Genomic DNA, 229,322 nt, shown 5'->3' on the forward strand with positions numbered 1-229,322 from the left:
GCAGCTGCACTTCCGGGCGCGGGCCACCCGGGTCGCGCAGGACGCGCAGGGAGGTCTCGTGCTCGGCCATGGCCGAATGCTCGCCCAGCGCTTCGACCTCATGCGGATGGAATACGCCGATGCGCGGGATGCGTTCCTGCAGCAGCAGCAAGGTGGCCTGGAACTCGGTATCGGCAACAAAACGGCGCTGCATCGGCTGGTCGCGCAACAGGTAATCCAGCGACAGCAGGCCCATGCCCTGGTGGTGGGCCATGAACGAACGCAACAGAACGTGATCCTGTCCCGGCGGTACCCGGGCGGGGGTGTAGTCGATCGCTTCGTACATGCCAAAGCGCCCGGAGAACCCCAACCCTTCGAGGGCCTGGAGGTTCTGGCACGCCGCTTCCGGCGCAACCATCAGCGCCATCATGCTGGCATAGGGGGCAATGACCCGATCCTGGCCGAGGCCGCGCTTGAGACCCAACCCAGGTACACCGAACGCGCGGTACTGGTAGTTCAGGCGGGCATCGACGGCGTTATAGCCGGACTCGGACACGCCCCACGGCAGGTTCAAGGTGCGGCCGTAGACGATCTGCGCCTCGACCGCATGTCGCGCGGTCTGGTCGAGCAGCGTATCGGGATAGCTGGGCATCACCAGCTGCGGCATGAGGTACTCGAACATCGAGCCACTCCATGACAACAACGTCGGCGTGCCGTTGACCTCGGTGAGCATCCGGCCAAGCGCGAACCAGCTCTCCTGTGACAACTGGCCCTGGGCGATGGCGACGAAGGCGCACAGCCGCGCTTCGGACGCCAGCAGATCGTAGAAGCTGTTGTCCAGGCGATGGTCGTCGACGTTGTAGCCGATCGAGAGCAGGTTGCGGGTACGGTAGAACAGGAACCCGTACTCCATCAGCGAGAACTGCCCGGCGCGGTGCGCCAGCGCCTGCAGCTGCTCGATGCGCGCGCGCGCGTCCGCACCGGCGGAACCGGGCAGGGCGGCCAGCTGGCGCAGGCTGGTTACCGGCGCCTCGTCGTCCGCGCCGGCATCGGCAGGGAGGTCGGCAAGTGTCGCGTGGGCGGCATGGCATTCGGCAGCGAACAGGGCAGGCCAGTGCAGCGCACCTTCCTCGGGCGACGCCGGTGCCGGCCAGTGCGCCAGCATGGCGTCGGCCAGACCGGCCAGCTCCTGCAACCGGGCGAGCAGCTGCGTCGTCCCACGCGGGTGGTCGGTACGCGTTGCCGCCAGGCGCTGGCGAAGGTGGTTGAGCGCCTCGCTCAGTAGTGCGTCAGCGGGGCGATGGCGCTGCCGTTCCTCTTCCAGTACGCCGAGCGTATCGGCCAGGCCATCGAAGGTGTGTGGCGCCAGCACCGGCGCGTCCACCAGCGCGAGCAGGCCTTGGCGCAGCGTCAGCAGGTGGCCTGCCAGGTTGCCGCTGTCCACGGTGGAGACGTAGCGCGGCTGCAGCGGCGCCAGGGTTTCGGTGTCGTACCAGTTCAGGAAGTGGCCGCGATGGCGCGGCAGCTGGTCCAGCGTATCGAAGGTGAGGGCGGTACGTTCCGCGACCGCGCCCAGCTGGAGCCAGCCGAAATCCCACGCGGACAGATTGGCCAGCAGTGACAGGCCGATGTTGGTCGGCGAGGTGCGCCGCGCCACCACCAGCGTCGGGTGTTCCTGGATGTTGTCCGGCGGCAGCCAATGATCCTGCTCGCGCACCCACGCCTGGAAGAACGACCAGGTGCGCCGCGCCAGCCGGCCCAGGAACGCCCGCTGGGTCACCGACAGCTCGGCCACGCTTGCGGCCGGCGGCCGGCCCAGCCACGCCATCAACGCGGGCGCGAAGGTCCACGCCAACAGCAGGGGCAGGGCGACAGGCAGTGCCTGCGGCGCCACGCTGGTCACGACCGCTGCCAGCGCAACCGCCAGCACCGACGCGGGCGCCATCACCCGCCATTCCGCGCCGCGGTCGCTGCCGAGGCGGCGCTCGACTTCGCTGGAGGGGTTCCATTGCAGCAGATGGCGGCGGGTGATGGTCATGCGCCAGAGCGTGCGCAGCACCGCGCCACCGGCCAGCAACGCTTCGTAGGGCAGACACGCGACCTGAGTGGCCGCGCGCAGCAACGACTGCAGCGTGCCGCGCCCGACCATGATGTAGTGCGCTTCCAGCGGGGTGTCGTCCGGAACACTCAGCGCATCGCGCAGCATGCCGATCAGCGGCGGCGCGAACCACAGGGCCAGCACCCATGCCGTCCACGCAGCCGGGCTTTCGGCATACAGCCAACCCGCCACCAGCAAGGCCAAGGCAGCGATCGGCACCAGGCTCCGGCGCAGGTTGTCCAGCAACTTGCCGCGCGACAGCAGGCTGAGGGGGTTGCGTTCCCACCCCGATCCCGGGCGCGGTGTCCACGGCATCAACCAGGGCAACAGCTGCCAGTCGCCGCGGATCCAGCGCGCACGGCGCTTGGCATCGGCGGCGTAGCGTTCGGGATAGTCCTCGTACAGGCGCACGTCGCTGACCAGGCCGGCGCGTGCATAGCAGCCTTCCAGCAGGTCGTGGCTGAGGATGCGGTTCTCGGGCAGGCGGCCCTCGAGCGCATGCTCGAACGCTTCGACGTCATAGATCCCCTTGCCCACGAACGAGCCTTCGTCGAACAGGTCCTGGTAGACATCCGAGACCATGCGCGAGTACGGATCGATGCCGGGCTCGCTGCCGAACATCCGGGCAAACCGCGAGGTGCGGCGCGTGCCCAGACTGGTGCCGACGCTGGGCTGCAGGATGCCGTAGCCCTCCACCACGCGTTGCAGCGCCGGATCGAAGCGCGGGCGGTTGAGCGGGTGCGCCAACGTGGCGACGAAGGCGCGTGCGGCATCCCGCGGAAGCTGCGTGTCCGAATCCAGGGTGATGACGTAGCGGACGCCGACCAAGGCAGCCGTGTCACCGACGGTGCGCATGAACGCGGCAGCATCGCCCTGGCGGAGCAGGGCGTTGAGCGCTGCCAGCTTGCCGCGCTTGCGCTCGTGTCCCATCCACACCGCTTCGCCCGGGTTCCATTGCCTGGCACGGTGCAGCAGGTAGAAGCGATCGCCGCGCTCGGCCGCATAGCGACTGTTCAATTCCTCGATCCGCTCCACGGCATGCGCGAGCAGGCTGTCGTCCGTCGGCGTCTCGGCGGCCGCGGCGTCGAGGAAGTCCGTCAGCAGCACAAAGCGCAGCTGGGGGTCGCGGTTGGCCAGGAAGCGGACCTCCAGCGCCTCGGTCAGGACATCGATGCCCTCGATACTGGACAGCATCGAGGGGACCGCGACCACGGTGGAGCAGGCGGCCGGGATCCCTTCGCTGAAATCGAGCTTGGGCAGGGGCCGGGGCGTGACCAGTACCGTCGCCGTCCAGTTCACCAGGACGATGCCCAGCTCGCTGAACACCAGCAGCCCGAACAGCGCGGCCAGCCAGACGGGTACCGCGCCATTGCCCGATGCCAGCAGGCCAGCGGTGGCCACCATCGCCAGCAGGGCAATCGGCAGCAGGTATTGGGCAAGTGGCACGCGGTGCGCCAGCCGCCGTGCCTTGCGGTTGCGCGGTGCAGCCTCGGCCACCGTGTCTACGGTGGTTTTCACGCCTTCGCCGACGAGCCAATAGCCTACGTGCGAACGTGGCCCATCGAGCGGCTCAGCTGCTCGTGCCAGGTCCAGCGCGATGGTCGCAACGCGCTCTTCGGCGACGCGGCTACCGCGCGCAATCTTCTCTACGACATGGCGATAGGCGTCACGGGTGCCGAAATCCATCTGCGGATAGACGGCCATCGGGTCTTCCCGCAGCCGCTGCTCGACCACACTCATGTCTTCGACAAAGGTGCGCCAATCCATGGTGGAGAGGAAGCGCAGGCTGCCGATGCTGTTGCCGATGGAGACCTGATCGGCCGCCTGCTGCTGGCCCTCGGCGGCGACCAGTTCGTCGATGCGCTGCCCAGCCGCGGCGGCCCACTGTTCCAGCCAGGCGATCGGCATGGCCCACGCGCCGCCGCGCCCCTGCAGCGACCGGGTCAGCTCAGCGATGAACGCGCCGGTCAAGGGCGGCTCGGAGCGTGCCATGTCGGCCACCACGAGGACGACATCGGTCGGGGTATCGGACGCCGCGCGATTGAGGCTGTCCGCCCATTGGGCAGCCAGGCCACGGTCCGTCCCGTCGCGCATCACCCGCGCCGCCATGCGCCGCAGATTCTCCAGCAGGGCCAGGCGCAGCATGATCGGAACGGCCCACAGTTCGCCCAGGCTCAGTGGCGCGAGCGACTGGTACGAGGCGATGAAGCGGCCCAGCGTATCGCCGTCAATGCGGCCATCGCCATGCGCGATGGCCTGCATCGACAGCTCATACACCCGCGGCAACCCGGCCGAGGGGCCGGCGACAAGGGAAGGCAACTGCCGGCTGTAGCCGCGCGGCAGGTGACGTCGCGCGGTCTGGATCTGTTCTTCGATCAGGTAGTAGTTGTCGAGCAGCCATTCCCCGGCCGGGGTCACCGGCCGCTGTTCGCGTACTACGTTGCTGAGCAGCGTGTTGGCGTCTTCCAGGACACGCTCGTTGGCTTGCAGGCGATCGAGCAGGCGCTCTGCGCCAGGTCGCATCCGCACCCGATGCTGGCGCGCAAGGGCGCGGCCGTACACCTCCATCTGTTCAACGCTGTACAGCGCGGCGCGCAGGGGGCCCTCGGCGGCCTCGATGGCCGGTGCCGAGGCCTGGCGCTCACGCCAGCGCCAACGGACAAGACGACGCAGGCGGAGCCAACGACCAAAAAGACGGCGAAAATGGGGCATGGTTTACCGAGGGGGGCAGGTCGTGGCCTTCATAGTTGCATTCGGGGCGGCGTGGTAACTGTGAAGGCCGCGAGAGCGAGCGGCCCGGATGGTCACAACGCAACCTCAGGCGGTCGGGACAGTGCCGCCGTCGATCGTGTACTCCGACCCGGAGATGAACGCCGCACGCGGCAAGACTAGGAATGCAATCAGACAGGACATCATCGTGCCCGCAGCGTCGCAGGGGCTGGTAATCCTGTATGCCTATAACGACGATGACATCGCCGAGGCACTGCGCGATGGCCGGCTGCGGCGCGTACTGGCGGACTGGTCGCCTACGGCCCCTGGCCTTTGTTTGTACTACTCCAGCCGACGGCACATGCTGCCGTCGTTACGTGCCTTCATCGACTGCATGCTGGATCGCGACCTGGGCGGTGAAGCGGGTTGATCGGGGCGAAGTGGTCGATCAGCGGCAGGTTGGGAGGCTGCCCTCCCCAAATGACCCGCTTTTCGTCCGAGTGCGGGCACGGGATAGGGCGGGCGATTAGGGATGTTTATCGGGGGTGGGTGGATTTTCGACCCACAGCGGACATCGCTGCGGGCGCGCCGAGTCCGCATACCTCGCCCGTCGGTGTACTGACGTAGTAGTGTTGCCTAACTGACAAATGGCGATCGACGATATGCTGCCTTCATCACTCGTGCACGACCTCTCGCTTGCGGCGGGTCCCATCGTAGACCACGTCCTGTTGAACGGCGGCCCGCGCACCGGAAAGCCTCATGGCGAAGTCAGTGCGGTGCGGACCATGACGCTAGACGGGTTCGACGGTGTTGCCGACAAGTGGGCGCCGATTCTCAAAGCCGCTGGTTTTCGTATTGAGCTGGTAAGTGTCTTTTGCCACTCCAGCCCGCAGGTCAAATTTAAATCGAGCGCGCACCCCAGATACGCTAGGGCCACCAGTCCAACCCGGTGCGAACTGGCGGACCTTCTGATCGTAATTGACTACCTCGATCTCAAAGGAGCGGTCGATCGCCGCGCAGTTCTAGTCCAGGCGAAGATGCTAAAAGGCGGTGGATTTAAGCCATCTGGGAAAGAGTGGAATCAGCATAAGCTCCTCGCTTGGCTGCCGGACTTTACTTTCGAGAGCCCCTTGTATGACCCAGCCAAGCGGAACCTCCGCAAAGCACCGAGGCCGAAAGCGCAAACAGCGGAGTACGCGGGCATAGATCTCAATAGCGCATCACCCGAATGGCGACATGAGCTGACGCGCCCTTCTACACCATGGTTTCACTCTCCGATTTGTCTGGCCGACTATCTTGCGAGCATGGCAGTAGGCAACCCCTCCTGCGGTCGCCCTGCCATCCCGGGTGGCTCGGATGATTGGTCTTTCACTGTTGACGAGCTGCTTAGGGTGACGGCAGCGCAAGGGCTGACGAAGGGGGCTGCCGTCGTTCGCGGTAATCCCCATACTCTGGGGTCTATGGCCGCCACGCCTCTCCTGAGCTTGAGCTCCGCGAGCGCCGTGCCGGTGCACCTTCAACTACAGCAGTTCTTCGGAGTTGCGGCGTCAGGGATGGGGGGCAGCGGGGTAGGCGACGGCGATGAGGAGGATGCCTCCTGGCCTGACGGTCCCATTAGTACGGTCCACATGCTCTTGGGTCCTTGGGACGAGCCACCTGATCGCTGATCATTGAGCACGACGCTTCGGTCTCCGCTTTGGGCCGAGAGCGGACATCGGCGCGGTAGGGGATTAGGGAGATTTATCGAGGGTAGAGTAGGACTGTTCCCGGCCCGGTGCGTAGGCTGTAAAGTGCTAATGAGACACATCAAAGCGATTGCTTCTACCTCCGCACGACCTAGGCCGCCGTCAAGGAAGAATGGAGAAAGAGCCAAACATGGGCAGAACTAAGCCAAGCAGGAACGAACTCTGCCCGTGCGGAAGCGGCAAGAAGTTCAAGCGCTGCCAAGGCGGCCCCAATGTCAATTATGAAGAGATGATCTCGCGGGGCGCCGCGGAAGCTCAGCGCATGAAAAGAATCGGAAGGAATCCGAGAAGTACGCGGCGATGATCAGGGCGTTGAGGAATCGGATCAGCCGCCGCGAAGCAGTGGCCGACAACGCGCCGGAACCTGCGTAGGGCCGAGCACTCCGGATTCGCTGCTGCATTGCCGGCGCTGGTGCGTGCGCCGATCCCGATGCATTAATGCTCTAGGCTTGGTGGACCCAGGTGCCGGCTACGGAGGCCACCCACATAGTCGTTCAAGTGATTTCCAGCCAGCATGATCTGGATTTCTTGGCGCTGGTATTCGGCAACCAGTAGCGGCCTGACCCATCGCTGCGGGTAATTGGTGCCTTCATAGGAGAAGGCGTTTATCCGCATGCCATGGGTGGCCTCAACTTCACTGACGGAAAAGCCCACATCCACGATGCTGCGATGCTTGCAGAGGTTGTCCAGAGCTACCAGATACCTGAAATCGTCATGGGAATGCAGGATCTTCAGGTCCTCAACGAGCTCGGGTGCAAGAAGCTTGTCCTTGACCTGGTGCAAGCTGATCGACCTTTCCTCGATACGGGTTGCGTTGTCCAGGTTCATGCCGGTGGCGAAGTAGGCTAGGTGCACCAGATTGTCGGCGACTGCCCGCATGTTGTGGACGCAGGCCACGATGTTGAGATAGGCAGCAAACCTGGCATCTTCGAATGAACCAGTTTCCTTATCGTAGGCACCCAGCATGGCCGCCATTACCTCGTAATTAGGCCTACCCTCGATCTTAGCTGCGATGGCGCGCATGGCTTCGTTGTAGTGGTGTCGGGTGAATTCGCGACGGTCCACGACGGATCGGATGCAGCTTGACACGATCCGTCTCTGGTCAGAGCCAAACAGCCGTTGCACATGGCCGCGAAGGGCGCCCAAATCCCAGCGCATCATTGAGATCGAAACGTCGGGAATCATCACATTGTTCCTTCATCAATGGATCACATCAGCATGAAAACGGTGTGTTCGTGCGTCGCTTCGATGGACCGACCGATCACAAGCATATAGTAGGCAAGAGTTTCCCAGGGCCCACCATCGAGCGCCCGAGGCCTGGAGGACGAAGAAAGCCAAGGAATTGCGGATAGAGCCTCTAGGTTCGGCTCCTCGCCTTGCAAGTCTTCCGCGGCGCGTGGCATGCCGCAGATGAAGCGATGGTGGAGCACGCAGGTACCAAGCTCTTGCACTCAGCGATGATCAGTCCTCCAGTAGGCGAGCGGCGGGGTTCGTCGTAGCGCCACGTGTCTGGAAGTAGCCAATCACGCTCGACACCGACCGGTGCTCGGTCAGCTGCATGATCGCCGGCAGCGAAACACCCTGGCGACTCGCTTCGGTCACGAAGCCGGACCGCAGGCTGTGTCCACCAAAATCCCCCTCTAGCCTGGCCAATCGCGCCCGCCGCTGCACGATCTCCCCGACGGCGGCCGGGGACAGGGCAGGGCCGACCCGCCGCTTCCAGAGCCGGCGAAAAATTGCCCCCTCGGTGATGTCAGCCGCCTCCAGCCAATCCTGCAGGGCGAGGGCGGCCCGATCCAGCACCGGCTTGTCCGGCGTCGACGTGGCCGTGACGCCGGCTTGCTGGGTCTTGCTGTGCTCGAGCCGGTAGATGTAGCCCTGGTCGCCGATCCGCCGCAGGTCACGCAGGTCGGCGGCGGCGATCTCGCTACGCCGGCGCCCGCCACTGGCAAACCCGAAGCAGAGCAGGGCACGGTCCCGGATCCCCTCTAGGTCGTCGTCACACGTGCCCAGCATGGCTTCCAGCTCGGGCAGGGTGATGGCGGTTTTCTTGCGCGGGCGTTGGCCGCGCTTGACCGCGGCCCGCGCCGCGCGACTGAGCACGGTGCGGATCGCCGGCTGTTCACAGGGGTTAGCCAACTGCTTGAGTCGGTGCGCAGTGGACAGGCCTGCGACCCGATGCCGGACCGTGGTCAGTGTCCACGGTCCAGGTTTGGCCTTGAGGCCGGAGGCAACGAGCATCTGATCGATGGCCGGCGGTAACTCCCAAGCCAGTTCGCCATCTGCATTCTGGTCGCCAGCGGCGAGCGACCAACGGTAGAGCGCATCCGTTTGCAGCCGGAGCGACCAGATCTGAAGGACGCTCCTGCCGTTCTTGCGGAGCTCGCCGGGCAGTGGTGGGCGCTGGCCCTACAGCATGCTCGAGACGCGGTCCTAGAAGACCTGGCCGAGGCCAGGCGGGAGCTCACAGCTGAGCGCGAAGAGCACCATCGTCAGCAGGAGGCGTTAGCAAAACAGGCGAGCGAGATGCGCTCTCTTTCAGAGGCAGCCGATCTTTCGGAGAAGCTTGCCACTGCACGTGCGACAGAACTTCCTTGTCCATTGTCAGAGCGTACCCCAATTTCTTCGGGGTGCCTTATAGGCACTCGGAACTATGGAGAAGGCGCCCTGGGCGAACGCTCTTGTCAGGCCTAGGTAGTACCGGCCAAGAGTTAACATAATATACATTATGCGAAATGGTAGATCTGTCCCAGACACCCTATTTCAGGTGGCTGGGTCCCGCTTCAACGGTCGACCGGATCAGAATGTGCTGGCCTGATCCAGATCCGCCAGGCGCGCGTCCACCAATCCTGCGCCCCCCTGGCCGATCTGATCAGGGCGACTGTGATAGGGATGGAGATTCGTGAACACAGCAACCGAGACGCCCGTTCCCAGGTATCCGGCGAAGTGCGACGTAAACCCTCGACATGCGCCGTCATGCTCCACGATGGGACCCGATGGGTGGATGCGGACAAACCAGCCGAGACCGTAGCGTTCCTCGGGAACCACGCCGTCGACCGGATATGGTGTCCACATCTGCGCCAACGTAGCGGGAGCCAGGACGGAGACGCTGCACAAGGCGCGACCCCAGTGCTTCAGATCCCGACCGGCCAGGTCGGCCGTGGAATTGAAGGTGGGCAATACCCAGGCCTGGTTGTACAGGGTCCCTCCCCTGCGTTCGTAGCCTGCGGCCCGATGGGGGACGATCTCCTGGTCGGATATCACCCGGGATGCGGTCATGCCGAGACGCCCGAAAATCTCCTCCGCCAGGATGTCGCCGTGGAATTTCCCGGTGATGCTGCGGATGACGGCGCCAAGCGGAAGGTAATTTGCGTTGCGGCAGCTCCATGTTTCTCCTGGAGACGCCTCAACGGGCAGCTGGGAAACCTTCTGCACCAGTTCCGCTTCCGTAAAGTCCCGGCGCACGTCGAACGGCCCGTCGCGGCCGGTCAACTCGTCGCCGTCATAATCGGCAATGCCCGACGTGTGCGAGAGCAGCTGGCCGATGGTGATCGCCTGCCACGTCTCAGGCAGTCCGGCCACATGTGAGCGGATGCTGTCATCCAGGCGAAGACGATATCCGGCGTGCCCATGACGATAGACGCCGAGCGTCAAGCCAGGGATCTGCTGCCGAGTCATTTCAGACGCGACATAGCGGTCAATCGCCTGAAGCTGGGTTACAGGAAGTTCGGCCGGATAGAGTCTTCGCAGAAGTACATGGCGTGCAGAGCGTTACACTGCAATCCTGGAAGGCTAAGCTATGGCCCGTAGCCGCTTGGATAGGGCCAGGACAGGAATTGCACGAAACCGTACGTCAAGGTCCCACGAATGAAGAGCGATTTTAGATGAAGAATTGGCTGATCGGCGTAGTAGTCACCATGGCATGGACCAGCCCCTGCGCTGCTCAAATCGCCCCTGAGTTGCTCGGCGGCGCGGATCCTGGCAAGCCGATGTTCAGCGAATCCTTCTACAAGGGGGTTGAAGGCAATTGGGTGCTGGCACGCGAACCCGTCAACACCGGTTACCACTGCTCGGTTAATTTCATCACGCCAGATTCCACCTTTTCGCTTCGTGGCCCCGCCGACGCTGGAATGGCGCGAAAGGGTCATGGCGGCGTTTGGTTCATCAGCGAGGCGATCCCTCCGGTGACAAAGACCGAGATCGTTCCCATCACGTTGTCATCTACCAACCACCCCGAGCAGAACGTCCGGGCCGCCCATGTGAGCATGCCGGGCCAGAGCAGTGGGGCGTTGTTGCTCACCATCGACGTGCGGAAATCGGTGAAGGAAAAGCCGGACAGTAATGAGCTCGCTATCCAGTTTCAGGGGAAAGAGGTGTTCCGCTCAAAGGTTGTCCAGCTGCAGCTGGCGTATCGCCAGCTTTCGGCTTGCATGAGCGCGGCTCAAAAATAGGCCATGATTTCAGCCGTTTGGCACGTTCAAGATGTCGGCGCAGGCGTCACGTATCTTTCTTGTGTCGCCACTTGCTTCACCGAAGACATTCACATCGGCAACCCTCAGCATCCCGGCGCCGTCCGGGATCAGCACATAGCGGACGTTGCAGCTTTTATAACCGCCGCCGCCATACGTCGCGCCGGTCGCGAGGTTCTGCCACATGACGCGATTGTCAAAGGACTGCCCATAAGACAGCGTCCGCGCAATCCCGGCCTGACGGACAGCTGGGTTGCCGTTCGCGGCCACGACCTCTTGCTCGGTCTTGCCCGTCCACACTTGGATCAGGATCGATTCACTGCGCGATAAACGCCTTGTTCCCCGGTATTCAGCGGCGGCCTGAGTAAAATCCAGATCGACCTTCATCGTCGCCAGACTGCCCTGCACCCTCCCCTGCGCTTCGGTTACTTGTTGCTGCATTTGCGCCAATTTTGCCTTGTGTGCTGCCGATTCTGCCGGCGTCAGCGTGCGGCCGTTGTTGATCGCAGGCTTCGGTACATCGGACCACAGCGTTTCCCAGGTAAAGTCGGCAAGCGAACTCATCGACAGTCCGTCCGGGACCAGTTCCAGTCCATTCAAACCAAGGGCTGCCAGTTTCGGTCGCAATGCTTCGGCCTTAACCACACGATTGACCGAGGCAGTTTCTTTGGCGCCGATAATGCTGTCACTGTTGCAGGCTACATTCCATGCCTGTCGCATCGTATGGCTGCTCGTACTTTGCCAATCGGTGGGCTGGAGATCAATGATCGCCGGATCCTGTTTCATGGACTTTGTGCCGCTGGCCACCCGGAATTCCACCGAGTCCGGCGTGTCCAACATGCCGGTTGAATCAGCCTTGTGCTTGGGCGCGCCACGGCCGCGTTTGCTCGGCTTGGGGCATTTGAACTGGAGTTGATATTCCAACCATAGGGGTTGGTCGATCGCTTCATAGACCATTGTCAGATCAATCTGACGGATCCGGTTTGGGCCAGGATTCGTGACATCATCGACCGGCGTGTGGTCGGTCGCCGCATCATTGGCGTACACATTGATACGTTTTCCGGCTGCACCCTGCATATCGATCAGAAACTCGCTGGCCCCGACTTGCGCCGCGATAGCCATGATGCCCGCGCCGATTACGAGTTTTGTGATTTGCCGTGTCATGAGCGCTTCCTTGTCCGTTTTACCAACTCGCGCTCTACCGCGCACGTACGCTACGCAAGCTTTGGAGCTTCTGCCGGAACCAGGCGCTTCCTGGTCGATCGTGCTGCAGCGATGCTAAGCATCGGCAATGGCTCTGGCAACCCCCGCCCCCCTCCAGCGCCTGCGCCGCGACCAGGGTTTCGCCGATGGATTCTGTTGCCTTGGCTGCCATGCCGGCAGGAAGGCCGCCGGGTAGTTCGATGGCGTTGCTGTAGCTGGATGCCAGCACCAGCCCAAATCCGGTGATGCCCAGGCCCGTACCCAAGTCGTAGCGGGTGGCTTCCATTGCCTTGGCCGCCCCGGCTTTCTCTTCAGGTGCACTGCCCACGATCGCAATGGACGACGCAGTCAGGCCGATGCTCAATGAGATGCCCAGCGCAGCCAGCAGAACAATCACCCACTGGCCTCCCTGGACAAGCAGTCGGCCAAGTTCCGCAATTCATGGCGCCAAATTGCGCGGTCCACGGTCAGCTAGGGCGCAACGGTTGCGATAGGGCCAAAGGGAGAGGCAGCGCCGGGTGTTGCGTTTAGGCATAGGTGCGCACGCAACACTTGGGTGCATGCGTAGCACGCAACGGACTTCACGCTTTTCCAGGAGGAAATTCCTGCGATTTCAGGCGTTCTGCGTGCGCAACGCGATGGATTTGTACCAAAAATGCGAAATGGTGGATCGCCCGTCTGGCACGGTTCGTTGGCTCCGGCTGGCGCTCGGTCAAGCTCTGGATCGGCTCTTGCTTCCCTACTCGTTCCCCCAGTAAACACGAGATCGCAGTATGAACCGGATGGTCCCGCACGCTCGCATCAAGCTAATCGGCACTTGGCAGCTTAGAGCTTTCAGGCAAGCCCGGCTGCGCCCCTGCAGACGCCCCAAGCGCGGATGAGGTATTGACCGTGGCGGCGAATCCTCCACACCCGTTCGCCGCTACTGCATGGTCGAGGTCTTTTTCAGGACCCCAAGTCACGTGCACCGAGGCCGGGCAGTCCCTGGGCAAAACGGCAGGTGCGACACGCGACTTCAGTTGTTATGACGTCTGGAAATCTCTCCCAGCCTTTCCCGCTCCGCCACCCGCTGCAACTCCTCCGCCGCGTCCTTGCCCGTATGCCGGTTAGCATCGTACAGAATGTAGATCGCACCGACTGCGCTGAAGAATTTGCCGCTCACAACCAGCTCGCCCCCTTCATATCCGCACTCTTGGATCAACTGCGTGCACCTGCGAGACCAGTACTCAATGAGCGCAGACCCCAGGCAGAGCCCATCCTCGTCCGTAACGAATCCTGTTCTATTGAGCTGATCAACTACACGGGTCAGTTCTGCGGGGACAATCCCGGACAACGTCTCGTACGAATTAAAGGGTTTCATGCGCCTTGTTTCTCCAGACTCAATCGCTTCGCCCATTTCTAAGGCGAGACCAAAGTCCATCGCGAGGAGCGTCGTTGATGATGACCAGCGAGGAGCGTGCCTCGACAAGTGATATGAAGTGCATGAAGGAGGCGCAGCCCGCGCTGGCGATGACCCCGCCGAAAGCAAAAGCTGTGAAGCCCTCACCAAGGCCCTGCCTGGCTCCGGCTATGAGCAGCGCAGTACCCAGTGCGGCAAACGCTACATAACCTGCAACGCTCATCAACATCTCAAGCTCCAGCCAGAAGGCTTTCCCGCGGCGTTTGTTCGACCACGTCACGGTCTGCCCCGCTGCATCCAGTTGTAGGAAGTCTGCACTCAATGCAAGCCGACGAAGCTTCTTCGAGGGCCAGCCCAACCGGGCGACATGGCGGATCAGTTCCGCAGGAATGGACGCGCCATATCGGTGCTGCATTACCTCCTCCAGCCACAGGCTGGAATTCCCCAAGCTGTCAGCTTTCCAGAATTCCAAAAATTCCTTCCGGCGTTGACGGCGCGTTGCCAGCAACGCAAATATTCCCTTGGCTAAAGGCACTGCCGCAAGCCCGGCAAGCACGGCCAGCGTAATCAGATCCCCATCCTTCATTACGCTCGAAATTTCAGTGGCGTCCAACTTCATCCCCTTTTTTGTCGACAGGCATCCGGCAGAAGAAGCTATCTTCGCCTAAAGGAATCGCAAAGCCTGAGACAGGGTGCGGCTCGCCACGTTTAGGCGGTAGTCGACACGTACTTCACTGAATCAGTGTTCAAGCCGTCGCCCACCGGGTCGTTGATCTGCGGGGACTGGCGAAGTCAAAGCCCCATAGCACCGCGCCCTTCGAGGCCTTGCCCGCTTGCTTCCCCGCAAAGCAGGCGCAATAGTCGCACGCATGAGTGATAACAAAGGACGCGCCTTCCTGGAAATCACCATGCACAGGATTGACCACGCAGAGTTCGCTCACCCCGTCCCTGTCCCGAGGCGGCCCAGGTAGGTTTCCGCCGGGTCCCATTGCTGCCGGATCTGAAAGTACGCGTGCGCCCGATAGCGGTACCCACCCTGCCCCCATTTCGTGTATTTCAGATGGCCAGCAGCATGGCCAGGCTCCGATTCGACCAGCCATCCCTGCGTTGGTATGCCTGGGGAACAAGAGACAACCTGGGCTTTGAAGCGACCCGGTGTGTGTCCGCGCCATGTAACTGCGTCTTGCGGCAGCGAGTGCGGCATCGGCGTGGTCGGAGCCGGATTGTCGCTGTGATAGCAAACCGCGAGCCGGGGCGCGTCGGAATCGCTCAGTCGGATTCTGACGCCCGTCATCGCTGCAGATTCGCTGAAGAATTCGCGTAGCAGCGACGCGTAGTCGCGCTTATAAGCCACTTCCAGAATATGCGCGGCCAGTTCCGTGCCGGTACTGGAGCAGGCATAGTTTGGGCGACCAGGCGGATGAATCGCCTGCAGTTCTACGCGCGGGCGAGCGTCATCCAGCGATAGCCGACGTAGACGACGCCTGCCGCAGCGGGGGCCAGGCTGATCCAGAGCGGCAGCTTCAACCCAAAAAACATGATGGCAGCCGCCGTCAGTGTAAGGACCGACAGTCCAATCACCCAGGCGTCGAACACTGCGACATCCGCAGCAACCCTGCCCCAGCCATTCTCTTCGCGGTTCCTTGCAGCACGCTGCCGGCGCAGCACCCATACATCGGTAACGAATGTGGCAATGCCTTCCAGCAGATCACCGATGAGGCCAGACATGGTCGATCCTTGAACAACGGGCTGAATGCGCCGATCTTCGGGCCAAGGTCGTGGCGCGTCAAGGACCGCCCCTGCCGGGCCTGCGCCGTGCCCTCATCTCCTACGCATCAGGATCATCTTCTCCTGCGACATGTCCCGCATGGTGTACGGAATGCCGCCGGCGCCGTAGCCCGACTCCCTGCGTCCTGCAAACGGCATCCAATCGGTGCGGAACGCAGTCGGGTCGTTGATCATCACGGCCGAGGCATCCAGCCAGTTGGCGGCGCGCATGGCGATGTCGATGTCCTGCGCGAAGACGCTGGCCTGGAACGCGGTCGGCAGGGAGTTGGCGCGCGAGATCGCCTCGTCCAACTCGGCATAGCGATACACCGCCACCACCGGCCCGAAGACTTCCTGCGTGGTCACCCGTGCGTCGCTGGCCGGGTCGAGCAGCACGGTGGGCTGCAGCGTGGTTTCGGAGAGGCGCTTCCCGCCGGTGGCAAGCTTCGCGCCGCCGCGCACCGCTTCGTCAATCCATTCGGCGACGCGGTCAGCCTCGCGTGGCAGGATCAGCGGGCCCACGTCGGTGTCCTGCAGGGTCGGGTCGCCGGTACGCAGCCGTTCCACCCGGGCGATGAGGGCCTGGGTGAAATCGTCGGCAATGGCGTTGTGGACGAAGATGCGCTGGGTGGACACGCACACCTGGCCGGCGTGGTAATAGCCGCCCTTGACGATCGGTTCAATGATCTTGGCCAGGTCAGCGCTGCGGTCGACAATGGCGGGCGCAACGCCGCCGTGCTCCAGCGCCGAACGTGCGCCGTGTGCGAGCTTGGCATGCAACGACCACCCTACCCTCGCCGAGCCGATGAAGCTCAGGAAGCCAATGCGTTTGTCGGTGGCAAGCGTCTCGGCCAGGTCGTTGCCTTCCGGGATGAAGCTCTGGCACCACGGTTCGGGCAGCCCTGCCTCGTGCGCCATCGCCACGAACTCCAGGCAGGACAGTGGCGTTGCCGAAGCGGGCTTGATGATGACCGGGCAACCGACTGCGATGGCCGGGGCAACCTGGTGGACGATCAGGTTCAGCGGGTGATTGAACGCGGAGATCGCCGCGACGATGCCGATCGGCTCCCGGGTGGTGAATGCCCAGCGTCCCTCCGATGCGGCCGACAGCCCCATCGGGATCTCGCGACCGGCGAAGTTGCGTAGTTCGTCCGCGGCGTTGTGGACACCATCGATGGCGCGCGTGGTCTCGACGATGGCATCCGGCAACGGCTTGCCGCCCTCGCGTGCAATCTGCAGGGCGAGATGGTCGCGCCTGGCCTCCATCAAGGCGGCAAGCCTGCGCAGGACCGCGATGCGCTCGTGCGGTTTGAGCCAGCCGTCGCGGTCCTTGAACACCCGCTCGGCGGCGCTGAGCTTGTGCTCCAGGGCTGCGGCAGTGTCGAAGCCGATTTCGGCGATCGGTGTGCGGTCAAACGCCTGTACGACGGTCAACATCCTGGACTCCTTTTTCCAACGGTATGCGGTGGCGACTATTCGCAGCTCACGTCCGGCGTGCGGTTGCGCAGTTCATCCACCAGCACGCGGGTGTTTTCGGAATAGTCGATCGGTACATCCAGCAGGTGCACGCCACCGCCCGCGAAGGCGGCCTCGATCATGGGCGCCAGTTCGTCGACGGCCGTCACCCGGCTCCCCTTCGCGCCGTAGGCCTCGGCATATTTCACGAAATCGGGATTGCCAAAGCGCATGCCGAAATCCTCGAAGCCATCCACTGCCTGCTTCCAGCGGATCATGCCGTAGGCACTGTCGTTGAGGATCACCACGACCAGGTTCAGTCCCAGCCGCACGGCGGTCTCCATCTCCTGCGAGTTCATCATGAAGCCGCCGTCGCCGCACACGGCCATGACGCGGCGCTGTGGGTGCAGCATCGCCGCCATCATGGCGGACGGCAGGCCGGCGCCCATCGTGGCGAGCGCATTGTCGAGCAGCAGTGTGTTGGCCACGTGCGTGCGGTAGTTGCGGGCGAACCAGATCTTGTACATGCCGTTGTCGAGGCAAACGATGCCATCGTCTGGCATGGCCTGGCGCACGTCATGCACCAGCCGTTGCGGCGTGACCGGGAACCGGTCCTCCTCTGCGCGGTCGTTGAGCCGGGCGAGGATCTTCTGGCGCAGGTCGATCATGCCCTCGTCAGCGGACAGGCGGCCTTCGAGCCGCCCGGCCAGGGCGTCAACGGAGGCGCCGATATCGCCCAGCACCTCGATATCGGGGTGGTAGACCTGCTCGACCGTGGCGGACTGGAAGCTGACATGGATCACCTTCGGCCCGCCGCTGCTCTTCATCAGGAACGGCGGCTTTTCGACGGTGTCATGGCCGATGGCGATGATCAGGTCGGCGCGGGCAATGGCCTCGTGCACATAGTCGCCCTCGGAGAGTGCGGCTGTTCCCATGTACAGGTTGGAGCCGCCGGTGACGGCGCCCTTGCCCATCTGCGTGTTGAAAAACGGCAGGCGCGTGCGCGCCACGAATGCGGACAGCGCCTCGGTAAGCCATGGCCGGCTTGCGGCTGCGCCGATCATCACCAGCGGCCGTTTGGCCGCGAGGATGGCCGCTTCTGCCCGGTCCAGTGCGGCAGGCGGCGCGATGGGACGATCCAGCGGGTGGACCGGAATGACCGGAACATCCTCCACTTCCTCACCCGCGACATCCTCCGGCAGCTCCAGGTGCACCGGCCCGGGGCGTTCTTCCATCGCAACGCGGAAGGCATCACGCACCATCGCGGGAATGGCCGCCGGGCTGACGATCTGGCGGGTCATTTTCGTGAGCGGCTTCATCGACGCCACGATATCCACGATCTGGAAGCGGGCCTGCTTGGCGCTCATCACCGCCTTCTGGCCGGTGATGAGAATCATCGGCCACGCGCCCAGATGGGCATACGCCGCACCGGTGGAGAAATTCAGTGCGCCCGGACCGAGCGTGGCCAGGCATACGCCGGGCCTGCCGGTGAGCCGGCCGTGGGTGGCGGCCATGAAGGCGGCCGCCTGCTCGTGGCGGGTGAGGACCAGTTCGATGCCCGAGTTCCGGAGCGACTCCAGAAAATCCAGGTTCTCCTCGCCCGGTACGCCAAAGATGCGGTCTACGCCTTCGTTCTCCAGCGCCTTGACCAGTAGATCCGAGCCCTTCTGCATCGCGTCGATCCTTGTGGTGAGGATGGGGCCACTATACTCCGGGGGGAATCGCCTCCCGTGTGTGCCGATGCCGCGCCTGCCCGACAGGTCTGCGCGATACTGTGCGCCGTTCTTCGTTGGGGTTGGTATGAACAGGGATGTTGAAGCATGTTGAACCTACGGCTGGCGCAGCGCTGGGAGCGTCTGGGTAAACGCGATACCGAGGTCGGCGTGATGCTGCTGTTCGCGCTGCTTGCCGCGCTGTTTGCCTGGGGCGCCCATGCCATGGCCTATCCGGAGCACGGCTGTGTGCGGATGGGCAAGGGCAACAGTGGCACGCTCGAGTGCGACCCGCGCCGACTGCTCGACAACGCCCGCGTGCTGCTGTTGCTCGGCGCGCTCAGCACCCTCCCCCTCTTTTACATCCTGGGGACGTGGACCAAAGACATGGCGCGGCCATTGATGCTGGAAAATGAACGGCACGACGGCTGACAGCCGATACGAACGTCGGCCCCTACGCCTGCGGACTGTGTCAAGGTGCAGCTCGGTCGACATCGCCCGTTGCTGTCGTCGCCTTTTTCGTCCTGGCATGAGGCACATCCGCCAATGACCCCGCTCACCACCCTGGCGTTCGCCGCACAGTCGATAACGGTCGGGATCACGGCGTTGACGATGGCGCTGGCGCTCCGCGCCGGTACCCGCACCAGTCGCCTGCTCGCTGCGTTCTTCGGGACGCTGGGTCTTTCGATGTTCGCCAGTGCCGTGCTCACTGGCTGGCAGGCGTGGCTGCCGGTCCCCGCCGTTGCCTGGCTGCAGGTGATCAACGTCGTTCCGGTCTATCTGACCGGTCCACTGCTGTACGCCTACGCGTCGAGCCTGCTGCCCGGGGTTGCCACCCGACCGAAGGCTTGGGCGGGCTGGCATTTCCTGCCGTCCGCGCTGGTCGCTGTCTTCATGCTTGCGCTGGCGGTCTGGCCGGCGCTCGTCGCATCGGGTCCGGGTGCGGCAATGCTCCAGGTGATCGTCCATGCCTGGGTGGCTATTACGGTGCCCTACCTCGCCCTCTCCGCCTGGCGGCTGCGTGATGCGCCGCGCCGCCTCGAAGAGGTTTCCGCCGATGAGGCGAGCCTGCGGATCGCCTGGCTTCGCCATCTGATCACGGTGATTGCCGTGCTGTGGCTTATCGTGGGCCTCGAACGGATCAGCGTGGAAGTCAGCGCCAGAACCTGGCACTGGCCCGGCGCGGTACTCGCCGTGGTCATGATGGTGGTCACCTACCTGCTCGCATGGGGCGGGCTGCGCCTCGGCGTGCTGATGCCGGCAGACTTGCTCGATGAACAGGCGGCACCGGCCGAATCGGCCGATCCCGCCGCTCGCTATGCGCGCTCGGGCCTGAGCGAGCCCGAACGCGCGCAGATCGCCGCCGACCTCGGCGCGCTGATGCGCCAGCACGGCCTGCACCGAGACAGTGAGCTCGACCTGGGTCGGCTCAGTGAACGCAGCGGCTGGTCGCCCAACTACATCTCCCAGGCATTGAACCAGCAGCTTGGGCAGAATTTCTTCGAGTTCGTCAACGGCTTCCGGATCGCCGATGCCGAGCACTGCCTGGCCGATCCCGGTGATCCGCGCTCCGTTCTGGATATCGCCCTGGCCTGCGGCTTTGGCAGCAAGTCGACCTTCAATACGGTCTTCAAACGCATGACCGGCCTGACCCCCACCGCGTTCCGGCGCCGTGCGTTGACGTCCGATCCGGCCGGATTGAACGGCCCGGCCGTCTGATCCCACCGGCTCGGGCGCCGCCAGCCCGATGCACTGCGAGCCTGCGGCCTCGGTCGGCACAACCCGTGCCTGCGTCGAGGGAATCCCATGCACAAGCTTGCTGTCCTGTTGTTGCTGTTCGTCAGCGTGACCGCCAATGCGGCGGCGGCGCGCGAGGATCACGTGCTGCTGCAAGGCAATATCGCCGGCAAGCAAATCGTCAAGGCCGCAGCTGCCGGCCGGACAGAGGTCGAGTACCGCTACAACGACCGCGGCCGCGGGGACGACATAAAGGCGCAGTGGCGCCTGGACGGCAACGGGCTGTTGATCGACTACCAGGCCCAGGGCAACAACTACACCAAGGCCAAGGTCAGCGAGACGTTCTCGCTGCGGGACGGCCGGGCACGCTGGAAAAATGCCAGCGAACAAGGCGACCGGGTGCTGACCGCGCCCGCTTTCTTCCTGCCGATCTCGGCCCCGCCGGAGATCCAGGGCGTACTGGTCCGCGCCTTGCTGAAGGCGCCAGGGCAGCGCCTGGCGCTGTTGCCATCGGGTGAGGCGCACGTGGAACGCGTCGGTACGCTGCAACTCCAAAGCCAGGCTGGCCCCGTCGCGCTGACCCATTACCGCATCAGCGGACTGGGCTTCACCCCCGCCTCGGTATGGCTGCATGCCGATGGTCGCACGGCGGCGATTACCTACGCATCGGGCTGGGTCGCCATCCTGCCGGCGGCGCTCAAAGCCAGCCTGCCCCAGATCGTCGCCGCCCAGGAGCGCGCCGATGCGGAATGGTCGTCAACGCTGGCGCGCGATCTCACGCACCAGCCGAAGGGGCCGCTGCTGATCCGCAACGCGCGCGTATTCGACCCGCGCGATCTCACCGCCACGGCGGGCACCAGCGTGCTGGTGGACGGCGAGCGCATCATCCGGGTGGCCGCCGACGGACGGATAGACGCGCCCGCCAACGCCGAGGTCATCGACGCGCACGGACGGTTCCTGCTGCCGGGCCTGTGGGACGTGCACAAACACTACGCCGAAGCCGATGGCCCTCTCGATATCGCCGCGGGCATCACCAGCAGCCGCGACCTGGCCAACAACACCGACAACTTCATCGAGCGGGTCAGGCGGTTCGATGCCGGCACCGAGATCGGGCCGCGCGTGTCGATGGCCGGCTTCATTGACGGGCCAGGGCCGTTTGCCGGGCCGACCAGGATGCTGGTCAGTACACCCGAGGAGGCCCGCAAGGCGGTCGACTGGTATGCCGACCATGGCTATGTGCAGATCAAGACCTATTCCTCGCTGAAGCCCGAGCTGTTTCCGGTGATCGCCGACCATGCACACGCACGCGGACTGCGCGTCAGCGGCCATGTGCCGGCCTTCGTATCGGCGCGACAGTTCGTCGAGGGCGGCGCCGACGAGATCCAGCACATCAATTTCATCTTCCTCAATTTCATGTATCCGCGGGTGCAGGAGACGCGCAACATGAAGCGGCTGACGGAGATCGGCGAGCATGCCTACGAGTACACGCCGGACCAGCCGGAGGTTCGCGAGTTCATCGCGTTCCTGAAGGCGCACCACACTGTTGTGGATCCCACCCTCGCCGTCTTCGAGGATTTGTCCGGCGACCCCAACGATCCGGTACCGCCAGGCCTGCGTCCGATCGCCGCCCGGCTGCCGCCACAGGTGCAGCGCAACTTCGGCTTCGACCCGCTCCCGGTGCCGAAGGGCCAGGAAGCAGCCTATGCCAAGGCATTCCCTGCGTTGATGCGCATGGTCAAGGCCCTCCATGATGGCGGCGTCACCCTGATGCCCGGCACCGATGGGCTGGCCGGCTACCTGTTGCACGCCGAGCTGGATATCTACGCCCGCGCCGGCATTCCCAATGCGGAAGTACTGCGCCTGGCGACGCTGACGCCGGCCCAGGTCATGGGCGTGGACAAGGATCGCGGCGTGATCGCGCCAGGCAAGCTGGCCGACATGGTGCTGATCGATGGCGATCCGCTCAACGACATGCGCGATATCCGCAAGGTGGAGCTTGTGTTCAAGGGTGGCAAGATCTTCGATCCGGCAGCGATCGAGCAGGCACTCGGTATCCAGCCGCGCAAGCCGGTGCAGGTCCAATGAGCCTCTCCATCGATGCCGCCACGCGCGAGGCGCCTGCCATTGAACCGTCGCGACGGCGCTTTCTTGGTGCCTGCGCACTCGGCAGCGCAGGCGCGCTGCTGTTGCCGACGCGTGCAGGCGCCGCCGCGCCGGCAACAGCCGCCCGCTCGCAGTGGCCTGGCTACCTTCAGGCCACGGTGATCGATACCCTCAACGGTGGCCCGCTCGACCCGCAGGCCGAGGCCGAATATGCACCGTTGGACGCTCGCGTGCTGGCCGACGCAAGGGCCTCGGGACTGACCGCCTGCAACGTAACGGTCAGTGGCGTCGGCAGTTACCTCAACGACTATGCGCTGACGATGCGTGCCATTGCCTACTGGAACGGCGAACTGGCGCGCCATGCCGATGCGCTGCGCCTGGTGCGCACCGGCGCGGACCTTGCCGACGCAAAGCACAGCGGACGGCTCGGCCTGATCTATGGCTTCCAGGATGCGACGCCGTTCGGCGAGGACCTGGAACGCTTCGAGACCTTTTACGGTCTTGGCGTGCGCATCTACCAGCTGACGTACAACCGGCGCAATCTGATCGGCGACGGCTGCCTGGAGGCCGCCAATGCCGGGCTCAGCCAATTCGGTCGTGAGCTGATCGAGCGGCTCGATGCCGGTCGTGCCTTGATCGATCTCTCACATAGCGGCCAGCGCACCGCACTGGAGGCGATCGCCGCGTCCAGGGGTCCGGTCACCATCAGCCACACCGGCTGCACCGCCCTCGTCGACCGTCCGCGCAACAAAAGCGACGAGGAGCTGCGCCTGCTCGCCGGCCGTGGCGGCGTGGCGGGCATCTACCTGATGCCCTTCCTGCGCAAGGAGGGACAACCGACGGCGGCGGATCTGATCCGCCATATCGAGCACGCGATCAATGTCTGCGGCGAAGAGCACGTCAGCCTGGGTTCGGACGGCATCATCCCGGCGATCGATCTGACCCCTGAGTACCGCAAGGCGTTCCGCGCATTTGTCGAGGAGCGCGTCAAGCGTGGCATCGCCGCGCCGGGAGAGAGCGCTGAGGTGGTCAATTTCCTGCCCGACCTCAATCAACCCGATCGCTTCGACCGTATTGCGCTCCTGCTGTCCCGGCGTGGGCATCGTGACGCGCGCATCGAGAAGATACTGGGCGGCAACTTCGCGCGGTTGTTCACGGACGTATGCGGGTGACCCGATGCCCGCCCCCTGCCCTGCCCCGCGCGGGGGGGCGGCTGTGCACACGAAAACGGCAGGCCGGTGCACCGGCCTGCCGTGACATGGACGTCCAGACCCTTACCGGCAGGCGGAAGCCTGTACCGACCGGCTCAAAGCGTTGCCTGCGCCTGCAGCGTGAACACCCAGCTGTCCGGACGGCTGGCATACGCACCGGGCCGCGCCACGTACTGCACCGACGGCCGCAGGATCAACCACCGCGTGACCTGCACGCCATAGTTCAGCTCGACGAACTGCTCGTTGCTCTGCACGTCCTTGCCGGTCACCTGCTGGTACCGCGCAAGCCGGTCGGAGATGTCCAGCCGGTTCCAGGCCAGGCTCAGCACGTCGTCTTCCCGCGATGCCACCACGCCGCGCCAGCTCACGCCGGCTTCCCACGCGTAACGCATGAGGCCGGTCTTCGCATCGGCGCGCGTGGCTACGCCGAACACCGACAGGCCACGCACGGTGTCGCCCTCCGGCTTCAACACGCGCTGCGCGACCTGCACGTAGGAGCCACTGCGATGCGACGCCCGTGGCGCGGTGGGATCGCCGATGTCATCCGCATTGGAGGTGTCCAGGTAATAACCGACCTTGTAGGTGCCGCCGTAGTCGTAGCCGGTCTTGCCGTGGCTGTAGCCCACCTCGACGGGCAGGAACAGGCCGGTCTTGCCGCGGTCGGAAACGCGGAAGCCGCTGCCGGCCTGCTTGCGCGTCGGCACGACGTCATAGATGCCGGTCTGTGCATACCAGCCTGACGGGTCGTTCCACTTCACCCGCAGGCCCCACTGGCCGGTCGGATTGTCCAGCCAGCCGGAACTGTAGATCGGGCCCAGCGGATGCCCGCACTGGCCATTGTTGTTGAAGTTGCAGGTATACGGCAGGCCGCCGAAGTCATTGCCCATCGAGTAGAAGCCGCCCTTGAGGCTCAGCCGCTTGTCCAGCAGCCGGCGTTCGTAGGACAACTCGTTGAAGCGCAGGTTCTGGCCCTGCCCGTAGAAGGCCTGGTTCTGGATGTAGGACCCCGTGGAGCGCTCATTGACCGCATTGCCGAAGCGGTCGGAGAACACTACCCGCAGCGTGCCGTCGAAGCCGAACGCTCTGCCGGTGTCGATCATCGCGCCCAGGTCGATGTGCTCGGCCGTGGACCAGCCCTTGCCCTTGTAGCCGGCGCTGTTGACGCCGCTGGCAATGACGATGCGTGCGCTCGGGGTGATGCCCCGGTCCTGCAGCCACAGTCGGGCCGCCCAGTCCGCGCTCAATGGGGTCTGGGTGATGGTGTCCACCGTCTTGGGCTTGGGCGCATCGGCGTCGGCGGCCCAGGCGGGCAGGCTTGCGGTCAAGGCCACGAGCCCTGCACAGATCATCAAGGAGGTGCGCTTCATGCCGCGGCCCTCCGGTTCCTGCGCGTGCGCCACGCGCGGCGCACCAGCAGAAGCACGCCCACCAGCACCACTGCGCCCAGGATGAGCAGCGGCAGCCATAGCCGCCCGATCTTGGCCAGCAGCGGCTTTTCGCCCCCGGCGCGGATGAGCGCGACCTGCGCTGCGGTGACCTGGTCACCCGGCCCGAACTGGGTACGCACGTAAGTCGCGACCGCGGCGATGTCGTCATCGCCCAGGGCCTGTACGTAGGAGCCTTGGGAGAAATGCGGCATCAAGGCGTGCTCGCCATTCACGTCGCGGTCGATGCCGCCGATGATGGTCGCCACCAGGTTCTGCGGACGGGTCATGCCCACGGTGGTGTTGTGCACCAACGAGGGGTAAACCCCGTCCTTGCTGCCCTCCCCGCGCGAACCATGGCAGCTGGCGCACAAGCCCGAGTACAGCACTGGCCCGGAGGCCAGGGGTGCATCGGTGCCACGCACCGGTTGCTCGCCCGGTGCCTTGGCGGCATCGCCCCAGGCGAAGGCAGCGCGGGTGGCGTCCTTGTCGACCACGGGCGGCACGGTGCGCAGGTAGGCCACGATGGCGCTGATGTCCTGGTCCTGCAGTTTGGACAGGCTGTTGCTCACGGCCTCGGCCATGCCGCCGCCCGCCTGCGCCTTGCCGGCCACGCGGCCGGTCTTGAGATAGCGTGCCAGCTCCTCATCGGTCCAGCCGCCGATACCGCTGATCGGGTCGGAGGTGATATTGGGCGCATACCAGTCACCCAGCGAACCGCCGGCGAAGGCCTTGCCGCCCACTTCCTGCATCATCAGGCCGCGCGGGCTGTGGCAGCTGGAACAGTGCGCCAGGCCTTCCACCAGATAGGCGCCGCGATTCCACTGCGCATCCTTGCCCGGATCGGGTTTGAAGGGCGTCTTGTCCAGGAACAGCAGGTTCCACACCGCCATGGACGTGCGCACACTGAAGGGGAACGGCAGCTCGGTGCGATGCGCCTCCTCGTTCACCGGTGCCACGCCTTGCATGAAGTAGACATACAGCGCGTGGATGTCCTCGTCGGTGAGCTTGGCGTACGAGGTGTAGGGCATGGCCGGATACAGATGCGCGCCGTCCTTGCGCACGCCCTCGCGGACCGCCTTGGCGAAATCACGCTCGCTGTAGGTGCCGATGCCATGGGTCTTGGATGGGGTGATGTTGCTGGCCCAGATTTCGCCCAGTGGCGAGGCGATGGCGTACCCACCGGCGTACGGCTTGCCTTGCTTCGGGCTGGTATGGCAGGCCACGCAGTCGGCGGCGACGGACAGGTAGCGGCCGCGTTCGAGAGTCTCGTCGGCGCGTGCGGTTTGGCTGATGCCTGTCAGCATGCCCAGCGCGATGAGCAGCATCGTCTTCATGCGGCACGCTCGATGGCGTCGGCCGCGCGCAGTGCCAGCGCGGCCATGGTCAGGGTGCTGTTGACCACGCTGGCCGAGACCATCGCGCTGCCACCGGGCAGCCACAGGTTCGGATGGTCATGTGCACGGCAATCGCCATCGACCACCGAGTCGCGCGGATCGGCGCCCATGATGGTCGATCCCATGATGTGGTTGTTCGCATTGAGCGAGGTGGTGATGACGAATTCTTCGGCGTTGAACAGCGTGCCGATGTGCCGCAGCTGTTCGCAGGACTTGTCGTAGCCCTTGCGTGCGTAATCGCCCAGCGAGTAATGGATGTCCGGGCAGGCCAGGCCGTGGCCATCCACGCGGGTGGTGGAGAGGGTCAGGCGGTTGGTCGGATCCGGCAGGGGTTCCAGGCTGATCGACAGGTCCACGCCGTAGATCGCGCGGCGGCGGATTTCCGCGTCCAGCGCGTCACCGGTCAGCCCCATCTTCAGCGCCTGATCGGTGGCGACGGGCACGCGGCTGATGTTGTTGAGGATGATCTTGGTGGCCGAGTACTGCGACCGGAACGCGCCGTCGCGCGGCCCAACCATGCAGCTGGACTGCGCCGGCCCCCGGCCCAGCCAGATCGGCCGATCGGCGATGAACGAGCAGTGGAAGCCGGAGTGGTCCAGCATGTTGCGCCCGACCTGGTCGGACGAATTGGCGATGCCGTTCGGGTTCTGTTCGTTGGCCGCGAGCAGCAGCAGGCGCGGGGTTTCCAGCGCGTTGCAGGCGATCACGAAGCTGCGCCCGGTGGCCTTGTGGCTGACCTTGTCGCTGTCATACCAATGGATGGCCGTCACCCGGTTCTGTGCATCGGTGTCGATCCTGTAGGCCACCGATTCGTCCAGCACCTTGGCGCCCAGGGCCTCGGCGGCCTGGACCGTGTGGACGCCGTTGTACATGGCCCCGATCGGGCAGATTGGCTGGCAGTTGTTGTTGCCGCAGCAGGCAGGCCGGTCATTCCACGGCTTGATCATGCGCCCCTGCGGAATCGGCACCAGGTTGTAGCCGTGCGGATTGACCACCTCGGCAAATACCTTGTCGCCGTTGCCCCACGGAATCATGTCGGCCAGGTAGGGTTTGGAGCGCTCGGACGGGCTCTGCTGGGCCGGGTCGTTCGGTCCGGACACGCCCATCGCTTCTTCGGCGCGGCAGTAGTACGGCTCGATGTCCTCATAACTGATCGGCCAGTCGCGACCGACGCCGTAGGTGGACTGCATCTTGAAGTCCACCGGCAGGTGCCGCCAGCACGACGCGGCCCAGTGCCACGTCGTGCCGCCCACGGCCTTGATGAAGCCCTGGTGGAAGCTGCTGGCATCGGGGCCGGTCAGGCCGACGTAATCGTTGGCCGGAAAATACAGCGGCGCGGTGGCGAACTTCGATTGCGGGTACGGCCCCTGGAAATCGCTACCGATGCGTCGCTCGAAGCTGGCGTTGCGCCAGTTTTCAACGACGTCGGAACGGTTCAAGCGAGGGCCGGCCTCCAGGATCAGCACGGATTTGCCAGCGCGGACCAGCTGGTGGGCGATCAATGCGCCAACGACGCCAGAACCGACGATCACGACGTCGGCATCGACGTCGCCATCACGGAAAACCGGAGCTTTCATGAGGGGTATCCAGATCAATTGCAGGAAAAGAAGATGACCGCGCAGGTGTCAGGCGCGTGCTCGGATCGGTGCGGGCGGCTCGGCGGTCCACCATGCGGGCCCGCCCTGGGCGTAGGTCGCCGGGAACAGGCCATCCTCGGCAGGGCGCTGCATCAGCGCATCGCGATAGGACACGGTGACGGCGTGGACGCCTTTGCCCACGGTGCCGGTGTACCAGGCGGTGATGATCGCCAGCGCCGCCGGCCTCGCGTCGCCGGCCGCAGCCAGCAGTGCCTGCGCCCCATCCGTCCGGGTCGCCAGCGCGATAAGCGCGGGAAACCGGGCATGGACGTCGGGCTGCAGCGTGGCAAATGCCTTTTCAATCCGGTCAGCGGTGGCTGGGTCCAGGTCGCGCTTGTCAGTGAGGGCTTCGGACAGCCGGAGGAAGGCGGCATTGGCGTCGGTGGCAGGCGCAGCATCGGGTGCGGCATTCACCGCCGTCGCAGGCATTTTCCCGTGGCAGGCCGCAAGCAGCGACGCCGAACCCATGGCCAGAAGGAAGTGCCGTCGCGTCAGGCCCCGTGCCTGTCGACCTGCTTCCAGTCCCTCGGGAATACGCATGTTGTGGACTCCGTGCTCCGTGACGTGCTCGGCTCCCGACCCGTACATCACGGGACGGACGAGCGCCGACGCGGCATACCTTACAGCATGTGACTGTCGTCACGGAGTGATCGAGACGGCGTTCACGGACCGCCGACGGTCCCGTGGCTACAACTCGGGGTGTGATCATTACTGGAGACGGGCCATGCGAATCGCGTTGTTGAGTGCCGTCGCCCTGCTGACATTGTCGGCCTGCAGCAAACCCGAGCGGACCGATCAAGGCCAGCACGCCTACGCCATCGAACAGCCGGCCCCTGCACCTGTCCCTGCCGCAGGCAACACGGCCGCACGCAACGTGCCCGGTGGCGGAAGTGGTACTGCCGCGTCCGCACAGCAGGATTCCGGCGCCGCGTCTGACGCGGCACCGCCGCCGCCCAAGCGGTAGGGCTCACCAGCTGCCGTGTGCGCCGTTACGCGGTATCGCGTGCCAGCATGGGTTCCAACGGCGCTGCAGTGGAACCATTGAAGCAAAGCTCTGCGACCAGCAGGTTTGGAACCCAGCATAGCCATGCGATCACCGGGTAGGCGACGTCAAAGGGGATCCCGGCGACCATCGAAGACGGAAGGTAGATGCGCAATGTCACGGCGGCCAGCGTCAGGGCGACATTGCGCACCATCCATTTGCGGTGTGCCGCGACCGCGCCGCCCCGGATCGCCATGTAGGCCCGCAGGCCGGTGTACAGCCAGAGAACGGCAAGGCAGGCGAAGCCGATTTTCGCCGCTACCCCGCCGAACGCGAACGTGGCCATATAGAGCCCGGACAGCCCGCCCAGCAGGACGCCAACGCTCAGGTAAATACGCCCCATCCAACGGTGGGCACCGGTAAACCGCTTTCGCAGGCGTGCGGAGAACTGGAATGGCCCCAACGCCAGCGCGACCGAAGCGGCGAACACATGCATATAGATGCCCGCCCGGTGGCCAAGGAAGGACGCCTTCATGTCCGGGTGGACCAGGCTGCCCAGTGGCAGCAGCGCATAGGCGATGATCGCGTAAGCCGCCACGGCCAGTGACAGGACGTAAACGCATGCCGTGCCGAATCGCTTCATGAACGTTCAGTGCCCGTGGGTTCGACCCTCTTTGGTCGATCGCGATGCTGCCCCTTTGCCCGGGGGGCGTCAATCATCGCTGCGAGGCGTCCGGGCGGGCCATGCGCCGTGCCCCGCTCCCTTTCCCCTCCCCAGCTGCTGATATAGTCGCTCCAGCACGACGGGCACCCCGCCCGTTCTCGGAATACAGGGAGTTGGTCATGGGTCTGGTACAGGCGGTGAAGGGTGCGGTTGGCGGTGTTCTGGCCGACCAGTGGAAGGATTTCTTCACCGTGCCGGCCGGCCTGCCGTCGACGGCAGCGCTGTTTGCCGCGGTGCCGCGCGGCACCAATGCCGGGCGCGGCTCGAACACCAGCGCGTCGTCGAACATCATCACCAATGGCTCGAAGATCGTCGTGCCCGAAGGCTACGGCCTGCTGCTGTTCCAGGACGGCGCGGTGACCGGTTTCGTTGCCGAACCGGGTGGCTATGAATGGCGCTCGGACGACGCAAACTCGCAGTCGATCTTCGCCGGCGACGGGCTGGTCGGCCCGCTGATCAAGCAGAGCTGGGAGCGCTTCAAGTTCGGCGGCCAGCCGGGCTCGCAGCAGGCGGCGTTCTTCGTCTCGCTCAAGGAGCTGCCGGACAACCGTTTCGGCACCCAGTCGGAAATCTACTGGGACGACGGCTTCCTGGGTACGCAGGTCGGCGCGCTGACGCGCGGCTCGTACACGCTGAAGATCGTCGACCCGATCCTGTTCGTGAAGAATTTCGTGCCCGCCAGCTACCTGCAGCCGGGCCAGGTGTTCGACTTCACCGATCTGGACAACGCGGCGGCCAGCCAGCTGTTCAATGAAGTGGTGGGCTCGCTCGCACCGGCCTTCAGCCTGTACACCAACGATCCGGGCAAGGGCAATCGCATCACCAAGCTGCAGCAGGATTCGCTTGGCTTCGCGCAGAGCCTGTCCGCTGCCGTCGAACAGGGCTACCAGTGGAAGTCCGATCGCGGCCTGGCCATCGTCAAGACCGCGATCGTGTCGATCGAATACGACGCCAACACCCGCGAACTGCTCAAGACCGTGCAGCGCGCCGATGCGCTGGCCGGTTCGCGCGGCAACTCGAACCTGCAGGCCAGCGTGGCCCAGGGTATCCAGTCGGCCGGCGAGAACGGCGGTGCGGCCGGGCTGGTGGGCGTAGGCATGGCCTCGGGCATGTTCGGTGCCGGCAACCTGCAGCAGCCGGCGACCCCTGCGGCCCCGGCCGCGGACGACCCCGTGGCCAAGCTGAAGAAGGCCAAGGAAATGCTCGATCTGGGCCTGATCACCCAGGACGACTACGACAAGCTCAAGGCCAAGGCGCTGGGCCTGTAAGACGCAGGAAGCGCGCAGATCATGTCCGATTCCCGAATCCCGCCGCCGCTGCCGTCGTCGGCCCCGCCTCCGTTGCCGCCTGCGCCGCCCACGCCCGTGAGCGGCCCCGGATCGCCGCGGGACGTGCCGCCGTTGCCGGGCACCTTCCCGGTCGACCCGTCCACCCTGCCCCCGCCGATTCGCGATGAATTGCTGGCGCCGGACCCGGTTGCCCTGGATACGTCCGCCGAAGAACTCAAGGACGGCCTCAACCGCTGCCCGAAATGCGGCTCGACCGATGTCCGGCTCAAGCTCGGTACCGACGTACTGGTCTGCCAGTTCTGCCGCAACGAGTGGCATGGCACGCTGGTCGAGCAGGCGTTCGGGCTGGGCGATGGCATCGACCAGCTGCGCGGCACGGTCATTGCGTCGGGTGCGCGTGACATCCAGGCCGATACCGCCAGCCTGATGAGCTTCAAGTGCACCGGCTGCGGCGCCGAAGTCACCATCAACACCGAGAGCACGATGACCGCACGCTGCCACTGGTGCCGCCATGTGTTCGGGGTCAACGAACAGGTGGCCAACGGCGCGGTGCCCGATGCGGTACTGCCGTTCAAGGTGAGCAAGACCGATGCCGTGGCGCGTATCCGCCAGTTCGTGGACAAGCGCCGTCTGTTTGCGTTGAAGGCTTTCAAGAACGAGTTCACGCCGGAAAATGTAGTGGGCGTGTACCTGCCCTACATGATCGTCGACAGCAACGTCAGCGCCGCGGTCGCCGGCAAGGGCGAAATCCTCACCCGCGAGTACACCCGTGGTGAGGGCGACAAGAAGAAGACCTACTACGACGCCGATGTGTACCGGGTGGAGCGGCAGGTGGACTTCACCGTGGACGACCTGCCACTGGAGTCTTCGGCCGAGCGCGGCAACCTGGACACGCGCACCAATACCAACAACATCATCAACACGATCCTGCCGTTCGACACCAAGAACGCCTTGAAGTGGAACGCTTCCTACCTGATGGGTTTCACCACCGAGAAGCGCAACCTCGACGTGGAGAAGCTGCGCCCGCGGCTGGAAGACCAGCTGCTGTCGATCGCCCGCGCGCAGGTGGAGGGCTCCGTGCGCCGCTATGACCGTGGCGTGCGCTGGGAGCAGGAGCGGCTGGACGTGCACGGTACGCGCTGGGTGTCGATGTACCTGCCGGTGTGGCTCTACTCGTATCACCAGCCCGGCCGCAACGGCGGCATGCTGCACTACATCGCGGTGAACGGCCGCACCGGTGAAACCATGGGCAGCGTGCCGGTGCAGCAGTGGAAGCTGCTGTTGGCCGCGCTCGCCACCGGTACGATCATCGAAGCCCTTGTTCTCTTCTTCCTGGTGGCCTCCTCATGAGCGATGACAGTGGACTCTGGTTGCTGGCCGCGGGCCCGGCCAGCGCGACCGCGTTGTACTGGGCGCTATACCGGTACTACCGCAATACCGACAAATCCCACGCCTTCGAGCGCGAGACCTTGGTGGAGGCCAAGCCGGTAACCGGCTCGGACCATCGGGTCGATACGATCACCGGCACCCAGGAAACCCGCATCCGCGGCGACAACGTGCGCGCCTACCGCACCCGGGTGATGCGGGACAGCAGCTGACCCCCAGCGCTGTCGGCATGATCGTGACCCCGCCCAGCACGTGGCCGTCGGCGTCGGTCGACGATCTGGCGTTTTTGGCCCTGGGCGGCACGCAACCAAGTGCCGTGCCCGCCCCTTCCCCGGGCGGACACGGCGTCCCCATTCTCGCGCCAGGCGGGCGTAGCGACGCCCGACCGGGTTACAGCTTCAGCGAGCCTTCCACATCCAGCACGGTGCGACGCGCCAGTGCCAGGTTGGCTTTCTGGCGGTCCAGTACCACGTAGAAGAACAGGCCTTTGTTGGAGGCCACCGGACGCAGCACGTGGTACGCGCGGCCCAGGGTGATCAGCATGTCTTCGATGACGTCGTTGAGCTTGAGCGACTCGGCCGTCTTCATCTTGGCGCGCAGCACTTCGGTGTTGCCGGCCGCGGCCAGTTCCATGTCCACGCCGGAGCCGGCTTCGCCGAGCAGCATGCCGCTGTCGTAGTCGACCAGGGCCACGGCCTGCGCGCCATTGATCTGCATCAGGGCGTCGAGGCAATCGGTGATGCTCTTGTTCATTCTGTTTTCCTTATCAAGTGGAGGTGGGTCAATCAACGTGTTCGGGTGTCGGCCGGCATCGCGGCGGTGAGGCGGCGCACGCACTGTTTGGCGTGCCACAGCACCTGCCCCATCGCACTGGTCTGGTCGCAGGCGGCCATCAGCAGTTGCGGCGGCTGCACGGGGATGGTCAGCATCAGCACCTTGCCGTGCGCCGCTTCCAGGATCAGCGCACCGAGCGAGCCCATCACCAGCTCGCGACCGAGCGCTTCGGCCAGCGCCAGCATCGAGCTGGTCATCGCGGCAAGGCGGCTGACGGTCTCTTCTTCGCGGCCGACCTGGGCCAGGGCGAAGCCGTCCAGGCTGGCGACCACCACGCCCATCAGGCCGTCCACGTCGTGTACGAGGGTGGCCAGGTGCGCGTCGACCTGCTCGCGCACCGCGCCGCTTGCCGGCAGGCGGGCTGCATCATTCATCGCAGGCCACCAGGGTTTGGCATTCAATCTGACTCATCAGTACATCCATCACGGTAAGAACCTGCATCGGATCGCGCGGATCCACCATGACGATGGGCAGCGCTCCATCGTCGTGTTCCAGCCACTGTTCGCAGGCGGCGCGCTGCGCCGGGGCGGCATCGTCCATTCGGGTCACGCCCATTACCACCGGCAGCGGCGCGGGGTGGCGCTCGACCGCGTCCAGATAGGGCTGCACCTGCTGCTGGGGTAGCCCGGCGTGGGCGTTGACCAGCACGATCGCGCCACTGGCACCTTCGAGCAGGATCGGCCACAGGAAGTCGAAACGGGTCTGACCGGGCGTGCCGTACAGCCGCAGCCGGTCGCCGCCCGGCAGGTCGATGTCGCCGTAGTCCATCGCCACGGTGGTGAATGGTTTGTCGGCGCCCGGGTCGGTGTTGCGCACCTCGGTAGAGACCGCCCTGCCCTGTGCCAACGCCTGCACCAGGGTCGACTTGCCGGCGCCCATTTCGCCCAGCACCACGATCTTGTATTCACGCATTTCATCGACTCCAGCGGTTACGCACATCACGCCACATCCGGGCCAGCGCATTGCTGGCAGCCGGCTTGGCGGGCGCTACGGTCAGCGCCGGCATCGGGGCAGCACTTGGATGCGCATAGCCGCTGATATAGGCGGCATTGAAGAAGGCCTGGACCTCCACACGGGGCAGGCCCAGGATCGAACTGCAGCTACCCACATCCAGCGCATGCCGGATCATCAACGCGCAGATCCGAAAGTCGTCGTGGCGGTGCGCCAGTACGCGGAAATCCGGCCAGCGACGCAGTCGCAGGCAGGTGTCGTCCTGCAGCGGTGGCAACGGGGCACCATCGCCGGCTGCATGCAGGCCCGCTTGCCAGAGCAGCGGACGCAATGCCACCGGTCGGGATCGAGCCGCCTGCGCATCGAACAGGCTGCGCGCAACGGGCAGCAGCTCAAGGGTGGGCTGCGGACCCACCAGCGCCGCCTGGAACAGGGCCATCGACATCGCCGACGGCTCGGCCAGCACGCCCAGGTTGTGCTCGGTGTCCAGCCAGCACAGCACCTTGCCCCTGGACATGATCGCAGCGCAATGAATGGGGTCCTGCTGCTTGCGTTCGAGCATCAGGCGTCGGCGCAGCGCCTGCACGAAGAGCAGCGGCTGTGGCGCAGCGGAGGGAAGTGTCGGTTCGACGTCGAACGGCACACGGCGAAAGCGGCTCATACCGCGTGCCTTGCCGCGGCCGCGGACGATGAAACGGACAACATCATGGGGATCTTCGTGTGGGAGCGGATGCCTGGCCGGTGACGCTGGGCGGTCACCAGCCGACGGGGTTCTAGGAGACCATCCGGCCCCTCGATCGCGCCATGCAAATACTGTGAAAACGGTCGCCGCCGCAGGTGTTTGCAAGTATTGGTATGCGTTGCGCGCCACACTTCATCAGTTCAAAAGATGCAGTGCCCCTTTCGCACTATTTGTATATACAACAACAATCAAAGTGCACAGACTTTCGGCTCAGAACAGGGTGCAGGCCGCCTGAATCGCGATACGGGCGATCGGCAGGGTGCCGTGCCGTTCTCCACGCTTGTCCGCCAGGAGTTCCACCGTGCCCATCCGCGTCATCATCGCCGACGATCATCCCGTTGTCCGCCTGGGCGTTCGTGCCTTGCTGGAAGGTGCGGGCCGTTACCGCGTGGTGGCCGAGGCCGCCTGCGCCGATGAGCTTCTCTGCGCGCTGGAGCGCGCGCCCTGCGACGTGCTGATGACCGACTTTTCCATGCCCGGTGGCACCGCGCCGGACGGTCAGGCGATGCTGGCGATGATCCACCGCAGGCACCCGGCGTTGCCGGTGGTGCTGATGACGATGTTCACCAACGTACCGACGCTGCGGATGGCGATGAAGAACGGCGTGCGCGGCGTGATCGACAAGGCCTGCTCGCTGCTGGACATTCCCCGGGCAATCGACGAGGTCCTCAACGGTTCGGCCTATGTCTGCAGTTCGCTGCGCGCCGAGCTCTGCAACGGCGACGAAGAAACCGGCTCGCTGTGCGCCTGCCTGTCGCCGAAGGAACTGGAGGTGCTGCGGTTGTATGCCTCCGGGCTGAGCATCACCCAGATTGCCGCGCGCCTGGATCGGAGTATCAGCACGATCAGTCGGCAGCGCATTTCGGCGATGAACAAGCTGGGGATCCGCGCCGAATCGGAACTGTATGCGTTTGCCAGCGAGCACAGGCTTGCCATGGCACCCTGCCCGGCGCCGCCTGCGCCGTTGCAGTCGGCCGCATAGCGCCCGTGCGCGAGATGGCGCGGCGTTAACGCGGGCTGGCGCACGCTCTCCGGAGCGAATGGAAACCAGAGCAGATCATGAAGCAGGCAGTCCAATTTTTCGTGCTGGGTACGGCGTGGGTGGCCATGGTCAGCGCGTGCAGTCCGCAACCGGCGGCGGTCGTGACCGCGTCATCCTCCATGGCCGCCGCAGGCGCCCCGCCCGCAGATACGGGCCCGGCAGCGTCGGTGCCCGGAACCCAGGCCGGCGATGGTTTTGCCGAGCCGGCACCGGGTATCGCGGTCCGCGCGGTTCCCGGCACGCATGTCGAACATGATTTCAAGCGCAGCTACCTGACGCTGGATGCCTGGAAACTGTATCCGGCGGCGGGCAGCATCGGCACGCCGCTTATCGCCGTCGTGATGGATGGCTCCAATGACGTCACCTCGGCCGAAATGCGGATCGGCCGCAGCGATACGGCAGCCGATATCGCCGCCTGCCTCGTCGCGCCCGACGAGGCGACCGACCCGTCGGACACGGCAGAGATAGGCGGAGTGCGCTTCACCCATTTCACCGCCAGCGATGCGGCGATGAGCCACTACGTCTCCGCGGAGAGCTACCGCGCCGTGCACAACGGGGCGTGTTATGCGATTGACCTGATCGTTGCGGGCACCCGTCCGGACGTCTACGACCCGCCACGCACGCCGCCATTCACCAACGACGTTGCCAAGCAGCGGTTGGCAACGGCGCTCGCGGCCGTGCATTGGGTAGCGAAGGGCTGAGGATGACCGCGGCGGGGAGGGCCGCTATGCTGCCCTATCCTGCCCCCGAGGACGTCCCATGCGTACGTTGTATCCGGCCATCTCCCCCTACCGTGAGTTCGCATTGCCGGTGGATGGCCTGCACACCTTGCACGTCGAGGAATGCGGTACGCCGGACGGCATCCCCGTGGTATTCCTGCACGGTGGCCCCGGCGCGGGCGCGTCGCCAACCCACCGGCGGTTTTTCGATCCGGCGCGGTATCGCATCGTACTGATCGACCAGCGTGGCAGTGGCCGCTCCACGCCGTTCGGGGAGTTGCATGACAACACCACCGCGCACCTGGTCGCCGACATCGAGGCGGTACGTGCGCACCTGGGCATCGCGCGTTGGCTGGTGTTTGGCGGTTCGTGGGGGTCGACGCTGGCGCTGGCCTATGCACAGACCCATCCGCAGCGCGCCACCGGGCTGATCGTGCGCGGCGTATACCTGGGGCGCGCCGAGGAAAACCGCTGGTTCAACGAGGCCGATGGCGGGGCGCGCTGGGTGTTTCCCGAGCGTTGGGCACGGTACGAGGCACATATTCCGGAAGCAGAGCGCGGGGCGATGATTGCCGCGTATTGGACGCGCCTGGACAGCGACGACCGGCCCACGCAGATCGCCGCCGCACAAGCGTGGCTGGGGTGGGAGGACAACGCCGCCACGCTGGTACACGACGTCGATGCCGTCTCCACTGCCGATCCGCTGGACACGCTGGCCAAGGCCCGGATCGAGGCGCACTACTTCCGCCACAACGCGTTTCTCGTGCATGGCCAGCTGCTGCGCGATATCGACCGCATCCGCCACCTGCCGGGCGTGATCGTGCAGGGGCGCTATGACATCATCTGCCCCGCCCGCAGCGCGTGGGACCTGGCCTGTGCCTGGCCCGAGGCCCGGCTGGAGATGGTGTTGTCCGGGCATGGCGCTACCGAACCGGCCACCGCCGACGCGCTGGTGCGTGCCACGGACGATTTCGCCGACCGCATCAGCGGGCCATCGGCGCATTCGATTCAACGTTGAGATGTCGTGACGCGTGGTGGTGATGCGTCTGAAATCGACCTGCAGGAAATGGCATGAACACCTGGATCACCCTGCCCCGTACGTTCTACCAGCGACACCCGACCCAGGTCGCCCCGGACCTGTTGAACAAGCTGCTGGTGCGCGACGACGGTCGCGCCGGCCGCATCGTCGAGGTGGAAGCGTATGCAGGCAGCGAAGACCCGGCAGCCCACTCCTATCGCGGCATGACCGCGCGCACGGCCACCATGTTCGGCGAGGCCGGGCACCTCTACGTGTATTTCAGCTACGGCATGCACTGGGGCAGCAATGCGGTCTGTGGCGAGGTCGGGCAAGGCTGGGGCGTTCTGTTGCGTGCGTTGGAGCCGGTGGACGGTCTCGACCTGATCCGTGCCGCGCGTCCGGCCATCCGCCGCGATCCCGATCTGGCCAGTGGCCCAGGCCGGCTGTCGCAGGCGATGGGCATCACCAAGGCGCTGGACGGTGCCGATCTGGTGCGCAATGACCGGGGCGTGCGCATCGTCAGCGATGGGATGAACCCGCCGGACGCGCCGGTGGTGGGGCCGCGGATCGGGATCAGCAAGGCGGTGGCGCTGCCCTGGCGCTGGCATGTGCCGGGAAACGCCCACGTATCGGGACGTCGCAGCGCCAGCACGGGCAAGGGCTGACGGCCCGCGACGGGGCGCCCGCCGATCCCGTTCAGACAGGCAAATCGTCATTCCGGTGTAAAATTCATGGTTTTTAGCCGGAACCATGGCGAAAGCCCCCTACCGACCGCCCGTGCCCGGACCGGCCTTCATCCGCCTGCTGGCGGGGTTTGCCGACGGACCGTTGCCCACCTCCAGCCCGGATATTTCCGACCGCCTCAGCCAATGGGTGGATTGGAATCGGGCGGTAGCGTTGTCGCGGGCGCTGGATGGACGGTTGCCGCCGGTACCGCCGGATGCGCCGGTGTTCGACAGTGCCGAACAGGCCGAATGCGAACGGGTGCGCGCGGTGCTGATCGCCGCGATCATGGCCCCGGCCGAGGGCAAGCGCGCCCTGGCCGATGACTATGCCGCGCATCGCCAGCACTGCGTGAACCTGCAGCGGTCCATGCAGGCCTCCACCGGGCGCCTGCGCGGCCGGCTGCGCGACATGCTCGGTCACCTCTCGCCGGAACTGGCGCGGTTGGCCGAAGTGGATGCGGTGATGGAACAGACCCTGAGCCCGCGCGAGCAGAGCCTGCTGGCTGCGGTGCCGGCGCTGCTGGGCCAGCATTTTGAACGCCTGCACGAGTCGGCGCTGCCAGCGCCGACCGCAGGCGACACCGAGGAAGCGACGCCGTCCAGACCCCGCGATGGCTGGCTGGCGCGCTTCCACCAGGATATGCAGGACGTGCTGCTGGCCGAACTGGATGTTCGTTTTCAACCGATCGAAGGCCTGCTTGCAGCGCTTCGCCCCCGATAACTGGGACGTCATGTTCAGAACTAGTCTTTATTTCGTTGTCTTCCTTGCCGGCCTGCTGGCGGCGTGCTGGATCGGTGCGGGTTACCTGGGCAGCAATCCGGTCGGTGCCGCGGTCGCGGCGGTGATCGTGGCCTGCTACTGCGCCGGTGCGCTGGAACTGCTGCGCTATCGCCAGGCCACGCTCGGTCTTGGCCGGGCGGTCGCGGACGCGGACGCGGCGCAGGCCGACCTGGCCGGCTGGCTGGCGCGGGTGCCGGACGGGCTGCGCAACGCGGTGCGGCTGCGGGTGGATGGCGAGCGCATCGCCCTGCCCGCCCCGGTACTGACGCCGTACCTGGTGGGCCTGCTGGTGCTGCTGGGCATGCTCGGCACCCTGCTCGGCATGATGGCCACGCTGCGTGGCACCGGTCTGGCGCTGGAAAGCGCCACTGACCTGCAGGCCATCCGTGGCTCACTGGGCGCGCCGGTGGAAGGGCTGGCGGTCGCGTTTGGGACTTCGATCGCCGGTGTGGCGACCTCGGCGATGCTGGGCCTGCTGGCCGCGCTGTGCCGGCGCGAGCGCCTGCAGACCGTGCAACTGCTGGATGCGCAGATCGCCACCAGCCTGCACCCCCACTCGCAGGGCTGGCAGCGTGCCGAGGCCTTCCGCATGGCGCAGGCGCAGGCCGAGCTGATGCCGGCGCTGGTCGAGCGCCTGCATGCGTTGACCGTGGCGATCGAGGAGCGCAGCACCCAGACCCAGCAGCAGTTGCTCGACAGCCAGGAGCGTTTCCACGCCAAGGCCGACGCCGAACACGCACGCCTGGCCGCTGCGGTCGAGCTGGCGCTCAAGGACAGCATGGCCGCCAGTGCCCGTGCGGTCGGCGAATCGTTGCAACCGATCATGCAGGACACGATGGCCGCCATTGCCGGCGATACCCGCGCACTGCAGCAGCACGTGGGCGCTGCGGTGGAACAGCAGTTGAGCGGGCTCAACGCCGGCCTTGCAGCCAACCATGCCGCCAACGCGGAGACCTGGCGCGCCGCGCTGGCCGCCCAGCAGCAGAGCAACCAGCAGTCGAGTGAGGCGTTGCGCGCTGCGCTGGAGCAGCTGAGCACCCAGCACGATCAGCGTGCGGTGGGCCTGCTCGATGCACTCTCCGAGCGCATGGCCGACAACGTGCAGCACTGGAGTGCGGCGCAGACCGCGCAGCAGCAGACCCACCAGGCGCTCACCGCCGAGCTGCGCGACAGCCTGGCGCAGTTCACCGGGGAACACGCGCGCCAGGCCAGCGGCCTGGCCGATGCGCTGGCGTCCCGCCTGGACGCCACGGCCGAACGCTGGGCAACCGCCCAGCACGCGCAGCAGCAGGCCAACGACAGCCTGGTTGCCGCCCTCGACGCGGCATTGCAGCGGTTGACCGACCAGCACGATGCACGTGCCACCGCGCTGGTCGACTCCCTCGCCCACCGGCTGGAACAGAGCAGCGGGCAGACCGCGGCCCTGTGGCGTGCCGCGCTGGACGAGCAGCAGGCCACCAGCAGCGCGCTGGCCGAACGCAACCAGACGGCCTTGTCAGCGGTTGCCGGCACCTTCGATACCCAGGCCGCCGCGCTGGTGGAGGCGATGCAACAGTCGCAGCATACGTTGCAGGACGCACTGGAATCCCGCGATGCCCAGCGCCTGGCACAGTGGAGCGGCGCGTTCGAAGCGCTGACCGGCACGCTGGGCGAGCAGTGGTCTCAGACCAGCGCGCAGGTCGCGCAGCGCCAGCAGGCGATCTGCGATGCCCTGGCAAGCACTGCGCAGCAGATCAGCGCGCAGACCCAGGCCCACGCCAGCGACACCATCGCCGAGATCTCGCGTCTCGTACACGTCGCTTCCGAGGCGCCAAAGGCCGCCGCCGATGTGGTCGCCGAACTGCGCCAGAAACTCTCCGACAGCATGGTCCGCGATACCGCGATGCTGGACGAGCGCAGCCGCCTGCTGGCCACGCTGGAAACCCTGCTGGATGCGGTCAACCACGCCTCGACCGAGCAGCGCACGGCGGTGGACGCGCTGGTCACCACCTCGGCCGATCTGCTTGAACGGGTCGGCAGCCGCTTCACCGAGCACCTGGCGGTGGAAACCGGCAAGCTCGGCGAGGTGGCCGCGCAGGTCACCGGCAGCGCGGTCGAAGTGGCCAGCCTGGCCGATGCCTTCGGCGGTGCGATGCAGGTGTTCGGCACCGCCAGCGCCGATCTCGGGCAGCGCCTGGAGCAGATCGGCACCGCGCTGGATGCATCCTTGGCACGCAGCGACGAGCAGCTGGCGTACTACGTGGGCCAGGCACGCGAGGTGATCGACCTCAGCGTGCTGTCGCAGAAGCAGATCATCGAGGAACTGCAGCAGCTCGGCGCACGCCGGGGTACCGGCAAGGCCGCCAGCGCATGAGCGATGAGATCGAGGTCGACGGCGAGTCCGGCGCACCGATCTGGGCCGCCTTCGGCGACCTGATGTCGGTGCTGCTGGGCGCGTTCGTGCTGATCCTGGTCGGCGTGGTGGCGCTGCAACTGGAGCTGTCCACGCGCCTGGACCATGAGGTCAAGCAGCGTCAGGCCGAAGCGGCGCGGCGCAAGACCCTGGAGCAGGCACTGGCGGTGCCGCTCGCGGCCGGCCGGGTGACACTGGTGGATGGCCGCATCGGCATCCGCGGCAGCGTGCTGTTCGCGCTCAATTCCGACCAACTGCAGCCGGAAGGCCGCGAGCTGCTGAAAAGCCTGGCCGCGCCGCTGGCCGAGTATCTGTCCTCGCGCGAGGAAATCCTGATGGTCAGCGGTTTCACCGACGACCGCCAGGTGCGCGAAGGCAATCGCCAGTTCGCCGACAACTGGGCGTTGTCGGCCGAGCGCGCGCTTACCGTGACCCGCGCGTTGATCGCCGAAGGCGTGCCCGCCTCTGCGGTGTTTGCCGCCGCGTTCGGCGCCGAGCAGCCGGTCGGCTCCAATGCCGATGAGGACGGGCGTGCACGCAACCGGCGTGTTGAAATGGCGCCGATTCCGCGGCCCAGGCCGGCCAAGGCCAGCAATGGCGGCTAAGCCGGTCGATCCGCGCGCGCGGCTGGAACAGTGGCGCCAGCAACAGCTGGACCGGCACGACCCGGTCGCGTTCGCGGTGCTCGATGCCCTGCAGGCGCGTGCGGCGCGTGCGCAAGGGACCGCGCGCACGCTGCTGGAACAACGCTTGTCCGACCGCGTGGCGGCCTACGCCAGTGCGCTCCCGCGCGCTTCCCGGCGCGGCGGCGTCGCAGTGCCGCTGCGTGCGTCGCCATTGCGCGATCTGGTCGCGGAACTTGCTGCCCGCCCGCGCGTGTTGTCCACACCCGACGCGTCCAGCGGCGCGCAAACGGCGCCAACCGCTTACCCTGCCCTGCCGGCGATCGACGAATTCCGTGCGCTGTGGGCCACCGTGCGCAGCCGCAGCCAGGTACGCCAATCGCTGGCGGCCGCACCCAGCGATGGCGGTCCGCTGAACTCGGCGGTGCTGGTGCATCGCGCGATCACGTTGATGGGCGACATCTCGCCCGGTTACCTGAAACACTTCCTGGCCTACGTGGACAACCTGTCCTGGCTGGAACCGCTGCAGCCACGCAGTAGTGCGCCGGCGCGGGACGTGGGCCGCATTCCCAAGCCGCGTCGCGCACGCCCGGCCAAGTCCTGATCCACGCGGTCGGCCGACGGCCGGCATCGCACCCCTATACCAAGGTATATCGCGGCGAACCCACGGGCATCTAGGCCTGCGGGCGTGCGGTGCGGACAATACGCGCACCGGTTCGGCGCAGTGCGTCGCCCCGGATCCGCCCTTCCGCTACCGGATTTCCCCATGGATCCCGATCCTGCCGGGCGCCACGCGCCCCTGATCCACCCACTGCCCTGTTTCACCCCGGCGTCCGGCCGGCGGCTTCGGCTCGACTGAGTCACGGGAAGCCGACGGGCGCTGCCTGTCCGGAGGCTTTCCGATGAACTACAAGATCCTCTACATCACCCTGCGCCGCCTGATCGGTGAGCGCAACGTCGCCGCGCTGCGCAGCCAGCTGTTGCAGCACGGCGCACCGCTGTTCGCCCGTGCCCTGGCATTGGGCTCGGCGCGGATCATCGCCGACGCCTTGAGCCTGCTGCCGATCGTCGAGCGCGTCAGCGTGCTGCGCCACCTGCCCGCGCCGATCCGTACCGCCATGAAGCCGCTGTGCTCGCGCGGCAATCCCCGTTTTCCGCTGCCGATGGTGACGTTTTCCGTCGCCCGCGCGCAGCACGCCTGAGGAGTTCCCCATGACCCTGCTGAACGCATGGTTCGATGCCTTCCTGCGCAGCCGTCGCGCCGGCAGCCTGTTCCGTCGCCGTGCCCTGCCCGAGGCGGGCATCGGCCGCGGTGCGGCCACATCGGTGCCGGTGGACTTCAGCGATGGCCTGCTGCGGTTGGCGCATGCGCCCTTGGCCACTGCACTGGCCGCGCTGGATTCGCATCCCGATGGACTGAGCATGCATGAGGCCGGCGAGCGCCTCGACCGTGTCGGCCCCAACGAAATCGATCACGAAAAGCCGCTGCCGTGGTGGCGCCATCTGTGGCAGTGCTACCGCAACCCGTTCAACCTGCTGCTGACCCTGTTGGCGGCGGTCTCCTGGCTGACCGAAGACCTCAAAGCGACCGTGGTGATCGGCACCATGGTGGTGCTGTCCACCCTGATCCGCTTCATTCAGGAAGGGCGTTCCAACCGCGCCGCCGAGCGGCTCAAGGCGCTGGTCGGCAACAACGCACGCGTGCTGCGGCGTTCGGCGGGGACCGAGGCGGCCGACGTGGCCGACCAGTACTTCGGCGCGCACCTGCACAGCCGGCGGCCGGCGCAGCAGCGCTCGCTTCCGATCCGCGAACTGGTCCCCGGCGACCACATCGTGCTCTCGGCCGGCGACATGATCCCGGCCGACTGCCGCGTGCTCACGGCCAAGGATCTGTTCGTGGCGCAGGCGGCGATGACCGGCGAGTCGCTGCCGGTGGAGAAGTTCGCGGTGCCCGATGTCGCCCAGGCCAATCTACTGGAACAGCCGAACCTGCTGTTCATGGGCACCAACGTGGTGTCCGGGACGGCCACGGCGGTGGTGCTGGCCACCGGCAACCGCACCTGCTTTGGCACCATCGCCCAGCGCAGCACCGCCACCGAGCGGGCGCCCACCGCCTTCCAGGCCGGCGTCAACAGCGTCAGCTGGCTGCTGATCCGCTTCGCGCTGGTGATGGTGCCGTTCGTGCTGCTGGTCAACGGCGTGACCAAGGGCGACTGGACCGAAGCATTCCTGTTCGCACTGTCGGTGGCGGTCGGGCTGACCCCGGAAATGCTGCCGATGATCGTCACCTCCACCCTGGCCAAGGGCGCGGTGCTGTTGTCGCGGCGCAAGGTGATCGTCAAGCGGCTGGATGCGATCCAGAACTTCGGCGCGATGGAAGTGCTGTGCACCGACAAGACCGGCACCCTCACCCAGGACCGGATCGCGCTGGAGCGGCATACCGATGTGTTTGGCAACGACTCGCAGGACGTGCTCACCTTCGCCTACCTCAACAGCCACTTCCAGACCGGGCTGACCAACCTGCTCGACCGCGCGGTGCTGGAGCACGTGGAGCTGCAGACCGAGCTGCGCCTGGCGCAGGACTACCGCAAGGTCGATGAGATTCCGTTCGACTTCGAGCGCCGCCGCATGTCGGTGGTGGTGTCCGAGCGCGACGACCACCACGAGCTGATCTGCAAGGGCGCGGTGGAAGAGATGCTGGCGGTGTGCAGCACCGTGCGCGAGGATGGCCGCGACCTGCCGCTGGACGCGGCGCGGCTGGCCCGGGTGCGGCAGACCACCGAGGAGCTGAACGAACAGGGCCTGCGCGTGGTGGCGGTCGCGATGAGGGAAACCCCGGCGACCCAGCAGGTCTACTCGCAGGCCGACGAACAGGGCCTCACCCTGCTCGGCTATGTGGCGTTCCTGGATCCACCGAAGGAATCCACCGCGCAGGCGCTGCAGGCCCTGGCGGCGCTCGGCGTGGAGGTGAAGGTGTTCACCGGCGACAACGAGCTGGTCACCGCGCGGGTGTGCGCCCAGGTGGGCCTGCACGCCGATGCGATCCTGACCGGGCCGCAGATCGAACGCATGGACGATGCCGCCGTTGCCGACGCACTCACCCGCCACCGTGTGTTCGCCCGGCTCACCCCCCTGCACAAGGAACGGCTGGTACGTGCCCTGCGCGCGCAGGGCAAGGTGGTGGGGTTCCTCGGCGATGGCATCAACGATGCGCCGGCCCTGCGCGCGGCCGATATCGGCATCAGCGTGGACAGCGCGGTGGACATCGCCAAGGAGGCCGCCGACATCATCCTGCTCGAGAAGAGCCTGATGGTGCTCGAAGAAGGCGTCATCCAGGGCCGGCGCACCTTCAGCAACATGCTCAAGTACATCCGCATGACCGCCAGCTCCAACTTCGGCAATGTGTTCTCGGTGCTGGTGGCCTCGGCCTTCCTGCCGTTCCTGCCGATGCTGCCGCTGCAACTGCTGGTGCAGAACCTGCTGTATGACATCTCGCAGATCGCCATTCCCTTCGACAACGTGGACGAAGAGCTGGTGCGCAAGCCGCTGAAGTGGAACCCGGCGGACATCGGTCGCTTCATGGTGTTCTTCGGGCCGATCAGTTCGATCTTCGACCTGAGCTGCTTTGCCCTGATGTGGTACGTGTTCGACGCGCGCACCGTGGCCGACCAGAGCCTGTTCCAGTCGGGCTGGTTCGTGGTGGGCCTGCTCACCCAGACCCTGATCGTGCACATGATCCGCACGCCCAAGGTGCCGTTCGTGCAGAGCATTGCCGCCCCGCCGCTGCTGGTGATGACCGGGCTGATCATGGCCATCGGCGTGCTGCTGCCGATGAGCCCGCTGGCCGGCTACTTCAAGCTGCAGGCGCTGCCGCCGGGCTACTGGCCGTTCCTGGTCGCGATCCTGTTCGGCTATGCGGTGCTGACCACGCTGCTGAAGAAGGTTTACATCCGTCGTTACGGGTGGCAGTGATGGATCTCAATCCGCATCTGCCGCCGTTCAATGCCGGGGCCACGGTCAGCACGCTGATCAGCCTGGGTACCGCCTTCGTGCTCGGTTCGGCGATCGGCCTGGAGCGCCAGCTGCGCCAGCGCACGGCCGGGCTGCGCACCAATACGCTGGTGGCGGTGGGCGCGGCGGTGTTCGTCGATCTGGCCGTGCGCTTCCATGACATGTACGGCGGGCCGCCCTCGCCGCTGCATGTGGTGGCCTACGTGATCTCCGGCGTCGGTTTCCTCGGCGCCGGGGCGATCATGAAGGACGGTGCGCAGGTATCCGGGCTCAACACGGCCGCCACGCTGTGGGGCTCGGCGGCGGTGGGCGCCTGTGCCGGGATCAAGCTGTTGCCCGAGGCGGTACTGGCCGCGCTGTTTGTACTGGCCGCCAACACACTGCTGCGGCCGGTAGTCAACCGCATCCAGCGGCAACCGCTGCAGGAAGCGTCCGGCGAGGCTACCTACGCGGTCACTGTGATCTGCCAGCGTGACCGGCAGGCCGAGGTGCTGGACCAGCTGCTGGTGCTGCTGGAGCAGGCGCACTACCCGGTACGGGCAGTGGAGCCGCGGCCGTTCGGCGACCGCGACGTGGAAATCGAAGCCGTGCTGTATGCGACGGCGGTGGATGCCGATGAGCTGGATGGCGTGCTGGCTACGCTGTCGGCCACGCCCGGCGTATTGCAGGGGTTCTGGAATGCCACGCTGGAAGACTGATACCGGCCCACCACGGTGCCGATGCTATGCTCCGCGCGCCGCTTGTTGCGGCGCTCCACCCTGTACCAACGGGAGTCGTTCCGATGCCCTCTTCGCCTTCGCGGCACACCCTGGCCCTGCTCGGCCTGGGCGTGGTCATGGCCGCGATCTTCGCCGCCGATACGCTGACCGATTACGCCGTGGCCGCCGCGTGCTTCTATGCGGCGGTGATCCTGGCCGCGTCGCGGGTCATGAGTGCACGCGGGTTGGTGCTGCTGGCGGCAATCTGTATCGCGCTGACCGGGCTGAGCTTCTTCCTGACCCGCTTCGGCACCTACCGCATCGGTCTGGTCAACTCGGCCATCGGCATGCTGGTGATCGTCATCACCACCTACCTGTCACTGAAAATGGAAGCGGCCAAGGCCGCCGTTCAGGAAGCGCAGGCGCGTCTGCTGCGCGTTGCGCGCGCCTCCACGGTGGGCGAGCTGACCACCTCCATCGCCCATGAAGTCAACCAGCCGCTGGCCGCCATCGCCAGCAGTGCCGAAGCCAGCCAGCGCTGGCTGGCGCAGGCGCCGCCGAACGTGGAGAAGGCGCGGCAGACGTTGGCGCGCATCCTCGCCGATGCGCACCGCGCCAGTGACGTGATCGCACGCATCCGTGGCTTGACCCAAGGTGCCAGCCCGGAACGACACGGCTTCGATCTCAACCAGGCGGTGCTGGAAATGCTGGCGTTGTCGCGCAGCGAGCTGGAGCAGCACGCGGTGGCGGTGAACACCCAGTTCGATGACCAACTGCCGCTGGTATTCGGGGATCGTGTACAGGTGCAGCAGGTGATCGGCAACCTCATTCTCAACGCGGTCGATGCGATGGCCGGAATTCCCGCCGGTGCGCGTCGTCTGACGCTGCGTAGTCTCCGCGTGGATGACGCACGCGTCGCACTGAGCGTGCGCGACCATGGCAGCGGGCTGCCATTGGAAGCACCGGAGCGCGTGTTCGATGCCTTCTGGACCACCAAGTCGGGGGGGCTGGGGCTGGGCTTGAGCCTGAGCCGCAGCATCCTGGAGGCCAACGGCGGCCTGATCCGCGCCGAGCCGGCCGAAGGCGGTGGCGCGCGTTTCGTGTTCGAGCTGCCGGTCGATGCCGGGGCCGACCATGGCTAAGCCCGCTGCACCGGCCGGCGAGCCCGCACCGATCGTCTACGTGGTCGACGACGACCATTCGGTGCGTGCCGCGCTGGAAGACCTGCTGGCCTCGATGGGGCTGCAGGTGCGCGCCTTCGATTCCATCGCCGCCTTCCTGCAGCATCCGCGCCAGGATGCGCCAGCCTGCCTGGTGCTGGACGTGCGCATGCCGGGCCAAAGCGGGCTGGAGTTCCATCGGCAGATGGCCAGCCATGGATTGACGCTGCCGGTGGTGTTCATCACCGGGCACGGCGATATCGCCATGGGCGTGGCCGCGATGAAGGAAGGCGCCATCGAGTTCCTGACCAAGCCGTTCCGTGACCAGGAACTGCTGGATGCGATCCACCTCGGCATCGAGCGCGACCGTCTGCGCCGCCGTGATGAGGAGGCGCTGGACATCCTGCGCCAGCGCTGGGTGGCGCTTACCGCTGGCGAACGTGACGTGGTGGATGGGGTGGTGCGCGGCCGCCTCAACAAGCAGATCGCCGGCGAACTGGGCGTCAGCGAGATCACGGTGAAGGTGCGCCGCGCCAACGTGATGCGCAAGATGCAGGCCCGCACCCTGGTCGATCTGGTGCGGATGTACGACCGGTTGGGGCCGGGCTGATCACCGCCGCGACTGGGCAGATAAGCAATCGGCATGAACCGGCCCCGCTGCACGGGCCGGCAGCTTCCTAGAATGCAGGCTGGCCGCGCCTGCGGCACCTCTCCCCTGCTGGATCCTGCCGATGCGCGTTGCCCTGCCCCTCGCCCTGCTTGCCCTGTGCACTGCGCTTGCCGCATGCCAGCAGCCCCCTTCGGCCAGTCCGGTAGCGACTGCGGAAGCGGCGCCGGCCGCCGAGGAAATCGCCTGGCGGCATGGCGATGTGGAGGATGCGTTCGCCGATGCGCAGCAGTCCGGCAAGCCGGTGCTGCTGTACTGGGGCGCGGTGTGGTGCCCGCCGTGCAATAAGCTCAAGGCGACCCTGTTCCGTGATCCGGCCTTCATCGCGCTCACCCGACAGTACGTGCCGGTTTACCTGGACGGCGACCTGGAAGGCGCGCAGGCGCTGGGCGAGCAGTTCGGCGTGCGCGGGTATCCCACGCTGATCGTGCTGGATCCGCAGCGCCACGAAATCACCCGCCTGGCCGGCGGCAACGACAGTGCCGAACTGACCCGCGCACTCACCCTGGCGGCCAAGCGACGCACCGCCGTGGCCGACGTGCTGCGGGTGGCGGTGGTGTCGCCGCAGCGGGTGTCCGAAGACGACTGGCGCATCCTGGGCGACTACGGCTGGGAAGTGGATGCCAACCGCCTGTCCGGGCAGCGCGACCCGGCGGTGCTGTTGCGGCAGTTGGCCAAGGCCGCGCCGGCACCGGCGTTGCAACGGCGCTTCGCCCTGCTCGCCCTGGGCGCGGAGGCCAACGGCAAGGACAAGGCGGCTCCCGGCGGTGAGGCGCGCGAGCAGGCCCGTGCACTGCTGACCACGGTACTGGCGGCGCCCACCGAGGTGCGCGCCAATCGCGATCTACTCGGCTACCAGGGTCCGGCGCTGGTGGCACGTGCGGCGGCGACGCCCGAACAGGGCGAGCAATTGGGCGCGCAGCTGTTGGCCGCGCTGGAGCGTGCCGATGCCACCCAGGACAACGCGGCCGATGCGCGGCTCTCCAGCGTGATCACGGAGTTGAGCCTGTTCAAGCAGCAGCATGCCGGTGCGCCGGTGCCGGCGGCATTGGCCGAGAAGGCGCATGAGCGGGTTGCCGCGGCCGACGCGGCGGCCAGGACCCCTCACGAGCGACAGGCGACGATCAGCACAGCGGTGTACGTGCTGCGTGAGGTCGGCGACGACGCCGCGGCGGAAACGCTGCTGCTGGCCGAGCTGGATCGCAGCCAGACGCCGTATTACTACATGCCCGAGCTGGCTGAACTGGCCGAGGCGCGCGGCGACAAGGACGCGGCGCTGGACTGGCTGCGCAAGGCCTACGACGGCGCGCAGGGCCCGGCGACGCGGGTGCAGTGGGGCGTGTTGTATGTGGAGGGGCTGGTGCGGTTGCGCCCCGAGGACAACGCGGCAATCGAACAGGCGACCGCGCAGGTGATCGCCGAACTGGATGCGCAGCCGGCCGGGTACCACCAGCGCACGCGGCAGCGCTTCGAGCGGTTGGCGGGCACGTTGCAGACCTGGAGCCGCGTCCACCACGGCCAGGACACGCTGGGCCGCCTGCAGGCGCGCATGGGCGAGACGTGCGCGAAGGCCGCGCCGGGCGCAGATGCCAGCGCCGCCTGCGACCGCTGGCTCAAGGGATAAGCAGCCTCAACAGGCGACCACGGAGAACGCGTTGACCGGTAGTGCCGGCCGCTGGCCGGCTCTCGCCCTTGCCATGCTGCAGGGCCGCTATTTACCCTCGCAACGTCGCGCCACCGTCGACATACAGATCGCTCATGGCGATGTGGCCGGCCTGCTCGGAGAGCAGGAACATCACCGCCTGGGCGATGTCCGCCGGCGTGGCCAGTTTCCGCAGCGGAATGCCGGTCTTGTACGTATCGGGAGTGCCGTCGATCACACGCTGGGCGCCGTCGGCGTCCTCCCACATGCCGGTCTGCATGGCGGTGAGGGTGGATCCGGGCGCGACGATGTTGCAGCGGATGCCATGCGGGGCCAGTTCCAGCCCGAGGCACCGGGTGAACATGGTGGCTGCGGCCTTGGAGGCGGCATAGGCCGCCATGCCGTGGCGCGGAACACCGGCGGCATTGGAGCTGACGGTCACGATGGCGCCCTTGCGACGCGGCGTCATTACCCGCGCCAGCGCACGGCAGACATGGAACACCCCGTCGGCGTTGACCGCGAACACGCGCCGCCATTGCGCGTCGTCGATCTGGTCCACCGTGCCCACTTGCAGCACGCCGGCAACGTTGATGCCGAAGCCGATCGGGCCGAGCGTGGTCTCGGCCCAGGCGACCACTGCGTTCACGGCCGCCGCGTCGGTGACATCGAGCGACCGCACATGCAGGTTGGCGTGCGAAGGCAGCACCGGCACCGCAAGGTCGGTGGCGATCACCACGCTGCCGCTGTCCAGCAGCAGCTGCACCAGTGCCGCGCCGATCCCGCCGCCCGCGCCGGTAACCAGAGCGAGGGTGCCGTCGAATCCGGTCAGTTTCATCGGGACGTTTCCTTTGGTAGCGCACTTGCCGGGGGCGTATCCCAGCGCTGCAGATGGGTGGACAGCCACGGCGCAAGCTGGGCCACGGCATCGCGGCCGGTCAGCTCTGCATGCAGGAACGGCAGTTCGAGCGCATCCACCTGCCCTGCATGCGCGTTCCACAGCGCGGATTGAAGATGGGGTCGCGCGGCGTGGTCGCGGCCAGCGCGAACGTGCCGCAGGCGACCGGTGTAGGGACGATGGTGATGTTCGCGGATCAAACCATTGGTGCCGGTGACCGCACGCACCACGCCATCCAGTACCGCATCGGGCAAGTTGCCCAGCGCGCTGTCGCCACGGCGCAGGAACGCCAGAATGCGCGCACGACTGTCCAGCTCGGGATGCGCATCGGGGTCATGCCCTGCAATGGCCAGCAATGCGCGCAGCGCGGCCACGGGGTCGGGCGCGGGTTCGGCGCGCCAGCATTCGCTTGGGTAGGCATCCAGCAGCACCAGCTCGCCCACCTGACGACCGACGGCCTGCAGGCGCACTGCCATGGCCTGGGCGATGATCCCGCCCACCGACCAGCCCAGCAGGTGGACGGCGCCTTCGGGCTGGACCGACAGCACGCGGTCCACATAGGTGGCCGCAAGCGCGTCGATGCTGTCCGGTAGCGGCTGTGCGGTGTCCAGTGCGGGCGACTGCAGGCCGTGGACGTCACGGGCCGGCTGCAGGGCGCGGGCGAGGTCACGATAATTCCAGGCGATGCCACCGGCGGGGTGCACCACGAACAACGGTGCCCTGCCCGGCTCGCCACTGGCCAGGCGGATCAAGGGCGCCAAGCCATCGTCGGTCTCGGCGGTGGGCGCGTCCAGCAGTGCGGCCAGGCCCGCCACGGTGGGGTGGGTGAACACCGCGCCGAGGCCCGGGTCGCGCTGCCAACGGTGCTGGATGGCCAGCAGCAGGTGCACCGCGGACAGCGAATCGCCGCCGAGACTGAAGAAATCGGCGTCGGCACTGATCGGCGCCTCCCGCCCCAAGACCTGCGAGAACAGCGCCGCCAATACCTGCTCGGTTTCCGTGTACGGCGCACGGCCGTCCTGCGCGTGCAGCGGGGGCGCGGGCAGCGCGTTGCGATCAAGCTTGCCGTTGGCGGTCACCGGCCAATGCTCGACCACGACCAGCGCGCTGGGCAGCATGTAGTCCGGCAGGCGTGCGGCAATGCCGCTACGAATGCGGTCGATGTGGAGGCCCTCGCCAGAGACGTAGCCGACCAGGCGGCGCTCGCCCGGCCGGTCCTCACGCAGCAGCACTTCCGCACGGGTCACCCCGTGCTGCGAACGCAGCGCGGCGTCGATTTCGCCCGGCTCGATGCGCAGGCCGCGCAGCTTGACCTGGTGATCGCTGCGGCCCAGGTACTCCACCGCGCCGTCGCTGCGCCAGCGGGCGACATCGCCGCTGCGGTACAGCCGGCCGCCGGCCACGTGCGGATCGTCCAGGAAGCGTTCGGCGGTGAGATCGTCGCGGCCGAGGTAGCCGCGTGCCAGTTGCACCCCGCCCAGGTACAAGTCGCCGGGTACGCCGGGCGGCAGCGCACGCAGCTGCGCGTCGAGCACGTAGAGCCGCGTGTTCCAGACCGGATGACCGATCGGCACCGGGTGGGAGCGATCATCGCGACTGGCGGGCCATGCGCTCACGTCCACGGCGGCTTCCGTGGGCCCGTAGAGATTGTGCAGTTCCGCATCGACGGTGGCGTGGAAGCGATCGCGCAACGACGGCTCCAGCGCTTCGCCGCTGGTGAACACCCGGCGCAGCGTCAGGCCCTGCGCGGCAGGAACCGACAGGAATGCATCCAGCATCGAGGGCACGAAATGCACGGTGGTGATGGCCTGTTCGCGGATCAGCGTGGCCAGCAGGGTCGGATCACGGTGTGCGTCGGGCGCGGCGATCACCAGCGTGGCCCCGCACAGCAACGGCAGGAAGAACTCCCAGACCGACACATCGAAGGTCGCCGGGGTCTTCTGCAGAATGCGCTCGTCACTGCCAACGCTGTAGTGACCGCGCATCCATTGCAGCCGGTTGACGATGGCGCGGTGTTCGATCAGCACGCCTTTTGGATCCCCGGTCGAGCCGGAGGTGTAGATGACGTAGGCCGCGTCCTGCGGGTGCACCGTATCGACCAGTGTGGCGTCGTCCGTATCGTTCCACGCCTGCGGGGACAAGACCGCCAAGCCGGGGAAACGGGCGGCATCCTCGGCCTCTGCCAGGACGCAGACCGGCTGCGCGGACGCGAGTATCCGCGCCAGTCGTGCATCGGGATGGGCCAGGTCGACCGGCAGGTAGGCCGCGCCCGCCCGCAGCACGGCCACCAGCGCCACGACCAGGTCCAGCGAACGGGGCAATGCGATCACCACCCGCGACTCGCGCGCCGCGCCCAGCGCCTGCAACTGCAACGCCAGGGCCCGGCTGCGGCGTTCCAGCGCGGCGTAGCGCATCGTCTGGCCCGCGAACGCCAGCGCAATGGCCCTCGGGTGGGTCTGCATCGCGTTCGTCAGCAAGGCGCTCAGCGATATGTCCGGCAGGGCCTGCGCGGTCGCGTTGACCTCGTATAGATAGCGCTGCGCTTCGGCCGGGGTGGCCAGGGCAATATCGTCCATGCGCCCGTCGCGCTCGTGCACGTCCAGTGCCGCGGCGATGAAATGCAGCAGCCGATCGGCATGCGCACCTACCTGCGCGGCGTCGTAAAGGGTTGGGTTGGCTTCGATTTCCAGGTCCAGCAGTGTGCTGCCATCCCCCCGGAATCCGAACGTGATGTCGTCCACCGGACCGGTACCCAGCACCTCCAGCCGGGTCTGCACACCCGCCAGCGGCAGCGGCCGATAGAACGGCTGCACGTTGACCATCGGGCCGTGCAGGCGGCGTTGGCCACCGATCAGTCCCAGGTCGCGGCGCAGCTGTTCGCCACGGTAGCGGCCGTGACGGCGGCCGCGCAGCAGGTCACGCGCGACCGTGCGGACAAAGCCGGCAACGCTGTCATCGGCCGCGCTCACGCGTAGCGGCAGCACATTCATCACCATGGCCGGCACCCGTGCCGACACGCTGCCCAGCCGTCCCATGAACGGCACGCCCAGCACCACCTCGTCCAGCGCGCTGAAACGGCGGCAGTACGCAGCCGTCAGCGCGCTCAGCAGGTCCGGCCACGGTTGCCCGATCTGCTGCGCGACGGCCTGCACGCGAGCGCGCAACGCGTGCGGCACGTCCCTGACCAGGCGCAGCGCATCTGCGGCGGCGGCAGCGGCAATGCCTATCAGCCCTTCCGCCGCAGGCGCGCCGGACAGGTACTGACGCCAGTACGCGCCATCGGCATCACGCCGCTCACTGCCTGCGTATGCGGCGTCCTCGGCGATCACGGGCGCAAATGCAGCCAGCCCGGGATGTTCGCCACGGCTCCCGCCGTAAAGGGCGCAGACCCGCTCGCTGAAGAGCGCCATCCCGTAGCCATCGGTGGCCAGGTGATGCACGCGCAGGTACCACATGTACCGGTCGGGGCCGAGGACGAACAGGCAGTGCTGCGCCAGCCGGTCACGCGCAGGGTCCACCGCCCGCAACCGGTCCTGGTCCATCGCCGCGCCTGCCGCGGCGGCAGGATCGGCCTGCAAGCTCAGGTCCACCACGCGCATGGCGGGCACGTGGTCGGGGTCATGCCACTGCTGCGGCTGGCCATCGTCGCCCACGCTGAAGCGCAGCGCGAGCGCTTCTGCTTCGTGCGCGGCAGCATCCGCCGCGGCAACGAAGCTGCGGACGTCGAGGGCGCCTTCCACCCACACCGCATGCGCGGTATTGAAGGCGGCCGGCGCGTCGGCCAGGCGCTGCGCATACCACAGGCCGGTCTGCGCCTCGGTCAGCGGGTGACGGTGCGCGGCTTCATGCACCTGGTCCACGCGTGCGTTCATGCGCGGTCGGCGCGGGCCTGCAGCCGCTGCACCACGCCCCACCAGCCGGCCAGCGTGGCGTGCTCGGCCAGATGGCTGAACTCCAGCGGGATCCCGCTCTCGCCCCACGCCAGCACCAACCCAAGCACCCGCATCGAATCCAGCCCCAGGTCGATCAGGTTGTCCTGATCGCCAATGGTCTCCGGCGCTTCGCCAAGCATGCCGGCCACATCGATGCGCATGCGTTCAAGGTCGAGGGCGACTACGCGCGTATCGGGGCTCATGCCAGGGTCTCCAGCAACTGGTCGGTGGTCAAGGGCACGCCGCAGGTCCGCGCGATCAACTGCATCGCCATATCGTGATCGGCACGGGAGAAATCGGCCACGGCATCGGCCGCGATGAAGGCTTCGATATCGCGCTGGAACGCCTCGCTCACCGTCGCCGCGCAGCCGATATGCGCGTACACGCCGGTGACCAGCAACTGGTCGCGGCCGCGCGCACGCATCATTGTTTCCAGGTTGCTGCGCTGGAACGCGCTGTAGCGGTGCTTGACCAGTACGTGGTCGCCCGCCGCCGGGGCCAGCGCAGCGAGGATCGCTTCGTGTTCCGGCGTGGCGTGCATGCCGGGCCCCCACAGATCGGCCTGCAGGCCACGGTCGCGGCGATCCTGGTTGCCCCGCTGTGCGGTGTAGAACACCGGAATGCCGCGGGCACGGCAGTGCTGCAGCAGGCGGGCGATGTTGGCCACGGCCGGCGCCAACGGTGCCGCGTCGGCGTTGAATGCACCCAGAAAGTACTGCTGCATATCGTGCACCAGCAGCGCCAGGCGCTCGCTGCGCGGCTGCCAGGCACCGCGCGGGGCCGGCAGCTCGTTGGCCAGCGGCAGGGAATAGTCGGCAATCTTCGGCAGCGCCATCAGCGCGGTCCTCCTGTCTGTTGGATGTAACGTTCGCGCAGTTGCGCGCGCAGTTCGCGACGGCTGATCTTGCCGACCGCCGTGGTGCCGAACGCCTCGACGAACACCACCTGGTCGGGCACCTTGAACGCAGCCAGGCCACGTCCACGCACCCAGGCCTTGAGGCTGGCTGCCGTCGGCGGGGTATTTCGTGCGATCACGAATGCGCAGCTGCGCTCGCCCAAGTACGGATCGGGCATGGACACCACCGCCGCATCGAACACCTCGGCGTGCGCCAGCAGATGGTCTTCGATCTCTTCGGCGGAGATCTTCTCGCCGGCCCGGTTGATGTGGTCCCCGGCCCTGCCCTGCACCACCAGGTAGCCACCGGCCAGCTGCTGCACCCTGTCACCGGTGCGGTAATAGCCGTCTTCGGTGAACGAGCGCGCATTGGCCGCCGCATCGTTGTGGTAGGCACGGATCGTATACGGACCGCGGGTGAGCAGATGGCCGACAGCGCCCTCGGCGACCGGATGGCCGTTGTCATCGACCACCAGTACCTCGTCGTCGGGCGAGATCGGTCGGCCCTGCGTGCCCACCACCACGTCCTGCGGGTCGTGCAGCCGCGTGTAGTTCACCAGCCCTTCGGCCATGCCGAACACCTGCTGCAACTGGCAGCCCAACGCATCGATCACGCGCCTGGCCGCTTCCGGCACCAGCTTGGCGCCGCCCACCTGCAGCACGTTCAGGCTGGACAGATCATGCGTCGTACTCCGGGCGGCCTGGGCCCACAGCAGCGCCAACGGTGGCACCAGACCCACACAGGTGACGCCTTCGCGCGCGATCAACGGAAACGCTACATCCGGTCCCGGGCCCGGGCTGAGTACCACCCGCGCACCGGCGTACAACGCACCGAAGAAACCGGGTGAGCTCATCGGGAAGTTGTGCGCGGCCGGCAGCGCGACCAGGTACACGCTGTCGCGGTCGATACCGCAGATGCCGTTGCTGGCACGGAACGAATAGATGTAGTCGTCATGCGTGCGCGGGATCAGCTTGGACAACCCGGTGCTGCCACCGGACAGCTGCAGGAACGCCACCGATTGCGGGTCCGGATCGGCCGGCAGCTGCGAGATATCCCCCTCCAGCGCCGCTACGGCACTGAACTCAGCTGCGTCGCCGACGATCAGCACATGCTGGAGCGTCGGCACCGCCGTCTGCAGTTCACGTGCAAGGGTGCGGTAATCGAAGCCGTCATGGCCGGATGCGGCAACGTAGCCGCGTGCCTGCGCCTTGCGCACGAAGTGGGTCACCTCGGTGATGCGATGCGCGGGCAACGCGTACACCGGGATCAAACCGGCACGCGTCAGCCCGCAGACCACTGTCACAAATTCGGGAACATTCCCCAGCTGCACCACCACGCGGTCGCCCGGCACCAGTCCGCCAGCGAGCAGGCCCGCGCCGATCCGGCCGGCTTCCTGCCACAACCCGGCGTAGCTCAGGCGGACCTCGCCCGCCACCACCGCGATGTCGTCGGCAAAGCGTTCGGCGCGATCACGCAGGAAACCAGGGAAGGTTTCGCCACGCCAGTAACCCGCGGCGCGATAGCGGGCGACCAGCGCCGCCGGCCAGGTCTGGCGCAGCGGCATCAGCGCAGATTCGTCCACGTCGTTCATCAGCAACTCCATTGACTCATGCAGAAGGCACGTGGTCGACGCCGAGGGCGTTCAACAGCGCGCCGAATTTCGCGGCGGTTTCGGCCACTTCCAATGCGGGCTCGGAGTCGGCGACGATCCCGGCCCCGGCATAGATTCGCGCCTGCCGGCCCTGCACGCGCGCGCAGCGGATCGCCACGTACCAGTCACCGTCGCCGTCGGCATCGGTCCAGCCCACTGCGCCGGCGTAGAAACCGCGCGGTACCGGTTCCAAAGCGCGGATCGTATCCAGCGCGAGCTGGCGTGGCGTGCCGCACACCGCCGGAGTGGGATGCAGGGCCGCCACCAATGCGGCCACCGGCGTGGCGGCATCGCTCAGCGTCGCCTCGATGCGCGTGCCGAGGTGCCACATCGTCGCAGTGGCATGCAGCGACGGGCGCGCATCGGCCTCGACATGAGTGCACCACGGCGCCAGCGCGGTGACGATGGCCTCGACCACGTGGCGGTGCTCGTCGTGGTCTTTCGCCGAGCCCAGCAGAGCCTGCGCGGTGCGCGCATCCTCCGCGGGATCGGCACTGCGCCGCGCCGATCCGGCCAGCGGATGCGAAAGCACCCGCGTGCCACGTCGCGACACCAGCAGCTCCGGGGTAGCGCCGACCAGCCAGGCGGGCGGCTCCGGCCCGTCGATCGGCAGCGGCACCAGATAGGTGGCCACGCTCGGATCGTGGCCCAGTCGCGCGGCCAGCTCGCGCGGTGCGATGGGCTGCCCACTGTGCAGGTGCAGGCTGCGCGCCAGCACCACCTTGTGCAGGTCTGGCGCGGGCTGTTGCAACCGGGTCAACGCCTGGCGCACGGCATCGGCATAGTGCTGCGCGCTCGGCTCGGCGCTGACACTGCCGGAAAAACGCGGCACCGGCGATGCCGGCAGTGCCGCCGCAGGCGCCAGCCACTCCGGCTGATGCAGCGCATCGTCGGCCTGTGGGTCGAACGGCAGCGCCCCCACCAGCAACGGCAGCCCGGCACGCGGCGCGGCAAAGAACGCGGCGACCCGCGCGGCCAGGCTGGCGGTACCACCACCGGGCAGGCGTGCGCGGCAACCGCGCGCGTCCAGCGAACGCAGCGGCGCGCGCAGCAGGAACTGCGCCGTGGCCGCCGCCTCGTCCACGCCGCCACCGTCTTCGTCGCGCTGCGCGCGCGCCTGCAGGCTGTCGTTCATGCCGTCACCGCCACGCGATGGCGCATTGCCACGATGGAGAGCACCAGCAGCAGCGCGCCCACCAGCACATACGGTGCACTCGGCCGCCATTGGTACAGCAGCGTGCCCAGCATCGGCCCGATCACCATGCCCAGGCCCTGCACCGACGCCACCGTGCCCGCCGCCGCGCCCTGCTCGTGGGCCTGCACCGAATCGGCGGCAAGCGCCTGGAACGACGGAAACACGAAGCCCATGCCGAACGCCGCGGCGGCGTACGCCAACAACAGTTCCCAGCGCGCATCCACCAGCGCGACCGCCGCAAAGCCCATCGCCGAGATCAACGCGCCAATGGCGATCCAGCGGCGCGGCGATACGCCGCCGAGCTTCATCACCAACACCTGCGCCAGGATCAGGCCCACCCCTACGGCGGTGAGGGCCAGGCCAGCCGCCTGCGCGCCATCGGTCGGCGACAGCTGCAACCGGTCGATGGCAAAGAATCCAACCGTCACCTGGGCGATGGTCACCGACACCATCGCCGCGAAGACCGCCAGGATCGGCAGGCGCAGGCGTGCATCGGTCCAGCCCAGGCGCTGACGCGGCCCGGTCGGCGCCGTCGCGGCCACCGGCGCGTCGGCCGGCAACCGCCACGCGATCACCGCCAGCGACAGCAGCGGCAGCAACGCGGCGACATACAAGGTCAACGACAGCTGATGGAAGGCGATCCAGCCCGCAGCGGCCGGCCCTATCACCATGCCCAGCGCATTGGCGCTGCCGAGTTTGGCCATGGCCGCAGCGCGTTGCCCGGGCGCGGCACCATCGGCCACCATCGCCGCTGCCGTGGGCGGCACCGCGGCGTAGAACAACCCCACCAGCGCCCGCGTCCCCACCAGCACCACCACCGACAGCCACAGCGCCGGCGGCCGGGCCAGCGCGGCATCGACGAACACCGCCATGACCACGTAGATCACCACGTAAGCGGCCAGCGCGATCAGCAGCACGCGCTTGCGCCCGATCCGGTCGCTCAACGTGCCCCAACGGCGTGCGGACAGCATCCACAACACGCCGGCGGCGGTCACCGACAAGCCGGCATGCCATTCGGCCAGGCCCAGCAGACGCACCACCGGGCCCACCACCGCCACGAAGGCCATCATCGCCATCGTGCCGGTCAGGGCGGCGAACACCAGGGCCGGTAAACCGGGTACTACCGAACGCTCACGCATGGACCACCACCGCCAATCAGAGGAAGGGCGCGCGGCGCGGCGGCGCGGCGCGTCGAATCGATCGGCTTGGGCGATCAAGGTCGCCGTGGCTATCCATTCAAATGATAACAGGTCGCATTCGCAGATGCCCGCACAGGGTGATGCGGCGTTCAGCACATTGACGACGATCAACCCGCACACACATCGGCCCGACTAAGCTGGATCCATCCCACCCCGGCACTCTGCAATGGCGTCACTGCCCCCCATCACCGCCCTGCCCGGCATCGTCGCCGATATCGCGCAGGGGCTGTCGGTACAGATCATCAGCCTCACCGGCGAAATCTGGAGCGGCGACGTGCGCGAGATCAGCCTGCCCGGCAGCGAGGGTCGCTTTGGCGTATTGGCGCAGCACGCACCGCTGCTGGCCACGTTGCGCGAAGGCATGGTTTCGGTGTTTCCGCTCGCCGCCGAGCCGCCGTTGCATGTCTATGTGTCCGGCGGACATGTCGAAGTGCAGCCGGGCAAGGTGATCGTGCTGGCCGATCTGGGGCTTCGCAGCGAAAACCTGGACGACGCACGCGCCCGCGCCGCACGCGAGGCCGCCACCTCGCCAATGGCCGCCGAACTGACCAATCCGGACAACGCCAAGGTGCATGCCGAACTGGCCTGGCAACGGGGACAGCAACTGCGCGCGTTGCCCTGGAAGTAACCCCCGCGCCATCGGCAGGGACGCCGTGAACCGACCCACGGTCGGCCCCTGCGTGCTAGCGTTTTTTCAGACGACGCCCCGCCCGCACGGCTGCGGCGTTTGGTCACGTCCGGCACCTCATCAACCCAACATATGATGTTGACGATGAGGCAGACCCACACTATGTTGTGTTCATCGGCTCCCCGCTTCCGCCAGGCCCGGTTCCTCGTTGCGCCCCCGCAGACCGCTCCGGTCGCAGGGCGTGACCACCCGAACGGCGCCTGGTTGCGAGAGCGTTGCCCGGATACATCCGGGGATGATCCCCCTGCCTCCATGACGCCCGCCCGGCCGTCGCGATGCCTGCATCGCGACGCGACAACTGCGCACCGCATGGATTTCCGATGATCAACGACGACACCCCGCTCTCCGCACCCTCCGCCTCCTTCGATCACACCGCCCCGCTCGGCGGCGATGGTCTGTGGATCACCAAGGAAGGCGGCAACCGCCGCATGCCCTTCGCCCCGCCGCGACTGCTGCGCTCCATCCAGGGGGTACACGCAGAATTTCCGCAGCTGGACCTGGCCGACTACCAGCGGGCCGTGCTGGCACTGGTGCACCGCCGCGAACAGCTCACTGCCGATGAACTGGTCGACCTGCTGATCCGCGAGGCCGAGTCGCGCATCGACCTGGTCGCGCCGGACTGGGAGCACTTCGCCGCACGGCTGTACCTGCGCCGGCTGTACAAGCGCGCCAGCAAGAATCGCTTTTACGATGCCAGCCTCAAGTACGGTTCCTACGTCGGCCTGCAGGAGAGCCTGGCCGACCGCAACGTGTACTCCATCGACATCCTCAAGGCCTATTCCAAGGAGGAACTGGAAGAGGCCGGGCGCATGATCGAGCCAGACCGCGACCTCCTGTTCGCCTACAACGGGCTGTACCTGCTGGCCACGCGCTACCTGGCCACCGACCACTCGCGCGCGGTCTATGAGCTGCCGCAGGAGCGTTGGCTGACCATCGCGCTGTACCTGATGCAGAACGAACACCTCAGCGGCGACCGCACCCGCGCACGGCGCATGCGCCTGGTGCGCGAGGTGTACTGGGCGCTGTCGCACCTGTACATGACCGTGGCCACGCCGACCCTGGCCAACGCCGGCAAGGTCGGCGGCCAGTTGTCGTCGTGCTTCATCGACACCGTCGACGACAGCCTGCAGGGCATCTACGACTCCAACACCGATGTTGCCCGCGTATCCAAGCACGGCGGCGGCGTGGGCGCCTACCTGGGCTACGTGCGCTCGGCCGGCGCGGCCATCCGCGGCGTGGCCAACTCCTCAGGCGGCGTGGTGCCGTGGATCAAGCAGCTCAACAACACCGCGGTCAGCGTCGACCAGCTCGGCCAGCGCAAGGGCGCCATCGCGGTGTACCTGGACGTCTGGCATCGCGACATCGAGGCCTTCCTCGACCTGCGCCTGAACAACGGCGACCAGCGCCTGCGCGCGCACGATGTGTTCACCTCGGTATGCCTGCCGGACCTGTTCATGGAGGCGGTGGAACGGCGCGGCGACTGGTATCTGTTCGATCCGTACGAAGTGAAGCGGATCAAGGGCTGGTACCTGCAGGACGTCCACGATGAGCAGCGTGGCCAGGGCAGTTTCCGCGAACGGTACGCCGAGGTCGTCGCCGACGAACGCATCAGCCGTCGCACGATCAAGGCCATCGACCTGTTCAAGCGGATCATGGTCAGCCAGCTGGAAACCGGCAACCCCTTCATGTTCTACCGGGACGAAGTGAACCGGATGAACCCCAACAAGCACGCCGGCACGGTGTACTCCAGCAACCTGTGCACCGAGATCCTGCAGAACATGAGTCCGACCCGGCTGATGCAGGAAATGATCAGTGGCGACCAGATCGTCACCACCCGCCAGGCCGGCGATTTCGTGGTGTGCAACCTGTCCTCGATCAATCTCGGTCGTGCGGTCACCGCCGCGCCGGACCTGCTGTCCAGCGACGTGCTGGAACGGCTGGTGCCGATCCAGGTACGCATGCTCGACAACGTCATCGACCTCAACCAGTTGCCGGTTCCGCAGGCCACCATCACCAACCGCAAGTACCGCGCGATCGGCTTGGGCACCTTCGGCTGGCACCATCTGCTGGCACTCAAGCAGATTGACTGGAACGACGCGCAGGCCGAGGACTACGCCGACAGCCTCTACGAGCGCATCAACTACCTGGCCATCCAGGCCAGCATGCGCCTGGCCGAAGAGAAGGGCCGCTACAGCGCCTTCCTCGGCAGCGACTGGCAGACCGGCGAGTACTTCCTTGCGCGCGGCTACGACAGCCCCGACTGGCAGGAACTGGCCGCGCAGGTCAGCGTGCACGGGCTGCGCAACGGCTGGCTGCTGGCGGTGGCACCGAACATGAGTACCGCGCAGATCGCCGGCTCCAGCGCCTCGATCGACCCGGTATACGGCGCGTTCTACTACGAAGAGAAGAAGGATTTCCGCCGCCCGGTCGCCGCCCCCGGGTTGTCGCTGGACACCTACCCGTACTACGAAAAGGGCGCCTACCGCCTGGACCAGTTCGCCAGCATCCGCCAGAACGCACGCCGCCAGCGCCACGTGGACCAGTCGATCAGCTTCAACCTCTACGTGCCCAGCACCATCCGCGCCAGCACCCTGCTCGCACTGCACATGAGCGCCTGGCGCGAAGGCCTGAAAACCACGTATTACGTGCGCTCCAACGACATCGACATCACCGAATGCGACTGGTGTGGCAGCTGACGACCGCAGGTCGTCAGCGGTAGTGCCGGCCGCTGGCCGGCAGCCAGGCACAGCCCGTCCACGGTAGTGCCGGCCGCTGGCCGGCAACCAGGCACAGCCCATCAACGGTAGTGCCGGCCGCTGGCCGGCAACCAGGCAAACGCACGTAACCGACAACCAGGACACCCCCATGGCAACACCGCTCGAACGCATCAAGATCCTCGAACCGCGCCACCCCAACCGCTCCACCGGCATCATCAACGGCCGCACCAGCGGCATCCTCAACTGGAACGACATCCCCTACCCGTCCTTCTACCGGGCGTACAAGGAGCTGTCGACCAACTTCTGGATCCCCGACGAAGTCGACATGAAGGGTGACGCGCGCGGGTACGGCGAGCTCAGCGCGCGCGAAAAGAACGCCTACGATTCCATCATCGGCCTGCTGGCCACGCTGGATTCGCCGCAGACCCGCTTCATCTACAACGTCGCCGAATACATCACCGACCCGGCCGCGCACGCCAATGCGGCGATCATCGGCCAGCAGGAGGTGATCCACAACGAGAGCTACAGCTACGTGCTGGCCTCCATCGCCGGGCTGGCCGACCAGAACCGGGTCTTCGAGATCGCACGCACCCACCCCACCATCCAGGCGCGCAACCAGCCGATCATGCAGTCCTATGACGACTTCATGCGCGAGAAGACCGCCGAAACGCTCATCCGCTCGCTGATCCAGTCCTCGATCCTGGAAGGCATCAATTTCTATTCGGGCTTCGCGTTCTTCTACAACCTGGTGCGGCAGAACCGCATGACCGGCACCGGCAAGATCATCAGCTTCATCAACCGCGACGAACTGGCCCATACCAAGTTCATCAGCGAGTTGATCCGCGCCATCATCGGCGAGAACCCGCAGCTGCAGGGCGACCAACTCACCGCCTACGTGCACGACGCCTTCGAGCATGCCATCGCCCTGGAAACCCGCTGGACCGGTGAGGTGCTGGACGGCATCGACGGCATCGACGTGGACGAGATGATCCGCTACGTGAAATACCGCGCCAACAAGATGGCCGGCATGCTCGGCATCGAGAAGCTCTACAGCGATACCAGCGTCAACGTGATGCCGTGGATCAAGGCCTACGCCGACAACTTCACCGAAACCAAGACCGACTTCTTCGAGATGCGCAACGCCAGCTACAAAAAGACCAATGCGGACAACGGCTTCGACGATCTGTAGGAACGCGCGGCCATGAACCTCCTGCTTGCCTATGCATCGTTGAGCGGCAACACCCGTGAAGTGGCGCGGCTGCTGGCTGCTTACTGCGCCGAGCGAGGTCATGCGGTGCGCTGCCTGGACGTGGACAGCGACCCGGTGGCCGATGCCCTTGCCCAGCCGCATGCGGGGTTGCTGCTGGGCTGCTGGACCGACAACGCCGGCCGCACGCCCGCGGAGATGAAGCAGTTCGTGGCCACGCTGCGCGACGGACCGGGGCTGCCGCCCGGCGAAACCGTGGCGGTGTTCGGTACCGGGGAAACCCAGTGGGGCCTGGAGTTCTACTGTGGCGCCGCGCACCGGCTGGCCCGTTTTTTCGGCTCGCCACTTCCGGTGCTGGAGATCGAGCAGATGCCGCACGGCAGCGACGACACCCACACCATTCACCGCTGGGCCGACCGTGTGCTGGCCCATTTCGAGACGCCTTCCAATGCTGACCCTGCACGCCACCACCGCTGACGACTACCATGCCGCCCTGCGCGAACACCCTGTTCTGCTGGTCGATTTCCACAAGGACGACTGCCCGGGCTGCCGGATGCTGGACATGTCGCTGGCCAGCGTCGCCGGTTCGCCCCGTGCGGCGGGTGTCGTGCTGCTCAAGGTGAAGCTGGAAACCATCGGCGAAGTGTTCTTCCGCAGCCTCGGCCTGCGCCAGACACCGACGTTGCTGTTGATCCGTGACGGCCAGGAAGTCACGCGGCTGGCCGGCTATCAGTCCCCCGGAAAGATCGGCGAGGCGTTGGCGTCGGTGATGCCCTCCTGAGACAGGAGAAGGTGGCCGCCCGTCCAATCACCGGCACGGTCGGTTCCCAAACCACCGCCGATACCGGCGCAACGCGCATTGCACGCAGGACCCACGAACGCAGTCCGCGCCTGCGATCAGCAAACCGGTCTACGCCCCCCGTCATGTCGCCACCGCAGGGTGACCCGATGCGTGCAGTCGACCAAGGTTCGCCCCAAGCCGGCGCCGGGGACCAGCATCAGGCCGGGCGACGGCTCAACAACCCGCGCCGCTTGAACCACCATTCCAGCGGCAGCGTCACCAACGGCGGCACCGCGGCCAGCACTGCCAGGCCCGCCGCCCACCATGGCCACCGCAGCCGCACCGCGGCCAGCACCGTCACCACGACGTAAGCCATGAAGGCAAACCCATGCAGTGGACCGAACACGCGGACGCCGACCGGGGTCGGGTCGGCGGCGTGGTACTTGAAGTACATACCGATCAGCAGCCCGGCCCAGGTCAATGCTTCGATGAAGGCGACGGTGGCAAATACACGGCCCATCGGGCGCATCGGAAGAGGAGCGTTCAAATCAGACTCGGCTCGGCACGGACAGAATGCCCATGATAGCCGCGAACTGCGAATGCGACCCGTTTGCAGAACCACCGCAACGAAAACGGGCGCACGCAACGCGCACGCCCGCATCCTTCAGACGAACATGCCGCCGGACGCCTCCACCCGCTGTGCATTGATCCAGCCGGTGCTCGGCGACAACAGCGCCGCCGCTACCGGGCCGATGTCCTCCGGCTGACCGGCACGCCCCAACGCCGTGATCGAGGCAACCATGCCGTTGACGTGTTCGTCGTCGCGCACCCGACCGCCGCCGAAGTCGGTGGCGATCGCGCCCGGTGCCAGCGTGTTGGCGCTGATGCCACGCGCGCCCAGCTCCTTGGCCAGGTAGCGGGTGAACACCTCGATGCCGCCCTTCATCATCGCGTAGGCCGAACTGCCCGGCAGCGAGAAGCGCGCCAATCCGCTGGAGACATTGAGGATGCGCCCGCCATCGGCGATCAACGGCAGCAGCGCCTGGGTCAGGAAGTACGGCCCCTTCAGGTGTACCGCCACCGCGTGGTCGAACTGTTCCGGCGTGGTGTCGGCGATGCTCGCATACAGACCTTCGCCGGCATTGTTGAGCAGGCCCTGCAGATGGCGGGCGCCGAGGGTCTGCAGGGTCTGCCGCACCTGGTCGGCGAACGCGCCAAAGCTGCCGCTGTCGGCCACATCCAGCGGCAAGGCCACCGCGCGCCGGCCCAGCGCCTCGATCTGCGCCACCACCTGCTGCGCGGCATCGGCCTGGTTGCGGTAGGTCAACACGATGTCCGCGCCGTCGGCGGCCAGGGCCAGGGCGGCATTGCGGCCCAGGCCACGACTACCGCCGGTGATGAGGACGATACGGGGCGAGCTGCTCATGTGGATTCTCCAGCGTTGGGGGTGGGTACAGCCTATTGATCTTGCAGGGCCACATAAATCACGCGATCCTGATTTGACTGTTCAATATTGGATAACAATCCATGGACCGCCTCGACCAGCTGCGCAGCTTCCTGCGCGTCGCCGAACTCGGCTCGTTCACCGGCGCCGCCGACAGCCTCGGCCTGCCCAAGGCCAGCGTGTCGCTGGCGGTGCAGCGGCTGGAGGCCGAGGTGGGCGTGCAGCTGCTGCACCGGACCACCCGCCGCGTCCAGCTCAGCGCCGACGGCGCGCAGTTCCAGCAGCGCGCCCGCGACCTGCTCGACGACATGGAAGAGCTGCAGGGCATGTTCCGCCGCGACACCAGCCAGCTCAAAGGGCGGCTGCGGGTGGACATGTCCAGCGGCCTGGCCCGGCAGCTGGTGATCCCGCACCTGCCCGGTTTCCTGGCCCTGCATCCCGGCCTGGAGATCGAACTGAGCGGCACCGACCGCCGCGTCGATCTGGTCCGCGAGGGCTTCGACTGCGTGCTGCGGGTGGGCAGCCTGGACGACAACACGCTCGTCGCCCGCCCGCTGGGCCTGATGCGGATCGTCAACTGCGCCAGCCCGGCGTATCTGGCCACGCACGGCACCCCACGCGAACTGGCAGACCTGGCCGATCACGCCTTGATCCACTACGTCGGCACGCTCGGCCAACGCTCGCCGGGCTTCGAGTATCCCGACGGTGCCGGCTACCGGAACCTGCCGATGCGCGGTCCGATCACCGTCAACAGCGGCGAGGGCTACAGCGCCGCCGCGCTGGCCGGGCTGGGCATCATCCAGGTGCCACGTCTCGGGGTGCGCCAGGCGCTGGCCGCCGGCACACTGGTGGAAGTGCTGCCGCAGCTGGCCGCCGAGCCGATGCCGGTGACGTTGCTGTACGCGCAGCGCCGCCACTTGCCACAACGGGTCACTGCATTCATGGACTGGGTGGCCGGGGTGATCCAGCCGGAACTGTCGCGGGAGGACTAGCGCAACGGCGGACGGGCGTGAACATTCATGCACGATAGAATGCACGTTTGTACGCATTATCGCGCACGTTTCCGTATACTCAGTCCTCGGCGCAACGAACGATGCCCGTTTTCGCCGGTTTGAACAATCTTCCCTGCACGTTTCATTTCCCGCGAGTCGTTCCATGACCCCCGAAGCCCTGCCCGGCGAACGCCAACAGACCATCCTGCGCCTGCTGCGCGAACAAGGCCGCGTGTTCTCCGCGCCGCTGGCCGTGCAGATGGGCGTGTCGGAAGACTCGATCCGCCGCGACCTGCGCGATCTGGCCAGCCAGGGCCTGTGTCGCAAGGTGTACGGCGGCGCCCTGCCCGCCGCACCGGCGTTCCCGCCGCTGGCCGACCGCCATACCCAGCAACGCGAACAGAAGCAGGCCCTCGCACGTGCCGCCGCCGCGCATGTCCGCCCGGGCGAGCTGGTGCTGCTCGACGCCGGGTCCACCAACAGCGCCATCGCCGCCTGCCTGCCCGACCAGCAGGGCATCCGGGTGATCACCAACGCGCCGGATATCGCGGTGCTGCTGATGGCACGCAACGGTATCGAGGTCAGCCTGATCGGCGGCCGGCTGGACCGGCGTATCGGCGCGGCCGTCGGTGCACAGGCGCTGGAAGCGATCGCCGCGTTGCGGGTGGACGTGTGTTTCATCGGTACCTGCGCAGTGGATGCAGAAGCCGGGATCTGGGCCGTGGACGGCGAAGAGGCTGCACTCAAGCGCGCGATGCTTGCCGCGAGCAGCCGCTGCGTGGTGGTGGCCAGTAACGAAAAACTCGGCACACAGGCTGCACATCGCATCGGCGGGGTCGAGCAGATCGACATCCTGGTACTCGAAGCCGACGCACCGTCGGCCCAGGCCGAGGCGTTTGCGCGTCGCGGCGTCGATCTCCACCACGCCCGCGCAGAGTGAGCCCGCTCCCGATGTCCACGCTTGCACGTTCCACCCTCGTCGGCACACGCACCGAACAGCACGCCACCCGCGCCGCCTTCTTCCTGCCCGGTTTCGCCACCGCCGCGTGGGCGCCGCTGGTGCCCTTCGCCAAATCCCGCACCGGCCTGGATGACGGCTCGCTCGGCCTGGTGCTGCTGTGCCTGGGCGCCGGCTCGCTGCTGTCGATGCCGCTGGCCGGCATGTTCGCCGCACGTCATGGCTGCCGCGCGGTGATGATCGCCACCCTCATCATGGTGATTGCCAGCCTGCCGCTGCTGGCCATCGCGCCCTCGCCATGGACGCTGGGTCTGGCCTTGTTCGTGTTCGGCGCCGGCGTGGGGGCCTGCGACTGCACCATGAACATCCAGGCGGTGATGGTCGAGCGCGACAGCGGGCGGCCGATGATGTCCGGTTTCCATGCCTTCTACAGCATCGGCGGCGCCGTCGGTGCGGCGGCGATGACCGCGCTGCTGGCCCTGCATCTGCCGCCGTGGCTGGTATGCCTGCTGGGGTCGGCGGTGATGGCGGCGCTGCTGGCCGTCTCGCTGCCGTTCTGGCGCAATGACAAGGCGCCGTCGGGCGCGCCGGTGTTTGCCGTGCCGCGTGGCGTGGTGCTGGGCATCGGCGTGCTGTGCTTCGTCGCCTTCCTCGCAGAAGGCGCGATGCTGGACTGGAGCGCGGTGTTCCTGCATGAAGTGCAGCAGGTCGACCCCGCGCGTGCCGGGCTGGGTTTCATGACCTTCGCCATCGCGATGACGGTAACGCGGCTGGTGGGCGATGGCGTGGTGGCACGGCTGGGGCGGCACCGCGCGATCCTGCTGGGCAGCCTGGTCGCCGCCGGCGGTTTCGCGCTGGTCACCTTCGCCCCGGCACTGCCACTGGCGCTGCTCGGCTACGCGCTGATCGGCCTGGGCTGCGCCAACATCGTGCCGGCGCTGTTCTCGATGGCCGGCAACCAGAAGGCCATGCCCGAAAGCCTGGCGATTCCGGCCATCACCACGCTCGGTTATGCCGGCGTACTGGCCGGACCGGCACTGATCGGCTTCGTCGCCCACGGCAGCAGCCTGGTATTCGCGTTCTGCCTGGTCGCCGCTGCGCTGTTGCTGATCGGGCTGGTGGCGCGCTGGGTGAAGGCCTGAGCCAACGGTGTCACTTGGCGCCGGCAGCATGGGCGGCGTGCTCGCACTTGGCGTACTCGTCGCGGCTGATCCTCATGTCCTTGTCAGCGTCGCACTTGCGCAGGCGCGCGGCAATGGCATCGGGATACACATTCACCTCCGGCAGGGTAACGATGCCGTCCTTGTCCTTGTCCAGCGTCTCGAACGCAGGCAGCGGCGCGGGCGCCCTGGCTGTCGGCGCGGCAGCGGCGTTCGCGGCGATGCCAGCCAACAGCAGCATCGTCAGCAGCCAGCGCGATCTTTGTGGCATCCGGTTCATCAGTGTTCTCCCAGGTCGTGGCGACGGATGATCCGGCGCCTGCGCAAGGCTGGACCTGCCCGCCAGTCGTTGGGCGTGAACGCAGCGCCGGGCATTCCCACGACGGCTTAACACGGCGTCCAGCACTGCCGCGCGGATCAGCACGGGGCTGACCAACGGTGGCGTTACCATCGGCTCACCGCCTGCCGGATACGCGCCATGACCGCACCGTCCTTCGATCCCCGCCCGCGCCGCGCGGCCTTCCGTGCGCTGCATGACGACGGCTGCTTCGTATTGCCCAACCCGTGGGATCCGGGCAGCGCACGCTACCTGCACAGCCTGGGCTTCCAGGCATTGGCTTCGACCAGTTCCGGCCATGCCTGGAGCCAGGCGCAGGCCGATGGCACGGTGTCGCTGGATGAAACGCTTGCCCACCTGCATACCCTTGCCGCCGCGACGCCGCTGCCGCTGAATGCCGATTTCGGCGACGGCTTCGGCACGCTGGATGAGGTCGGCAGCAACGTCACCCGCGCCATTGCCACCGGGGTGGCGGGTATCTCCATCGAAGATGCCGGGCCAGACCCGGCCCATCCGCTGCGTACGCTGGAGGACGCGGTGGCACGGGTACGCGCGGCACGCCGGGCGATCGACCAGTCCGGTGAAGATGTGCTGCTGATCGGCCGCGCCGAAAACTTCTTCGTCGGCCGCCCCGACCTGGACGATGCGATCACCCGCCTGCGCGCGTATGCCGACGCGGGCGCGGACTGTCTCTACGCACCCGGCATCAGCACCCGCGAACAGATCGAAGCGGTGGTCAACGCCGTGGCGCCGCAGCCGGTCAATCTGCTGGTCGGCGCCGCCGTACCGTTCACCCTGCAGGACATCGCCGCAATGGGTGTGCGCCGGGTCAGCGTGGGTGGCGCGATGGCACGGGTCGCCTGGGGCGGGATGATGCGCGCCTCGCAACTGCTGATAGACGAAGGCCGCTTCGACGGATTCGCCGATGCGGCATCCGGGGCCACCTTGAACCAACTGTTCCGCTGAGCGCACTTCAGTGGCTGGACAGCACCACCACCGCGCCGGTGACCAGCGCAATGCCCACCCAGCCGATCGGGCGCAGCCGGTTGCCGAACAGCACGCGCCCGCAGATCGCCGTGCCGATCACCCCGATCGCACCCCACATTGCATAGGCGGTGGCCAGGTCCATTGTCTTCAGCGCCTGGCCGAGCAGCGCGAAGGCGATCCACACCAGCAAGATCGCAGCGACACCCCACGCCGGCTTACGGAAGCCATCGGACTTGGCGACCATCATGTTGGCGGCGATGTCGATCACTGCCGAGCACAGCACGAAAAGAAAGGCGGTGAGGTTCATGGCGTGTGTGCTTCGCCCAGGGTGACGCAGACGATACCCGCGGCAGCCATCAGCAGGCCGACCATCTGCTGCACCGAGAGGCTCTCCTTGAACACGACGATGCCGACCAGCGTCAACAGGGTCAGGCCAAGGCCTTCCCAGACCGCATAAGCCACCCCGACCGCGATGCCGCGCACCGACAGCGCCAGGAAGTAGTACGAAATGGCCAGCGCCACGGCCATCACCGCATAGCCGAGGTAACCGCCATGGCGGGCCGCGTCGGCCATGAACGAGGTGCCGACCACTTCGGCGACGACCGCGAGGGTCAGGCAGGCCCAGGCGATCAGACCGCCACGGGCACGGGATTGCGAATGCACGTGTGTGTGCATGGAAAGCTCCTTGATGTTGGGCCGGCGCGCACCGACGAAGGGCCGGGTACCGGGGCATCTGCCGGGGTGGCGGATACGCGTGCGTCGGTGGCGCGCCTGCAGGCACCGGCCGTGGATGGGCTGGTGGGTGCCGACCGTTGGCCGGTACGAACGGTCAGGCAATGGCGGCCCAATGACGCGATCAGTATCATCGTCAATTCCATCAGTCCAAAGATGGAATCCATCGATACAGGCGATACGTCCATGCGCTACAGCCCGGAATCCCTACGCGCGTTCGTCGAAGCCGCCGCCCTGGGCTCGTTCTCAGCCGCTGCGCGGCGCCTCAAGAAGACCCAGTCCACCATCAGCACCGGCATCGCGACGCTGGAGGCCGACCTCGGCCTGACCCTGTTCGACCGCACCAGTCGCTACCCGCAGCTGACCGAGGACGGCCGCAAGGTGCTCGGCCACGTGCAGGAGATCCTCGCCGCCGCCGAGCGCCTGGAACACCTCAGCATCCGCCTGGGCGACGCGGTCGAGCCACGCCTTACCCTGGTGTTCTCCGACATCTACCAGCTCAACCCCGACCAGCACCTGCTGCGCCGGTTCGAGCAGCGCTTCCCGGATATCGAGCTGGAGTGGCTGGATGCCGAAGGCGACGACGTCCTCGACGTGGTGGAACGTGGCCGCGCCCAGCTCGGGCTGGTGCCGCAGCAGGCGCAGTATCCATCCGCACTGGCGGTGCGGTCGCTGCCACTGCGCGCGGAAATGGCGGTATTCGTGGCGCGCGACCATCCGCTGACCCGGATCGCCACGCCGGACGAATCGCATCTGGCCGGGCATCGCCAGATCTGCCTGAGCGGCGATGCACGGTGCAGTGGCCACGCACGTGGGCGCATCTGGGCGGCCTCGGACTACCTGATGGTGCTGGAAATGGCCGAAGACGGCTTCGGCTGGGCCGAGCTGCCGCGCGACCTGGTCAGCCGCTATGGCCGCGACCAACTGGTGGAACTGCCCCTGCCGGGCTGGCCGCGCCTGATCGGTGCCGATGCGGTGTGGTCGCGCGATACCCCGCTCGGCCCGGCGGCGCTGTGGCTGCTGGATCAGTTTCTGCTGTTCCGCCCTTAGCACCGTGTGCCGGCCGGGCTTAAAGGCGACATTTGATTTAATGTTGTAGCGTCGCCGAATGTGATTTGAAATCGTGTCGCAGCGATGCGGGAGCGGTCGCATTGTAAGAAATTTCCCGACGCGTCTAGCGAATCTCCCGATTGCAAGGACACGCCGAGTCATGGTCACATCATTTTTTCCATGGATAGGACTGCGCAATGAACATACAAGCCACGCCATCAGCGGACGACGTTGATTCGGTGCACGGGGGGGTTAGACAGATCCTTCTTTCGTCACTAAGGGATCAGGGGACAGCCGTTATATCCCTGAGCGGCCCATGGGGCTCTGGAAAGACGTCTGCCGTGGAAAGAACGATCAAGGAGATGAGCGAGTCAGGCACGCACAGCTTTGCATGCGCCTCGTTGTTCGGGCTGAAGTCCCTGTCAGAACTTAAACTGGTCCTCCTCGACGACAGCATGTCGCGTACGGGCGGGCTGAGGGGACTGCTCCACGAGAAGACCCGCGGGGTGCGAAAGGAACTGGAGTCACTGCTAAGCAAAGCACATACGCTTGGTCCCATGGCCAATGAACTTGTGCTGCTTCGCTCCGGCGCGGCCTTGGCGGAGCACATCATCGTGCTGGATGACATCGAGCGAAAACACGACCAGCTCGGTATCGATGAAATTTCAGGATTCATCGACGAGCTTCGCATGCTGCACAAGTGTCGATTCGTCCTCGTCATGAACGACGCCAAACTTATAGACGAAGAGAAATGGCAACATATCCGCGAGAAAATCGTCGACAGGGAGATCAACCTAAGGCCGCGGCCTGAGCAGTCGCTGGACGTCGTGTTCCCGGTACCCGACAGGCTGCGAGCCGCATTGTCGCCCCTGATTGTCTACTGTGGAATTACCAATATCCGCGCAATCAAAAAGATCGCGGCCGAAGCCAGGCTGGCCCCGGCAGATGTGCCAGCCGACAGTGCAACCATGCGTGACTTCCTTGCACCGCTGGTGCTGTTCATGAGTATTCATTTCCGAGCGCAAACCGCATTCCCGGCATTGGAGCGACTGGCATTCGACGACGCGCACCACCTCATCAGCACGCCCGGCCTAGAGCAAGCGGCCAAGGCGCTTGGATTCTCGGTCGACGGTCCATTTACGGATTTGGTCGCACGATTGATGTTCGACGGACAGCTGCCCGTCGAACCTATGCGAACCATGCTGCAGCAAGAGTACTCCCGGGAAGACCAACATAAGCTCAAACAGGAAATCAAACAGCTGCGAGATCGCTTCGACTGGGATCCTGAGTGGTCGACTGAGGATGCAGTCACCGCCGCGCGAAGCTGCGCAACCCGCGCGGCGCATTACATCAACCACGCCCTGTTCGACGAGTCTCTCGGGCTGCTGGGCACGGTTGATGCATCGGGGGCGCTTGTGGCCTCGGCAATTAGCGACTATGAAAGACGTCTTCCTGGAAACGCAGAATCGGCCCGAATCTCAGGGTGGGATGCGGACCGCCTCAACACCGCACTTGCGAAACTCCTGCGCGAGCGCCAACTCGTTGACGATCTGGCCGAGGCAGGCGAACCTCCTGTAGAGGACGATGTCGACTTGCGCTACATGCAAGACATCGCAATCGGCGGCTATTCCTTTGGGCCGTCATACATGACGACAGAGTGGTTTCTGAGCCAGTTGCAGAAACTGAATTCGACGCAACTTCGGGAGACGGTGACCAAGCTGCTTCATCATGGCGCGTCCCGATCTCTGCCGGTAGGGCACGAGGAGTACGCTCGTGCATTCAGCGATGCATGTAAATCGATGGCGCAGAACGCATCGAATGTACGCCACGCTCGCATGCTCAAGCTCGCCTTGGAAGGCGAGCGGCCCAGATATGAAGGTTGGGGTCAGAATAACCCGTCATCACTGGTGTAATGCATATCAATCGGTGAGGTGTGCCAAGAGCGATTGGCCCGCCTCGACCTGTTACTTGTGCGCCAATGCGTAATCAATCGCCGCGCACACCGCCGCCACCTGCGCATCGTTGCACTGCTGCGGGGTGGCACGCGGACTGTCCGGGTAGACCTCGGTGGTGGTGGTGTATGTCGCGCCGGTGATGCTGGCGCACAGGCCGAGCTTCTTCAGCGGGTACTCGATCACGCCGGGGGCGACCACCGGCGAGCCGATGATTTCGTTGCGGTCGTCGGCCGGGGCGATGTGGGTCACCTGCTCCACCGCCGCGTTGACCGCGGTCTGGAACGCGGGCTGCGGGTTTTCGCTGTCGTCCACCAGATAGAAGCCATCCGGGATCAGGCCCGGCTCGAACGGCTTGCCGTCGCGCGCGGCCAGCGCCGGGCGGAACTCGCTTTCGTCGCTGTCGGTGGTTTCGTGCAGGTCGATGTGCATGAGCATGCCGTCACGCAACGGTTCGACCAGCGCCATCAGTGCGGACGATTCGGCCGCCGGGCTGTTGGCCACGAACGCGCGGTTGGGATCGATTGCATCGGCGTTCCAGCGCTGGACGCGCTCATACCCCCATGGGCTCACGCACGGCGCGACCAGCACATTGGCGCGGCCGGCATAGTCCTTGGCGCGGGTGGCCAGGAACTGCAGCGCGCCCTGCACGCCGCTGGTTTCGTAGCCGTGCACGCCACCGGTGACCAGCACGCTGGGCAACTGGGGGTTCCAATCGCGGCTGCGCACGGCAAACAGCGGGTACTGGTGCGGCGGGTAGTCCAGCGTGCCGTACTGGGTGACGTCGAAGTCCCTACGCAGGGCCTCCAGCAGCGGCAGCACGTCATCGGCGTACACACGCTGCGGCACCTGGCGGGCGCGCCATTGCGCCTTTTCAGCGGCGCCCCAAGGCTGGCCGGGGGTGCCGATGGGATAGAACGGGGCGTCGGTCATGGCGTGCTCGTCTGTACTGCGGTTCGGGCCGGCTATTTTACGCCACGCCGATCCAGCGCTTCATCGACCGGGACATCGCCCTGGGTGAGTTCGATGATGCGATGACGCAGCGCCGGATGCTCCACCAACCCGACCAGGGTGGCAGCGACGTCCTCGCGCGGTACGTCGCCATAGGCGATGGCCGGGCCGAGGGTCACCCGCCCCGTGCCGGGCGCGTCGCTGAGCGTGCCGGGGCGCAGGATCACCCAGTCCAGGTCGCTGGCGGCCAGATACACATCGGCGCGCTTCTTGACCGTCATGTAATTCTCGAAGCCCTCGCCCAGTGCCTTGCCGCGCCCGGCTTCGGGGAATGCGGACACCAGCAGGAAGCGTTTCACGTTGGCCTGCTGCGCGGCCTGCACGGCCAGCTCCAGCCCACGGCCGTCGATGGCATTGGTCACCTCCATGCCCGCGCCACCCGCGCCGGCAGTGAACACCACCACCTCGCTACCGCGCATCTGCGTGGCCAGCGTGGCGACGTCGATCCCGGTCAGGTCGCCCTGCACCGGCACGCCGCCCAGTGCGGTCAGTTCCGCCGCCTGCTCGGCGCGGCGATGCATGGCCAGCGGCTGATGGCCGCGGGCGGCCAATTGTTCGACCAGATGGCGGCCGACCTTGCCGGCGGCACCTACGATGAAGACCTTGGTCAACGGCGTGCTCCTGTCATGTATCGAGATGGACAGGGTAGCGACCGGCGCGTGACCGACCCGTGCGGCGGCGGTCCGCGCGTAGTACGCCTGCCCCTGTCAGCCGCCGGCGTACTGCGCCTCGCTGACCTGCTCCATCCAGGTCACCGGCGAGCCGTCCACGGCCTCGGCGATGGCGATATGGGTCATCGCCACGTCGGCCTTGGCCCCATGCCAGTGCTTGACCCCCGGTGCGATCCAGACGATGTCGCCCGAGCGGATCTCCTGCACCGGCTTGCCCCACTCCTGCACGCTGCCCACGCCTGCGGTGACGATCAGGGTCTGGCCGAGCGGATGGGTATGCCAGGCGGTGCGCGCGCCGGGCTCGAAGGTGACCGTGGCACCACCCACGCGCGCCGGTGCGGGCCGCTGGAACGGGGCATCGATGCGCACCGTGCCGGTGAAGTAGTCGGCCGGGCCGGCGGCCGAGGCGGTGCTGCCGGCGCGGGCGATCTGGATCGGGGCCTGCGCGTCGGGCGTGGCGACGGCGGCCATCGACAACAGGGCGGTACTCAACAGGTCCATGGAAGTCTCCTCAGAACGGGAAGCGGCTCCGCTGCGCGGGTGTTCCCACGGCGGCGGCAGGAGGTGCCACTGTAGCCCCGCAACCGCCAGGGACTTCCCCGCGCAGCTGGCATGCTGTCATGAAGCGTACTCATCAATGCGCCAGCAGTGACGCCTTGCGCTCACCAGTGGTACGCGCCCATCATGGCCGCACGTGAATCGCACGCCCGCTGGAGCGCCTGCATGGCCCGTGAGAACTTCAACGACCTGCAGGTATTTCTCACCGTCGCGCGCGAGCGCAGCTTCACCCGCGCGGCCGCCCAGCTCGGGGTGTCCCAGTCTGCGCTGAGCCACACCATGCGCGGCCTGGAAGAACGTCTCGGCGTGCGCCTGCTGACCCGCACCACGCGCAGCGTGTCGATGACCGAAGCTGGCGAGCGCCTGTACGACACGGTCGCGCCCCGCATGCAGGAGATCGAGGCCGAGCTGGTGGCGATCACCGATTACCGCGACCCCCCCGCCGGCACCATCCGCATCACCACCGCCGAACACGCCGCCAACAGCATCGCGTGGCCGCGGCTGAGCGCGGTGCTGCCCAACTACCCGGACCTGCGGGTCGAACTCACGGTCGATTACGGCCTGGCCGACATCGTGGCCCAGCGCTACGACATCGGCATCCGCCTGGGCGGGCGCGTAGCCAAGGACATGATCGCCGTGCCGATCAGCGGGCCGCAGCGGATGGCGATCGTGGCCAGCCCGACCTACTTCGCCGGTCATGTGGCGCCACGGACACCGGACGATCTGGGCGCGCACGACTGCATCGGCCTGCGCCTGCCCACCCACGGCGGGCTGATGGTGTGGGACCTGCAGAAGGATGGCCAGGAGGTCAACGTGCGCGTGGCCGGCCAATGGACCTTCAACGGCAGCAGCGCAATGCTGCGCGCCACGTTGGCGGGCGCGGGGCTGGCCTACCTGCCCGAGGACATGGTGCTGGAGCACGTGCGCGCCGGCCGCCTGCTGCGGGTGATGGAGGACTGGTGCGATGTGTTCGACGGGTATTACGCCTATTACCCGAGCCGCCGACAGTCCTCCAGCGCGATGCGCGTGGTCATCCAGGCGCTGCGCGCCAACCCGTAGAGCCGACCGTTGGTCGGCTGCCACGTAGAGCCGACCGTTGGTCGGCTGCTCTCCGTCGGGTTCCGTGACGGTGTGACAGCCGACCAACGGTCGGCTCTACGCGCGGTTCACGGGCGCAGCAGCACCTTACCGTTGCGGCCCGGCTCCAGGCTGGCCTTGGCCGCGGCAGCCACGTCATCGAGGCCGAATACCGCATCCACCGGCAGGCTCAGCCCGCCGCGTGCGGCCAGCTGCAGCAGTTCGCCGACCAGGCGGCGCTTGTCTTCCGGCGCCATCGCCTGGCTGACCTTGCTGCCCCAGAAGCCCTTCACCGTGGCCTGCTTGAAGATCACATCGCCCGAGTTGAGCTGCATCGGCTCGCCGGTCATCGACCCGAAGGACACCAGCGTGCCGCCATCACCCAGCAGGGTCATCAACTCGCTGCTGGCGCGGCCGCCGACCGAATCCACCGCCGCAACGATGGGCTGGTCGCCGGTCTTGGCCTGCACCTTCGCCATCCAGTCCGACTGTGCAGTCGACACGGTGTGCTCGATGCCCAACGCGTCCATCTCGGCCACGCCCGCATCACGCCGCACCAGGTTTACGCAGTGCACGCCCCGCGCCTTGGCCAGCATCGCCAGTGCCTTGCCGACCGCGCCATTGGCTGCGTTCTGCAGGATCCACTGGCCCGGCTTGACCTGCAGGAACTCCAGCAGCATCAGCGCGCTCAACGGCATCGCAATGAGCTGCGCGGCGGTCTCGTCGTTGATCGCCTCGGGCATCGGAATCACCATTTTTGCCGGTGCCACGAAATACGCCGCCCACGTGCCATGCACCGAGGCGGCACTGACCCGCTGCCCGACGCTCAGGCCGTCGACGCCCTCGCCGAGCGCATCGATCACGCCGGTCGCTTCGCTGCCCCCGATGGCCGGCAGCGTCGGCTTGTAGCCGTATTGCCCGCGCACGGTCCACAGGTCGTGGTTGTGGATGGGGGCCAGGACGGTGCGGATGCGCACCTCGCCCTTGCCCGGCTGCGGCATTGCCGCGTCGCCGCCGTGCAGCACCACCGTGGGATCACCGAATGTTTCATGCAATGCAGCGCGCATGTGTTTTCTCCTGTTGCTGGATCGAGGTTGCCGGGCAAGGCCGGCCCTACGTTGTTGAAGAAGGTTGCCGGGCATTGCTCGGCGTTATGGTGTTGACGGTCACCGGAGCGTGCCCGGCGGCGCGTCATGGAAGCGTCGCGGGACCCGCCTCAGCGGCGGTGCCGATGCGCAGCCACCACCGCCGCGCGCGGCTGGCGCCAGGCGCGTGCGCGCAGCACCAGGGTCTGCAGCACCAGCAACGCGGCCACTGCCAGCGCCAGCACCGACACCGTATCGGCGCCGGGCAGGCGCCAGCCGGACTGCTTCACATACACACCCACCAGCGCCCACACCACGGCGGCCGGATAGGCGAAATGACCCCGCAGGCGCTGGTTGACCGACCACGCCAGCAGCGTGGCCGCCGCCAGCAGCACCACGCTCCAGGTGAACATGTCCGCGGTTGGCAGCCATTGATAGGCCACGATCACCTGCGCCGTATTGAGGAAGGCCGCCATCGACAACCAGCCGGCATGCAATGCCAGCGGATAGGCCGCCCACGCACGCTGCCCGGCACTGGCCTCCGGCGGTGCCGCGCGGACCGCCGCGACAATCAGGCACACCAGGGCGGCCCAGATGATCGCCAGCGCCGGCAGGAACCATTGGTTGGAAAACACCGGCATCCACACCGCGGTGAGCACGAAGCCGGTGGCCGCCCAGCCGCGTACGCCGACCAGGTCCGGCTTGCGGCGGCGCAGCTGCCACAGCCCGAACGCCACGTCCCACAGGAAGATCAGGCCCCAGATCGCGAACGCATAGCCCGCTGCGACCAGCAGGGTCGGATAACGGTCGGAAATCGCACCGTTGGTCGGGCCGAACGCACCGGATTGCGAAAACCACGACACCACCGGCATGGCCAAGGCGGCCAACAACACGATCCAACGCATGCATCCACTCCAACTCAAAGAGCGGTGACGATACGCGGTTAACGGTTAAGGGGGTGGCATCGCCCTGGTCGCATGGCCGGATCGCACCATCAAACGGCCCGTCATTGCAATCACTTACTAAGATAGCCTTTGCTATATTGCGGTCATGGACATCCAACGCCGCCCACCCACCGCGCCTGCCTGGCCCTCCTCCAGCGGGCACAGCCCGAGCCTGGGCGAGATGAACGCCAGCGTCGCGGTGCCGCAGGGTGGGCACTGGTGGTTTCGGCTGCTGGCCTTCCTCGGGCCGGGGTACATGGTCTCGGTGGGCTACATGGACCCGGGCAACTGGGCCACCGACATCGCCGGCGGCGCGCAGTTCGGTTATCTCCTCCTGTCGGTGATCCTGCTCTCCAACCTGATGGCCATCGTGTTGCAGGGGCTGTCGGCGCGGCTGGGCATCGCCACCGGGCGCGACCTGGCCCAGGCCTGCCGCGACCACTATTCCAGACCGGTCAACCTGACCCTGTGGCTGCTGTGCGAGATCGCGATCATCGCCTGCGACCTGGCCGAGGTGATCGGCACCGCCATCGCGCTGAAGCTGCTGTTCGGCATCCCGCTCGTGGCCGGGGCGATCATCACCGCCATCGATGTGGTGCTGGTGCTGTGGCTGATGAACCGGGGATTCCGGGCACTGGAGGCGTTCGTGATCGCGCTGCTGCTGGTGATCTTCGCTTGCTTTGCGATCCAGATCGGACTGGCGGCGCCACCGCTGCAGGCCGTGCTTGCCGGCTTCATTCCGCGCGCGGAAGTGGTCACCCATCCGCATGCGCTGTACCTGGCCATCGGCATCATCGGGGCCACGGTGATGCCGCACAACCTGTACCTGCACTCGTCGATCGTGCAGACCCGCGCCTACCCGCGCACCGAGGAAGGCCGTCGCAGCGCGCTGCGCTGGGCGGTCACCGACAGCACCCTTGCCTTGATGCTGGCGTTGTTCATCAACGCATCGATCCTGATCCTGGCCGCTGCCGTATTCCATGCGCAGGGACGCACCGATGTGCAGGAGATCGAACAGGCCTACGAACTGCTGGCGCCAATGCTGGGCGTCGGGCTGGCGTCCACCCTGTTTGCGGTCGCCCTGCTCGCCTCGGGCATCAATTCCACGGTCACCGCCACGCTGGCCGGGCAGATCGTGATGGAAGGATTCCTGCGGCTGCGCATTCCGCCCTGGGCGCGGCGTCTGATCACCCGCGGCATCGCGATCGTGCCGGTGGTGATCGTTACCGCGATCTATGGCGAACAGGGCACCGCGCGCCTGTTGGTGCTGAGCCAGGTGCTGCTGTCGATGCAGTTGCCGTTCGCGGTGGTGCCGCTGGTGCGCCTGGTTTCGGACAAGGCCAAGATGGGGCCGCTGGTGGCGCCGCGTTGGCTGATCGCGCTGGCGTGGTTGGTCGGGGCGGTGATCATCGTGCTCAACGTGAAGTTGTTGGTGGATACGCTGGCCTGACCCCGCGCAGCAGCGCACGGAAACGCGGGCAGTCCAGGTGGCTGCTGGCCCGGCACGCCGCCGCGTGGCGCAGGCCATCGCGCATGGCGGCCATGCGTACGATGGCCAGGTCCAGTTCGTCGGCCTTGGCCAGCAGTCGCGCGCGGTCGATGCGCGTGCCGCCGTCCGCGGCCAACATCGTAGCGATCTCCTCCAGCGACAAGCCCGCAGCCCGGCCCAGCGCAATCAACGCCAGCCGCTCCAGCACGTCTTCGGCGTACACCCGGCGCAACCCGCGTCGGCCGATCGGCTGCACCAGCCCCTTTTCTTCGTAATAGCGCAGTGCCGACGCCGCCAGCCCCGCGCGGCGCGCCACCTCGGCGATATCCAGTTCGCGCATTGCTTGACCTCAAGTGCACTTGAAGTGGCAGAGTGCAGGCTCCCTTCCCTGCTGGCAAGCCCAGAACGAGCCCCTCATGCCCGACACCGCACAACACACCCTGTGGAACGGCCCCGCCGGTCACGCCTGGGTAAAGGCGGAACGGATCCTGGACCAGATGTTTGCCCCGTTCGCCACACAGCTGGCACAGGCCATACCGACCGATTCACCTGCAACGGTGCTGGACGTGGGCTGTGGCACCGGCGCGGTAAGTCTGGAGATTGCGACGCGACTGGGCAGCGGCGGCCACTGCACCGGCGTGGACATTTCCACCCCGCTGATCACGCGCGCCATCACGCGCGCTGCGTCCGCAGGACTGCCGGTGGATTTCAGGGTGGGCGATGCACAGCGGCTTGCGTCGCTGCCCGCCTCGTTCGACCGGATTGTGTCGCGCTTCGGGGTGATGTTCTTCGATGACCCGGTGATGGCCTTCTCCAACCTCCGCCAGGCAACCCGCAACGGTGGCGGCCTGCATGCGATCGCCTGGCGCAGCGCCGCCGAAAATCCGTTCATGACCGCCGCCGAGCGCGCCACGGCACACCTGTTGACGCTCCCCGCACGCGTTGCCGATGCGCCGGGGCAGTTCGCGTTTGCGGACCGGGACCGGGTGATCGGCATTCTCACCGATGCGGGATGGCAGAACATTGACGTTGTTGCGCAGGATGTTGCCTGCGAGATCGCCGCCGCGGACCTGCCTGCCTATGTGACGTTGTTGGGCCCGGTCGGTTCGGCGCTGCGCAGCGGGGACATCGAACCGGCGCTGCATGCACGGGTATTGCAGGCGATCGACGAGGCGTTTGCGCCGTTCGTGGTGGGGGACAGGGTGCGATTCGTTGCCGCGTGTTGGGAGGTGCGGGCGCTCGCGCATCCATCGCGCTGTGGCCAGTAGCAGCATCGCATCCGTGCGCGGTGCGCGTGCCGACCCTGGCGCGCTCATCCGCATCGCCTCACGTGCGGGTGGGCGTCAGCCGCGTGCGGACCTTGGCCGCCATCTCCGCCTCGCTCAGTGCGTACCCGAGCACCTCCTGCAGCTTGCCGTCGGCACCGAGGAGGAACCACGACGCGGTGTGCTCGAACGTGGCCGCCTCGCCCTCGCCAACACGCTGGTAGCTCACGCCCAGGCTTTCGGCGACGGCACGCGTGCCCGCCTCATCCCCCGCCAGCCCGATGAACGCCGGGTCGAACGCGGCCAGATACGCGCGCAGATGCGTCGGGGTGTCGCGCTGCGGATCGACGGTGATGAACACCACCTGCAGGTGCTCCGCCAGCGGCCCGAGCTGGTGCTTGAGCTGTACCGCCCTGACCAGGCTCAGCGGGCACACTTCCGGGCAATGGGTGAAACCGAAGAACAGCAGCGTGGGCTTGCCGCGCAGCCCGCTGATCGAGAGCGTGCGGCCATCGCTGCTATGCAGCGCCACCGACTCCAGTGCGGCCTGCCCCATGATTGGTGCCTGGCCTCCACTGCAGCCGGCCAGAAGGGCCAGGCACAACGCGCCGCCGAGCCAACCGCGCCTCATCGCCCTGCCCCATGCCCGTGCAACTGTGCGCTGCTGCCGTCGCGCACCACGAAATCCACCTGCTGCTCACCGTCCCGGGCGAACTGCAGGCGCACCCGTACCGGTTGACCCTCCTGCAGCGGGCGCGTGGGCATCATCAACATCAGGTGGTAGCCGCCGGGCTGCAGCGCGGTGACCTTGCCGGCCGGCAGCACCAGCCCCTCCGGCAGCGCCTGCATGCGCATCAGCTCACCGTCCATGCGCATCGCATGGATCTGCACCTGGCCAAAGCCGGTGGCCGTGGCTGCCAGCAATCGGTCTTCCCTGCCGTGGTTGTAGAGCTGCACGTAGCCCGCGGCCACGTTGGCAGCCGGCGGCGGCAGGCGGATCCATGCGTGGCTGGCCACTACGGCGGTACGCGCGCGTGGCGCAGTCGTTGCATTGCCTGCGCGCGCCGCGCCAAGGCTCAGCGCCATGACGATCCCCAGGCAGGACACCCATCGGTTCATGGCCCTGCTCACAGCTGCATCGGCATCATGTTCTGGGTGGCGTTGTGCATCACCCACAGCGAGCCGGCCACCACGATGGCGATCAGGAAGGCGGTGCACAGGAAGATGCCGGTGTTCTCGCGCTGGCTGCGGCCGGCGCCGATATGCAGGAACAGCACCAGCTGGGCGACCAGCTGCACCACGCACAGCACCACGATGGCGGTCAGCCGCAGCGGCTGCGGCACCAGGTCGGTCATGACCGCGCCGAACGAGGCGCCGGTGAGCACCACGCACAGCAGCAGGCCGAGGATATAGCCCTTCAAGGTGGCATGGCCGCCACCGTGATCGGCATCAGGCGCGTTCGCGCTCATACAAACTCCCTCAGGTAGACGAAGGTGAACACACAGATCCAGATCAGATCCAGGAAGTGCCAGAACAGGCTCAGGCAGGCCAGCCGGCGGCGGACCACGCCATCCAAGCCGAACTTCAGCACCTGGTGGATCATGATCGCCAGCCACAGCAGGCCGAAGCTGACGTGCAGGCCGTGGGTGGCCACCAGGGTGAAGTACGCCGACAGGTAGGCGCTCACATCCGGGGTGGCACCTTCATGGATCAGCTCGGCGAACTCATAGAGCTCCATGCCGATGAAGCCCGCGCCGAGCAGGCCGGTCATCGCCAGCCAGCCGACCACCTGGTTGCGCTTGCCCGCCTGCATGCCCAGCATCGCCACGCCGAAGGTGAAGCTGCTGAGCAGCAGCAGGACCGTCTCGGCCAGCACGAAGCCGAGCTTGAACAGTTCCTCGCCGCTGGGGCCATCGGCTGTTCCGTTGAGCAGGACACCAAAGGTGGCGAACAGCACCGCGAAGATCAGGCAGTCGCCCATCAGGTACATCCAGAAGCCCACGATGGTCTTGTTGCCGTCGTCGTGGTGCGCGTGGCCGTGGTCGTGATGACCGGCCGCGAGCGGGCCGTGCTGCGTGGCAGCGGTCAGGGTATCTCCGCTCATGCCTTGGCTCCTTCCATGCGCGCGAAGTGCGCGTCTTCAATGCGCTTCACCTCGGCGGCGGGCACGTAGTAGTCCACGTCACGGTCATAGGAGCGCAGCACGAAGGTGGCGATCACGCCGATCAGGCCGATCCCCGCCAGCACCCACATATGCCAGACCAGGGCGAAACACAGCACCAGGCTGAACACCGAGATCACCACGCCGGCGGCGGTATTGCGCGGCATATGGATGTCCTCGTACGTGGTCTGGCGCTGCCAGGCGCGGCCGTGCTGCTTGTCGTCCCAGTGCTGCTCCAGCGAGGTGATCGAGGGCAGCGTGGCGAAGTTGTAGAACGGCGGTGGCGAGGATGTGGCCCACTCCAGGCTGCGTGCATTCCACGGGTCGCCGGTGAGGTCCAGGTTGGCCTTGCGGTCGCGGACACTCACGTAGAACTGGATGAACATCGCCGCGATGCCGGCGGCGATCACCAGTGCGCCGATGGCCGCCACGATCAACCACGGCTGGTAACCCTCGACCGCGTAGTGGTTCATGCGCCGTGTCATCCCCTTGAAGCCCAGCACGTACAGCGGCATGAAGGCCAGGTAGAAACCAACCAGCCAGCACCAGAACGACACCTTGCCCCAGCGCTCATTGAGGGTGAAACCGAACGCCTTCGGGAACCAGAAGGTGATACCGGCCAGGCAGCCGAACACCACGCCGCCGATGATCACGTTATGGAAGTGCGCGATCAGGAACAGGCTGTTGTGCAACACGAAATCCGCACCCGGAATGGCCAGCATCACACCGGTCATGCCGCCCAGCGCGAAGGTGACCATGAAGCCGATCGTCCACATCGTCGAGGAGTGGTAACGGATGCGGCCGCGGTACATGGTGAACAGCCAGTTGAACAGCTTCACCCCGGTGGGGATGGAAATGATCGAGGTCATGATGCCGAAGAACGCGTTGACGTTCGCGCCCGAGCCCATGGTGAAGAAGTGGTGCAGCCAGACGAAGAACGACAGCACGCCGATCGAACAGGTGGCGTACACCATCGAGCGGTAGCCGAACAGCGGCTTGCCGGAGAAGGTGGCGATGATCTCGGAGAACGCACCGAAGCACGGCAGGATCAGCACGTAGACTTCCGGGTGGCCCCAGATCCAGATCAGGTTGACGTACATCATGGCGTTGCCGCCGGCATCGTTGGTGAAGAAGTGCATGCCGAAGTAACGGTCCATGCTCAGCAGCACCAGGGTGGCGGTCAGCACCGGGAAGATCGCCACGATCAGGATGTTGGTGATCAGCGCGGTCCAGGTGAACACCGGCATCTTCATCAGGTCCATGCCCGGCGCACGCATCTTGAGGATGGTGACGATGAAGTTCAGGCCGGTCAGCGTGGTGCCGATGCCCGATACCTGCAGTGACCAGATGTAGTAGTCCACGCCCACCGTGGGGCTGTACTCGATCCCCGACAGCGGTGGATAGGCCACCCAGCCGGTGGCGGCGAAGTCGCCGACGAACATCGACAGCATCACCAGCACCGCGCCCACCGCCGACAGCCAGAAGCTGAGCGAGTTGACGAACGGGAAGGCCACATCGCGCGCACCGATCTGCAACGGCACCACGATGTTCATCAGGCCCACGATGAGCGGGGTCGCCACGAAGAAGATCATGATCACCCCGTGCGCGGTGAAGATCTGGTCGTAGTGTTCCGGCGGCAGGTAGCCGGCGCTGTCATTGGCGGCGATGGCCTGCTGGGCGCGCATCATCAGCGCATCGGCGAAGCCGCGCACCAGCATGACCAGGGCCAGCAGGATGTACATCACGCCGATCTTCTTGTGGTCCACCGAGGTGATCCACTCGGTCCACAGGTAGCCCCACTTCTTGAAGTAGGTGATCGCCGCGATGATCGCCACGCCGAGCAGCAGCGACCCGGCCAGTGCCGACATGATGATCGGATCGTGGTAGGGAATCGCTTCGAGGTTCAACTTTCCAAGCACAATCAGTTCTCCGCGGTACGGCTGGCGGCAGGCGCGGCCAGGCTCACCAGTTGGGTTTTCGCCCCGGGTGCTTCGCCCGGCAGGCAGATCTCGTCATCGGGCATGCCGCCGTGGCGACGCACGATGCTGTCGAACAACCCGGTATCCACCGCACCGAAGCGCAGCAGCGGCGAGCCGTGGGTAGGCGTTTCCAGTTCGGCCAGGCGGGTGGCGCCGAGGTGGTCGCCACTGCTGCGGGCCTGCGCCAGCCAGCGGGCGAAATCGGCTTCGGTGACCACCCGTGCCGGGAACTTCATGTCCGAGAAGCCGGCGCCGCTGTAAGCCGAGGACATTCCCGCGTAGGTGCCCGGGGTGTGCCCGATCAGGTGCAGGCGGGTCTGCATGCCGGCCATGGTGTAGACCATGCTGCCCAGCTGCGGCACGAAAAAGGCGTTCATCATCGACTCGGAGGTCAGCTTGAACGCAATCGGCGTATCGACCGGCATCACCAGCTCGTTGACCGTGGCCACGTTGTGGTCGGGGTAGATGAACAACCACTTCCAGTTCAACGCCACCACTTCCACACGCAGCGGCGCCTTGTCCGATTCAATCGGCCTGTACGGGTCCAGCGCGTGGGTGCTCTTCCAGATCAACACCGCCAGCACCACGATGATCAGGCACGGGATGGTCCAGATGACGACCTCGATCGCGGTGGAATGCGACCAGTCGGGTGCGTAGGTGGCCTTTGTGTTGGACGCACGGTAACGCCACGCGAAGTACAGCGTGAGCAGGATCACCGGAATCACCACCAGCAGCATCAGGCCGGTGCAGACCAGGATCAGCTGCATCTCCTGTTCGGCGATGCTGCCCATGGGATTGAACAGCTCCAGGGAGGTGCACCCGGTGAGCAGGGGCAGCAGCGCTGCCAGGCCGGACCAGCGTCCGGCGCGGGCTCGACCGGCCAACGGGGCGCGGCGAGCAGGTTGAGTAACGGGGATCATGCGGGACGGCCCTTCCAACGCAGTGCCGGGCCGGGCGGCCCGGATCATGAAAAGTGGCGGACAACCCCCTGCATGACCGATATGCATGGGGGGTGCCCGCCGCAGCCGCGTACGTTAGGCAACGACATGATCCATACATGATGCGACACACTGTCGCAGGCGCCTGCGCGGCGCGGCGTAAGATGCGCCGATGCAAGCCGACAGCCCCGCGTGGAGCAGCCTCATCGCCGACGGGCACGGGCCGGTGTACCTGCGTATCGTGCAGGCGCTCGAACGCGCCGTGCGGTCCGGCGCGCTGCGTCCCGGCCAACGCCTGCCCGCGCAGCGCGCACTGGCCAACGACCTCGGCGTGGACCTCACCACGGTCACGCGCGCGTTCAACGAGGCGCGCAAGCGCGGCTTGATCGACGCACGCGGACCATTGGGCTCGTTCGTCGCCCCACCCCAGGTGGCGCTGGACCAACTGGTGGACCTGAGCATGAACCTGCCGCCGACCCCGCCCGGCGGCGAGGTGGCCGACATGCTGCGGCGTGGCCTGTCCACGGTGCTCACCCGCAGCGATGCCGGCAACCTGATGACCTACCACGTCGGCGGCGGCAGCCGCGCCGATCATCTGGCCGCGCAGCAGTGGCTCAAACCGATGTTGGGCAAGGTGGACAGCGATCGGCTGGTGGTGACCGAAGGCGCGCAGGCGGCGTTGTCGGCGCTGCTGCTGGCGCTCACCGAGGCCGGCGACACGATCCTGTGCGAACCGCGGGTCTATCCCGGCCTGCTGCATGCGGCGCGGGTACTGCAACGCAAGCTACAGGTAGTGGCATGCGACGAACACGGCATGCGCCCGGATGCGCTGCGTCGGCAGGCGCGGGCCACCGGCGCGAAGGTGGTCTACCTCAACCCGACCGCGCAGAACCCCACCGCCCATACCGTGCCCGAAGCGCGCCGGAGGGCGCTGGCCGACGTGTTGCGCGCACAGGACCTGCGCCTCATCGAAGACGACCCGTACTGGCTGCTGGTCGACGATGCCCCTGCCCCGCTCGCGCTGCTGGCGCCGCGGCACACCTGCTACATCTCCACGTTGTCCAAGTGCCTGAGCCCGGGCCTGCACACCGGCTTCGTCCACCTGCCCGACGGCGTGTCACGCCAGGGCGTGCTGGACGCGCTGCGCGCAGTCAACCTGATGGCACCGCCGCTGATGAATGCCCTGGTCACCCAGTTGATCCTGGATGGCTCGGCCACTGCCCTGCTCAGGCTGGTGCAGAACGAAGCCGCCGAGCGCCGCTACCTGGCGCAGTCGGCGCTGTCGCCGACGTTCCTGCAGCACTGCGCCGGCGTGCACGCATGGTGCCGCTTGCCGCCACAGTGGACCGCCGCCAGCCTTACCCATGCAGCGCGCCTGCAGGGGCTGGGCATCGCCCCGTCGTCGGCGTTCACCCCCGACGGGGTGGCCATCCACGATGCGGTGCGGATCTCGCTGGGGGCGCCTGCGAGCCGGCAGGAACTGCACCGGGCGTTGCGGCAGCTGGATCAGTTGATGCACGTGGCTGCAGGCCGGAGCGGCTGGACGGTATAAGCCGGTTGTGTCAGTCCGTACCGGGTGCAACGCGAGACCGTCGCGCTCGGCTGTAACGCCTGCCGGGGCTGCCCACGTACTGGTCCATGGAGCGGCGACCGTCTGCGGTTTCGACCGATACCTGGAAATGCCTTCCTGCGACCTTGTCCGTACCAAATCGCGCGGATAGAACGCGGATCTGGCCGATATCCAGACCGTGCTGCGAAGCCAACTCGGGCAGTCGCTGCGCGAATTGGCCAGTGGCATGCTTTATCCCTGCCGAGGCCGGGCTGCCCGCGGCTTCCCCTGTCAGGAAATTCACCACGATTTCGCCCTCTCGCGAGGCGGCGGCCTCCGCAAAGATATCCAGCGTGTATAAGCCGATCATGAAGCACATGCCACTGGCCAACGAGTCGGCCACGTTGTGGCCGAAGGCAGTGAGCTCACCCAGTTTCATCGGCCGGCCCCCGAAGCAGATCGTGCAGGTCGATGCCCTCCGGGTTCAGCAGCGCCCGTTCGCAGCCCGTATAGAACAGCTCGAACCGTCCCTTTTCTTCGTCAACGATGCGTGCACCGTCCAACACCGTCAGCAGCCCGAACACCGTTGCTCCGGCGGCCTCACGCACCACGCTGCGCACGTGCGCCTGGTCCTGCGGTGACAACCCGCCATACCAGGCGGCGCGTTCGCGAACCGCCAGCGAAGGTCGCCTTCCGGGCGGCGATTCGAGCGTGCTCATCGTCGCCTCTGTCGCCGCGTCCCGCACGTGGGCTTCCATCGCTTCAACAAACTGCTGACTGTTCAAGGATCCGCCCATCCTGCGTCCGCACGCAGGCGTTGCTCGCGCAACCGGCGGACGCGCGCTTCGTTCGCCTTCTCGCCCCGGAATTTGAAAACGTAGTGCGCGGCCAGCACGCCAACCAGCAACGCGGGCCCGAGGTTGTACCCCAGGGCATAGCCGAATGCCCCGGGCTGCAGATCCGCGCGCACCGCCATCACGACGATGAAAACGGCGAAGACCAGCGTGAGCAGCAGATGGATCGCCGCACCGTTGACGGTCAGCCGCCCGCGGGTCGCATTGACGATCCTGGCCAGACCCATGCACACCAGGAACAGTACGAAAAACCCGAACAACGCCATTCGAAGCCCCCTTGGCGCAGTGCGCCTGCTTCTCCGGTCCACGCTGCCGCGCCGGCCCGGACCTCCCTTTCCATTTCCGGCTGCGCTGGGCGCTACCGGCTCCCTGCCGCAGGTCATCCAGACCTCGGCGAGAGCCGACTCTACAAGCAATGACGCCGGGACGACAAGACCGGTCACCGGTGCGGGCGGTGAGCTGCCCAAGCCGCGCGCAGTGACGCTCAGCTCAACCAGAAACAGCCTTGGCGCGCTTCCAGACGGCTTCGAATTCGGTGGCGGTGATGCTGTCATCCGAATCCAGGTCCAGCCAGGACAAAGGCTGATCGGACATCGGGAAGCGCGCATCGGCCTGCCCGGATTTGTCGGCCCAGACCAGCACGCTGCGGTAGCTTTCGACCTGCCGCACGATCACATCGCCCTGTGCCTCGAGGTAAATCGTGCCGTGGCCGATGTCCGATTCGGCGGGGTGTTTGTAGTGTTTCCGGGGCGTGGTCATGACGGAAGCTCAGGGCTGGATATGGGGAGGGCGCGAAATATACCGCTATCCGGGCGGCTCTGGCGCCGTTGTCCAGGGCTGTCACGCATGGCGTGGCATTACCGGCGGCGTGAGGTGGTGCGCGGTTGCAGGGCATCCAGCGCGCTGGCATTGCGCCGTGCCCAGTGGTAGATCAGCTCGATCGGCTCCACCAGCTGCCGGCCCAGCGGTGTCAGCGTGTACTCCACTGCCGGCGGCACGGTGGGAAATTCGGTGCGCAGCACGATGCCTGCGGCTTCCATTTCGCGCAGGGTCTGGATCAGCATTTTCTTGGAGATCGCCGGCAGGCTGCGGTGCAGCGCATTGCTGCGCGCGGTGCCTGCATGGCGCACGGCCAGGGTGTGCAGCACCATCGAGGTCCATTTGGTGCTGAACAGCTCCAGCACCCGCCGCGGGGCGCAATCCTCTCGCCATTCTTCGTCGGGAGTGCCGGTTTTCATCGCGTGGTTACCATTTGGTGCCTTCTTTCGGGCGGTGCACGCCTATCCTACTGTGTGCGCCTGGAACAGAATGAAAAGGCCATATCGTGACGAACAAAGCGTTGGTAGTCGGGGCGACCGGCATTGTGGGCAGTGCATTGATCCAGCGGCTGCTGGACGCCGGCTGGGAGGTCCACGGACTGGCCCGCCGTCCGGACCAGCTGCCCGAAGGCGCGCAGGGCGTCGCCGCGGATCTGCATGACGCCGCGTCCACCCAGGCCGCACTGGCAGCGCTGGCACCCCCCCATGTATTCATCACCACCTGGTCGCGCCAGGCCAATGAGGCCGAGAACATCCGCGTCAATGCGGCGATGGTGCGCAACCTGCTGGACGCGTTGCGGCCGGCCGGCAGCGTGCGGCACGTCGCGCTGGTCACCGGGCTGAAGCATTACCTGGGGCCGTTTGAAGCCTATGCGCAGGGTGCCTTGCCACAGACGCCGTTCCGTGAGGAACAGCCACGGCTGGCGGTGGACAACTTCTACTACGCACAGGAAGACGAGGTATTTGCCGCTGCAGCGCGCGACGGCTTCAGTTGGAGCGTGCATCGCCCGCACACGGTGATCGGCGCGGCGGTGGGCAATGCCATGAACATGGGCACGACGCTGGCGGTGTACGCCACGCTGTGCAAGCGCAGCGGGCGTCCGTTCTACTTCCCCGGCTCGCCCGCGCAGTGGGACGGGCTGACCGACATGACCGATGCAGGTCTGCTCGCCAGACACCTGCTGTGGGCAACCCAGACGCCCGCCGCCGCCAACCAGGCCTTCAACGTGGTCAACGGCGATGTGTTCCGCTGGCGCTGGATGTGGTCGCGGATCGCGACGTGGTTCGATCTCGAGCCGGCCCCCTTCACCGGCGAGGTGCGTCCGCTGGAGCAGCAGATGGCCGGTGATGCCGCCGCATGGTCGGCGTTGGCGGCCGCCCATGGGCTGGTCGAGCAGGACATCCATCGCCTGATCTCGCCGTGGCACACCGACGCCGACCTGGGCCGGCCACTGGAAGTGGTCACCGATATGTCCAAGAGCCGACGGATGGGCTTCCTGGACTACCAGCCCAGCGACGATGCGTTCTTCGCGCTGTTCGAGCGATTGCGCGCGCAGCGGCTGATTCCGTAGTCGGACGCGGCATGGGGTAACGGATCCGTGGCACCGGATGCACGACGGACTAACGCCCGTCCGCACTACCCTCGTGACGAAGTGTGGCCCCCGCCGCATGCGTTTCCCGCGAGGCAGCCACCGTGCCACATCCGTCCCCTTGCCGCATCCTGCTTGTCGAGGACAACGATGCCCTCCGCGCCAGGACCACCACGATCCTGGATGCGGACGGTTTCGATGTCGTGTCCGCCGCCAACGCCGAATCCGCGCTGGATCACCTGACCGGCGCGACGTCGTTCGATCTGCTGTTCTCCAGCATCGGCCTGCCGGGCATGGATGGCTGGAGCCTGGCAAAGCGCGCCAGCCGGCTGTATCCGACGATGCCCATCCTGCTGATGACCACCTATGCGGGCGAAATAGACGATCGCCCGCACTTTCTGTACCCCGGCGTGAACCTGATCCGCAAACCCTTTACCGCCGAAGAAGTGCTGGGTTCGGTACGCGACCTGGCCTGAGCCGGGCCGGATGATCAGGCATTGACGTCCACTACCGTGCGGCCCTGCACGCGCCCTTCCAGAACCTGCGCGGCAATGGTCGGCACCTGCGCCAGTCCGATCACCTGGGTGGTCCGTGCAAGCTTGGCAGGATCCAGATCGGTGGCCAGACGCGCCCACGCCTGCCGGCGTGCCGCCAGCGGTGCGTTGACCGAATCGATGCCCGCCAGCGTCACGTTGCGCAGGATGAAGGGCAGCACCGAGCCCGGCAGGTCGGCCCCCTGCGCCAACCCGAACGCGGCGACCACACCGCGATAGCGGATCTGCGCCAGCACGTTGGCCAGGGTGTGGCTACCGACCGCGTCGATGGCCCCGGCCCAGCGCTCCTTGGCAATCGGTGCTCCCGGCGCGGACAGCGTGTGGCGGTCGACGATCTCGGCCGCGCCCAGTTCCTTGAGATACGCCGATTCTTCCAGGCGGCCGGTGGACGCCACCACGCGGTAGCCCAACCCCGACAGCAGTGCGATGGCGATGGAGCCCGCGCCGCCGTTGGCGCCGGTCACCAGGATGTCGCCGCTGTCCGGGGTGACCCCGCCATGCTCCAGGGCCAGTACCGACAGCATCGCCGTGTAGCCAGCGGTGCCGATCGCCATCGCATCGCGGGCGCTGAAGGCGTCGGGCACTTTCACCAGCCACTCGCCGGGCACCCTCGCCTTCTGCGCATAACCGCCATGGTGGGTCTGGCTCAAGCCATAGCCGTTGACCAGCACACGATCGCCGGGCGCGATACCGGGGTAGTTCGAGGTCTCGACCACGCCGGCCAGATCGATGCCCGGGATCAACGGGAAGCTGCGGATCACCGGCGAGCGGCCCGACAACGCCAGCGCGTCCTTGTAGTTGACCGTGGAGTACGCCACGGCCACGGTAACGTCGCCGGGCATGAGGTCGTGCTCTTCCAGGGCCACGATGTCAGTGGCAATCGTGTCGCCGGTTTTGCGGGCAAGCAGGGCATTGAACGTCATGGCGGTCTCCGGGGGCGTGCTTCCACTGTGCGGTGAAATCGCCCAGGCATCCAGTCGAAGGCCGCTTCAAGAATTACTAGACGACCGGTCTAATGGAGAGTACAGTCCATCCCATGAGCCCTGCACCCGCCATCGACAGCACCGACGTCCGCGACAAGATCCTGGCCACCGGCCAGCGGATCATGGGCGGCAAAGGGTTTTCCGCTGTCGGGTTGAACGAGGTGCTGACTGCGGCCGGCGTGCCGAAGGGCTCGTTCTATCACTACTTCGGGTCCAAGGACGCCTTTGGGGAAGCCCTGCTCGAGGAGTACTTCGGCGGTTACCTGGCCGACATGGACCGCATCTTCCGCCAGACCGGCCAGACCGGTGCGCAACGGCTGGATGCGTATTTCCAGGCGTGGCGGGACAACCAATCCTTCGAAGACTGCCAAGGCAAGTGCCTGGCGGTGAAGCTGGGTGCCGAGGTTGCCGACCTGTCCGAGAGCATGCGGGCGTCACTCAAACGCGGCACTGCCGCGATCATCGAACGGATGGCGCATGCGATCACCGCCGGCGTAGCCGACGGTTCGCTGGCGCCCGACGACCCGGCCGATGGCGTGGCGCAGAGCCTGTATCAGCTCTGGCTGGGTGCCAGCCTGATGGTCAAGATCGTCCGCCACACCCAGCCGTTCGACGACGCAGCGCGCACCACCCGCAGGATTCTCCACCCCTCCCATTGACGGGAAGGCCACGCAGCAGGCGCTTCATCGGCGACCTGCTTTTTTCACACCCGTTTACTAGACGACCGGTCTACTGTTCTCCCCATCCCGCATCGCCCCCCAAGGAGCACCATCATGAAAGTCCTCATCGTTCTTACCTCCCACGACCAACTCGGCAACACCGGCCGCAAGACCGGCTTCTGGCTCGAAGAGCTCGCCGCGCCCTACTACACCTTCAAGGACGCCGGTGCCGAAATCGTGCTGGCCTCACCCAAGGGCGGTCAACCGCCGCTCGACCCCAAGAGCAACGAACCCGATTTCCAGACCGAGCTGACCCGTCGCTTTGAGGCCGATGCCGATGCCAATGCGCAACTGGCCAACACCGTCCGCCTGGACAGCATCAACCAGGCCGACTTCGACACCGTGTTCTATCCCGGCGGCCATGGCCCGCTCTGGGACCTGGCCGAAGACACCCACTCCATCGCGCTGATCGAATCGTTCATCGCCGCTGGCAAGCCGGTCGCCCTGGTCTGCCACGCCCCGGGCGTGCTGCGTCACGTCAAGGCCGCCGATGGCACGCCGCTCGTTGACGGCAAGAAGGTCACCGGCTTCACCAACACCGAAGAAGAAGGCGTCGGTCTTACCAAGGTGGTGCCGTTCCTGGTCGAGGACACGCTCAAGGCGCTCGGCGGCGACTACTCCAAGGGGCCGGACTGGGGCTCGTATGTGGTGCGCGATGGCCTGCTGATCACCGGGCAGAACCCGGGATCGTCGTCGGAGACGGCGGCGGTGCTGATGCAGCAGGTGGGTGCTGAAGCGAAGCGCTGAGGCGATTGGGCCGGTGCCGCGTGTGCGGCACCGGACACCTGGACTGGGAGCGGCACCGACTGCTCACAGTGCTACGCCCGCGTTCGAACGGCCTGCGCCACCCCGCTGCAGCGGACCTCAAGGTCGGCTCGGCGACGAACGTCGCTCAACGGCCCGGCGCCTGCTTGCCCGTCTCATGTTCCTGCGCTTCCAGCGCACTGGCAAACCGGTCCATCAAACGCACCAGGTCCGCCACCTCCTGCGGCGCCCACGACTGGAAGATATGCCGTCCGATCCGCTCACGCGCCGCGTCCAGGCGATCGGTCATTTCCTTGCCCTTTGGTGCAATGGTCGCCTCACGGATGCGGCGATCCTGCGGATTGCCGCGGCGGGTGACCAGTTCCATCGCCGCCAGCTTGGCGACCTGTCGGCTGATGGTCGTGTAATCGCGGCCGAGGCGATCAGCCAGGTCCACCACCCCGATGGGCCCCACCCGCTCGATCATCACCAGCAGCCGGAACAGGGCCTGGTCCAGCTTCACTCCCGCCTCCTGGAGCAGGCGCTCGTCGTTGCGCGGGCGGTTCATGACGCTGGCAATGCCGACCATGGCGAGGTGAAGCGCCTTCAGGTCCGGCAAAATATGTGTATCTTGCACCTTGTTTTTCGACGGCATAGCATCCCCTCCAAGTAAGTGCATATTACACATACCTGGAGAGAGACGATGGGCAACACCCTTGAAGTAGTGATCTGCGGCGCCGGTGCCGCCGGCCTGACCTTGGCCATCGAACTGGCCCGCCGCGGGGTGGCGTTCCGGCTGCTGGAGCAGCGCGAGCAGCCCTTCCATGGCTCGCGCGGCAAGGGCATCCAGCCGCGCAGCCAGGAGATCTTCGAAGACATGGGCATCATCGACCGGCTGTTCGCCGCAGGCGGGCCCTACCCCGTGTCGCGCAGCCACCATGCCGATGGCAGCAGCACCGATGCCCTCGTGCTGGAGGCGTCGCCGGCCACCCCGGCCGAGCCTTATCGGCAGCCGCTGATGGTGCCGCAGTTCCTGACCGAAGCGGTGATGCGCGACCGCCTGGCAGAACTGGAGCATCACGTCGAATTTGGCCACGCGGTAGTGGGATTCGAGCAGGACGGTGATGGCGTCAGCGTCCACCTTGCTACGCCGTCGGGCGAGCAGACCGTTCGCGCCCGGTATCTGATCGGTGCCGACGGCGGACGCAGCTTCGTACGCCAGGCGTTGGATATTGGATTCCCCGGCAAGACCCTCGGGGTGCGCGCGGTGGTGGCCGACATCGTGCTGCAGGGGCTGCCGCGCGATGCGTGGCACACGTTCAACGAGGACGACATGGCGCGCCGCATTTCGTTGTGTCCGCTGATGGGAACCGCCCTGTTCCAACTGCAGGCTTCGGTGCCGCTCGACGGAGAGGTGGATCTGTCGGTGAACGGGCTGGCGGCGATGGTGCGCGAGCGGACCGGTCGCACCGACCTCGTCGTTGAAGACGTCTCGTGGGCGTCGGCCTACCGGATGCACGCGCGGCTTGCCGAACGCTACCGCATCGGCCGCGTGTTCCTGGTCGGCGACGCTGCCCACACGCACCCTCCGACCGGCGGCCAAGGCCTCAATACCAGCGCGCAGGATGCGTACAACCTTGGCTGGAAGCTGGCATCGGTGCTGCAGGGCGCGCCGGCGGCGTTGCTGGACACCTACGAGGAAGAGCGCCGCCCCATTGCAGCGTCCATGCTGGGTTTGGCCACCCGCCTGCTGGATGACGCCCAGCGCGGCGACAACCGGCGCGGGCGGGAGGTGCAGCAGCTGGACCTCGGGTATCGGGCGTCGTCTCTATCGCTCGCGGGCGCGTTTCGCACGGGATGCATCACGCCAGGCGACCGCGCCCCGGATGCGCCGTTGCTGGGTGCTGGTGGCCAGCCCGTGCGGCTGTTCGAGGTGTTGCGCGGCACGCACTGGACGCTGCTGGGTTACGCGACCGATCGCGCCATCGCACCGCTGCGTAGCGGCTTGCAGGTGCACGTCTTCGGCGCTGCGGGCGATCTGCGCGATATGGATCGACACGTTGAAGATGCCTACGGAATGGCGCCTGGCGAGTGGGTGCTGATCAGGCCCGATGGCTATGTGGCTGCGGTGGTCGATGCGAACAGTATCGACCGCCTTGCCAACCATCTTGACGCGTATTCGCCTTGAGGTCCGCTATCGGCCACCTGCTGCAGCGCCTCAGGCTGGGCACCGGTCGCCAGCACTGCAGTACGGCACCTCATCGTCATGCAGAATCTGGCTGGCGTAGACCATTGACGTTTGGCGGCAACGGAACACGGACATCCTGATCTCCGTTGCGTGACACCCACGGTACGGCGCGCCGATGGCGATCAATAGCGGGTGTTGGTTGCCGAGCGCCTGGAGCACGTCCAGGGGCGATGGATGAGCCCCGTCCCCCTGCTCACGCGGCATTAACCCGTCGCGCCCGTTAATGCCGCCGTGGCCAGCCCCGCCATGACCCAATCCACCGAGATCGCCATGGATACCAACGCACTCCGCGGTGTCGCGCTGCTTTGCAGCGCCGTGATGTTCACTGGATGCGGTACTGCCCAGATCAAGGGCTGGAGCAAGCCCGGCGCGAGCGAGTCGCAGAAGCAGCACGATCTGGCCGAGTGCGACTACGACGCCTCCAAGGCCACGACCGGCGATGGGCGAGCGCCCAAAAGCACGGGAGACGCGGTCGGAGACGGTGTCGTGCGCGGGATGGAGAAATCGGACCTGATCAAGAAATGCATGCGCATCCGAGGCTACAGCGGCTGAGATGTCCCTCTGTTCTATCTGGCCTGGAGCGACGCCAATGAAACGTCCTGCGATGCTTTTCACTCTTGCGTTTTCCCTCTGCCTGGCGGCATCGGCGCCCGCCCAGGGAAAAAGGCCCTCCACGCCAGCCGCACCCGCGCGCACCTCCGATGGCATGGCCTGCGACAGCCCCAATCAATCCCAGGCCGGACTCAACCAATGCGCCAGCCTCACCGCGCACTCGGCCGATGCCGAACTCAACCGCGTTTACGCGAAGGTGTTGGCCGCCAATGCCCAGGACAAGGTGTTCCTGGACAAACTGAAGGCATCGCAGCGCGCCTGGATCGTCTTCCGTGATGCGCAGATCGCAGCGCGGTATCCGAGTCCGGCCGACTATGGCAGCGTGCTGCCGATGTGCCAGAGCGGCGAGTATGAGCAGCTCACGCGCGACCGGATCAAACAACTGCAGGCATGGATTACCGGTGTCGAAGAAGGCGACGTCTGTGCCGGCTCCTATCCGATGAGCCAGTAGCCCACTACCGCCCGCGTCCATCCACATAGGGCCGCGACTGCAGCATCAGCACCTCATCGCCGACCACGGCCCACTCGATATCCTGGTCCACACCGCCCAGCGCCTGCTTGGTAGCGGCCCCGACGTTGGCCAACCGCACGATCAGCGCATCGGTCAGCACCTGGCGTGAGCCGGTGATGGGAACTTCGCGGACGCCGCCGCCCGCCTTGGCCACCAGCTGGGTATCTTCGGCCGACCGGCTCAATACCTGCACCGCCTTGGACCAGTTCGAATACATCACTTGTTCGGCTTGGCGCTTGCCCTCCACCACGCGGATTCCCAGCCCGCGCTTGGCCGAAATGTAGGTGATGTGGCGGCGGGCGGCGTCGAAGGGATCGCGGGTGATCATCACTCCGGAACTGTCCGAAGGCGCAGCACGCTGAACCAGCACCGCCATGGCCACCGCGTCCTGTCGCAGCCCCGCCGCCGCGCGCGCTTCATAGGCCTCGAAGTTGTAGACCGATGCCCAGACCGTCTGCACCGCCTTGGCCAGGGCATCGGCACGCGTCACGTTGGGGACGGTGGTGTACAGGCCGGCGCCACTGAAGCCGGGCAGATCCTCGGAATTGGACGAGCTGCGTACAAACACCGCGGCCGCCTTCAGTTGCCCCTGCCATTGCGTGTCCAGGGCCCGGACGAACGCCGGATCGGGCTTGGCATTGCTGATCTCCGCACGCAGCGCCGCCAGCGCATCGCGGCGGATGTCCGGGTCGGCACTGAAGCCCGGGCGACGCTGCAGCTGCTGTAGTCGCTCGGCCATCTGCAGCCGTTTCATCATCGCCTGATAGTGCGAGAACGGAATGCAGAAGCCATCGGGTACGCGCGCCGCCGGGGGCAGCGCCGTCTTCAGTGTGCCCAGGTTGGCAGCCTTCACCCCGCAGTGGCTGCTGTCACGCGCACGCAGCGACGCCAAGGGCTTGAGCGCGACCACGCTCAGGTCCGGGCGTGGCAGGTTGCGCGCCGCCGGGCGCGCCGCAGGGGCCGAGGGCGCCCTTGCCGGCCGCGTCAGTGGTGTTACCCGGTAGTCGTTGTTGCTGACCTCCAGCGCCACCCAGCGTCCGTCATATTGGCGCAGCGCCTGCTGCGCGTCGCGCACATATACGTTGGGGATGCCCCAGCCCTTGGCCAGCAGGTTGACGTGGGACAGCAGCGTGGACGGGCGCTGGGTCACCAGCCCTGCTACCGGCGTCAATGCGATGGGCACCTCGTCCAGTACCGGGATGTCCTGCGGCGCCAGCGTGCGCAGCTGCGCCTCCGTGCGCACGATCCGCAGCCGGCCCTCGGCGCGGCCGGTGTTCAACGGCAGGAAACGCTGCTCACGCAACAACGCTTCCTGGCTGACGTAGGCCAGCCCCATGCCGCTGGCCAGCTGCTCGTGCTGGGTGGAGTTGGTCTTGAAGCGGATGGGCTCGCCGAACGAGGCCCGCAGCACCGTGTCGGTCTGCCGCAGCAGGGACGCGGTGAGCCTGTCACCCTCCCAGAACTCGTAGGTGTAGCCCGGCAGGTCCTTCTGCCAGCTCAACGTGCCGAACAGAAAGCGTCGCTGCGGATCACGGTACTGCGCGTTGAGGGTTGCCTTGTCCAACGAACGCAGCAGTCCCTGGCGACGCACGAACTGCTCGTGCAGCGCGAAGCGGGGCGTATTGATGTAGTAGATGCGTGCCGCATTCTGCCGGTCGATCACGAAGATCAGATGCGGCATCTCCAGCGCCGTACCGGCGTTGTAGACACGGGCCAGCTGCATGAACTGCGCGCGGGTGTCGATGCGCGCGAGGGAGTCCGGCCCGGTCGTCGGCTGCACAGACGCGCTATCGCTGCCCGGGCGGTATTCGTACGGCGAGGGTTTGCGGGCGGTCTGCGCGAGCGCAGGCAGGCTGCCGCACAGCAGCAGGGTGAGCGTGGAGAGCAACGCCCACAGGTGCTGTCGCCAGGCAGGATGGGAACGGGCTCGATCCATGACGCCGCCGCGGGAATGAAGTGGGCCGATCATAAGCGACTCCATCGGGCAGCGCCGGGTTACCTTCGACACTGTGTCGCCGGTGGGCAAGCGCATAGGCTGCGGCATACGCCCTTGCGGGCCCTGCGGATGCCACACGCCGTGTTTACGCCCTCCAAGTTGCTTCCGCTGTTGCTGGCTGTCCTGCCACTCAACGCACGTGCCGCCGAACAGTGGATCGTGACAACCGACCTCTGGGGCAACAACAATCATCAGACCCTGCAGCTGGACACCCGGGGCGAGCGCATCCAGGGCAGGCTGGATGCGGATCGGATCGAAGGCACGCGGGTCGGCGACACCCTGCAGTTCACGGCAACCGATAGCGACGGGCAGGTGTATCACTTCACCGGCCGCATCGACGGCGAACGCATGCAGGGCCAGAGCGACCAACCCGACACCAACAACCGCGCCGTGCGTGCCACCCACGCCTTCAAGGCATGGCGCGTGCCAACGCCCGCCTCCACCACACCGCAGTTGCATGTGTTCACGCCAACGGACTATTCCAATACCTTCAGCGCGGATCGCGCGCCGGTATTGGTGATCCAACCGGGCGATTCGGTGCAGACCCGTACGCTGGACTCCGGCGGCGTCGACGAGAACGGCGTTACCCGAGCGCTGTTCGGCAATCCGCAGGTGGGCCCGTTCTTCGTGGCCGGTGCAGAGCCGGGCGACACCCTGGCGATCACGCTGACCTCGCTGAAGCTCAACCGCGATTACGCCGACAGCCTGGATGGTGTGGTGGGACGGCTTAAGACCCCACGGGTCGCGGCCGAAAGCGCGTCCCTGGGCAAACCGGTGCGCTGGACGCTGGACCGCGCGAAGGGTATCGCCCGCCCGCACGGTGCCACCGGCGCACTGAAGCAATTCGAGATTCCGGTAAAGCCGATGCTGGGCGGGCTCGCCGTCGCCCCCGGCTTCGGCTACCCGGCATTTTCCACCGGCGATACCGGCGATTTCGGCGGCAACATGGACTTCAATGCCGTCGTCGAAGGCAACACCGTCTACCTGCAGGTGCAGCAGCCCGGTGCATTGTTGTATCTGGGCGACGGGCACGCCTTGCAGGGCGATGGCGAAACCACGCAGTGGGCGTTGGAGACCTCGCTGGACGTGGTGGTAAAGGTGGCGCTGGTGAAGCAACAGTCGATCGCCACCCCGCGCGTCGAATCTCCCACCCAGGTCATGACGCTCGGCCAGGGCGGTTCCAGCGACGACGCGCTGCGGCTGGCGACGTCGGGCATGCTGCAGTGGCTGCGCCAGGCCTACGGGCTGAACCTGTCCGAGGCGACCCAGGTGCTGGGCGTGGCGGTGCAGTACCACGTGGCCAACCTGGCCGGGCGCAGCGTTGGTGTTGCCGCCAAGGTGGACAAGGCAGTATTGCGGCGTCTGCCTGCCCCTGCGCCGGCCAAGCCCGCCGATGGGCAGGCACGCCGAAGCCACTGACAAGGGAATTGGCGATGTTTACACGTGCATTTGCTATCGTGCCCCACTCGCCAACTCTTCACCCCGGAATTCCATGCCGCGCACGTCCCCCGGTGCTCCAGCTGCCTCATCACTCCCTGTTGCCCTGGACGACCTGCTGGCGCGATCGAACATGGACGATCCGGCCCTGCTGCGTGCCGCCACCCGGGAAGCCTACGACCGCGTGACGCTGCTGCTCAAGGCCTGCTACCAAGACTTCAGCCCGGAGCAGCAAGCCAGGATCCGCGCGATCATCGGCGCCGACGCAGCGCCCGCACGGACCGCCCTGCCCAAGCGCGTCAAGGCCAGCAGACCGCCTCGCGAAGACCTGCCGCCACGCTTCTGGCTGCCCTATAGCGGTGAGACCTGGACAGGTCGCGGGCGTCCGCCGAAGGCGTTCATCGCCTGGGAAGGCACCGTCGCCCACACCGAGTGGAAGAAGCACCACCCCGACGAGCGTTTCCCCACCTATCCCGGCTGATCCTGCCCGGCGTAGGCAACCCAGCCGCGGAACGACAGCGCAGCGTAGAACAGCGCGGGCCGCTCGAAACCGGCCTGCTCCAGCAGCGCCACCTCTTCTTCCGGCGCGAGCGTGGGCAGCCTGCTGGCGATCGCCTCGGCGCGTGCTTCGGCGCTCTCCCCGCCGATGCCGCGGGCGGTGACGAACGCGGCCCAGCGCTGGAACCACACGCGCTTTTCATCCGGATCGCGGGGCACGCTGTGGTGGGCGACCACCAGCGGTGCACCCGGCCTCAGGCGGTGCCGGAGTTCGCGCAGGGTGTGCAGGCGTTCTTCGCGCGATAGAAAGTGCAGTGTCAGCAGACACGTGGCGCCATCGAACGCGACGACGGGCGCAGCATCGATGTAGCCCTGGATCAGTTCGACGCGCGGGGACAGGCTGCCCAGCACGCGCGTGGCCAGCCCGAGCATCTCCGCGGACGGGTCCACGCCGGTGAAATGCCAGTCGGGGCTGCACTCGGCGAAGACGCGCAGTTCCATCCCTCCGCCTGCACCAAGCACGAGCACCCTGCCCGCCTGCGGAACCCGCTCGGCGAGCAGCACGTGCGCCATCTGATGCAGCGCCTGCACACCGGGTACCTGACGGACGAGCGTGTCGGCGTAGCGCGCTACCGCATCGGGATCGGAAAAGGACATGACGGCCTACGGCGGAAGATGGCGTTTAATGTAACAGTGTCAGTTACATTTGTACCAGTCGTCCGCCCCCGCAGTACGGCGGGACTTTCGTACGACCCACCGCCCGGCCGGCGCACGCAGCACACCCGTGTTGCAGCTGCATTTAACTTCTGTTAATTATTGTTGCAGCGCAGCAGATCCCCTGCCGCGCAGGGAGAACCCATGGGATGACCGACTAAGAGAACGATACCTCCAACACTCCGACTGCAAGGTGCACCCATGAACGACAGCATTGGCAAGTGTGTTCACGCTCCGAAAGCAATTTCGCCATTGGCATCTGCAGTACACGTGGCGCTGGCCACCACGCTGCTGTTCTCCAGTTCCGTTGCGACTGCACAGGACAGCACACCCCCAGGCACGGCGGACGCCGCTACCCTGGAGACGGTTTCGGTACTGGGCAGTCGTACCAAGCCGCGCACGGTGTCGTCCTCGGCAGTGCCGATTGACATCATCAGCGGGGAAGAGTTCCGCAACCAGGGCGCCACCGATGCGCTCGACCAGTTGCGGGTGCTGGTCCCCTCCTTCAACGTCAGCACGATTCCCATCGACGATGCCGCCAGCCTGGTGCGTCCGGCCAACCTGCGTGGCCTGCCGCCGGACAACACCCTGCTGCTGGTCAACGGCAAACGCTTCCACCGGGCGGCGGTGATCACCTTCCTCGGTCACGGCCTGTCCGACGGTGCACAGGGCCCGGACCTGTCGGTATTTCCATCGCTGGCGTTGGAACAGGTGGACGTGCTGCGTGACGGCGCGGCCGCACAGTACGGGTCGGATGCGATTGCCGGGGTGATCAATTTCGGCCTGAAGAAGCTGCGCGAAGGCGGCAGCGCGGAGGTATTCACCGGAAAGTACTATCAGGGTGACGGGCTGACCACGCAGTACTCGGCGCAGATCGGCCTGCCCTTGACCGCGCGTGGTTTTGCCACGCTTACCGCCGAATGGCGCAAGGCGGACGACACCTCGCGCAGCGTGCAACGCGACGATGCCGCGGCCGCCAGCGCCGCCGGCTACCCCGGCGTCGGGCAACCGGCGCAGACCTGGGGCTCGCCGCAGGTGAACAACGATCTGAAGGTGGTAGCCAACCTGGGCCTGTCCACCGACAGCGTGGACCTCTACCTGTTCGGCAACTACGCCAAGCGCAAGGTGGACGGCGGCTTCTACTACCGCGATCCGACCGCGCGCTCGGGGGTGTACTCCAACGATGGCGGCGACACCCTGCTGGTGGGCAATCTGAGCGGTGCCGGTGCCTGCCCGGGCATCGCACTGCGCGACGGGGGCGGCAACCTGCTGCCGTACAGTTCGGTGAGCGCGGCGGTGGCGGCGCTGCCGTCGAACTGTTTCACCTTCCTGTCCACCCTGCCGGGCGGCTTCACCCCGCGCTTCGGTGGCTCGCTGGAAGACGCGTCGGTGGTGGCCGGGGCCAAGGGTCTCTGGGGTGACTGGTATTGGGATGTGAGTGGTTCATGGGGCCGCAACGACATCGACTTTGTCATCTACAACACCGTCAATGCCTCGCTGGGCCCGGCGCAGCCGCAGGGCCTGTCCTTCCGCCCGGGTGGAAACACCCAGACCGAAAAGAACCTCAACGTCGATGTGAGCCGCGATATCGCCACCACGTTCACCGCCCAGCCGCTGCGTCTGGCGCTGGGCGCGGAATGGCGCGAAGAGAGCTTCACCATCAGTCCCGGCGACGGTCCATCGACCGCGATCGGGCCGCTGACCGAACAGGGCTTCGCGCTGGGTTCCAACGGCTTCAATGGCTTCAGCACGCGCACCGCCGGTACCTTCGATCGCCGCAACTGGGCCGCCTATGCCGACCTCGAGGCGCAGCTCACCGAGCGCCTGCTGCTGGCCGGTGCACTGCGTTATGAGGACTACGATTCGTTCGGCAGCACCACCACCGGCAAGTTCACCGCACGCTTCGATGTCAACGAGGCATTCGCGTTGCGCGGCGCCTACAACACCGGCTTCCGTGCGCCCACGCCCGGCCAGGCCAACATCAGCCAGATCAGTACCGTGTTCGGTGGCACCGCGCTGGAAGACATCGCCACGCTGCCGCCGACCAATGCCATCGCCCAGCTCAAGGGCGCCCGCCCGCTCACCCCGGAGGAATCCCGGAACGTGTCACTGGGTGCGGTCTGGACCCGTGGCGACTGGCTGGTGACGTTGGACGGCTACCAGATCAAGGTGAAGGACCGGATCGCGCTCAGCACCAGCTTCGTGGTGACCCCGGAAGAACGCGCGGCGCTGGTGGCCGGCGGCAATCCGGAAGCAGCATCGATCTCGCAGGTGACCTACTTCGGCAATGCCTTCGATACCACCACCACCGGCGCCGATCTGGTCACCAGCTACAAGAGCAACCACTTCGGCGGCGTCACCACCTACGCCGTGGCCGCCAACTGGAACCGCACCGAGGTGGACCGTTACGACACCGATTTCATCGATGCCGCGCGGGTCTACAAACTGGAGAAGTCGCTGCCCCGCACCAAGGGATATTTCAGCATCCACCACCAACGGCAAGTCTTCCACGCCAACCTGCGCCTGAACTACTACAGCAGCTGGTACGAAGACCACCTCGACAGCGGCGTGATTTCCGCCGCCGACGGTGGCCTGCCGATCTACGGCGGCAGCGCGATGCTCGTCGATGCGGAGGTGGGCTGGGCACTCGCGTCAGGAATGTACATCAACCTGGGCGCGCAGAATCTGTTCGACCGCGTGCCGTCGAAGAACCCGTGGTCGGGCGTGGCCGGTGCCGAGTATCCGGTGCATTCGCCTTATGGATTCAACGGCGGCTTCTATTACGCACGCGTGGGTTGGAAGTTCTAGGCCAGCAGGCCGGACACTGCGGCGGGGCCTGAACGTTGGGCCCCGTCGCGAAATGATGACAGCACCTTCCCGATTGATGCACGGCAGACTAACGCGACATGGCGCTACTCTGAACCTCCGCATCCGCTGGCCGATGCTTTACCCGACCACTGCTGGAGGTTTCATTGCCCTCTCCTCACGAACGATGCCGCGTACTGCTGGTCGAAGACGATGCCGCCATCCGCGAGATGACCCGGGACATCCTCAGCGATGATGGCTTCGACGTCCTGCCCACTGCCGATGCCGAAACCGCCCTGCACTGCCTGAAGACCGAGGGCCCGTTCGACCTGCTGCTCTCCGATGTGGGACTACCGGGCATGGACGGTCGCGACCTCGCCCAGATCGCCAACGCGCTCCACCCGACGATGCCGATCCTGCTGGTGACCGGCTACGCCGGTACCGCGGGGGCCCGTCCGGACTTCCTCTGCGGTGACATGAAGCTGCTGAGGAAACCCTTTACGCTCAAGCAACTGCTGGGCACGGTGCACGAACTCATCTAGGCACTCACGTCGCGCCTTCGGTGGACAGCAACGCCCGCGCCCGGCGTTCCAGTTCGGCAGCGGTGAACGGTTTGGTCAGCACTTCCATGCCCGCCTCCAATTGCCCCGCACCCACGGCAGCGGAGGCGGCATAGCCGGTGATGAACAGCACCGGCAGGCCCGGGCGCACCTGGCGCCCGGCGTCGGCCACCTGCCGGCCGTTCAACCCACCGGTCAAACCAACGTCGGTCACCAGCAGGTCGATGCTCTCATCGGATTGCAGGGTTTCGATGGCGCGGCCGCCTTCCGGCGCCTCCAGCACGCGATAGCCCGAGCTGGCCAGCACTTCGGTGACCAGTGCGCGGACCGCGTCCTCGTCTTCCACGACCAGTACCGTGCCCACGTTTGCCACGCGGTCGTGTTCACCGACATCGGGCGCCGGCTGCGCGCTGTGCTCGGCGGCCTCACCGGCAAAACGCGGCAAGTACAGGTGCACGGTGGTGCCGTGGCCGGGTTCGGAGTCGATGCGCACCTGGCCGCCGGACTGGCGGGTGAAGCCGTAAATCATCGACAACCCCAGGCCGGTGCCCTGCCCGATCGGCTTGGTGGTGAAGAACGGCTCGAACGCCTTGGCGATCACTGCCGGCTCCATGCCGCTGCCGGCATCCCGTACCGACAGGCATACGTAGTCGCCGGGCGGAACCTCCAACTGCGCCGCTACGACGTCATCGAGTGCCACGTTGGCCGTGCGGATCGCCAGCGGGCCGCCCTCGGGCATCGCATCGCGCGCATTGATGCACAGGTTGAGCAGCGCGTTTTCCAGCTGCGGCGCATCCACCAGCACCGCCCACGGCGAGGACTGAAGGTCGGTGGTAATCGAAATCGACGGCCCCAGCGTGCCCGAGATGATATCGAGCATCTCGCTCACTCTGTCTTCGACCACCACCGGCGTAGGCGCCAGCGTCTGCCGCCGCGAGAACGCCAGCAGGCGCTGGGTCAACGCGGTGGCCCGCGCCGCGCTGGACTGGGCCATCTCCAGGTAACGTCCGATATCGTCGAAGCGTCCCTGCTCGATGCGCAGTTCCAGCAGTTCCAGGCCAACGGAGATGGCAGTCAGCAGGTTGTTGAAGTCATGCGCCAGGCCACCGGTGAGCTGCCCCACCGCTTCCATCTTCTGGCTCTGGCGCAGGCGCTCTTCGGCCACCTGCAGCTCGGCGCTGCGCGCCTGCACGCGCTCTTCCAGGGTGAGGGTGAGCTGGCGCAGCTGCTGCTCGGCCTGGCGACGTTCGGTCACATCCGAGGCGGTACCGAACCACTCGGTCACCTCGCCGGCGTCGTCCAGCAGTGGCACCGCGCGCATCAACACCCAGCGCACGCTGCCGTCGGGCAGCAGGGCGCGGTGTTCCAGTCGCAGTGGCTGGCGCTGGCCCATCGCCAGCGCGATGGCCGCCTCCAGCGCACCGCGATCGTCCGGATGTACCCGCTCCTCGCGCCAGCCGGTGATGGCGGGCAGGATTTCGGCCGAGGCACCGGCACCGAGGATCGGCCGCATCTCGCGCCAGTCAGCGGACATGGCATACAGCGACTGCGAAGAGGCACTTACCAGCGCGCCGAGTCGTCGCTCGCTGTGCGCCAGCGCCATGCCGGCACGCTGCTGTTCGGTGCGATCGCCCAGCACCTTGACGAAGCCCAGCACCGCGCCGTCCTCACCGCGCAACACCGTCATCGATCCGTTCGCCCAGAAGCGCGCACCGGATTTGTGCTGCAGCCAGCGCTCGCCGCTGACACCGCCGGCGTCGATGGCGATCTGCTGGTTGTGCTTCAGGCGCCCGGCGTTGATGTCTTCAGACGTGTAGATCACCTCGACGCTGCGGCCAAGCATCTCCGCCTCGCTCCAGCCGAAGAGGTGCTCGGCGCCGGTATTCCACAGGGTCACCCGGCCTTCCAGGTCGGAGGCGACGATGGCGTAGTCGCTGGCGCTGTCGATGATCTGGCGGTTGCGCGCTTCCACCTCGCGCATCGACCGCTGCAGCTCCATGTGCGGGGTGATGTCCAGACCCTGCACGAACACGCCGGCGGTACTGCCGTCCTCGCCCAGCACCGGCTGGAACACGATGTCCAGCTGGCGTCGGCCGCTGGACGGATCGGTCGCCAGCGGCGCATCGTAGATGACTTCGCTGCCGGTATACGGCTGGCCGGTGCGGTAGACCTGGTCCAGCAATGGCAGGAAGCCCTGCTCCACCACCTCCGGCAGCGCATCGCGGATGCACTTGCCGAGTACGTCACGATGGCCCACCAGCCGCTCGTACCCGGGGTTGGCCAGCTCGATGCGGTGCTCGGGACCGCTCAGGAACGCCATGAACATCGGCGACTTGTCGAACAGCGCGATCAGGCGCTGGTTCTCTTGGGCAAGCCGTTGCTGCGCGACGATGGCCTGGGTGACTTCCTTGGTGACGCAGAATGCGCCGCCGACGCTGCCGTCATCCAGGTAGATGGGTGAGAAGGAGAAGGTCCACCAGGTGTCTTCGGGAACACCGCCCCGCGCCATGACCACCGGCATGTTCTCGAAGCGCGAGGACTCGCCGGCGAAGGCGCGCTCGATCGGCGGCCGCACGGCGTCCCACGCATCGGCCCACAACTCGCGCAGCGGTGCACCCAACGCGCCTTCCAGACGTGTGCCCAGGATGGGGCTGTAGGCGTCGTTGAAGAAGAACGTCAGTGCATCACCCCACACCACGTACATGCTCTCGGGCGAGGCCAGCATGAGGTTGACCGCATTGCGCAGCGCGCTGGGCCAGGTCTCGACCGCACCGACCGGGGTGGCGTGCCAGTCCATCGCCCGCACCCGCTCGGCGACGACACCGTTACCGGCCGGGAAGCGCCCGAACGCAGCGCTCACGCGCAGCGCTCCGATGACGACGCCAACACCGCGCACGTGCGCACCACTGGGAATGAGGGGGCAGACAACATTGAGGCACCGGATCTTGAGCGAAGGCGTTGCAGGCACGCGGACATGAGGCGACGGGCGCTACAGCGCCCGTCGCAATTCGGTCAGCAATTTACGCCAATTGTGGCAACGCCGCGTCAATGCGTGCACATTGACGCATCGACATCCTGTCAGGTTCAGTTCGGCGCTGCCGCCCCTGCTGCCGGTGTCACCCGCCAGATGGTGTTGGACAGGTCATCGGCAATGATCAGCGCACCACGCGGATCAACGGTGACCCCGACCGGGCGGCCCCGCGTCTTGCCGTCATCGCCACGGAAGCCGGTGGCGAAATCGATGGGATCGCCGGCCGGACGGCCATTGCTGAAGGGAACGAAGACCACCTTGTAGCCGGCCGGCGGGTCGCGGTTCCAGCTGCCGTGCTCACCGACAAAGGCGCCATCGGCGAACGTCGCGCCCATCGCCGGGGCGGAGAACGACACGCCGAGTGCGGCCACGTGCGATCCCAGCGCGTAGTCCGGTGCGATGGCCGAGGCCACTTTCTTCGGGTTCTGCGGCATCACGCGGCGATCCACGTTCTTGCCCCAGTAGCTGTACGGCCAGCCGTAAAATGCGCCTTCGCGTACCGAGGTGAGGTAATCGGGCACCAGGTTGGGGCCGATTTCGTCGCGCTCGTTGACTACCGCCCACAGCGCGCCGGTGCCGGGCTGGATCGCCAGCGCGGTGGGATTGCGCAGGCCAGTGGCAAACGTTTTATGTGCGCCGCTCGCCGCGTCGATCTGCCAGACCTGCGCGCGATCGATTTCAACGTCCAGGCCGCGTTCGGTGATGTTGCTGTTGGAGCCGATGCCAACGTAGAGATAGCGGCCGTCGGCGCTGGCGGCCAGCGACTTGGTCCAGTGGTGGTTGATCGCCGCCGGCAGGTCGGTGACCTTCACCGGCGCTGCGCCGGCCTTGGTCTGCCCGGCCTGGTAGTCAAAACGCACCAGCGCGTCCTGATTGGCCACATACAGGGCGCTGCCGATCAGCGCCAGGCCATAGGGCGCGTTGAGTTTGTCGGCAAACACGGTCTTGATCTCATACACACCGTCACCATCGGCGTCGCGCAGCAGGGTCAGACGGTTGCCGCCCTTGACCGGCGTGGTGCCCTTGGCCTTTATCTTCCCGGCGATCACGTCCTTGGGCTTGAGCGCCGGTTCGTTGCCGCCACGGCCTTCGGCCACCAGGATGTCGCCGTTGGGCAGCACCAGGGTCTGGCGCGGAATGGCCAGATCGGTGGCGATCGCGGCGATGCGGTAGCCCTTGGGCACGGTCGGCATCCGGTCGCCCCAGGCGGACGGCGTGGCGATGGTCATGTCCGGCATCAGCCCACGGTGCGGCTCGGGCAACTCGGGCGTACCCCCGATCTGATGGAGCTGGGGCGCCTGGCCGCCGCAGGCAGCCAATGCCGCCGCCAACACCGATACCGATACCCCTCTGATCATCTGACGGTTCATCGTGCACCTCCCACGCGCAGGCTGGAAAACCCGATCCACGTCGCCACCAAGGCCAGCACGGTGCCGATCACCGACAGGACCAACCCGGCCGGCATCACCGCCCACGCATCGCGGGCGTGCTGCAGGCAGTTGACGAAGCCAACGCCCCAGGTGACCGCCAGGACGACGGCATAGCCAAGGTTGCGACGGCCACGAACCAGCCCGACGATGCCACAGACCAGCGCCAGCGTGGCCATCACCATCGCGCCGACCAGCAGCCACGCGGCGAAATTGCTCCACTGCGGCTGGTACGTGGCCCAGTAGGCGTAGTCGGCCAGCAGCGCGCCAAGGAACAGCGGCAGTACGCCGCCCAGCACGGCGGCGTGGAAGGGATGGATGGCCCAAGGGCGGGCCAGGACGACGGTTGAGTTCACGGCAGCCTCCGAAAATAGGGGTCGGTCGATGGTGCCACCTGCGCGTGATGAAGGATGTGAGGCTAGAGCACCTGAATTTCCTTGAGCCAGTTCCCTACCAGCGCCGGCCATGACGATACCGGATGCCCGGTAGGGCGCACGCCGAATGCGTGCCCACCCTTGGCGAACAGATGCACCTCGGTGGGCACGCCGGCCGCGTCGAGCGCGCGCGCATAGACCGTGCTGTTGCAGATGCTGTCGACAGGATCGTCCCAGGCCTGCAGCAGGAAGGTCGGCGGCGCCTGATCGGTGACAGGCAGGCCGGGGTCCAGCGTGTCCCCTGCGCGGCACAGGTGCCCTGGATACAGGGCGATGGCGAAGTCCGGGCGACTGCTTATCTCATCCACCGCATCGACCGCCCGGTAAGCAGGCTGGAGGATGTTGCTGGTCTGCGCGACCAGATAGCCACCTGCCGAGAACCCGATCACACCGATCCTGTGGGGGGTCCACGCCCAACCCGGGCGCGCGGGCACGCACCATCCGGATCGCCCGCTGCGCGTCCTGCAGCGCGAACGGCACCGGTGGGGTGATGTGGCAGTTGCAGGCCTTGTTCCAGTAATGGTTGCCGCCCGGCACGCGATATTTGAGCAGCACGCAGGTCATGCCCCGCGCGGTGACCCAGTCGCAGATCTCGGTGCCTTCGATGTCCATCGCCAGGATGCTGAAACCCCCACCGGGGAAAACCAGGATCGCCGCACCGGTGTTGGCGCCCTTGGGCGGCAGCACCGTGATGGTCGGCTCGCTCACGTTGGCGATGGCCAGATAGTCGTGACCGGTCTTCGTCCTGACCGTGGATACCGATTCGGGCGCGGACCGTGCCTGCGGCCGGTCCGGCGCGCCATTGGGCCACAGCGGCACCTGCTCCGATCCTGCAGGCGGCACCCAGCCCGGCCCCTCGCCCGCAACGGCTGCGGCTGCGACCAACGACATCAGGGAAAACAGCACGCCCACCAGCGTCCTACGCATCGCCATCCTCGAGCTTTGAGGACGATGGCAGATACCCATGGACGGACAGGCGCTCGTAGGACGTGTCGAAATCCAGATAGTCCTCGTGCAGGCCTTCCACCCGGCGTCCGGTCGGCGCGCCGTCGGCATCGGTTTCCATTAGCTGCCATCCGGGCATGCCTTCTTCCGGCGCGGCAGGCCCCTGATCCAGGGCCATCACGAAACCGTTGCCCAGTGCCTTGCCATAGGCCAGCAGCAAGGCGTGCAGCGATGCCGACGGCACCGCGGCACGCAACGCATCCAGCGTGTGCTGCAGCTCGGGCTGGTCGTACAGGGCCTCGGTCAAGGTGTCATCCACCGCATCGGCAAGCCGGTGCACGTCACGAAGCATGAGGAAACGGGCGAACTGGGGAATGTCCTCGCCCAGCTCACTGCGCACCCAATCCTTGGGTTGGGTGCAGCCGGCGGCGTGCATCGCTGCGGCAAGGCGGGTGCGACGCTCGCCATCGCGTACGGAACGATTCATGTACCCGGCGTCCTCTGCACGCGGCAACGGTAAGGTCAGCAGCCAATTCTACGCAGCTGCGATACCGTCGGTCACGGCCGATGGCGCGTACCCACATAGGTGTTCGCGCCACGCAGCAGGTCGAAGCCGTCAACCCGACCGTCCTCGCCGCGCTTGAACACCACGCTCATGTCCTGTGCGGTCATGAAGAAGCGCGTACGCGATTCGGCAAACAGTTCCATGCGCTGCGCACCGAACAGATCGCTCTGGAAGTAGAGGCGATCCCCCTCGGCAATGATGGCGGCCGGTTGATCCTCCAGCGTATAGGCGCCGGCGGCCGCCGCGTTGAGGGCCGCATCCGGGGCCAGCGCGGTCTTTTCGATCCGGCCGAACTCGGGCCAGCCGTACTCGGCCGAAATGCTGCCGAGCAGCTCGGCGATCAGCGCCGCGCCGTTGTCGCTGTTGGTCAACACCACCACGCCCTGCCCGGTATGGCTGTAGCCATACAGTTGCGCGCGGAAGCCGTCTGTGCCGCCGCTATGGCTGAAACTGGTCCCTGCCCCGAGCGGTTCGACGTAGAAGCCCAGCCCGTATTCGCCCAGGCCACGGGTCAGCAGCGTAGCGGTCATGGCGCTGGACAACACCTTGCCCGACTGCCCGCCCTGCGCCTGCTGCACCTCGATCACGATCCTGGCCAGGTCCGCTGCGGTGGTCCACAGGCCTGCCGCTGCGGACTCGGGATAGATCTGCCAATGCCCGGGAACGGCGCTGCCATCGCTGCGGTGCCCCGTCGCCGCCCGCTCCTGCCGCGCTGGCGGAAGGGTCAGCGCATACGTGCTGTCGCGCATGCCGAGCGGCCCAAGCACCGTGCGTTGCATCAGCGGGTCGAACGGCGCCTTGCCCGCTTCGGTCATCATCAACTGCACCACGCTGAAGCCGCCGCCCGAATACCGCCACCGCGTGCCTGGGGTGACGTCCACCCGGATCGGGTCGGAGTTCGCTGGCGGTGCTCCATCAAGCACCTGCAGCAGCGACGGAATCGCCTGCCCCGGCGCGTAGCCGTGGAAACCGTGCACTGTCATCCCCGCCGAGTGGTTGAGCAGCCGCCGCAGCGTGACCGGGGCGGTGCGGGTGAATGTGTTGTCGGGAATCTTCCACGCACGCAGGGCATCGTTGGCCGGCGCATCGAGCGACAACGCGTGCTGCTCGACCAGATGCAATGCGCCCATCGCCGTGACGGCCTTGCTGACCGAACCGGCCTGGAACAGCGTGGCCGGGCTTGCAGGCCGGGCGGTGGCGGCGTCCAGCACCCCGTACGCCCGGACCCACTCGACCTTGCCGTGGTTGACCAGCGCGATGCTCACCGCCGGGACGTGATGGAAGGCCATGCGCTCGCGCAGCGACCAGCTCACCGGGGGCACGCCCTTGACCGTCACCGGCGTGGACAGGCCGCGCTCGACACGGTCGATGCGCGCCTGGACATCCGCCGGCTCCGCTGACGCGGCGGCGCGCGTGTCAACCCCGGCGCAGGCAGTGAGCGTCAGCAACAGCGCGCCCAGTACAGTCGAGATGGGTTTCATATCCTGTGCGCCGGGAGGGCGTGCAAGCGGCGCATCAGTGGCGCCCTCGCGCTTGCAGCCGCTCGGCCATGATCACGTCCATGGGCGTGTCATCCAGCTGCGCGCGTATGGCCTCCACCACGGCAAGGAACTGCTTTTTCTGGATCACATAGCCGATCACGAAAATCACCGGCAGCAGCAGCAACGGTGCAGCGCTTGGCCGCAGCGCGATGATGGGCACCAGCGCGAGCACAAACGCCACCGGGAACCAGCTGCACAGCCCCAGCACGCGCACCTGGTTGCGCTCGGCATCGACCATGATCAGGCCGCGCATCAGCGGATAGTAGCGGCGCTGGGCGAACCCGAAGCTGCCGCGGAACGCGACCAGACCATCGGGGAATCGATGGAACGCCAGCGTCGCCCCCTGCCCGGTCGCCAGGTCTCGCTCCAGGCTGCCCGGTGTCAGCCGCGCCCGGGCGTCGGCCGGGGCGGCGATGCGCCGGTCGAACAGGGTGATCCCCCAGACGAAGTACAGGCGATTCCAGGCCATCTGGAGAACAAGCTCCATCAGCAGCAACGCGATCAAAGCGATAGCCATCGGTCATCCGTCGGTAGGTGGCGCAACGCCTTCCCCGCGCTGCGCCCCACAGCATACCCGAGCCCCGTCCCTCCCTGGCCACCACTCATCCCTTTGTCCCTGCCTTCATCCCCACGCCAATGACGGCGGGCCTTTCGCCGCGCACAGTGGCTGCCATCGCCACTGGCCACGACCGAAGGAATGCCCCCGATGAAACGACGCGACTGCCTCAAGGCCAGCCTGGCCCTGCCCTTGTTGCCGCTGGTGCTGAAAGCCGCTGCCGCGCCGGCCAACGCATGGGCCCGGGCGCGTCCCGGCGGCGTGGGCTGGCCGGCCGCCACCGATTGGGAGCAGCTGTCGCGCGCCGTCGGCGGGCGGCTGTCGGTGCCGCAGTCGCCGTTCCTCGGCGATGCGACCACCCGTGCCGAGGGCATGGCGCAGATCCAGAATCCGTTCTACATCGGCGACCAGCCCGGGCTGACCCAGACCAGCGGCTACTTCGGAGCGTGGCGTTCGGTCCCCAGCGCGCAGATGGTGGCCGCCCGCGACAGTGCCGACGTTGCCGCCGCGGTCAACTTCGCGCGGCGGCACCGGCTGCGGCTGGTGGTCAAGGGCGGTGGCCACAGCTATCACGGCACCTCCTGCGCGCCGGATTCGCTGCTGGTCTGGACCCGGGCGATGAAGCAGGTGCAGTTGCATGATGCCTTCGTGCCGCAGGGCGCGCGGCCGGGCACCGCGCCCCAGCCGGCGGTGAGCGTGGGCGCCGGGGCGATGTGGATCGATGCCTACGATGCGGTCACCACCCAGGGCGGGCGCTACGTGCAGGGCGGTGGCTGCACCTCGGTGGGGGTCACCGGCCTGGTCACCGGCGGTGGCTTCGGCAGTTTCTCCAAGGCGTTCGGAACGGCCGCCGCCAGCCTGCTGGAAGCGGAGGTAGTGACCGCCGACGGCGAGGTCCGCGTGGTCAACGCCGACCACGAACCGGAGCTGTTCTGGGCGTTGAAGGGCGGCTGCGCGGCCAGCTTCGGCATCATCACCCGCATGACCCTCAAGACCCATGCGCTGCCGCGCACCTTCGGCGGAATCTCGCTCAAGGTGCAGGCCGGCACCGAAACGGCATGGCGCGCGCTGGCCGCGCAGGTGCTGCGGTTCTACCGCGACGCCCTGTGCAATCCGCACTGGGGGGAGCAGATCACTTTCGGCGGCGAGCGCGTGCTGTCCATCTCGATGGTGTTCCAGGGGCTGGACCGCGAGACGGCCGAAGCAACCTGGCAGCCGCTGCTGGCGTGGATCCAGGCGCGTGCGGACTACACCGTCAGAGAGCCGCTGCAGGCACTGGCAATGCCGGCGCGGGATTTCTGGAATGCCGATTTCTTCCGCCAGCACGCACCGCAGATCATCGCCGAAGACACCCGCGACGGCGCGCCGCCCACGCACATGCTGTGGAAGGGCGACCAGGGCCAGGTGGGCTGGTTCCTGCACGGCTACGCCTCGGCATGGCTGCCCTCGGCATTGCTTGGCGAGGACCGCATAGAGAACGCCGCCGACGCGCTTTGCGCAGCGGCCGAACACATGGACGTGGGCCTGCACTGCAACAAGGGCCTGTTCGGCGCACCGGCCGATGCCCTCGCCGCCAGCGCTGCCACCGCCACCCATCCGGCGGTGCTGGATGCCTTCGCACTGGCGCTGATCGGCAACGCCGGCGGCCCGGTGTACCCCGGCTGCGGCGGGGCGGTGAACGCGCCGGAGGCGCGCCATGGCGCGCTACGGGTAAGCCGCGCCTACACAGCCCTGGGCGCGGTGGCGCCGCAGGCGCCCACCTATGTGTCCGAGTGTGACTACTTCCAGAAAGACTGGCAGCAGGCGTTCTGGGGGCCACACTACCCGCGCCTGCTGGCAGCCAAGCGCCGTTACGATCCGGACGGCCTGTTCGTGATCCATCACGGCGTGGGCAGCGAGGCATGGAGCAGCGATGGTTTCGAGCGACGCGCGGGTTGACGGTGCCGATAAAGCGCGCATGTATGGCGGGGCGGGTCGTAGCACGGCAATGTGCGCCCGCCCGCCCCGGCGACCGCGTGACCCGTCGCAGATGCGCGGCCTGCGCGCCTGGCGTAGCCTGCGCGCACACCGCCCGCCACCGGAGATAGCCCGTGTTTGCGCACAAGCCTGCCACCCTGCCCCTGCTGCTGTCCGTCGCCCTGGCCTCACCTCTCGCGTTGACCGTGCCGGCCGCGCAGGCACAGGCCCCCACCATTGCCGGTACACCTGCTGCCGTTTCCTTCAATGGCCTGCTCGACGTACAGACCATGGCCGCCATCAATGCCGATCCGGAACTGCGCACGATGCTGGGCATCAGCGGCGACGGTGCCGACTTCTCCCGCCAGCTCACCGATGTGTCGCTGGCCCAGCGTGAGGTCAACCGGCGCTTCCTGGCCGACAACCTCGCCGCGATCAAGGACTGGCACGGCGCCCCACTGGATCCGCAGCAACAGCTCAGCGACGGCCTGGCGCGCTGGTTCTACCAAGCCCAGATCGATCTGATGGCGGTGCCGTGGGCGGCCGCGTGGCTGCCGGTAGGCGGCAGCACCTACGCGGTGGACCAGTTGTTCAGCCTGCCGGTGAACCTGCCGCAGTTCATGGACAACCAGCACGCGGTCACCGACGAGGCCAGCGCCCGCAGCTACATCGCGCGGCTGCAGGCGATGGCCCCCAAGCTGGACCAGGTGCGCGCCAACGTGGACATGCAGGCCGCGCAGGGCGTGGTGCCGCCGGAGGTGGCGCTGCAGGGCGCGGCCGAGCAGTTCCGCACGCTGCTGGCGCCCGCGCCCAAGGACAGCCTGTGGGTGCAGTCGCTGCAACGCAAACTGGAGAAAGTGGCGGCGATCGCACCGGCGCGGCGTGCCGAACTGCTCGCGCAGGCCAGCATGGCCGTGCAGACCTCGGTGAACCCCGGCTACCAGCGTCTGCTGGCCGATGTGCAGGCGCTGCAGGCCAGGCACCTGGGCAACAAGGGCGTGTGGGCGCTGCCGCAGGGCAAGGCCTACTACGATGCAGCGCTGCGCTGGTACACCAGCACCGACCTGGACGCCGATGCGATCCACCAGATCGGCCTGGATGAAGTGGCGCGCGTGGAAAAGGCGATGGATGCGCGGCTGACCCAGCTCGGCCTGCGCGAGGGCAGCGTGGCCGCGCGCGTGCAGCAGCTGCGCGACGATCCGCGTTACCGGTACGCCGACAGCGATGCCGGCCGCAGGGAACTGCTGGGCGACATCGAGCAGCGGCTGCGTGACCTGGACCCGATCCTGCCGCGCTGGTTCGGCCATCTGCCGCCGCAGAAGCTGGTGGTACAGCCGGTGCCGACGCACATGCAGAAGACCTCGCCGGGCGGCTACTACTACCCACCGGCGATGGACGGCTCGCGGCCGGGCACGTTCTTCATCAACCTGGGCGACATCGACTCCAACACGCGCTGGAGCATCCCTACCCTCACCTACCACGAGGGCGCGCCGGGCCATCACTTCCAGATTTCGATCGGACAGACGCTGACCGACCTGCCGCTGCTGCGCCGCAGCCTCAATCCCAGCGCCTTCAGCGAGGGCTGGGCGCTGTATGCCGAGCAGCTGATGGCCGAGACCGGGATCTACAAGGATGACCCGGCCGGCGACCTGGGCCGCCTGCAGGCGGAAATGTTCCGCTCGGTGCGGCTGGTGGTGGATACCGGCCTGCACCGCAAGCGCTGGACGCCCGAACAGGCGGCCACCTACCTGCAGGACAAGACCGGCATGACGCCCGGCGATGTACGCGTGGAGATCAACCGTTACCTGGTCCAGCCGGGCCAGGCCTCGTCCTACAAGATGGGCCAGCTGCGGCTACTTGCGCTGCGCGAGAAAGCGCGTACGCAACTCGGCGACCGCTTCGACATCCGCGCCTTCCACGATCTGATCCTCGGCAACGGCGCGATGCCGATGACCGTGGTGGCGCAGGCGGTGGATGCCTGGATCGCCGCCGGTGGCGGCGATCCCAAACGGGCGCCGTAGTCCGGCGGCCGACCACCGCGCCGTCATCGACGCGGGGCCGTCGCCCCTGGCGGATAGGCGGCAAAGAGTTTGTCCAGGCCGGTTTCGATCGCCGCGTTGACCTTCGCCGGCGAAGTGGGCACGGTGCCGCTGGCGGTGCCGCGCCACACCGCCTGCTGGGTGCGGGTATCGAACATGTCTACCACCAGCGTGCCTACCTGATAGGTGCGCACGGTGGTGGTCGCATTGCCCATGCCGCCGCCCCAGCCCCCGCGCCAGCCCCAACCGCCCATGCCACTGCCGGTGTAGAACGTGTCCAACGTCTGCCGCTGCGTCGTCATGATGTGCGCGGCGAGGGCGATGTCACCGCCCTGCGGTGTTTCGCGCAGGCCCTTGGCCTGCAGACGGGCATTGATGCCGGCCACCACGCGCTGCTGCACCAGCGGTGAGCTGGCCTGGGGCTTGATCGCCCACGAGTAGGTTGTGTAGGAGGCGAAGGCAGCGGCACTGTCGTAGTCGGTGTTGACCGTCGGCGTAGACGCGCAGGCGACCAGTGAACTGGCCAGGACGGCAATGGCGAACGCTTTCATGACGCAGGCTCCCTTGGTGAAAAGGATACGGTTCACACCGGTCGCAACGGCCTGACGATGCGAGCAGGGCCGTGATGGCATCGTGAGCCGTGCGCATGCCATCCTGCGCCTCTCACCGCTCCCGGCAGGCATCCCGCATGGCACAGGTCCAGATCGTTTCCGACGGCAGCAACTACCGCCACCGCATCCACAGTGGTGCCCATGAGCTGATCGCCGATGAGCCGACCACGCTCGGCGGCCAGGGCGCCGGCATGGCGCCATTCGATCTGTACCTGGCCGCGCTATCGGCGTGCACCGCGATCACCCTGCGCATGTATGCGGAAAAGAAAGGCTGGGCGCTGGGCGAGTTCCGCGCCGAGCTGTCGTCCGCGCGCGATGCGGCCGGCAAGCTGGTGGTGCATCGCATCCTGCATGCGAGCGCGACACTCAGTGATGCGCAGTGGCAGCGCCTGCTGGAGGTGGTCGAAAAGACCCCGGTGACCCTGGTGATGCGCGAAGGCGCCTCCATCACCAGTGCGCGTGGTGAGGGCTGAAGCGCCCTCACCTGCCCGTCACACAAAAAAGAATGTGCGTGGCACTGCATCCGGTGCGTCGCTCCCCGCGTAGATACCCATGCGTCACTTGGACGCCACTGTCGGGAAGAAGCACATGAAAACCTCGTTCACCGGTCTGCTCCTGCTTGCCTGCCTTTCCACCGCCGCCGCCCCGCTCGCGTTCGCGCAGGCGCCGATGGCCAAGCCCGCCACCAGCATGGCGGCCAAATCCGCCAATCCGATGGTCGGTGGCGCAGCGATGTATGCCAACAAGGACATCATCGATAACGCCGTCAATTCCAAGGACCACACCACGCTGGTCGCCGCAGTGAAGGCCGCTGGACTGGTGGAAACCCTGAAGGGTCCGGGCCCGTTCACCGTGTTCGCCCCGACCAACGCCGCCTTCGCCGCACTGCCCAAGGGCACCGTCGAGGGGCTGCTGAAGCCGGAAAAGAAGGCCGACCTGACCAAGGTACTGACCTATCACGTGGTGCCGGGTAACGTGGACAGCACCGCGCTGCTGGCCAAGATCAAGCAGGGCGGCGGCAAGGCGTCGTTGACCACCGTGCAGGGTGAAGCGTTGACCGCACGCCAGGTCGGCAAGGGCATCACCGTCACCGACAGCAAGGGCAACACCGCACACGTCACCATCGCCGATGTGCGTCAGAGCAACGGCGTGATCCACGTGATCGACAAGGTGCTGATGCCGTAACCGTCACGCAACGGCACGGGGGCTCGGGCAGGTTCATCCAGAGGGTGACCTGGCCCGCCGCCCCAGTGCGATGACGGGGGAGACATCCCGCGGGGGCGACGAGCCAGGTCAAAAGCCGCTCCGATCGATGCGGACCAACCGCATCCATCCGGAGCCAGACGGGGGAGGACGCGCGGCCACCTGCCGCGCAACGGCTCAGCGGGGCTGCGCCAGACCAGAAATTTCCACACGGCGATTCGGCGCCAGGCAGGCGATCACCGCCTGGCGGTCGCCCTGCATGCACTGCACCAATGGGTCGGACTTGCCGCGTCCTTCGGCAATGATCGCCGCGGCGGGCACCCCGCCCTGCACCAACGCGTCGCGAACCGCATCTGCACGCCGTTGCGACAGCAGCAGGTTGTAGCTGTCGCTGCCAATGCGATCGGTGTAGCCCAGCACCTGGATGGTCTGGGTCTGGCTGGCGCTGCGCACCTGCTGCAGCAATCCTTCCACGCTACGCCGACCCACATCGGTCAGCACCGCACTATCAAAACCGAACAACGCATCGGCCGATAGCCGCACCGGGTCGGCCGGCATCGGTGCCGGACGCGGCGGCGGCGGCGGGGGTGCCGGCGGTTGCAGCAACGCGGCGCAGGCCTGCGGCTTCCAGTAGCCGGCCTGGGCGATGCCCTTGCTGTCGAAGTGCACCTGGAACTGGCAGGTGAAGTAGTCCCCGCCCGGCGTGCTGCGGAAGTTGAAGAGATAGTTCCACTCGCGCACGCCCCACATTCCTTCGCCGAAATGCGGCGTGCCCAACAGCGTGTGGAGCTGGCGCTTGCTCATCCCGCGCGCGAACAGGCGCAGGTTGTCCAGGTCGACGAACAGGCCTTCCTTGAGCGTGGCGCGCCCCGGATCGGGGAAGGCCACCTCGCCGTCCTGCGTGCCGGGCATCGCTTCGGCGGAGACCAGCTGCTTGTGCCTGCCGCCGCTGGCGCAGGCGCTGAACAGCAGCACCGCCAGGCACAGTGACAGCGAGCGCAGCAACGGCGCCGGGTCATGGGTGTTGGATGCTGCGGACATGGATTCCCCCTTGTGCGCGGAGTCGCGCTGGAATCCCCGGCGCCGCCGACGGCGGTCACCGGGAACGATCACTGCAGAGTGCTCGCGATTCCGGCATCACCACTGGATGCCGGCGCCGACCGAGACACCGCCTTCGCCGCGGCTGTTGGTGGTACCGGCCACCTTGTAGATCCACCGACCGCCTTCGGACACTCCCGAGATGCCCACCGCCACGCCCGATTCGCCGTTGTAGCTGCCCGCCGCGACCGCGGCCATGCTGCGGCCGGCTTCATAGGGCTGCGGCAACCCGGCCACCGCCATCGCGGCGGCAACGCCGGCCGAGGCACGGTCATCGGTGCGGCGCAGGTTGCGGTCGAACGAATCGAAGCGCTCGTCGGTATAGGCCTTGGACCAGTCCAGGCTCTGGTTCATCCCCGCACGCAGCTGGTCCACGTTGACCGCATCGGTGCCGGCGGTACCGGCGGCGACGTTGCGCACGGTGGTCGGCCCGGTGCTGGTGCTGCCCAAGGTGACGCTGTTGAGGTTGGTGGCGCCGTTGACGGTGGTGTCGTAGCGGATCGTGCCCTGCTGCGAGGCCTGCAGCTGGCGCACGTTGACCGCGTCGGTGGCGGCGCTGCCATCGCCGACGTGGGTGATCTGGCGCTCGGCACCGGCGCTGCCGACCGAGACCGTGTTGTCACGATCGGCCACCGATCCCGCGCCCAGCGCCACCGTGTTGCTGGCCTGCGCGCTGGCACCATTGCCCAATGCGGTGCTGTTGGCCCCGGCGGCGGTCGAGCCGACGCCACCGGCGGCCGCGTTGGCACCGGTCGCCGCCGGCGCGGCCAGGTTGTTGCTGTTGTTGACCTGGAACATGCCCGAGGTGCCGTTGTTGATGTTGTTGATCTGCGTGTCGGTGTAGGCCTTGGACTGGTCGATGGCGTAGGTCACGCCGTTCTGCAGCTGGCCGACGTTGACCGCGTCGTAGCGGTCAGAGCCATCGGCCACGTGGGTCACCTTGCGTTCGCCACCGGTGCTGCCCACCGCCACTTCACCTGCCGAGTTGCTGCCACCGGCCGCGCCATACGCAGCGGTGTAGCCGCTCTGCGCGCCCACGCTGGCCACCGAGCCGGCGCCCAGCGCGACGCTGTTGTCGGCACTGGCGCTGGCGCCGTCGCCGATCGCGGTGCTGCCACTGCCGCTGGCCGAGGCCACCGGACCGATGGCGATGCTGTTGGCGCCGCTGGCGCTGGCAGCGGTCTTGGTCGAGTTGACCTGCACGAACGGGTTGGCCGCGCCCGGCTGGATCTGGTTGATGCGGGTGTTGAGGCTGACCAGCGAATCGTCGACGGCGGCAAAGGCAACAGTGACGTTGCTGTAGTCGTTGCTCAGCACGCTGCCATCGGTGGCGATGGAGGAGATGCTGAAGGTCGGCGCGGTCCACAGGTTGGTGGCGGGATCGAAGCTGGTGGTGCCGCCGAAGTAGCCGATGAACGCGTTGTTGGTCTGGAACAGCTGGTTGCCGGTCACCGCATCGCGGCTGCCGGCGAGCAGGTTGCCGTCGGCCAGGTTGGTCAGCGCCACCGCCGCACCGCCGCCGGTGCCGGTCAGGGTGACCGTGTCGGTGGCGTTGCCGGCGCCATCGACGTCGTATTTCACCGCCAGCTTGTCCACCGCGTCGCTCTGGTCGGCGACATTGGCCAGCGACTGGCTGACCGCGTCGAAGGCCGTACCCACATCGCTATAGTCACCCGCCGTCACCTGGCCCGTGCTGGACACCGAGTTGATCGTGTAGGTGGGCGCGCTGAGCACGCCGTTGACGTCCACCGCCGCACCGCCGCCCAGATGCGTGGCCAACGCCTGGCTGGCATTGAACAGCTGCGCGCCGTTGATGGCCTCGGTGCTTACTGCGGTCACCGCACCGGCGCTGAGATTGCCCAGACGGGTGGTCCCGGTGCCATTGCCGAGCGTGGCACTGGCGTAATTGACGCTGCCGTCGGGGTTTTCGTCATAGCGCAGTGCGCCCTGCTCGGATGCCTGCAACTGGCCCATGTTGGCCGCGTCGGTGGCCAGCGTACCGGCGGCGACGTTCACCACCTGGCGCTCACTGCCCACTGCGCCCACGGACACCGTACCGTCGCGGTCGGCCACGGCACCGGCACCGACGGCGATGGCGTTGGCGGCCGTCGCCGAGGCGCCCGTCCCCACCGCGATGCTGTCCAGCCCGACCGCAGCCGCGGCCAGCCCGATCGAATTGACCTTGAGGTACTTGCTGCCGATCCCATTGCGGATGTCGGTGATCTGGCTGTTGAGGTTCACCAGCGAACCATCCACCGCCGAGAACGCGTCGGTGGCGTTGTCGTACACGCCCTGGGCGATCGCGCCGCCGTTGGACACGGTGGTGATCGCAAAGCTCGGCGCGGTCCAGGCGCCGGTGGCCGGGTCGAACGCGGTCAGCCCGCCGAAGTAGTCGACGATCGCCTGGTTGCTGGAGAACAGCTGCGCGCCGTTGACCGCTTCGGTACTGGCCACTCCGATCGCGCCCGGGGCCAGGTTGCCCAGCGTGGTGGTACCGGTGCCGCCGCCGAGCGTGATGCGGCGGTAGTTGGCGCCACCGGCGCCGTCATCGTCATAGGTCACCGCGAAACCGTCCAGCGCATCGATCTGGTTGATCGCACCCTGCAACTGGCCGACGTTGACCGCGTCGGTGGCCAGGCTGCCGGCCGCCACGTTGGTGATCTGGCGCTCGCCCCCGGCAAAACCGACGGAGACTTCGCCTGCGGAGATCTGCGGCGTGTTCAGGCCATACGCGCTGTAACTGGCCTGCGCGCCGCGGTTGGCCACCGTGCGGTAGCCCAGCGCCACGCTGTTGGCCTGGGTGGAGGTCGCCTCCGCGCCCAGCAGCACCTGGCCGTTGGCCGTGCCCTTGGCGCTGTCGCCGACCACCACCGAGTGGCCCATACGCGCGGCATAGTCGGCGGTGGGCACGCCGGTGGGGTCGTTCGGATCGTTCTGCCCTGCCCCGGGGAAGGCCACGTTGGCATCCACCTGCGCCAGCTCGTGGCGCGCATTCGCACCGATCACCACTTCGCGCGAGCCATTGGCATAAGCGCCGTCGCCGACCAGCACCTGGTAGTCCTGCGCGGCGTTGACCGCCCAGCAATCGATGCTGGCCACCAGCAGGTCCACGCACTTGTTGGACCAGCCCGGGGCCTGGTCGGGCAGCAACAGGCCGAGCAGGCCGTTGGGATTGCCGTTGTTGATGTTGTAGATGTAGCTGTCGGAGGTGACACCGCCGATCAGGGTCAGGTGCGAGCTGCCACCGGTGGCGGCCCCGCCCAGCCCGTTCAGCAGCGTGCCGGCCGGGGTCAGGTTCACCACCGGCAGACCCAGTACGTTGGTCACCGAATAGGTCTGCATGACATTGGCGCTGTTGACGGCCAGGTTGCCGTTGCGCACGTAGCCATCGCCCCCAAGCAGGCCCTGCGCGGTCGGGCCGACCAGCGTGGACAGCGAGCCCACCAGGCCGCCGGTGCCGATGATCAGCCCGGCATTGGGATCGGCCGGTGCCGGTGCCTTGGGATGCCCCGGCGGCAGCGAGGTCGGCGCCGGGAAGATCACCCCGCCTACGCCGCCGACGATGTTGCCGACCGTGTTGCCCACGCCACCGACCACATTGCCGACGGTATTGCTGACACCGCCGACGACGTTGCCGAGCGTGTCGGTGACCCCGCCCACGACATTGCCCACCGTGTTGCCGACGCCGCCGAGCAGGTCGCCCACCCCGCCGAGGAGACCGCCGGAGGCTGCGGTCGGCGACAGCGTCAACGCGCTGGTCTGCATCAGGCCCGCGTTGGCATCCACCAGTTTCTGGTTGCGGTCGGCATCGACCACCGCATGCGCCAGCGCATCCACCTTCACGCCACCGGCGACGCCGGTCACCAGGGTCGCGTTGACCGCGTCGTCCACCCCAGCGCTGACGGTTTCGCGGGCGCCGATCGCCGCGCTCGCGTCCACGTTCGCCTTGCCATCGACCTGCGCGGCCAGCGCATGACCTGTACCGGCGTCGACCGTCGCGGCCGCACCACCGCTCGCTGCGCCCTCCAGCTTCAGCGTGTCCACGGTAGCGCTCGTGGTCAGTGCCGACTTCGCCTGCACCGACGCCTTCGGTGCCACCGCCACCGCCGCGTGGACGCCGTTGTCGAGCTTCAGGACCGGCGTGCCGCCGACCGAAACCCCCAGCGCGGTCGCGGCGGTCGCCGTCGCGCCCGGCACGCCGACCTGCCGCGGCAGTGCCGCCTGCACGCTGCTGCCAACCTGCACACCCAACAGCGCGTTCGCCCCACCGGCGGCCTTGCCGAGTCCCAGGTTCAGATTGACATTGGCATCGGCGCTGAGCGCGGGGGAGCTGTCGCGGGTACGCACCACCGCTGCCAGCGCGGTGTCCGCATCCACCTTGACCGGCAGCGGCGCGTATTTGGCCGTCAGGGCATCCAGGTCGCTGCGGGTCTGGCTTTCACCGGCCAGTGCCGTGCCGCTGCACAGGGCCAGTGCCAGGCCCATCGACAGCAGTGAGAGCGGGACCTTCAGATGCACCACGACGGGGCCGGCCACCAGGCTGCCGCGTGAGGTGGCCACTTCGGAGACGACCACCAGGGCATTCAGCCGGTGGCTCCAGACCAGTCGAAAAATACGGTTCATCAGGTATTCCCCCGTGTACGGACGATGTGGACTGCATCAGCCATGCCTTGCGGCACTTGGATGTCATTACAGTCGCCACGTCATCGGCGGGGCACTTCATTCCGGCAGCACATGCGTGCGTTCCGGCAAGACAAGAACGATAACCGGCAGCGGCATGCGCAATTCCGGCAGATTGCCGGAAACGTGCATGGCGGGCGGCGGCAGCGCAGGCAAAGGGATGAAACGATCAGGCGGGGCTGCCGATCTGGGCCGGCGCACGCATCAGCGTGTCGCGCGGCAGCTCGCCGAACACGCGCCGATAGTTGTCGGCAAACCGCGACAGATCCCACAGGCCACAGCTGAGCGCCACCGCCTTGACCGACTTGCGGCTCGAGTCTGCCATCGACAACCCACGGCAGGCCGCGCACAGGCGCAGCATCGACAGATAGCGGTTTGGCGAGGTGCCGAACAAGTCCTCGAAAGCGTAGCGCAGGGCGCGCTCACTGACGCCTGCGGCGTCGCAGATTTCATGCATGTAGATATAGCGACGCAGGTTGAGCCGCATGAAATTCTCGGCGCGCTGCGCGATCAGGTAATGCGCACGGCGGGCGCGCGTATTGGATGGCCGGTCCTCGCTGCCGGCGCCCAGCAGTGCATGGATGTGCGCGTGCAACACCGATTCCACCGCATCGGCAGGCAGCAGCCCGCCCGGTTGGGCCAGGTGTTCGTGCAGGTCGGCATAGCGCTGCGGCAGCGCCGACCCGCCAGGTGCGCAATCCACGTTGAACAGCGACAGCGCCTGCCCCGACGGCAACGTGTTGCGCAGGCTGAGTTCGGTCAGCTTGCGCTGCACGCGCTGCATCGGCGCCAGCAGCAGGCTCAGATGCGTACCCGCGCTAAGCGTGAACTCGCTGATGCCCTCCGGCAGCACGGTGACGGCCATGCCAGCACTGAGTGGGATGCCGTGGCACCAGCTTTGACCTTCCTCGGTGGCGTGGATGAAGCCCAGCAGGCACCAGTCCTGCGGCAGCATGAAGCGCCCACGGAAATGGAAGCCGCACTGCGCGGTGCAGAACAGGGCCTCGTCGTGCACGCGCGAATGCAGGCTCGCGCGCGGACCGTTGCCGTCCAGCAGGACCATCTCCAGGTCGCAGACGCGCAGCACGCCGCTCAGCGTGGCCAGGTCATAAGGCCTGAGCGCGCCGTCGCCGTTGTCGTCCACTACACCATCTACCATGACAGTGATGCCCCCTTGCGCCTGGATGCGCGCGACGCCGGTCAAACCGGCTGCGCCCGTTTCGTCCTGAATGTCCTCGGCCAATGCCCTGCATAAACCCGCCACCGGCCGCCAGCGCGGCAACGGGAAACAATGAAATGTCCTTCCTGCATATTGCGCGCGGGTCGACGCCCGATTATCGATGCGCATTTTCGGCAAGTATGCATGAACTCGCCGGAAGGTAAACCCACCGCCGCAGCGGGCTCTGCGCGTGAAGAAAACACCTTGAAACAGCTTGGAACGGTCTAAATTACGCGTCAGAAATCCGTCATCACTCTCTCATCACGCTATAAACACACCTCTTTCACTTTATAAACATTAAATGTTGGTCAACGCCCACGCATGGATAAAGGGCGAGCCGCAGCGGTTAAAGTCGAACGCATCGCTGCCTATGATTGAATTGAATACTGTTGATCGCGCCGGACTTTCCGGCAGGCACGCATCCCGGCAGTTCCATGGCGGAAACCGGGTATGCACGACAGGGGGAAGCAATGCAGACGCTCAGGGATGTGACGCTGTTCCCAAATCAACATGCGCTGGCGAAGACGCCGCGCGGTGCGACGCTGCCTGCTCCGCCCTTCCCGCACATGGCCTGCCTGGCAATGCCCAGGTAGGCCTGCGGCCGCAGGCGCGGCCGCTTCCTGCGCACGGAGCGCGCAGGCCACAGGATGGATCCGGCGGAGCCGGAGATCCCCCATCCATACGCAGGCAGTCCCATTGATTGACCGGAACAGGGAGTAGACCGTCATGAAAGCCTCCATCCGCAGTTTCCTCGCCGAAGAAGACGGCGTCACCGCGCTCGAATACGGCATCCTCGCCGCCGTGATCGCCGGCGTCCTGGTGGTCGCCGCGAAGACCGGCCTCAGCGATATGTTCACCTCGCTGTTCGCCAAGCTCAAAACACTGGTTGAAAGCGCCGGCGGTGGCAGCGCCCCGTCGACCGGCTGATCGGCGCCGCGCTCCCGCAAGCACTGCGACTGCAGGCTGTGCGCCTGCGGCGATGCCAACGGTTTACCGCTGTTCCCCGGTTCGATGCGCTATCACGGAGGACCCATCGGATGTCACTGCTGCCCGTCCTGGCCCTGCTGCTGAGTGCACAGGTCGCGATCAGCGACCTGTATGCGCGGCGCGTGTCCAACCGCTGGCTGTCGTGCGTCGGCGCGACCGCACTGGGATGGCTGCTGTGGACATGGGGCAGCGGCGCGGGCACGTTCCCAGGCACGCATCTGGCCGGCCTGGTGGTGGGTCTGGCAGCGCTGCTGCCGTTCTACCTGCTGGGCTGGATGGGCGCCGGCGACGTGAAGTACTTCGCCGTACTTGGCCTGCTGCTGGGCGCCCCGGCGCTGTTGCCGATCTGGGTGATCAGCAGCCTGATGGCCGGTGCGCATGCGTTGTGCGTGCTCCTCGCGCCCGGCCTGCGCGCCACGCTGCCGTTGCGTGCGCAATGGCTGCATGCACGCGCACAGCAGCACTGGCAGGCGCGCCCGACGGCTCGCCGCATCCACGCCTCGCGACAGGGCCGGGTCGGCATTCCGTACGCGGCCTACCTTGCCTTCACCACGCTGGGCTTCATCGCCTGGAGCACCTACGGAGCAGGCCCATGAGCCGCCATACCCTCCATCGCACCGACCGCGCGCGACAGCGCGGCGTGGTCACCATCGAATTCGCCTTCATGCTGATCCTGGGCCTGGTGCCGTTGCTGATGCTCACCTACACCGGGGTGATGATCATGGCCGCCCAGCAGACCCTGGCCCTGGCCTCGGCCGAAGGCGCGCGCGCCTCGCTGCGCTATGCCAGCACCAGCGAGCGCCGGGTCGCCGCCTGTCAGGCCGCACAGCGCTCGATGCAGTGGCTGTTGAATTTCGCCGGCCAACCGGCCAACTGCAGTACCGCCGGCGCGCCGCCGATCGTGGTCTCCGCACCGGCGCCCTGCGCAGGGCTGGCCAGTGCGCAGTGTATCCAGGTGTCGGTGAGCTACGACTACAGCAGCAAACCCTTCCTGCCCGGCACCGGCCGCGTCTACGGCTGGCTGATCACCCAGCCGATCCGCAGTACTGCGGTGGCCCAGCTCGACCTGGGCACGCCGTGATGCGACGCGCCCCTTGCCCGGAGTCTGCATGCTCAAGTTGACCCGCATCGCCGCTGTCGCATTGATCGCGCTGGCGCTGGTGCTGGCGCTGGTGGCGTTTCTGGTCAGCCGGCGTCCGGCGCAGAGCGTGGCCGCGCCAGCGCCCCAGGTGGATGGCCAGCCGCAGCACTGGCCGGTGGTGGAAGCCGCTACCCGCCTGCCCGCCGGCCGCCCGATCGCCGCATCGGACCTGCGCATCGGCGCGGCCCCGCAGGCACCGGTCGGTGGCTACGCAAACATCGCCGACGCCTCCGGCGCGGTGCCGGTGCGTGATATCGCCGCCGGCACCGCCTTGAACAGCGCGCTGATGGCGCAGGGTTATGCCCTCCGGCTCAATCCGGGTGAGCGCGCGCTGGCGGTGCCGGTGGACGAACTGGTCGCCGCCGGCAACCGCATCCTGCCCGGTGACTATGTCGATGTGTTCCTCAACCTGCGCGCGCCGCCGGGCATGAACACCGACGGCCAGGCGCAGGCACGGCTGCTGCTGTCGCGGCTGCGCGTGCTCAGCTACGGCGCCGCCGACAGCGCGCCTGGCCAGCCCAGCACCGCGGCCAACGACGCCGCACCGGGCGCCAACGACAGCCGCGCACAGGACATCCAGGGAGCGTCCGCGTCCAGTGGCAGCAACAGCGGCAACAGCACCAACGCGCCCATCCGCAGCGCGGTGCTGGCCGTGCCGGTGGCCGAGGCCAACCGCCTGTTGCTGGGTGCGCAGCAGGGCCGGTTGTTCCTGGCACTGCGCAATCCGGCCGATGTCGGCCAGCCCGACCAGAGCCTGTTCGCCCAGCCCGGCGGCGTACTCGACGCGCGACGCGAGCTCAGCCCGGAACAACGCCTGGCGCTGCAGTCGCCGGAGAACGATGCCTACGCCGGCATCGACAGCGACGCGTTGGCCGGCCGCGCGACGCACGCCGCGCGCGCGCCGATGCCGGTCCGTGCCAGCGCACCGCGGGCCACCCCGCGCCTGGATCGCGGTGTCGAAATCATCCGCGGCGATGTTTCCTCCCACAGCCGCTCGCCCTGAGCACGACCGAGAGACTCCATGACGCCCTGCAATGCCCGTCTGCACCGCACCTCACGTCATTGGCCGGCGCGCCTGCTGCTGGCGCTGCTGCTGGGCACCTGCCCGGTGCTGGGCATGGCCAACGCCGATGTGGTCCTGCAGACGCGCGAGCAACGGCCGTGGACGCTGCCGGCCGATCTGGAGCGGGTAGCCATCGCCGATCCCAGCGTGGCCGACGTGGTGATGTTGAGCGGCAAGCGCCAGGCGCTGCTGGTGGGCAAGGCGCCAGGCACCACCACCCTGCTGGTGTGGCGCCGCCAGCAGAGCGAGCCGCAACGGATGCAGATCGATGTGCGCAGCGCGGTCCAGGGGGCGCTGCCGCCGTCGCAGGACCTGCAGCTCACGCTGCAGGATGGCCAGGGTCTGCTGCAAGGGAGTGCGGCAGACCTGCTGGACCATGAGCAGACCCGCAAGGCCGCCAGCATGGCGCTGGGCAAGGACGGCCAGCTCGCCGATGCGTCCACGATTGCCAGTGGCGGTGTGGTCCAGGTGGAGGTCAAGGTGGTGGAGTTCAACAAGTCGGTGCTGCGGCAGATCGGGATGAGCTTTGCCAACAAGAACTTCAGCGGCAGCAATGGATTTTTCTACGGCATCAGCAGACCCGGTGGGACCTTGCCGGGCGTAGTCCCGATCGGCACCGACCCCGACGTGCCGGTAGTCAACAACCCGTTGTCCTCCGCGTTCGGGCTGGTGTTCAAGTCGCTCACCCATGGCTGGGATGCCAACATCGACCTGCTGCAGAGCAACGGCATGGCGCGCGTGCTGGCCGAACCTACCTTGGTCGCCCTGTCCGGTCAGAGCGCCAGCTTCCTGGCCGGTGGCGAGCTGCCGATCCTGGAACCGCAGGGTCTGGGCACCACCACCGTCACCTTCAAGCCGTTCGGCATCGGCCTGACCGTCACCCCGACCGTGCTCGGTCCGAACCGGATCGCGCTCAAGGTCGCCCCGGAAGCCAGCGACCTCAATTACGCTGCGGGTGTCTCCTACAACGGTGTGCAGATCCCCTCCATCACCACCCGTCGCGCCGACACCACCGTGGAACTGGGCGATGGTGAGACCTTCGTGATCGGTGGGCTGGTCAGCAACACCGTCAGCTCCAACGTCGACAAGATTCCGCTGCTGGGCGACCTGCCGATCATCGGCGCGTTCTTCCGCAGCCTGAGCTACAAACGCGAGGAGAAGGAACTGGTGATCATCGTCACCCCGCGCCTGGTGCAACCGCTGGCCCGCGACACCGTGGTGCCGCTGCCGGGGGACCGCGAAGCCAAGCCGAACCTGCCGGTGTGGGGTGCCTGGCTGCTCAGCCCGGCCTCGTCCGACCAGCTGCCCGGCTTCTCGCGCTGAGCCGATGCCAGGAGCCCGCCCCGCATGTCCTCCGCCTCGATCCCGCTGTTGCACCCGATGGCGCCGCCGATGACTCTGGTGCTGGTCGCCCCCAACCGTGACCTGCTGGCAGCGCTCGGCGCCAAGCTGCCGGTCGGCACCCGCGTGGAGTGGGAAGACAGCCGCGGCTCGACGCTCGCGCTGGATGTGTATCGGCGCAACGGCACCTGCATCGTGCTGCTGGATTTCCGCCGCGAACAGGCGGTCGCAACCACCGATCTGACCCGGCATCTGCAACGCACGCTGCCCGATCTGTCACTGGTGGCGGTTGGCTCCACCGCCCCGGACCAGCTGGATGGCGTAGTGGCCGCGCTGCGCGCAGGCGTGCGCGACATCCTCGACCTTGACGCGTCCACCGCCGACATCGATGCCGTCTTGCGCCGCGCCGGCGGCAGTGCGCCGGTCCGCAGCGTGGCGCCCGAACCGGCGCACAAGGCGCGGCTTGTGCTGGTGCTGGGTGTACGCGCCGGCGTGGGCAGCAGCACCCTGGCCGCCCATGTGGGCGTGCTGGCGCAACAGCTCGGCCATCCCGGCGCCACGTCCAGTACCGACCCCGATCCGTCCCAGCACGACAACAGCCTGCTGCTGCTCGACCTGGGCCAGCCGGCGGGCGACGCGGCGCTTTACCTCAACCTGGACAGCCAGTTCCATTACGACGATGCGCTGCGCAACGCCAATCGCATCGACGCCACCCTCGCCCGCACCGCGATGACCCGACATCCGGGTGGGCTGGCGTTGCTCGGTCAACCGGCCGGCAGCGATACCGGCCCCATCGCCGATCCCGCCGTGCTGGTGCAGCGCCTGCGCGGCGTGTTCGACACGGTGCTGTGCGATCTCGGCGGCGCACCCGTGCGACAGATCCCGCGCTCGCTGCTCAACAGCGCCGAGGACATCTGGCTCGTCGCCGACCAGGCGATCGGCACACTGGTGTCGCTGGACCTGGCGCTCAAGCAGCTCGAAGCGCTGGGCGGGCGCGATGGTCGCCTGCACCTGGTGATCAACCGCCACGACGAAGCCGGCGGGCTGGCACCGGCGCAGATCGCAGAACGCTTCGGCGTGCCGCTGCTGGCCACCCTGCCCGACTGCCACCGCCTGCGCAGCAGCGCCAACCACGGCCACCTGCTACTTCAGGATGCGCCGCGCGATCCGTACCTGCGTGCCCTCACCCCCCTGCTGGCGCGACTGGACCCGGCCGTTGCCGACGCCCTGCCGCGCGGGTGGCGGGAAAAACTCGTCCTCCGCCTGAGTGGTCTCCCATGGAAGACAAAGTGACCCCGTTCGCCCCCCTGCATGCGCGCGCCGAGGCCATCGCCCCGGTGGACACGGCGCCGCCCCCCTTCGCGCAGTCCGACGAGTACCAGAAGGTGCTCGTCGCCGCGCATGAGCACCTGCTCAACAGCATCGAGGACGAGCGCATCGACATCGATGCGTGGGCCCCGGACACCGTGGCGCGCTACGTGCACACCCAGACCGCGATCTTCGTGCAGGAGTGGCGCATCCCGGTCAACGAGGCCGAGATGGAGGTGGTGGCCGGCGCACTGGTCAAGGAATTGACCGGCTTCGGTCCGCTCGACGACCTCCTGCATGACCCGAGCATCGAAGACATCCTGATCAACGGCTACAAGGACATCCATGTCTCCCAGGGCGGGCGCCTGGTGCGCGCCACCCAGCGCTTCAGCGATGACAGCCACCTGCTGCGCATCCTGCGCCGCATCCTCGCCCCGCTGGGGCGGCGCCTGGACGAATCCAACCCGATGGTCGATGCGCGCCTGCCCAACGGCGGCCGCCTCAACGCGATCATCTCCCCGCTCGCGGTGGATGGCCCGATGGTGTCCATCCGCAAGTTCCGCAAGGATCCGTTCACTCCCGACGAACTGCTGCGCATGGGCACCTTCGACCGCCCGATGCAGGCGCTGCTGCACGCGATGGTGCTCGGCCGCTGCAATATCCTGGTCTCCGGCGGCACCAGTTCGGGCAAGACCTCGCTGCTCAACGCATTGGCCAGCTACGTACCGGGCGACGAGCGCGTAATCACCGTGGAAGACACCGCCGAACTCTCGCTCAACCACCCGCACGTGGTGCGCCTGGAAAGCCGTATCGGCGGTGCCGATGGCCAGGGGGCGGTGAGCATCCGCGACCTGGTCCGCAACAGCCTGCGCATGCGCCCGGACCGGATCGTGGTCGGCGAAGTGCGTGGGGCCGAAGTGCTGGAAATGCTGCAGGCGATGAACACCGGCCACGACGGTTCGATGGCCACCATCCACGCCAACTCCCCGCGCGACTGCCTGTACCGCATCGAGATGCTGGCCGGCTTCGCCGGCTTCCAGGGCAGCGAGGACAGCCTGCGCCGGCAGATCGCCAGCGCCATCGATTTCATCGTGCAGATCTCCCGCCTCGGCAGCGGTAGACGCGTGCTGGTGTCGATCACGGAAATCACAGGGGTCAGCGACAACCTGATCAGCACCCAGGAAATGTTCCGCCACGAAATCCAGCTCGACGCCGACGGCAAGGAGCACGACCGCTGGGTCGGGCTGGGCTTCCATCCGCATTCGCACAAGCTCGAGCCGTTCCGGCGCCAGTTGCGCGAAGCACTGGACGGAGCTTACTGAGCATGGTCACGGTGCTGCTGCTGTGCAGTGCGGCGCTGGTGCTGGTGGCGGTAGCCATCGAGCTGTGGTGGGGCGCGGGCCGCCGCGAACGCCAGCGCGCCTCGCTGCAGCACACCGAACAGCGCCTGGCCGCCAACCCGGCCACGCCGGTACTGGCCGGCATGCCGCCGCGGCCAGCCAACGCAGCACCGTTGCCGACCGTAACCGCGCGACCCGACGCGCTGCCGTGGGATGCGCTGCTGCAACGTGCCGGGCTGCGGCCGGGCTGGCGCCTGCCGATCCTCTGGCTGCTGGGTGGCATCGCGCTGGCCTGGTTGGCGGCAGCACGCATCGGCACCGCCTGGATGTGGCCGATCGCCTTCGGCCTGTATGCGCTGCTGCTGGGGCTGTGGGTGTCGCGCCGCATCCTCGGCCTGCAACGCCGCCTGCTGCGGCAGCTACCGGACTTCCTCGACAACCTGGTGCGCCTGACCGGACTCGGCAACAGCCTGCAGATGTCCTTCCAGACCGCCAGCCAGCAGGTGCCGATGCCGCTGCGCGGCCTGCTCGATGAGACCCTGTCCGGCACCCGCAGCGGCCTGGACCTGGACCGCGCCCTCAGCCAGGCCGCTCAGCCCTACCGGCTGGACGTGCTGGACGTTCTCGCCGTAGTGCTCGGGGTGAGCATCCGCATCGGCGGGCGCTCGGACCAGATCCTGCAGCGCATGAGCGACTTCATGCGCGACCTGGACCAGGCCCGCCAGGAGCTGATGGCCACCACCTCCGAAACGCGCATGTCGGCCTGGGTGCTCGGCCTGCTGCCGCCGCTGTCGGCGCTGCTGATGGCCATTGTCAGTCCGGACTTCTTCGAGCCGATGCTGCAGGTGCCACTGGGCCACCGCATTCTCGGTGCAGCCCTGTTGCTGGAACTGATCGGCGGCTTCCTGCTGTATCGCCTGGCCCGTTCGCTATGAGCGCCGGCACCTTGCTGATCGCCGCGTTGCTGCTGCTCGCCCTCGGGCTCGGCCTGCTGGGCGTGGCCGGGCTGTGGCTCACGGGCCAGCAGAACCGCACGGCCGCCACCCTGCAGAGCGCACTGCGCAACCGCGACGCCGGCCCGCGTGAACCCGCCAGCCCGACCACAGCGGCGCCCGCGCCGGAGACCGGTCCGCGCGGCTGGGCGTGGCTGGCCACGCTGGGCGAGCGCTTCAACGGTGGCCGCCTCGAAGCGGCCCTGCTGGCCCCGGAAGATCGCCTGCTGCTCGACCAGGCCGGCTGGCATACCCGCGCCGGCACGGCCACCTTCCTGGCGCTGCGCCTGCTGCTGGCCGTGCTGTGCCTGCTGCTGGCCATGGCCTTCCACAGCGGCGACGGCCTCAGCCGGATCGTGGTGATGATCGTGGCGCTGGGAGTCGGCGTACTGCTGCCCAAGTTCGCGCTGCGTGCCTGGGCCACGCGCCTGCGCAAACGCGTGTCGGCCGAACTGCCGTTGCTGATCGACCTGCTGCGCCTGCTGCAGGGCGTGGGTTTCAGCATGGACCAGAGTCTGCAGACCCTCGGCGACAAACTGCGCAGCGCCATCCCGGTGCTCGGCCGCGAAATCCAGCAGGCCAATATCGCCTACATGCACGGGCGCACACGTCAGCAATCGCTGCGGCGGCTGGCCGAGTCGTTTGATGACGAAGACCTGCGCAGCCTGGTGCAGCTGATGCTGCAGGTCCACGAACACGGCGGCGCGGTGCAGGAGCCGCTGCGCCAGTTCAGCGTGCGCCTGCGCGAACAGCGCCGTTCAACGCTCAAGGAAAAGGTCGGCAAGCTCTCGGTCAAGATGACCGTGGTGATGATGCTGACCCTGCTGCCGGCACTGATGCTGGTGTTGTCCGGCCCGGCGATCATCGCCCTGGCCAATGCCGTGAACCGTCTGGGGTGAAGACCATGCCGATCCAACCGCGCCACTGCTGGTTGCTGCTCATCACGCTGGCCGCATGCACCGCCTGCGGCTCGGCGCACAACGCCTACCGTCCCGATCCGCTCAGTCTGGCACCGCTGGAATCGCCCCCGCAGGACGACAAGCGCATGTACCTGGACCTGATCGGCCAGATGCAGCGCCAGGGCGCCTACTTCGCCTCGCTGGCGCACGTGGACGCCTACCGCCAACGCTATGGCGACACGCCTGCATTGCGCCTGCTGCAGGCCGATGGCCTGCGTGAAACCCAGCAGGTGGAGGCCGCACGGGCCATCTATACCAGCCTGACCAATGGTCCCCAGGGCGCCGCCGCCTGGCACGGCCTGGGCCTGATCGCCGCACGGGCCGGTGATGCTGCCCAGGCCGAAACAAGCCTGGCGCGTGCCGTGCAATTGCAACCGCTCAACACCGACTACCTCGGTGACCTCGGCTTTGCACGGCTGCGCGCCGGGCAGCTCGGGCAGGCGCGCGAGCCCCTGGCCAAGGCCGCCGAGCTGGCCCCGGGCAATGTAAAAGCAAACGCCAACCTGGCGGTATGGGCACTGCTGCGCAACGACACTGCGATGGCCGAGCAGATCATGCGCAGCGCTGCCCTGCCGCAGGGCGCACGCGACGAAGTGCAGCGTCTGGCCCAGCAGTTGCGGATGGCACCCATCGCCAGTGCGCCGCCTGCCACCGCAACACCGGTCACGATCGCCGAGGTGCCGCGCACGCGCACACCGGTTGCCGCCGGTGCACCGCGCACGCCACGCGCCGATGCGCGCCTTGCCCCGTCGATGCTGGAACGCTTCGGCGGCATCGACCCCGCCACCGAGAGCACGCCATGACCGCCTTCGCTCCCCCTGCGCTGCGTATCGCCCTGGCCGCTACGTGCCTGCTCGCCTGTACCGTGGCCGGCGCCCAACAGCGCCCGCTGACCGGGCAGATGCTGGGCGATACCGCTCCGCCTCGCACGGAGATGGCCGCGACACCGCCCGCACCACCGGTACCGCCCCCGTACGAACCGCTGCTGCCGCCCCTGCCCCCGACCGACCCGCTGCCACTGCCGATACCGGATCGACCGCAGATCGGCGACACCACCCGTGCGCTGCTGCAGCTGCAGGCGCGTGGCAGCCATGCCGGCGCGCACCTGCCGATGCTCGGCGACCAGGCCTCGCTCAGCTACGCACGCTACCTGCAGAGCTTCACCCACCCCATCCCGGAGTTCCTCGACACCAGCGTGCGCAAACAGGTCACTGGTGACGGCAACGGAGAGTGACCCCATGAATACCCACGCCCGTCAGCGCGGCGGCATGTCGGTGACGATGATGCTGGTGATGCTCGGCCTGGTGACGATGCTGGGCCTGGTCGAAATCGGCTATCTGTACTGGGCCAAGCGCGACGTGCAGAAAATCGCCGATCTGTCCGCGCTGGCCGGCGCGCAGCGGCTGGACCTGTGCAGCGCCGACCGCGCCGACAACAGCGCCGCGCGCAGCAACGCCGTACAGGCCAACCGCTTCCCCGGCACGCTCAGCGTGCGCTGCGGCGACTGGAATCCCACCCACACCACCGCCGACCACTTTGTCGACAGCGCCGCCAGCGCGCCCGTCAACGCGGTCAAGGTCAGTGCCGAGCGCCCGGTGCTGCCGTTCTTCGGCCAGACCGGCGGATTGCCGCAGGTCCGCGCGCAGGCGGTCGCCACGCGGGCGCCACCGCTGGCGGTGTTCAGCGTCGGCTCGCAGCTGCTGCGGGCCAACGGCAACACCCCGCTGGGCGGCGTCCTGAAACTGGTCGGCGTCGATCTGGACCAGACCACCCTGCTCGGTTACGACGGCCTGGCCCAGGCCAGGATCACCCCCGGCGGCCTGCTCAAGGCACTGGGCATTCCAGTGGATGCCAACATCAGCATCGGCGACTTCAACGCCCTGCTGGCCGCGCACAAGGTATCGCTGGGCCAACTGCTCGATGCCACCGCCAGCGTGCTCAGCCAGAGCGGGGTGACCCATGTGGACCTGCGCGCGCTCAAGGACGCACTGGCGGCCAAGCTGGATATCAACCAGCTCAACCTGCAGCTGGGCAGCAACGCCGAGGGCAGCGGCCTGTTCGGCAGCATCGTCGGCCCGGACGGCCCGGCCTCGGCCGCGCTGCAGGCCAAGGTCAACGCACTGGACCTGATCACCACCAGCATCAGCATCGCCAACAGCGGCAAGGGCGTAGCGGTCAACAACCTCAACGTGCTCGGCCTGGTCCAGGCCAAGGCCGCCATCATCGAGCCGCCGTCGATCGCGATCGGCGGGGTCGGCACACGCGCCTACAACGCGCAGGTCCGGGTCAACCTGGACATCGACAGCAACAATCTGCTGCTGGGCATCGGCAAGGTGCTGGGCCTGCTCGGCATCCGCCTGCGCCTGCCCGTATATGCCGACGTCACCAACGCAATGGGCACCCTGACCAGCCTGCAATGCGCCGCGCAGCCGGCCACCGCCAGCATCCGGGTCGAATCCTCGGTGCTGCGCGCCTGCGTCGGCAAGGTGGCCGACAGTGCCAGGTTCTCTACCCGCAATGTCTGCGATGCCAGCCTGCAGAACGAACAACTGCTCACCCTGCTCGGCGCGCCGCTGATCAACGACCAGATCAAGCTCAACGCCCTCACCCATGATGAAACCGTGACCCTGTCGCCGGGCGAAACCAGGTCGACCTGGATCAACGGCGCGCAGATCGGCAATGCCGTCACCGACCTGGTGCGCGAGTTGCTGCGCGTGCTCAGCGGCATGCTCAACCCGGCCGCCAAGGGCATGGGCAATGGCGATACCGCCACCCAGCTGGCCGACCAGTTTCTCAAGGCCGCCAATACGGGCAATGCCCGCTATGACGTGGACAGAACCATCGCCCTGCTGCGCAACGGTTCGGTTGCGCAGGGCATCGAGCCCTTCGGCGACTGGCAGGTTGCCAAAGGCGTGCCCTACGCCTGCCCACCGCTGGGTCTCACCACCTGCTACAAGGACGGCGCGGCCTGGGACGGGTATCGCGCGGTGGTGACCGGACAGGGCCTGGGGGTGCTCGACGGTCTGCTCGGCACGCTGCTCGGTGGCCTGGCGATCAACCGCTGCAGCGGCCTGGTCAGCGTGTTGCTGAGCTACAACAACTGCCTCAAGAGCAACCTGGCCTCCTACCTGCAAACCGCGCCCAGCGGCATGCTCGACGCCTACCAGGGCAGCGGCAGCATCACCGACCCGGGCACCAACGCGGTGGCCTGCAGCGGCCTGCTGTGCACCCTGCTGCGGCCGGTGCTGGAAGGCCTGCTCAAGCCGCTGCTCAACGGCGTCGGTACCCTCCTCACCCAGACCCTCGCGCTGGTGCTGGGCCTGGAACTGGGACGCACCGACGTGCACCTGCAGGCGGTGCAGTGCAACCCGGCCCAGCTGGTCTATTAAGCCTGGCGCAGTGCTGTCTGCGCGGCACGGGCTGCATGCTAGACTTCTGTGGGGACTGGGATTTCACAGACGAACTTTCACCGATTGAGCCATTCTGGACGGCCTGATGATGCGAGCGAGAAAAGGGGTTGTATCCACCGGCCGGACCATCCTGGCTGGCAGTCTGGTGTTGCTGTCGCTGAGCATGGTGCCGCAGGCACTGGCCGCGCGCGCGCCCAAGGGTGAGCCCGCCGAACCGGCGCGCAGCGCGCCGGTGGTGCGCAACAGCGTGGACGAACTGCGCCAGCTGATGGATTCGCAGCAGCTCACCGAGCTGCGGACCACCTACAACGGCAGCTACGGCGCCAGCCTGCTGTTCAATACCGCCACGCTGCAGTATTACGCCGCGCTGTTCCACGACAAGGATTTCTGGCGCGTCATCAAGACCGACTCGGTCGACAACGCCGAAAAGGTCTACCGCACCTTCGTGCAGCAGACCGAAGAACTGGCCCAGGTGTATATCGACACGACCCGCCTCGAAGCCGGCAAGCGCTACACCGAAAACCTGGTCGCCTACAACGAACAGCGCCTGCGCAGCCTGCAGCAGGAAGCCGATCTGCAGCGCCAGCAATCGCTGCAGGTCAGCAGCTCGATCCAGCAGGCCAAGCAGCAGGCCGTGTCGCTCAGCACCGACCTGCGCAGCACCCACAGCCAGTTGGACGCCCTGAACCAGCGCATCCAGGCACTGCAGGCCCAGCAGGGCAACCCGGAGCTGTCGCTGCCGCCGCCGGAGGCCAGTGCCCCGGTGTCCCCGGCACCGGCTGGCGAGACCGGCAACCCGTAAGCCAGGCGGCTCCCTGCATCGCAGGGAGCCTACCCCGAACGCGCGCCACTGCCGCGTTTCCCCGCGTGTCCGTCGCCTTCCCCCTGCAACGCCCTATCCATGCAGCCCGTTCCGACACGCTCGGCTGGGTCATCGCCCGGCGCACCGGCAAGCCGGTCTCCACGCTGCTGTCCGAGCGCATCTGGCAACGCCTGGGGCCCGAGCAGGACGCCTATTACACGGTCGATTCCACCGGCACGCCGTTCGCCGGCGGTGGCTTCAACGCCGGTCTGCACGACCTGGCCCGACCCGACCGCCAAGGTGGTGATTGCCCGCTTCGGCTCGCACCCCATCGCAGGCAACGCGGCCAATGATCCGACGACCCTGCCTGCCTTCGATGCGCTGGCGCACTACCTGATGTCCCGGCCGGTGCAACGCACGCCTTGAGCGAGCGGCCGCTCAACGGCACGCGCGGTAGACGCGGTCGTCCATGCGCCGGCTCAGCGCGAAGCTGCGTTTCATCCCCGCCCTGGTGTACGCCGTCTCGCGCTGGCGTCGCGCGGTTGCGCAGGCCTGCGGCCGATGATGCCGCGAGATGACTGCGCCGGGCGGTGCCCGCGCGCGTCGCTTCGGCGCGGCACCGTCGCGGTGCCGCGTGCGTGAATGGCGGTGGTGGTGCGGCGGTGCGCGTTGTGCGTCCAGTGCACGTTTGCGCGCCTGCAGTTCGCGCCGGATCGCCTCGATCCGGGCCGCATGCCGGCGTTCGGCTGGCACCACATCGACCTCCCACGCCTGTTCGGCCTGGCCGGCGGCGCATGCATGGCGCTGGAACGTGGCCACGCCATCGACGCGGCATTTGTGGATCTGCTGCACCTCTGGCGTGGGCGTGGGCGCCGGTGTCGCTGCACCAGCAGGTGTCACGGCAGACACCCATAGCCAGAAACAGAGCGTCGGCAGTGCGGTGGATCGCGATGGCATCGGCAGTCTCCCTGACCTGCCGCCAGCATCCTGCGCACGCACCGCAGCTACCGCGACCCACGTGGCATTCCATCCGCGGCAAGCCATGCACCTACCACGACACGCGGACTACCCGACATCGAACATCGCGCCGCTCACCCTGCGACCCGGTACTCCAGCACCTCATCGCCCAGATCATCGATTTCCCCGGTCGGCCGCCACCCCAGGTGACGATAGAAGCCGTGCGAGCGCACCGCCGGATCGGCCGCGCACCCCAGGAACAGGCGCTCGAAACCCCAGCCGCGGAAGTCCTCCACCGTCCGTGCCAGCAAGGCTTTGCCGATGCCCTTGCCTTCCCAGTCCGGCAGCAGCGCCAGCACGATGATTTCGCCAGTGTCGCGATCGCCGAAGCAGTAGCCGACCATGCACCCGTCGGCCTCGGCCACGTGGCCGGGAAACGCACCCTGCGCGATGCCGTCCGCCCAGCTCTCCACGGTGATGCCCAACGCGGCCAGCTGCGCGGCCGAGAAGGCGTTCTCACGGGTGCGCCCGCGCAGGTCGATGCAGTGGGCAGCGTCATCGGCGATGGCGGTGCGGTAAGTGATGGGCATGCAGGCGCCTCCTGGCGGGTCATTCGAACGCGGACGATAGCGCAGATGACGCGTTCCAGCCGGTTCACTGTCGCAATGCGCCGCGCGCGGGCCTGCGATGCCGCTGCCACCCATGGCATCCTGAGCAGGCTGCCCCTCTCGCGTCACGGAACCCCGCATGCGTCCCACCACTGAATTCTGGCGTGATCCGTCACTGCCCCATGTCGAGAGCCGCCGCGCCTGCGACAGTCGCGCCTGCTATCGACCACACAGCCACGACACGTTCTCCATCGGCGCGGTGGATGCCGGGCGCAGCGTCTTCAGCGGCGCGTCCAGTGGCTCCCGGGTGCTGCAGGCGGGCAGCGTGGTCGCCGTTCCCGCTGGCTGTGTGCACGCCTGCAATCCGATGCCCGGCCATGCCTGGAGTTACCAGATGCTGCATCTCGATGCAGACTGGTTGGGCAGTCTCCGCGACGAATCATCGCCGCCGCCATCGACCCGACACCTTGGGGTGGTCCACGTCTCGGACGACCGTACCCGCTATCGCGACTACTGCACGCTCAACACCCTGTTGTTCTCCGACGCGGCGGTCGAAGAAAAGGACGCCGCGCTGATCGCGTTCGTCGGCGATCTTGAGCAGCCACCGGGTACGCCCGTTGCTCTGGGGTCCGACGTGGCGTCACTGCATCACCGCCTGCAGCCGGCGATGGCGCAGCTGCGTGGGCAGTTGTCGCGTACGCCCCCCTTGGCCGAGCTGGCGACCGCGGTCCACATGAGCCGCTATCAACTGATCCGCGCCTTTCGCCGCGCCACCGGCCTGACCCCGCATGCCTGGCAGATGGACCAGCGCATCCGGCAGGCGCGCCTGCAACTGCGCGACGGCGAAGCAATGGCCAGCGTCGCCCACGGCCTGGGCTTTGCCGACCAGAGCCATTTCCAGCGTGTGTTCAAGGCACATGCGGCAACCACGCCCGGCCACTATCGGCGCTGAGAACGCGCAATTACGTTCAATACCGGACCGGCAGCGAACGCCACACTGGCCGCCCGTTGCCTGCCTGTACCGGATTGAATGGAACAGTTCCTGATTATCGCCAGCGTGCACTTCCTCGCCCTGCTCTCGCCCGGGCCGGACTTTTTCCTGGTCGCGCGCACGGCCATCGCACGCGGCTGGCGCACGGCCAGCGGTGCCTGCGCAGGCATCGCGCTGGGCAATGGCGTGTTCATCGGTGCCGCGTTCGCCGGCCTGGCCATCCTGCGCGTCGACAGCGCAGCCTTCGTCGCGGTGCAGCTGGTGGGCTGCGCATTCCTGATCTACCTGGGCGCGGTGTTTCTGCGACATGCCGGCGGCAGTGGGCGGGTGCAGTTGCGTGGCACGGCGCAGGCCGGCGCGACCGCCTCTGCCGGCGGCTGGTGGAAAGCCGCCGGACTGGGTGCGCTCTCGGCCCTGTTGAACCCGAAGAATGCGTTGTTCTACGCCACCCTCGCCGCGATGCTGCAGGGACCGGCCACCGGCACCGGCGCAAAGCTGTTCTATGCCGGCTGGATGTTCAGCGTCGTGCTGCTGTGGGACCTGCTGGTCGCTACGGTGATCGGGCACCCGGCGGTGCTGCGCCGGTTCGCGCGCGCACTGCCCTGGCTGGAGCGGACGACCGGCGTGGTCCTGATCGCCCTGTCGGTGTCGATCCTGGTGTCGCTGGGATGGCCATGGCTGGCGCACCCGCGCTGACCCTGCGTGCAGAAAGGCCCGGCAGATGCCGGGCCTTTCTGGGGTTACGTCATGGCCTCGATCACAGGAACCGGTAATCGAACTCCAGCCACAGCTGGCGACCGTACGGATCGTAGTTGCCCACCGGGTAGAACGGCCAGCCGCCGCCGTTCCTGTCTGCCGGTGGACGGCTGTCGCGCAGGTTGTTGACGATCAGGCCGACGCTCGCGTTGTCGCTGAGCTTGCGGTACACGCTGGCGTTGTAGGTCATGTAGGGCGCGATGCGACCACTGCCGTCGGTCTTGGGCAGCGAGCCGTAGCGGATGCCGTACAGGGTGGCGGTCCAGTCGTTGATCGCCCAGGTCACGCTGCCGTTGACCTTGCTGCGCCACTGGTAGGAATCCAGCGAATTGCGCTGGTCGGTCGCCTCGTCCTCGGCGAACTGGCGGTATTCGTGATCGATCACCAGCGAGTAGGCCAGGCGCGCGGAGAACTGGCCGTATCGGCCGGCATCCCAGCGCGTGTTCGCCTTCAGGTCGATGCCGCGCACCGACTCGGACGCGGCGTTGATCGGGTTGATCAACACGCGCACCACCTGGTTGGGCTGCACCGCGGCGTCGGCCGGGTTGCGGATCACCCGCGACAGCGCGTCCTGGCACTGTGCCGAGTTGATGTCGCGCGCTTCCCCGCCCACGGTCTGGCCAAGCCGGCAATCGGCCTCGTCGCGCAGGATCCGCGAGGAATCCAGATTGGTCACTTCCTGGTCGATGCGGATGTCGTAGTAATCGGCGGTGAAGTCGACATTCGGCGAGGGCGACCACACAAACCCGGCGCCGTAGGACTTGGCCGTCTCCGGCTGCAGCTGCGGGTTGGCGCCGCTGGTGTAGTCGATGGACAGGCCGCTGTAGTCGCAGTCGTCATAGGCCTGGCCGGCACTGCGGCAGCGCCAGTAGTCGGTCATGCCCGGGTTGTAACCCCGGGTTTCGCTGGCGAAGACATAGTTCATGTCCGGCGCACGGAAACTGGTCGCCGCGCTCGCGCGCAGCAGCAGGGTGTCGAACGGGCGGAACTCCAGGCCGGTACTCCAGGTAGCCTTGCCGATGTGGTCGCCGGCCGCGCGGTACTGGTCGTAACGACCGGCCACGGTAGCGGTCAGGCGCTCCAGCAGCGGCAACTGCAGTTCCACGCCGGCCGCATAGCGGTCACGCTCGCCGCCGGCCGGGATGCCGGCGCTGGTGTTCCAGAACTCGCCGGTGGCCAGGCGCGGGTCCGGCCGGTTGTTGTAACCCTGGCTGCCTGCTTCCAGCACCGCCGCCAGCGCGGCACGTCCGCCGGGCAGGTCGAACAGCTGGCCATTGACGCTGAAGGTGGCCGCCTGCAGCCACGCGGCGTTGCGGCTTTCCTGGGTGGTGGACAGATCGTCGTATTCGTTCGGGGTCAACGGCTGGTACAGCCGCGCCGGGTCCGGGGCATACACGTCCACGCCGTTGCGGGTGCCCAGCTTCGGGCCGAGCAGGTAGTCGTTGATGCCGGCCAGCAGCACCGGGCGGCGCGTGCGGTTTTCGTAACGCGAACGGCTGTAGGCCGCTTCGTAGTCCCAGTCCGAGCCGCCCAGGCTGCCGCGTGCGCCCACGTTGAACGACCATGAGGTTTCCAGGAACCGGTTGGCATTGCGCTGCACGCCACCGATTTCTTCCGGCGCGAAACGCCGATACCAGCTTTCCAGCTGGCCGCTGTTCTGGTTGTAGAAATAGTTGCGCGAGGAGGTCCAGCTGGGCGCGCGGGTGTTGTTGTAGATGCGCGCGGTGCCGATGGCCATGTCGGCGAACAACTCCTGGCGGTCGTTGAGGTGCCAGGTCAACGCGCTGTAGGCATCGATGTTGCGCTTCTCGGTCTGCACGGTCCAGAAGGTGGCCGCGGCCTCGTTGCTGCCGCAGTACGCGCCCTGGCGCGGGTTCTGCGCGCGGAACACGCTGCCGCCATACAACCCGGCACTGGCATCGCAGCCCGCCAGGCCGGGATCGATGTAGGTGCCGGTGCTGGCGTTGCGACGGTAGGCCACCGCCGTGGCCAGCGGCGTCACGCCGCGCGGATCGTCGGTGAGCGAGTCCATGAAGTCGCGCTGCGAGCCGTAGATCGCCTTGCGGTTGGCAATTTCCAGGCCGAAGATCGCGTCCCACTCGTCGGTCGAGCTGCCGCCCACCACCTGCAGGCGCTGGTTGTCGCCGCCGCCCTGGTCGGTGGTGCCGGCCTTGAGGTTGATGCCCACCCCTTCATAGGACTTCTTCAGGATGATGTTGACCACGCCGGCAATCGCATCCGAGCCGTACACCGCCGAAGCGCCGCCGGTGAGCACCTCGATGCGGTCGATCAGCGCGCTGGGGATGTTGGCCAGGTTGACCACGTTGACCGAGCCTTCGTAGGCCAGCGGGTAGTCGGACTGGCGGCGGCCGTTGACCAGCACCAGCGTGCGGTTGGGGCCGAGACCGCGCAGGTTGATGGTGTTGGCGGCCGGGGTGAAGGTGTTGCCGAAATCCTCACCCTGCACGCTGCCGGTGTTTTCAGTCAGTGCGCTCAGCGCCTCGAAGGCACTGCGGTAGCCCTGCGCCTCGATCTGCTCCTGGGTGATCACGGTGACCGGCGACGGCCCTTCCACGCTGGCACGCGGAATGCGCGAGCCGGTGATCTTCACCGCTTCCAGTTCGGTGGGGGCGGCGCCGTCGGCGGCAAGCGCCAGCGGACTGATTCCGAGCAGGGGCAACAGGGACACGACCAGGGGGCGCAGGCGCAACGGACGACGGAGCAGAGACATGCAGGTTCCAGATTGGGAGAGTCGCTCCGGTGCGGGCAAGCCATTGCCGCAGGGAGTCCGGAGGGCGGGCCAGTCTGCTGAATGGGGACCTGCCCGGGAAATGACCGCCCGGGATATGCATATAACGAAAACGGCGGCCCTGCGGCCGCCGTCTCTTTCTGCACCACGTTGCTGCGGCAATCAGGCCTTGGCAGCGCTCTGCAGGCTCTGGCGCTGGACCAGCGCATTGAAGCGGGCCAGCGAACTCAGGTGGTGGTGGACCAGGGCCAGGTAGCCGTTGCGGTGCCAGGCCAGCACCACGTCGTCGGGCAACTTGGCCAGCTTTTCCACGTCGACCACGTGGAAGCCGTTGACCGACATCTGCTCACCGGTGTTGAGGGTGACATCGATGCTGCGCTCGATCAGCAGGTCCTGAGCCTTGATGGCGGCCGAGAACTGGCGGGTCAGCTCGTGCTCACGGGTGAAATCACCACAGAAGCGCATGGCGTTGTCGACCAGTTCGGTCGCCTTGCCGTCGGCGAACAGCGGCTCGCCTTCTTCGCTGGTGCCCTGGTTGACGTGCTCGGCATCGGCATCGATGGCCAGCATGTAGTCGCCTTCCGGCTCTGCCTGCATGAACACGAACGGATAGCGGCGCACATAGGCCGGTGCGTAGGTGTCTTCGGCCCACTTGTCGCCGTCGATGAACAGGTTGTTGCGGGCCAGGCCCACGGCCACGATCGGGGCGGCATCGCTGCCGGTGAACAGGATCGGGAAGTGCTGCGCGGCCAGGCCGAACTCACCGACCACCGCCGGAATGGCGTTGGTTTCGGCCGCGAAGGCCACGGTGCCCTGCTTCAGGCGCCAGTTGGCGTGCTTGTCCGATTGCAGCGGCAGCGGCTGGCGGTAGAACAGCGGGCCGGAAGCCTGTGCCGGCGGAGTAGTCGTTTCAGCAGTCATGGAATAGGTCAGGTACGACGCGCCAGACAGCCCGGGCGCGAAAGCGGGCACCGCATTGATTGGCCACTATAACGTGGCTGCATGACGATATGCGCCCTGCCGAAAGCCATGCCAGCGTGCGCGGCCCTACAGTTCGGTGAACTCCTCGCACCCGCGTAATGGCGTATCCGGCACATACGCGCCGCCAACGAAGCGGAAGGTCCGTTGGTAGGAGCAGGTCGGATCGGTCTGGATCCGCAGGTCGCGCTTGCGCAGCGGCCCCTTGGTCGAGGCATCCTGGAACCGTGAAGCGCCCGCCGGAAACCGGGTGGCGGTGGTCCGGTAGCGCAGCACGGGCATGCCCTGCCCGGCCGGATCCAGGGTCAGCGTCATGCTGAAGCTGTACTCGTCGTGGCAGGCGCTGGCGCGACGCGCTTCATCGGCCTGGCCGAAGCAGGCGCGGATCATCGCATGGCCGTCAGCCGGCACCATCAGCACGTCCGGGTCGATCTGGATACCGTCCTGCTGGTGGTAGAGTCGGCTCAGCCGCAGCTTCCCAGCACCCGACCCGCCGCCGGAATAGCCGGCACTGGCCTCGCTCACCACGCCGACCAGCACATTCTCCAACGCGGCCTGCTGCGGGTCCGAGGGCACCTGGGGAGCACCGATCCGGGGTGCCATGCGCACGATGAAGGGCCATGGCCGCTCACTCGCCCGGGCGTCCGGATCCGGCATCGGAATGTAGCGAAACCTCGGTTCGGTTTCGCCAGCGGGACGATGCTCCACCTCCAGCTGCGCCGCCGACGGATCGCCGTCGCGCCGCGTACGCACGCACCATTGCCGGTCCTCCGTGCAGAAACGCGGCGAGGCAGTGCCATCATCGCTACCCGCGGTGGCACGGCCAGGCTGTTCGATCAGCGCCTCCAGGCGGTTGCCGGCACGGTCGTGCACGGGCGCGGCGGCGCCGGCGACGTCGGCCAGCAGCAGGCCGAGCGCGGCAGCGGCGCGGTGACGCATCGATTCAAACTTCTCCGGCATGGTTCGCTTCCTGCGCGCCACAAAGCGCCTGTCGACAGAGCGGCGATTCTAGCCCAGCGACGACGCCGCTCAGCGCACCCCGTCGAGCGGGCCGTCGGCGCCGGTGACCGCAGCACACGCATGGTCCTGCAGTTCTTCGCCACTGGCCTCGTTGCCGGTGGCCGGATCGAGGCGGGTCGCCAGCAGCAGGAAGCCGGGCGTGCCATCGCGCTCGCGTGCGCCGCTCACCACCAGCGACCAGTGGCCGAGATCGTGCACGCCGGCCAGCTCATGGGCCAGCAGCTGGATCGGGTCGACGGCAAGCACTTCGCCGCGCACGCGCCGGGCCTGGTAGACGTGGCCGCGGAGCGGTTCGGGCAGGCGCTGCCAGTGCGTGCCGATGCCAGCGTCCATGCGCCGCAGTTGCGCCAGCACGTCGGTGCGCAGGCAGTCGATGTGGATGTGCAGCTGGTGCTGCGAGCGGCCATGCGGCGAATTGAGCGCCAGGCTGGCCACCTCGCGCGGCAGTGGCTGGCCCAGCGCCTGTTCGGTACGCCAGCGTGCCGCCCATGCACTGGCGAAATAGTTGGGCGCATCGGTGTGCAACAGCGCGGGGCTCTCGATACCACTGACCTTGTCCAGCGGCATCAGCAGGAACTGGTAGCGCCCGTGGGCGTCCTTGAACAGCACATCGCGCCGGCCGGGAGCCGCATCCACCGCCAGGCAATCACCGCGCGGCGTGCCCGTCCCCACGCAGTCGCGCTGGATCAGGCCCCACAGCGCGTCCGGGTTCGGGGGCGGCTTGGCCGGAGCCACCGGCACGACGGTGGGCTGCGTGGCACAGGCGACCAGCAACAGGCACAGCGACAACAGCATCGGGCGAAGGTTGGACACGGACGGGCACGGACTTGCCCGTTCCGGCATGGCGGGCTCGGCACGCATGGTAACCGAGCCGGCACGCTACGCTTTGGCCGCACGTGGCGGCCGGCGGCGCTCAGTAGGTGCTGAAGGGCACTTCCACCACCAACGCCGGCGCGGCCGCGGCCGCGGCGGGCTGCAGCGTATAGCGGTCCAGCGCACCGTTCTCATCGGCGAAGGGCAGCGACTTGAACTGCAGGCGGTAACGGTCCGCGCCCAGCGTCAGCACGCCGGCGGCGTCCATGCCGGCATCGGCGGGCAACAGCAGCCCGCCCATGTCGCTGTAAGCGGCCGGATCGTCGCTATAAACGTGGCCGACCAGGTCGCCCTCGCGCTTCATTTCGTAGATGTGCGGCTCGCCGCGGCGGCGGTTGTATTCCTCACCGCCGGTGAGATCGGCGATCCACACCCCGGGCAGGCGATAGCGGGTTTCCAGGGCGATGGCATCCAGACGATCGCTTTCCACCACCAGGCAGCACACCGTGCGCCCGGCTTCGCGGTCCAGGATCGCAAAACGCGCGCCCTTGGTCACCGCCTCCGGCAATACCGCGAAGGGGATGTCGCGCAGTGCGGGATCGGCGCCATTGGCCGAGTGCAGGTTGCGCCAGCCGCCCACCACCGGGCCGGCAGGTTCGGCAGCCGCCGCCGAAGCAGCCAGCAGGCACGTTCCCAGCAGCATGACCAGCCGGCCCCTGAACATCCCGTCGTACATCGTTTTCTTCCGTCGTTGGCGCGTGCGGCGGCCGGGAGGGCGTCATTGCCGTCCCTGGGCACCTGCTCACTTGGCCGCGACACTATGCGCCAGCGGCCGCGGGCCGGCAATCCTGCCCGGCAACGGGCGTCAGCCGATCACGATGTAGTCGCTGACCAGCGCGATACCCCGGTGCGGGCCGGGCTGCAGTTGCACATGGCGGCCACCGACCTGGTCGATGGCGATGCAGTCGTCCACCTCCAGCAGGGCGTCGGTATGCGGCTTGATCCAGCTGGCATCGCGCAGCGCCTTGGCCTTGGATTTCGCCTCGGCGATGTCGCGGGCGACCAGCAGTTGGTAGTCGTGGGCCTCGCCGAGCGAGCGCGGCACGTAGCCGCCCAGATTGACGAAGAACAGCCGCGGGGCGCCAGGCGCGGGCGCGGCATGGCCGAAGCGGACCTGATGGCCTTCCACGCCGTCCACCGCCAACCAGCCATCCACGTGCAGACCCTTGGCCTGGCCGAACCAGTCCGCGCGCAACTGCGGGTACGCATCCTCCACGCGGTCGACATTAGCGAAGGCCACGTCATGGACTTCGATCCGCGCACGCGCGTGGCGTCCGCCGAGCATGAACACGTGCAGCACTGCGCTCTCCTGGAACCTGTGGAACGGCGCGTAGTGTAGCGCCGCCACCACGCGGCCGCGGCAACGACGGTGGTATCGTCAGCCACTGATCACGCAGGAGCGACCCCCATGACATTCCTTTCGCGCAGCCTCCCACCGAAGGTGCTGGTTCCGGCGCTGGCCATCGTGTCCAGCCTGGCGCTGGCTGCCTGCGTCAGCACGCCCGGCCCGGTGGTCAAGGGCCCTGGACTGTGCAAGGCCGATGGCCTTGCCTGGGCGGTCGGCCAGCCCGCCGATGAGGCCAACATGCGCAAGCTGGCGGCGCAGAGCGGTGCCGGACTGGTGAATCCGATCGGCCCGGAAACCATCACCACCCGCGACCTGCGCCAGGATCGCCTGCGGGTGTTCATCGACAAGGACAACCTGATCACCGCCGTTCGCTGCGAGTGATCGCAACGGCGGGGCCAGCGGATCGCATGTCGGTGTGCAGCCACCCGTGGGCTGGCGCTACCGCCAGTGCGCGTGCTTCGGGGTCTGGCCGATGCCGGGATTGAACGCATTGGTCGGGTCCAGCCGGCGATAGAAGGCCGCCAGCGCCGGCTTGGCCGGATACAGGTGGCCGACATTGTGCTCGGCCGGGTACTCCGCACCGCGCTGGTCCAGCAGCGCCCACATCGCATGCTCGATCGCCAGCGGGTCTTCGCCCTTGCGCACAATGTAGTCCTGGTGGAACACGTGGCACAGAAAGTGCCCGTAATAGAGCTTGCCGGCCAACCGCGCCTCCAGTGCCGCCGGCAGCTGCTCCACCCACTGCCGGTCATCGCGGCGCAGCGCCACGTCGAGGGCGACGATGTCTTCCACCGCGTCGCGATGCACCGCGCGATAACGCACCGCGGCACCGGCCACCGCGAAGCGATGCAGGAACGCCTTGCGCCCTTCCTCTGCCGTGCAGTGGAAATAGTCGCCTTGCCCATCGGCAAAATGCGCGCGCAGGAACGCGTCCGTCGCGGCGGCATCCACTGCGGATACTTTCAACAGGAGATGGTGCTCGTAGCGGTCACGAAACTGTGTCATGCGCGGCGGCAGGTGCGCGGGCAACAGCTGCATCGCCGCCTGGAGCAGCCGATCGGTAACCCCATGCAGCCCCACCGACTCGAACCAGCCATCGACGCGGCTCTTGAGTGCGAACGCGGCCGGCACCCGCGCCGTACCGAGCCGGTCGATCAGCAGGAAGGTGTCCTTGCCGTAACGCTGCCCGATATCGAACGCCTCCCGATGCAGGTACTCGCCGGAGATCGGCAGGCGCTCGAAGGCGGTGAGCAGGTGGCGGCGGATGTCGGTCAGGTCCTCCATCGCATTGCTGCCGATGTAGAACACCTCGCTACGCTCGCGTTCGAAGGTATCCAGGCGCACCGCGAACACCGCCAGCTTCCCCGCCGAACCGGCCGCTTCGAAATGACGCGACGGATCGGCATTGAAACGGGCCGGGGTCGGCGCATCCACCTGACGCACCTGGGCGGCATAGCGTGGGTCGGTGGCTGCGCGGCCGCTGTGGTTGTCCACGTCGGTGGCGGTGTAGTCGCCGCGCTGCAGGCGTTCGAGCATCTGCTCCGGATCTTCGCCGAGCGCAATGCCCAGATGATTGATCAGCTGCAACTGCCCCTGCGCGTCCACCTGCGCGAACAAGGCCAGCTCGGTGTACGCCGGGCCGCGCCGCACCAGCGCACCCCCGGAGTTGTTACAGACACCGCCCAATACCGAGGCGCCGATGCACGACGACCCGATCACCGAATGCGGCTCGCGGTCCAGCGGCGCCAGCGCCTGCTCCAGGCGATCCAGCGTGGCTCCGGGCAGGCACACCACCTGGCGGCCGTCGTTGAGCAGCTGAATGCCGGTCAGGCGCAGCGTGTTGAGGATCACCACCGGCCGGTCGTAGTCGGCGCCATCGGGCGTTGACCCGCCGGTGAGGCCGGTGTTGGCCGCCTGCATGATGACGATGGCCTGCGCGGCGACCACCGCCTGCAGCACCCGCCACTGCTCCACCAGCGTACCCGGGCGCACCACCGCCAACACCGGGCCATCGCCGAAGCGGTAGCCCTTGCGGAAGCGTCGGGTCGGCTTGTCGCCGCTGAGCACATGGGCGGCACCGACGATGTCGCGGAGCCGGGCCAGCAATGCGCCGGTACCGGCGCCCCCCCTCACCGCGACACCTGCGTGTGCCGGGTGACTTCGGCAAGCGACTGGCGGCTGATGTCGGCGATGGTTGTCGCGCCGGTGAGCGTCATCGCCACGCGCATTTCCCGGGCGATCAGGTCGAGCAGGTTCGCCACGCCCTCCCCGCCCTGCGCCGCCAGCGCGTACACGAAGGCGCGACCGAGAAGGACGCTGTCGGCGCCCAGCGCCAGCATGCGCACCACGTCCAGCCCGTTGCGGATGCCCGAATCGGCCAGGATCTTCAGCTCCCCTTTGACCGCATCGGCAATCGCCGGCAACGCCCGTGCGGTGGACAGCACGCCGTCCAGCTGGCGACCGCCGTGGTTGGACACCACGATGCCATCGGCGCCAAAGCGCACCGCATCGCGCGCGTCCTCCGGATCGAGGATGCCCTTGATCACCATCGGCCCGGTCCAGAACTCACGGATCCACTCGAGGTCCTTCCAGGAAATGGACGGGTCGAAATTGCTGCCGAGCCAGCCGATGTAATCGGCCAGGCCGGTCGGGCTGCCCCGGTAGGTGGAAATGTTGCCCAGGTCATGCGGGCGGCCCAACAGGCCCACATCCCACGCCCAGCGCGGATGGGTCACGGCCTGCAGCATGCGCCGCAATGGGGCGCGCGGACCGCTCATCCCCGAATGCGCATCGCGGTAGCGCGCGCCCGGGGTGGGCATGTCCACGGTGAACACCAGCGTGGTCACCCCGGCGGCCTTGGCCCGCTCCAGCGCATTGCGCATGAAGCCGCGGTCCTTGAGCACGTACAGCTGGAACCACATCGGACGATCAATGGCCGGTGCCACTTCCTCGATCGGGCACACCGACACCGTGGACAGGGTGAACGGAATGCCGCGGCTGGCCGCCGCCCGTGCCGCCTGCACTTCCCCCCGGCGCGCATACATGCCGGTCAGCCCGACCGGGCCCAGCGCCACCGGCATCGCCAGACGCTCGCCGAACAGCTCGGTCTCCAGGCTCAGCTCGGCCACGTTGCGCAGTACCCGCTGCCGCAACGCGATGTCGGCAAGGTCGGACACGTTGCGCTTGAGCGTGTGCTCGGCATAGGCGCCACCATCGATGTAGTGGAACAGGAACGGCGGCACCCGCCGTTGGGCGGCGGCGCGGTAATCGGTGGAGGCGGCAATGATCATGGGTCAACCGTGGGCAGGAGGAAGCTGCGATGCGCGGGCGCGCCGGGCCTCGTTGTCATCGAGCGTGCGCAGGGAGGTGTGCACGAATGCCAGGTGCGCATGCGCGGCGGCGCGCGCGCGTTCGGGGTCGCCGGACAGCACCCCGTCCATCAGCTCGCGGTGCTGCGTCGACAGCGGCTCAAACGTGCGGGGCGAGGTGTAGAGCCGTTCACGGCTCTGCGAGATATTGGTCTGCAACAGCTCGAACAGGCCACGCATCACCTGCAGCAGCACCAGGTTGTGCGAGGCCTCGGCGATGGCCAGGTGGAAGGCCGCATCCGCGCGCGCCTCGCCGGCGGGATCGTCCTTGCCGTGCGCGGCGAGCATGTGCTCGAAGGCCGCACGGATCTTCGCCCGGTCCGCGTCGGTGGCGCGCAGCGCGGCGTGCCAGGCGGTCGCACCCTCCAGCGCATGGCGGATCTCCAGCACATCGAAGCGGTACTCCGGGTCGTTCTGGAACACCGGCAGGTAGGGCAACAGCGACGCGTCGATGCCCGGGTGCGTACATGCCATCGGCACGCTCACGTAGGTGCCGCCACCAACCCGCGCCGTCAGCAGGCCCTGGCTGGACAGCTGGGCGATGGCTTCGCGCAGCGCCGTGCGCGATACGCCCAGTTGCACCGCCAGCGCACGCTCGGCCGGCAGCCGATCGCCGGGTTGCAGGTTGCGGGCATGGACCAGCTCGCGCAGCTGCGCGGCCACCCGGTCAGACAGGCGTTCGTGCTTCACGTCGTCACCGCCGCGAACACGCACAAGCACCGGACATGACCGGTATCGGGATCGGGATCGGGGAACGTCCAAGCCAGCATCGGCGGGTCTCATCAGCAACGGTCAGATGTGGCCGCGCGATGTTCATCGCGTGCCGGCCGCGCTCTGCAACCACCGGAGACGTGGTATGACCAATTCCCCGGAACGGGCGCAGTACCATCGACACCCGACTACGACAGGAGCGACAAGCCCATTAAACCATAGCGATGACCGACCCGCTTGGTATGACCATTATCCGCAACCGCAGTCGCTCGCCGGTCCTTTCAGCTCCACGCCATTGCCGTCGGGATCGCGCAGGAACACCGACATGCCATCGCCCTCGGCGCCATAGTTGCTGGCCGGCTTGCCGGTCAACCCCACCCCGTGCGTCTGCAGATGCTCGCGTAGATGGGCCACATCGAATGGCTCCACGCGCAGGCAGACATGGTCCACATTGCGGCCCTGCTCGCCCGCCGCTGCGCCGCCCTGCACGCCCAGCGGCCCGTCGACACCGACCAGGTCGATCATCGATGCGCCAGCATGCAGGTGCACCATGCCCAGCGATGGCCGCTCACGCGCCACCGTGCAGCCCAGCACGTCACGATAGAAGTGCACCGCGCGCGGCAAGTCCTGCACGCGCAGTACTACGTGGTCGATGCGTTGGATCTCGAACGGACGTTCGCTGCTCATGAGGGCTCCAGTTTCTTGGCGATACGGCTGAACACGGCCAGCACGATCAGGCACAGGATGCAGACACCGATAGCGATCACGTACTCGCCGATGCCTACTGCAATGCCGATGGAGGCGGACATGATCAACGAACTGGCGGTGGTCAGGCCGCTGACCTGGTCGTCGCGCGTACCGCGCAGGATGGTGCCGGCCGCGACGAATCCGACGCAGGCGATCACCGCTTCGATCAAACGCACCGGATCGACCTGGAGCAGGTCGCGGTAACGCTCCTGCTGGAAGTGTTCGGCGATGCTGTCGCCCAGGCCGACGATGAGCGCGGCCGCCCCGGCGATGAGCATGTGCGTACGCAGCCCGGCGGCGTGCTTGCCCATCTCACGCTCGATGCCGATCAGGCCGCCAAACACCATCGCTGCGGCAATCCGCAGCAGGATCGATAGATCTTGTTCCAGTCCCATCCGCTGCTCCTTACCTGTTCGGCCCAGCCTTGCGTGGCCGCCGTGGCAGCACCGTGAAGGGAGGCGTGAGGCGGATGTGCACGGTCATGCGGGGTTGGGAAACGCCGCACGACCGTACTGCAGGGACCGAGGCCCGGAGCGCCGCGCTTACTGCGCCAGGTAGCCGCCGTCGATGGCGTAATAGGTGCCGGTGGCGAACGACGCATCATCGCTGGCCAGCCATGCCACCAGTGCAGCGACCTCGTCCGGCTTGCCCAGCCTGCCCAACGCGTGCTTGCTTTCCAGTGCCTGCTTTACCGTGGGATCCATCTTGTCCAGCAGTGGCGTGGCGATGAAGCCCGGGGCCACCGCATTGACGCGGATGCTGTCCTTGGCATGCTCCCACGCAGCGGTCTGGGTCAGCCCGACCACGCCGTGCTTGGCCGCCACATAGGCGGCCGAATTGTTGAATCCGACCTGGCCCAGGATCGAGGCCATGTTGATGATGCTGCCGCCCTTGCCACCGCGGCGCATCGCCTGGATCTGCGCGCGCTGGCACAGGAAAACGCTGGTCAGGTTGACGTCGATGACCCGCTTCCAGCCGTCCACCGGATAGTCGCCGCTGGTTGCCGACGGCCCGCCGATGCCGGCGTTGTTGACCGCGATATCCAGCCCGCCCAGTTCCTGCACGGTGCGCTGCACCGCCGCGTCCACCGCCTTTTCGTCGGTCACATCCAGCGCGATGCCGATCGCCTTTGCACCCTTGCTGCGCAGCGCCTCGGCGGTCTTCTGCACCGCCTCCTCCTTCAAGTCCCACACCGCGACCGCCGCGCCGGATGCGGCGAGCAGTTCGGCCGCTGCCAGGCCGATGCCGGACACACCACCGGTCACGATCGCCACCTTGCCCTTGAGCTGATAATCAATCATCGCGTTGTACCTCTGGTTGGAATACGGGGCAGGCATCGCCTGCATCGGCCATCACCGTACGCCTCAACGGCGTTACAGAACGTGCACATGGGCGCCCGCAACAATGCTTCCCATCGCTGCAACGCACCGGCCCCTATGCTGGCGGTCGTACGTCCACATCTCCTACGTCTACGCTGCGCATCCGCGGCGCCCTCCTCCCCCAAGGTATGCACATGACTTCTCCCAACGACGGCCCTCTGTTCACCCCCACCCGTCTCGGCGCGATCGCGGTCGCCAACCGCATCGCCATGGCACCGCTCACCCGCAACCGCGCCATCGAAGGCCGCGTGCCCAACCCGCTCGCCATCCAGTACTACGCGCAGCGCGCCAGCGCCGGCCTGCTGATCGCCGAGGCCACGCAGATCAGCCCGCTCGGCCAGGGCTATCTGGATACGCCGGGGATCTACAACCAGGCCCAGATCGACGCGTGGAAAAAAGTCACCGATGCGGTGCATGACGCTGGCGGCAAGATCGTGCTGCAGCTGTGGCATGTCGGCCGCATCTCGCACACCAGCCTGTTGCCCGAAGGCCAGGTGCCGGTCGCGCCGAGCGCGCTGCAGGCCAAGGCCAAGACCTTCACCGCCAAGGGCTTTGAAGACGTTTCGGTGCCACGCGCACTGGAGCTGTCGGAAATGCCGGCGCTGATCCAGGATTACCGCCAGGCCGCACGCAATGCCATCACCGCCGGTTTCGACGGCGTCGAAGTGCACGCCGCCAACGGCTACCTGATCGACCAGTTCCTGCGCGACGGCAGCAACCAGCGCACTGACGAATATGGCGGCAGCATCGAGAACCGTACGCGCCTGCTCGATGAAGTGGTCCGTGCGATTGCCTCGGAAATCGGCCCCGAACGCACCGGTGTGCGCCTGTCGCCGGTGACCCCGGCCAACGATGCCCACGATTCGCAACCGCAGCCGCTGTTCGAACGCGCCGTCGAGCGCCTGGATGCGATTGGCCCGCTGGCCTTCATCCATGTGATCGAGGGCGCCACCGGCGGCCCGCGCGACAACATCGCCTTCGACTACCAGGCACTGCGTGCGAAGTTCAAGGGCGCGTGGATCGCCAACAACGGCTACACCAAGGACACCGCCGAAGCGGCCATCGCCTCGGGCTACGCCGACGTGATCGCCTTCGGCCGTCCGTTCATCGCCAACCCCGACCTCGTCGAGCGCTTCCGCCTGGGCGTCGCCTTGTCCGAGCTGGACCCGGACACGCTGTACGGCGGCGGGTCGCACGGCTACACCGACTACCCGAGTGTGTCAGGCTCGTAACCGCCGTAGAGCCGACCGTTGGTCGGCTGCCTTGCGTAATGTCGACGTTCGTCGCCTGCCCGTGGTTGATGCCAACCAACGGTCGGCTGCTTCACGTAATGCCGACGTTGGTCGGCTGCCTCCGGTAGTGCCGGCCGCTGGCCGGCTCCTCGCACATCCGCCCACGCTCATGAAAACCGGCCAAAGGCAGGCACTACCGCACCGCAGGCGTCACATCGCCGCCCCGCAGCACCGGCATCAACGCATCCGGCAACCTGCACGGTTGCCGCGGCGTACTATCCACCCGCCATCCCTTGCCCAACAGCACCCCTGCGCCGCCCGCAAGCACCTCATCGCCAGGCGCCGGGCAACTGATATCGCTGACCAGCACCTGCCCGTTCCGGTCCAGCCATTGCTGGACGAAATAGGGGCCATCGACCAACTGCATCGTTCCCAGGTTGACGCGGGTCACCGCCTGACCCTGGACAGCGCCGCGCCACGTCGTTTCCAACGTCACGCCGGTGAACAGCAACCGGCGTCGCATCAATACGTGGTAGTCGGCGTCCAGCAACGTCAGCTCCTCTCCCCCATCCTCCAGGTAACGCCGCGTCCAGATGCGGTCTTCGCCCCACGGCAGAACCTCCAGAAAGGTCTGGGCCAGCGGCTCGCTGCCATCGGCCAGCATCAGGCCCTGCTGCCCATCGCGGTGGAACACCAGCCGGCGTGCATCCAGATGCTCTACCCCGCTGAAGGCGCGCCCGACTATCTTGCCGCTGTCCAGGTTGTATAGCCGGTTCTGCCCTGCAACGTGGTCCCACAGCAGCAGCAGCGGCGGCGCCACATGATCATCGTCGATCGCAAGCCCCGCAGGCACCGTGTGTGCGGTGCCACCGTTCCACCACAGCCGGGGCGAACGCTCGCCCGCCAGGGTACCCAGCACCCCACCGCCAACCGCGTCGAGATCGACCAGGTTCGACGGCGCGAACAGGGTCCGTCCCGCGCAGTCGAGCACCGCCGCGTGGCGCGATCCGTCCGCCGGGCGCACCCGCCACGGCGGCGCCTGCCGCATCGCCTCATCCGGCGCGTCGAACACCGCAGCGACCGCATCGGTCACCGCCTGCGGAGGTCCGCTGCGGTCCGCGTCACCGATCCACCAGCGCCCGCCGCAGTAATCCCGTCGGTAGCGGCGGTCCTGCGTAGGCACCGCCTGGAAGTGCCCATCGGCCAGCAGCCAACCGCGCTCGGGCGTGTCCTGCTCGCTCCCCGTGGCATAGCGCGTGACCTCCCCGGGCCAGTCACGCCGGCCGGCACTGCCGCCGTACTGCCGGAAGCGCGGATACAACCCGCCCTGCTGGTAGCGCGCGGCATCCAGCGACCGCCCGCGCGCATCCACCCGCCGCCACAGGTCGCGCTGCCGCAGCCACCAACCGCCATCGCTCACCGGCAGCAGCGCATCGATGTCATCGACGAACAGCACCTTGCCCCGCTCGTCCTGCACCTGACACGTTGCGCTGTCCCGGGCACCGCAGAATACGTAGACAGGGCGCCCCGGGAACGGCCCGGCCACCCACTGCCAGGCGTGCTCGTCCATCGCCATGACCTCGTGTCCAGCCATGTCGAAGAAGCGCAACGGCCCCGCGTTGGCATTCCACAGCACCCGGTCGGGTACCGCCAGCGGCTGCCATTGGCCCTCCTGCAATGCTGGCCAACGCGCCTGCCCGAGCGCATCCACCACGGCATGGCCACGTCGCACGCCCTCGGCATCCATCAGGAAGGCCTGCCACAACGGCTGATCCGCAGGCTGACCAGGCAGCGCGAAGCGTTCACCGTATTCGATATATCCCGGGTCCTCGCGCAGCAGCGTGCCGGCGTCATCGAACCACTGCTGCGGCGTGCCCTCGCCCTGCATGCGCAGCCAGCGATCCGCGGACAGCCGTTGCAGACGCGCGCCGTTGGGCGCCACCCGCAGCCGCCCATCGACATCGATCAGCGCCTCGGCGGAAAAATTATTCGCCAGCGCAGAGAATGTCTCCGCCGGCGCTGCCTGCACGCCGGTCGCCAGCGACAACAGCGCGCACAACACGACTATCCGTTTCATGGATCACGTCAATCAACAGCGGAGCTGCACGCTAGCGCCTGGGGGTGGCCGATGCAATGCAATGCGTCGTGTCCGCCTGCAATTCCGATAGCGCCGACGGTTGCTCGGCGCCTCGCATCTCTTTCCAGGATCACGAGGAGCCGGCCAGCGGCCGGCACTACCGGATCGGTCACAGCGTCATCGGACGCCACCCGGCGGCGGGCCTGCAGCGCTCAATACACCGGTAGCGAAATGAAGCTTGCCTGCTGTGGTGCATGCCACACCTGCTGCGTGGCCTTCTGGTAATCGCCCGGCTTGGCCAGGTAGATGTTGGGCACGAAGGTCTGCGGGTTGCGGTCGTACAGCGGGAACAGGCTCGATTGCACCTGCACCATCACCCGATGACCGGGCTGGAACACATGGTTGGCCGTCGGCAGGCCGAATCTGTAATCCAGCACCTGATTGCTTGCGATCGCCTTTGGATCGCTGAAGCTCTCCCGGTAGCGCCCACGGAAGATCGCCATGGATACCGCCAGCTCGTAGCCGCCCATCTCGGGCGTGGACGGTGTCTGGTCGGGATAGACGTCGATCAGTTTCACCACCCAGTCGGCATCGCTGCCACTGGTGGCCGCCGCCAGGTTCACCTGCGGTGCCCCGCCGATGCGAAGCGGCTCGGTGAGCGGTTCACTGACGAAGGTCAGCACGTCCGTGCGCCCGTCCACGAAACGCTGGTCCTTGACCAACCAGCTGGTCCACATGTCGCGGTCGGCGAAGCGCACCGGGCGCGGCACGAACGGCACCGGCTTGGCCGGATCGGACACGTAGGCCTCGTAGTTCGCCTCACCCGGCTGCGGCGCCTCGAACGACAGCTTGCCTCCAGCACGCAGGTACAGCGGTTTGGACTGTGCGGCGGTGCGCGGCCACTGCTGCAGCTTGTCCCAGTGGTTTTCGCCGGTGTTGTAGATCAGCACCGGCGGCGTATCGGCCTTGGCCGCGCCATCCACCAGGTACTGGTCGAAGAACGGCTTGAGCACGTCACGACGGAACTGCAGCGCGGTATCGCCGTCGAACTTGAGCGCGCCCAGATTGCTGCCGTCGTAGTTCACCTGGCTGTGCCGCCACGGGCCCATCACCAGGTAGTTGAGCGCGTTGCTGCTGTCGCGCGGCTCCATGGCCGCATAGCTGTGCACCGCGCCCCACATGTCTTCCTGGTCCCAGAGGCCCTGCAGCCACATGGTCGGCACCTTCAGCGGCGTTTTGGCCATCTGCGCATCCAGCGCCTGCGCCTGCCAGAACGCGTCGTAGGCAGGATGCTCGATCAGCTTGTGCCACCACGGCAACTGGTCCAGCCCGTTGGCCTTGGCATAGTCGCCGGCCGACCCGGCGCGCAGGAAAGTGGTGTAGTCGTCGTAGCCCACGCTGGGAATCGACGGCCCCTTGCCGCGCTTGGCCAACTGGCCAGTGAAGTAGCCGAAGTTGACCTGGCGGAAGGCACCGTAGTTGAGCCAATCATCGCCCATCCAGCCATCGATCATCGGGCTCTGCGGCGCGGCCACCTTCAACGCCGGATGCGGGTTGGTCAACGCCATCACCACGGTGAAGCCTTCATACGAGGACCCCAGCATGCCGACCTTGCCGTTGCTTTCGGGCACGTGCTTGACCAGCCAGTCGATGGTGTCCCACGCATCGGTGGCATGGTCGACCTTGGTGGGGTTGAGCGGCCCGCGCAGCGGCCGGGTCATCACGTAATCGCCTTCGGAACCGTACTTGCCGCGGATGTCCTGGAACACGCGGATATAGCCGCCGTCGACGAACACCTCATCGCCCTGCGGCAGGATGTCACGCATGTGCGGCGAGTCGATGCGCTTGGCGCGGTTGGCCGCGTCGTACGGGGTGCGGGTCAGCAGGATCGGGGCGTTCTTGGCGCCTTTGGGCACCACGATCACCGTGTAGAGCTTTGTGCCATCGCGCATGGGCACCATCACCACGCGCTTGTCGTAGTCATCGTGCGCGGTGGGCGTCACGAAGCCCTTGGCCGGGATGTCCGGGGTCATCGGCGAGGTCTGCGCCGACACGCTGGCGGCAACCATGAAACTCAACAGCACGACAGGCACGACACGGACACGCATGGGCTCTCTCCCGGCAGATGGTGGCGACGAACCTTTGCAGCCTAGCGCCGGGCGCACGGCCCGGGTAGGTGCCAAAGGTCGCCATTGCGCGCATTCATGCGCCAACCGACGTTTCCTGCAAAGCCGCCCACTGCAGCCCACCGTCGTGTCCGGCGACCAGCACTGCCAGCGCTTCGCGCCGGGTCGCTACCCCGGCATGGTCGGTATGGTCTTCGCGGTAGCGCACCGCACAGGCACCGCCCGGCAGCGCGATCGCCGCCAACTCGGCCACCTCGATGCGCAGGCCTGTCCGTCGTCCATGCGCGCCCGCGAAGAAGCGCGCCAGTGCCGGCTTGTCCAGGCGCCCCCCGCCGATGCCGACCATGCTGAAGTCATCGGTGAAACGTGCCAGCAGCCGTCCCAGATCACTGGCCGGCAGGCGCGCGTTGAACCAGTCTTCGATCAGCACGTGCAGCATGCGCACCTCATCGAAGGCGGCGTGGGAACGTTCGGTCTGTGCAGGGGTCATGTGGGATTGGCTCGCAGGGAAAGGGACGCTGCCGGTATCCGCCACAGCAGTGGCAGTGGCAGCAGGGTCATGCCGCTGGCCAGCAGCAGCGTGAGGAAAAACGCGCGCTCGGGCAGCACGGCGGTCAATGCACCCAGCACGCACGCCAGCAGTGCGGCGGCCAGGCAGAAGCTGAGCTGGCGATTGAGATTCCACAACGCGCTGCCCGGCATCAGTTCTTCATGCGCCAGACCCTGGAACGCCAGCGTCTGTGCGGTGCTGCTGCACAGGCTGCCGCCCAGGCCCATCAGCGCGAACGCCAGCACCGCCAGCAGCGGTTGCGAGGGCTGCACGCCCAGCAGCAGCATGATGCCCGCAGCCTGGCAGGCCATGCCGGCACTGAGCAGCACGCGCGGGCCGATCCGCGGCAGCGCGCTACGGGTGGTGGCAATGGCACACGCCGAAGCCAGCGCCCACGGCAGCATGAAGCCGCCGATGCTGGCCGGGCTGTAGCCGAGCCGGTTGAGCAGCAGCGTCGCCACCAGTTGGGTCCCGATGAAGGTGCCCGGCACGAGCAGGTAGATCAGCATCGCCAGCCGCAGCGAAGGATGCCGCAGCAACGTCCACTGCAGCATCGGCTGCGCGGTGTGCCGGGCGGTGCGTGCATAGACGATCAGAATGCCTGCGGCCGCTGCCAGCAGCGCAATGCCCTGCGCGCGCTGCTGCGCTTCGGCGATCAGACTCAAGGCCACCAGCAGCAGGCTCAGGCCCAGCGAGCCCAGTACCAGCCCGCGTCGATCCAGGCGCGGCAACGCCAGCCTCGCTTCGGGCCGGATCCACATCGCCGCCAGCACCAGGGCCAGCATCGCCAGTGGAACGCTGGCCCACAGCACCCAGCGCCACGATCCCAGCCCCACCAGCCAGCCGCCCAGCGCGGGCGACAGTGCCGGCACCAGCAGCGCGACCGCCATGATCCGCGCGGTCAACCGACCCCGTTCGGCCGGCGGGCAATGCCGGTAGGCCATGGCCTGTCCGACCGGAATCAACAACCCACCACCGAGGCCCTGCAGCAACCGCCAGCCGATCAGCGCCTCGATGGTCGGCGCGCTGCCGGCCAGGATCGCCGCCAGCGCGAATACGCCCAGCGACAGGCACAGCAGCACCCGTTCGCCCAGCCGCGCGGCCAACCAGCCACCCAATGGAATCACCAGCGTCAGCCCGAGCATGTAGGCGTTGCCGATCCACGCCAGCTGCGGCACCGAGGCATGCAGCTCGGCCGCAAGCGCCGGATAGGCGACGTTGCCGACGAACATGTTGACCAGGTCCAGCGAGAACCCGAGCAGGTACAGCCCTTCCACTTTGGCCCGGTAGGTCATGGCGCGCTCCGTTGACGAGGGCGTAGCATGCGCGCGGGGAAGCGCTGGATAAACCGAGCATCCGATGCAAGACTGTCAAATTATTTTTGACACTCAAAGGCAAGGCGATGGTCAGCCTGGACCGCTTCGAGATCTTCAAAGCCGTGGTCGATGCCGGCAGCCTCACCGCAGCCGCACACCAGCTGGGCCACAGCAAGGCGGTGGTGAGCTTCAACCTCAAACGGCTGGAACAGGAGCTGGGCGTCACCCTGCTGGTGCGCAACACCCGCAGCCTGGCACTCACCGAGGCCGGCGAGCGCTTCCACCAGCATTGCGTGGCCATGCTGGCCACCGCCGAGCAGGCCATCGAGGAGGCCCGCAGCGAACAACAGCAGCTGTGCGGCACGCTGCGCCTGACCACCACACCCGAATACGCCAGCACCAGGCTGGTGCCGCTGCTGGAAACATTCCGCGCCCAGCACCCGCAGTTGCGCCTGCACCTGTCGACCTCGCCGACGCATGCCGACCTGATTCCCGAGCGCTTCGACCTGGCGATCCGGCTCGGGCGCATGGCCGATTCGGAGCTGCGCGCCACCCTGCTGGACGAGCATGCATTGTGCGCGGTGGCCGCGCCGTCACTGTTGTCTGCGTTGCCCGATGCGGCCGCGCGCGACGACCCGGACTGGGTACGCACGCTGCCTCGGCTGGGTTATCCCCGCCTGGCCGACCTGCCCCTGATCGCGCCCGATGGCAGCGACCAGCTGTTTGCCAGCAACCCCGCCGACGCGGTGGTCACCGTGGACAATGCGTCCACGCTGCGCGCCTTCGCGCTGGCCGGGGCCGGGGCGACGGTGTTGCCGCAGTGGTTGATCACCGATGACCTCGCCGCAGGCCGGCTGCTGCCGATCCTGCGTGGGCATCGCTTCCCGCGCCAGGGCGTGTATGCGGTGTTTCCCAACACCGCGCATCCCTCGCGCCGGGTGCAGTTGCTGCTGGTGCACCTGCGCCAGCATCTGCCGGGGTGAACCCGACGGCAGGCACGACCAGCGGTCGTGACCTGCCGGGACGCCGGGACCGGTCGGTGCCGGCCGTTGGCCGTCCCGCACCGGTAGGTACCGACCGGTGGCCGGTACCTGCCTTGCTCAGCGCACCACACCACCGCTCAACACGATCGGCGTGGTCTGCAGCGGCTCGCTGGCCGAGCGCGACAGCTGCAGTTCGTAACGGCCTTCAGCGATCTTCCACTGCTTGTCGGCGGTATCGAAGCTGGCCAGCGTCTTCGGTTCGGCTTCGATGCGGATCCGGCGCGACTCGCCCGGCTGCAGCATCACCTTCTGGAAACCGATCAGGCGGATCGGGGTGGTGCTGCCATCGGGCATCTTCAGGTACAGCTGCGCCACGTCCGCGCCGGCGACCTTGCCGGTATTGCGGATATCCACGGTGGCGACCAGGCGCTGGCCCATCGCGGTGGCGCTCAGGTTGTCGTAGCTGAACTGCGTGTACGACAGGCCATGGCCGAACGCGAACTGCGGCACCAGGCCCTTGGCGGCGAACCACTTGTAGCCGACGTTGGCGCCTTCGATGTTGTAGTCGATGGTGTCGTCCGGCTTGTGCTTCGGATTGAAGCCCAGCCCGTTCACTTCCGGGCGCGGCAGCTGGCTGGCATCCACCGGCCAGGTCACCGGCAGGCGGCCGGACGGATTGACCTTGCCGGTCAGCAGCGCGGCAATGCCTTCGCCGCCACGGATGCCCGGGTACCACGCCTGCAGCACCGCCGGCACCTGCTGCAGCCACGGCAGCTCGACCGGGCCGTTGGTTTCCAGCACCACCACCGTCTTCGGGTTGGCCTTGGCCACCCCGGCGATCAGCGCGTCCTGGTTGTCGGGCAGTTTTATGTGCGGCAGATCGACCGACTCGGCCGACCACTGCGTTGCAAACACGATCGCCACATCCGCCGCGGCGGCAGCGCGCGCGGCGGCGGCCACGTTGCGGCCATCCACGTATTCGATGCTGGCGTCCGGGCGCTCGGCGCGCAGCGCTTCCAGCGGCGAGGACGGGTGGAAGATCACCGGACCCGGCCAGGTGGTCGGCAGCACGCCCGGTACCGCGTTGGTGCCCTTGGCGGTCCAGCCGACCATCGACGAACCACCGCCACCGATCACGCCCTTGTCGGCGTGGCCACCGATGATCACGATGCGCTTGACCTCCGGGCCCAGCGGCAACACGTTGTTGGCATTGCGCAGCAGCACGCTGCCTTCTTCCACGGTGCGCTGGGCGGCCGCGAAGCCGGCGTCATCGTCGATCGGCTGGTGCTGCGGCGGCACGTCGAAATTGCCGTTGGCGAACATCGCGCGCAGGATCCGCCTGACCATGTCGTCCAAACGGGCGCGCGGCACCACGCCACCGGCCACGGCCAAGCGTAGCGGTTCATCGAAGAACACCGCCTTGTCGAACACTTCACCGGCCGACTGCTGGTCCAGGCCGGCCAGTGCCGCCTTCGAACCGCTGTGCACGCCGCCCCAATCGGACATCACGAAACCGGGGAACTTCCATTCCTGCTTGAGCACCTGGTTCATCAGGTAATCGTGCTCGCAGCCGTAGGTGCCGTTGATGCGGTTGTAGGAGCACATCACCGAGCCGGGCTTGCCGATGTCCAGTGCGATTTCGAACGCCAGCAGGTCCGACTCACGCATGGCCTGCTCGCCGATCTCGGCGCTGTGGAAATTGCGCGAGGTTTCCATGTCGTTGAGCGCGAAATGCTTCATCGTCGACACCACGTGCTGGCTCTGCACGCCACGGATCGACTCGCCCACCAGGCGACCGGCCAGCAGCGGATCTTCACCGGCGTACTCGAAGTTGCGGCCGTTGCGCGGATCGCGCTGCAGGTTGACGCTGCCGGCCAGCAGGATGTTGAAGCGCTGCTGCCAGGCCTCGCGGCCCATGGTGGCGCCACCGGCGAAGGCCACTTCCGGGTTCCAACTGGACGCGGTGGACGGACCGGACGGCATCGCCGTAGCGTGGTCGCCCTTGCGGATGCCGCCCGGGTTGGTCACGCCCACGCCGGCATCGGCCGACTGCTGCGACGGAATGCCCAGCCGCGCCACGCCCGGCACGAAACCGGCCGAACCGACCGCGCCTTCCGGCAATGGCCCGCCATCCTTGCCCAGCCCGAAGTAGCTGTGCAGCATCTGGAACTTCTCATCGTCTGTCATCTTCGCCACGATCAGGCGGGCGCGTGCATCGGCGTTGAGCGAGGTATCCATCCACGGCGTGTCGCCACCGACCGGGGCGGCGTAGTCCAACGTCAGCAGCGTGCCCTTGAGCGCGGTCTTGCCGGCATCCAGGCGCAGCTTCACCGACGTGCGGGAGGCGGACTGGAAACCATTGGAATAGGTGTCCTCACCACGCGCCTCGAAGCCGGCCGCGCGTGCGCCGGCCTCATCGGCGCCCAGCAGGACCGCCGGGGCGCCCACGCGCGATGCATCGACCAGCGCCTTGAACGCGGCGCCCGTCGCGTCGCCATCGGCGGTGCGGGTATACAGCGCCACCACGTGGCGGCCGTCGTTCAAGCGCAGGTAGTTCAGGCCCGGGGCTTCGATGCCGGAAGCCGCTTCCACCGGCAGGCGCGAGATCACGATGCTGCCGCGGCGCTCGGCCGAGGCCGGATCGGCGCTGACGAAACGATAGGTGTAGCCCAGCTGGTCGGCCAGCGCTTCCAGCGGATCCGGCGCGCGGCTGCTTTCAGCCGTATCGGCGGCACGGTGCACGTTGCCGATGGTCAGCGCGTCCACGTTCAGGGCCTGCAACTGCGCGGCGACGTCCTTGGCATCGAGCCAGTCCGGCGCCTGTTCCAGGCTGAGCACGGTGAAGGCATCGCCGCTGTCGGCGACCTTCGGCGAGGATGCCCAGGCCGAAGCGGCGAGCGAGAGCGTGATGGCGGCCGTCAGGGCCAGTGGCTTTGAAATCGTTTTCATGAGCGGGCGAAACACCTTTGCTTACGCAAAAAATCCAGGGAGTCGTGCCGCAGAAGGGTGCAGCGCCAAGATGGCGGATCCCGGCCTTTGCAGGCCGGTATCGGGTACTACCCGGGGCAGCGCAGCTACGACCAGGCCCCTCCGCCCGTCGATACAGCCATGCTGTCCGGTGGGCGCCGCAGGCGGCACCCATCCGGTGAAGAGTCGTCCACCCTGTTCATGCCTGTCAACAGCGTGTTCAGATTCGCAGGCGCGTGCGGTGGCTTGCGATCACCCTGCCGGGGGCTTCACCACGTGGGTGGCCGTCGGCTCCAGCACCTGCCCGTCTGCGTCGCGCGGCAGCAGCGGGGCCAGTTCACGGCCCTCGGTGATCGTCAGCAACTGCGAACGCGGTTCACCTTCGGCGAACAGGAAGCCTTCGCCCCATTGCCGCAGCGCCACCACCAGCGGGAACAGCGCCCGGCCCTGCGTAGTCAGCACATAGTCGTGGTAACGGCTGCCATCGGCCGCCGCCTGCTGTGCCAGCACGCCGGAGTCCTGCAAGGCCTGCAGGCGCTGGCTGAGCATGCTGCGCGACATGCCCAGGCTGCGTTGGAAATCACTGAAACGGCACACGCCGTCGAAGGCGTCGCGCACGATCAGCAGCGACCAGCGATCGCCCACCACGTCCAGCGCGCGCGCCACCGGGCAGGTCAGGTTCGGATCGTCATTCATGGCGGGCCCTCCAGAAGTGGTTTCATTTTAGAACCATGTGCGCCAGAATCAACTGGTTCTAATTTGAGACCACCGGATGTCGCATGCCGCCTCCCTGCCCCGTACCGCCACGCCCCTGCTGGTGCTGTTCGCCTGTGCCGCCGGGCTCAGCGTGGCCAACGTCTACTACGCCCAGCCCCTGTTGGATGCGCTGGCAGCGGACCTGGACATCGGCACCGCGCGGATCGGCGTGGTGATCGCCGCTACCCAGCTCGGCTCGGTGCTGGCCCTGCTGTGGCTGGTGCCGCTGGGCGACCGCCGCGACCGACGCCGCCTGATGGCGGTGCAGAACGCGGCGCTGGTGCTGGCCCTGCTCGGCGTCGCCTGCGCCGGCAACGCGCTGGCGTTGTTGCTGGGCATGCTCGCGCTGGGCCTGCTCGGCACCGCGATGACCCAGGGCCTGATCGCCTATGCGGCCGCCGCCGCCGATCCGCACGAGCGCGGCCGCGTGGTGGGTGCCGCCCAGGCCGGGGTGGTGATCGGGTTGCTGCTGGCGCGGGTGGTGGCCGGTGGCGTTGCCGACCTGGCCGGGTGGCGCGCGGTCTACCTGCTGTCGGCCGCGCTGATGGTGGTCAGCGGCGTGCTGCTGTGGGTGCGCCTGCCACGTTTGCCGATACCGGCCGCAACGCCGCAGCTGTCCCTGTTCGCACTGCTGCGCCAGCAACCGGTACTGCGCCGGCGCGGCGTGCTGGGCTTGCTGATGTTCGTTGCGTTCGGGCTGTTCTGGAGCAGCATGGCGCTGCCCCTGAGCGCACCGCCGCATGCGCTCGACCACACCGCGATCGGCGCGTTCGCGCTGGTCGGCCTGCTCGGTGCGCTGGCCGCCTCACGCAGCGGGCACTGGAGCGATCAAGGCCATGCCGAACGCGTGACCGGCGCGGCGTTGCTGTTGTTGCTGCTGAGCTGGGCGCCGCTGGCGGGGCTGTCGCTGCACCTGGGCTGGCTGGTGCTGGGCGTGCTGCTGCTCGATCTGGCGGTGCAGGCCCTGCATGTCACCAACCAGAGCCTGATTCTGGCCGCCGCGCCGCACGCGCAGGCACAGGTGATCGCCGCCTACATGCTGTTCTATGCCGCCGGCAGCGGGTTGGGTGCGGTGCTGGGCAGCGCGGTGTATGCAAGCTACGGGTGGAGCGGTGTGTGCATCGCAGGCGGGTGCGTCTCGTTGCTTGCCCTGGGCCTATGGGCGGCCCTGCGTCGTTCCCGGTGAGCGTTGCGATGGGGCGGCGGCCGTGTTTCCGCTACCCTGTTGGACACAGGCAACCCTGCCATGTCGACATGATGATGCGCAGAATGCGGTGGTGGTGGTGAACGAGCAACGCTGGACCGGCACGTTGCTGCTCGGTGCGCATTTCGCCCTGCTGCAGGGCCATGCCGGCGCCACCGGTGCCCATGCCCACTACGCGCATCAGATCCTGCTGGCTGACACCGGACAGTGGACGATAGAGGACGAAGACGGCATGCGGTCCGGGCCGCGCATGCTGCTGCCCTCCTTCCAGTCACATGCCGTGCTTGCCGCCCCCGCGCGCGGCTGCACGCTGTGGCTGGAACCCAGCCATGTCGACCTGGCGCATCTGCAGGCCCAACTGCCGCAGCTCCCCTGCGATCCGGTGGCACTGCTGCCCTGCCTGTCGACCCTGATCGCCCGCACACCGCTGGACCGACGGCTGCAGGCAGCGTTGTCTGCGCTGGATGCGCACTTGCCCGAACGCGTCGCGGCCACGACCATCGCAGCGGCCGCGCACCTGTCCGAGAGCCAGTTGCACCGCCGCTTCCAGCAGGACCTGGCGGTATCGCTGCGCGGCCTGGTGCTGTGGCGCAGGCTGCGCCAGGCCCTGGTCCTGGTGATGGAGGACCACAGCCTCACCGCCTGCGCCCATGCCGCCGGCTTCGCCGACCTGGCCCATTTTTCGCGCAGCCTGCGGCGCATGTTCGGCGTGCGTGCCGAGCATCTGTCACGCCTGCACCTGCAGCACTACCGCGACGACCGCTCCAGCCCCGGCGGTGGCGGCGGGGCCTCCCCATGCGGCAATGCACGGAACGGGGCCAGCAGCTGCCCTGTGTAATCCTTGGGATAATCCGGCTGGCTGCCGATGCCCAGATCATCCACCCGCATCCGGTAGTCCGCATCGAACGCGGTGCCCAGCAGATGGTCCCAGACGGTCAGGAACAGCCCGAAATTGACGTCGCCGGCCGTGCCATAGCGCATATGGTGGAACCGATGCAGCGGGGCCCATGCCATCACCTTGCCCAGCCAGCCCGGCCGCATGTCCACGTTGGAGTGCTGCAGCAGCAGCTGGATGGCAATGGCGAAGGCCAGCACCGCCGCCACCGGGTACGGCATGCCCAGCAACAGCAGCGGCAGCACCCCGCCCAAGGCTTCGGCCGTCTGGTGCAGCGGGTGCTTCATCAATCCGTTGAACCCATACATGCGGGTCACGCTGTGGTGGACCGCATGCAACCGCCACAGCCAGGCCCAGCGATGGCTGGCGTAATGCACCAGGGTGATGCCCAGGTCCGCGGCGACGATCGCCAGCACCACCTGCGCCACAACACTCCAGTGCGTCGGCCACAGCTGCCACGGCACCCACGCGGCCACCAGCGGAATCGCACCGATCGCCAGCAGGTTCAACCCTTCATTCACCAGCGCGTGGACGGCATCGCGGCCCGCATCGCCCTGGCGTGCGTTGAAGGCCGGGTCATACGGCCAGCAGCGCTCGGCCAGCCACGACACCGCGATGGCCAGCATCAACCCCGGCAGCAGCCACAGGGCCGACCCCGCTGCATACCCCACCCACCACGTGGCCATTCCCACGCATCCCAGCAGCATTCCCGGCGCATACAACGCCAACCACCATCGCTTCATCGACCTGCTCCATACAAAGGAGCGGCCATGCTCGCGACAATGGCGCGGCCGGGCTTGAACAAACCGCGCATCCCGCCGCGGCCGCCGGTGCGGCCTTCCATGCCCTCCACATCGACCCGACCCCCACGGCCGCTGAAGCGGCGGGCAGGCCACTGGCTGAAGCATTCATCACCCCGGCTGCGTTCAAACTGCCGGCGCGCGGATCGTTAGCATTTTTACTAATTGCCGGTAGGATTGTCGGTCTCAGCCCCTGACACCGACCCTGCCGATACTGCCCGCCATGCCCCGCCTTGCCGCCCCCGCCTGCCTGCGCCAGCCCCTTCGGGAGGTGCGCTGATGGGCGCGGTACTGGCCCTGGACCAGTTGCTGGAAAGCCGGCAGGTCTGGCGCGGCAGGCCGCAGGCCACGCCGCCGGCCACGGCCCCGCATCCTACCGGCCACCCGGCGCTGGACGCCCGCCTGCCCGGCGGCGGCTGGCCGCCGGCGGCGCTGTCGGAGGTGCTGCTGGCCGCGCCGGGGCACGGCGAGCTGGCGTTGGTCTGGCCGACCCTGGCGCGGCTGAGCCAGCAGCAGCAGACCATCGTGCTGATTGCCCCGCCCTACCTGCCGCATGCGCCCGGCTGGGCCGGTGCCGGGCTGGCCTTGAACCAGGTGCAGGTGGTGCGGGCAGCCCCGCGCGATGCCCTGTGGGCCGCCGAACAGTGCCTGCGTTCTGCGGCCTGCGCCGCCGTGCTGTGCTGGCCGCAGCAGGCCGACGACCGCGCCCTGCGCCGGCTGCAGGTGGCCGCCGAAACCGGCCAGTGCCTGGGGTTTGCCTTCCGCGACCTGCGCCAGGCGCGCAACAGTTCACCGGCGCCGCTGCGCCTGCAACTGCAAAACGGCCAGGTACGCGTGCTCAAGTGTCGCGGCGGCATGGCCCCGGCGCAGCCCTTGCCGCTGTCGCTGGCGCATTGAGCGGCCGCCGTGCACTGGGCCTGCCTCTTGTTGCCACAGCTGGCGCTGGATGCCGCCCTGCGCCAGCAGCCCGATCCGTCGGTGCCGCTGGTGCTGCTCAGCGGCCCGGCGCAGCGCCGCGTGCTGCATGCGGTGAGCCCGTCGGCCCGCCAATTGGGGTTGCGTCGCGGCATGCTGCTCTCGGCCGCGCAGGTGCTCACCCGCGACATGCTCACCGTTGAACATGATCCGCGCGCAGAACAGGCCACCCGGCACCTGCTGGCCAGCTGGCTGTACGGCATCAGCTCGCAGGTCAGCCTGGCTTTCCCGCACGCGCTGGCGCTGGAGATCGGCGCCAGCCGCGCGCTGTTCGGCGATTGGCCGGCGATCGAAAAGCGTCTCTGCGATGGCTTGAAGGACCTCGGTTTCCGCCATCGCCTGGTTGCCGCGCCCAATCCACATGCGGCCTGGGTACTGACTCGCGCGCATGCACGGCTGGGCGTGGACGCCAGCCAACTGGACGCCACCCTGGCGCAGCTCCCGATCGAACGCAGCGGCCTGCCCGCCGAGGCGGTCACGGTATTGGCGCGCTCGGGCCTGCGCACGCTGGGCGCGGCCTTCCAGCTGCCGCGCGAGAGCCTGGCCCGGCGTTTCCCGCCCCAGGTGCTGGCCCACCTGGACGCGCTGCGCGGAATCAGTACGCCGCCGTTACGCTATTTCCAGCCACCGGACCGCTTCGATGCGCGCATCGAGTTCGATTACGAAATCGAGTCCACCCAGGCTCTGCTGTTCCCGCTGCGTCGCCTGACCGGCGACCTGGCCGCGTTCCTGTGTTCGCGCGATGGCGGGGTGCAGCGTTTCGACCTGTGGTTCGAACACGACCAGCACCCGGACACCTGCCTGAGCATCGGCCTGCTCGCGCCCGAGCGCGATGCGGCGATGCTGTTCGAGCTGGCCCGCAACCGCGTGGACCACCTGCAGCTGCCGGCCGGCAGCCGTGGCCTGCGCCTGCAGGCCGAGCACCTGCCACCGTTCGTGCCGGCCGCGCGCGACCTGTTCGACCCGCGCCCGCAACAGGCGATGCCCTGGGAACAGGTGCGCGAACGCCTGCGCGCGCGCCTCGGCGACGATGCCGTGCAGGGCCTGGGACTGCGTGCCGAGCACCGCCCGGAACGGGCCAGCGGCGATGCGCACGGCGCGCCCAAAGGCCCGCCGCCGCTGCTGCCCCTACGCCCGGGCTGGCTGCTGCCGCGCCCGCAACCGCTGCTCGATCCGCACCTGCGCATCCTGTCCGGCCCCGAACGGATCGAATCGGGCTGGTGGGACGAAGGCGATATCCGCCGCGACTACTACGTGGTGGAAACCGCGCAGGGCCAGCGTGGCTGGGCCTATACCAGTGCCGACACGCGCGGCGGCCCGTGGATGCTGCACGGCTGGTTCGCATGAGCACCGCCCTGCCCGACTACGCCGAACTGCACTGCCTGTCGGCCTTCAGTTTCCAGCGTGGCGCGTCCATCGCCGAGGAACTGTTCGCCCGCGCCAAGGGCCAGGGCTACCGCGCGCTGGCGATCACCGACGAATGCTCGCTGGCCGGCATCGTGCGCGCCTGGCAGGCCGCGAAGAAACACGACCTGGCGTTGATCACCGGCGCCGAGTTCCAGATCGAGGACGGCCCCAGGCTGGTGCTGCTGTGCACCGACCTGGCCGCCTACGCCGGCCTGTGCCAGCTGATCACCACCTGCCGTCGGCGCGCGCCCAAGGGCGAGTACCGCTGCGTGCGCGAGGACTTCGATGCGCTGCCGGCCAGCCTGCTGTGCCTGTGGCTGGACCGCACGCCCACGGCACAGGATGCCGCCTGGCTGCAGGCGCGCTTCGCGCAGCGGCTATGGCTGGCGGTGGAGCTGCACCGTGAGGCCGACGATGCGCAACGCCTGGCGACGCTGCAACGCTTCGGCGACGAACACGCCCTCCCGCTGGTGGCAAGCGGCGATGTGCACATGCACGTCCGCCGCCGTCGCGCCCTGCAGGACACCCTCACCGCGATACGCCACCACTGCACCATCGCCGATGCCGGCTGGCGGCTGTTTCCCAACGGCGAGCGCCACCTGCGCACCCGCCAGGCGCTGGCCGCGCTGTACCCGCCCGCGTTGCTGGCCGAAACCCTGCGCATCGCCGAACGCTGCCACTTCGACCTCAAACAGCTGCACTACACCTACCCCCGCGAACTGATCCCGGCCGGGCACGACCCGGCCAGCTGGCTGCGCACGCTGGTCGAGGAAGGCATGCAATGGCGCTGGAAAAGCGGTGCCACCGCCAAGCAGCGCGCGCAGATAGAACACGAACTGCACCTGATCCACACCAAGCAGTACGAGTCCTACTTCCTGACCGTGCACGACATCGTGCGCTTCGCGCGCCGCCAGCAGATCCTGTGCCAGGGCCGCGGCTCGGCGGCCAATTCGTCGGTGTGCTACGTGCTGGGCGTGACCGAGATCGACCCCAGCGACATGGAGCTGCTGTTCGAGCGCTTCATTTCCGCCGAGCGCGACGAACCGCCGGACATCGACATCGATTTCGAACACGAGCGCCGCGAGGAAGTGCTGCAGTACGTGTTCAACCGCTATGGCCGCGAACGCGCCGCGCTCACCGCCGTGGCCATCAGCTACCGCGGCCGCAGCGCGGTGCGCGACGTGGCCCGCGTGCTCGGCCTGCCGCCGGATCAGGTCAACGAACTGGCCGCGTGCCTGGACCGCTGGAGCAGCCACGAACCCCTGCCCGAGGCCCTGCGCGAGCGTGGCTTCGACCCGGACACGCCGTTGATGCGGCGGGTGGTGGCATTGACCAGCGAACTGGTCGATTTTCCGCGCCACCTGTCCCAGCACCCGGGCGGTTTCGTGATTTCCGAACACCCCCTGTCCACGCTGGTGCCAGTGGAGAACGCGGCCATGGCCGATCGCACCGTGATCCAGTGGGACAAGGACGACCTGGACGCCACCGGGCTGATGAAGGTCGACTGCCTGGCGCTGGGCATGCTCACCGCCGTGCGCAAATGCCTGGCCATGCTGCACGCGCATGGCGCGCCGAAGATGGGCATGGCCGATATCCCCTCCGGCGATGGCCCCACCTACGACATGATCTGCCGCGCCGACACCCTGGGCGTGTTCCAGATCGAATCGCGCGCGCAGATGGCAATGCTGCCGCGCATGCAGCCGCGCTGCTTCTACGACCTGGTGATCGAAGTGGCGATCGTGCGCCCCGGCCCGATCCAGGGCGACATGGTCCATCCGTACCTGAACCGGCGCAAGAAGCTCAAGGAAGAAGGCATCGAGGAGATCGACTACCCGCCCGCGCTGGAGAAGGTCTTCAAGCGCACCCTGGGCGTGCCGCTGTTCCAGGAACAGGTGATGCAACTGGCGGTCGCCGCCGCCGGCTTCAGCCCCGGCGAGGCCGATGCACTGCGCCGCTCGATGGCGGCGTGGAAGCGCCATGGCGGGCTGGAGCCGCACCGCGACAAGCTGCTCACCGGCATGGCCGCCCATGGCCACAGCCGCGAATACGGCGAGCGCCTGTTCGAACAGATCAAGGGCTTCGGCAGCTACGGTTTCCCGGAGAGCCACGCGGCCAGCTTCGCGCTGATCACCTATGTCAGCTGCTGGCTCAAGTGCCACCATCCCTCCGCATTCGCCGCCAGCCTGATCAACAGCCAGCCGTTGGGCTTCTACACGCCCGACCAGATCCTGCAGGACGCGCGCCGCCATGGCGTGCCGGTGCTGCCGGTGGATGTGCGCCACAGCGACTGGGACTGCACGCTGGTGGCGCCCACCGCGCCCGGGCGTCCGTTCGGCATCCGCCTGGGCCTGCGCCTGATCGACGGCTTCAGCGAAGACGTGGCCACCGCGCTGGTGCAGGCACGCGCACGGCTGCCGTTCGAGAGCGTGGCCGATCTCAGCCAACGCGCGCGGCTGGACCGTCGCCACCAGGGCCTGCTTGCCGACGCCGGCGCATTGAAAGGCCTGAGCGGGCATCGCCATCGTGCGCGCTGGGAAGTGTCCGGCGTGGAAAAACCGCTGCCGCTGTTCGACACCGCGCGCGCCACCGTCGAAGCCAGCGTGCCGTTGCCGCTGCCCAGCGCTTTCGAGGACATGCAGGCCGATTACAACAGCACCGGCACCACGCTCGGCCGGCACATGGTGTCCTTCATCCGCCCGCAACTGCGCCAGCGCCGCTGCCAGCGCTCGGACGAACTGGCCGCGTTGCCGCACGGGCGCAGCGTGCGTTTTGCCGGGCTGGTGCGCATGCGCCAGCGCCCGCAGACCGCCAGCGGGGTCACCTTCCTCACCCTGGAAGACGAATGCGGCATGGTCAATGCCGTGGTCTGGCGCAAGATCGCCGACCGCCAGCACCGCGTGCTGGTCGAAGCGCAGATGATGCAGATCGACGGCCGCCTCGAACGCGTGGACGGCGTGCAGCACCTGATCGTGCGGCAGATGTACAACATCGATGCCCTGATCGACGGCGTGCGTACGCGCAGCCGCGACTTCCACTGAGTGCCCGCGCGCAGCGCGTGATCCACTTCACGATCACCGCAATTGCAGACTTTCCCGACTGGTGTCCCCATCGGCCCGTCCGGTATTGTCGCTGCCTTCCAAGGATCTGGAGCCGCCTTTGTCCCGCGCACTTACCCTCACCACGCTGATCGTCTCCAGCCTTGCCCTGGTTGTTTCCGGCTGGACCGCTGTGCGCCTGCACCAGAGCCAGGCCGAGGACCGGGTGATCACCGCGCGCGGTCTGGTCATCCAGGACGGCAACGGCCAGGCCCGGCTGATCCTGGGGGCGCCGGTGCCCGATCCGCTGAGCAAGGGGGTGTCGCAGGGGCCGCGCGCCTCGCCGTTGTCCGGCATGATCCTGCTCGACGCCCATGGCTCCGAACGTGGCGGCTACGGCACCGCCGATGTCGGCGATGAAGCCATGCTCACCCTGGACGATGCCAGCGGCACCACCGAAGTCTTCAAGGTCACCGCCAACCCGGATCGGGGCGCCACCCTGGTGATCAAACACCAGAACAGCACCGGCGCCATGCTCACCTCATGGCAGGGCAAGCCGGAGCTGATCTTCGTCGGCGACAACGGCCAATCGCACTACGTGCGCCCGAGCACGCCCAGCGCGCCCTGAGGTGCGCGTGCCATCCGGCCGCGCGGATATGCCACCATACCGGCCGAGTTTCCCGGAGTACGCGATGTCCAACCCACGCCCTGATTGGCCGCAGGCCACGACCGCCGCGGAGATCGCCGACAACCTCGCAGCCGTACATGCACGCATCGCCGACGCCTGCGCCCGCGCTGGCCGCGCGCCATCCAGCGTACGCCTGCTGCCGGTAAGCAAGACCGTGGATGAAGCGCGGCTGCGGCTGGCCTGGGAGGCAGGCTGCCACGAACTGGGCGAGAACAAGGTGCAGGAGGCACAGGCCAAGGCCGAGGCCATGGCCGACCTGCCGATCCGCTGGTCGGTGATCGGCCACCTGCAGACCAACAAGGCGCGCGAGGTGGCGCGTTTTGCCAGCGAGTTCCAGGCGCTGGACAGCCTGCGCGTGGCCGAGGCCCTGGACCGACGGCTGGAAGTGGAGCAGCGCGACCTGGACGTGTTCGTGCAGGTCAACACCTCCAGTGAAGCCAGCAAGTACGGGCTGGACCCGATCGCGGTCGCCGACTTCCTGCAGCAGTTGCCGGCGTTCACCCGGCTGCGCGTGCGCGGGCTGATGACCCTGGCCCTGTTCTCGCCGGACCCGACCCTGGTCCGCCCCTGCTTCGCGCGTCTGCGCGACCTGCGCGACCGGTTGCGCCCGACCTTGCCTGAGGGGGTTACCTTGGAAGAGTTGTCGATGGGCATGTCCGGCGATTTCGACCTGGCCATCGAAGAAGGGGCCACCGTGGTCCGTGTCGGCCAGGCCATCTTCGGCGCGCGCGCTACTTCGGACAGTTTCTACTGGCCTGCGCCAGCCCCGGAAGCGACGCCATGACCACACCAGCGCGCCACCACGCCGTGGCCATGCAGCAGGTCGCCTTCGAGGACATCTGCTCGGCCGCTTCGACAGCAACGGTCCGCAGGCCCGCCACCACCTGCATCCGCTCGACGGGCAACTAACCGCCGCGCAGGGATTGCAGTTGCAGTGACAGCCGGCCAATGCGCTACCGGGCGGGCGCCCACCCCACCATGCGCTCGGCCAGCGATGGGATGGCCATCGGCATCTTCACCCTGCGGCAATGCCTGACCCGGACACCGCGTCAGCCACGCATGGCGTGGCTCTACCCCCGTTGCTGCCGGGTTGCGATCCGTGACGCCACATCCCGGACCATGCCTAACACCGCATCGGACCCGGGTAGAGCCACGCCATGCGTGGCTGCCGAAGCCGCCAAACTACGGCGCCGACCCACTGGCCGGCAACAACCGCGGCTGCTGGTCATACCACTCGCGCGCGCCCGCCAGGTGCCACTTGCGCTGCTGGCCCTGCAGCTCGATCCCGGCACCCAGCACGCCCCAGCGCAGGTACAGATCCCCCCGCCGCTGCGCATGTGCAAGGTCGAGCCGGGCGCGCAACGACAGGCGTTCGTTCTCGGCCTGCAGATCCTCCACGCGCAGCTCGCCACTGCGCCAGCGCAGCTGACCGCTGGCCTGCACCTCGCCCGAATCCAGCAGGCCCAGCACCCAGCGTGGATAGGCGCTGCGCTCGGCGAACACGCCCAGCAACGGCCCGGCATCGCGCAGGCGCAGATCGGCTTGGGCATCCACCTGGAACGGCGCGGCCGCATCGATATGGCCCTTGCGCACTGCCACCGTTCCCCACCAGTTCTCTTCACCGCCCGCATCGCCGACACGGATATTGCGCAGATCGATCGTGGTACCGCCCAGGTCGAATTGTTTGGCATCGAAGTCGGCCCGCTGCACGCGCGCCTTCAGGCGTGCATCACCGCGCATGGCGATGCCGGCCACCTGCAACTGCGCACCGCGTCCCCGCAGGTCGGCCCGGCCGGTGCCAACACGACCGGAGGAATCCATTTCGACATCGCCACTGAGCAGGCCGGTGCCCCCGAGCAGGCGCACGTTGTCGTTGCCCAGGTAGCGGTTGTAGGCGGTCAGGTCCGGCACCCGCGCATCGTTGAAGCGCAGGCGCGCGCGCATGCCGTCACGCAACTGCTGCAGGCGGGCGTCCCCGCGCAGGGTCAGGGCCATCGCGCGCCCATCGAACAACAACGCCTTGGGCGCGTTCGTCGGCGCGGCCAGGAACTGCGGAATCCTCACGTCCAGCTGCGCCTGGGCCGGCGCGCCCGCCACGATGCTGCCGTGTGCGTTGGCATCGCCGCGCAGACGTACACCGGCCACCTCGGCCACGGCTGCCACCTGCGGAATGTCCAGCGTGCTGCCCGGCGCGAGCTGGCCGTCGGCGATCTTCAGGTCGCCCTCCAGCAGCCCGCCACCATCCAGGTGGAACCATGGCTTGCGCACGAACAGATCGGCGATCCAGTTCAACGACTCGAACTTCCACGCGCCCTGCACCTGCCCGGACAAGCGGGGCAGCAGCTCGGCCGGCGCCCGGAACGGAATCTTCGTGCCGGTCACGCGCAGGTCGGCATGCAGTTCACTGCCGGTTTCCGGATCCCGCGGCAGCCGCGCCTGCACCCGCATGTCCTGCGCCACATCCAGCTGCAGGGACAGCAAGCCCCGGTCATCGGCATCGATGCCGGCATGCACCGGCACCCGCCACACCACCCGGCTGCCGGCCTGCAACGCGCCCTGGTCCAGCACCACATCGGCATTGAGCCGCGCGTTCGATGGGGCGCTGCCCACCTTGACATGCGGGCCGCCGGTGTCGATTTCCAACGCCTGGCTGCGCGCATCGATCTGCAGCTGCGCCCAGGTGATCTCGAACTTGCGCAGCCCCGGCGCCTGGTCACGATAGTGACGCGGGAAGTGGAAGCGTGCGCCAAGATGCGCCTCGTCCAGCACCTTCACCCCGTCGAAACTGACTGTCGCCTGCTCGAAGCCGGCGGTGGAATCGAACAGTTCCGACGGCCCGCCCTTGAGCTGCTTGAGGAAGCCGACGTTGCCATGCCCTTGCCCCACGATCAGCAGCTTGCCGAACTGGCCGCTGCGGATGGAATCACTGTGGATCGCGTCGAAACGCAGCGTCCAGCCCCGATCACTGCGCGGCGGTGGCGGGATCGCCTTGTCCACCCGCTGGATGTCCGCTTCCACGCCCATGGCATCGATGCGCGGGATCCGCACCTCACGGCGGAACAGCGCCACCAGGTCGATCCAGGCGCTGGCCCGGTCGGCGCGGAAGATGTACACCGTATGCCCGGCCTGCCCGCGCATGCGGATGTTCCACACGATGGCCTGGCCCGGCAGCACGGTGAGCGCCGGCCCGGTCTGCATGGTGAATTTTTCAGGCTTGCGGTTGGTGACCGCATCGAACAGCGGCGTATTGAGGAACACGTTGCCGGCGATCAGATACAGCGCGTAGAGCGCCAGCAACGAGAACAACGCCAGGCGCCACGGCCGGGGCCAGCGCTGGACGCGCTCGGGAATCAGGGGCATGTAGGTAGGCGCGGGGCAGCAGAATGACCCGTGCACTATCGCCATCGGGCTGGCGCAGTCGCGTGAAGGCCCACTGCGTCGGTAGAGGCACGCCATGCGTGGCTGGCCTCCGTTGCCGCGTCATGAGCGCTGCCAGCCACGCATGGCGTGGCTCTACCACCGGGCACCGCCCCAAGCTTCCAGCCGGCGCACGCCCCTACCGGCCTCAGTCCGGCAGCTTTGCAATCACCTTGATCTCCACATCGAACCCATACAGCCACGTCACCCCGATTCCGGTCAGGGTCGGGTACGGCGCCTGGCCCCAGTACTCGGGCACGATCGCCCACACCCGCTCGAAGATCCGCTCCGGATCGACCAGGAACACGGTCACATCGACTACGTCCTCGAAGGTACAGCCGGCAGCCCCCAGTACCGCGTTGAGGTTGTCGAACGCACGCCGCACCTGGTCCTCGAGCACCGGCTCGGGCGAGCCGTCCTCGCGGCTGCCGACCTGGCCGGAGACGAACAGGAAGCCATTGGCACGCACCGCCGGCGAATAGCGGTTGCGCTCGTACAGGGCCTGCCGGCCCGGCGGAAAGACCACGTCACGGGTTGCCATCGTTTTCTCCCGGGCCGGTGGCCCGTTGTTGTGATGCCACTACGGTAGAGGCCGCGCCGGCCTGGATAAACGCCCCAGACCGACCATCACTATTTGTAGAATCCAAACAATCCCACCCCGTAAGGCGCCCCATGGACCGCTTCGATGCAATGCAGGCCTTCGTGCGCGTGGTGGAAACCGGCAGCTTCACCAAGGCGGCCCAGACCCTGCAGCTGAGCCGCACCACCGTCACCCAACTGGTCCAGCAACTGGAGGCGCGGCTGCGGGTGCGCCTGCTCAACCGCACCACCCGCCAGGTCAACGTCACCGCTGACGGCGCGGCGTACTACGAACGGGTGGTGCGCCTGCTGGCCGACATCGACGATGCCGACACCAGCCTGTCCGGCGCTGCCGCCCTGCCACGCGGACGCCTGCGCATCGACGTGCCCGCGCCGCTCGCACGCCTGGTGCTGGTCCCCGCCCTGCCCGACTTCCTGGCCCGCTACCCGGACATCCAGCTCGATCTGGGCGTGAGTGATCGCAACATCGACCTGATCGGTGAGAACGTGGACGCGGTGATCCGCGGCGGCCCGATCACCGATCAGTCGCTGGTCGCCCGCCGCATCGGCGACCTGCAGGCCGGCATCCACGCGGCACCGGCCTATCTGGACCAGGCGGGTATCCCCGACCACCCGCGCGCCCTGATCGACAGCCACCACCGCATCGTCGGCTACCTGCGCTCGCGCAACGGCAAGGTGCTTCCCTACACGATGCAGCGTGGCGAAGAACGCATCACCGTGCAGGGCCGCCACCGGCTGGCACTGGACGACGGCAACGCCTATCTCGCCGCCGGTGTGGCCGGGTTGGGCCTGCTATGGCTGCCTACCTACATGGCCGCCCCGCACGTGGCCAATGGCGAACTGGTGCGCGTGTTCGCGGACTGGCACCTCGAGCCGATGCCGCTGTATGTTGCGTTTCCGCCGAACCGGCATGTCAGCGTCAAACTGCGGGTGTTCATCGACTGGGTGGCCGGGTTGATGGCCACGCAGGCGCCGGTCGACACCCTGCCCCAGCGCTGAGCGCTTACGCCGACAGCCCCACCAGGAAACCCCATGCACCACCGCTGCTGCATCGCACTGTTTGCCGGCCTCGTCCTGGGCAGCACGGCACTGGCCCAGACCCCGGAACCGAGCCGGGACCCGCTGCTGACCGCATTGCTCGACTGCCATTTCGCCTACGCCCAGCAGCATTCCCGCAGCAGCGCCAGCGCCACCGAGATCGCCCTTGCCGCGGCATCGCACTGCGAACCGGCGCTGCAGGCGGCGGGGCTGGACACCTACCAACGTGCGCTTGCCGCTGGCCTTCCCGCCGACAGCGCCGAGGCGTCGCGGTTGAAGATGCTGGATGAACTGCGCGCGATGCTGCCCGGCTTCACCGTGGACAAGGTGATCGGGTTCCGTTCCGCCGCCGACGCCGACCAGTGAATCCACGCACGTGATGCACGCATCGGTCAGCGCACCGCGTCCGCATCGACGACGGCCGCACGCGCCTTGACCCACAACCCGAACACCTGCATCACCTCCACCACCGGCTGCAACCGCCGCCCGTCCTCGGTCAGCGCGTATTCCACCTTGACCGGCACCGTCGGATACACGGTACGGCTGACCAGCCCGGCCGCTTCAAGTGCACGCAGGTCCAGGGTCAGCATGCGCTGGGAAATGGCGGGAATGTCGCGGCGCAGATCGTTGAAGCGCTTCGGCCCATCGAGCAGGTAAGAGGCGATCAGCAGCCGCCAGCGCCCGCCGAGCAGGCGCATGGCTTCTTCCACCGAGCAGCCGGAGACGGTGTCTTTCATCGAAGGGTCCAGAAGGCGGGAGGTAACAATTATGTACCTACACCACAGGATAGTGCCTTCTTCCGTTTTTATACCGCGCTCCTAGAATGCGGCAGGACGCCTCACGCAGAGGCCCCCTCCCCGTCCTGGATACCGCAATGAAGCTCTATTACCTGCCCGCCGCCTGCTCGCTCGCCGCACACATCGTGCTCAACGAACTCGGCATCGCCGCCACGCTGGTCAAGGTCGATCACCGCACCCATCGCACCGCCGACGGCGATGACTACCTGCGGGTCAATCCACTTGGCTACGTGCCGGCGCTGGAACTGGACGACGGCAGCGTGCTGCGCGAAGGCGCGGCGATCCTGCAGTTCCTCGCCGACCAGCATCCGGCCAGCGCACTGGCACCAGCGAACGGCACGCTGGCGCGCTACCGCCTGCAGGAATGGCTGAGCTTCCTCGCCACCGAGATCCACAAGGGATTCATCCCCCTGCTGTACGCCACCGCCGCCGGCAAGTATGTGGACACCGCACGGCCGAAGCTCGCGCAACGTGTCGCCTGGATCGACGCGCAACTGGCCGAACGCGATTACCTCACCGGCGACACCTTCAGCGTCGCCGACGCCTACCTGTTCGCCCTGGTTGGCTGGGGCCAGGCGGCGTGGCTGACCTCGTACTACAAGGCCGACATCCACTTCGATGCGCTGGCCAATCTGCAGCGCTGGTATCAGCGCGTGCAGGCCCGCCCCTCGGTGCGCACCGCGCTGGAACGCGAGGGCCTGGCCGCGCCCGACGCGGCGTGATCCGCGCTCCCCCGGAACCACCGCGCCCCCTCTGATGCAGTGCCCGGACGACCGGTGCGCTCAGCGCGACTGCACGGCCACGGCCACATCGTCGCGCCCACGCGGCAGCGGCGCGATCGCCAGCGTGTCGCCGGTGCACACATCCACCCCGTGATAGACCGCGCGCCGGCCATTGCGGAACTGCAGCCGCACATCGAACCGGCAACCGGCCTCGCCCAGGCGCACGGTGGCGCTGCCGCCGCCCCCGTCGAGCCTGTCGATCGGTCGGGCGACGTATGCACCGCTGCCGGCCGGGGCCACCTCCAGCGCGACGACGCTGTCATGGGCGCGGTTGAGGAGGCCGAGGTAACGTGCATCGCCGGCCCGCGCCGGAGCGGTCACCAACAGCGGAATCAAGCACAGCGAAGCGATCAGGACAGGGCGGATCAGGAACATGGCGGCATCTCCGTAGCGGTGAAGGACGTCCGTATCAGGCACCGGCCATCGCCCGCCGCCAATCGATCCGGGACCAATCGTCGCCACGCGCGGGCCAATCGTAATGGGCCGTCATGGCGCTTCCCGCCCCCTCCCCCCGCGCCTAAGATGCCCCTTGCCGCACACCCGCGGCGCAGGACCGACCATGCTCATCCGCCTTGGCAGCACCCAGATCCGCCTGTCCCGCTACATCGCCCTATGGACGCTGGTGGCGCTGGTGTTCGCCATGCAGAACGCGATCAACGTCGGCATGCCCCGCACCAACTGGCCGTTCTGGGATCTGGCCCGCTGGTCGCTGATCCAGTGGTACACCTGGGGCGCCCTGGCACCGACGGTGTTCCGCCTGGCCGAACGTTTCCCGGTGCGCGGCACGCTGCGCTTCCACGGTCTGGGCGCGCAGGTGCTGGCCAGCCTGTGCGTCACCTTCGCCGCGATGGTGCTGGGCGCGCTGGTCTCCACCCTGTTCGAACCCAGCGGGTTCGCCGAGCAGCTCGGGTATTTCCTGGAACAGCACTTCGCCATTGGCCTGCTGACCTACTGGACGCTGTTTGCGATCCAGCAGGCGCTGCATTTCCACGCCGAGAAGGCCCAGCGCGAACTGGAAGCCAGCCAGCTGGCCACCGAGCTGGCGCAGTCGCGTCTGCTCGCGTTGAAGTCGCAGCTGCAGCCGCATTTCCTGTTCAACACGCTGCACGCGATCATTACCCTGCTCGACGAGGACAAGCTGTCGGCCGAAGACATGCTGCTGCGCCTGAGTGAGCTGCTGCGTGCGTTCCTGGAGGACTACGACGGCCAGGAAATCAGCCTGCGCCAGGAGCTGGACCTGATCGAACTCTACCTGGGCATCCAGCGCGTGCGCTTCAAGGACCGCCTCACCACCCGCACCTACATCGCCCCGGACACGCTGGAGTGCGCCGTACCGAGCCTGATCCTGCAGCCGCTGGTGGAGAACGCCCTGCGCCATGGCATTGGCCAACGCGTGGGCAGCGACACCATCGAGATCGAGGCGCGGCGTGACGGCGACGCGCTGTGCATCGAAGTGCGCAACCGCAACAGCACCCTCTCCGCCGAGCCGACCGCCTCGGCCGGCCATGGCATCGGCATGTCCAACACGCGATTGCGCCTGCAGGAACTCTACGGCGATGCCGCCGAGGTGCGCCTGGACATGATGTGGCCCGAAGGCGTGGTGTGCCGCATCCGCGTGCCGTTCCGTGTGCTGGAAAGCGCCGAGGATGCACCCGAATTCAACCCCGGCCTGTCGCCGGCATGACCCTCACCGCGCTGGTGGTGGATGACGAGCCGATCGCGCGCCACGCGATCGTGCGCCTGCTGCGCGACGATGCCGATATCGAGATCGTCGGCGAGTGCGGCGATGGCGTCTCGGCGGTGGCCGCGATCCGCAATCAATCCCCGGACCTGGTGTTCCTGGACATCCAGATGCCGGCCATCAACGGCATGGACGTGGTCGCCACCATCGGTGCCGAGCGCATGCCCGCCACCGTGTTCGTCACCGCGTACGAGCAGTACGCGGTCAAGGCCTTCGAGGCCAACGCCATCGATTACCTGGTCAAGCCGTTCAGCCGCGAGCGCTTCGCCGCCACCCTGCAGCGTGCAAAGCACCGGCTGTCGGCCGCCAGTGGCGTCGGCGCGCAGGCCTCGGTGCAGATCCTGCAGGCACTGGATGCGCTGCGCCAGCGCGAGGACTACCTGCAACGCATTCCGGTGCGGGTGGACGAGCACGTGGTGCTGATCGCGGTGGACGACATCGTCTGGATCAAGGCCGCGCGCAACATCGTGGAAATCCACCTGGTCGACCGCGTGCACGAGCTGCGCGAAACCATGGCGACGTTGGCCGCGCGGCTGGACCCGCGCCATTTCGCCCGGGTGCACCGCTCGGCGATCGTCAACGTGCGTCGGGTCAAGGCCATCCATCCCTGGTTCAACGGCCACCACGTGGTCACCATGGATACCGGCCAACAGCTGCGCATGAGCCGCTACCAGAACGAGGCCTTCCTCAAGCTGGTGTCCACGCGCAGCGGCGACATCGGCTAGCGCCGGGTTGTGCCCGACCGGGTCGCCATCAGCGTCCCGTCTGCTCACCCGCACGCAGCGTCAACACCTCCACCCCATCGGCAGTGACCAGCACCGTATGCTCGGCCTGCGCGGACAGCTTGCCGTCGCGCGTGGTCACCGTCCAGCCGTCCTCGCTCATGTCGATGGCCGCGCGGCCCTGGTTGATCATCGGCTCGATGGTGAAGGTCATGCCTTCCTCCAGTTCCAGCCCATCGCCGCGGCGACCGTAATGCAGCACCTGCGGCTCTTCGTGCATTTCCCGGCCGATGCCGTGCCCGCAGAACTCCTTGACCACGCTGTAGCCGTGCGCCTTGGCATGCTGCTGGATCGCAAAGCCGATATCGCCCAGCGTCGCGCCCGGACGCACCACGCCGATGCCTTTCCACATCGCCTCGCGGGTGACCCGCACCAGCCGCTTGGCCGCGTAGTCCACCTCGCCGATCAGGTAGGTCTTGCTGGCGTCGGCGATGTAGCCGTCCTTCTCCAGCGTGATGTCCAGGTTGACGATGCTGCCGCTGCGCAGGACGTCATCGGCCGACGGCACGCCGTGGCAGACCACCCGGTCGATGGAGCTGTTCAACACGTAGGCGAAACCATACTGGCCCTTGCTGGCCGGCCGCGCGTGCAGCTGATCGACGATGAAGCGTTCCACCCAGTCGTTGACCTGCAGCGTGCTCATGCCTTCCAGCGGCAGCGTATCCAACGCCTCGAACACCTGTGCCAGCAGACGCCCGGATGCGCGCATCAACGCCTGCTCTTCAGCGGTCTTGATCATGCTTCGGCCACCCGCAACGCACCCGGCTCGACCCCGGCCGCGCGCAGCTCGCGGCCGACGATCTCCTGGTAACTCATCCCGGGATTCATCTCGCACAGCATCCCGATCTTGATCCAGAAGCCGGCCTGGGCATTGATCGAGCGGCCGGACACACCACTGGCGCGGCGCAGGTTGTCGTGCAGTTCGTCGTCGATGTTGACGATGCCCATGGGGATGCCCTGGATACGAAGAATATACGCATCATATACGCTTCATATATTCACTGCCAACATTGTTGCTTACGCGGTGTACGCCGTCGCCTCGATCTCGAACAGCATCCCGTCCAGTGCCAGTCGCGGTACCGGGATCAACGTACAGGTCGGGGCACGCCCCAATGGCCAGCGCCGACCGATCTGATCGGACAGGATGCCCAAACGGTCCTGATCGTGATCAACCACCAGCACCGTGAGCTTGGCCACGTCGGCCAAGCTGGCCCCGGCCGACGCCAGCGCCAGGCTCAGGTTGTCCAGCGCCTGGGCGACCTGCGCCTCGAAGCGGGGCGACAACGCGCCATCGGCGGTCTCCCCGCCCTGCCCGGCGATATGGATCACGCGGGCCGGCAGGCGCACCACCGCCACATGCGAATAGCCATTCGCGCTCGGGTCGTAAAGGCCGGATGGATTGATGAAGCCGAACAGGCCGGCGGGCGCGACAGGGGTATCGATCAACATGGGGGAAGACTTGGTCAGGGAGTGAGTTCGCAGTCTCGTGCCTCAACCTCGGTTGAGGTCAACGCAGCGCATTGCAACGCTGCGGTGCAGTCATGGATGATTCGAGCACTCCCGGCCATCCGCGCGGGTCGTACGCCCGCCAAAGCACGTTCACGAAGAACCCCACGGGAGCTCAGGATGAGAATTGTCTGGACTGCACTGCTGTTGCTGGTCGCCCTGCCCTGCCTGGCCGGGCCGCAAAACCTCAAGGAAAGCGCCACGCTCAAGCCCGACGAAGGGCTGCTGATCACCACCAGCCACTGCCCGGATAACACCTTCGGCATGCAGTTGTACGCGCCTGGCACCTCGGCCAAGGGGCTGATCGGCCCGTACCGTTTCAAGGGTGTGATCGTCTGCAACGAGCCCACCACCTCGCTGCGGATCAAGGCCGGGCGCTATTACATCGGACTGCTGTTCTACCGGCAGGGTCAGACCTTGGCCCTGGACGAGGCCGATGCCCCACACATCACGATCGAGGCCGGCAAGGCCACCTACATTGGCGATGTGTACGTCGTGACGGGCGAGCCGAACCAGCAGGATGCCCGCCGGGTGACGGCGCACGACTTGGCGTTCACCGACCGTCGGGATGACGCCCACGCCGTGTTGGAGCGAGACTACCCCTGGCTGCTGCCGCGCTACCCGTTCGTGGTGTCACTGCCGCAGAACGCAACGATCATCTCGACGTCCAGTGAGGGCCAGAGGTCCCCGCCTTGAGCGCTGCGCGCCGAATCAGGTCCAGGCCGGATCGGCCGTGAAATCGATGGTCAACCAGAACTCGCTGCCGCGCGCGTCCAACCGTTCGGCGATCTCGTCACGCAATGCATCCACGTTGCCGATGCTGCCGATCACGGTCTCCGGATGGGTCAGGATGTGGATCTCGACGAAGCGCATGCGCCCCATCTTGGCCACGTGGCTGGTGAAATCCAGATAGCCGTGTTCGGCCACGAAGTCCTTCATCACTGCCTGCACGCGCGCGTCCAGCGTATCCGGCGCCACCTGCAGCACCTCGCGCATGGCCTTCCACGCACTGCGCAACGGCACCGGCAGCACCGCCACGCTGATCGCCGCCAACACCAGCGGGTCCAGGTAGGGAATCCAGTGTGCGTGCGTGCCATCGCGCAGCAGCAGCGCGATCGCAAACGCCAGCACCACCGCCAGGCTCATCAGACCGCTCAACAGCCAGGCGCGTACGTCCAGCCACAACAGCGCCGATTTCAGCTGCTGCGCGCGGGCACGCACGAACGCGGCCATGCCCAGGTTGCTCACGCACAATACGGCCGCCCACAGCAACGCGGGGCCGGCCTTGACCTCATGCCCGCCGGTGGTCAGCCCGATGATCGAATTGGCCAGCGCATAGATGCAGGCCAGCGACAGGATCGCCCCGCCCAAAGCCTCCACCATCGGTTCAAGGTGCCAGTACCCGTACTGGAAGCGCGGGCTTTCCTCCCGCGCCACCAGCCGCAGCACCGACAGCGCCACCAGGGTCAGGGCCACGTCGACCAGGCTGTAGACGCCGTCGAACAGAATGGCCTGCGACCCCACCAGCAGGCCACCGACAAAGCCGATGGCGCTGACCGCCATCGTTACCCCGATGGAAAACGTGAGGACCCGCTGCTCGCGTGCTGTATCCATCGCTTGCCGAGGGTCCGGCGCGCAGGCGTCAGACCTTCAGCACCTCCACCTTGTAGCCTGGCACGTCGCCGTCGCGGTCGATGATAAGCCCGTGCACGTCCGACTCGAAGCCCGGGAAGCGCGCGTTCTGCTCGCGGGCGATGCGCAGCGACTGGATGATCGGCTCATCGCTGGCGCCGAAACGCTCGCCCGGCATGATCGTCGGGATGCCCGGCGGGTACGGCACCAGCATGGTGCCGGCGATGCGCCCGCTGATCTGCTCGATGTCCACCCGCTCGATCTGCCCACGCACCAGGTGGTCGTACGCCTCGGCCGGGGTCATCACCGGCTCGGGCAGGTCCACGTACATCGCGCGCATCACCTTGGCCACGGCGAACTGGCGGTTGAATTCGTGCAGCGCCTGGCACAGATCGCGCAGGCCCCAGCCGGCATAAGCCGCCGGGAAGTCCGCCGCCAGCCCCGGCAAGGCGCGGGTCAGCGGCGCGTTGGCGTCATACAGCTCCTTGAACGCCATCAGCTCGGTGACGAGCGTGCTCCACTTGCCCTTGGTGATGCCCATCGAGAACAGGAACAGCACCGAGTACAGGTTGGTCTTCTCCACGGTGATGCCGCGCGTCCACAGGAACTTGCTCAGCACCGCCGCAGGGATGCCGCGCTGGCCGATATCGCCATCGATCGACAGCCCCGGGGTCAGCAGGGTCACCTTGATCGGATCGATCAGCACATAGTCTTCAACCAGGCCATCGAACCCGTGCCAGTGTGCATCCGGCTGCAGGTACCATTCGCTCCGCTTGGCCACCATCGGTGCCGGTGCATCGCCCTTGGCCAGTGACCGTTCCAGCTTGTCCGGCTGCCACACGCTGAACCACCAATCATCGCGGCCCAGGTCCTCGCGCACGTGCAGCATCGCGCGTCGGAAAGCGATGGCCTCATCGTGCATCTCCTGCACCAGCGACTCACCGGCCGCCCCTTCCATCATCTTCGAGGCTACATCGCACGCGGCGATCACCCCGTAATGCGGGCTGGTGGTGGTGTGCATCATGAAGGCTTCGTTGAAACGCTCGGCGTCCAGCGCGCGGCTGGCCGCATTGCGAACATGGATCATCGAGGCCTGTGAGAACGCGGCCAGCAGTTTGTGGGTGGAATGGGTGGTGAAGATGATCGCATCCTGCTCGCGCGGCTTGCCCTTGGCCATGCCGTAGTGGTTCTCGTAGAACGGATGGAAGGCCGCATACGCATACCAGGCTTCATCGAAATGCAGGAAATCAACCGCGCTGCCGATTTCCTCGGCGATCTTCTCAGCGTTGTAGCACAGCCCGTCGTAGGTGGAATTGGTGACCACCGCGATGCGCGGCTTGGAACCGGCCTTGTAGGCCTTGCTGGCCAGCGGATTGGCCGCGATGGCCGCCTGCAGCGACGCGGGGGTGAACTGGTCCAGGCTGATCGGCCCGATGATGCCGTGCGCGTTGCGGCTGGGGGTGAAGTACACCGGGATGCCGCCGGTCATGATCAGCGAGTGCAGCAGGGATTTGTGGCAGTTGCGGTCCACGAACACCACATCGCCCCGCCCCACGGTCCCGTGCCAGACGATCTTGTTGGCGGTGGAGGTGCCGTTGGTGACGAAGAAGGTATGGTCGGCACCGAAGTTGCGCGCCGCCTCGTTTTCGGCCTCTTTGATCGGGCCGGTATGGTCCAGCAGGGAGCCCAGCTCCGGCACCGAGATCGACAGATCGCTGCGCAGGGTGTTTTCCCCGTAAAACTGGTGGAACGCACGTCCCACCGGCGACTTGGTGAACGCCACGCCGCCGGCATGCCCAGGCGTATGCCAGGAGTAATTCGACTCGGCGGTGTGGTGGATCAACGCCTTGAAGAACGGCGGCAGCAGGTTGGCCATGTAGTCTTCGGCCGCACGCATCACCTGGCGCGAGATGAAGCTCTTGGTATCTTCGAACAGGAAGATATAGCCGTGCACGAACTTCAGCAGCTTGCTCGGCACCTTCTCGATGGTGCGCCGCTCGCCGTACAGGAACACCGGCAGGTTGGCACGGCGGGCGGTCTGCTCGCGCAGGAAGGCGAGCAGACGCTGGAACTGCTCGGGATTCTCTTCGGTGCCATCGATGGAGATCAGCACCGCTGAGGCAGCCACGTAGGTGCGCGCACCGGCCTGCGCATCGGCCAGGGTCAGGCCACACAGCACGCGCTGGTCGCTCTTGCGCAGCTCGTCCACCAGCGCACGGATCAGGATGCCGCCGATCCGCGGTGACTCGTAATCGTCGTCGATGACGATGATGGGGTAATCAAGGGACTTGAAGTACACGGGGATTCTCCTGGGGCAATATCACGAAAGCGTCGCGCGGACGGCAGAATCGAGCGCGGGCAGACCGCGCTGGCGGCGCCGCTCTTCGCTGAAGAACGGATAGAACACCGTGATGAACAGCACGAACAGGAAGGCGTACTGGACGATGCTGCCGGACGAGCCAAAGATCGCCCACAAGCAGTACACCACTGTCACGCTGGTCAGCAGCCAGAACGCGCCGGTATGCACCAACGTGTGCGAGCGCTCGACCACGAAGTAGCAGGCCACGCAGGAATAGATGTAGGGCAGCAGGGTCAGCACCACGGCGGCCGAGGTGATCACATCGAACTGCGCCGAGGCGGTTTTGGAGGTGGAGGTGACCAGTACGGCCACAGTCATCAGTACCGCCACGATCAGCACACCCTTGACCGGCACGTCGTCCTTGTTGGTCTTGCTGAAGATGCTGGGGAACAGGCCGTCATCGGAGGCAGCCTTTGCGCTCTGCGCGGTCAGCAGGATCCAGCCGCCAAGCGAGCCGGCCGCGCCGACGAAGGCACACAGGCTGACCAGCGCACCGCCCCACCCGCCCACTGCATTGGCCGCAGCCAGCGCGAACGGCGCATCGGACACCTGCAGGTCGCCATTGGGCACCATGCCCATGATCACCGAGGAGCTGGCGATGTAGGCCACCGCGGCCAGGAACACACCGGCCAGGGTGGCGCGTGCCACGTTCTTCTCCGGGTTCTCCACTACGCCGGCGGTCACCGAGGCCGATTCCACGCCGATGAACGCCCACAGGGTCAGCGCGGCAGCACTGGACACCGCGCCGAAGTTGGACTCGCCGGACACGTTGTAGGCGCCCTTGAAGATGGTTGGGTCGAAGAAGAACCAGCCGAAGATCGCAATGCCCAGGATCGGGACCAGCGCGAAGCTGGTGGTCACCGTCTGCAGCTTGCTGACGAACGACGGACCGATCACGTTGGCAAAGCTCAGGGCCCACACCAGCGCCAGCACCGCCAGGCAGCGCGGCAGCGGCTCGGACAGAATCGGGAAGAAGTAGCTGAAATACCCCACCGCCGCGATCGGAATGGCCACGTTGCCGATCCAGTTGGCGAACCAGTAAATGGTGTTGGTCTGGAAGCCCATGTAAGGGCCGAACCAATCGCGGGCGTAGGCGTAGGGACCGCCGGCCTTGGGCGCCAGCTTGCCAAGCTTGGCGAACACGAAGGCCAGCAGCAGTGCGCCGGCGGTGGTGATCAGCCAGCCCCAGATCGAGGCGGTACCGATCTTGGCCAGGCTGGACGGCAGCAGGAACACCCCCGAGCCCATCATGTTGCCGGCCACCAGGAAGGTGGCACCGACCACCCCGATTTTCTTCGCTTTTGCCATGACGCTTTCTCCTTTGCCTGGCAGGGGCCCGATCGCGCCGGGCGCTGGGGTCTACTTGATGAAGTTGTATTGCAGGCTGCCTTGCAGCCGCACCGTGTCGCCGCGTTGTCCGCCCTGCTGCTCCAGCTGCCCGTACAACAGCTCCATGCCCATCGTCCACGACGGTGCCGGGCTCCAGATCAGGTTGAACAGGCCGTAACGGCTGCGGCGGAACGCATCGGCAGCCAGCGCTTCGTTGCGTTTGCTGTTGAGCTGGCCGTAGACCAGGTTGGACCGCCACATCGGCGACCAGTAGTGCGTGTAGCCGACGAAACCGCCCTGTAGCGAGAGCAGCGCAAGGCGTCCATCGGCGCGCACCACCGCATCCATGCCCGAGCCGGTCAGGTCGGCGGTGTAACGGGCCAGACCCGTGCCGCCCAATGCGCCAAACAGCAGCAGGTCCTGTTCGCCCACCGCGGCCGAGCCGCTCACCTGCAGCCCGCCGCCAATGCGGCGATCATCACCGGCATCGCCGTCGTAGCCCAGGCTGCGCGCCACCGCACCCAGCTGCAGGTGGCCCCAGCTGCGCTCCATGCGCGCGGTAACGGTCACATCCGGCGCCTGGTTGACCGCACCGATGCCCTCGCCCGGCGCGCTGAGCTGCGTGTCCGGATCTTCGGCGGCGATGGTCAACGTGTTGCCCTTGCCCAGCGGGAAGCTGTGGTGGATACCAGCCACCAGCAGGTAGCCGGCGCCACCGGGACCGGCGAAATCCAGCGTGTCGGGCAGGCTGTCGGCGTCCATGAAGGTCGCATAGCCATAACCTGCGTAGGTGTTGCCGAGCTGCCCATACGCGTGTCGCAGACGGAACTGGTAGCTGTCGCTGCTGCCGAAGAAATCGTTCTCCAGGTAGAAGCGCAGGTTGCCGTGCGTGGTCGGGCGCCGCGCTTCGAAACTGAAGCGCGTCTGCTTGGCATGCAGGGTGAAGTTGGATACGTCACGGTGTGGACCGCCGACCGGGATGGAGGAGGTGACGAACTGTTCCTCATCACCGGCCGCACGCGAATCGGCGATCGCATCCAGCTTGGCGTAGCCGCCGATGCGGATCAGGGTGTCGGTACCGGGGATGGCGAAAAAGCCCTTCAGCTCCGGATCGGTCGGGCCGGCGGCACTGTCCGGGCGCGAGGCCGCCGAGGACGGATCAGACACAGAATCACGTGGTGGCAGGATGGCCTGGCCGACACCGGGCACCTGTGAGGCGCCAGCCTGGGCGAGCGTGTTGACGGGTATCGGAGGTGTAGCGGGTGCGGCGATCGACGTCGCCGGAGGCAGCGGGGCAGCGGCGGCACTGGACACTGCTGGCGGCGGCTTGTTCGATTCCAGCGCGTCCAGGCGTTTCTCCATCGCCGCCAGCGTGTGCCGCAGCGACTGGATCTCCTGCCGAAGCGCGTCAGCCGAATCCTGTGCATGGGCCGGTGTGGACGACAGCACCGTCGCACAGGCAAGGGTCACTACAGCCAGGCGCATCACGTTCTCCATGAACCGCGAACCGCCTTGCCGCCGGTTTCCGATACGCGCGCGCAGGAGTCCGAACGACAACCCGGTACTGCATGGCAGGCGTCGTACGCGCATCACGCAGACGGTTGACCCGTCACGTTGCCGGCGTGGTAGTGGCCCGCGTGGGATTCCCTCCTCATCCCGGCTGGCATGACGGTTGTCGCCCGCATGCCAGCGCTTTGAGTAACAATGGCAGGGTAAGCAACCTGTGAAGCCTGGCCGTCGCTCCAATGACCGCGGAACGGTTGCATCGCGGTGAATACGCGTGGTGGCGGACGTTGTCTGCATGCACACAGCGTAGTGCGCGTGTCGTTTTCGGCCTTGATCGAGATCAACCGCCACGGGCCGTAAATGTGACCTACCGCACGCCGGCGTTGCACCGGCGCGTGGCCTTTCATCCCGCCCGTGGCATCAGCGCGGCCCCATCACCAGATCCATGTCCTTGCCCTGCGGCATGCCCGAGCGGCGGTCGAGCAGGCCCTTGTCATCCTTGAACAGGATGCCCGGCGTCCCCTGGAAGCCCATCTCGATCATCAGTTCCTGGTTGGCGTTGAGCTTGTTGGCCACCTCGGTGGACAGCTTCGCCACCGGCTTGATGCCGCCCTTGTCGAAGGCATGCTCGTTCTCCAGCAATGCCGCGCTGGGATTGGGGGATGTCAGGATCGCCGCGGCCTTGGCCGGGCTGTCCTCGCGGATCACGCCGACCATGATGTGGCGCAGCTGCACCTTGCCACTGTCCACCCACGGCCGCGCCGCTTCCCAGAACCGATGGCAGTATGGACAGTTGGCATCGCTGAAGGTGTACACCACGCGCGGCGCATCGGCGCGACCGTCGCGCACCCACGCGCTGGCGTCGAGCTTGCTCCACATCCGGTCGGACATCGGCTTGGCCGCGAGCTTCTCCATCGCCGCCGCGCCCACTTCCTCGCCCTTCTCGTCGAACAGGCTGCCCACCAGCACATGCTTGCCATCGGGGGTCACGTAGGCGGCCGCCGGCTGCTGGCCCCCCACCACGCCGGCGAACCCACGCAGGCCACCGGGTGCATCGAACTCGCCGAGCACTTCGAAGCCATGCTTCTCGATGCCCTTGAGCACGGCCGGCCGATCACCGGTCTTGGCCGCCTTGGCCGCCTTGTCAGTGGTGGCCGCGGGCGCCTGCGGCGACTGCGCCTGGCTGCAGCCGGCCAGCGCCATCAGCAGGGCCGTGGCAAGCAGGGAGCCCAGCGGGCGCGAGGATGTCAACAACATGGCAACTCCTGGTATCAGCAAAAGGGGGACGCGCCGCGCCTCAGCGCAGCGCGTCAAGCCGTGCCTGCAGGCCGGCCGCACTGAGTTCCCCCATGTGCAGGCCCTGCAGACGGCCGCTTGAATCGAAGAACAGGGTAGTCGGATACGCGTGCACCTGCAGCCGTTCGGAGGTCAGGCTGTCAGGATCCAGCAGCACGTTGTGCAGCGACAGGCGCTCACTGGCCAGGAACTGCTGCACCTCCTCGACCGTTTCTCCCTGGTTGACGAACACGAAGCGCACCGCCGGATCACGCGCCTGCGCGTCGGCGAAGATCGGCATTTCGCGGCGGCACGGGCCGCACCAGCTGGCCCACAGGTTGACCACGACCGGCTGGCCGCCCTCCCCGCCCAGCTTGGCCGGTTGCCCTTGCAGCGACTGCAGGGCAAGCGCGGGCAGCGCGATACGTGACTGCTGCAGCTGCGCCATGCCCAGCGACAGTCCGATCCAGCACAGCACCCCGGCCACGGTGCCGGCCCACACCGGTCGTCGCAGCGCTGGCCAGCGCTGCAGACGCCACATTCCCCAGCCGATGCCCACCAGCAACGCCAGCCACGGCAGCAAGCCACCATCGCCCACCCGCAGCACCGCCCATGGATCGGCCAGGTAATCGCGCCAGTGCAGCATCACGAAACCCACGCGTGCGCCCAACAGGCCAAGCAACAACATGTCCAGCAGCAACGCACCCGGCTTGGGCTGGCCCTCCTGCAGCGGCGGCCGCAACCAACGCGCCACACCCATGGCCAGCAACCCGCCCAACACGACCCACACCACGCCCAGCGGTACCGGGCCAACACTGCTCATCATCCAGCCATCTCCGGTGCCGCAACGTCCCACGCCGCGAAACCTGTATTCGTATCGACCCCGACCGCATGGTCCCAGCCCGTCCCGGATCGGGCAAGCCGCAACCGCACATACGACAACGGCAGGCCGCATGCGCGTACCCGCCGTTGCATCTACGTCCTGCCTGCTGGCACGGCGACGTCAGGCCGCAGACCGCATCGGCTCTTCGACATCACGCGGTACGCTGGTGCGCGTGCGCTCACCGCGACGCTGCACGAAGATCTGCCGGCGATAGCGTGCCGGGGTCACCCCGACGATACGCAGGAACAGACGGCGGAATGCGCTCTGGTCGGAATAGCCAACCGCCCACGACACTTCATCCACTACCCCACCGGCCTGCAGCAACAACTGCGCCTTGGCGATGCGCAGGCGCTGGCAGTACTCGATCGGACGCAGCCCGGTGGCCTTGAGGAAACGCCGCTGCAGGGTGCGCGGCTCCAGCCCGGAGGAATCGCAGATGTCCTGCAGCGTCACCCCGCGCGCGGCGATGGTATGTAGCCAGCGCTGCGCCTTGAGGATGCAGCGGTCACCATGGGCGAAGTTGGGACTGAAGCGTTCCAGGTCGTCCTGCACCGCGCGCGGGATCACCAGTTGCAGCTGCGCGATCGCCTCGGCCATCACGCTCTGTCCGTACACCCGCGCAAGCAGCCGCAGGCTGAGGTACTTCCACGCATCCACGCCGGACGCACTGAGCAGGTCGCCGTCATCGACCAGGGCACGATCACCCTGCAACCAGCTCGGGACCATCGAGGCCAGCGAGGGGCAACGCGCCACGTCCGGCAGGCTCACCGTGCGTCCGGCCAACACGCCGCTGGCGGCCATCAGCAGCCCGCCTTCATCGCAGCCGGCCAGCACGCTTCCGCCATCGTGGCAGTCGCGAAGCCACGCCAGCATGCGCTCATCCGGCGGCGCCAGCGGCCAGCTCGGCTCATTGCCGGGCACGACCACGATCGCTGGCGGCGCATCACCGAACAGCTCGGCACCGGCGACCCGCTGCACACCCCGGCTGGACAGCGTCCACCGGGTGACCAGCATCCGCGCGCCCTGGCGCTTGACGGCCGCAGCTGTGCGGTTGCAGCGCTGCGCCAGTTCGGACAGCACAGGCGCCGCTGCCCTCAGGCTGCCGGGGTACTCGAGCACGGCCACTTCCATCAGGACCGGCGATGCGCTCCTGGGGACAGTCGACAGGGGGGTGAAGGGTGCATCCATGGGCAAGCTCCTCAAGCAAGATCTGTAACCAGCGAAACCCACGTGGGACAAGGGATTTCCGCGAATCTGATCGAGCCTACGGAGGCGGCGGCGCGGCGGCTATGAAACTAGTTGTATTTTTCGGTCCAGGCGCGACATCGGCAGGCTGCCCTTCAGCAACCCTTGACTCTTGACCAGACTCCAGGGTTTACGCTGCGCCCAGCTCTTCAACGAGGTGGACATGAACATAGGACAGCTCGCACGCGAATCCGGCGTGCCGATCGACACCGTGCGCTATTACGAGCGCCAGCACCTGCTGCCCACCGCGCGCCGCAGCGCGGGCGGCTACCGCGTCTTCGACGGCAACGACCTGACCCGGCTGCAGTTCATCCGGCGCGCCAAGGCCCTGGGCTTCACCCTGGAAGAAATCGGTGAACTGCTCAGCCTGAGCGACCAGCGCGGCAAGGACATGGGCCAGGTGCGCGACAGCGCCGTGCACAAGCTGGCCGACATCGAACAACGCATCGTCGAACTGCAGCGCATGCACGGCGCGCTCAAGCACCTGGTCGACGCCTGCCCCGGCCACGGCGAGCTCGCGCAATGCCCGATTCTTGCCGCCCTGACGGAGTCCCACCCATGAACCATGACCACCGCCACGGCGGCGGCAGTTGCTGCAGCAGCACGCCGGCGCCCGCACCGGTCCCGGCACACGGCAGCCGCTGCTGCGGCAGCAAGCCACCTGGCGACGCGCAGACCGTCAAGGATCTGGTCTGCGGCATGGACGTGGATCCGGCCACCACGGCCCATCATGCCCGCCACGATGGCAGCGACTACCCCTTCTGCAGCGATGGCTGCCGCCGCAAATTCATCGCCGAGCCGCAGCGCTATCTCGATCCGTCATCGCATGTGGCCGCGCCGGTCCCGGCCGGCACGCTCTACACCTGCCCGATGGACCCGCAGATCGTGCAGGAAGGCCCCGGCACCTGCCCCATCTGCGGCATGGCGCTGGAACCGATGATGCCCAGCCTGGACGAGGGCGAGAATCCCGAACTGACCGACTTCCGCCGCCGCTTCTGGTGGAGCCTGCCGCTGAGCGTGGCCACCATGGCGTTGGCGATGCTGGCAATGACGCCGTTGTTGCGCGGCCTGTCGCCCGACCTGCGGGTGTGGATCGAACTGGCGCTGGCCACCCCGGTGGTGCTGTGGGCCGGTTGGCCGTTCCTGCAGCGCTGGGCGCAGTCCATCGGCAACCGCAGTCCGAACATGTGGACCCTGATCGGCACCGGCGTGCTGGCTGCCTACGGCTACAGCGTGGTCGCCACGATCGCGCCGGACCTGTTCCCTGCTTCCTTCCGCCAGCACGGCCATGTCGGGGTGTACTTCGAAGCGGCCGCAGTGATCATCTCGCTGACCCTGCTGGGCCAGTTGATGGAACTGCGCGCGCGTGCCAAGACCTCGGCGGCGATCAAGGCGCTGCTCGGCCTGGCCCCGAAGACCGCTCGGGTACTGCGCGAGGATGGCCACGAGGAAGATGTCGACATCGGCCAACTGCAACCGGGCGACCGCCTGCGCGTGCGCCCCGGCGAAAAGGTGCCGGTTGACGGCACCGTGCTGGAAGGCCGCTCTTCCATCGACGAATCGATGCTCACCGGTGAGGCGGTGCCGGTCGGCAAGGGCGTCGGCGACAGCGTGATCGGCGCCACCCTCAACGGCACCGGCACCCTGGTGATCCGCGCCGACCGCCTGGGCGATGACAGCATGCTCGCGCAGATCGTGCAGCTGGTGGCGCAGGCCCAGCGCTCGCGCGCACCGATGCAGCGCCTGGCCGACAGGGTCGCTTACTGGTTCGTGCTGGCGGTGCTGCTGGCCGCGGTGCTGACGTTCTTCGGCTGGGGCCTGTTCGGACCGGAACCGTCGTGGACCCATGGCGTGCTCAGTGCGGTGGCCGTGCTGATCATCGCCTGCCCGTGTGCGCTGGGCCTGGCCACGCCGATGTCGATCATGGTCGCCACCGGTCGGGCCGCGCAGCACGGCGTACTGTTCCGCGACGCCGAAGCAATCGAGGCGCTGCGCCAGATCGATACGCTGGTGGTGGACAAGACCGGCACGCTGACCGAAGGCCGACCGCAGTTCCGCGACGTACAGGCCGTCGCCCCGTTCGCCGTCAATGAGGTGCTGCAGTGGGCGGCGAGCCTCGACCAGGGCAGCGAACATCCGCTGGCCGCGGCCATCGTGGCCGAAGCCAGGCAACGCGGCGTGCCGTTGTCGCCGGTGGCGGCGTTCGATTCGCTGACCGGCATGGGTGTGCGTGGCAGCGTGGACGGCAAGCCGATGCTGCTGGGCAACGCAGCGCTGATGCAGGAACAGGGTATCGCGCTGGACGCCCTGCGTGAGCATGCCGCAGGCCTGCGTCGCGCCGCTGCCAGCGTGATGTACCTGGCCGTCGATGGACAGCTTGCCGGGCTGCTTGCGGTGGCCGATCCGATCAAGGCATCCACCGCCGAGGCGATCGCGGCGCTGCATCGCGACGGTCTGCGCATCGTGATGGCCAGCGGCGACGGCATCGCCACCGCCGAAGCGGTCGCGCGCGAACTTGGGTTGGACGAGGTGCACGGTGAAATGCGCCCGGCCGACAAGGCCGCGCTGATCCGCACGCTGCAGGCGCAGGGACGCAAGGTGGCGATGGCCGGCGACGGCATCAACGATGCACCTGCACTGGCCACGGCCGATGTCGGCATCGCGATGGGCAACGGCACCGACGTGGCGATGTCCAGCGCGCAGGTCACGCTGGTCAAGGGCGACCTGCGCGGCACCCTGCGTGCACGCCAGCTGTCCACCGCCAGCGTGCGCAACATGCGCCAGAACCTGGGCTTCGCCTTCCTCTACAACGGGCTCGGCATTCCGGTCGCGGCCGGCCTGCTGTATCCGCTTGGGATCACGTTGTCGCCGATGCTGGCGGCCGTGGCGATGAGCTTGAGTTCGGTGTCGGTGATCAGCAACGCGTTGCGTCTGCGTCATCAACGTTTGCCGAGTGCATGAAATGCGATTTTTCGCTTGCCAATCCAAAACGCCATCGCTATGATTCCGCTCCTCACGACGTGGGGCCATAGCTCAGCTGGGAGAGCGCCTGCATGGCATGCAGGAGGTCGGCGGTTCGATCCCGCCTGGCTCCACCACTTCTAGGCCGATTGAAAGTGCAGTGACAAAATGTGAAGTTTCGTGCGTCCCCATCGTCTAGAGGCCTAGGACATCACCCTTTCACGGTGGCGACCGGGGTTCGAATCCCCGTGGGGACGCCAATTGAAAAGCAGAAAAGCCTCGGCTCCGGTCGGGGCTTTTTTGTGTTTCTTTTTCCGTCCGCGTGGCGGGCATGCAGCGTGCTTTGATCTTTTTCAAAGCGGTGGTCGGTGGATCGGGCGCAGGGGCGCCACACCCTTTCCGGCGAATGTCCTCCGGCGTCGGCCTGCCGCCGCCCCCTCCCCCTTTATTTCGCCTCCAAGGGCATGGCGCCCCTGCGCCCGACCCACCGGCGGAAGTCGGAGAAGCCTTGCTCCCCGCCTGTACCGCAAGCCGAGCCCCGTAGCGGCCGGTGGGCTCCTGGGCAAAATAAAGGAGGAGGCCGCCAGGCCGGGGGACATTTGCGCCAGGGGCCTACCGGCTGCTGCGGGGCCCTCACGCTCGCGGCATGCTCGAACGAAGACAACGCACCATATCCACGGTGCACCCGCATCACCGAGGCACACGCAGATGGCCGCGCTCAATCCGCTGCGGCCGTTGCAACAGGACGCTCGCCTCCATTGGGAGAGGAGCCTCTTTTGTTGGGGTGCATTCGCGGTGATCCGCGTCTGCATTGCTCCGGTTGCCGAGCATGGCTCTGCACTACCGATTCGCGTGCTTTTTTCTTCGCTGTTGCAGAAAAAAGACTTGGCGCGCGCTTCACATCCGCGTAGAATTCCGCCTCCAGCATCGTGGGGCCATAGCTCAGCTGGGAGAGCGCCTGCATGGCATGCAGGAGGTCGGCGGTTCGATCCCGCCTGGCTCCACCAATCCAGACCTTAGGCCGTCTGGGTGTGTTGGAAACATTGATGAGTTTTATGCGTCCCCATCGTCTAGAGGCCTAGGACATCACCCTTTCACGGTGGCGACCGGGGTTCGAATCCCCGTGGGGACGCCACTCATCAACGACATCAGGCCCGGTTCGCCGGGTCTTTTTGTCACCGCCTCCAGCAGTTTCGTTTGGTCTTCCACAAACGTGAACAGGCAGGTATAGTAGGCGGCTCGCAGCATCAACGTGGGGCCATAGCTCAGCTGGGAGAGCGCCTGCATGGCATGCAGGAGGTCGGCGGTTCGATCCCGCCTGGCTCCACCACTTCTCCGGACACAGGCCGTCCGACAGAAGCCAAAATTCGGTTTAACGCGTCCCCATCGTCTAGAGGCCTAGGACATCACCCTTTCACGGTGGCGACCGGGGTTCGAATCCCCGTGGGGACGCCAGCTTCAACAAACAGCCCTGACTTCGGTCGGGGTTTTTTGTTTGGACGCGCCTTGCAGGTGCCGACCGTGGGTTGACGAATAAAAAGCTTCCCATCCCGCCAAAACGCCATTATGATAGGCGGCTCGCAGCATCAACGTGGGGCCATAGCTCAGCTGGGAGAGCGCCTGCATGGCATGCAGGAGGTCGGCGGTTCGATCCCGCCTGGCTCCACCACTTCTCCGGACACAGGCCGTCCGATAGAAGCCAAAATTCGGTTTAACGCGTCCCCATCGTCTAGAGGCCTAGGACATCACCCTTTCACGGTGGCGACCGGGGTTCGAATCCCCGTGGGGACGCCAGCTTCAAACAAACAGCCCTGACTTCGGTCGGGGCTTTTTGTTTTCAGCCGATGACCTTGGCCATCCCCACCGATCGCGGCGCGGTTTCCACGAACCCGAACTGCGCATACAGGGCATTGGCCTGCCCGTCGGCGATCAGGCTCACATACGCGCCCACCGCATTGGCGTGCAGCCACTGATCCAGCTGCTGCATCACCGCCTTGCCCAGCCCCCTGCCCTGCCATTGCGGCAGCACCGCGATATCCACCACCTGCAGGAAACACCCGCGATCGCCGATCAGCCGGCCCATCGCCAGCAGGCGTTCGCCGTCGCGAATACTCACCCCGAACACCGTGTTGGGCAGGCCCACCGTGGCCGCCGCCAGCGACTTCGGGCTCAGCCCGGCCAGCACCCGCAGTTCACGGTATTCGGCAACGCTCGGCGGATGGGGGAAACACTGCAGGCCAGCAGGCAGGGACATGGCGGAACGCACTCCGGTGAACGGGCCATCAGCATGCACCTTCCCTTTCTCATCGGGTGCGACCAATCGCCTTATCCTGTGCGCATGTGCTACTCCGCCCAGATCCGCGCCGATTACACCAAGCTGGTCCGCGAGTACGGGGCCATGATGTCGCTGGACGAATTCGCCCAGCTCTACGCCCACGACGCCGGCAAGCAGCGCCCCAAGACGCCCAAGGCCATGGACGATGGCTTCGCCGGTGCGCGCACCGCGCAGGGCCAGGACATCGTGGCAAAGATCCAGCAGTGGCACGCCGAGGAAATGCAGACTCTCGACCAGGAGATCCGCCTGCAAAGCGCCCGCCTCACTGCGGCCGAAGCTGCCCTGGCCGCCCGCCCGACGCAGAAGGCCCGCAACGAGGCGCGCATCGCCGGCAACCGGGTCGAACGCGCGCAAGCGCGCCTGGATGACCTGCGCCGCAGCGGGTTGCTACCGCGCGACAGCCGCATCTTCCCCGGCGTATACGCGCCGGTGATCGTGTCCGAACACGGCCAGCGCGTGATCAAGCCGATGCGCTACCAATGCCGCCTGCCGGACAAGCCAGCGCGTAACGACACCCTCTACCCCGGCACCTACAACGCGCGCCGCGACAGCCTGGAGTCCTACTGGAAGAGCGCCTTCGGACATCGCCACGGCGCAGTGGTGGTGCAGTCGTTCTACGAGCATGTGCCGCGCCACGCGCTCGAGCAGCGCGCACTGGCGCCCGGCGAGAAGCCGGGTAACGTCGTCCTGGAATTTCGACCGCAGCCACCGCGCGATCTTTTGATCGCCTGCCTGTGGTCGGAGTGGGAAGGCCCGGAAGGACGCCTGCTATCGTTCGCCGCGATCACCGATGAACCGCCCCGCGACGTCGCTGCGGCCGGCCACGACCGCTGCATCGTGCCGATCCGGCCGGAATACCTGGATGCGTGGCTCAATCCGGACCCACAGGACCTGGCCGCGCTTTACCGCATCCTGGACGACCGCGAACCGGTCGACCTGGCGCACACCGAAGCGGCCTGAGCCGCCGCGGTCAGCTGGCGACCGAGGCGCCCTGCAGCGCGCGCGCCAATGCCGCAATCAACTCGGCGGTCAGGTACGGTTTGCTCAACACCACCCCCGCACGCAGCGCCGCCGGCAGATGATCCGGGGCCATACCGGTGGTCAGCACGAACGGAATCCCGCGCGCACTCAGTGCCTCGGCGACGGCTTCACTGGTCTCATTATTGGCCAGCCGGTAATCCAGCAACGCCACCTGCGGCTCGCTTGTGCCCAGCAGGCGCAATGACTCGGCAACCGAGGCGGCGAGGCCCACGACAACGGCGCCGGACTGTGCCAGCTGCATCTGCAGTAGCGCCGCGCTCATCTCGTCGTTCTCCACCACCAGTACGCGCAGATCCTGCAACGTGCTCATTCCGGCTCCCTGTATGGTTCAGCGCGATGAGTATAGCGTGCCGGTCCGATGACGCCCGCATGCGGTCTGAAGCATTCAGGCCTCCCCAGACCGTCTCAAGTTGTATACACTACGCGGCCAGCCAGCCGAAGTGGCGGAATCGGTAGACGCAGCGGACTCAAAATCCGCCGCCCTTAAAAGCGTGTGGGTTCGAGTCCCACCTTCGGCACCATGGAATTGCAAAGGCCAGATCCGACGGATCTGGCCTTTTGCGTTTTGGGGTACCGGGGCACCCTTTCGGCGAAGTACCGCCCATGCCGCACGCCCCGCTCAGATACCCCTGGCAGCCCGTCCGGGAACTCGCCATCTGCCCCGCTACCTCACCCGCCTCAATGCGGCATTGAGCATCCGTCGTGTGGAAAAGCGGAACTGGCGGGAACAGTTTCAGCGCGCGCAGTAGTTGCCCAGGCTGACCCCGAAGCTGGCGCGGAAGGCGCGCAGGAACGTACCGGCATGCTTGAAGCCGATGGCGGGGGCCACCTCGTCAACGGACATGTCGCCGCGACGTACCCGGGCAGCGGCGTGCTCGAGCCTTACCCGCGTCCCGAACTGTTGCGGCGATTGATCGTAGGCAGCCAGAAAGGCTTCGGAGAAATAACGGGTGGGCAGGCCTACCCACTGCGCCAGTTCGCGCGCGCTGACGGGGCGCTCGAGGTGGCCGTGCATGAACAGACACGCGTTCTGCAGGCAGGTCAGGACATGGTGCTTGCGCACCATCGAGGGTCCAGGGCAGCGCGCCGCCCGCGAAGCGATGTCCCGCTGCAGCTCGGCCATGAGCAGCAGCAGGGGGCGCGGGTCGGTGGGACGGTTCACGTCGGTGCCCCGCCCTCCGGCGATCCGACGCCACAATCGCGTTGCCATCTGCAGGTCGCCACGCGGCATCCGGCCCATGCCGGGGTATAGCGGGGACGCACCTGCACCCAGCGCGGTCGGGGTATCGGCACTCATGCAGACGCCCACGCACATGCCGAGGTGCCCGGCCTGAAGAAGCGGCTCGGCTGCGCGCCCGAGCATGAGCCATCCACCGCGACGCAGCTCGAAGCGGCCTTCCGCACTTTGGATGACGGTAGTGCCGCGCAGCTGCATCCACAGCGTGGTGACGCCTGGCGGTATCCGCACCGGTTCGCCGGAGGAATCACCGGGAATGGGCATTGCGCTGCATTGCCGTGCCGTCCCGCCGGCGTACCGGGACAGACGTGGACCGACCACGGCGACGGCCGCACAGTTCATGGTGAGCGGCGCGCGATATGGGGGACGCAGCCTTCCGGCGCCCAATCGGTGCGCGAGACCGCAGCATGCGAGCGGGTCGTGCATCGCCACCCCGCCTCGGCCGTGTTGTAGTCCAGGGCGACGAAGTCGAAGCGCGCGCCGCCACAATAGAGATGTGCGGTGCGTGCAGAGGCGATGATGTCCACGACGATGGTGGTGCACAGCGAGGCCGGCCCATTGAGTCCGACCGCAGCAGGATCACTGACGTAGTCCCACGGTGATACATGGGTCGCAAGGCGCTCGGCGCCGGCCTTGCCTTCGGAGATCTCCGCCAACATCGCACTGATACGCGCGCGTGCCGTGTGGTTGCGGTAGCCGGGAATGGCGAAGGTGAGCAGCACGGCCAACGTGCCCACGGCAATGATCAGCTCGATCAGCGTGATACCGCGCTGGCGCGGTGGCATGGCGAGGCGTTGATTGACGGTAGCCCGTGGCGTGGACAGGTGCGTGGGTGTCACAGCGATGACGGCGTTTTCAAGGAAAGCGACCATGGCTTGGCGTTGATGGCCAGTGGCCGAGGCCGCGCGATGCGCCGCCTCGGCCACTGGTTCATCCCGCACGACTATCAGGGCGTAGTGCTGCGGCAGTTCGACGGCAGCAAGGTCTTGTCCGACATCGAGCCGGAGCAGCTCCAGGCGCCCTGGATGTCCCGTGCCAGGGTGAGCGTACCGTTCACCTTGCCACTCCCAACCAGGGTGCAGATCAGGCTGGCCGCACCGGTCGGCGCCATGGTCAAGGCAATGTCACTGCACCGGGACGTCTGGTCGGTCATGCCGATGTCGCCCAGGTCCGACGTCGTCGGCCCGCCCTCGGCGTAGATCGTCTCCACGCCAAGCTTGCCCGGGGTCAGCTCAGCCAGCGCAGCCGAGGTCTGCGACTTGGCGACATAGTTCTGGTACTGCGGCAGGGCGACGGCCGCCAGGATGGCGATGATGGCGACGACGATCATCAGTTCAATCAGGGTGAAGCCGCCCTGGCGTGCCTTGGCGTGGGTTCGATTGAGAGGGTTCATTTTTATCCTTGAAAGCGTGGGTGGTGAGTACAACTGACTGCATCTGCGCAACCCGAACGTGGGTGGAACGCGTGCCGACAAGGAGACCACCGCGCCCCCGAAAGGCGCCATGCAAGGAGTGGTAAAAGCACGTTGAATGACGTGTTTTGCAAGGATTTGCAGCTAGCGTCATGCCATGCAGCAACGACCACATTGGTGCTGGCCGCATTGCCAATCGACGACGCTTTATCAGCCGGCAACGCGTCATGGCGATGCGCACAAGCTCGGTGTCCGCGCCGAGGCCGACCGGTTCACCCATGCCTACGAGCAGGGCCTGGCAACCGCACCCCGCCCGCATGTCGGCGCCGCAGGGTGCGCGTGGGCTAGACCAGCCGCAGCGTTGGATGCGCGCCGTGCATGGCCACCACACCGGCCGTGCGCGCGGCGCCCTGCCCGGCATCCACCCGGAACGCCGCCACGGTCTGCAGCAGCTGGGTGGCCTGCTCTTCCATGCTGCGCGCGGCGGCCGAGGCTTCTTCGACCAGGGCCGCATTCTGCTGGGTGCCCTCGTCGATATGGTCGACGGCCTGGTTGATCTGGCCGATGCTCTCGCTCTGCTGCTGGGCCGCGGTGCTGATCTCGGTGATCAGTGCGCTGACCCGCTCCACGTTGACCACGATCTCATCCATGGTGCGGCCAGCGCTTTCGACCTGCCCGGTGCCGGTGCCGACCTTCTCCACCGAATCGGCGATCAGCTGCTTGATCTCCTTGGCGGCGCTGGCCGAGCGCTGCGACAGCCCGCGGATCTCGGTGGCGACCACGGCGAAGCCGCGGCCGTGTTCGCCTGCTCGTGCCGCTTCCACTGCGGCATTGAGCGCCAGGATGTTGGTCTGGAAGGCGATGCCGTCGATGACCCCGATGATGTCCACGATGCGGCGCGAGGACTGGTTGATCAGCGCCATGGTCGAGACCACTTCATGCACCACGTGCCCGCCCTGCGCGGCCACGTCGACCGCACCACTGGCCAGCTCGCTGGCCTGGCGCGCGTTGGCGGCGGTCTGATGCACGGTGGCGGCCAGTCCCTTCATCGAGACGGCGGTTTCCTCCAGCGACGCCGCCTGCTGTTCGGTACGCTCCGACAGGTCGCTGTTGCCCTCGGCAATCTCGCTGGCGCCCACGGCAATGGTGTCGGCGGCGAACTTGATCTGGCTGATGATGCCCGCCATGGCCTCGACCAGCGCGTTGATGCCCTCGCACAGTTCGGCGATCGGCCCGGTCTTGTCCTGCGTGGCGATATGCCCGGTCAGGTCACCGCCCTTGGCGGCCGCGACCACTTCGCGCGTCTGCGCGACGGCCTGCTGCATGGCGTGGGTATCGCGCACCTGTGCGGTGATGTCGGTGGCGTATTTGACCACTTTGAACGGACGCCCGTTCATGTCGAAGATCGGGTTATAGGAGGCCTGGATCCAGACCTCCCGGCCCCCCTTGCCCAGCCGTCGATACTGGCCGGCGTCGTACTCGCCGCGCCCCAGCTTTTCCCAGAACTGCCGGTATTCCTGGCTCTGCCGGTACTCGGGCTCGACGAACAGCGAATGGTGCTGGCCGCGCACTTCCTCCAGCGTGTAGCCGGTGGTGGCCAGGAAATTATCGTTGGCCGACAGGATGCGTCCGTCCAGGCTGAACTCGATCACCGCCTGCGACTTGTTGATCGCCGCCAACTGGCCGGAGAAATCGGCCGCCTGCTGCATCTGCGCGGTGATGTCGGTGGCGAACTTCACCACCTTGTACGGACGCCCGTTGCCGTCCAGTACGGGGTTGTAGGAGGCCTGGATCCAGATCTCGCGGCCGCCCTTGCCCAGCCGCCGGTACTGGCCGGCATCAAATTCGCCCCGCCCCAGCGTGGCCCAGAAATCACGGTATTCCGCGCTCTGCGCCAACGCCGGTTCGACGAACATCGCATGGTGATGGCCCTGGATCTCGTCCAACCGATAGCCGACGGCCTGCAGGAAGTTGTCGTTGGCCTGCAGGATGGTGCCGTCCAGGTCGAACTCGATCACCGCCTGCACCCGATGCAGTGCGGCAACCTGCGCTTCCAGCTCGCACTGGCGGCGCTGTGCAAGTGCGTTGGCGGAACCGCGCGCGTCGCGGCGGGCCACGAAAGGCGCCACCAGTGCGCGCCAGGGCGAGCCTGCGCCGGCGTCGGCGACCTGTTCCTGCACAGGCGCGTGCATGCGTGAAATATGCATCATGTGATCCTCGGTGCCCGGTTGCTGGGATCCGACGGGCGCACCGCCCGGCGGCATATCGTCTGGCTTGGGGACTACGAAGACGTCAGTGGGGTGACGTCACGGCAGCGGCATGTACAACATGGTCCTGCTTCCTGCAGACGCTTTGTTGCAACGGCATGCGGTCCAGGCCACACGAGCGGGGCAGCCACGGGCCAACGCGGAGCCAAGCGACGGCGGCTCCAGTAGGGATATCGACAGGCATGGCGGAAGCTTTAGCGGCAGGCGGGCCGCACCGACCACGGGCGTTGGCTACCCTTCCCCGCCCTCGCTGCTTTCCACTGCGTCGAGCGGGTCGGGCAGTTGCCCGCCGCTCGGGGTTTCCACCTGGACGTTGTCGCGCCCCTCGGCCTTGGCCCGGTAGCACTGGGCGTCGGCAGCGGCGACCGCGTCGTCCACGCTCATGCTGCCGCCGATCGCGGCGATACCGATGCTGGCCCCGACCCCCAGCCGCTGCAGGTCCCAGGGAATGGTCAGGCCGCGCACCGACTCGAGCAGGTCGCTGGCGATGCGGCGGGCACGCTTGAGCGAACAGCCGGCCAGGATCACCGCGAACTCGTCACCGCCCAGGCGCGCCACGATGTCCGAGTCGCGCACGCCATGGCGCAGCACGTTGGCCACCGCCCACAGCATGGCATCGCCGGCCAGGTGGCCGTGGTTGTCGTTGATCGGCTTGAAGTTGTCCAGGTCGATGAACATCAGCGAGGCCGACTGCCCGGTGCGCGCCACGCGGGTGATCGCCTGCTGCAGGTGGGCCTCGAACCCCCGTCGGTTGCTCAGTTCGGTCAGCGGGTCGACCTCGGCCAGGTGCCGGGCCTCGCGCTGGCGCGCACGTTGCTGGGTGACATCGCGGATCACCCACACCGCCCCGCTGGTCTTTCCGTCTTCGCCGCGCAGCCAGGCGCGGGTCACATCGACCGGCAGCAGCCGCGCGCCGACAGACAGCAGCAGGTCCGAGTGCAGGTCCACTGCGTTGCTTTCCGGGTCCAGCAGCACGGCGATGTCCAGCGGCGAGCGCGGGGCGTACTCGGTGGTCAGCTCCATCACGTCCTGCACCTGGCCGTTGGTCAGCGGCGCGGCGCCGGCGCCGGCCAGTGCGCGGGTGGCGGCCGCGTTGGCGTACTGGATCTGGCCGTGCAGGTCCAGGGTGAGCACCATGTCGGCCACCGCATCCAGGGTGATGCGGGTGCGCTGTTCGGACTCGCGCAGTTGCTGGCCGCTCTGGCGTTGGGCGGTGACGTCCTGGATCTGCGAGACGAAATGCAGCGGTTCGCCGTTCTCGGCGCGCACCAGCGACACCGACAACCGTCCCCAGACGATGTTGCCGGCCTTGCCCAGGTAGCGTTTGTCCATGTGGTAATGGTCGCGACGCCCCGCCAGCAGATCCCCGACCAGGGCCAGGTCGGTGTGCAGGTCATCGGCGTGGGTGAGGGTCTGGAAATCGATCTCCAGCAGCTCGGCGCGGGTATAGCCGAGAATGCCGCACAGCGCGTCGTTGACGTCCAGCCAGCGGCCTTCCAGCGACACCAGCGCCATGCCCAGCGCGGCCGAGGAAAACGCTCCAGCGAATTTCTCCGCGGCCAGGTAAGCCTGCTCGCGCACTTCCAGCATCGGAGTGATGTCCACCGCCATGCCGACATACCCGATGCGGTTGCCGCCGGCGCAGTCCAGCGGACTGATCGACAGGCGCACCTGGCGGCGCTGCCCGTCCTTGCGCACGAAGGTCCACTGGTGCGACCAGGTACCCTGCGCGGCGCGCGCGGTAAGCGCCTCGAAAACGGTCGGCAGGCGCCCGTCCGCATCGGCTTCAGGCTGCAGGTAAGCCTGCATTTCCACCACATCATGGAACAGGCCCGGATTGACCCGGCCGATCACTTCGTCCGCTCGATAGCCCAGCAACTTCTGCGCGCCGGTGTTGAACAGGTTGACCACGCCGTCCACATCGGTGGCGATCACCGCCACTTCGTCGGACGCATCCACCACCGCCTGCAGGCGCTGGCGCATGTTGGCCGCATCCTGGCGCGCGTTCTGCAGGTCGGTCACATCGGCATGCGCGCCAGCCATCCACAACGGGCGGCCCTGCGCGTCCCACTCGTAGACGCGGCCGCGGTCCTGCACCCAGATCCAGTGCCCGTCCTTGTGGCGCATGCGGCACAGGCTGTCGTAGTGCGCCGACCGGCCTTCCAAGTGGTCGTGCAACAGCGCGTTGGACTTGCCGAGGTCATCGGGGTGAACCAGACGGAAGAAGGTCTCCGGGGTGATCGGCGCCAGTTCGTCGCGGGTGTAACCGACAATCTGCGCCCAGCGCTCGTTGATCCGCATCTGACCGGCCTGGATGTTCCACTCCCAGGTGCCGGCGGCGGTACCTTCGATGATCATCTCCAGCCGTCGGTGCTGCTCGGTGATGTCGCGCAGCGCCGCGTCGATGCTGTGTTCGGTCGCGGGGTCGCGGCGGCTCATGGGCACGGCCACGCGCACGGCGCCGTGTGGCGTCGTGCGTCGGTCCGCCTTGTCAGGTCCCTGGTCATACGGCCTCCCCGCCTGCCCAAGCTACGGGCATTGAAGGCGAAGTGTGAACAAAGCCGGGTGAAACCAGAAGTGCCATCGGTCCAGACAGGCCCGGGGCCGCCCGAAAGCGTCCCCGCTCTGGACCCGCCGCCGGCTCAGCCGCCCCGTTTGGCGCGGGCGAAGGCGTCGGCCAGGGCATTGTTGGCCGGCGGCGTGGCGCTGCCCGGACGCGGCCCGGCGGGGGCGCCACGGCCCCCATTGCGCGGGCCACCGCCACCGCCCGCATCCCGACGGCCGCCGCCGGCCGGGCGCGCATCACGCTCGCCGGGGGCCTTGGCCGGGGCCGGGGTGTCATCCAGGCGCCGGGTCAGGGCGATGCGCTTGCGCGCCACGTCCACCTCCAGCACCTTGACCTTGACGATGTCGCCGGCCTTGACCACGTCGCGCGGATCCTTGACGTAGGTATCCGACAGCGCCGAGATGTGGATCAGACCATCCTGGTGCACGCCGATGTCGACGAAGGCACCGAACGCGGCCACGTTGCTGACCACGCCTTCCAGGATCATCCCGACCTTGAGGTCCTTGAGCTCTTCCACGCCATCGGCAAAGCGTGCGGCCTTGAACTCCGGGCGTGGATCGCGGCCCGGCTTTTCCAGTTCCTTGAGGATGTCGCGTACGGTCGGCACGCCGAAGGTGGCATCGGTGAACTGTTCGGCCTTGAGCCCGCGCAGGAAGCTGCCATCGCCGATCAGCGCCTTGATCGGGCGCGCGGTGGCGGCCACGATGCGCTCGACCACCGGGTAGGCTTCGGGATGCACCGAGGAGGCGTCCAGCGGCTGGTCACCATCGGCGATGCGCAGGAAGCCGGCGCACTGCTCGAAGGTCTTGTCGCCCAGCCGCGGCACCTTGAGCAGGTCCTTGCGGCGCTTGAACGGACCGTTGTCATCGCGATGGCGGACGATGTTCTCGGCCACGGTCGAGGACAGCCCGGATACCCGCGACAGCAGCGCGGCCGACGCAGTATTGACGTGCACGCCCACCGCGTTGACGCAGTCCTCCACGCGCGCATCCAGCGCGCGCGCCAACCGGTACTGGTCCACGTCGTGCTGGTACTGGCCCACGCCGATCGCCTTCGGATCGATCTTGACCAGTTCGGCCAGCGGGTCCTGCAGGCGGCGGGCGATCGACACCGCGCCGCGGATGGACACGTCCAGGTTCGGGAATTCCCTGGCCGCAAACTCTGAAGCCGAGTACACCGATGCACCGGCCTCGCTGACCACGATCTTCTGCACCTTCGTATCACCCAGTGCCTTGATCACCTCACCGGCCAGCTTGTCGGTTTCGCGGCTGGCGGTGCCGTTGCCGATCGCGATCAGATCCACGTTGTGCTGCACGCACAGCTGTTTGAGGGTGTGCAGCGACTGGTCCCACTGGCGGCGCGGTTCGTGCGGGTAAATGGTGTCGGTGGCCACCAGCTTGCCGGTCGCATCGACCACGGCGATCTTGCAGCCGGTGCGGATACCCGGGTCCAGCCCGAGCACCGCCTTGGGGCCAGCCGGTGCGGACAGCAACAGGTCCTTGAGATTGTCGCCAAACACCGCGATCGCCTCGGCCTCGGCCTTCTCGCGGGCCTGGTTGAACAGATCCAGCAGGAGGTGCATGTGCAGCTTGGCGCGCCAGGTCATGCGGCACGCATCCAGCAGCCAGCGGTCGCCGGGCCGGCCTGCGTCGCGGATCCCGGCGTTGTGCGCCACCCGGCCTTCGCCGTATTGGTGGCCGGCCTCGGCGTCGGGGCCGGGGTCCAGTTCCAGGAACAGGATTTCCTCGCGCCGCGCGCGGAACAGCGCCAGCAGGCGGTGCGAGGGAATCTTCGCCAGCGATTCGGCGTGTTCGAAGTAATCGCGGTACTTGGCGCCCTGCTCTTCCTTGCCCTCGGCCACGCGCGCCCGGATCACCCCGTTCTCGCCCAGCCAGGTACGCAGTTCGCCGACCAGCGCGGCATCTTCGCCCCAGCGCTCCATCAGGATCGCGCGGGCGCCTTCCAGCGCGGCCTTGGTGTCGGCCACGCCCTTGTCGGCATCGACGAAGGTGGCACCGAACACCTGCGGGTCCAGGTTTGGATCGGCGAGCAGGCCATCGGCCAGCGGCTCCAGCCCGGCTTCGCGCGCGATCTGCGCACGGGTGCGGCGTTTGGGCTTGTACGGCAGGTACAGATCCTCCAGCCGCGACTTGGTGTCCGCACCGAGAATCTCGTTGCGCAGTTCGTCGCTGAGTTTGCCCTGCTCCTCGATACTGGACAGCACCGCGGCGCGGCGGTCTTCCAGCTCGCGCAGGTAGGTCAGGCGGCTTTCCAGGTTGCGCAGTTGGGTGTCATCCAGGCCGCCGGTGACTTCCTTGCGGTAGCGGGCGATGAACGGGACGCTGGCGCCTTCGTCCAACAGGGCGATGGCGGCACGTGCCTGGGCAGGCTGGGCGCCGATTTCATCGGCGATGGTCTGGGCGATCTGCTGGGCGAGCTTGATGTCAGGCATTGCTTCCGGCCGGAGCCGCAGTGCGGAAAGACCCGATTGTGGCAACGCCGGGCGGCGGGGGGAAGGCGTTGACAGCACGCGCCTAACCTGTCGCCGTAAGGTAGTGCCGGCCGCTGGCCGGCTATACGTGCCGTTGGGGATTGCCTGGAGCCGGCCAGCGGCCGGCACTACGCGTGGTCGGGTATTGCATGCAGCCGGCCAGCGGCCGGCATTACGTATGGTCGGGTATTGCCTGGAGCCGGCCAGCGGCCGGCACTACGTATGGTCGGGTATTGCTTGGCGCCGGCCACCGGCCGGCATCACCGATATCAGGTTCAGCGATACAGCTGCGACGTACGTTGATGGACGATGTCGTCGCGCATCGACTCCAGCGCCATCACCCGGATCCGGCCGATCCCCTGCAGTTCCATGAACCGTTCGGTATAGATCTCCGGGCCCTGGTCGGTCTCGGCCCGCGACTTGCTGAAACCGTGCGGTACCAAACCTTTGTCGCCATCCTTGCTACCACCGACATAAAGAACGATTGCCATGTGATGTGTTCCTCCAATAGAGCATCGTGCAGATACAACAACCATCAGCTTACCGCGCCGAACCTGACTGATTCGTCATTTAGCCTAATAACCATTGTTTGCATGCAGATGACGTCGCATTGCACGACGTTTTATTTACGCCGATTTAACGCGTGGATAACGGCCACCAGCCGCGTCCAGTGAGCGCATATACATCGGCCGCGCGCTCGAACGGATTGCGCGCGCTCACCCCGCCGCAGAGCAGGTACACCGGCAGATACAACGGGCCCAGCACCAGGTACTGGTAAACGTGGGCACGCTCATGGTCGTGCAGGCCGATCACCGGTTCGCTGCAGTGGCCGGCCTGATGGGCGTAGGTGCGGCAGGGCACGTCCAGCACCGGGCCGGTGTGCAGGATCACGTTGCCCAGGGTGATCGCCCCGCCCGGCCCCCACGGCCAGTCACGGAACACAACGGCAAGGTCCCTGCCGTTCCACGACGGGCGCGCGCCGGCCACCATCCCGGCCAGGCCGCCGATCAGTCCGATCAGGGTATTGGGCGCGGTCCACAGCGCGCCCAGCCCCTGCAGGACGCGCAGCGCCACTGGCGGCAGGCTCAATCGGCCTCGTTGGGAATCAACAGCCACAGGATCAGGTAGACCAGGATGCCGGGGAAGGCCGCCGACAGCACCGAGACCAGCACGAACAGCACCCGCACCAGGGTGGAGCTCCACCCGAAACGGTGTGCGATGCCGCCCATCACCCCGGCGATCATGCGGTCGTTGAGCGAGCGCGACAGCGGGCGTGGGGTGGCATTCATGGCAGCGGTCTCCGGCAGGCGATGGCGGACTGTAGCGCGGACGATGTCTACGGGGTGCGTTGACGCAGGGCCTTCAATTTCGCCCCGAACCACACCGCCGCGGTCTGCTCGGGCTGGCCCGGGCAGGCGATGCGGTAGGGGGTGCCACTCATGCTGCTCTGGCTGGCGGCCCGTTCGATGAACTGCTCGGCGGTGTCCACCTTGTCCTTCTTCAGCAGGTAGTCGTACTTGCGCTGCAGGTGCGCGCGCGCCTCGGCGGCGTCGTGCCAGCTGCCGTTGCGCTGGAAGCGGCAACTGGAGCCATCCAGTGCGCCGATCAACCCGGCGATCTCGCGGCGGGCGCTGTCACTGGGGGCGGCCTGGGCGATGCCCGGCGCGAGCAGCGCCAGTGCCAGCCACGGCAGGGAAGTCAACTTCATCGGGAACGTTCCTTCAACCAATCGGTAATGGTAGCGGGCACTTCGCGCTGGGCGCGCCCGGACACATAAATGCCGATGTGGCCGCCCCGGAAACTGCTTTCGGTGTAGTCCGCACTGCCGATCCGCCCGCGCATCGCACATGACGCATCCGGCGGCACCAGGTGGTCCTGTTCGGCGTAGATGTTCAGCACCGGCAGGGTCACCTGGGACAACTGGACGGTTTCCTCGCCGATGCGCACACCCTCGTGCATCAGCCCGTTGCCTTGGTAGAACTGCTTGATGAAGTCGCGGAAGGTCTCCCCGGCCAGGTCGGGCGAATCGAAGATCCACTTTTCCATGCGCAGGAAATCTTCCAGCGCAGCCTTGTCATCGAGGATGTCGAGCAGGCCCACGTACTTCTGCACGTTCAGCCGGAACGGCTTGAGCATCAGGTAACTGGCGTTCATCAGATCGGCCGGGATGTTGCCCAGCGTGTCCACCAGGAGGTCCACATCCACTTGCCGGGCCCAGTGCGAGAGCATGTTGTCCGGGGTCTGGAAATCGACCGGGGTGACCATCGTGATCAGGTTGGCCAGCTTGTGCTGGCGCAGGGCGGCATAGCACAGCGCAAATACCCCGCCCTGGCAGATGCCGAGCATGTTGATCGGCGCACCCGACTGCGCCTGCAGGTGATCCACCGCGCCATCGAGGAAACGCAGCAGGTAGTCCTCCAGGGTCTGGTAGCGCTCGGAGCGGTCCGGGTAGCCCCAGTCCAGCACATACACGTCGTGGCCCAGCGCCAGCAGGCGCTGCACCAGCGAGCGGTCGGCCTGCAGGTCGACCATGTACGGGCGGTTGACCAGCGCGTAGACGATCAGCAACGGGGTGGCATGCACCGGCGTGTCGGTGCCGACGAAGCGGTACAGCGCCACCTTGCCGTCGCGCCAGATTTCCTCGCGCGCGGTGGTCCCATAGTCCACGTCATCCACCGACGGCAACAGGGTGAGCCCGTCCAGCAGCTTGCGCTGCATGGCCAGGGTCTCCTGCAGCAGGTCTTCGGCATTGAACCCCAGCGGCCCTTTCATGGCGCGCGGGTCCTCTTCGATCTGGACGACGCGGATGTTGCGGCTGCGGGCTTGGCTGTGGGCTTGGTCGCGGACTTGCGGACAGCTTTCTTCGCAGGGGCCTTCGGCGCCTTGGCCGACGCTGCAGGTGCAGCCGCCGGCGAGGCGGCGGAAGCGGCGCGCCTGCGACCCGGTGGCGGCGTTGCCGGCGCGGGTGTTTTCGGGACTGGCGCGTCGCTGCGATGCGCGGATGACGCCTTCGGCGCACCACCTGCCGCCATGCGCCGAACCAGACGCTCCAGCTCGGTGATGCGGCGATGCGCGGCGTCCATCTCGGTGCGGGTCGGCATGCCGATCGCCTCGCAGATCCGCTCGATCTCCTGCTGGGTGGCCGCGCGCAGACGCATCTGCGCATTGCCGAGCGAGGCGTAGACCTGCTGGAACGGCTCGGACAGGGCGACCTTGGCATAGGCCTCTTCAGCCGCCTCGATCCACAGGTCGAACATCGCCCGTGCGCTGGTCAGCTGGTTGCCCGGCTGCTCGTGTTCGGCCAGGCGCTGCTCGAACAGCTTGAACGCCTCGTCGAGCGCCTGCTTGATCTGATCCACGTAGTCGCTGGAGTGCGCCTGGTACTCCTGCTGGGCGCGCAACAAGGCCTGCCAGCGCGCCTGATGCTCGCGGCCGGGGCCGAATGCCGGGCTCTGCAGCCACGGGCCCAGGTCGCGCTGCAGTGCTTCCAGCAGCTTCAGCAGATCCGGGCCACCGGCGTGCGTCTGCCCGCGCGCGCCCTGCAGCATCCACTGCAGCAGCCCGTCGCCCTGGCCTTCCACCGCCTGCTTCCAGGCCTGGGCTACATCAGCGCTGCTGGCATCGCGGCCGGCGAACTGCGCGGCCACCTGCTGCATCGTGCCGTACCAGCCACCGGCCTGCTCGCGGAAGCGGTGCACCGCCGCATCGGCCGGGCTGCTGGTGGCAGTGGGCATCATCTGCGCCCACCAGTCGATTGCCTGCTGCCAGCTGCCCTGCCCCGACGCGCCGGGACCGGCTTGGCCAGGGGGCACCGCGGCATGTCGCAGAGCGTCACCCCAGGCGCTGAAGTACTGGCGCGCCAGGGCTTCAACGTCGCCCGCGTTGCTGCCGCTGCCGGCGGTGCTCATGACACGGTTCCCCGCAGGATCGAATCGAACGACATGGGCGTGTTCGGGCTCACGGCTTGGGGATGCGCAGGGTCTTGCTGATCATCAGCGACCCGGACAGTGCGAACAACAGCACCATCGGGTGCAGCTGCCACGGGCCCAGCTGCCAGCGGCCCAGCCACAGGTCATGCCCGATCGCGCCCATGCTGGCGGCCACCGCCAGCACCACCACCAGCGCCAGGCTGGTCGGAATCGGCGTGCCCTCGAAATACGGCACCTTGTCACCCTCCCCGGCCAGGGCCTCGGCAGTCACGTTGTAACGCGCCAGCCGGCTGACCCCGCAGCACACGAAATAGCTCAGCACCAGCCAGTCCCAGCCCCCCTGCATGCCGCAGGCATAGGCCAGCGCGGCCGGGGCCACGCCGAAGGAAATCACGTCCGACAGCGAATCCAGCTCGCGGCCCAGGGTGGAACTGGACTTGCGCCAGCGCGCGATGCGCCCGTCCAGCGCATCGAAGATGAAGGCCAGCGGGATCAGCGCCATGCCGAACAGCAGGTAGCCACGCTGCCCGTCCTGCAGGAAGCGCATCGCGGCGAACACCGCGCCGGTGCCGCAGAAGGCGTTGGCCAGGGTGAACCAGTCGGCCAGGTGGAACTCGCGCAGCATCGAGAAGTGACGTTTCATGGAAGATCTGTAGACGGCAGTGGCAAGAGAGTACCGCGAGCGGCCCGAACCGTGACAGAGCGGCGCCCCGTTCGCAGGGTGCGGATCGGACTGATCGCGTTACCTCGACCTTCACGTGGCCACGACCGGCGGTGAATTTTTGGCCACCCATCTTGACAGCGAGAACCGGCGGGGGCTGCCGGGGCTTATCCACAAAGTTGCGCACCAGTCATCCACACCCCCTGTGGACAACTCAATCTCAATAGTCGCGACGGTGGTGATTTTTTGATCACCGGCTGCCATCGCCGCGCGGGTCCGGCGGCGAAAAAGACCGCCCGGATCGCACCGCTCGGCTAAGCTGGCCAGTGGACCCGCCGCCGCCACGTCCTGCCCGCCCACCGCGACAGGAGCCTTGTGCGTGCTTTCCGATGAATCCCTGGCGGCCCAGCTGCGCCGCCCGCATGGCGACCATGCCCTGCCCGTGGCCGAATCGATGAACCGCAGCAACGGCGCCCTCAACCACGCGGCGATCGCCCTGCTGGCGGTGGCCGCCAATGAACAGGTGCTGGAAATCGGTCCGGGCAACGCCGCCTTCGCCGGTGAGCTGCTGCGCGCGCCCGGCAGCCGCTATCTGGGCGTCGAGGTGTCGGCGGAGATGGTCACTGCGGCCCGCGACCGGCTTGGCGCGGCGGGCCTGGAAGGGCGCGCCAGCGTCGCCTTCGGCGATGTGCATGCACTGGAACTCGACGATGCCTGCATCGATGCCGCGCTCGCGGTGAACACGCTCTACTTCTGGGAGGATCCGGCCGTGCCGCTGGCCGAACTGGCGCGGGTGCTGCGCCCCGGCGGCCGGCTGTGCGTCGCCTTCGGCGATGCGGCCTTCATGCGCACCCTGCCCTTCACCGCCTACGGATTCCACCTGCATGCCCTGGCCGAGGTGGAACGTGCACTGCGCAGCAGCGGGTTGCGCGTGTGCGGTTGGCGCAGCCACCGCGAACAGGGCGCCAGCAACGACGGGCGCGTGGTCGACAAGCACTTCCACCTGCTGCTCGCCCGTCGGTAGCGCCGGCCGCTGGCTGGCAATCCCGCACCTCCAGCAACGTTCCCGAGTTGCCGGCCAGCGGCCGCCATTACAGGCGGGTGTAGCTCCAGGACTGCATGGCACCGTCGCGGTACGGCATCACCCCGTGGAACGCGCGCGGCTCGGCGTCGAACACCAGCGGCAGGAAGCTGCGATCGCCTTCCCACAGTGGCAGGGTCTCCAGCTTGTCCAGGTCCACCCACTCCAGCGTGCCCTCCGGGTTGGAGGTGAGCGGTGTGCCGGTGAAATCGTCGATGACGAACACGAACCCGAACCAGTCTTCGCCATTCTTGCCGAACCCCGGCCAGCTGATGGTGCCGCGCAGGCGCATGGTGCCGCATTCGATGCCGGCTTCCTCGCGGATTTCGCGGCGCATGCAGGCGGCGGCGTCTTCGTCGCGCTCCATCTTGCCGCCCAGCCCGTTGTACTTGCCCAGGTGCAGGTCGCCGGGTCGGGCATTACGGTGGATCATCAGCGCTTGCTTGCCATCGGGCGACAGCACGTAGCCGAGGGTGGCCACGATCGGGGTATAGGGCATGATGCGGGGGCTCACGGACACAAACCCCGATTATGCGCGATCCGCGCGCGGCGGTCGGCTCAGCCGGTCACGCGGGTGCGGCGGGCGTCGGCCGGGGCCGGCAAGGCGTCCCCATCGCGGTGCAGGGTGGCCACGCCGTGGCCGCGCTCGGCCAGGTATTCCAGCCACTTGCCGAGAAACGTGTTCATCCGCATGCGATGGCTGATCAGTTCGGCCGGCGGCGGGTACATGCCCACCACGTCCTGCCAGCGACGGCCGACATAGCAGTGCGTGGTCTCGGCCTGGCGCGCGTCACGGTACAGGCGCACGTAGGCCGACGGGTCCGGCTGCCCGGTCACCGGGTCGGCGAAATCATAGGTCAGCCGCAGCTCGACGGTGTAGCGGTGGCACTCGATGACATCCAGGCGCACGTCCAGCCCGTCGCCGACCGAGGACACGTAGCTGCCGGGCACCAGCTCGGCCGGCGCGAACAGCCGCACCAGATGCTGGTAGTTTTCCGCGTACAGCCCCATCAGCCAGCTCAGGCGGCTGAGCCTGGGGATGCGTTCGATACGGGGGGATGCCTGGGCCATACGTCGATCCTCCACGTTGATCCTTCAACGTGGGGGCGGCGACGCCCCGGCCAAAGGGCCGCGCCCGAACAGGTTCATCCGGACCTTGCGGCCGCAGGCCGGCCCCCTCGCCCGGCCTCAGTAGAGCTCGCGCTGCAGCCCCAGCGTGGTCAGCACCTTGCTGGAGATCTCCTCGATCGAGGTATGGGTGGTGCTCAGCGTCGCGATGCGCTCCATCCGGAACATGGTCTCGGCTGCGGCCACCTCGCGCTTGCAGGTGTCCAGGTTGGCGTAGCGCGAGTTGGGCCGGCGCTCCTGGCGGATCTGCTGCAGGCGGTCCGGGTCGATGGTCAGGCCGAACAGCTTCTTGCGGTAGGGCCGCAGCCGCGGCGGCAGGCGGTCGTGCTCCAGGTCCTCGTCGGTGAGCGGGTAATTGGCCGCGCGCACCCCGTAATGCAGGGCCAGGTAGATGCAGGTCGGGGTCTTGCCGGCGCGCGACACCGCCACCAGGATCACGTCGGCATCGTCGTAATTGATCGCGATGCCGTCGTCATGGGTCAGCGCGAAGTTCATCGCGTTGATGCGCCGGTGGTAGGTCTCGAAGTCGACCATGCCGTGGGCCTGGCCCACCCGGGAATGGCGGTTGACCGCCAGTTCGCGCTCCAGCGGCTCGATGAAGGGAGCGAACACGTCCAGCATCAGCCCGCCGCTTTCGGCCAGGATCACACTCAGGCCGCTGTCCACGCAGGAACTGACCACGATCGGCCGCACCTGGTAGCGCTCGCCCGCTGCACGGATCCTTTCACAGGCTTCCCGCGCCTTTTCCGGATCATCGATGAACGACATCCGGTCGGTAATGAAGCTGAACCCGGAGAACTGGGTCAGGAGGCTATGCCCAATGGTTTCAGCGGTGATACCGGTTCCATCGGACACGTAGAACACCGGACGGATCGTCGACATACGGCTTTTACCCCCTACGAAGCTTAAAAAGGCTATCGATACAAGCTTGTGCCGATAGCAGTCTGCCCGGCATCATATCGGCTTCTTCCTACGGACGTGGCCATCCAGCCCGCCTCGGGCGATGGCCAAACGGAGCATCGCGCTTGAACGAGAACATCCTGTGGTTGCACGAACTGCGCCTGGCCGACCTGGCCCGCGTAGGCGGCAAGAATTCGTCGCTTGGCGAAATGATCGGCAACCTCGCCGGTCTGGGGGTGTCTGTCCCCGGCGGTTACGCAACCACCTCTGAGGCCTTCAAGGACTTCATCGCGCACAACGATCTGTCCAAGCGCATCTTCGACAAGCTGGCCACGCTGGACGTGGAAGATGTCGGCGCGCTGACGATCGCCGGCAAGGAGATCCGCGGCTGGGTGATCGACGCCCCGCTGCATCCGGAACTGGACCAGGACATCCGCAGCGCCTACGCCAAGCTGTGCAGCGAGAACGGCGGCGGTGATGTCGCCGTCGCGGTGCGCTCCTCGGCCACCGCCGAAGACCTGCCCGATGCGTCCTTCGCCGGCCAGCAGGAGACCTTCCTCAACGTGACCGGTGCCGACGATGTCGTGCTCAAGGTCAAGGAAGTGTTCGCCTCGCTGTACAACGACCGCGCCATCGCCTACCGCGTCCACCACGGTTTCAAGCATGAGGACGTGTTCCTGTCGGCCGGCGTGCAGCTGATGGTGCGCTCGGGCGTGGGTTCTTCCGGCGTGCTGTTCACCCTGGACACCGAGTCCGGCTTCCGTGACGTGGTGTTTGTCACCTCGTCCTTCGGCCTGGGTGAAATGGTCGTGCAGGGTGCGGTCAACCCGGACGAGTTCTACGTCTACAAGCCCACCCTGAGCGCCGGCAAGCCGGCGATCCTGCGCCGTTCGCTGGGCAGCAAGGCGATCCGCATGGTGTATTCGGATGTCCCCGGTGAGCGCGTGCGCATCGAAGACACCCCGGCCGACCTGCGCAACACCTTCTCCATCAGCGACGAGGACGTGCAGGAACTGTCCAAGCAGGCGCTGGTCATCGAAAAGCACTACGGCCGCCCGATGGATATCGAGTGGGCCAAGGACGGTGTCAGCGGCAAGCTGTTCATCGTGCAGGCGCGCCCGGAAACGGTGAAGTCGCGTGGCCACGCCACCCAGATCGAGCGGTTCGCGCTGAACCAGAAGGACGGCAAGGTGCTGGCCGAAGGCCGCGCCGTCGGCGCCAAGATCGGTGCCGGTACCGCCCGCGTGGTGCGTAGCCTGGACGATATGGCCCGCGTGCAGCCCGGCGACGTGCTGATCGCCGACATGACCGATCCCGATTGGGAGCCGGTGATGAAGCGCGCCTCGGCCATCGTGACCAACCGCGGTGGACGTACCTGCCACGCCGCGATCATCGCCCGTGAGCTGGGCGTGCCGGCCGTGGTCGGCTCGGGCAACGCCACCCAGCTGATCCAGGACGGCCAGGAAGTGACCGTCAGCTGCGCCGAGGGCGACACCGGCTTCATCTACGACGGCATTCTTGAGTTCGAGCGCACCACCACGGACCTGGGCAACATGCCGCCGGCGCCGCTGAAGATCATGATGAACGTGGCCAACCCGGAACGTGCCTTCGACTTTGGCCAGCTGCCGAACGCCGGCATCGGCCTGGCCCGCCTGGAAATGATCATCGCCAGCCACATCGGCATCCACCCCAACGCACTGCTGGAATACGACCGCCAGGATGCGGCGACGAAGAAGAAGATCGACGAGAAGATCGCCGGTTACGCCGATCCGGTCAGCTTCTACGTCGGCCGCCTGGCCGAAGGCATCGCCACCCTGACCGCCTCGGTCGCCCCGAACCCGGTGATCGTGCGCCTGTCGGACTTCAAGTCCAACGAGTACGCCAACCTGATCGGCGGCAGCAACTACGAGCCACACGAAGAGAACCCGATGATCGGCTTCCGCGGCGCCAGCCGTTACGTCGACCCGAGCTTCTCGGACGCCTTCGCACTGGAGTGCAAGGCCGTGCTGCGCGTGCGCAACGAGATGGGCCTGGACAACCTGTGGGTCATGATCCCGTTCGTGCGCACCCTCGAAGAAGGCCGCAAGGTCGTCGAGGTGCTGGAACAGAACGGCCTCAAGCAGGGCGAAAACGGCCTGAAGATCATCATGATGTGCGAGGTGCCGTCCAACGCACTGCTCGCCGATGAGTTCCTGGAGATCTTCGACGGCTTCTCGATCGGCTCCAACGACCTGACCCAGCTGACCCTGGGCCTGGACCGTGATTCGTCGATCGTGGCGCACCTGTTCGACGAGCGGAACCCGGCGGTGAAGAAGCTGCTGTCGATGGCGATCAAGTCTGCCCGCGCCAAGGGCAAGTACGTCGGCATCTGCGGCCAGGGCCCGTCCGATCACCCGGACCTGGCCGAATGGCTGATGCAGGAAGGCATCGAGTCGGTATCGCTGAACCCGGACACCGTGGTCGACACCTGGCTGCGCCTGGCCAAGTTGAAGGCCAACAGCTGATACGGCTGGCAGGTTGACGAACAAAACCCCGCGCAAGCGGGGTTTTGTTTTTGCCGTAGAGCCGACCGTTGGTCGGCTGCCGCACGCAACCCGGCGGAAACTTCCAATACCACGACGTCGGGCCGGAGGGCAGCCGACCAACGGTCAGCTCTACGAACGAATGCGGCACCCGTAGAGCCGACCGTTGGTCGGCTGCCTCAGCCCACATCCCCACACCCCGAATGGACATCGCCTGATATTTTCCGCGCCATGCGAGCCACACCCTGATGGCGCATGCCCAGCCCACGCCTCCATCACGGCCGCCATTCCAGCGTAGGCAACATCTATGCACTGACGAGCGTCGTCCATTCCCGTGTCCCCCACTTTCGCCAGCCTTGTCTGGCACAGCACGTGGCGCAGGTAATGCAGGCGTTGGAGCAGGAACAGATGGTCCGCAACCTCGCCTGGGTGGTGATGCCGGACCATGTGCATTGGCTGATGCAACTCCGACACGGGTCCCTCGGCGCCTGCATGCAGCGCTTCAAGTCACGCAGCAGCCTGCTCATCAATCGCCAATTGAACCGCAGCGGGCCTCTCTGGCAGGCGGGCTACTTCGACCACGCGCTGCGAAACGACGAAGACCTGCACCATCAGGCGGCCTATATCCTCGCCAACCCGGTCCGCGCTGGCCTGGCACACGCAATCGGCCAGTATCCCTTCTCGTGGTGTCGCTGGCCCATCGACGACCTACCACCCGCAACGCCCCGCCCCCCGTAGAGCCGACCGTTGGTCGGCTGCTCCACCTTGGGGCCGCTCATTGGTAGGCTGCCCCACGCAACGCAGCGGATACTTCCGATACCGCGACGTCGGAGCGGAGAGCAGCTGACCAACGGTCAGCTCTACGTCGGACGCTGCGGATGTCAAGCACCCGTAGAGCCGACCGTTGGTCGGCTGCCCCACTTGGGGCCGCTCATTGGTCGGCTGCCCCACCTTGGGCCGACCGTTGGTCGGCTGCCGCACGCAACGCGGCGGATCCTTCCAATACCGCGACGTCGGGGCGGAGGGCAGCTGACCAACGGTCAGCTCTACGTCGGACGCTGCGGATGTCAAGCACCCGTAGAGCCGACCGTTGGTCGGCTGCCGCACCTTGGGGCCACTCATTAGTCGGCTGCCCCACGCAACCCGGCGGATCCTTCCGATACCGCGACGTCGGGGCAGAGGGCAGCTGACCAACGGTCAGCTCTACGTCGGACGCTGCCGATGTCAAGAACCTGTAGAGCCGACCGTTGGTCGGCTGCTCCACCTTGGGGCCGACCGTTGGTCGGCTGCCCCACGCAACGCGGCGCAGATCCTTCCTATACCGCGACGTCGGAGCGGAGGGCAGCTGACCAACGGTCAGCTCTACGTCGGACGCTGCCGATGTCAAGCACCCCGTAGAGCCGACCGTTGGTCGGCTGCCCCACCTTGGGGCCGCTCATTGGTCGGCTGCCCCACGCAACGCGGCGGATCCTTCCGATACCGCGACGTCGGGGCAGAGGGCAGCTGACCAACGGTCAGCTCTACGAGCGCTGCGTTGCCCGATCGTTGGCCTTGCGCGTCACTGTCAGGCGTCGGCGGCGTCGGCGGTCTCGGCGACCGGGTAATCGGTGAAGCCTTCCGCGCCGCCGCCGAAGAACGTGGCCTTGTCCGCGGGATTCAACGCCATACCCTGCTGCAGCCGTGCCGGCAGATCCGGGTTGGCGATGAAGGGGCGGCCGAAGGCGATCAGGTCGGCCCACCCCTTGGCGAGGGCTTCCTCGGCACGTTCGACCGTGTACTTGCCCGCGTAGATGAGCGTGCCGCGATAGAGCAGGCGCAGTGCCTCCTTGAACGCCACCGGCATCACCGGGGCATCCTCCCAGTCGGCTTCGGCGATATGCAGGTAGCCCACGCCGATGCTGTCGAGCACATGCGCGGCGGCCAGATAGGTGGCCTGTGGGGTGTCATCGACCGCGCCCTGCAGCGTGGTCAACGGCGCCAGACGCACGCCCACGCGCTCGGCACCGATCGCCTCTGCTACCGCTTCGACCACCTCGTGCAGGAAGCGCAGCCGGTTCGGCAGCGACCCGCCATAGCCATCGGTGCGCTGGTTGGCCTGCGAGTCGATGAACTGGTTGATCAGATAGCCGTTGGCGCCGTGCAGCTCGATGCCGTCGAAGCCCGCGGCAATCGCATTGCGGGCG

General features: G+C 67.1%; 211 protein-coding genes and 9 tRNA genes (2 of these 220 cut by a window edge). 101 read left to right on the forward strand and 119 right to left on the reverse strand.

Annotation, left to right across the window (positions count from 1 at the left end; genetic code table 11):
• On the reverse strand, positions 1-4,789 hold the 5' portion of the coding sequence (locus NR101_RS00215) for a glycoside hydrolase family 94 protein (RefSeq protein WP_256774326.1). The gene continues 3,923 nt to the left of window position 1, outside the view; only the first 4,789 of its 8,712 coding nucleotides appear in the window; it begins with the start codon at positions 4,787-4,789; its stop codon lies beyond the left edge, outside the window.
• Between the two features lie 121 nt (positions 4,790-4,910).
• Between NR101_RS00215 and NR101_RS00220 the strand changes: the two genes are divergently transcribed.
• Positions 4,911-5,216, forward strand: a complete 306-nt coding sequence (locus NR101_RS00220) for a LysR substrate-binding domain-containing protein (protein ID WP_256774325.1) — start codon at positions 4,911-4,913, stop codon at positions 5,214-5,216.
• 1,750 nt (positions 5,217-6,966) lie between these two features.
• Here NR101_RS00220 and NR101_RS00225 read toward each other — a convergent pair.
• The 3 genes from NR101_RS00225 to NR101_RS00235 form a co-directional block, all read right to left on the reverse strand.
• The gene (locus NR101_RS00225) at positions 6,967-7,716 is read right to left on the reverse strand and encodes a hypothetical protein (RefSeq protein ID WP_256774324.1); all 750 of its coding nucleotides are present in this window, start codon (positions 7,714-7,716) and stop codon (positions 6,967-6,969) included.
• Positions 7,717-7,992: 276 nt separating this feature from the next.
• Positions 7,993-8,805, reverse strand: a complete 813-nt coding sequence (locus NR101_RS00230; protein WP_256774378.1) for a site-specific integrase — start codon at positions 8,803-8,805, stop codon at positions 7,993-7,995.
• A 525-nt stretch (positions 8,806-9,330) separates the two neighbouring features.
• Entirely contained in the window at positions 9,331-10,185 is an 855-nt protein-coding gene (locus tag NR101_RS00235; RefSeq protein WP_256774323.1) for a serine hydrolase domain-containing protein, read from the reverse strand.
• Between the two features lie 230 nt (positions 10,186-10,415).
• Here NR101_RS00235 and NR101_RS00240 point away from each other — a divergent pair, with 230 nt between their 5' ends.
• Positions 10,416-10,982, forward strand: coding sequence for a hypothetical protein (locus NR101_RS00240; RefSeq protein ID WP_256774322.1), 567 nt, complete (start codon positions 10,416-10,418; stop codon positions 10,980-10,982).
• A gap of 9 nt (positions 10,983-10,991) precedes the next feature.
• Here NR101_RS00240 and NR101_RS00245 read toward each other — a convergent pair whose 3' ends face one another.
• From NR101_RS00245 to NR101_RS00275, 7 genes are all read right to left on the reverse strand, one after another.
• Positions 10,992-12,125 carry a hypothetical protein gene (locus NR101_RS00245; protein ID WP_256774377.1) on the reverse strand — a complete coding sequence of 378 codons (1,134 nt, stop codon included), beginning with the start codon at positions 12,123-12,125 and terminating at the stop codon, positions 10,992-10,994.
• A gap of 73 nt (positions 12,126-12,198) precedes the next feature.
• On the reverse strand, positions 12,199-12,600 hold the full coding sequence (locus NR101_RS00250; protein WP_256774321.1) for a hypothetical protein: 402 nt from the start codon (positions 12,598-12,600) through the stop codon (positions 12,199-12,201).
• Between the two features lie 618 nt (positions 12,601-13,218).
• Entirely contained in the window at positions 13,219-13,563 is a 345-nt protein-coding gene (locus tag NR101_RS00255) for a hypothetical protein (protein ID WP_256774320.1), read from the reverse strand.
• Positions 13,564-13,582: 19 nt separating this feature from the next.
• Positions 13,583-14,221 (reverse strand): hypothetical protein, encoded by a 639-nt coding sequence (locus NR101_RS00260; RefSeq protein WP_256774319.1) that lies wholly within the window; start codon positions 14,219-14,221, stop codon positions 13,583-13,585.
• 818 nt (positions 14,222-15,039) lie between these two features.
• Positions 15,040-15,330, reverse strand: coding sequence for a hypothetical protein (locus NR101_RS00265; protein WP_256774318.1), 291 nt, complete (start codon positions 15,328-15,330; stop codon positions 15,040-15,042).
• A 93-nt stretch (positions 15,331-15,423) separates the two neighbouring features.
• Positions 15,424-16,806, reverse strand: coding sequence for an aldehyde dehydrogenase family protein (locus NR101_RS00270; protein ID WP_256774317.1), 1,383 nt, complete (start codon positions 16,804-16,806; stop codon positions 15,424-15,426).
• Between the two features lie 35 nt (positions 16,807-16,841).
• Entirely contained in the window at positions 16,842-18,497 is a 1,656-nt protein-coding gene (locus tag NR101_RS00275; RefSeq protein ID WP_256774316.1) for an acetolactate synthase large subunit, read from the reverse strand.
• Positions 18,498-18,647: 150 nt separating this feature from the next.
• Between NR101_RS00275 and NR101_RS00280 the strand changes: the two genes are divergently transcribed.
• From NR101_RS00280 to NR101_RS00295, 4 genes are all read left to right on the forward strand, one after another.
• Positions 18,648-18,968: a hypothetical protein gene (locus tag NR101_RS00280; protein ID WP_256774315.1), complete on the forward strand. Its 321-nt coding sequence runs from the start codon at positions 18,648-18,650 to the stop codon at positions 18,966-18,968.
• A 114-nt stretch (positions 18,969-19,082) separates the two neighbouring features.
• Positions 19,083-20,255, forward strand: coding sequence for a helix-turn-helix domain-containing protein (locus tag NR101_RS00285; RefSeq protein WP_256774314.1), 1,173 nt, complete (start codon positions 19,083-19,085; stop codon positions 20,253-20,255).
• Between the two features lie 87 nt (positions 20,256-20,342).
• Positions 20,343-22,358 (forward strand): amidohydrolase family protein, encoded by a 2,016-nt coding sequence (locus tag NR101_RS00290; RefSeq protein ID WP_256774313.1) that lies wholly within the window; start codon positions 20,343-20,345, stop codon positions 22,356-22,358.
• A complete protein-coding gene (locus tag NR101_RS00295) occupies positions 22,355-23,548 on the forward strand; it encodes a membrane dipeptidase (protein ID WP_256774312.1) in 1,194 nt (397 codons plus the stop codon). The genes NR101_RS00290 and NR101_RS00295 overlap by 4 nt, the downstream gene beginning before the upstream one ends.
• Before the next feature lie 134 nt (positions 23,549-23,682).
• Here the strand turns inward: NR101_RS00295 and NR101_RS00300 are convergent, their stop codons facing one another.
• From NR101_RS00300 to NR101_RS00320, 5 genes are all read right to left on the reverse strand, one after another.
• Positions 23,683-24,954: a carbohydrate porin gene (locus NR101_RS00300; RefSeq protein WP_256774311.1), complete on the reverse strand. Its 1,272-nt coding sequence runs from the start codon at positions 24,952-24,954 to the stop codon at positions 23,683-23,685.
• Positions 24,951-26,348 (reverse strand): c-type cytochrome, encoded by a 1,398-nt coding sequence (locus NR101_RS00305; RefSeq protein ID WP_256774310.1) that lies wholly within the window; start codon positions 26,346-26,348, stop codon positions 24,951-24,953. The genes NR101_RS00300 and NR101_RS00305 overlap by 4 nt, the downstream gene beginning before the upstream one ends.
• On the reverse strand, positions 26,345-27,985 hold the full coding sequence (locus NR101_RS00310) for a GMC family oxidoreductase (RefSeq protein WP_256774309.1): 1,641 nt from the start codon (positions 27,983-27,985) through the stop codon (positions 26,345-26,347). Before NR101_RS00310 ends, NR101_RS00305 begins: the two co-directional genes overlap by 4 nt.
• Positions 27,986-28,033: 48 nt before the next feature.
• Positions 28,034-28,585 (reverse strand): sorbitol dehydrogenase family protein, encoded by a 552-nt coding sequence (locus NR101_RS00315; protein WP_256774308.1) that lies wholly within the window; start codon positions 28,583-28,585, stop codon positions 28,034-28,036.
• Positions 28,586-29,034: 449 nt separating this feature from the next.
• Complete coding sequence (locus NR101_RS00320; protein WP_256774307.1) at positions 29,035-29,670, reverse strand: DUF2306 domain-containing protein; 636 nt, start codon at positions 29,668-29,670, stop codon at positions 29,035-29,037.
• Positions 29,671-29,870: 200 nt separating this feature from the next.
• Between NR101_RS00320 and NR101_RS00325 the strand changes: the two genes are divergently transcribed.
• Genes NR101_RS00325 through NR101_RS00335 form a run of 3 tightly spaced genes read left to right on the forward strand, consistent with a single transcriptional unit; the run spans position 29,871 to position 32,638 of the window.
• The gene (locus tag NR101_RS00325) at positions 29,871-31,019 is read left to right on the forward strand and encodes an SPFH domain-containing protein (protein ID WP_256774306.1); all 1,149 of its coding nucleotides are present in this window, start codon (positions 29,871-29,873) and stop codon (positions 31,017-31,019) included.
• Positions 31,020-31,040: 21 nt separating this feature from the next.
• Positions 31,041-32,390: a TFIIB-type zinc ribbon-containing protein gene (locus NR101_RS00330; protein WP_256774305.1), complete on the forward strand. Its 1,350-nt coding sequence runs from the start codon at positions 31,041-31,043 to the stop codon at positions 32,388-32,390.
• Positions 32,387-32,638: a hypothetical protein gene (locus tag NR101_RS00335; RefSeq protein ID WP_256774304.1), complete on the forward strand. Its 252-nt coding sequence runs from the start codon at positions 32,387-32,389 to the stop codon at positions 32,636-32,638. Before NR101_RS00330 ends, NR101_RS00335 begins: the two co-directional genes overlap by 4 nt.
• 178 nt (positions 32,639-32,816) lie before the next feature.
• Here NR101_RS00335 and NR101_RS00340 read toward each other — a convergent pair whose 3' ends face one another.
• From NR101_RS00340 to NR101_RS00355, 4 genes are read right to left on the reverse strand one after another with little or no spacing between them, the layout of a single operon-like run.
• A complete protein-coding gene (locus NR101_RS00340; RefSeq protein ID WP_256774303.1) occupies positions 32,817-33,179 on the reverse strand; it encodes a hypothetical protein in 363 nt (120 codons plus the stop codon).
• 32 nt (positions 33,180-33,211) lie between these two features.
• Positions 33,212-33,634, reverse strand: a complete 423-nt coding sequence (locus NR101_RS00345) for a roadblock/LC7 domain-containing protein (protein ID WP_256774302.1) — start codon at positions 33,632-33,634, stop codon at positions 33,212-33,214.
• On the reverse strand, positions 33,627-34,172 hold the full coding sequence (locus NR101_RS00350) for a GTPase (RefSeq protein ID WP_256774301.1): 546 nt from the start codon (positions 34,170-34,172) through the stop codon (positions 33,627-33,629). The genes NR101_RS00345 and NR101_RS00350 overlap by 8 nt, the downstream gene beginning before the upstream one ends.
• Position 34,173: 1 nt before the next feature.
• Positions 34,174-34,872 carry a hypothetical protein gene (locus NR101_RS00355; RefSeq protein ID WP_256774300.1) on the reverse strand — a complete coding sequence of 233 codons (699 nt, stop codon included), beginning with the start codon at positions 34,870-34,872 and terminating at the stop codon, positions 34,174-34,176.
• Positions 34,873-35,254: 382 nt separating this feature from the next.
• On the opposite strand from NR101_RS00355, the gene NR101_RS00360 reads away from it, so the two are divergent.
• From NR101_RS00360 to NR101_RS00425, 14 genes are all read left to right on the forward strand, one after another.
• Entirely contained in the window at positions 35,255-35,935 is a 681-nt protein-coding gene (locus NR101_RS00360; RefSeq protein ID WP_256774299.1) for a response regulator transcription factor, read from the forward strand.
• Positions 35,936-36,012: 77 nt separating this feature from the next.
• Positions 36,013-36,696, forward strand: a complete 684-nt coding sequence (locus NR101_RS00365) for a hypothetical protein (RefSeq protein WP_256774298.1) — start codon at positions 36,013-36,015, stop codon at positions 36,694-36,696.
• 58 nt (positions 36,697-36,754) lie between these two features.
• Positions 36,755-37,732, forward strand: coding sequence for a prolyl aminopeptidase (gene pip / locus NR101_RS00370; protein ID WP_256774297.1), 978 nt, complete (start codon positions 36,755-36,757; stop codon positions 37,730-37,732).
• A 53-nt stretch (positions 37,733-37,785) separates the two neighbouring features.
• Entirely contained in the window at positions 37,786-38,397 is a 612-nt protein-coding gene (locus NR101_RS00375) for a DNA-3-methyladenine glycosylase (RefSeq protein ID WP_256774296.1), read from the forward strand.
• 85 nt (positions 38,398-38,482) lie between these two features.
• The gene (locus NR101_RS00380) at positions 38,483-39,178 is read left to right on the forward strand and encodes a DUF3348 domain-containing protein (protein WP_256774295.1); all 696 of its coding nucleotides are present in this window, start codon (positions 38,483-38,485) and stop codon (positions 39,176-39,178) included.
• 10 nt (positions 39,179-39,188) lie between these two features.
• Positions 39,189-41,591 (forward strand): DUF802 domain-containing protein, encoded by a 2,403-nt coding sequence (locus NR101_RS00385; protein WP_256774294.1) that lies wholly within the window; start codon positions 39,189-39,191, stop codon positions 41,589-41,591.
• Entirely contained in the window at positions 41,588-42,235 is a 648-nt protein-coding gene (locus NR101_RS00390; protein ID WP_256774293.1) for an OmpA family protein, read from the forward strand. The genes NR101_RS00385 and NR101_RS00390 overlap by 4 nt, the downstream gene beginning before the upstream one ends.
• Positions 42,225-42,857, forward strand: a complete 633-nt coding sequence (locus NR101_RS00395) for a DUF2894 domain-containing protein (RefSeq protein WP_256774292.1) — start codon at positions 42,225-42,227, stop codon at positions 42,855-42,857. The genes NR101_RS00390 and NR101_RS00395 overlap by 11 nt, the downstream gene beginning before the upstream one ends.
• A 298-nt stretch (positions 42,858-43,155) precedes the next feature.
• The gene (locus NR101_RS00400) at positions 43,156-43,455 is read left to right on the forward strand and encodes a hypothetical protein (protein WP_256774291.1); all 300 of its coding nucleotides are present in this window, start codon (positions 43,156-43,158) and stop codon (positions 43,453-43,455) included.
• 10 nt (positions 43,456-43,465) lie between these two features.
• Positions 43,466-46,225, forward strand: a complete 2,760-nt coding sequence (gene mgtA / locus NR101_RS00405) for a magnesium-translocating P-type ATPase (protein ID WP_256774290.1) — start codon at positions 43,466-43,468, stop codon at positions 46,223-46,225.
• Entirely contained in the window at positions 46,225-46,962 is a 738-nt protein-coding gene (locus NR101_RS00410; protein WP_256774289.1) for an MgtC/SapB family protein, read from the forward strand. Before mgtA ends, NR101_RS00410 begins: the two co-directional genes overlap by 1 nt.
• 83 nt (positions 46,963-47,045) lie before the next feature.
• A complete protein-coding gene (locus tag NR101_RS00415) occupies positions 47,046-48,104 on the forward strand; it encodes an ATP-binding protein (RefSeq protein ID WP_256774288.1) in 1,059 nt (352 codons plus the stop codon).
• Positions 48,097-48,732: a response regulator gene (locus NR101_RS00420; protein WP_256774287.1), complete on the forward strand. Its 636-nt coding sequence runs from the start codon at positions 48,097-48,099 to the stop codon at positions 48,730-48,732. The genes NR101_RS00415 and NR101_RS00420 overlap by 8 nt, the downstream gene beginning before the upstream one ends.
• A 121-nt stretch (positions 48,733-48,853) precedes the next feature.
• Positions 48,854-50,413: a thioredoxin family protein gene (locus NR101_RS00425; RefSeq protein WP_256774286.1), complete on the forward strand. Its 1,560-nt coding sequence runs from the start codon at positions 48,854-48,856 to the stop codon at positions 50,411-50,413.
• Between the two features lie 91 nt (positions 50,414-50,504).
• Here NR101_RS00425 and NR101_RS00430 read toward each other — a convergent pair whose 3' ends face one another.
• The 7 genes from NR101_RS00430 to NR101_RS00460 are packed head-to-tail and all read right to left on the reverse strand — an operon-like array spanning position 50,505 to position 60,139.
• A complete protein-coding gene (locus tag NR101_RS00430) occupies positions 50,505-51,266 on the reverse strand; it encodes a 2,3-dihydro-2,3-dihydroxybenzoate dehydrogenase (RefSeq protein WP_256774285.1) in 762 nt (253 codons plus the stop codon).
• On the reverse strand, positions 51,263-55,198 hold the full coding sequence (locus tag NR101_RS00435; RefSeq protein WP_256774284.1) for an amino acid adenylation domain-containing protein: 3,936 nt from the start codon (positions 55,196-55,198) through the stop codon (positions 51,263-51,265). Before NR101_RS00435 ends, NR101_RS00430 begins: the two co-directional genes overlap by 4 nt.
• Entirely contained in the window at positions 55,195-55,461 is a 267-nt protein-coding gene (locus tag NR101_RS00440; protein WP_256774283.1) for a phosphopantetheine-binding protein, read from the reverse strand. Before NR101_RS00440 ends, NR101_RS00435 begins: the two co-directional genes overlap by 4 nt.
• Positions 55,458-56,093, reverse strand: a complete 636-nt coding sequence (locus tag NR101_RS00445) for an isochorismatase family protein (RefSeq protein ID WP_256774282.1) — start codon at positions 56,091-56,093, stop codon at positions 55,458-55,460. The genes NR101_RS00440 and NR101_RS00445 overlap by 4 nt, the downstream gene beginning before the upstream one ends.
• Positions 56,093-57,745, reverse strand: coding sequence for an AMP-binding protein (locus NR101_RS00450; protein ID WP_256774281.1), 1,653 nt, complete (start codon positions 57,743-57,745; stop codon positions 56,093-56,095). Before NR101_RS00450 ends, NR101_RS00445 begins: the two co-directional genes overlap by 1 nt.
• 16 nt (positions 57,746-57,761) lie before the next feature.
• Positions 57,762-58,940 (reverse strand): isochorismate synthase, encoded by a 1,179-nt coding sequence (locus tag NR101_RS00455; protein ID WP_256774280.1) that lies wholly within the window; start codon positions 58,938-58,940, stop codon positions 57,762-57,764.
• The gene (locus NR101_RS00460; protein WP_256774279.1) at positions 58,937-60,139 is read right to left on the reverse strand and encodes an MFS transporter; all 1,203 of its coding nucleotides are present in this window, start codon (positions 60,137-60,139) and stop codon (positions 58,937-58,939) included. The genes NR101_RS00455 and NR101_RS00460 overlap by 4 nt, the downstream gene beginning before the upstream one ends.
• Positions 60,140-60,365: 226 nt before the next feature.
• On the opposite strand from NR101_RS00460, the gene atpC reads away from it, so the two are divergent.
• From atpC to NR101_RS00485, 5 genes are all read left to right on the forward strand, one after another.
• The gene (gene atpC / locus NR101_RS00465; RefSeq protein ID WP_256774278.1) at positions 60,366-60,827 is read left to right on the forward strand and encodes an ATP synthase F1 subunit epsilon; all 462 of its coding nucleotides are present in this window, start codon (positions 60,366-60,368) and stop codon (positions 60,825-60,827) included.
• A 380-nt stretch (positions 60,828-61,207) separates the two neighbouring features.
• Positions 61,208-63,583, forward strand: a complete 2,376-nt coding sequence (locus NR101_RS00470) for a ribonucleoside-diphosphate reductase subunit alpha (protein WP_256777680.1) — start codon at positions 61,208-61,210, stop codon at positions 63,581-63,583.
• A gap of 169 nt (positions 63,584-63,752) precedes the next feature.
• The gene (locus tag NR101_RS00475; RefSeq protein ID WP_256774276.1) at positions 63,753-64,793 is read left to right on the forward strand and encodes a ribonucleotide-diphosphate reductase subunit beta; all 1,041 of its coding nucleotides are present in this window, start codon (positions 63,753-63,755) and stop codon (positions 64,791-64,793) included.
• A gap of 12 nt (positions 64,794-64,805) precedes the next feature.
• Positions 64,806-65,288: a flavodoxin gene (locus NR101_RS00480; protein ID WP_256774275.1), complete on the forward strand. Its 483-nt coding sequence runs from the start codon at positions 64,806-64,808 to the stop codon at positions 65,286-65,288.
• Positions 65,260-65,592 (forward strand): thioredoxin family protein, encoded by a 333-nt coding sequence (locus NR101_RS00485; protein ID WP_256774274.1) that lies wholly within the window; start codon positions 65,260-65,262, stop codon positions 65,590-65,592. The genes NR101_RS00480 and NR101_RS00485 overlap by 29 nt, the downstream gene beginning before the upstream one ends.
• Positions 65,593-65,809: 217 nt before the next feature.
• Here the strand turns inward: NR101_RS00485 and NR101_RS00490 are convergent, their stop codons facing one another.
• Together NR101_RS00490 and NR101_RS00495 are read right to left on the reverse strand one after the other, a co-directional pair.
• Positions 65,810-66,121 (reverse strand): DUF3817 domain-containing protein, encoded by a 312-nt coding sequence (locus NR101_RS00490; RefSeq protein ID WP_256774376.1) that lies wholly within the window; start codon positions 66,119-66,121, stop codon positions 65,810-65,812.
• 135 nt (positions 66,122-66,256) lie between these two features.
• Positions 66,257-67,018: an SDR family oxidoreductase gene (locus tag NR101_RS00495; RefSeq protein WP_256774273.1), complete on the reverse strand. Its 762-nt coding sequence runs from the start codon at positions 67,016-67,018 to the stop codon at positions 66,257-66,259.
• A 101-nt stretch (positions 67,019-67,119) separates the two neighbouring features.
• Here NR101_RS00495 and NR101_RS00500 point away from each other — a divergent pair, with 101 nt between their 5' ends.
• The 3 genes from NR101_RS00500 (at position 67,120) to NR101_RS00510 (ending at position 70,128) form a co-directional block, all read left to right on the forward strand.
• Positions 67,120-68,028, forward strand: coding sequence for a LysR family transcriptional regulator (locus NR101_RS00500; RefSeq protein WP_256774272.1), 909 nt, complete (start codon positions 67,120-67,122; stop codon positions 68,026-68,028).
• Between the two features lie 163 nt (positions 68,029-68,191).
• Complete coding sequence (locus NR101_RS00505; RefSeq protein WP_256774271.1) at positions 68,192-68,968, forward strand: DeoR/GlpR family DNA-binding transcription regulator; 777 nt, start codon at positions 68,192-68,194, stop codon at positions 68,966-68,968.
• Between the two features lie 11 nt (positions 68,969-68,979).
• Entirely contained in the window at positions 68,980-70,128 is a 1,149-nt protein-coding gene (locus NR101_RS00510) for an MFS transporter (protein ID WP_256774270.1), read from the forward strand.
• Between the two features lie 10 nt (positions 70,129-70,138).
• Here the strand turns inward: NR101_RS00510 and NR101_RS00515 are convergent, their stop codons facing one another.
• Positions 70,139-70,570, reverse strand: a complete 432-nt coding sequence (locus NR101_RS00515; protein WP_256777681.1) for a hypothetical protein — start codon at positions 70,568-70,570, stop codon at positions 70,139-70,141.
• Between the two features lie 54 nt (positions 70,571-70,624).
• Between NR101_RS00515 and NR101_RS00520 the strand changes: the two genes are divergently transcribed.
• The gene (locus NR101_RS00520) at positions 70,625-71,449 is read left to right on the forward strand and encodes an isocitrate lyase/phosphoenolpyruvate mutase family protein (RefSeq protein ID WP_256774268.1); all 825 of its coding nucleotides are present in this window, start codon (positions 70,625-70,627) and stop codon (positions 71,447-71,449) included.
• Positions 71,450-71,456: 7 nt separating this feature from the next.
• Here NR101_RS00520 and NR101_RS00525 read toward each other — a convergent pair whose 3' ends face one another.
• Both NR101_RS00525 and NR101_RS00530 read right to left on the reverse strand, forming a co-directional pair.
• On the reverse strand, positions 71,457-71,777 hold the full coding sequence (locus NR101_RS00525; protein ID WP_256774267.1) for a multidrug efflux SMR transporter: 321 nt from the start codon (positions 71,775-71,777) through the stop codon (positions 71,457-71,459).
• The gene (locus NR101_RS00530) at positions 71,774-72,145 is read right to left on the reverse strand and encodes a multidrug efflux SMR transporter (RefSeq protein WP_256774266.1); all 372 of its coding nucleotides are present in this window, start codon (positions 72,143-72,145) and stop codon (positions 71,774-71,776) included. The genes NR101_RS00525 and NR101_RS00530 overlap by 4 nt, the downstream gene beginning before the upstream one ends.
• A gap of 243 nt (positions 72,146-72,388) precedes the next feature.
• Between NR101_RS00530 and NR101_RS00535 the strand changes: the two genes are divergently transcribed.
• Positions 72,389-73,252, forward strand: a complete 864-nt coding sequence (locus NR101_RS00535; protein ID WP_256774265.1) for a LysR family transcriptional regulator — start codon at positions 72,389-72,391, stop codon at positions 73,250-73,252.
• Positions 73,253-73,449: 197 nt separating this feature from the next.
• Positions 73,450-75,165 (forward strand): P-loop NTPase fold protein, encoded by a 1,716-nt coding sequence (locus NR101_RS00540; RefSeq protein ID WP_256774264.1) that lies wholly within the window; start codon positions 73,450-73,452, stop codon positions 75,163-75,165.
• A gap of 51 nt (positions 75,166-75,216) precedes the next feature.
• On the opposite strand, the gene NR101_RS00545 is transcribed toward NR101_RS00540, so the two are convergent.
• From NR101_RS00545 to NR101_RS00555, 3 genes are all read right to left on the reverse strand, one after another.
• Positions 75,217-76,137, reverse strand: a complete 921-nt coding sequence (locus NR101_RS00545) for a M14 family metallocarboxypeptidase (RefSeq protein WP_256774263.1) — start codon at positions 76,135-76,137, stop codon at positions 75,217-75,219.
• Positions 76,138-76,169: 32 nt separating this feature from the next.
• The gene (locus tag NR101_RS00550; protein ID WP_256774262.1) at positions 76,170-76,826 is read right to left on the reverse strand and encodes an SDR family oxidoreductase; all 657 of its coding nucleotides are present in this window, start codon (positions 76,824-76,826) and stop codon (positions 76,170-76,172) included.
• Between the two features lie 96 nt (positions 76,827-76,922).
• Positions 76,923-77,387, reverse strand: coding sequence for a cupin domain-containing protein (locus NR101_RS00555; protein ID WP_256774261.1), 465 nt, complete (start codon positions 77,385-77,387; stop codon positions 76,923-76,925).
• A gap of 222 nt (positions 77,388-77,609) precedes the next feature.
• Here NR101_RS00555 and NR101_RS00560 point away from each other — a divergent pair, with 222 nt between their 5' ends.
• Positions 77,610-78,503 carry a LysR family transcriptional regulator gene (locus NR101_RS00560; RefSeq protein ID WP_256777682.1) on the forward strand — a complete coding sequence of 298 codons (894 nt, stop codon included), beginning with the start codon at positions 77,610-77,612 and terminating at the stop codon, positions 78,501-78,503.
• A 107-nt stretch (positions 78,504-78,610) separates the two neighbouring features.
• Here NR101_RS00560 and NR101_RS00565 read toward each other — a convergent pair whose 3' ends face one another.
• Together NR101_RS00565 and NR101_RS00570 are read right to left on the reverse strand one after the other, a co-directional pair.
• Complete coding sequence (locus tag NR101_RS00565; RefSeq protein ID WP_256774259.1) at positions 78,611-79,588, reverse strand: zinc-binding dehydrogenase; 978 nt, start codon at positions 79,586-79,588, stop codon at positions 78,611-78,613.
• A gap of 149 nt (positions 79,589-79,737) precedes the next feature.
• Positions 79,738-80,511 carry a hypothetical protein gene (locus tag NR101_RS00570; RefSeq protein WP_256774258.1) on the reverse strand — a complete coding sequence of 258 codons (774 nt, stop codon included), beginning with the start codon at positions 80,509-80,511 and terminating at the stop codon, positions 79,738-79,740.
• Positions 80,512-80,731: 220 nt separating this feature from the next.
• Between NR101_RS00570 and NR101_RS00575 the strand changes: the two genes are divergently transcribed.
• Complete coding sequence (locus NR101_RS00575) at positions 80,732-82,000, forward strand: Nramp family divalent metal transporter (protein ID WP_256774375.1); 1,269 nt, start codon at positions 80,732-80,734, stop codon at positions 81,998-82,000.
• Here NR101_RS00575 and NR101_RS00580 read toward each other — a convergent pair.
• Positions 81,966-82,379: a helix-turn-helix domain-containing protein gene (locus tag NR101_RS00580; protein WP_256774257.1), complete on the reverse strand. Its 414-nt coding sequence runs from the start codon at positions 82,377-82,379 to the stop codon at positions 81,966-81,968. The two genes, NR101_RS00575 and NR101_RS00580, sit on opposite strands and share 35 nt — an antisense overlap.
• A gap of 76 nt (positions 82,380-82,455) precedes the next feature.
• Here NR101_RS00580 and NR101_RS00585 point away from each other — a divergent pair, with 76 nt between their 5' ends.
• Complete coding sequence (locus NR101_RS00585; protein ID WP_306175322.1) at positions 82,456-83,307, forward strand: class I SAM-dependent methyltransferase; 852 nt, start codon at positions 82,456-82,458, stop codon at positions 83,305-83,307.
• 58 nt (positions 83,308-83,365) lie between these two features.
• Here NR101_RS00585 and NR101_RS00590 read toward each other — a convergent pair whose 3' ends face one another.
• From NR101_RS00590 to cyoA, 6 genes are all read right to left on the reverse strand, one after another.
• Entirely contained in the window at positions 83,366-83,860 is a 495-nt protein-coding gene (locus NR101_RS00590) for an SCO family protein (protein ID WP_256774256.1), read from the reverse strand.
• A gap of 71 nt (positions 83,861-83,931) precedes the next feature.
• A complete protein-coding gene (locus NR101_RS00595) occupies positions 83,932-84,423 on the reverse strand; it encodes a copper chaperone PCu(A)C (RefSeq protein ID WP_256774255.1) in 492 nt (163 codons plus the stop codon).
• Between the two features lie 8 nt (positions 84,424-84,431).
• Positions 84,432-84,773, reverse strand: coding sequence for a cytochrome o ubiquinol oxidase subunit IV (gene cyoD / locus NR101_RS00600; protein ID WP_256774254.1), 342 nt, complete (start codon positions 84,771-84,773; stop codon positions 84,432-84,434).
• The gene (gene cyoC, locus NR101_RS00605) at positions 84,770-85,408 is read right to left on the reverse strand and encodes a cytochrome o ubiquinol oxidase subunit III (RefSeq protein ID WP_256774253.1); all 639 of its coding nucleotides are present in this window, start codon (positions 85,406-85,408) and stop codon (positions 84,770-84,772) included. Before cyoC ends, cyoD begins: the two co-directional genes overlap by 4 nt.
• The gene (gene cyoB, locus NR101_RS00610; RefSeq protein WP_256774252.1) at positions 85,405-87,384 is read right to left on the reverse strand and encodes a cytochrome o ubiquinol oxidase subunit I; all 1,980 of its coding nucleotides are present in this window, start codon (positions 87,382-87,384) and stop codon (positions 85,405-85,407) included. The genes cyoC and cyoB overlap by 4 nt, the downstream gene beginning before the upstream one ends.
• A 2-nt stretch (positions 87,385-87,386) precedes the next feature.
• Positions 87,387-88,364 (reverse strand): ubiquinol oxidase subunit II, encoded by a 978-nt coding sequence (cyoA, locus tag NR101_RS00615; RefSeq protein WP_256774251.1) that lies wholly within the window; start codon positions 88,362-88,364, stop codon positions 87,387-87,389.
• 190 nt (positions 88,365-88,554) lie between these two features.
• Between cyoA and NR101_RS00620 the strand changes: the two genes are divergently transcribed.
• Positions 88,555-89,934, forward strand: a complete 1,380-nt coding sequence (locus NR101_RS00620; RefSeq protein ID WP_256774250.1) for a PLP-dependent aminotransferase family protein — start codon at positions 88,555-88,557, stop codon at positions 89,932-89,934.
• Positions 89,935-89,944: 10 nt separating this feature from the next.
• Here the strand turns inward: NR101_RS00620 and NR101_RS00625 are convergent, their stop codons facing one another.
• The 5 genes from NR101_RS00625 to NR101_RS00645 form a co-directional block, all read right to left on the reverse strand.
• The gene (locus NR101_RS00625; protein WP_256774249.1) at positions 89,945-90,370 is read right to left on the reverse strand and encodes a hypothetical protein; all 426 of its coding nucleotides are present in this window, start codon (positions 90,368-90,370) and stop codon (positions 89,945-89,947) included.
• Positions 90,357-90,716, reverse strand: coding sequence for a hypothetical protein (locus NR101_RS00630; protein ID WP_256777683.1), 360 nt, complete (start codon positions 90,714-90,716; stop codon positions 90,357-90,359). The genes NR101_RS00625 and NR101_RS00630 overlap by 14 nt, the downstream gene beginning before the upstream one ends.
• Positions 90,713-91,051 carry a hypothetical protein gene (locus NR101_RS00635; RefSeq protein WP_256774247.1) on the reverse strand — a complete coding sequence of 113 codons (339 nt, stop codon included), beginning with the start codon at positions 91,049-91,051 and terminating at the stop codon, positions 90,713-90,715. Before NR101_RS00635 ends, NR101_RS00630 begins: the two co-directional genes overlap by 4 nt.
• Before the next feature lie 223 nt (positions 91,052-91,274).
• Positions 91,275-91,544, reverse strand: a complete 270-nt coding sequence (locus NR101_RS00640; protein WP_256774246.1) for a hypothetical protein — start codon at positions 91,542-91,544, stop codon at positions 91,275-91,277.
• 98 nt (positions 91,545-91,642) lie between these two features.
• Positions 91,643-92,023, reverse strand: a complete 381-nt coding sequence (locus NR101_RS00645; protein WP_256774245.1) for a helix-turn-helix domain-containing protein — start codon at positions 92,021-92,023, stop codon at positions 91,643-91,645.
• An 86-nt stretch (positions 92,024-92,109) separates the two neighbouring features.
• On the opposite strand from NR101_RS00645, the gene NR101_RS00650 reads away from it, so the two are divergent.
• Positions 92,110-93,174 carry an SDR family oxidoreductase gene (locus tag NR101_RS00650; RefSeq protein WP_256774244.1) on the forward strand — a complete coding sequence of 355 codons (1,065 nt, stop codon included), beginning with the start codon at positions 92,110-92,112 and terminating at the stop codon, positions 93,172-93,174.
• A 149-nt stretch (positions 93,175-93,323) separates the two neighbouring features.
• Positions 93,324-93,668: a response regulator gene (locus tag NR101_RS00655; protein ID WP_256774373.1), complete on the forward strand. Its 345-nt coding sequence runs from the start codon at positions 93,324-93,326 to the stop codon at positions 93,666-93,668.
• A 14-nt stretch (positions 93,669-93,682) separates the two neighbouring features.
• On the opposite strand, the gene NR101_RS00660 is transcribed toward NR101_RS00655, so the two are convergent.
• A complete protein-coding gene (locus tag NR101_RS00660) occupies positions 93,683-94,669 on the reverse strand; it encodes an MDR family oxidoreductase (protein ID WP_256774243.1) in 987 nt (328 codons plus the stop codon).
• A gap of 113 nt (positions 94,670-94,782) precedes the next feature.
• Here NR101_RS00660 and NR101_RS00665 point away from each other — a divergent pair, with 113 nt between their 5' ends.
• Together NR101_RS00665 and NR101_RS00670 are read left to right on the forward strand one after the other, a co-directional pair.
• On the forward strand, positions 94,783-95,388 hold the full coding sequence (locus tag NR101_RS00665) for a TetR/AcrR family transcriptional regulator (RefSeq protein WP_256774242.1): 606 nt from the start codon (positions 94,783-94,785) through the stop codon (positions 95,386-95,388).
• Positions 95,389-95,502: 114 nt separating this feature from the next.
• Positions 95,503-96,195 (forward strand): type 1 glutamine amidotransferase domain-containing protein, encoded by a 693-nt coding sequence (locus NR101_RS00670; RefSeq protein WP_256774241.1) that lies wholly within the window; start codon positions 95,503-95,505, stop codon positions 96,193-96,195.
• A gap of 145 nt (positions 96,196-96,340) precedes the next feature.
• On the opposite strand, the gene NR101_RS00675 is transcribed toward NR101_RS00670, so the two are convergent.
• Positions 96,341-96,847, reverse strand: a complete 507-nt coding sequence (locus NR101_RS00675; RefSeq protein WP_256774240.1) for a MarR family winged helix-turn-helix transcriptional regulator — start codon at positions 96,845-96,847, stop codon at positions 96,341-96,343.
• A 48-nt stretch (positions 96,848-96,895) separates the two neighbouring features.
• Here NR101_RS00675 and NR101_RS00680 point away from each other — a divergent pair, with 48 nt between their 5' ends.
• From NR101_RS00680 to NR101_RS00690, 3 genes are all read left to right on the forward strand, one after another.
• Entirely contained in the window at positions 96,896-98,380 is a 1,485-nt protein-coding gene (locus NR101_RS00680; protein ID WP_256774239.1) for an FAD-dependent oxidoreductase, read from the forward strand.
• 306 nt (positions 98,381-98,686) lie between these two features.
• Positions 98,687-98,992: a hypothetical protein gene (locus NR101_RS00685; protein ID WP_256774238.1), complete on the forward strand. Its 306-nt coding sequence runs from the start codon at positions 98,687-98,689 to the stop codon at positions 98,990-98,992.
• A 37-nt stretch (positions 98,993-99,029) separates the two neighbouring features.
• Positions 99,030-99,503, forward strand: coding sequence for a lysozyme inhibitor LprI family protein (locus tag NR101_RS00690; protein ID WP_256774237.1), 474 nt, complete (start codon positions 99,030-99,032; stop codon positions 99,501-99,503).
• Positions 99,504-99,507: 4 nt separating this feature from the next.
• On the opposite strand, the gene NR101_RS00695 is transcribed toward NR101_RS00690, so the two are convergent.
• Positions 99,508-101,499, reverse strand: coding sequence for a PEP/pyruvate-binding domain-containing protein (locus NR101_RS00695; RefSeq protein WP_256774236.1), 1,992 nt, complete (start codon positions 101,497-101,499; stop codon positions 99,508-99,510).
• 141 nt (positions 101,500-101,640) lie between these two features.
• Between NR101_RS00695 and NR101_RS19030 the strand changes: the two genes are divergently transcribed.
• Entirely contained in the window at positions 101,641-102,978 is a 1,338-nt protein-coding gene (locus NR101_RS19030) for an acetamidase/formamidase family protein (RefSeq protein ID WP_256774235.1), read from the forward strand.
• Between the two features lie 73 nt (positions 102,979-103,051).
• The gene (locus NR101_RS00705) at positions 103,052-103,477 is read left to right on the forward strand and encodes an H-NS family nucleoid-associated regulatory protein (protein WP_306175323.1); all 426 of its coding nucleotides are present in this window, start codon (positions 103,052-103,054) and stop codon (positions 103,475-103,477) included.
• Here NR101_RS00705 and NR101_RS00710 read toward each other — a convergent pair.
• Entirely contained in the window at positions 103,465-104,151 is a 687-nt protein-coding gene (locus tag NR101_RS00710) for a class I SAM-dependent methyltransferase (RefSeq protein WP_256774234.1), read from the reverse strand. The two genes, NR101_RS00705 and NR101_RS00710, sit on opposite strands and share 13 nt — an antisense overlap.
• Before the next feature lie 309 nt (positions 104,152-104,460).
• Here NR101_RS00710 and NR101_RS00715 point away from each other — a divergent pair, with 309 nt between their 5' ends.
• Both NR101_RS00715 and NR101_RS00720 read left to right on the forward strand, forming a co-directional pair.
• The gene (locus NR101_RS00715; RefSeq protein WP_256774233.1) at positions 104,461-107,016 is read left to right on the forward strand and encodes a TonB-dependent receptor; all 2,556 of its coding nucleotides are present in this window, start codon (positions 104,461-104,463) and stop codon (positions 107,014-107,016) included.
• Between the two features lie 194 nt (positions 107,017-107,210).
• Positions 107,211-107,555 (forward strand): response regulator, encoded by a 345-nt coding sequence (locus NR101_RS00720; RefSeq protein WP_256774371.1) that lies wholly within the window; start codon positions 107,211-107,213, stop codon positions 107,553-107,555.
• A 4-nt stretch (positions 107,556-107,559) separates the two neighbouring features.
• Here NR101_RS00720 and NR101_RS00725 read toward each other — a convergent pair whose 3' ends face one another.
• The 8 genes from NR101_RS00725 to NR101_RS00760 all read right to left on the reverse strand — a co-directional run bounded on the left by NR101_RS00725 (position 107,560) and on the right by NR101_RS00760 (position 116,033).
• Positions 107,560-110,370, reverse strand: a complete 2,811-nt coding sequence (locus NR101_RS00725) for a PAS domain-containing protein (RefSeq protein ID WP_256774370.1) — start codon at positions 110,368-110,370, stop codon at positions 107,560-107,562.
• A gap of 287 nt (positions 110,371-110,657) precedes the next feature.
• Positions 110,658-111,974: a sorbosone dehydrogenase family protein gene (locus NR101_RS00730; RefSeq protein ID WP_256774232.1), complete on the reverse strand. Its 1,317-nt coding sequence runs from the start codon at positions 111,972-111,974 to the stop codon at positions 110,658-110,660.
• A complete protein-coding gene (locus NR101_RS00735) occupies positions 111,971-112,387 on the reverse strand; it encodes a DUF2231 domain-containing protein (RefSeq protein ID WP_256774231.1) in 417 nt (138 codons plus the stop codon). Before NR101_RS00735 ends, NR101_RS00730 begins: the two co-directional genes overlap by 4 nt.
• A gap of 62 nt (positions 112,388-112,449) precedes the next feature.
• Complete coding sequence (locus tag NR101_RS00740) at positions 112,450-112,854, reverse strand: prolyl oligopeptidase family serine peptidase (RefSeq protein ID WP_256774230.1); 405 nt, start codon at positions 112,852-112,854, stop codon at positions 112,450-112,452.
• Positions 112,766-113,371 (reverse strand): hypothetical protein, encoded by a 606-nt coding sequence (locus NR101_RS00745; RefSeq protein WP_256774229.1) that lies wholly within the window; start codon positions 113,369-113,371, stop codon positions 112,766-112,768. Before NR101_RS00745 ends, NR101_RS00740 begins: the two co-directional genes overlap by 89 nt.
• 13 nt (positions 113,372-113,384) lie before the next feature.
• A complete protein-coding gene (locus NR101_RS00750; RefSeq protein WP_256774228.1) occupies positions 113,385-113,897 on the reverse strand; it encodes a hypothetical protein in 513 nt (170 codons plus the stop codon).
• A gap of 71 nt (positions 113,898-113,968) precedes the next feature.
• Entirely contained in the window at positions 113,969-115,456 is a 1,488-nt protein-coding gene (locus NR101_RS00755) for a serine hydrolase domain-containing protein (protein ID WP_256774227.1), read from the reverse strand.
• A gap of 34 nt (positions 115,457-115,490) precedes the next feature.
• Complete coding sequence (locus NR101_RS00760; RefSeq protein WP_256774226.1) at positions 115,491-116,033, reverse strand: hypothetical protein; 543 nt, start codon at positions 116,031-116,033, stop codon at positions 115,491-115,493.
• A gap of 189 nt (positions 116,034-116,222) precedes the next feature.
• Between NR101_RS00760 and NR101_RS00765 the strand changes: the two genes are divergently transcribed.
• Both NR101_RS00765 and NR101_RS00770 read left to right on the forward strand, forming a co-directional pair.
• Positions 116,223-118,010 (forward strand): FAD-binding oxidoreductase, encoded by a 1,788-nt coding sequence (locus NR101_RS00765; protein WP_256774225.1) that lies wholly within the window; start codon positions 116,223-116,225, stop codon positions 118,008-118,010.
• 152 nt (positions 118,011-118,162) lie between these two features.
• Entirely contained in the window at positions 118,163-120,049 is a 1,887-nt protein-coding gene (locus NR101_RS00770; RefSeq protein ID WP_256774224.1) for a DUF885 domain-containing protein, read from the forward strand.
• A gap of 23 nt (positions 120,050-120,072) precedes the next feature.
• Here NR101_RS00770 and NR101_RS00775 read toward each other — a convergent pair whose 3' ends face one another.
• Positions 120,073-120,618 carry a DUF4136 domain-containing protein gene (locus NR101_RS00775; protein ID WP_256774223.1) on the reverse strand — a complete coding sequence of 182 codons (546 nt, stop codon included), beginning with the start codon at positions 120,616-120,618 and terminating at the stop codon, positions 120,073-120,075.
• Between the two features lie 137 nt (positions 120,619-120,755).
• Here NR101_RS00775 and NR101_RS00780 point away from each other — a divergent pair, with 137 nt between their 5' ends.
• Together NR101_RS00780 and NR101_RS00785 are read left to right on the forward strand one after the other, a co-directional pair.
• A complete protein-coding gene (locus NR101_RS00780; RefSeq protein ID WP_256774222.1) occupies positions 120,756-121,151 on the forward strand; it encodes an OsmC family protein in 396 nt (131 codons plus the stop codon).
• Positions 121,152-121,266: 115 nt separating this feature from the next.
• A complete protein-coding gene (locus NR101_RS00785; protein WP_256774221.1) occupies positions 121,267-121,863 on the forward strand; it encodes a fasciclin domain-containing protein in 597 nt (198 codons plus the stop codon).
• Between the two features lie 195 nt (positions 121,864-122,058).
• On the opposite strand, the gene NR101_RS00790 is transcribed toward NR101_RS00785, so the two are convergent.
• The 3 genes from NR101_RS00790 to NR101_RS00800 all read right to left on the reverse strand — a co-directional run bounded on the left by NR101_RS00790 (position 122,059) and on the right by NR101_RS00800 (position 128,818).
• Complete coding sequence (locus NR101_RS00790; RefSeq protein WP_256774220.1) at positions 122,059-122,922, reverse strand: OmpA family protein; 864 nt, start codon at positions 122,920-122,922, stop codon at positions 122,059-122,061.
• Between the two features lie 96 nt (positions 122,923-123,018).
• The gene (locus NR101_RS00795; protein WP_256774219.1) at positions 123,019-127,602 is read right to left on the reverse strand and encodes a YadA-like family protein; all 4,584 of its coding nucleotides are present in this window, start codon (positions 127,600-127,602) and stop codon (positions 123,019-123,021) included.
• 226 nt (positions 127,603-127,828) lie between these two features.
• Positions 127,829-128,818, reverse strand: coding sequence for a helix-turn-helix domain-containing protein (locus NR101_RS00800; protein WP_256774218.1), 990 nt, complete (start codon positions 128,816-128,818; stop codon positions 127,829-127,831).
• A gap of 786 nt (positions 128,819-129,604) precedes the next feature.
• Between NR101_RS00800 and NR101_RS00805 the strand changes: the two genes are divergently transcribed.
• From NR101_RS00805 to NR101_RS00870, 14 genes are all read left to right on the forward strand, one after another.
• Positions 129,605-129,805 (forward strand): Flp family type IVb pilin, encoded by a 201-nt coding sequence (locus tag NR101_RS00805; RefSeq protein WP_256774217.1) that lies wholly within the window; start codon positions 129,605-129,607, stop codon positions 129,803-129,805.
• 110 nt (positions 129,806-129,915) lie between these two features.
• Positions 129,916-130,461: a prepilin peptidase gene (locus tag NR101_RS00810; protein WP_256774216.1), complete on the forward strand. Its 546-nt coding sequence runs from the start codon at positions 129,916-129,918 to the stop codon at positions 130,459-130,461.
• Entirely contained in the window at positions 130,458-130,946 is a 489-nt protein-coding gene (locus tag NR101_RS00815) for a pilus assembly protein (RefSeq protein WP_256774215.1), read from the forward strand. The genes NR101_RS00810 and NR101_RS00815 overlap by 4 nt, the downstream gene beginning before the upstream one ends.
• A gap of 28 nt (positions 130,947-130,974) precedes the next feature.
• Positions 130,975-132,009 carry a Flp pilus assembly protein CpaB gene (gene cpaB / locus NR101_RS00820; RefSeq protein WP_256774214.1) on the forward strand — a complete coding sequence of 345 codons (1,035 nt, stop codon included), beginning with the start codon at positions 130,975-130,977 and terminating at the stop codon, positions 132,007-132,009.
• 114 nt (positions 132,010-132,123) lie between these two features.
• Complete coding sequence (locus NR101_RS00825; RefSeq protein WP_256774369.1) at positions 132,124-133,392, forward strand: type II and III secretion system protein family protein; 1,269 nt, start codon at positions 132,124-132,126, stop codon at positions 133,390-133,392.
• Positions 133,393-133,416: 24 nt separating this feature from the next.
• The gene (locus NR101_RS00830) at positions 133,417-134,703 is read left to right on the forward strand and encodes a fimbrial protein (RefSeq protein WP_256774213.1); all 1,287 of its coding nucleotides are present in this window, start codon (positions 133,417-133,419) and stop codon (positions 134,701-134,703) included.
• Complete coding sequence (locus tag NR101_RS00835; protein WP_256774212.1) at positions 134,688-136,040, forward strand: CpaF family protein; 1,353 nt, start codon at positions 134,688-134,690, stop codon at positions 136,038-136,040. The genes NR101_RS00830 and NR101_RS00835 overlap by 16 nt, the downstream gene beginning before the upstream one ends.
• A gap of 2 nt (positions 136,041-136,042) precedes the next feature.
• Complete coding sequence (locus NR101_RS00840) at positions 136,043-136,993, forward strand: type II secretion system F family protein (protein ID WP_256774211.1); 951 nt, start codon at positions 136,043-136,045, stop codon at positions 136,991-136,993.
• The gene (locus NR101_RS00845; RefSeq protein WP_256774210.1) at positions 136,990-137,949 is read left to right on the forward strand and encodes a type II secretion system F family protein; all 960 of its coding nucleotides are present in this window, start codon (positions 136,990-136,992) and stop codon (positions 137,947-137,949) included. The genes NR101_RS00840 and NR101_RS00845 overlap by 4 nt, the downstream gene beginning before the upstream one ends.
• A 5-nt stretch (positions 137,950-137,954) precedes the next feature.
• Entirely contained in the window at positions 137,955-138,812 is an 858-nt protein-coding gene (locus tag NR101_RS00850; protein WP_256774209.1) for a Flp pilus assembly protein TadD, read from the forward strand.
• Entirely contained in the window at positions 138,809-139,243 is a 435-nt protein-coding gene (locus tag NR101_RS00855) for a DUF3613 domain-containing protein (RefSeq protein WP_256774208.1), read from the forward strand. The genes NR101_RS00850 and NR101_RS00855 overlap by 4 nt, the downstream gene beginning before the upstream one ends.
• A gap of 4 nt (positions 139,244-139,247) precedes the next feature.
• A complete protein-coding gene (locus NR101_RS00860) occupies positions 139,248-141,398 on the forward strand; it encodes a TadG family pilus assembly protein (RefSeq protein WP_256774207.1) in 2,151 nt (716 codons plus the stop codon).
• Positions 141,399-141,507: 109 nt separating this feature from the next.
• Positions 141,508-142,221, forward strand: coding sequence for a DUF2968 domain-containing protein (locus tag NR101_RS00865; RefSeq protein WP_256774368.1), 714 nt, complete (start codon positions 141,508-141,510; stop codon positions 142,219-142,221).
• A 65-nt stretch (positions 142,222-142,286) separates the two neighbouring features.
• Positions 142,287-142,574, forward strand: a complete 288-nt coding sequence (locus NR101_RS00870; RefSeq protein ID WP_256774206.1) for a hypothetical protein — start codon at positions 142,287-142,289, stop codon at positions 142,572-142,574.
• Between the two features lie 85 nt (positions 142,575-142,659).
• Here the strand turns inward: NR101_RS00870 and NR101_RS00875 are convergent, their stop codons facing one another.
• Together NR101_RS00875 and NR101_RS00880 are read right to left on the reverse strand one after the other, a co-directional pair.
• Positions 142,660-143,073, reverse strand: a complete 414-nt coding sequence (locus NR101_RS00875) for a hypothetical protein (protein WP_256774205.1) — start codon at positions 143,071-143,073, stop codon at positions 142,660-142,662.
• Positions 143,074-143,312: 239 nt separating this feature from the next.
• Positions 143,313-143,768, reverse strand: coding sequence for a GNAT family N-acetyltransferase (locus tag NR101_RS00880; RefSeq protein WP_256774204.1), 456 nt, complete (start codon positions 143,766-143,768; stop codon positions 143,313-143,315).
• A 157-nt stretch (positions 143,769-143,925) separates the two neighbouring features.
• Here NR101_RS00880 and NR101_RS00885 point away from each other — a divergent pair, with 157 nt between their 5' ends.
• Together NR101_RS00885 and NR101_RS00890 are read left to right on the forward strand one after the other, a co-directional pair.
• Positions 143,926-144,738 carry an AraC family transcriptional regulator gene (locus tag NR101_RS00885; RefSeq protein WP_256774203.1) on the forward strand — a complete coding sequence of 271 codons (813 nt, stop codon included), beginning with the start codon at positions 143,926-143,928 and terminating at the stop codon, positions 144,736-144,738.
• A 78-nt stretch (positions 144,739-144,816) separates the two neighbouring features.
• Positions 144,817-145,473 carry a LysE family transporter gene (locus NR101_RS00890; RefSeq protein WP_256774202.1) on the forward strand — a complete coding sequence of 219 codons (657 nt, stop codon included), beginning with the start codon at positions 144,817-144,819 and terminating at the stop codon, positions 145,471-145,473.
• Between the two features lie 61 nt (positions 145,474-145,534).
• On the opposite strand, the gene NR101_RS00895 is transcribed toward NR101_RS00890, so the two are convergent.
• The 6 genes from NR101_RS00895 to NR101_RS00920 form a co-directional block, all read right to left on the reverse strand.
• Positions 145,535-148,264, reverse strand: a complete 2,730-nt coding sequence (locus NR101_RS00895) for a TonB-dependent receptor (protein ID WP_256774201.1) — start codon at positions 148,262-148,264, stop codon at positions 145,535-145,537.
• A 180-nt stretch (positions 148,265-148,444) separates the two neighbouring features.
• Complete coding sequence (locus NR101_RS00900; protein WP_256774200.1) at positions 148,445-149,203, reverse strand: SapC family protein; 759 nt, start codon at positions 149,201-149,203, stop codon at positions 148,445-148,447.
• A 126-nt stretch (positions 149,204-149,329) separates the two neighbouring features.
• A complete protein-coding gene (locus NR101_RS00905) occupies positions 149,330-150,220 on the reverse strand; it encodes a hypothetical protein (RefSeq protein WP_256774199.1) in 891 nt (296 codons plus the stop codon).
• 69 nt (positions 150,221-150,289) lie between these two features.
• Positions 150,290-151,075 carry a CDP-diacylglycerol diphosphatase gene (locus NR101_RS00910; protein WP_256774367.1) on the reverse strand — a complete coding sequence of 262 codons (786 nt, stop codon included), beginning with the start codon at positions 151,073-151,075 and terminating at the stop codon, positions 150,290-150,292.
• A 118-nt stretch (positions 151,076-151,193) separates the two neighbouring features.
• Positions 151,194-151,796, reverse strand: a complete 603-nt coding sequence (locus tag NR101_RS00915; RefSeq protein ID WP_256774198.1) for a decarboxylase — start codon at positions 151,794-151,796, stop codon at positions 151,194-151,196.
• Positions 151,797-151,958: 162 nt separating this feature from the next.
• A complete protein-coding gene (locus NR101_RS00920; protein WP_256774197.1) occupies positions 151,959-152,453 on the reverse strand; it encodes a DUF1543 domain-containing protein in 495 nt (164 codons plus the stop codon).
• A 108-nt stretch (positions 152,454-152,561) separates the two neighbouring features.
• Between NR101_RS00920 and NR101_RS00925 the strand changes: the two genes are divergently transcribed.
• The gene (locus tag NR101_RS00925; protein ID WP_256774196.1) at positions 152,562-152,882 is read left to right on the forward strand and encodes a hypothetical protein; all 321 of its coding nucleotides are present in this window, start codon (positions 152,562-152,564) and stop codon (positions 152,880-152,882) included.
• Between the two features lie 57 nt (positions 152,883-152,939).
• Here NR101_RS00925 and dld read toward each other — a convergent pair whose 3' ends face one another.
• From dld to NR101_RS00955, 6 genes are all read right to left on the reverse strand, one after another.
• Positions 152,940-154,634, reverse strand: a complete 1,695-nt coding sequence (gene dld / locus NR101_RS00930; protein ID WP_256777684.1) for a D-lactate dehydrogenase — start codon at positions 154,632-154,634, stop codon at positions 152,940-152,942.
• A complete protein-coding gene (lldD, locus tag NR101_RS00935) occupies positions 154,631-155,791 on the reverse strand; it encodes an FMN-dependent L-lactate dehydrogenase LldD (protein WP_256774194.1) in 1,161 nt (386 codons plus the stop codon). The genes dld and lldD overlap by 4 nt, the downstream gene beginning before the upstream one ends.
• A gap of 3 nt (positions 155,792-155,794) precedes the next feature.
• Positions 155,795-156,559 carry a transcriptional regulator LldR gene (gene lldR, locus NR101_RS00940; RefSeq protein ID WP_256774193.1) on the reverse strand — a complete coding sequence of 255 codons (765 nt, stop codon included), beginning with the start codon at positions 156,557-156,559 and terminating at the stop codon, positions 155,795-155,797.
• Positions 156,560-156,829: 270 nt separating this feature from the next.
• Complete coding sequence (locus NR101_RS00945) at positions 156,830-157,267, reverse strand: VOC family protein (protein WP_256774192.1); 438 nt, start codon at positions 157,265-157,267, stop codon at positions 156,830-156,832.
• Positions 157,264-157,722 (reverse strand): MgtC/SapB family protein, encoded by a 459-nt coding sequence (locus tag NR101_RS00950; protein ID WP_256774191.1) that lies wholly within the window; start codon positions 157,720-157,722, stop codon positions 157,264-157,266. Before NR101_RS00950 ends, NR101_RS00945 begins: the two co-directional genes overlap by 4 nt.
• Before the next feature lie 147 nt (positions 157,723-157,869).
• A complete protein-coding gene (locus NR101_RS00955) occupies positions 157,870-158,628 on the reverse strand; it encodes an SDR family NAD(P)-dependent oxidoreductase (RefSeq protein WP_256774190.1) in 759 nt (252 codons plus the stop codon).
• Positions 158,629-158,840: 212 nt separating this feature from the next.
• Between NR101_RS00955 and NR101_RS00960 the strand changes: the two genes are divergently transcribed.
• Positions 158,841-159,938 carry an alkene reductase gene (locus NR101_RS00960; RefSeq protein ID WP_256774189.1) on the forward strand — a complete coding sequence of 366 codons (1,098 nt, stop codon included), beginning with the start codon at positions 158,841-158,843 and terminating at the stop codon, positions 159,936-159,938.
• Positions 159,939-160,131: 193 nt separating this feature from the next.
• Here the strand turns inward: NR101_RS00960 and NR101_RS00965 are convergent, their stop codons facing one another.
• The 4 genes from NR101_RS00965 to NR101_RS00980 all read right to left on the reverse strand — a co-directional run bounded on the left by NR101_RS00965 (position 160,132) and on the right by NR101_RS00980 (position 165,986).
• Positions 160,132-162,015, reverse strand: coding sequence for a hypothetical protein (locus tag NR101_RS00965; protein ID WP_256774188.1), 1,884 nt, complete (start codon positions 162,013-162,015; stop codon positions 160,132-160,134).
• Between the two features lie 212 nt (positions 162,016-162,227).
• Positions 162,228-164,123 carry a CocE/NonD family hydrolase gene (locus NR101_RS00970; RefSeq protein WP_256774187.1) on the reverse strand — a complete coding sequence of 632 codons (1,896 nt, stop codon included), beginning with the start codon at positions 164,121-164,123 and terminating at the stop codon, positions 162,228-162,230.
• Positions 164,124-164,217: 94 nt separating this feature from the next.
• On the reverse strand, positions 164,218-164,631 hold the full coding sequence (locus tag NR101_RS00975) for a DUF4440 domain-containing protein (RefSeq protein WP_256777686.1): 414 nt from the start codon (positions 164,629-164,631) through the stop codon (positions 164,218-164,220).
• Entirely contained in the window at positions 164,628-165,986 is a 1,359-nt protein-coding gene (locus NR101_RS00980; RefSeq protein WP_256774185.1) for an MFS transporter, read from the reverse strand. Before NR101_RS00980 ends, NR101_RS00975 begins: the two co-directional genes overlap by 4 nt.
• Before the next feature lie 107 nt (positions 165,987-166,093).
• Here NR101_RS00980 and NR101_RS00985 point away from each other — a divergent pair, with 107 nt between their 5' ends.
• Positions 166,094-166,990 (forward strand): LysR family transcriptional regulator, encoded by an 897-nt coding sequence (locus NR101_RS00985; protein ID WP_256774366.1) that lies wholly within the window; start codon positions 166,094-166,096, stop codon positions 166,988-166,990.
• A gap of 117 nt (positions 166,991-167,107) precedes the next feature.
• On the opposite strand, the gene NR101_RS00990 is transcribed toward NR101_RS00985, so the two are convergent.
• Together NR101_RS00990 and NR101_RS00995 are read right to left on the reverse strand one after the other, a co-directional pair.
• A complete protein-coding gene (locus tag NR101_RS00990; RefSeq protein WP_256774184.1) occupies positions 167,108-169,939 on the reverse strand; it encodes a glycoside hydrolase family 3 C-terminal domain-containing protein in 2,832 nt (943 codons plus the stop codon).
• A gap of 270 nt (positions 169,940-170,209) precedes the next feature.
• Entirely contained in the window at positions 170,210-170,653 is a 444-nt protein-coding gene (locus NR101_RS00995; protein ID WP_256774183.1) for a helix-turn-helix domain-containing protein, read from the reverse strand.
• Positions 170,654-170,729: 76 nt separating this feature from the next.
• On the opposite strand from NR101_RS00995, the gene NR101_RS01000 reads away from it, so the two are divergent.
• Both NR101_RS01000 and NR101_RS01005 read left to right on the forward strand, forming a co-directional pair.
• Positions 170,730-171,899, forward strand: coding sequence for an MFS transporter (locus NR101_RS01000; RefSeq protein ID WP_256774182.1), 1,170 nt, complete (start codon positions 170,730-170,732; stop codon positions 171,897-171,899).
• A gap of 97 nt (positions 171,900-171,996) precedes the next feature.
• Positions 171,997-172,755, forward strand: coding sequence for an AraC family transcriptional regulator (locus NR101_RS01005; protein WP_256774181.1), 759 nt, complete (start codon positions 171,997-171,999; stop codon positions 172,753-172,755).
• On the opposite strand, the gene NR101_RS01010 is transcribed toward NR101_RS01005, so the two are convergent.
• A complete protein-coding gene (locus tag NR101_RS01010; RefSeq protein WP_256774180.1) occupies positions 172,665-173,555 on the reverse strand; it encodes a sterol desaturase family protein in 891 nt (296 codons plus the stop codon). The genes NR101_RS01005 and NR101_RS01010 overlap by 91 nt on opposite strands.
• 336 nt (positions 173,556-173,891) lie before the next feature.
• Between NR101_RS01010 and imuA the strand changes: the two genes are divergently transcribed.
• The 6 genes from imuA (at position 173,892) to NR101_RS01040 (ending at position 180,626) form a co-directional block, all read left to right on the forward strand.
• Positions 173,892-174,509, forward strand: a complete 618-nt coding sequence (gene imuA / locus NR101_RS01015; RefSeq protein WP_256774179.1) for a translesion DNA synthesis-associated protein ImuA — start codon at positions 173,892-173,894, stop codon at positions 174,507-174,509.
• A 9-nt stretch (positions 174,510-174,518) separates the two neighbouring features.
• Complete coding sequence (locus tag NR101_RS01020) at positions 174,519-175,934, forward strand: DNA polymerase Y family protein (RefSeq protein ID WP_256774178.1); 1,416 nt, start codon at positions 174,519-174,521, stop codon at positions 175,932-175,934.
• The gene (locus NR101_RS01025) at positions 175,931-179,032 is read left to right on the forward strand and encodes an error-prone DNA polymerase (protein ID WP_256774177.1); all 3,102 of its coding nucleotides are present in this window, start codon (positions 175,931-175,933) and stop codon (positions 179,030-179,032) included. Before NR101_RS01020 ends, NR101_RS01025 begins: the two co-directional genes overlap by 4 nt.
• Before the next feature lie 118 nt (positions 179,033-179,150).
• Complete coding sequence (locus NR101_RS01030; RefSeq protein ID WP_256774176.1) at positions 179,151-179,657, forward strand: hypothetical protein; 507 nt, start codon at positions 179,151-179,153, stop codon at positions 179,655-179,657.
• Between the two features lie 64 nt (positions 179,658-179,721).
• A complete protein-coding gene (locus tag NR101_RS01035; protein WP_256774175.1) occupies positions 179,722-180,501 on the forward strand; it encodes a YggS family pyridoxal phosphate-dependent enzyme in 780 nt (259 codons plus the stop codon).
• Positions 180,498-180,626, forward strand: coding sequence for a hypothetical protein (locus NR101_RS01040; RefSeq protein ID WP_256774174.1), 129 nt, complete (start codon positions 180,498-180,500; stop codon positions 180,624-180,626). The genes NR101_RS01035 and NR101_RS01040 overlap by 4 nt, the downstream gene beginning before the upstream one ends.
• A gap of 273 nt (positions 180,627-180,899) precedes the next feature.
• On the opposite strand, the gene NR101_RS01045 is transcribed toward NR101_RS01040, so the two are convergent.
• Together NR101_RS01045 and NR101_RS01050 are read right to left on the reverse strand one after the other, a co-directional pair.
• Positions 180,900-183,077 (reverse strand): hypothetical protein, encoded by a 2,178-nt coding sequence (locus NR101_RS01045; RefSeq protein WP_256774173.1) that lies wholly within the window; start codon positions 183,075-183,077, stop codon positions 180,900-180,902.
• Between the two features lie 205 nt (positions 183,078-183,282).
• A complete protein-coding gene (locus NR101_RS01050; RefSeq protein WP_256774172.1) occupies positions 183,283-183,675 on the reverse strand; it encodes a RidA family protein in 393 nt (130 codons plus the stop codon).
• A gap of 131 nt (positions 183,676-183,806) precedes the next feature.
• On the opposite strand from NR101_RS01050, the gene NR101_RS01055 reads away from it, so the two are divergent.
• Both NR101_RS01055 and NR101_RS01060 read left to right on the forward strand, forming a co-directional pair.
• Positions 183,807-184,733 carry a LysR family transcriptional regulator gene (locus NR101_RS01055; RefSeq protein WP_256774171.1) on the forward strand — a complete coding sequence of 309 codons (927 nt, stop codon included), beginning with the start codon at positions 183,807-183,809 and terminating at the stop codon, positions 184,731-184,733.
• 33 nt (positions 184,734-184,766) lie between these two features.
• Positions 184,767-185,138 carry a hypothetical protein gene (locus NR101_RS01060; protein WP_256774170.1) on the forward strand — a complete coding sequence of 124 codons (372 nt, stop codon included), beginning with the start codon at positions 184,767-184,769 and terminating at the stop codon, positions 185,136-185,138.
• Positions 185,139-185,164: 26 nt separating this feature from the next.
• Here the strand turns inward: NR101_RS01060 and NR101_RS01065 are convergent, their stop codons facing one another.
• Positions 185,165-185,509, reverse strand: a complete 345-nt coding sequence (locus NR101_RS01065) for a helix-turn-helix domain-containing protein (RefSeq protein ID WP_256774169.1) — start codon at positions 185,507-185,509, stop codon at positions 185,165-185,167.
• Positions 185,510-185,646: 137 nt separating this feature from the next.
• On the opposite strand from NR101_RS01065, the gene gstA reads away from it, so the two are divergent.
• A complete protein-coding gene (gene gstA / locus NR101_RS01070; protein WP_256774168.1) occupies positions 185,647-186,291 on the forward strand; it encodes a glutathione transferase GstA in 645 nt (214 codons plus the stop codon).
• A gap of 60 nt (positions 186,292-186,351) precedes the next feature.
• On the opposite strand, the gene NR101_RS01075 is transcribed toward gstA, so the two are convergent.
• Complete coding sequence (locus tag NR101_RS01075) at positions 186,352-186,726, reverse strand: hypothetical protein (RefSeq protein ID WP_256774167.1); 375 nt, start codon at positions 186,724-186,726, stop codon at positions 186,352-186,354.
• 184 nt (positions 186,727-186,910) lie between these two features.
• On the opposite strand from NR101_RS01075, the gene NR101_RS01080 reads away from it, so the two are divergent.
• Positions 186,911-188,035, forward strand: a complete 1,125-nt coding sequence (locus tag NR101_RS01080; protein ID WP_256774166.1) for a histidine kinase — start codon at positions 186,911-186,913, stop codon at positions 188,033-188,035.
• Positions 188,032-188,817 carry a response regulator gene (locus NR101_RS01085; RefSeq protein WP_256774165.1) on the forward strand — a complete coding sequence of 262 codons (786 nt, stop codon included), beginning with the start codon at positions 188,032-188,034 and terminating at the stop codon, positions 188,815-188,817. Before NR101_RS01080 ends, NR101_RS01085 begins: the two co-directional genes overlap by 4 nt.
• Positions 188,818-188,845: 28 nt before the next feature.
• Here the strand turns inward: NR101_RS01085 and map are convergent, their stop codons facing one another.
• The 3 genes from map to NR101_RS01100 all read right to left on the reverse strand — a co-directional run bounded on the left by map (position 188,846) and on the right by NR101_RS01100 (position 190,323).
• Complete coding sequence (gene map / locus NR101_RS01090) at positions 188,846-189,613, reverse strand: type I methionyl aminopeptidase (protein WP_256774164.1); 768 nt, start codon at positions 189,611-189,613, stop codon at positions 188,846-188,848.
• Complete coding sequence (locus NR101_RS01095) at positions 189,610-189,822, reverse strand: ParD-like family protein (RefSeq protein ID WP_179458689.1); 213 nt, start codon at positions 189,820-189,822, stop codon at positions 189,610-189,612. The genes map and NR101_RS01095 overlap by 4 nt, the downstream gene beginning before the upstream one ends.
• 69 nt (positions 189,823-189,891) lie before the next feature.
• On the reverse strand, positions 189,892-190,323 hold the full coding sequence (locus NR101_RS01100) for a RidA family protein (protein WP_256774163.1): 432 nt from the start codon (positions 190,321-190,323) through the stop codon (positions 189,892-189,894).
• 177 nt (positions 190,324-190,500) lie between these two features.
• Between NR101_RS01100 and NR101_RS01105 the strand changes: the two genes are divergently transcribed.
• On the forward strand, positions 190,501-191,076 hold the full coding sequence (locus tag NR101_RS01105) for a hypothetical protein (RefSeq protein ID WP_256774162.1): 576 nt from the start codon (positions 190,501-190,503) through the stop codon (positions 191,074-191,076).
• A 15-nt stretch (positions 191,077-191,091) separates the two neighbouring features.
• On the opposite strand, the gene NR101_RS01110 is transcribed toward NR101_RS01105, so the two are convergent.
• The 7 genes from NR101_RS01110 to NR101_RS01140 form a co-directional block, all read right to left on the reverse strand.
• Positions 191,092-191,994: a cation diffusion facilitator family transporter gene (locus tag NR101_RS01110; RefSeq protein ID WP_256774161.1), complete on the reverse strand. Its 903-nt coding sequence runs from the start codon at positions 191,992-191,994 to the stop codon at positions 191,092-191,094.
• A gap of 28 nt (positions 191,995-192,022) precedes the next feature.
• On the reverse strand, positions 192,023-194,311 hold the full coding sequence (locus tag NR101_RS01115; RefSeq protein ID WP_256774160.1) for an Orn/Lys/Arg decarboxylase N-terminal domain-containing protein: 2,289 nt from the start codon (positions 194,309-194,311) through the stop codon (positions 192,023-192,025).
• Positions 194,312-194,332: 21 nt separating this feature from the next.
• On the reverse strand, positions 194,333-195,679 hold the full coding sequence (adiC, locus tag NR101_RS01120; protein ID WP_256774159.1) for an arginine/agmatine antiporter: 1,347 nt from the start codon (positions 195,677-195,679) through the stop codon (positions 194,333-194,335).
• A 51-nt stretch (positions 195,680-195,730) separates the two neighbouring features.
• Positions 195,731-197,185 carry a DcaP family trimeric outer membrane transporter gene (locus NR101_RS01125; RefSeq protein WP_256774158.1) on the reverse strand — a complete coding sequence of 485 codons (1,455 nt, stop codon included), beginning with the start codon at positions 197,183-197,185 and terminating at the stop codon, positions 195,731-195,733.
• Positions 197,186-197,626: 441 nt separating this feature from the next.
• Complete coding sequence (dsbG, locus tag NR101_RS01130) at positions 197,627-198,463, reverse strand: thiol:disulfide interchange protein DsbG (protein WP_256774157.1); 837 nt, start codon at positions 198,461-198,463, stop codon at positions 197,627-197,629.
• Between the two features lie 40 nt (positions 198,464-198,503).
• A complete protein-coding gene (locus tag NR101_RS01135) occupies positions 198,504-199,304 on the reverse strand; it encodes a TlpA disulfide reductase family protein (protein ID WP_256774156.1) in 801 nt (266 codons plus the stop codon).
• A gap of 180 nt (positions 199,305-199,484) precedes the next feature.
• Positions 199,485-200,552, reverse strand: a complete 1,068-nt coding sequence (locus tag NR101_RS01140) for a helix-turn-helix domain-containing protein (RefSeq protein WP_256774155.1) — start codon at positions 200,550-200,552, stop codon at positions 199,485-199,487.
• Positions 200,553-200,772: 220 nt separating this feature from the next.
• Here NR101_RS01140 and NR101_RS01145 point away from each other — a divergent pair, with 220 nt between their 5' ends.
• From NR101_RS01145 to NR101_RS01190, 10 genes are all read left to right on the forward strand, one after another.
• Positions 200,773-201,171 carry a heavy metal-responsive transcriptional regulator gene (locus tag NR101_RS01145; RefSeq protein ID WP_256774154.1) on the forward strand — a complete coding sequence of 133 codons (399 nt, stop codon included), beginning with the start codon at positions 200,773-200,775 and terminating at the stop codon, positions 201,169-201,171.
• A complete protein-coding gene (locus NR101_RS01150) occupies positions 201,168-203,570 on the forward strand; it encodes a heavy metal translocating P-type ATPase (RefSeq protein ID WP_256774153.1) in 2,403 nt (800 codons plus the stop codon). Before NR101_RS01145 ends, NR101_RS01150 begins: the two co-directional genes overlap by 4 nt.
• A 61-nt stretch (positions 203,571-203,631) precedes the next feature.
• A tRNA-Ala gene (locus NR101_RS01155) sits at positions 203,632-203,707 on the forward strand.
• 47 nt (positions 203,708-203,754) lie between these two features.
• Positions 203,755-203,830: transfer RNA gene (locus NR101_RS01160), tRNA-Glu, on the forward strand.
• Positions 203,831-204,501: 671 nt separating this feature from the next.
• Positions 204,502-204,577, forward strand: a tRNA-Ala gene (locus NR101_RS01165).
• 52 nt (positions 204,578-204,629) lie between these two features.
• Positions 204,630-204,705: transfer RNA gene (locus tag NR101_RS01170), tRNA-Glu, on the forward strand.
• Positions 204,706-204,824: 119 nt separating this feature from the next.
• Positions 204,825-204,900 (forward strand) — tRNA-Ala (locus tag NR101_RS01175).
• 49 nt (positions 204,901-204,949) lie between these two features.
• Positions 204,950-205,025: transfer RNA gene (locus tag NR101_RS01180), tRNA-Glu, on the forward strand.
• Between the two features lie 138 nt (positions 205,026-205,163).
• Positions 205,164-205,239, forward strand: a tRNA-Ala gene (locus NR101_RS01185).
• Between the two features lie 49 nt (positions 205,240-205,288).
• Positions 205,289-205,364: transfer RNA gene (locus tag NR101_RS01190), tRNA-Glu, on the forward strand.
• Between the two features lie 43 nt (positions 205,365-205,407).
• On the opposite strand, the gene NR101_RS01195 is transcribed toward NR101_RS01190, so the two are convergent.
• On the reverse strand, positions 205,408-205,824 hold the full coding sequence (locus NR101_RS01195) for a GNAT family N-acetyltransferase (protein WP_256777210.1): 417 nt from the start codon (positions 205,822-205,824) through the stop codon (positions 205,408-205,410).
• An 84-nt stretch (positions 205,825-205,908) separates the two neighbouring features.
• Between NR101_RS01195 and NR101_RS01200 the strand changes: the two genes are divergently transcribed.
• Positions 205,909-206,865 (forward strand): SOS response-associated peptidase family protein, encoded by a 957-nt coding sequence (locus tag NR101_RS01200; RefSeq protein WP_256777211.1) that lies wholly within the window; start codon positions 205,909-205,911, stop codon positions 206,863-206,865.
• A 10-nt stretch (positions 206,866-206,875) separates the two neighbouring features.
• Here NR101_RS01200 and NR101_RS01205 read toward each other — a convergent pair whose 3' ends face one another.
• On the reverse strand, positions 206,876-207,256 hold the full coding sequence (locus NR101_RS01205) for a response regulator (RefSeq protein WP_256777212.1): 381 nt from the start codon (positions 207,254-207,256) through the stop codon (positions 206,876-206,878).
• 124 nt (positions 207,257-207,380) lie between these two features.
• Here NR101_RS01205 and NR101_RS01210 point away from each other — a divergent pair.
• Positions 207,381-207,467: transfer RNA gene (locus tag NR101_RS01210), tRNA-Leu, on the forward strand.
• 212 nt (positions 207,468-207,679) lie between these two features.
• On the opposite strand, the gene NR101_RS01215 is transcribed toward NR101_RS01210, so the two are convergent.
• The 13 genes from NR101_RS01215 to NR101_RS01275 form a co-directional block, all read right to left on the reverse strand.
• Positions 207,680-208,447 carry an AraC family transcriptional regulator gene (locus NR101_RS01215; RefSeq protein ID WP_256777213.1) on the reverse strand — a complete coding sequence of 256 codons (768 nt, stop codon included), beginning with the start codon at positions 208,445-208,447 and terminating at the stop codon, positions 207,680-207,682.
• Between the two features lie 74 nt (positions 208,448-208,521).
• Entirely contained in the window at positions 208,522-209,109 is a 588-nt protein-coding gene (locus NR101_RS01220) for a prepilin-type N-terminal cleavage/methylation domain-containing protein (RefSeq protein ID WP_256777214.1), read from the reverse strand.
• Positions 209,110-209,129: 20 nt separating this feature from the next.
• Positions 209,130-209,576 carry a pilin gene (locus tag NR101_RS01225; RefSeq protein ID WP_256777215.1) on the reverse strand — a complete coding sequence of 149 codons (447 nt, stop codon included), beginning with the start codon at positions 209,574-209,576 and terminating at the stop codon, positions 209,130-209,132.
• A gap of 362 nt (positions 209,577-209,938) precedes the next feature.
• A complete protein-coding gene (locus tag NR101_RS01230) occupies positions 209,939-211,801 on the reverse strand; it encodes a methyl-accepting chemotaxis protein (protein WP_256777216.1) in 1,863 nt (620 codons plus the stop codon).
• Positions 211,802-212,092: 291 nt separating this feature from the next.
• Positions 212,093-214,300: a PAS domain S-box protein gene (locus tag NR101_RS01235; protein WP_256777217.1), complete on the reverse strand. Its 2,208-nt coding sequence runs from the start codon at positions 214,298-214,300 to the stop codon at positions 212,093-212,095.
• Between the two features lie 203 nt (positions 214,301-214,503).
• Entirely contained in the window at positions 214,504-216,879 is a 2,376-nt protein-coding gene (locus NR101_RS01240; protein ID WP_256777218.1) for a Tex family protein, read from the reverse strand.
• A 314-nt stretch (positions 216,880-217,193) separates the two neighbouring features.
• The gene (locus NR101_RS01245) at positions 217,194-217,409 is read right to left on the reverse strand and encodes a hypothetical protein (protein WP_256777219.1); all 216 of its coding nucleotides are present in this window, start codon (positions 217,407-217,409) and stop codon (positions 217,194-217,196) included.
• 145 nt (positions 217,410-217,554) lie between these two features.
• Positions 217,555-218,007: a hypothetical protein gene (locus NR101_RS01250; protein WP_256777220.1), complete on the reverse strand. Its 453-nt coding sequence runs from the start codon at positions 218,005-218,007 to the stop codon at positions 217,555-217,557.
• Positions 218,004-218,207 carry a PspC domain-containing protein gene (locus NR101_RS01255; protein WP_256777221.1) on the reverse strand — a complete coding sequence of 68 codons (204 nt, stop codon included), beginning with the start codon at positions 218,205-218,207 and terminating at the stop codon, positions 218,004-218,006. The genes NR101_RS01250 and NR101_RS01255 overlap by 4 nt, the downstream gene beginning before the upstream one ends.
• Positions 218,208-218,254: 47 nt before the next feature.
• The gene (locus tag NR101_RS01260; protein WP_256777222.1) at positions 218,255-218,626 is read right to left on the reverse strand and encodes a YfeK family protein; all 372 of its coding nucleotides are present in this window, start codon (positions 218,624-218,626) and stop codon (positions 218,255-218,257) included.
• Positions 218,623-219,690, reverse strand: a complete 1,068-nt coding sequence (phaC, locus tag NR101_RS01265; RefSeq protein ID WP_256777223.1) for a class III poly(R)-hydroxyalkanoic acid synthase subunit PhaC — start codon at positions 219,688-219,690, stop codon at positions 218,623-218,625. Before phaC ends, NR101_RS01260 begins: the two co-directional genes overlap by 4 nt.
• Positions 219,687-220,826 carry a class III poly(R)-hydroxyalkanoic acid synthase subunit PhaE gene (gene phaE, locus NR101_RS01270; RefSeq protein WP_256777224.1) on the reverse strand — a complete coding sequence of 380 codons (1,140 nt, stop codon included), beginning with the start codon at positions 220,824-220,826 and terminating at the stop codon, positions 219,687-219,689. Before phaE ends, phaC begins: the two co-directional genes overlap by 4 nt.
• A 49-nt stretch (positions 220,827-220,875) precedes the next feature.
• Positions 220,876-221,490, reverse strand: a complete 615-nt coding sequence (locus tag NR101_RS01275; protein ID WP_256777225.1) for a phosphatidylcholine/phosphatidylserine synthase — start codon at positions 221,488-221,490, stop codon at positions 220,876-220,878.
• 397 nt (positions 221,491-221,887) lie between these two features.
• Here NR101_RS01275 and NR101_RS01280 point away from each other — a divergent pair, with 397 nt between their 5' ends.
• Positions 221,888-222,532 (forward strand): class I SAM-dependent methyltransferase, encoded by a 645-nt coding sequence (locus tag NR101_RS01280; RefSeq protein ID WP_256777226.1) that lies wholly within the window; start codon positions 221,888-221,890, stop codon positions 222,530-222,532.
• Positions 222,533-222,599: 67 nt separating this feature from the next.
• On the opposite strand, the gene NR101_RS01285 is transcribed toward NR101_RS01280, so the two are convergent.
• From NR101_RS01285 to NR101_RS01295, 3 genes are all read right to left on the reverse strand, one after another.
• Positions 222,600-223,088, reverse strand: a complete 489-nt coding sequence (locus tag NR101_RS01285) for an 8-oxo-dGTP diphosphatase (protein ID WP_256777247.1) — start codon at positions 223,086-223,088, stop codon at positions 222,600-222,602.
• Positions 223,089-223,147: 59 nt separating this feature from the next.
• Positions 223,148-223,660 carry a DUF1249 domain-containing protein gene (locus tag NR101_RS01290; protein ID WP_256777227.1) on the reverse strand — a complete coding sequence of 171 codons (513 nt, stop codon included), beginning with the start codon at positions 223,658-223,660 and terminating at the stop codon, positions 223,148-223,150.
• Between the two features lie 117 nt (positions 223,661-223,777).
• Positions 223,778-224,599 carry a pyruvate, water dikinase regulatory protein gene (locus NR101_RS01295; RefSeq protein ID WP_256777228.1) on the reverse strand — a complete coding sequence of 274 codons (822 nt, stop codon included), beginning with the start codon at positions 224,597-224,599 and terminating at the stop codon, positions 223,778-223,780.
• A 143-nt stretch (positions 224,600-224,742) separates the two neighbouring features.
• On the opposite strand from NR101_RS01295, the gene ppsA reads away from it, so the two are divergent.
• Positions 224,743-227,121, forward strand: coding sequence for a phosphoenolpyruvate synthase (gene ppsA / locus NR101_RS01300; protein WP_256777229.1), 2,379 nt, complete (start codon positions 224,743-224,745; stop codon positions 227,119-227,121).
• 273 nt (positions 227,122-227,394) lie between these two features.
• The gene (locus NR101_RS01305; RefSeq protein ID WP_256777230.1) at positions 227,395-227,877 is read left to right on the forward strand and encodes a transposase; all 483 of its coding nucleotides are present in this window, start codon (positions 227,395-227,397) and stop codon (positions 227,875-227,877) included.
• A gap of 826 nt (positions 227,878-228,703) precedes the next feature.
• Here the strand turns inward: NR101_RS01305 and NR101_RS01310 are convergent.
• Positions 228,704-229,322, reverse strand: the 3' portion of a protein-coding gene (locus tag NR101_RS01310) for an alkene reductase (RefSeq protein ID WP_256777231.1). Its footprint extends 503 nt past the window's final position; the window shows 619 of its 1,122 coding nt (coding positions 504-1,122); the start codon falls outside the window, past its right edge — the gene reads right to left on this strand; it ends in the stop codon at positions 228,704-228,706.

The sequence above is a fragment of the Stenotrophomonas sp. Ste86 genome (genome assembly GCF_024519465.1).
GTDB lineage: Bacteria > Pseudomonadota > Gammaproteobacteria > Xanthomonadales > Xanthomonadaceae > Stenotrophomonas.

Coding starts and splice junctions, on each gene's coding strand:
- NR101_RS01060 (WP_256774170.1), top strand. CDS start 184,767: ATGCACCACCGCTGCTGCATCGCACTGTTTGCCGGCCTCGTCCTGGGC.
- NR101_RS00435 (WP_256774284.1), bottom strand. CDS start 55,198: ATGAACGCACGCGTGGACCAGGTGCATGAAGCCGCGCACCGTCACCCG.
- NR101_RS00560 (WP_256777682.1), top strand. CDS start 77,610: ATGGCCCGTGAGAACTTCAACGACCTGCAGGTATTTCTCACCGTCGCG.
- NR101_RS01125 (WP_256774158.1), bottom strand. CDS start 197,185: ATGCGCCTGGCTGTAGTGACCCTTGCCTGTGCGACGGTGCTGTCGTCC.
- NR101_RS00410 (WP_256774289.1), top strand. CDS start 46,225: ATGGATCTCAATCCGCATCTGCCGCCGTTCAATGCCGGGGCCACGGTC.
- NR101_RS00860 (WP_256774207.1), top strand. CDS start 139,248: ATGAATACCCACGCCCGTCAGCGCGGCGGCATGTCGGTGACGATGATG.
- NR101_RS00985 (WP_256774366.1), top strand. CDS start 166,094: ATGGTCAGCCTGGACCGCTTCGAGATCTTCAAAGCCGTGGTCGATGCC.
- NR101_RS00315 (WP_256774308.1), bottom strand. CDS start 28,585: ATGCGTATTCCCGAGGGACTGGAAGCAGGTCGACAGGCACGGGGCCTG.
- NR101_RS00595 (WP_256774255.1), bottom strand. CDS start 84,423: ATGAACCGATGGGTGTCCTGCCTGGGGATCGTCATGGCGCTGAGCCTT.
- gstA (WP_256774168.1), top strand. CDS start 185,647: ATGAAGCTCTATTACCTGCCCGCCGCCTGCTCGCTCGCCGCACACATC.
- adiC (WP_256774159.1), bottom strand. CDS start 195,679: ATGGCAAAAGCGAAGAAAATCGGGGTGGTCGGTGCCACCTTCCTGGTG.
- NR101_RS00545 (WP_256774263.1), bottom strand. CDS start 76,137: ATGACCGACGCCCCGTTCTATCCCATCGGCACCCCCGGCCAGCCTTGG.
- NR101_RS00970 (WP_256774187.1), bottom strand. CDS start 164,123: ATGCGTGTCCGTGTCGTGCCTGTCGTGCTGTTGAGTTTCATGGTTGCC.
- NR101_RS00825 (WP_256774369.1), top strand. CDS start 132,124: ATGGCCAACGCCGATGTGGTCCTGCAGACGCGCGAGCAACGGCCGTGG.
- NR101_RS00580 (WP_256774257.1), bottom strand. CDS start 82,379: ATGCGCGAACTGGATATCGCCGAGGTGGCGCGCCGCGCGGGGCTGGCG.
- NR101_RS00450 (WP_256774281.1), bottom strand. CDS start 57,745: ATGAACGACGTGGACGAATCTGCGCTGATGCCGCTGCGCCAGACCTGG.
- NR101_RS01080 (WP_256774166.1), top strand. CDS start 186,911: ATGCTCATCCGCCTTGGCAGCACCCAGATCCGCCTGTCCCGCTACATC.
- NR101_RS00675 (WP_256774240.1), bottom strand. CDS start 96,847: ATGCCGTCGAAAAACAAGGTGCAAGATACACATATTTTGCCGGACCTG.
- NR101_RS00975 (WP_256777686.1), bottom strand. CDS start 164,631: ATGACCCCTGCACAGACCGAACGTTCCCACGCCGCCTTCGATGAGGTG.
- NR101_RS01140 (WP_256774155.1), bottom strand. CDS start 200,552: ATGGATGCACCCTTCACCCCCCTGTCGACTGTCCCCAGGAGCGCATCG.
- NR101_RS00385 (WP_256774294.1), top strand. CDS start 39,189: ATGTTCAGAACTAGTCTTTATTTCGTTGTCTTCCTTGCCGGCCTGCTG.
- NR101_RS00390 (WP_256774293.1), top strand. CDS start 41,588: ATGAGCGATGAGATCGAGGTCGACGGCGAGTCCGGCGCACCGATCTGG.
- NR101_RS00475 (WP_256774276.1), top strand. CDS start 63,753: ATGGCAACACCGCTCGAACGCATCAAGATCCTCGAACCGCGCCACCCC.
- NR101_RS00270 (WP_256774317.1), bottom strand. CDS start 16,806: ATGTTGACCGTCGTACAGGCGTTTGACCGCACACCGATCGCCGAAATC.
- pip (WP_256774297.1), top strand. CDS start 36,755: ATGCGTACGTTGTATCCGGCCATCTCCCCCTACCGTGAGTTCGCATTG.
- NR101_RS00880 (WP_256774204.1), bottom strand. CDS start 143,768: ATGCCCATCACTTACCGCACCGCCATCGCCGATGACGCTGCCCACTGC.
- phaC (WP_256777223.1), bottom strand. CDS start 219,690: ATGAAAGGGCCGCTGGGGTTCAATGCCGAAGACCTGCTGCAGGAGACC.
- NR101_RS01025 (WP_256774177.1), top strand. CDS start 175,931: ATGAGCACCGCCCTGCCCGACTACGCCGAACTGCACTGCCTGTCGGCC.
- NR101_RS00890 (WP_256774202.1), top strand. CDS start 144,817: ATGGAACAGTTCCTGATTATCGCCAGCGTGCACTTCCTCGCCCTGCTC.
- NR101_RS00330 (WP_256774305.1), top strand. CDS start 31,041: ATGTCCGATTCCCGAATCCCGCCGCCGCTGCCGTCGTCGGCCCCGCCT.
- dsbG (WP_256774157.1), bottom strand. CDS start 198,463: ATGTTGTTGACATCCTCGCGCCCGCTGGGCTCCCTGCTTGCCACGGCC.
- NR101_RS01065 (WP_256774169.1), bottom strand. CDS start 185,509: ATGAAAGACACCGTCTCCGGCTGCTCGGTGGAAGAAGCCATGCGCCTG.
- NR101_RS00845 (WP_256774210.1), top strand. CDS start 136,990: ATGAGCGCCGGCACCTTGCTGATCGCCGCGTTGCTGCTGCTCGCCCTC.
- NR101_RS00590 (WP_256774256.1), bottom strand. CDS start 83,860: ATGGGGCAGGCCGCACTGGAGTCGGTGGCGCTGCATAGCAGCGATGGC.
- NR101_RS00620 (WP_256774250.1), top strand. CDS start 88,555: ATGCAAGCCGACAGCCCCGCGTGGAGCAGCCTCATCGCCGACGGGCAC.
- NR101_RS01095 (WP_179458689.1), bottom strand. CDS start 189,822: ATGGGCATCGTCAACATCGACGACGAACTGCACGACAACCTGCGCCGC.
- NR101_RS01295 (WP_256777228.1), bottom strand. CDS start 224,599: ATGTCGACGATCCGTCCGGTGTTCTACGTGTCCGATGGAACCGGTATC.
- NR101_RS00895 (WP_256774201.1), bottom strand. CDS start 148,264: ATGTCTCTGCTCCGTCGTCCGTTGCGCCTGCGCCCCCTGGTCGTGTCC.
- NR101_RS00425 (WP_256774286.1), top strand. CDS start 48,854: ATGCGCGTTGCCCTGCCCCTCGCCCTGCTTGCCCTGTGCACTGCGCTT.
- NR101_RS00850 (WP_256774209.1), top strand. CDS start 137,955: ATGCCGATCCAACCGCGCCACTGCTGGTTGCTGCTCATCACGCTGGCC.
- NR101_RS01245 (WP_256777219.1), bottom strand. CDS start 217,409: ATGGCAATCGTTCTTTATGTCGGTGGTAGCAAGGATGGCGACAAAGGT.
- NR101_RS00755 (WP_256774227.1), bottom strand. CDS start 115,456: ATGAAACCCATCTCGACTGTACTGGGCGCGCTGTTGCTGACGCTCACT.
- NR101_RS00395 (WP_256774292.1), top strand. CDS start 42,225: ATGGCGGCTAAGCCGGTCGATCCGCGCGCGCGGCTGGAACAGTGGCGC.
- NR101_RS00260 (WP_256774319.1), bottom strand. CDS start 14,221: ATGAAGTTGGACGCCACTGAAATTTCGAGCGTAATGAAGGATGGGGAT.
- NR101_RS01230 (WP_256777216.1), bottom strand. CDS start 211,801: ATGCATATTTCACGCATGCACGCGCCTGTGCAGGAACAGGTCGCCGAC.
- NR101_RS00865 (WP_256774368.1), top strand. CDS start 141,508: ATGCGAGCGAGAAAAGGGGTTGTATCCACCGGCCGGACCATCCTGGCT.
- NR101_RS00910 (WP_256774367.1), bottom strand. CDS start 151,075: ATGCTGTTGTCGCTGTGCCTGTTGCTGGTCGCCTGTGCCACGCAGCCC.
- NR101_RS00575 (WP_256774375.1), top strand. CDS start 80,732: ATGAACGCCAGCGTCGCGGTGCCGCAGGGTGGGCACTGGTGGTTTCGG.
- NR101_RS00240 (WP_256774322.1), top strand. CDS start 10,416: ATGAAGAATTGGCTGATCGGCGTAGTAGTCACCATGGCATGGACCAGC.
- NR101_RS01100 (WP_256774163.1), bottom strand. CDS start 190,323: ATGTTGATCGATACCCCTGTCGCGCCCGCCGGCCTGTTCGGCTTCATC.
- NR101_RS00995 (WP_256774183.1), bottom strand. CDS start 170,653: ATGAATGACGATCCGAACCTGACCTGCCCGGTGGCGCGCGCGCTGGAC.
- NR101_RS00305 (WP_256774310.1), bottom strand. CDS start 26,348: ATGAAGACGATGCTGCTCATCGCGCTGGGCATGCTGACAGGCATCAGC.
- NR101_RS01215 (WP_256777213.1), bottom strand. CDS start 208,447: ATGCCCATTCCCGGTGATTCCTCCGGCGAACCGGTGCGGATACCGCCA.
- NR101_RS01040 (WP_256774174.1), top strand. CDS start 180,498: ATGACCACACCAGCGCGCCACCACGCCGTGGCCATGCAGCAGGTCGCC.
- NR101_RS00785 (WP_256774221.1), top strand. CDS start 121,267: ATGAAAACCTCGTTCACCGGTCTGCTCCTGCTTGCCTGCCTTTCCACC.
- mgtA (WP_256774290.1), top strand. CDS start 43,466: ATGACCCTGCTGAACGCATGGTTCGATGCCTTCCTGCGCAGCCGTCGC.
- NR101_RS01285 (WP_256777247.1), bottom strand. CDS start 223,088: ATGCCCTATACCCCGATCGTGGCCACCCTCGGCTACGTGCTGTCGCCC.
- NR101_RS00460 (WP_256774279.1), bottom strand. CDS start 60,139: ATGCGTGAGCGTTCGGTAGTACCCGGTTTACCGGCCCTGGTGTTCGCC.
- NR101_RS01075 (WP_256774167.1), bottom strand. CDS start 186,726: ATGTTCCTGATCCGCCCTGTCCTGATCGCTTCGCTGTGCTTGATTCCG.
- NR101_RS00350 (WP_256774301.1), bottom strand. CDS start 34,172: ATGCGTGAATACAAGATCGTGGTGCTGGGCGAAATGGGCGCCGGCAAG.
- NR101_RS01000 (WP_256774182.1), top strand. CDS start 170,730: ATGTCGCATGCCGCCTCCCTGCCCCGTACCGCCACGCCCCTGCTGGTG.
- cyoA (WP_256774251.1), bottom strand. CDS start 88,364: ATGATCCCCGTTACTCAACCTGCTCGCCGCGCCCCGTTGGCCGGTCGA.
- NR101_RS00290 (WP_256774313.1), top strand. CDS start 20,343: ATGCACAAGCTTGCTGTCCTGTTGTTGCTGTTCGTCAGCGTGACCGCC.
- NR101_RS00480 (WP_256774275.1), top strand. CDS start 64,806: ATGAACCTCCTGCTTGCCTATGCATCGTTGAGCGGCAACACCCGTGAA.
- lldD (WP_256774194.1), bottom strand. CDS start 155,791: ATGATCATTGCCGCCTCCACCGATTACCGCGCCGCCGCCCAACGGCGG.
- NR101_RS00310 (WP_256774309.1), bottom strand. CDS start 27,985: ATGAAAGCTCCGGTTTTCCGTGATGGCGACGTCGATGCCGACGTCGTG.
- NR101_RS00915 (WP_256774198.1), bottom strand. CDS start 151,796: ATGCTGCTGGGAACGTGCCTGCTGGCTGCTTCGGCGGCGGCTGCCGAA.
- NR101_RS01235 (WP_256777217.1), bottom strand. CDS start 214,300: ATGAGCCGCCGCGACCCCGCGACCGAACACAGCATCGACGCGGCGCTG.
- NR101_RS00540 (WP_256774264.1), top strand. CDS start 73,450: ATGAACATACAAGCCACGCCATCAGCGGACGACGTTGATTCGGTGCAC.
- cyoC (WP_256774253.1), bottom strand. CDS start 85,408: ATGAGCGGAGATACCCTGACCGCTGCCACGCAGCACGGCCCGCTCGCG.
- NR101_RS01195 (WP_256777210.1), bottom strand. CDS start 205,824: ATGTCCCTGCCTGCTGGCCTGCAGTGTTTCCCCCATCCGCCGAGCGTT.
- NR101_RS00320 (WP_256774307.1), bottom strand. CDS start 29,670: ATGAAGCGATTCGGCACGGCATGCGTTTACGTCCTGTCACTGGCCGTG.
- NR101_RS00525 (WP_256774267.1), bottom strand. CDS start 71,777: ATGAACCTCACCGCCTTTCTTTTCGTGCTGTGCTCGGCAGTGATCGAC.
- NR101_RS01225 (WP_256777215.1), bottom strand. CDS start 209,576: ATGAACCCTCTCAATCGAACCCACGCCAAGGCACGCCAGGGCGGCTTC.
- NR101_RS00955 (WP_256774190.1), bottom strand. CDS start 158,628: ATGATTGATTATCAGCTCAAGGGCAAGGTGGCGATCGTGACCGGTGGT.
- NR101_RS00960 (WP_256774189.1), top strand. CDS start 158,841: ATGACTTCTCCCAACGACGGCCCTCTGTTCACCCCCACCCGTCTCGGC.
- imuA (WP_256774179.1), top strand. CDS start 173,892: ATGGGCGCGGTACTGGCCCTGGACCAGTTGCTGGAAAGCCGGCAGGTC.
- NR101_RS00455 (WP_256774280.1), bottom strand. CDS start 58,940: ATGAACGACAGCCTGCAGGCGCGCGCGCAGCGCGACGAAGACGGTGGC.
- NR101_RS01290 (WP_256777227.1), bottom strand. CDS start 223,660: ATGGCCCAGGCATCCCCCCGTATCGAACGCATCCCCAGGCTCAGCCGC.
- NR101_RS01275 (WP_256777225.1), bottom strand. CDS start 221,490: ATGAAACGTCACTTCTCGATGCTGCGCGAGTTCCACCTGGCCGACTGG.
- NR101_RS00810 (WP_256774216.1), top strand. CDS start 129,916: ATGTCACTGCTGCCCGTCCTGGCCCTGCTGCTGAGTGCACAGGTCGCG.
- NR101_RS01255 (WP_256777221.1), bottom strand. CDS start 218,207: ATGAATGCCACCCCACGCCCGCTGTCGCGCTCGCTCAACGACCGCATG.
- NR101_RS00335 (WP_256774304.1), top strand. CDS start 32,387: ATGAGCGATGACAGTGGACTCTGGTTGCTGGCCGCGGGCCCGGCCAGC.
- NR101_RS00840 (WP_256774211.1), top strand. CDS start 136,043: ATGGTCACGGTGCTGCTGCTGTGCAGTGCGGCGCTGGTGCTGGTGGCG.
- NR101_RS00225 (WP_256774324.1), bottom strand. CDS start 7,716: ATGATTCCCGACGTTTCGATCTCAATGATGCGCTGGGATTTGGGCGCC.
- NR101_RS00760 (WP_256774226.1), bottom strand. CDS start 116,033: ATGGCTATCGCTTTGATCGCGTTGCTGCTGATGGAGCTTGTTCTCCAG.
- NR101_RS00495 (WP_256774273.1), bottom strand. CDS start 67,018: ATGAGCAGCTCGCCCCGTATCGTCCTCATCACCGGCGGTAGTCGTGGC.
- NR101_RS00705 (WP_306175323.1), top strand. CDS start 103,052: ATGCCGCGCACGTCCCCCGGTGCTCCAGCTGCCTCATCACTCCCTGTT.
- NR101_RS00445 (WP_256774282.1), bottom strand. CDS start 56,093: ATGGCGCTGCCGAAGATTGCCGACTATTCCCTGCCGCTGGCCAACGAG.
- NR101_RS00965 (WP_256774188.1), bottom strand. CDS start 162,015: ATGAAACGGATAGTCGTGTTGTGCGCGCTGTTGTCGCTGGCGACCGGC.
- NR101_RS00440 (WP_256774283.1), bottom strand. CDS start 55,461: ATGAGCCCCGATACGCGCGTAGTCGCCCTCGACCTTGAACGCATGCGC.
- NR101_RS00565 (WP_256774259.1), bottom strand. CDS start 79,588: ATGCGCGCTGCATTGCATGAAACATTCGGTGATCCCACGGTGGTGCTG.
- NR101_RS00730 (WP_256774232.1), bottom strand. CDS start 111,974: ATGAACCGTCAGATGATCAGAGGGGTATCGGTATCGGTGTTGGCGGCG.
- NR101_RS00790 (WP_256774220.1), bottom strand. CDS start 122,922: ATGTCCGCAGCATCCAACACCCATGACCCGGCGCCGTTGCTGCGCTCG.
- NR101_RS00710 (WP_256774234.1), bottom strand. CDS start 104,151: ATGTCCTTTTCCGATCCCGATGCGGTAGCGCGCTACGCCGACACGCTC.
- NR101_RS00285 (WP_256774314.1), top strand. CDS start 19,083: ATGACCCCGCTCACCACCCTGGCGTTCGCCGCACAGTCGATAACGGTC.
- NR101_RS00535 (WP_256774265.1), top strand. CDS start 72,389: ATGCGCTACAGCCCGGAATCCCTACGCGCGTTCGTCGAAGCCGCCGCC.
- NR101_RS00255 (WP_256774320.1), bottom strand. CDS start 13,563: ATGAAACCCTTTAATTCGTACGAGACGTTGTCCGGGATTGTCCCCGCA.
- NR101_RS00695 (WP_256774236.1), bottom strand. CDS start 101,499: ATGGATCGAGCCCGTTCCCATCCTGCCTGGCGACAGCACCTGTGGGCG.
- NR101_RS00680 (WP_256774239.1), top strand. CDS start 96,896: ATGGGCAACACCCTTGAAGTAGTGATCTGCGGCGCCGGTGCCGCCGGC.
- NR101_RS00340 (WP_256774303.1), bottom strand. CDS start 33,179: ATGAACAAGAGCATCACCGATTGCCTCGACGCCCTGATGCAGATCAAT.
- NR101_RS01240 (WP_256777218.1), bottom strand. CDS start 216,879: ATGCCTGACATCAAGCTCGCCCAGCAGATCGCCCAGACCATCGCCGAT.
- NR101_RS01135 (WP_256774156.1), bottom strand. CDS start 199,304: ATGAGCAGTGTTGGCCCGGTACCGCTGGGCGTGGTGTGGGTCGTGTTG.
- NR101_RS00950 (WP_256774191.1), bottom strand. CDS start 157,722: ATGGGACTGGAACAAGATCTATCGATCCTGCTGCGGATTGCCGCAGCG.
- NR101_RS01205 (WP_256777212.1), bottom strand. CDS start 207,256: ATGAGCACGTTGCAGGATCTGCGCGTACTGGTGGTGGAGAACGACGAG.
- cpaB (WP_256774214.1), top strand. CDS start 130,975: ATGCTCAAGTTGACCCGCATCGCCGCTGTCGCATTGATCGCGCTGGCG.
- NR101_RS00625 (WP_256774249.1), bottom strand. CDS start 90,370: ATGAAACTGGGTGAGCTCACTGCCTTCGGCCACAACGTGGCCGACTCG.
- NR101_RS00295 (WP_256774312.1), top strand. CDS start 22,355: ATGAGCCTCTCCATCGATGCCGCCACGCGCGAGGCGCCTGCCATTGAA.
- NR101_RS00415 (WP_256774288.1), top strand. CDS start 47,046: ATGCCCTCTTCGCCTTCGCGGCACACCCTGGCCCTGCTCGGCCTGGGC.
- NR101_RS00855 (WP_256774208.1), top strand. CDS start 138,809: ATGACCGCCTTCGCTCCCCCTGCGCTGCGTATCGCCCTGGCCGCTACG.
- NR101_RS00520 (WP_256774268.1), top strand. CDS start 70,625: ATGACCGCACCGTCCTTCGATCCCCGCCCGCGCCGCGCGGCCTTCCGT.
- NR101_RS00300 (WP_256774311.1), bottom strand. CDS start 24,954: ATGAAGCGCACCTCCTTGATGATCTGTGCAGGGCTCGTGGCCTTGACC.
- NR101_RS00380 (WP_256774295.1), top strand. CDS start 38,483: ATGGCGAAAGCCCCCTACCGACCGCCCGTGCCCGGACCGGCCTTCATC.
- NR101_RS01260 (WP_256777222.1), bottom strand. CDS start 218,626: ATGAAGTTGACTTCCCTGCCGTGGCTGGCACTGGCGCTGCTCGCGCCG.
- NR101_RS00665 (WP_256774242.1), top strand. CDS start 94,783: ATGAGCCCTGCACCCGCCATCGACAGCACCGACGTCCGCGACAAGATC.
- NR101_RS00510 (WP_256774270.1), top strand. CDS start 68,980: ATGTCCACGCTTGCACGTTCCACCCTCGTCGGCACACGCACCGAACAG.
- NR101_RS00765 (WP_256774225.1), top strand. CDS start 116,223: ATGAAACGACGCGACTGCCTCAAGGCCAGCCTGGCCCTGCCCTTGTTG.
- NR101_RS00925 (WP_256774196.1), top strand. CDS start 152,562: ATGACATTCCTTTCGCGCAGCCTCCCACCGAAGGTGCTGGTTCCGGCG.
- NR101_RS00430 (WP_256774285.1), bottom strand. CDS start 51,266: ATGAAACTGACCGGATTCGACGGCACCCTCGCTCTGGTTACCGGCGCG.
- map (WP_256774164.1), bottom strand. CDS start 189,613: ATGATCAAGACCGCTGAAGAGCAGGCGTTGATGCGCGCATCCGGGCGT.
- NR101_RS00355 (WP_256774300.1), bottom strand. CDS start 34,872: ATGAGCCGCTTTCGCCGTGTGCCGTTCGACGTCGAACCGACACTTCCC.
- NR101_RS00750 (WP_256774228.1), bottom strand. CDS start 113,897: ATGAATCGTTCCGTACGCGATGGCGAGCGTCGCACCCGCCTTGCCGCA.
- NR101_RS00640 (WP_256774246.1), bottom strand. CDS start 91,544: ATGACCACGCCCCGGAAACACTACAAACACCCCGCCGAATCGGACATC.
- NR101_RS00660 (WP_256774243.1), bottom strand. CDS start 94,669: ATGACGTTCAATGCCCTGCTTGCCCGCAAAACCGGCGACACGATTGCC.
- NR101_RS01055 (WP_256774171.1), top strand. CDS start 183,807: ATGGACCGCTTCGATGCAATGCAGGCCTTCGTGCGCGTGGTGGAAACC.
- NR101_RS00635 (WP_256774247.1), bottom strand. CDS start 91,051: ATGGCGTTGTTCGGGTTTTTCGTACTGTTCCTGGTGTGCATGGGTCTG.
- NR101_RS01150 (WP_256774153.1), top strand. CDS start 201,168: ATGAACCATGACCACCGCCACGGCGGCGGCAGTTGCTGCAGCAGCACG.
- NR101_RS00990 (WP_256774184.1), bottom strand. CDS start 169,939: ATGAAAACGATTTCAAAGCCACTGGCCCTGACGGCCGCCATCACGCTC.
- NR101_RS00775 (WP_256774223.1), bottom strand. CDS start 120,618: ATGAAAGCGTTCGCCATTGCCGTCCTGGCCAGTTCACTGGTCGCCTGC.
- NR101_RS00585 (WP_306175322.1), top strand. CDS start 82,456: ATGCCCGACACCGCACAACACACCCTGTGGAACGGCCCCGCCGGTCAC.
- NR101_RS00345 (WP_256774302.1), bottom strand. CDS start 33,634: ATGAATGATGCAGCCCGCCTGCCGGCAAGCGGCGCGGTGCGCGAGCAG.
- NR101_RS00530 (WP_256774266.1), bottom strand. CDS start 72,145: ATGCACACACACGTGCATTCGCAATCCCGTGCCCGTGGCGGTCTGATC.
- NR101_RS00945 (WP_256774192.1), bottom strand. CDS start 157,267: ATGAGCAGCGAACGTCCGTTCGAGATCCAACGCATCGACCACGTAGTA.
- NR101_RS00725 (WP_256774370.1), bottom strand. CDS start 110,370: ATGGACTGGCACGCCACCCCGGTCGGTGCGGTCGAGACCTGGCCCAGC.
- NR101_RS00325 (WP_256774306.1), top strand. CDS start 29,871: ATGGGTCTGGTACAGGCGGTGAAGGGTGCGGTTGGCGGTGTTCTGGCC.
- NR101_RS01200 (WP_256777211.1), top strand. CDS start 205,909: ATGTGCTACTCCGCCCAGATCCGCGCCGATTACACCAAGCTGGTCCGC.
- NR101_RS00835 (WP_256774212.1), top strand. CDS start 134,688: ATGGAAGACAAAGTGACCCCGTTCGCCCCCCTGCATGCGCGCGCCGAG.
- NR101_RS00900 (WP_256774200.1), bottom strand. CDS start 149,203: ATGACTGCTGAAACGACTACTCCGCCGGCACAGGCTTCCGGCCCGCTG.
- NR101_RS00795 (WP_256774219.1), bottom strand. CDS start 127,602: ATGAACCGTATTTTTCGACTGGTCTGGAGCCACCGGCTGAATGCCCTG.
- NR101_RS00470 (WP_256777680.1), top strand. CDS start 61,208: ATGATCAACGACGACACCCCGCTCTCCGCACCCTCCGCCTCCTTCGAT.
- NR101_RS01110 (WP_256774161.1), bottom strand. CDS start 191,994: ATGGATACAGCACGCGAGCAGCGGGTCCTCACGTTTTCCATCGGGGTA.
- NR101_RS00685 (WP_256774238.1), top strand. CDS start 98,687: ATGACCCAATCCACCGAGATCGCCATGGATACCAACGCACTCCGCGGT.
- phaE (WP_256777224.1), bottom strand. CDS start 220,826: ATGAGCACCGCCGGCAGCGGCAGCAACGCGGGCGACGTTGAAGCCCTG.
- NR101_RS00805 (WP_256774217.1), top strand. CDS start 129,605: ATGAAAGCCTCCATCCGCAGTTTCCTCGCCGAAGAAGACGGCGTCACC.
- NR101_RS01305 (WP_256777230.1), top strand. CDS start 227,395: ATGCCCAGCCCACGCCTCCATCACGGCCGCCATTCCAGCGTAGGCAAC.
- NR101_RS00815 (WP_256774215.1), top strand. CDS start 130,458: ATGAGCCGCCATACCCTCCATCGCACCGACCGCGCGCGACAGCGCGGC.
- NR101_RS01105 (WP_256774162.1), top strand. CDS start 190,501: ATGAGAATTGTCTGGACTGCACTGCTGTTGCTGGTCGCCCTGCCCTGC.
- NR101_RS00690 (WP_256774237.1), top strand. CDS start 99,030: ATGAAACGTCCTGCGATGCTTTTCACTCTTGCGTTTTCCCTCTGCCTG.
- NR101_RS00375 (WP_256774296.1), top strand. CDS start 37,786: ATGAACACCTGGATCACCCTGCCCCGTACGTTCTACCAGCGACACCCG.
- NR101_RS00980 (WP_256774185.1), bottom strand. CDS start 165,986: ATGACCTACCGGGCCAAAGTGGAAGGGCTGTACCTGCTCGGGTTCTCG.
- NR101_RS00420 (WP_256774287.1), top strand. CDS start 48,097: ATGGCTAAGCCCGCTGCACCGGCCGGCGAGCCCGCACCGATCGTCTAC.
- NR101_RS00830 (WP_256774213.1), top strand. CDS start 133,417: ATGTCCTCCGCCTCGATCCCGCTGTTGCACCCGATGGCGCCGCCGATG.
- NR101_RS01145 (WP_256774154.1), top strand. CDS start 200,773: ATGAACATAGGACAGCTCGCACGCGAATCCGGCGTGCCGATCGACACC.
- NR101_RS00365 (WP_256774298.1), top strand. CDS start 36,013: ATGAAGCAGGCAGTCCAATTTTTCGTGCTGGGTACGGCGTGGGTGGCC.
- NR101_RS00570 (WP_256774258.1), bottom strand. CDS start 80,511: ATGCGTTGGATCGTGTTGTTGGCCGCCTTGGCCATGCCGGTGGTGTCG.
- NR101_RS00265 (WP_256774318.1), bottom strand. CDS start 15,330: ATGTCTGGCCTCATCGGTGATCTGCTGGAAGGCATTGCCACATTCGTT.
- NR101_RS00645 (WP_256774245.1), bottom strand. CDS start 92,023: ATGAAAACCGGCACTCCCGACGAAGAATGGCGAGAGGATTGCGCCCCG.
- NR101_RS00780 (WP_256774222.1), top strand. CDS start 120,756: ATGGCACAGGTCCAGATCGTTTCCGACGGCAGCAACTACCGCCACCGC.
- NR101_RS01045 (WP_256774173.1), bottom strand. CDS start 183,077: ATGCCCCTGATTCCCGAGCGCGTCCAGCGCTGGCCCCGGCCGTGGCGC.
- NR101_RS00885 (WP_256774203.1), top strand. CDS start 143,926: ATGCGTCCCACCACTGAATTCTGGCGTGATCCGTCACTGCCCCATGTC.
- NR101_RS00555 (WP_256774261.1), bottom strand. CDS start 77,387: ATGGACCTGTTGAGTACCGCCCTGTTGTCGATGGCCGCCGTCGCCACG.
- NR101_RS00485 (WP_256774274.1), top strand. CDS start 65,260: ATGCTGACCCTGCACGCCACCACCGCTGACGACTACCATGCCGCCCTG.
- NR101_RS00800 (WP_256774218.1), bottom strand. CDS start 128,818: ATGGTAGATGGTGTAGTGGACGACAACGGCGACGGCGCGCTCAGGCCT.
- atpC (WP_256774278.1), top strand. CDS start 60,366: ATGGCGTCACTGCCCCCCATCACCGCCCTGCCCGGCATCGTCGCCGAT.
- NR101_RS00905 (WP_256774199.1), bottom strand. CDS start 150,220: ATGCCGGAGAAGTTTGAATCGATGCGTCACCGCGCCGCTGCCGCGCTC.
- NR101_RS01085 (WP_256774165.1), top strand. CDS start 188,032: ATGACCCTCACCGCGCTGGTGGTGGATGACGAGCCGATCGCGCGCCAC.
- cyoD (WP_256774254.1), bottom strand. CDS start 84,773: ATGAGCGCGAACGCGCCTGATGCCGATCACGGTGGCGGCCATGCCACC.
- NR101_RS00490 (WP_256774376.1), bottom strand. CDS start 66,121: ATGCGCCCGATGGGCCGTGTATTTGCCACCGTCGCCTTCATCGAAGCA.
- NR101_RS01035 (WP_256774175.1), top strand. CDS start 179,722: ATGTCCAACCCACGCCCTGATTGGCCGCAGGCCACGACCGCCGCGGAG.
- NR101_RS00400 (WP_256774291.1), top strand. CDS start 43,156: ATGAACTACAAGATCCTCTACATCACCCTGCGCCGCCTGATCGGTGAG.
- NR101_RS01010 (WP_256774180.1), bottom strand. CDS start 173,555: ATGAAGCGATGGTGGTTGGCGTTGTATGCGCCGGGAATGCTGCTGGGA.
- NR101_RS00670 (WP_256774241.1), top strand. CDS start 95,503: ATGAAAGTCCTCATCGTTCTTACCTCCCACGACCAACTCGGCAACACC.
- NR101_RS01050 (WP_256774172.1), bottom strand. CDS start 183,675: ATGGCAACCCGTGACGTGGTCTTTCCGCCGGGCCGGCAGGCCCTGTAC.
- NR101_RS00275 (WP_256774316.1), bottom strand. CDS start 18,497: ATGCAGAAGGGCTCGGATCTACTGGTCAAGGCGCTGGAGAACGAAGGC.
- NR101_RS00505 (WP_256774271.1), top strand. CDS start 68,192: ATGACCCCCGAAGCCCTGCCCGGCGAACGCCAACAGACCATCCTGCGC.
- NR101_RS00500 (WP_256774272.1), top strand. CDS start 67,120: ATGGACCGCCTCGACCAGCTGCGCAGCTTCCTGCGCGTCGCCGAACTC.